Consider the following 228,647-nt stretch of genomic DNA (forward strand, 5'->3'; position numbering starts at 1 on the left):
ACGAGCGCCACATCGGGACGGACCTCGCCGATCGACTCCAGCGCCGCCACCCCGTCGGCGGCCTCGCCCACGACCTCGACGCCTTCTTCGATCTCCAGCAGCTTCCGCAGCCCCTGCCGCATCAGCTCCTGGTCGTCGACCAGCAGCACCCGGACCGCCCTCACGACGGCAACTCCGCGCGCAGCTCGAAGCCCACGGCCAGGTTGCCGCTGATGAGCGTGCCGCCAAGCGCCTTGACCCGGTCGCTCAGCGAGCTCAGGCCGAACCCATGGCCATGGCCAAATCCCTTGCCGTCGTCGGCGACCACGAGCACGATCCTCCCCTTCTCGAACGTCAGCGTGCCGCGCACGGTCTTGGCCTCCGCATGCCGTACGGCATTGGTGAGCCCCTCCTGCAGCACCCGGTAGAGCACGAGCTCGGTATCGGGTTCCAACGGGCGTTCCGTCCCCTCCACCTCGAAGGCCACCGTGACACCCGTGCCGGAGAAGGAGTCGGCCAGTTTCTGGAGCGCGGCACTGCCCAGATCGCCGTTGAGCGCCAGCGGGCGCAGCGCGCGCACCCACCGGCGGGCGTCGGCCAGCGCCGCCTGGGTGAGATCCTTGGCCTGCCGCACCTCTTCCCAGGCCGCCTCCGGACGGCGGTCGCGGAAACGCTCGGCGTTCTCCAACCCTACTTTGATCACGGTCAGGTGGTGGCCGACCGAGTCGTGCATCTCCGCCGCGATCCTGGCGCGCTCCTCGGCGACGGTCAGCTCCCGCACCCGCTCGGCGAGTTGCCGGGCCCGTAACACCGCCGACGCCATGCCCATGGAGAAGGCGGCCAGCACCGCGGTCATTGTCAAATCGGCCAGCGCCTGGACGATCGTCCTGCCGTAGAACAGAAGAGGTACGGCGACAAGGCTCACACCGAACGCGGCGAGGATGGCGGCAGCAGTCCGCATGCCGTACACCAGGGCGAGGTTGGCCACGCCCAGGAGCATCAGAGGCACCTGTGTGCCTATCGCCCCAACCAGCCCCAGCACGAAGGTGCCCGCCAGGAAGGCGGGAGTCACCAGGAGACGGCCTTGCCCGGACCGCCACGGCAACACCAGCCACAACCCGCACAGCAACGCGACGTCGGCGAAGAACAGAACCCGGTCCCGCACGGGGTAGGGCAACATCAGGTTGATCGCGACCGTGACCCCGAGCGTCAGCCAGAACACCACGCTCAGGAGAACGGGTCGATCGGAGTCACGTAGCCATGCCATACGACAAACCTACGATTCCGCCAGGCGCCTCGTGATCCACCGAAGGTCATCATGACGTTGGTCATGGTGAGTTCTATCTCTGGCTCGATGCGCGGCGCACCCGTGCCTTCTTACTGTTCCCAGCATGAAAACTCTCTGGACCGTCCTCCTCGCCATGGTCGTCATGTTCGCCCAGGCATTCGGCGGCGCCGCTCTCCCGTCGCTGTTCCTCGACCCGACGAATCCGCTACGAGAACCCCTCGGCATGCTCGGCATCACGCTCGCCGCGCTGCTGTTCGTTTATCTGATCCGGCGATTCCTCGACCGGCGGCCATGGTCGTCACTGGGCTGGCAGAAACCGTGGCACATCCTGCCCGGCGTGCTCGCGGGTGCGCTGCCGATACTCGCCGCCCAGGGGCTCTCCCTGGCCATGGGGGCCACCTGGATGCCGGTCGACGCCTCCATGGTGCTGACCGCATTGCCACTGGGTGTCGTCATGCTTCTGCTCAATCAGGCTTTCCCGGAAGAACTGCTCTGGCGCGGCCACGTCTTCGACAGCCTTTCGCAACGACTGTCGACACGAACCGTCCTGATCATCACGTCGGCCGGGTTCGGCTCCCTGCACATCTTCTCCCAAGGCTCGGGGAGCACCGTCGTGGAGAAGTTGGTCTATGCGCTCATGGCCACTGGGATCGGTTTCGCGGCCGGGGCGGCGCGGGTGCGCAGCGGCGGAGTGTGGATGGCGGTCGGCGTGCACTTGGGCTTCCACTTGGCCTCTCGCAGCGTGCCGGTGAAGCCGGTGAACGTCAGCGTCTTGTACGTGCTGATAACGATTGGGCTCGCAGTGGCAGGAGCCGTCCTGCTCAGGGGCCAGGGCGTGATCAAAGCGCGGGCAGGCGACCGGGTGACGGTCTGAGGCGGCACGCTACCCGGCCCGCGCGCACACCTTGGTGGATGAGGTGTCGCCGCGATAGACGATGACGACCGCCGCGAGGCAGACGGTCAGGCCGAGAGCGGTCTGCGCACCGAACGGCTCGCCGAACATGAGGGCTCCCCACACTGCCGTGACCGGGGCCATCAGGAACATGAGCGTGTTGACCTTGGTGACTCCGGAGCGCCTCAGGATCAGCCAGTACAGCCCGTACCCGCCGAAGGTGGACAAGGCTATGAGCCAGGTGATCGCGGCCCAGAAGGAGAGCTCTGGGGGCGGCTTCGCGGCTCCGGCGCTCACGGCGAGCGCGGTGAAGATGACGGCACTGGTGGCGCAGTGGACGGTCATCGACACCGCGGGCGCGACCCGCGTGCGGGAGCGGCTTTCCAGGAACGTGGCCGCTACCAGTGAGAACATGCCGAGGAACGGTATGAGATAGGCCCACCAGGCCACGCCGGCGCCGGCCGCGGCGTCGGCCATGGTGACGACGGCGACGCCGCTCACCCCCAGGCACAGGCCGAGCCACTGTTTGCGTGAGACGTGATGACGCAACAACGGCCCGGCCAGTGCCCCGGCGACGAGGGGCTGCACGCCGTCGATCAGAGCTGTGGTGCCGCTGGAGACCCCGAGTTGGATCGCGTAGTAGACGGTGAGCAGGTAGCCGCTCTGCGACAGCACGCCGATGATGGCGTGCCGGGCCACGTCCCGCGCCGTGAGGCCCCGCCACGACGTTCTCGCGGCGGCGGCAAAGGCGATCAGGATGACGGCCAGCGGCAGGAACCGCCACATCAGGATCGTGACCGCGGACGCGCTCCCGGCACCGAGCTTGGCCCCGATGAACCCGGAACTCCAGCAGAGGACGAAGGCGATCGAGAGGAGGAAGTTCACCTCTCACCTCCAATATACAGATCGGTATACTCATCGCGGCTCACTATACAGATCGGTATACTGTTGGGCTATGGGGACTGCGGAGAAGCCGCGACGGATCACGATGACGCCTGGCGCGCTGCGCGTCCTGGAAGCCGCCGCGAGGCTCTTCTACGAGCACGGCATCCATGCCGTCGGCGTGGACCTGATCGCCGCCGAGGCCGGGGTGACCAAGAAAACCCTCTACGACCGGTTCGGCGCCAAGGAACAGATCGTCGTGGAGTACCTCGCGGATCGCGACGAACGCTGGCGGGCCTTCCTCGCCCAGCACCTCGACGCCGCACCGCCGGTTGCATCAGCGCGCGTCCTTGCCGTCTTCGACGCCTCACGCGCATGGTCGGAGGAGAACAGCTCCAAGGGGTGCAGCATGGTCAACGCCCACGCCGAGATCAGCGATCCGTCCCACCCGGCCTACCCGATCATCATCGGGCAGAAGCAGTGGATGCTCGCCCTGTTCACCGGCCTCGCCGAAGAAATCACCCCGGACGGGGCCGCCCATCTGGGCCGGACGCTCATGCTGCTTCACGAAGGGGCGCTCGTCGCCCACGGCCTGAACATCTTCCCCGACCCCATCAGCCACGCCCGCGAACAGGCGCAAACCCTCCTCGCCACCACCGCAGCGAAGCGCTGAGGAGACACCAGGAGACCGCTTTGCTTCCCCATCCTGAATCAGCGCGCGGCGATCGGACGTTTGATCCGTAGGTTCCGGGTTCGAGCCCCGGACGTCATTGCCGCACGGCGCTCAGCCCGATCAAGAAGCGCAATCAAGAGGAGGCCGGGGATCGGGTACCAGCCCTCACGAACCGCCTGCTCGACGCTCACACTGTCAGGCGCATAGACGCCGAGGCTCCTGACGGACATGTCGGGTGTACGCACACGTCCCTAACTCATCAACGATCCGGACAACGGCCCTCGGGCAGAGAAAGGCGGCTTATCCGATACGCTTGGGTCCCGGAATATGCGTACTCCGGCCGGTCGAAGAAAGAACCGGGAAATAGACCGGCGTGCCGCCAGAGGCAAGGATAGGGTCGGCTCATCGAATAAGGCAAGATCATGGTCAGCGACATTCCGTGAGCACAGCCGAACGGAACGTGTTTAATTCTGGGAATGCGCCCTTCCGCTCCACGTCACGGTATTTCCGAATGCAATGCGGATGACGGAAGAACGGCGCCGGGCCTCGCCATTCGACTCAGGCCCGGCGCACGTCGGCTCAGGCTCTGGTGCAGACGGTGTTGTTGAGCTTGAACTCGGCAGGCATGGCGTTCGTCCCGGTGGCGGTCGCCGAGAAGCCGAAGTTCTGGCTGGAGCCGGGGCCGATGTAACGGTTGTGGGTGGCGTCGCGGGCGGTCACCTGGGTGCCGGTCTGGACCACCGTGGCGTTCCAGGCGGTCGTGATCTGCTGGTTGCCCGACCAGGCCCAGGTCACGGTCCAGCCGTCGATGGGGGTCGTGCCGGTGTTCCTGATGGTCACGCTGCCGTTGAAGGCGCCCTCCCAGACGCCGGGGGTATAGGCGACCTCGCAGGACGTGCCCATCTTGAGCCCGCCGCGCAGGAAGGTCGCGAAGTTGGCCCAGGTGGGGTTCAGCGTGCCTGTGCCGACGCTCTCGCCGCAGTCGGTGGTGGTGCTGACGGTCTGCAAGCCGTAGTGGGCGGGGTCCATGACCTGGACCATCATGTGGTCCGCGGCGGGCACCGAGACGAACGTGGCATCACCGCACTGAGCCTTGATCCTGTTGTAGAGCAGGACGCTCTGCCCGTGCGGCACCAGGAAGTCGGCCTGGCCGTGCAGGAACATCAGCGGCGGGTCGTTGGCGTCGACGTACGTCATCGGATTGGCCTGGGCCACCGTGGCCGGGCACGTCTGGATCGGGCAGCCGACCAGGAGGGATTCCGGGGAGGCGGGAGAGTTGTGGTCCAGCCCGCCGGTCGGCAGGTTCTGCGCGTTCATCTGCAGGAAGTCGGTCGGGCTGAAGAAGGCGATCCCCACCTGCACGGCGCTGGAGACGCCGGTCGTGCCGACGGTGCCCTCCAGCGCCGCCACGCCGCCGGACAGGGTCGCCATCTCCGTCAGCCAGCCGCCGGAGGAGTCGCCCATGATCGCGAAACGATTGGGGTCGAGGTTGTACGTGGCGGCGTTCGCGCGCAGCCAGCGGATGGCCGCCTTGATGTCGTGCACCTGGGCCGGGAAGACGGCTTGGGCGCTGGACCGGACGCTGACGCCGGCCACGGCGAAGCCCAGCGGGTTGAAGATGGCCGCGATCGCGTCCGCGCCGGCCTTGCCGTCGTCACTCGTCCACGCCGAGCCCTTGTGGTAGATCAGCAACGGCCGGGGCGCGATGCCGGTGGACGGCTGGTAGAGGTCTAAGAGATGCCCCCTGCTACCGGCCGGTTGTGCGGGCGCGTAAGCGATGTCGGTGATCGCCTGCACGGCGTGGGCCGGCGGCGCGAAGGATGTCGGCACACCGACGGCGGCCAGCACGGTCATCACCACGCCGACGAGCATGGCCGTGCGGGTTCGAGCTTGCATGGTGCGACTCCGGTCAGTCGGATGATCGCCGCTTCCCCGGTGGCCGTCCGTGTCTCCTGCGACGGCGGGGCAGCCGCGACCAGCACGCCAACCGTGGCGCCTGCGAGAACGAACGTCCCGCTCGAGTGCCGTGGCTCACATCGATATGGACGGGGAGACGATATGGCACGCAAGTAACAATGGTCAAAGGTGACGCCGCATCGCGCTAACCGACCCGGAAAAGAAGCATAAAACGTACTTTATGGGCAGATATAGCGACGACAGGCTCAGATCATCCATGGCATGCACAGGCCGCCAGGAAAAGCGACCCCAGGAAGTGACAGCAGACTTACCGACGGTAAACGTCGTTGAAACCTGCACAGCTCCGCGATAACGCCGATGGAAGTTTCAGCTCCTTCCACGACCGATTCGGCTCTGACAATTTTCGTGGCGAGTGTTGAGTGCTACTGTCCAGCATCATGATCTCCCCAGCCTCAGGAGGATGAATGCGAAAGGTACGCGCTGTTCTCGTCTCGGCCGTCATGGTCCTCGGAGTGTCGCTGACGATCGGCGCCGCCCCGGCGCATGCCGACAGCACCACCAGACTGGCCGGTATCTTCAGAGACCAATCGGAGTGCGAGCGGATCGGAACCTCCGGCATCACCCAGAACTGGTGGGACGACTATAGATGCGTATGGGAGCCCCGGTACGGCTACTACTTCCTCTACGCGTGACCCGGTAAAACGCACGCACCCCCGGCTGTCAGGATCGAACCGGGGGCGCGTGCGCTCGCCGCCGAGGCCTCGTACCGGCTCGGCGGCCGGCCGGGCGTCGTCAGCCGATCGGCTGCCGGCTCAGCCCCAGATCGATGCCCTTCGGTTCCCTTGCCCTTCGGCTCTGATCACGTAGCAGAACCCCAGCTCACAGCATGTAACCGTGTTTCGAGAGGGACACCGTCGCCCTCGAGCGGGAAGCCCGGTCCCGCCGTCGTGCGGTTGCGCGGGGACAGCGGACGCTGGTTCAGCGTCCGCGCCTCGGCGGGGTCGGCTGAGCCGGTGTTCAGCCCGCGGGGTGGAACGGAAGTCCGATGTTCTCCCCGTGTATCAGCCTGTCGATTGACTGCTGCATCGTCTGGCTGTCGTTCAGGTGCGGGAACGGCTCCCCGGCAGGGACGTCCACCCCCAGGAAACGGCAGAGCGGCTCCCACCCGTCCCGCACGTCGAACACCAGCAGCCGCTCAGGCGGCAGGCTCTCCTTCACCATGGCCGTGTGCTGCTCGAATGCCACGATGGACTCCTGCTCGTCGGGGACCTCGCCGTAGGGCCGATCGCTGCCCAGCCCCTCGCGTATCATGCGCTCGAGCAGCGGACGGGTGGTCTTCATGTTCTCCATCAGACCGGCTGCCTCCGGTGCCACTTTCTCGGCCTGTAACCGTGGCGGGCCGTTGGTGATGAGCGTCCTCATGCTCGCGAACCAGGCGTACGGGTCACGTACCGTAAGGACCACCTTGGCCTCCGGGTACCTGGCCGCCAGCTCGCGCCAGAAGAACGAAGCCGGCCAGTCCACAGCGGAACGGAATCCCTCGAACACGTGCTCCCACTCCGGGACCGTGTCATGGTTGGCCAGGGGCGCCCACCGCCGGGCGAGGTCGGAGTCGGACCCGACGTCGAAGTTGTGGTGGCAGGGCCCGAACCCCAGCCGTTCCAGTGCCGCCTTCATCGAAGTCGTACCGGTGCGCGGGAACCCCGCGCCGATCACGGTCAGCATGTCGCTCCTCCATGAGGTGTCGGCCGGCCCCCATCATCGTGGCGCGATCATGGGTCTAGCAATCCCTGTTGTTCCGAACGAGGCGGACCGAGAGTCTCCCCTTGCCGGCGTCGAAAGCTCGCTGTCGGCGTACGGGACATGGGAGCTTGACGAGGAGGAGGACGAACTGGAGCCCCCCGTCCCGTCGCGGCTGGGTTCGCTCGGCGCACCGCAGCGGGCCCTGGCCGACTGGATCGGCGCTCTGCCCGCCAAGCGCAAGGACGCGCTGCTGCTGCGGGTGGTGGAGAAGGCGCGGTGGTCATGGACAAGATCTTCAAGTCGCGAGCCGGGTAAAGCAGTGGCTCCCAAAGATCAAAAAGGGGCACCAGAGAACCTCTGGCACCCCTTCTGACCTGTCGGGACGACAGGATTTGAACCTGCGACCCCTTGACCCCCAGTCAAGTGCGCTACCAAGCTGCGCTACGTCCCGGTTGTGTCGGCCGCCCCCTGCGGGGCGGGACGTCATAACCTTAGCGCACATCGGGGGTGCACACGCACACGGAAAGCCGGAGCGGAGGTCGTGGGTGGGGCGGAAGCCGAGCATTGATCGCAAAGAGTTGGCCGGGCTCGTCGCGGAAGGGATGAGCGTGCAGGAGCTGGCGGCTCATTTCGGGGTCAGCGAGTCGGGGGTGCTGCAGGCCAAGCGGGCCGCGGGGCTGGCCAAGCCGATGCTCGACCACAGCGGGGCCGTGCCGTGGAAGCTGGCTCGGGTGCACGCCCAGTCCGGGCCGGCGACCAATCTGCGGAATTTGTCGGCGGCAGCGCAGGGGAAGCCGCCCGCGGCCGAGAGGTTGAACACGGCTCTGCGGTGGGCGCAGCGGTTGGTCGACGCGGGGCTGGATGTGCGGTACGACGCCGTGGAAGGGTTCAGTGAGGTCCCGGCAGCCTCTGCCGGCTCACACGTCGCAACCGTGCTGGCCGCGGCCAGGAAGGGCCTCGAGAGCGGATAGGCCTACGTTTTAACCGCCCTTTTCCAGGGCAGTCGCGGTCTCAGCACAGAGACCGGAGGCGAACATCATGACCACCTTCGTATGGGTGGCCGTCGTCGTGGTCGCGGTGGTGGCGCTCGCCGCAGTGGGCTATTTCGTGCTGCGGCAACAGAGACGTCGCACCCATCTCCGCGAACGTTTCGGCCCGGAGTACGAACGCATAGTCGCGCAGAGCGACAACCGCCGTGAGGCGGAGCAGGAACTGCTGAGCCGCGAGCAGCGGCACGCGGAGCTCGACATCCGGCCCCTTTCCGAGGAGTCCCGCGACACGTATGCCAATCGGTGGGCCGAGGTGCAGGAGCGCTTCGTGGACGCGCCCGGGTTCGCGGTGACGGAGGCCGACCAGTTGGTCACGGCCGTCATGGCGGAGCGGGGCTATCCCACCGAGGACTTCCGGCAACGGGTGTCCGACCTGTCGGTGGGGCACGGGGCGACCCTCGATCACTACAGGGCGGCGCATGAGATCAGCGGGCGGGCGGCCAGGAAGGATGCCTCCACGGAGGATCTCCGGCAGGCCATGGTGCACTACCGCGCGCTGTTCGAGGAGCTGCTGCACGAGACGACGCGAGGACGGTGAGACGATATGAGCAGCGATGAGCTGAGGACGACGCCGTCGCGTGACCCCGATGACGCCGCCTACCGCGACCCCTATGCCGGGACCGGCGGCGACATGCTGGCCGAACCAGAACCAGAGCCGGAACCAGAGCCAGGGCCAGGGCCAGAGGGCAAAGAGGCAGAGTCAGGGTCCGCGTCGGTGGCGCAGGCGCCCGCCGATGAGGTTCCCGCGCACGCCGCCCCGGCCGACGTCGTCCTGTTCGATCAGGACCCCGCCCAGGTGCAGGCCCGCTGGCGCGAACTGCAGACGTCGTTCGTCGACGACCCCACCGAGGCGGTGCAGCGGGCCGACGGCCTGGTGGGCGAGGTGGTGGAGTCGCTGACCAGCAGCCTGAACAGCCGCACGAACGCTCTGCGCGAACGCTGGAAGGACCCCGAGACGGCCGACACCGAGCAACTCCGCCTGGCCCTGCGCGACTACAGGGGCGTGCTGGAGCGGCTCCTGGCCCTTTCCAACGCCCACCCCCAGGGAATGAGGTGAAGGTGACATGCTCGCAGTAGTGGCGGCGATCGTCTTCGGGCTGGGATTCCTGCTCGACCTGGTCGGCGCGAGGATTCCGGGCGGGTTCTCCGGCATGACGTTCGTGCTGCTGGGGTTGACCCTGCTGGCTCTGCACCAGGCGGGCGTCGGCAAGGCCGGCATCCGCACCGGTTACGGCAACTGGCGCAGCCGGGCCCGCCGTTAGGCGGAAGAACAAGCGGGCGAAGGGCGGGGAGATCTCCCCGCCCTTCGCCGCAGCCCGCAGGGCCCTACTCTTTGCCGGGGAAACGCATGATCACGGTGCTGCCGCCGCTCCCGGCCCGCAACGTCAGGTCGGACGACAGCAGCCGGGCCACCCACAATCCCATCCCGCCCACGGCCCCGGGCCGGGGACCGGGCTTCCAGGTGCCATCGTCGTGCACCTCGATGACCAGGTCGCCGTTGACGGTCCAGGTGCGCAGGTAGGCGTGGTCGGCCCCGTGGGTGACGGCGTTGGTGGCCACCTCGTTGACGGCGATGACGAAGTCGCCGATGGATTCGTCCGGGATGCCGGAGGCGCGGGCTTCGTCCTCAGCGAACTGCCGGACCTGCGGCAGATCCGGCAGTCGGAAACGGAGCCGTTTCACGGGCGCGCCGGGTGGCGGGCTCGTGAAGCCCGTCTGAGGCTCGGCGTCCTCGTCCACCCGGCGCCCGCCCTACTCAGCCGACCAGCTCGGAGCGGAGCTGGTCGAGAACCTTGCGGAGAATGCGGGAGACGTGCATCTGGGAGATGCCGAACTCGGCCGCGATCTCGGCCTGTGTCATGTTGCCGAAGAAGCGCAGCAGCAGGATGTGCTTCTCTCTGGAGGGCAGCGCGTCGATGAGCGGCTTGACGGCTTCCCTGTCGACCATGGTGCTCAGCGTGTCGTCGTCCTCGGGGATGACGTCGCCGAGCGAGGCGGCGTCGTCGTCGGTGCCGAGCGGCGCGTCGAGTGAGAGGGTGCTGTAGGCGGCGGAGGCGTCGAGCGTGAGCAGGACGTCCTCCTCGGTGATGTTCATCTTGGCGGCCAGTTCGGCCACGGTCGGGGACCTGCCGAGGTCCTGGCTGAGATCGGCGACGAGCCGGTTGAGCTCGGAGCGGCGTTCCTGGTAGAGGCGGGGCACCCGGATGGCCCAGGTGCGGTCGCGGAAGTGCCGCTTGACCTCCCCGGTCATCGTCACCACGGCGTAGCCCCTGAACGCGTGGCCGAGAGTCGGGTCGAAGCCGTTGACGGCCTTCATCAGGCCAACATACGCGGCCTGGAGGAGATCCTCCAACGGTTCGCCGCGGTAGCGGTAGCGCCTGGCGATCTCCATGGCGAGCGGCCGGTGCATCTCGACGATGCGTTCCCGCAGCCGCTCCCTATGACTGTCGGGGGTGTCCTCCCTGACCATCTCGGCCAGGAGATCTTCAGCCGTCATCTCCTCGAGGACGTATTCCTGCACAGCCATCGCTGCTCCTCATATGGATCGCAGGCGGCCTCCCCCAAAGGAAAAAGCCCAGGCAGAGGCACGCCTCGCTCTAGTCTCGAGACGAAAGCCCTCTGCTGGACCTCGGATCCAGTGTCCCCCATGCCGCCGGAAGTATTCCACCCTCCCGTGGTGACAGTAGGGTTGCTGCGTGACAATGCCGGAGAACGGCGAGGGGCCTGTGCCGGCCCTGAGCCTCACGTCGTCGACCGTGGACGAGATCACGGTGATCAAAGTCGACGGCGTGCTCGACGCCACGACACGCGAGCAGTTCGCCGATTACCTGGCGATGGCGGGTTCGAATTTGATTCTGGACCTGTCCGGGGTGACGTTCATGGACTCGCGCGCGCTCGGGCTGATCGTCCACCACTGGCAGACGAGTCTGGCGTCGGATACCAGGTTCGCGCTGATCGGGGTTGAATACTCCAAGTCGAAGGTGATGTGGATCACGGGGCTGGCCCAGCGCCTGCCGCTCTACGACACCCTCGACGACGCGCTGGCCGCCATTGGGTGAGCGGCCGTTCAGCGCTTCGACTTGCGCTGGTGTTCGTCGACCAGCAGCCTGGCCAGATCGGCCACCTTGACCTGATGGTGCTGGGAGATCTTCCGCAGCTCCTCGAACGCCTGTTCGGGGCCGCATCCGCTGGTCTGCATGATGATGCCCTTGGCCTGGTCGATCACCGACCGTCCTGCCAGGGCCTCCTGGAGCTGGGCGGCGTCGGTGCGCACCTCCTCGAACTCCGACATGTTGTCCATGGCCACGGCCACCTGCTCGGTCAGCATGTCGGCCAGGGAGTGCACGCCCTGCGGGGAGAAGGAGCCCGGGCGCACCGAATAGAGGCCGACCAGGAGCTGGGCGGGGGCGACGTCGATGGGCAGGACCAGGACGGAGCGCACGCCCCAGCGGGTGGCCAGCGCGTCGTAGCGGGGCCAGCGACTCTCTTTGAGCACATCTGTCACGGTGGTCCGGCCACCGCTGCGCCTGGCCTCGATGGACGGACCCTCGCCGATCTCGCGTTCGCCTTCGACGAGCATGATGAGCTCGCTATGAGAGCCGGAGACCAGGACGCGGTTGTCACGCCAGTGTTCCGCCGAGGCTCCTGAGCAGCCTGGTACGCCCGCGGCCAGTGCGGTGGTCAGGCCGCGCAGCACCCGTTCCGTGGAAGTGTCCTCGCCCAGCCGCCCCAGCGCCGCCAGGTCTCGCGCCAGACCCGGAGTGATCATCGCGGTCGATTCCATAGCAACAAGCCTCTACCCGATATGGCTACCAATATCCGAGGTAGCGTAGCGTCAGAGGATGACCATGCCGGACCTCGAACACGCGCTGGACGCGCTGGCCGGGCGCGTCGCCTCGTTGCGTGATGCGAGGACGGCCTACCCTTCCGACCTCGCGCCCACGCTCGACGCCGCGCTCGCCGAGCTCGACACCGCGGCCGAGCTGCTGGCCGAGGCGCGCGAGGAGCTGCGCAAGGCGCCGAAGCGGGCGGCGGGCAAGAAGGACGGCGGGCAGCGGGAGCTGAAGCTGCTGCGCCAGGTGTTCAGGAGCTTCCCCGTGCCGGTCGTCGTGCTCGACGGGGGCGGTGTGGTCAGGCGCATCAACCCCGAGACCTCGCGGATGCTGGGCAGCCCGGACGGCTACCTGGTCGGCCGGTCGTTCCCGCTGCTGGTGGACGTCTCGCGGCGGGCGGCGTTCCGCTCGCATCTGACGGCGGTGCTGCAGACGGGGCAGCCGTCGGCGTTCGAGACGCGGCTGGCACATCAGGGACGGACGCACACGGTCCAGCTCGCGATGACCAGGCTGACGATGCCGGGCGAGCCCCAGCAGATGGTGGCGGTCGTGGCGCTGCCCACCGAGGTTCAGTTGCCCGAGCCGGGCGCGCGGCGGCCCGAGCAGTCCGACGGCGCCCTGCTGCTGGCCGCGGCCAGACGCCAGGACCTGCTGAGCAAGATGGCCACGCTGCTGCTGGATGAGGAGTCGCTGCTGCGGCCCGTGGTGCTGCCGCGGGCGACGCGGCTGCTGGCGGCCGAGTGGGCCGACTGGGTGATCGCGGACATGGTGCGGGCGGGGCTGCCCTACCGCTCCGTCGTGGTGGGGCCCAAGAACCAGCCGGTCGGCGAGCTCGTCCGGCAGGTCGAGACCACCCCGCCCGCGTCGGGGCAGGTGGTGACGCAGGTGCTGGAGCGCGGCTCCGGCGTGGTGCGGGAGATGGTCGACGACGAGACGCTGCTGGGTTTCTGCGCCGACGGGCCGCTGCTGACGGTGATCGGCGCGGGTTCGCTGCTGAGCGTGCCGATCGGCTCGTGCGACGGCGTGCTGACGCTGGTGCGCGCGCACGACAAGCCGCCCTTCACGCTGGCCGACCTCGCGGTCATGCAGGAGGTGGGGCTGCAGCTCGGGCTGGCGGTACGCGCCCAGTCGAGCTTCCAGAGCCGTTCGCGGGCGGCGGACGCGCTGTCGGCCAGCGTCGCCCCGCGCAACCTGCCCGACATACCCGGTTATGAGGCGGCGGCCGTCTACCATCCGGGGTCGTCGGTCGGGGCCGAGTTCTACGACGTGTTCCCCATCTCGGGCGGGTGGGGCTTCGCGCTCGGCGGAGCGGCCGGCAAGGGCGAGGAGGCGGCCTCGGTCAGCGCGCTGGTGCGCGGCGGGCTGCGCGTGCTGAGCGTGTGGGAGCACGATCCCGACCTGGTGATGCGCAAGGTCAACGAGGCGCTGGTGGCGCAGGGCACGGGCATGTTCGTGATGGCGCTGGCGGGGTTCGTACGGGGGCGCGAGATCACGCTCTCCTCGGCCGGCCACCATCCGGCGGTGCTGCTGCAGCCGGACGGCGGTGTGCGCTTCGCCGCGGGCGGCGGTGTGCCGCTCGGCATCGCGCCCGACGCGGAGACGGAGGTCGAGACGCTGACCGTCTTGTCCGGGGAGATGCTGGTGCTCTATTCGGAGGGGCTGATCTCCTCCAGGAACGAGCGGGGCGAGCCGTACGGGGAGGAGCGGCTGGCCGACGTGCTCGGCCGCTGCGCGGGCCAGTCGCCGTCCACCGTGGTCAAGGCCGTGGAGGCGGACCGGCACGCGTTCTCGGGCGGCCAGGTTTGGGATGAGATCGTGGTTTTCGCCCTGCGAGGTGTCTAATCTGCAGGGGTTTGCGAGCGGCTCAAATCTGGGTATCGTCGGGACTGTAGACAAACGTGCCTAAGACGCAGGCACACCTTGTAACGCGCTTATCACGCTGAGGTGTGCCATGAATATCGCGATTGTCGCTTCCGCCGGGGGAAACCGGCACCATCACATCCTTTCCGTCGCCCGCGAGCTGGGGCGCGAGCACCACGTCACCATCTACTCCCGCCGTGACAACGCCGAGGGCAAACCCAAGACGCGGGTGGCCCCGGGAGTCACGCTCGAGCAGATCGACGTGGGCCCGGCCCAGGAGTTGGCGGCGGACGACGTCGCGCCGTACCTGAACGAGGTCGGCGAGCACCTGTCGCGGCGCTGGACCCAGGAGCGGCCCGACGTGATCCACGCCCACTCGTGGACTTCCGGCCTCGCCTCCGTGGCGGGCGCCAAGGACCTGGGCGTGCCCGTCACGCAGACCTTCCACACCTTCGACGTCTCACACCAGGACCTGGAGCGGGCGCTCGGGCGCCGGGCCAACGCGGTCATCGCGGGCTCGGGCGACGAGGAGTCGGCGCTGATCCGGCTCGGCGTCCCGCGCGGCAACATCGCCATCGTGCCGTACGGCGTCGACACCGAGAAGTTCCAGCGCCGGGGCGCGATCGCCACGCGCGGCAGCCGCAAGCGCCTGCTGCACGTCGGCCCGCTGACCGCCGACCGCGGCGCGCACACCATCGTGCGGGCGCTGCAGGGGCTCGGCGACGTCGAACTGATCATCGCGGGCGGCCCCGAGCCCGACTACCTGGAGGACGACCGTGACGCGCGCCGCCTGCGCACCCTGGCCGAACAGCTCGGCGTGGCCGACCGCGTGACGCTGCTCGGCCAGGTCAAGCGGGCCGCGGTGCCGAAGCTGATGCGCAGCGCGGACGCCGTGGTGTCGGTGCCGCGCGAGGCCGTGACAGGGATCGTCGCGCTGGAGGCGATGGCCTGCGGCGTGCCGGTGATCGCCTCCGCCGTCGGCGCGCACCTCGACTCCGTCATCGACGGCGTCACCGGCCTGCTGGTGCCGCCCGACCGTCCCGCGGCCACCGCGCGGCTGGCGCGCGAGCTGCTGTGGGACCCGACCCTGCGGACCGCGCTCGGCTACGCGGGCGCCGACCGGGCGCGCTCGCGTTACTCCTGGGAGCGCGTCAGCCAGGAGCTCGTCCGCGTCTACGAGGCGGCCTGCGCCTGACCAACGGCCTCAGCACGACGACGGCCTTCGCCCGAGTACTGCGGCACCCTGCGCCCGACTGGCGGCCTCGGCGCGGCGGCGGACCCTGTGGCTCAAGCCTCAGCCGGAGGGCCCGGTGAGCCTGGCGGCTTTCAGGCCCAGGTGCAGGGCGAGCCGGTCGTCGCCGTCCGACAGGTCCCTGTGCGTCAGGCGTTCGGCCTTGCCCAGCCGGTAGTAGAGGGTCTGGCGGTGGATGCCGAGCTCGGCGGCGCTCTTTTGGACGTGGCCGCCCCGGTCGAGGTAGACCTCCACGGTCTGGGCCAGTTCGGCGTTCAGCGCGGCGGTCTCGGCGGCCAGCTCGCGCAGGTCCGACGGGCCCAGCCTGGCCAGCAGGCGGTGCACGCCCAGGTCCTCCCAGCGGGCGATGGGGGCGTACCGGGGGAAGTGCTCGGCGACGCGCAGCGCCTGGCGGGCCTCGCGCCAGCTCAGCCACGCGTCGGCCGGGTCGCTCCTGGGGGCGCCGACGCCGGCGGCGGTGCCGTACGCACCGCGCACGGTCTGCGCCACTTCGGCCGCCAGGTGGGCGGGGGCGAGCAGGGCGACGGGCGAGCCGGTGCGGGCCAGGACGCCGCGCGGGAGCGTCCAGAGGGCGGCGACGCGCTCCTGCGACTCGCGTACGGCGACGGCCGCGACGGGGCCTGGCACCTCGATGGAGGCGCCGGCGCGTTCCTCGGGGTCGGCGGAGAACAGAGCGAGCAGGCCCCGCCCGAGGTCCTGGCGGCTCCTGGCCTCCTGGGCGAGCTCGGAGGCGGCCCTGGCGACGAGCGGGGCGACGGCGCGGAGGGTCTCGTCGGTCAAATCGCCCGAGTCGAGCAGCCACAGGTAGCCGTAGACGACCTCGCCGTGGCGCAGCGGCCAGCACACCCTGGCCAGGACCTTGAGCGCGGCGTCCCCGGGGATCCTGACCGGCCCCTCGGCCCTGGCGATGCCGTAGCGCTCGAAGTAGTCGCGCACCTCGCCGGTGGCGCGGCGGCGCAGGATCGACTCCTGGCGGACCGTGTCGATGTCGCCGTGTTGCGCCCCGTAGGCCAGCAGGCGGAACGAGCGGTCCTCCAGCGTCGCGGACGCCCCCAGCCGGGCGGCGATCTCGTCGACGATCTCTTGGAGGTCTGCGGTGTTGTGCATTTGTATGACAGCCTCCCACACCCGGCGTTACGAGCGTCGATGGCCCCCTCTGAGCTGCATTTTTAGACTGGAAACATGCTCGGTCAACTGCTGCTCGCCGCGTCAGGGAGCCGTCTCGTACGCCGCTGCGTGTCAGGCTTTCCGCCCACCAGGAAGGTGGTCGGGCGGTTCGTCGCGGGTGAGAGCGCCCAGGAGGCCCGTGACGTCATCGAACGCCTGCGGGACGCCAAACTGGCGGTGACCGTCGATCACCTCGGTGAGGAGACGCGCGACGCGCGGGCCGCCGAGGCCACCGCCAACGCCTACCTGAGCCTGCTGGAGGCCCTCAGGCCGCTCGAACTGGCCTCCAGGGGCGAGGTGTCGGTGAAGCTGTCGGCGCTCGGCCAGCGGCTCGACGACCGGATGGCCCTCGAACACGCCCGCGACATCTGCGCCGCCGCCGCGGCCGGCGGCTCGACCGTGACGCTCGACATGGAAGACCACACCACCGTCGACTCGACGCTGGCTATCCTGCGCAAGCTGCGCGAGGACCATCCGGCGACGGGCGTGGCGATCCAGGCGTACCTGTTCCGCAGCGAGCAGGACTGCCGCGACCTGGCGGCCGAGGGCTCCAGGGTGCGGCTGGTCAAGGGCGCCTACCGCGAGCCGGCCTCGGTCGCCCACCAGGGCAGGTCGGCCGTGGACAGGGCGTACGTGCGATGCCTGCGGACCCTCATGGCGGGGAACGGATACCCCATGGTGGCGACGCACGACGACCGCATGATCGCGATCACCGAGCTGCTCGCCGACCGGTTCGGACGGACGATCGGCGACCACGAGTTCCAGATGCTCTACGGAATCAGGACCGACCTGCAGGAGGCCCTGGCCGGGGCCGGCCACACCGTACGCGTCTACGTCCCCTACGGCGACGACTGGTACGGCTACTTCATGCGCCGCCTGGCCGAGCGCCCCGCCAACGTCGCCTTCTTCCTTCGTGCCCTTGGGGGTAAGTAAATGGATGCCATCAGCAACGTTCCCGTGCCCGCCAACGAGCGGATCTACGGCTACGCGCCGGGCAGCGCCGAGCGGGCCGCGCTGGAGGACCGCGTCAAGGAGCTGACCGGGGCCTCACTCGAACTGACCATGACCATCGGCGGCGAGCAGCGTCTGGGCGGGGGCACGCCCATCGACGTGGTCCAGCCGCACAACCACGCCTCCGTCCTGGGCCGTGCCAACGACGCCACGGCCCAGGACGTGCGGGACGCCGTCGCGGCCGCGCTCGAGGCGGCCCCCGCGTGGCGGGCGCTGTCGTTCGACGAGCGGGCGGCGATCTTCCTGAAGGCGGCCGACCTGCTGGCCGGGCCGTGGCGGGCGACGCTCAACGCGGCGACCGTGCTCGGCCAGTCCAAGTCGGTGCAGCAGGCGGAGATCGACGCGGCCTGCGAGCTGATCGACTTCCTGCGCTTCAACGTGGCCTACGCCCGTCAGCTCTACGCCGAGCAGCCGATCTCGTCGCCGGGCGTGTGGAACAGGATGGAGTATCGGCCGCTTGAGGGGTTCGTGCTGGCGATCACGCCGTTCAACTTCACCGCAATCGCAGGAAATTTGCCGACTTCTGCCGCTTTGATGGGGAATGTCGTCGTCTGGAAGCCTTCGCCCACCCAGCAGTTCGCCGCGCACTTCACGATGCGAATGCTGGAGGAGGCCGGGCTGCCGCCGGGCGTGATCAACCTCGTCACCGGCAACGGCCAGGCCGTCTCCGAGGTCGCCCTCACACACCCCGCGCTGGCCGGGATCCACTTCACCGGCTCCACGGCGACGTTCCAGCACCTGTGGAGCACCGTCGGCGCGAACATCTCCTCCTACCACGCCTACCCGCGCCTGGTCGGCGAGACCGGCGGCAAGGACTTCGTGCTGGCGCACCCGTCCGCCGACCCGGGCGTACTCTCGACCGCGCTCATCAGGGGCGCCTTCGAGTACCAGGGGCAGAAGTGCTCGGCGGCGTCGCGGGCGTACGTGCCGCGCTCGGTGTGGAGCCGCATGCGTGACGAGTTCGTCTCGACCGCGCAGTCGCTGAGCGTGGGCGACGTGGCCGGGGACCTGTCGACGTTCATGGGGGCGGTGATCGACGCGCGGGCGTTCGCCAAGCACAAGGAGGCGATCGACCGGGCGCGGGCGGCCTCGAACATCGACCTCCTGACCGGCTCCTACGACGACAGCGTCGGATATTTCGTGAAGCCGACCATCCTGGAGTGCTCCGACCCGACCGACGAGATCTTCGTCAAGGAGTACTTCGGCCCGATCCTCGGCGTGCACGTCTACGAGGACCGCGACTTCGACACCGTCCTGGACCAGATGGAGGGCATCGCCCCGTACGCGCTGACCGGGTCGATCGTCGCCCAGGACCGGTACGCGATCGCGTCGGCCTCCGAGCGGCTGCGCTTCGCGGCGGGCAACTTCTACGTCAACGACAAGCCCACGGGGGCGGTCGTGGGTCAGCAGCCGTTCGGCGGGGGACGCGCCTCCGGGACGAACGACAAGGCCGGCTCGATCTTCAACCTGACGCGGTGGGTGAGCGCCCGGGCGATCAAGGAGACCTTCGTCCCGCCGACCGACCACCGCTACCCGCACATGGGCTGATTCTCACCGTCTGCCCCGGCTGCGACGATCAGCCGGGGCGCCGGACGGCCTGCACGAGCGGCGGCGGGTAGCGGTGGATCTCCGCGCGATGCCCTGCCGAACCGGCGAACTTGGCGTCGTCGGTGAGCAGCGGCACCCCCAGCATTTCGGCGAGGGCAACGTACACGCCGTCATAGGCGGTGAGGTTGTGCCGCAACTCCAGCACACGCGGCTGCAAAGGCAGCATCGGGTGGCGAACGATCCTGAGTTGGGCGTAGCGCTCCAGCATGAGCCGTGCCCGCGTCTCGGAGATGCGTACGTCCGGCTTGCCCGTGATCACGTGCCCGCGCACCACGGAGGCGATCTCGACATCGATCAATGCCGGGGCGTGAACCTTGCGGGCCAGCCTCTGCCGAAGAAGGTCATCGCCTTTCACGTTCGCCAGGAGGCGGAAAACGATCGAGGCGTCGACGACCAGGCTCACCGGCGGCCTTCCCGCATCGTCTCGCGAACGAAGTCCGGATCGTACGGCACCGGCTCATCAGCGGCGATTTTGGCCATCACCTCGTCCAGGGCTGGGGTAGCCGCCTCCTCGTTCAGGAGGTCGCGCACGTAGGCGGTCAGCGACTTGCCCTCTCGCTCGGCCCGGGCCTTCAAAGTTCGCTCTGTCGCCTCCGGGACGTCCCGGATTTGAATGATACTCATGCAAGCATTTTAGCATGCATATTGCATGCACTCTGAGATCGAAGGCTGGGCCGAGTGCCGTCCGTCCAAGACGGACCGCCGATCTCTGAGCCGATGCCGCCAGAGCCGGCCGTGCCACCGACCGGCCACCGCCAGGTGGGTGCCCGCCGTCCCGGGCGGGCACCCACCTGTCAGCCGAGCGCGCGGTTGACGGCCGCGACGTACCTGTAGAAGGCCTTCGTGCGGTTGGCGGGGTTCTCGATCCAGGCGCGGGTCAGCTTCCCTCCGTCGAAGAACCGCTCCCGCTGACCCCGGCTGATCTCCAGCTGCACCCCCATGCCCCTGCGGTTTCTGTTCGCGATGTTGTCCGGGCTGTCGCCGCCGATCTCCTCGGGCACCGACGCCGAGACGGGGAACCCGGCGGCGCGCAGCTCGGCCTTCACCTTTTTGATCAACGTCGTGTCGCGTCCGCCGACGTAGGTGGTGGCCGTGGCGCCCGCCGCGCCGTGCCAGGAGACGGTGCGCTCGACCGCCCCCACCACCGCGAGCGCCTTCGGCTCGTCGAAGCGCGTCGCGGTGATGTGCAGGGAGCTGTTGCCTTCGGACTTGATGCCCTCGAACGCGTAATAGGCGTGCCTGCTGCCCGCTGCCTCGGCGGCGAGCTGCGACGTCGGCGCCTCTATGGCGCCGCCGTGGATGGCGATGTGCGCCGTCTTCGCCCCGCTCGGGACGCGCTGGACGCGGCGATAGTCCTTGCCCTCGGTCTCGTGGGCGGCGAGCTCGGCATAGCCGGCGTAGACGTCGCTCGCGGACGCGGCGGGGGCGAGCCCCAGCACCAGCAGGCTCGCGGCGGCGATGGACACGGTCTTCTTCACATGACACCCTTCGACGATCTTCTCGACCGCCATCATCCCGCCTCGCCGGAGGGGCGGCAGCCTTGGCGTAATGTGCAACAACCGTGTCGTTGACGCCACGACGAGGACGCCACCAGCATGAAGCCATGCAGCGGCGGATCCTGATCGTCGTCTTCCCCGGTTTCCAGCTCCTCGACATGGCCGGGCCGGCCGACGTCTTCTCGACGGCGGCGATGCTCGGGGGCGGGTACAAGGTCGAGGTGGCGGCCGTGCGCGCGGGCGCCGTACCCGCGGGGAACGGCATCGCGGTCACGGCCTCGGCGCTCGGCGAGGTCCGCGGCCCCCTCGACACGCTGCTGGTGACAGGCGGCCTGACGGCGCCCGACCAGGCACGGGACCCGGAGCTGATCGGAGGCATCACCACGCTGGCCGCGGACGCCCGGCGCGTCGCGTCCGTGTGCAACGGCGCGTTCCTGCTGGCCCAGGCCGGGCTGCTGGACCGCCGGCGGGCCACCACGCACTGGCTGGCCGCCGGCGAGCTCCAGGACCGCTACGAGAGCGTCGAAGTGGACGCCGACCCCCTCTACATCGAGGACGGGAACGTCTGGACCTCGGCGGGCGTCCTGTCGGGCGTCGACCTGGCCCTCGCCCTGGTCGCCAGGGACCACGGTCACACCATGGCCAGGGACGTCGCCCGCGGGCTCGTGGTCTACCTGCACAGGCCGGGAGGCCAGAGCCAGTTCAGCACACCGATGAGCGCCATGACGCCGCGCAGCGAGCCGATGAGGGAGTTGCAGGCCTACATCGACGCGAATCCCGCCGCCGACCTCAGCGTGCCGGCGCTGGCCGCGCACGTCGGGATGAGCGAGCGCCACTTCTCCCGTGTCTTCACCGCGCAGACCGGCCTGTCCCCCGGCCGGTACGTCGAACGCAGCCGCGCCGACACCGCCAGGCGGCTCCTGGAGGTCACCGGACACCCCCTGGACACCGTGGCCAGAGAGTCGGGGCTCGGGACGGCCGAGACCCTCTACCGCGTCTTCCGCCGCAGGTGGCGGATCTCACCCGGCGACCATCGCCGCCGCTTCCACTCCAAGGAGAGATGACATGCACGTCGCCATTCCGCTCTATCCCCGCTTCACCGCGCTGGACGCGGTCGGGCCGTACACGGTGCTGGCCTTCACGCCCGACACCACGGTCACGTTCGTCGCCGCGGAAGCGGGGCCGGTGACCGACGATCGCGGCACGCTCACCCTGATCGCCACGGCCTCGTACGCCGACGTACCCCGTCCCGACGTGATCGTCGTGCCCGGCGGGCCCGGCACCATGGAGGCGCTCTCCGACGAGGCCCTGCTGGGGTGGATCCGCCAGGCCCACGAGCACACGCGGTGGACGACCTCGGTGTGCACCGGATCACTCCTGCTGGGAGCCGCCGGACTGCTGTCCGGCCTGAAGGCGACCAGCCACTGGGCCATCCTCGATCACCTCGAACGCTTCGGAGCCACACCCGTCAGCGAGCGGGTGGTCGGCTCGGGCAAAATCGTCACGGCCGCCGGGGTGTCGGCGGGGATCGACATGGCGCTGACGTTGCTGGCACAGGCGCGGGACGAAGTGACGGCGCAGGCCGTACAACTGGCCATCGAGTACGACCCGCAGCCGCCGTTCACCTGCGGCTCCCCGAAGACGGCTCCGGAGGGGCTGGCGGAGCGCGCCCTGTCCGTCATCACCTGACAGACGACCATCGTGGGCCGGCTCACGACAACGGCGCTGTCAGCGGACAGTCTACGGAGAGCCGCCCTCCCCGTCGGCGACATCCGGCGACAGCCCGCCCGCCCCTTCAGCGGCTCCCGGTGAGGGCTCGTCGGTTCCCCCGACGGCCCCCAGCGGAAGCACGTCGAAATGCACGACCACGTGGCCGGTCGAAGGCTTGTGCGGGACCGGAGCCTCGGCCGCCCTCTGGTCCGACATCCCCCGATATCTCTCCAGGACCTCGAACACCTCATCCCGCATCTCGACCGTCTCCTGCGCCGTGAGCCAGAGAGACCGTCGCCCGAAGGCCCCCGCGTCGACCCAGTCCACGGACGCCTCCGCCAGCCCCTGCCGCCATCGGGCCAGTTCCGAGCCGCGCTGGCGTACCAGATCGTCCAGCAGGAACTCCATCGCGCTGACGGCTTCGGGATCTGAAGGCGAGTCGCCGTAGGTGAAGCCGCCAGGCACGATGCGCCAGTACTTCTCCTTGCCCCGCCCCATCTCCGGAACGATCTCGATCATGCCGTGCCTGGCCAGCTCCCGCAGGTGGTAGCTGGTTGCGCCGGTGTTCTGCCCGAGAAGGCCGGCGAGGCGGGTGGCCGTGGAGGGCCCGTGTTCGTCCAGGAGCTCGTAGATGCGCAACCGCAACGGGTGAGCGAAGGACTTCAACGCGTTCGCGTCCAGCGTACGTCTGGAGTAGCTCTTGCCTGCCATTCTGTGCAATCCTATCTTTGCAAAGAAACCTATGCACACTTTCCCATGCACACCAGCGAGGTGTCACGTGCCGGCTCTTGGGCGTTCGTTCGGTTTTCTCTGGTCGTCCACCGCGCTGTCCAATGTGGCAGACGGCGTGCTGAAGGTGGGCGCGCCACTGCTCGCCGTGTCGATGACCCGCTCCCCCACGCTCGTGTCCCTGGTGGGAGCGGCCGCGACGGTGCCATGGCTGCTGTTCGCGCTGCACGCGGGCGCGATCGCCGACCGCACCGACCGCCGCCGCATCATGATCGTGGCCAACGTCGTCCGCACCGCCATCCTGGCCACCGCCACCCTCATGGCCGCCTTCGGCCTGCTCGACCTCTGGGGCCTGCTGGCGGCGGTGCTCGCGGCCGGCGTGACAGAGGTCTTCGCCGACACCTCGGCGCAGTCCATCCTGCCCATGACCGTGCCCGCAGACCATCTGACGAGGGCCAACGGCCGCCTGTCCACCGCCCAGATGATCGGCAACGACTTCCTCGGCGCCCCACTGGCGGGCCTCATGGTCGCGGTCCTCCCCGCCGTCATCTTCGGCGCCCCCGCGCTGCTGTACGGGGCGGCGGGCGCGCTGTTGCTCGGCATACGCGGCACATACCGCTCAACCCCCGCCACCCGCCGTGGGCCCGATCACGCCGACCCCGGCCAAACTCCGATCCACCAGGGCCGGCCCGACGACCGGCAGGGCCCCGATGGTTCTCTCACCGGGCAGCGCTCTTCCGGCGAGCGGGGCCGGCCCGGCCTTCACCCGGCCGGGTCCGAGGTACGGCGCCGCCCTTTGCGGAAGGACATCGGCGAGGCGTTGCGGTTCCTCTGGTCCCACACCTTCCTGCGCCGCCTGGCGATCTCGGCCGGGATGCTCAACCTGGCCAACTCCGCCTACTTCGCCGTCTTCGTGCTGTGGGCGGTCGGTGACGGGTCGCGGATGGGGATGGAGCCGAGCGAGTACGGCCTGATGACGACGTCGTTCGCCGTCGGCGCGGTGCTCGGATCCTTGGTGTCGGGCCGGGTCGCGGGCGTCTTCGGCGAGTTCAGGACGCTCAGGGCCGCCTGGCTGGCCAGCAGCGTCCTGCTTCTGGTGCCCGTGTTCGTGCCGTCCCCGTGGGCGCTCTATGCGACGGCCGTCGCCTGGGGGCTGTTCGGCGCCGGGGGCAACGTGCTGGTGATCTCGGCCAGGCAGCGGCTGATCCCGCCGGACTTACTCGGAAGGGTGAACTCGGCATACCGCCTCGTCGGCATGGGTGGGATGCCGCTCGGTGCGGCACTCGGCGGCGTGATAGCCGAGTTTGCGGGGATTCAACCCGTCCTCATAGGCGCCACAGGAGTATGTTTGGCAGCAGTCGGACAGGTGTGGCGCGCCCGGACAGATCAAATTTCTGAGCCTCTGACCAGGGAACCCACGCTTTCCGACATATCCGGATCACGTTAGGCACCCAAGAGTCTGTGCGAAGGTGACATGATTATCCCCGAGCATGAGGGGATGGTATGCGGGAGATCGGCGGACGGTACCTCCTGAACGAGGAGGCCGGTCGTGGGGGTATGGGAGTCGTCTGGCGCGCGTTCGATCAGCTCCTCCACCGTACGGTGGCGCTTAAGGAGCTGACCTTGGCCGGTGAGGTCGAGATGGTGCGTCGCCGGGTGCTGCGTGAGGCCAGGATGGCTGCTGGGCTGACGCACCCCAATATCGTCACGGTGCACGACCTGATCGAGGAGGGCGGCAAGCTCTGGATCGTGATGGAGTACCTTGACGGGCTCTCACTGCACCAGTTGCTCTCTCAGGTGGGCACACTGCCCGCGCAGTCGGTGGCCGCGATCGGGCAACACTTACTCGCGGCACTCCGTACCGCGCACCAGGCCGGAGTGCTGCACCGTGACGTGAAACCCGCCAATGTCATGCTGACCGGCGACCGGGTGGTGCTGACCGACTTCGGCATCGCCACCGCCGAAGGCGACATCCGCATGACGACCTCGCGACGCCTGCGCGGCACACCCGCGTTCATGGCGCCCGAACGGCTGCGCGGCGGCCCCGCCAGCAAGGAGGCCGACATGTGGTCCTTCGGCGCGACGCTCTACAGCGCCGTCGAGGGCCAGCCCCCTTACCCGGGCCAGGACGCCGCGACAGTGCTCGGCATGGCACGCAGCGGCCCCTACCCGCCACCCCGCCGCGCCGGAGTGATGCGGCCGCTCATCGAGGGCCTCCTCCACCACGACCCGGTACGCCGCTACACGCCGGAGCAGACGGCGGGATTGCTGGCAGGCATGCGAGCCAGCTCCTACCAGGCGGCCATCTGACCCACCCGCCACCGGCTCGGCTCACGCCCCAGACCGACTCGGTTTGGGGCCGCTCCCCCAAGCCTGCCAGATGACCGCGGGCCGACATCTGAAGCGGACGTAGTCGGCTGTTCCACAGGTACGGCCCGCGCCAACCGTGTTGCGATGCGTCCGGAGCCCCGCCGCGCCATGGGCACGGCCAACCGTTTCCCGGGTCCGAACTCCGCGCTTGCGAAACTTCGCCGGCCATTTCAAGGACGGGGCAAGACCGACCGTCTTGCCTGCATGGTCAGCGCACGCGGCGATTGGCGGCGCCATGGATGCGGCGTCGAACGGTCGCGCTCGGCCTCCGGGGCGGGACTCCGTACGCAAGGATGCGGGCGGCGGCTGAATGGCACCGCCCGGCACCGGCCCTCGCCTACTCCTGTTTGGCTCTGGCCTCGGCTTCGGCGGCGTCCATGGCGGCGGCTTCCTCCGGGGTGGGCGCGGTGCCGCCCAGATGCTCCGGCTGCCACCACACCCCGGGCGGGATCTCCGGGTACGTCCGCTGCGCCCGATCCACCAGCTCCGAAATCCGCGCATGCAGGTCGGCGGTGTGGTCGTTGACGTTCTCGCCGCGCTTGGGGTGCATCGGCTCCCCGACGAGGATCGTGAGCGGGACGTGCCGCTGCAGGAGCTTGCGGGGCCGCCCCTTGGTCCACAGGCGCTGGCTGCCCCACAGGGCCACCGGGATGATCGGGGTGTTGGTGGCCTGGGCCATCCGGATGGCGCCGTTCTTGATCTCCTTGACCGTGAACGAGCGGCTGATCGTCGCCTCGGCGAAGACGCCCACCACCTCCCCGGCCTTGAGCATGCGCAGCGCGGTCGCATACGAGCCGGCGCCCGCCCCTCGGTCGACGGGGATGTGGTGCATGCCGCGCATGAGCGGCCCTGAGATCCGGTGTTCGAACACGTCCTGCTTGGCCATGAACCGCACCAGCCGCTTGGACGGCAGCGCGCCGAACCCGGCGAAGATGAAGTCGAGGTAGCTGATGTGGTTGCTCACCAGCACCGCTCCCCCAGTCCTCGGCACGTGCTCCGTCCCCTCCATGTGGAAGCGGATGTCGAGCACGCGAAACAGGGTCCGCGCGGCGGCTACCACCGGCGGGTACACGATCTCAGCCATGTGCAGAAGGTAGCAGTAGTGACTGCTCAGGTGGGTTTGACCGTGGTCGGGAGGCTGACCCATCCCCCCGCACGTTGCCGAGCGCGGTGCGTTATATGGCGCTCTGGTCGAGACCGCCTTCGTGCGCTCCTCCAGCGGGGGCGCAGGCGACGTCCACGCTACGACGCTTGCGCGGTCGTGAAAGCGGGCAGATGTATGCACCATGAAGAAGCTCATCAACACGGCAGATTCCGTCGTTGACGACGCGCTCAACGGCATGGCCGCGGCCCATCCCTCGCTGCGGGTCCGTGATCAGGTGGTCTACCGGGCCGAGGGCCCGCGCCGCGGGAAGGTCGGCCTGGTTTCTGGTGGCGGTTCGGGACATGAGCCGCTGCATGCCGGTTTCGTGGGGTACGGCATGCTCGACGCGGCCTGTCCCGGCGCGATCTTCACCTCTCCGGTGCCCGACCAGATCATCGACGCCACCAGGGCCGTGGACGGCGGCGCGGGCGTGCTGCACATCGTCAAGAACTACACCGGCGACGTCCTGAATTTCGAGATGGCCGCGGAGCTGGTCGACGGCGTCCAGGTGGCGAGCGTGCTGGTCGACGACGACGTGGCCGTCCAGGACTCCCTCTACACGGCGGGCCGCCGCGGCACCGGGGCGACGGTGTTCGTGGAGAAGATGGCGGGCGCGCTGGCCGAGGCGGGCGCGCCGCTGGCCAGGGTGGCGGGCGTGGCCGGCGAGGTGGACGAGCGCAGCAGGTCGTTCGGCATCGCGCTGACCTCGTGCACGACGCCGCACGCGGGCAAGCCGACGTTCGATCTGCCGGAGTCGGAGGTGGAGCTGGGCATCGGCATCCACGGCGAACCCGGACGGGCGCGCGTGCCGATGGCCTCGGCGCGCGAGCTGGCCGGGATCGCCATGGAGGCGATCCACGGCGACCTGCCGCTGCGGGGCGACCTGCTCGTGATGGTGAACGGCATGGGCGGCACGCCGCTCATGGAGTTGTACGTGGTGTTCGCGGAGGTGGCGGCGTTCGTCAAGGGCAAGGGGGCACGGGTGTCGCGCTCGCTGGTCGGCAACTACGTGACGAGCCTGGACATGCAGGGCTTCTCCGTGTCGATCTGCCTGCTCGACGACAGGCTGACCCGGTTGTGGGACGCGCCGGTCGACACGCCGGGCCTGCGTTGGGGGCGGTGATGGAGACGGACGTGTTCACGGCCTGGTTCGAGGAGGCCGCCAGGCTGGTGCGCCGCGACCGCGACCGGCTGACGGAGTTGGATGCCGCGATCGGCGACGCCGACCACGGCACGAACCTCGACCGCGGCCTCACCGAAGTCTGCAAGGCGCTGGCCGACGCGCCGCCCGCGTCCCCCTCGCAGGTGCTCACCACGGCGGGCACGACGCTGATCCGCCGCGTCGGCGGCGCTTCCGGACCCCTGTACGGGTCGGTGTTCCGGCAGCTCGGCAAGGCGTTGGAGACGCCGGTGACGCTGGCGGGGTTCTCGGCGGCGTTCGAGGAGGGCGTCGTGGCGGTCGAGCGGCTCGGCAAGGCCGCGCTGGGCGACAAGACCATGGTGGACGCCCTCGCGCCCGCCTCCAGGGCGCTGGCGCTGGCCGTGCGGGATGGGGCCTCGGTACGCGAGGCGTTCGACCAGGCGGCGCGCGCGGCCGAGGAGGGGGCCAAGGCCACGATCCCGATGCAGGCGCGCAAGGGCCGGGCCAGTTACCTGGGCGAGCGCAGCATCGGCCATGAGGATCCCGGGGCGGCCTCGGCGGCGCTGTTCATGGCGGCGCTGGCCGCCGTGGTCGAGTGATGGTGGGCTTGGTGCTGGTCGCGCACAGTGCGGGCCTGGCGGCCGAGGCCGTGGCGCTGGTCAAGGGCATCGCCGGAGCCGGCACGGCCGTGGCGGCGGCCGGTGGGCGCGAGTCCGGCGAGCTGGGCACCAGCCTGGATCTCATCGAGGCGGCCATCCGGGTCGTCGACCAGGGGGACGGCGTGGTGATCATTCCTGATCTGGGCAGTTCGGTGCTGACCGCCCGGCTGGTGGAGGAGGAGGGGCGGGTGGTGATCGCGGACGTGCCGTTCGTCGAGGGGGCGATCGCGGCGGCGGTGGCGGCGGGCGCGGGCGTGCCGCTGGCCGACGTCCTGGAGGCGGCCGAGGAGGCCCGCACCTTCCGCAAGCTGTGAGGCTCTCAGTGCCCCTTGAACGCCTCCTCCAGCCACCACGACCCGTGCTCGGCCGTGACCTTGGCGTGGACGAGCAGCGGCCGGTCGCGCGGACCCTTCAGCCACTCGGCCACACCCGCCAGGTCGCCGGGCTCGGTGACGGTCACGGCGGCCAGGCCGTGGCCCCGGGCGATGGCGGCCAGGTCGGCAGGCGGGAACGTGACCGTGTCCAGCGGGTGGCCGTGGGGGCCGAAGTGGTGGACCTCGGCTCCGTAGGCTTCGTCGTCGTAGACCACGATCACCATGGGCAGCCCTAGCCGGACGACCGTCTCCAGTTCGGCGATGCTCATGAGGGCGCCGCCGTCGCCCAGGGCCGCCACCGGGAGGCGGTCGGGGCGGGCCACGGCCGCCCCGATCGCCGTCGCCAGGCCGAGGCCGATCGACTGGAACGCCTGGGTGAAGCAGAAGCCGTTCTCGTCTGGGACGTCCAAGAACATTGCCGGATATCCCATGAAATTACCGGAATCGGTGGAGACGAGCCGTTCGCGTGGCAGGAGCTCATCCAGGGCGATCGTGAGCGTCCTGGGATCGATCCTGCCGCCGCCGCTCTCGTCGTCGTACGGAACGTCCTGCCAACGGCCCTCGACCTCGATCCGCCGTGCGACCTCAGACGACCGATAACCACGACGGGCCGCGAAGTCAGGGGTGGCGGCGGTCAGTGCGCTCGCGACGGCGGCCACGTCCCCCGCCACGCCGAGGTCCACGGGCACGTGCGCCTGAAGGGCCGCCGACTGGTCCAGGTCCACCTTGGCGACCTTCGTGTCCGGACCGATGAGGGTGCCGTGGCGGGTGGTCCACATGTTCAGGGCGCACCCCCAGCCGATGACGAGGTCGGCGTCGCTGATCAGCTCGACCGCCAGGGGTGTGGCGAAGCCGCCGCTCACGTCCAGGTCCCACGGGCTGCCACGGAACAGCCCTTTGGCCACCGCCGACGTCGCCAGCAGCGCCCCGACGCGGTCGGCGAGCTCCTCCAGCTCCCGTCTCGCCCGCCGGGCGCCCCGCCCGGCCACGAACACGGGACGCCGGGATTGGCCGAGCAGCCGCGCCAACTCGGCCACCCCGCCCTCCGACGGGGGGCTGACGCCCGACGGCGCCGCGGGTTCGTCCGCAGGCGGCTCGCATGCAAGGGCCTGGACGTCGAGGGGCAGGTTGAGCAGAACCGTACGGCGTTCGTCGCGCGCCATCCGGAAAGCCTCCACCGCCCCCTCCGCCGACGATGCCCGCAGGGGCACGGCCCCCACGGCCGCCGCCAGCGCGGCCTGGTCGACGTAGAAGTTGGACCGCCTGTCGGTGGCCTCGGCGGCGAGGACGATCAGCGGCGTACGACTCTTGGCGGCCTCGGCGATGCCGGTCATCGCGTTCGTCAGCCCCGGCCCCTGATGCACGGAGACGACCCCGACCCGCCCGCTCATCCGGGCGTAGGCGTCGGCCATGGTGGCGGCCCCGCCCTCGTGGCGGGCCGCGACGAAGCGTACGCCGCAGGCCACGAGGGCGTTGGTGAGGTGGAAGTTGCCGCTGCCGACCACGCCGAAGGCCGTCTCGACGCCGCAGGCGGCCAGGGCCCGTCCGACGGCCTCGGCGACGATCAACGTTCCACCAGGGCGAGCACGCGGACGGGGCTGCCGGAGCCGCCCACGATGGGCAGCGGCGGCGCGAGGACGACGGCGCCCGTCACGGGCAGGCGGTCGAGGTTGCGGAGCTGGGTCAGGCCGTACTTGCCCGCCCCGAGGAGGAAGGAGTGGCAGGGGAAGGCCGGGTCGAAGGTGTGGGCGGCACCCGCGTCGGTGCCGACGGTCTCGACGCCGAAGCCGAGGATGGGCGTGTCGGAGGCGAGCCAGGAGGCGCACTCGGCGGAGACGCCGGGCGTGTGCGGCCCGGTGGAGTCGGCGTTCAGGAACGCGGCCTGATCGCCCGAGCGGGTGTCCCAGCCGGTGCGGTAGAGCAGCCAGCCGCCCTCGGGCAGCGGCCCGTTGGCCCGCTCCCACTCTTTGACGTGGTCGATCTGGAGGAGGAAGTCGGGGTCCTTGGACGCCTCGGCGGCGAAGTCGAGCACGACGGCGGGCGCGATGAGGCTGCGTGCGGGCACCTGGGAGACGTCCTGGCCGTCGCGGCCGGTGACCCAGTGGACGGGGGCGTCGAAGTGGGTGCCGGTGTGCTCACCCGTGTGGATGTCGTTCCAGTACCAGGCGGGGCCGCGGTCGTCGTAGCGGCTGATCTCTTCCAGGCGGAAGGGGATCGTGTTGCCGAACGGCTCGGGCAACTGGAGGATCGGCGTCTGGGACGACAGGGGCGCGGTGAGGTCGATCACCTCGATCGCGCCGCTGCGTACGCTGTCCACGAAGCTCTGCAACACCGACATGGCATTCCTCCTTGGTGGGCTGAGCGCATCCTCCTACGGCCGTCCCACCGGCGCAAACGATCTCAGCCCTTGAGCCCGCTGAAGCTGATTGCGCGTTTCTGCACTGTTGTCCAGAGTTTGACGCACAAAAGAATCAGGCTTTGGTCCATTCTGCGCATCCGCCGGTCTGGAACGCCTTGTCCGTGGCCTGGATGGTGACCTCGGAGGCCCCGGTCGGCAGGCCGGAGGCGATCATGCCGCCGGTGACCGTGTTCAGGCGGGCCCAGTAGCAGGCGGGAAAGCCCGGCGTCGGACCCGTCGTGCGATACCTTCCGGGCTGGATGTCCCTGCCGACGATGAGCGTGCGCAGCGAGGCCGGGTTGATACCGGGCGGGCTGCCGCTCGGGGCGCCCTGCCCCGGCTGGGTCGCGGTGCCCTGGCCCGGCGGGGTCGCCGCGGGGTCGCTCTGGCCGGGCGCCGGCTGGGAGTTCTGGGGCGGCGCCGTCTGGTCGGGGGCGGGCTGCGTCGGCCCGGACGGGGCGGGTTCCGTGCCCTCCGGCTGCGGCGGAGGGGTGTCCTCGACCGTCATCGTGACCGTCGGCGCGGGCTCGTCTCCCCCGGCCGGCGACCCCGCGCCGAACCCCACGAACACCCCCAGCAGGAACCCGAGCAGCGCGGCGAGCCCGGAAACGAGCAGGATGATCGGCGGACTGCTCGTCGCACGCGGATACGGCGGATATTCAGGGGGAGGGGGCCCGTACATCACGGACCAAGCGTCCCACCCCTGTCAACGACGGAGGTAGTCGACGAGCGACGCCTTCTCCGTCTCCAGTTCCTCGATGGCGCTCTTGACCACGTCGCCGATGCTGACGATGCCGACCAGCCTGCCGTTCTCGACCACGGGCATGTGACGGAACCGCTGCACGGTCATGATGCGGCGCAGGTCGTCGACGTTCTCACCCGGCCCGGCCGTGCGGACCTCGGTGGTCATGATCGAGGAAACCGGCTCGTCGAGGATCGCGGCGCCGCGATCGTCGAGGCGGCGCACGACGTCACGCTCGGACACGATGCCCTCGATCGTGACGCCGTCGGTGGAGACCACCACGGCTCCGATGTTGCGTTCCGCGAGCTTGGCCAGCAACTCCCGCACGCTCGCCCCAGGCGTCACGGTCGTCACGTCACTGCCTTTGTTCCGAAGGATCGTCCCGATGAGCATCTCCACCACCTCTGCCCTCAGTGTTCCAGGCCATGTGTCCAGGCAAACAAGCCCGTGGGGATGGCGTCAAGCGCTCACGTAAGCTGCTTGCCGTACGAATGCCAACACATCAGGGGATGTCGTCCATGACCGAGCCGCTCAACACAGGTAGCCATGATCTGCCCGTCACGGAAGAGCTGGCCGCGTTCATGCGGACCGGCTGGGCGGAGAGCCGGCGATCCGAGGTGAGCGCGCGGCCGATCGCGCCGTGGGCGGCCAAGCGCCGCGCCGCGCTGGCGGCCCGTTTCCCCGGTGAGCGCCTGGTGATCCCGTCGGGGCGGCTCAAGGTCCGCAGCAACGACTGCGACTACCGGTTCAGGCCGCACAGCGCGTACTCGTATCTGACCGGCGGGAACGAGTCGGACGACGTGCTGGTGGTCGAGCCGTCCGGCGAGGCGGTGCTGCACGTCAGGCCGCGCGCGCCGCGCGAGGAGGGCCAGGAGTTCTACCGCGACCGCCGCTACGGCGAGTTCTGGGCGGGCCCCCGGCCCGACCTGGCGGAGGCGCAGGAGCTGTACCAGGTCCGCTGCGCGCACATCCGCGACCTCGATCTGAAGGGGCCCGCCCGGGTGCTGCGCGGCGTGGACGAGTCGGTGGACGCGCGGGTGTCGCCGGGCGGCGGCGATGCCGAACTGGAATCGTTCCTGGCCGAGATGCGTCTGGTCAAGGACGAATGGGAGGTCGGCGAGCTGCACTCGGCCGTGGAGGCGACCGTGCGCGGCTTCGAGGACGTGGTGCGCGCGCTGCCCCAGGCGCTCGGGCACCCGCGCGGCGAGCGGTACCTGGAGGGCGTGTTCGGGCTGCGGTCGCGGCTGGAGGGCAACGCGCTCGGCTACGAGAGCATCGTGGCCTCCGGGTCGCACGCGTGCGTGCTGCACTGGATCCGCAACGACGGCGCGCTGCGCGCGGGCGACCTGCTGCTGCTGGACGCGGGCGTGGAGTCCGACACGCTCTACACGGCCGACGTGACCAGGACGTTCCCGCTGTCGGGGCGGTTCAGCCCGGTGCAGCGGCAGGCGTACGAGCTGGTCCATCAGGCGCAGGAGGCGGCCATCGCCACGCTCAGGCCGGGCGCCCGCTTCCGCGACTTCCACCTGGCGGCCATGCGGGTCATCTGCGACGGCCTGCGCGAGTGGGGCCTGCTGAAGGACTCCACCGACACGCTCATGGAGACGGGCCTGTACCGGCGCTACACGCTGTGCAGCAGCGGCCACATGCTCGGCCTGGACGTGCACGACTGCGCGAGGTCGCGGGCGGAGGTCTACCTGGACGGCGTCCTTGAGGAAGGGAACGTCCTGACCGTGGAGCCGGGGCTGTACTTCCAGCCCGACGACCTGACGCTGCCCGAGGAGCTGCGCGGCATCGGCATCCGCATCGAGGACGACCTGGTCGTCACCTCCGACGGCGCCCGCATGCTCTCCTCCGGGCTCCCCCGAGGGGCCGACGAGATCGAGTCGTGGATGGGCGCCTTTCTGTAACGGGCCGGTCACTTTTCGTACTACACTGACAACGTGTGATCTGGGTCTCATACCTTTCGCGCAAATTCCCAGCAAAGCATCGACTACTGGACAGACCGTCAGTAGGGTGACTGATCCGTAGGCGGCGGAGGTGGTCAGCGGATGGCCTGGGCCGGACACGTCGGACGCAGGGCCGGGTCGATGCTCGGCCAGGTCGGTGAGCTGTTCGTCATCGTCCTGGAGGGCTTACGCCGCACGTGGGACATCAAGCGCTGGTGGTGGGAGTTCGTCGACCAGTGCTGGTTTTTGGCCCGCGTCACCAGCGTCCCCGTCCTGCTCGTCTCCCTGCCGCTCGGCGCGACCGTGGCGCTGCAGGTCGGCGAGCTGGCCTGGCAGCTCGGCGCCGGCTCCGCCACCGGCAGCGCGGTCTTCGTCGGCCTCATCCGCGAGGTGGCGCCGTTGGCCAGCGCGCTGCTGATCGCGGGCGCCGGCGGCAGCGCGATGACCTCCGACATCGGCGCCCGCCACATCCGCGACGAGCTCAGCGCGATGGAGGTCATGTCGGTCAACCCGATCCATCGCCTGGTCACCCCGCGCATGTGGGCGGCCAGCACGATCGCGGTGTGCCTGTGCCCGCTGGTCATCCTGGCGGGCGCGAGCGGCGGCTACTTCTTCAACGTGGTCGTGCAGGGCGTCACGCCCGGCGCCTACTTCGACGGGGCGCTGTCGCTGGTCGTCGCCTCCGATCTGTACGTCACGCTGTTCAAGGCGTGGATCTTCGGGTTCGTCGCGGCGGCGGTGGCCTGCTACAAGGGCATGACCTGCGAGACCAGCCCGGTCGGCGTCGGGCGGGCGGTCAACCAGGCGACCGTGGTGACGTTCATGCTGGTGTTCACCTTCAACTACGTGATCTCGGCCGTCTACTTCCTGGCCTACCCGCCGAGGTCGTTGTGATGCTCACGCCGGCCCTGCGCGGGCGGCAGGTCGCCGAGCGGTTCGCGACGCTGGCCGACTGGCCGCTGTTCGTGTGGAAGGTGCTCTTCTACTCCGTGCGCGACGTCATCCTGCGACTGCGCTATTTCAAGGTGGTGCTGCGGCAGGTCAGCGACGTCGTGGTGGGGGTCGGGGCGACCGTCATCGGCGGCGGCATGATCTTCGTGGTGTTCACGATGGCGTTCGTCGTGGGCGCGACCGTGGGCCTGCAGGGCTACCAGGGGCTGCAGGCGATCGGCGCGGAGTCGTTCATGGGGTTGGTGGGCAGCTTCGCCAACGTCCGCGAGATCACCCCGATCATCGCGGCCACGGCGCTGGCGGCGCAGGTCGGCTCATCGTTCACGGCGGAGCTGGGCGCGATGCGGATCTCTGAGGAGATCGACGCGCTGGAGGTGATGGGCATCAACGCCTTCACCTACCTGATCTGCACCCGGGTCGTGGCGGCGCTGCTGGCGCTGATGCCGATCTACCTGATCGCGCTGTTCGCCAGCTTCTTCGCCACCCGGCTGATGTGCACGGTGCTGTTCGGCCTGGCGCCCGGGGTCTACGACTACTACTTCTACCTGTACCTGCCGGTCAGCGACATCCTGTTCAGCGTCGCCAAGGTGGGCGTGTTCGCCTTCGCGGTCATCGTGATCCACTGCTACCACGGCTTCCACGCCACCGGCGGTCCCGTGGGCGTGGGTGTGGCGGCGGGGCGTGCCATCCGGCAGTCGATCGTCACGATCGTGCTGCTCAACCTGCTGCTGTCGTACCTGTTCTGGGGTGGCGGCGGCAACATCCATCTGGCGGTGTGAGCCGGTGTCCCGATTCGAGCTCTCCCTCGCCGCCCGGGTGGGCATCGCCTTCGCCGTGCTCGTGGTGCTCGCGGCGGCGACGGTCTTCGTCGTACGCACCGCGAACGAGATCCGCGGCACCCGCATCGACGCCGTGTTCGGCCGGGCCGGGCAGGGCATGGACACCAACTCCCCGGTCAAGATCCGCGGCATCACGGTCGGCGAGGTGACCCGCGTGTCCCTCGACGCCAAGGGCAGGGCCGTGGTGACCATGCACATCGACCCCGGCGTCCGGGTGCCGCGCACCGCGACGGCGGCCGTCGAGCCGGCGTCGGTGTTCGGGCCCAAGTTCGTCAACCTGCGGCTGGGCTCGGGCGAGACCACCGGCCCCTACCTGAGCGGCGGCGCCGTCATCACCGACACCGAGGACCCGCTGGACCTGTCCGACACGCTGGGCGACGCCTACCGGGGGCTGGACGCCGTCGACCCCCGTGAGGTCACGGTCATCGTCCACACCCTGGCCAAGGGGCTCGACGGCAAGGGCGAGCGGCTGCGCGAGCTGATCGGCGACGCCGGCACGGTCGTCGGCGTCGCCCACCGGCAGCGGGAGCGGGCAAGGCAGTTCCTGCGTGATGCCGCCCTGCTGGGCACCGCGCTGTCGGACAAGGGCGACGAACTGATCTCGATCTCCTCCGACGTCAACGTCATCACCCCCGACCTGCTCAGGCGCGCCGACAAGGTCCGCGCGCTGCTGCAGGAGATCACCTCGATCTCCGGTCAGGTCGCGCACGGCCTGGCCAAGCACCGGGAGAACCTGCGGGCCGGGGTGCACTCGGGCGAGCGCGTGGCCGCCCTCATCTACGCCCAGCTCGGCCTGGCCGGCGACGGCGTACGCGGCCTGAACCGGCTGGTGGACCTGCTCAACGAGCTGATCGAGGCGCCGGGTCCCGGCGGCACCCGCCAACTCCAGGTCGAGGCGTTCGTGGCGACCGACATCTGCGAGCTGATCGTCGGCGCCTGCGGCCCGACCGACGGGAGGCGCTGACATGCGGCGCGGATGGACCTTCCTGCGGTTCGCGCTCTTCGTCGGCCTGACCGTGGCGTTGATCGTCGTGATCGGCGTGCAGATCGCCCGGGTGAGCACGGGCGCCGGCTACCGGATCGTGGCGACCTTCGACGACGTGTCGGGGCTGGTCGAGGGCGACCAGGTCAAGATCGCCGGGGCGCCCGTCGGCCAGGTGGAGACGATCAGGGTCGTGGACGGCCGGGCCGAGGTGACGCTGGAGGTGCGGGAGAGCGTCCGGGTGCCGGTCGACACCGAGGCCGCCGTACGCTGGCGCAACGCCATCGGCCAGCGCGTGATCTACCTGCTGCCCGGCACCGCCCCCGGCCGGCTGCCGCCCGGCGGGCGCATCGGGCGCACCTCGTCCGTCGTGGACATCGGCGAGCTGGTCAGCGATCTCGGGCCGCTGACCCGCAGCCTCGACCCCGACCAGATCAACCAGCTCCTGACCGCCGCCGCCAAATCGCTCAAGGGCAACGAGCGCGACATCCCCCGGCTGCTCGACAACGTCAACGCCATCACCACCACGGTCAACGAGCGCAAGAAGACCATCCAGGGGCTGCTCGAGGACTACGCCACCGTTACCGGCGTGGTCGCCCGCCGCGACAAGCAGCTCGAACAGCTCGTGGACAACCTGGTCACGCTCTCGGAGGCGTTCGCCGACAACCGCGAGCTCATCGACGAGTCGCTGGTGGAGCTGTCGACGACGGTCCGCACCTCCAACGAGGTGATCGGCAAGAACGCCGACGAGCTCGGCCGCCTGGTGGACAACCTGTCGGGGCTGACCGGCGGCATCAGACGGCACGTGAGCCAGATCGACAAGACCGTCAGCACGTTCCCGCCGCTGTTGCGGCGCTCCTACGCGACGGTCAACCGCGGCCACTACTTCATCACCGCCGTCCCCTGCCTGGCGCTGGGGCCGGCGCCCTGCCCGTACGGGATGCGGACCCCGCCGCCGCTGCGCAACACCAGGGTCCAGAGCACCAAGGACCTGCGCAAGCTCATGGTGGGCGGGTGATGGCGCTCAAATCCTTCCGCGACCGCAACAGGATCGCCGTCGGCCTGGTGTCGGTGGTCACGCTCGGCACGATCCTGGTGGCCACGTTCCTGGTCGGCAACCTGGGCCTGCTGGAGGGCGGCTACTCCATGTCGGGGATCTTCGTGGACTCCGGCGGGCTGCGTACCGGCAACGACGTCAGGGTCGCCGGGGTGCGCGTCGGCAAGGTCACCGAGGTGCGGGCCGACTACGCGCAGGGCCACGTGGTCGTCACCTGGAAGGTGGACGACGGCGTGCGGCTGGGCCGTGGCACCCGGGCCGACATCGCCCTGTCGAATCTGCTCGGCGGCCGCTACGTCAAGCTCTCCGGCGCCGGGGCGGCCCCGTACCTGGACCAGCTCCCCGAGGCGCAGCGGCGCATCCCCGTCGAGCGGACCGGCGTGCCGACCCTGATCAACGACGCGGTCAAGGACGCGACCCGCCTGGTCGAGCGCCTGGACACCGACGCGATCGACGACCTGCTCACCGAGGTCGCCAAGGTCGACCTGTCCAAGCGGGGCCGCGTGACCAGGCTGCTGCGCAACATCGGCGACCTGTCGGACACGATCAGCAAGAGCGAGCCGCAGCTCCAGAAGCTCCTCGACAACGGCGACAGGATCATGAAGGTCCTGGAGAGGAAGGACGAACAGCTCACCCGGCTCATCGACGCCATCGAGGTCATGCTGAGCGAGCTGCGCAGGCGCAGGAGCGAGTTGCGCACGCTGCTCGGCGACGGCAGCGACCTGGTGCGCAGCACCACCCGGCTGATCAACGAGCACGAGAGGTCGCTGGTGCGGGTCCTCGACGACAACGCGGCCATCACCACCCGGCTCAGCGGCAGCAACGAGCAGCTCAACTCACTGCTGGCCTGGGCGGGCCCGACGTTCTCCGGCCTGTCCACCATGGGCGGCCAAGGCCCGTGGCTGGAGGCCATCGCCTCTGGCCTGGGCCCCATCAACCCGGAGGTGCTGGCCGCCGTCACCAAGGACCGGAGGGACAAGCGATGAGGTGGCTGCCGGCGGTCCTGCTGGCCGGAGCCCTGCTGATGTCGGGGTGCTCGGCGGTGGGGGCGGAGCCGTACCGGCTGGTGGCGTTCTTCGGCAAGGCGCCGTCGCTGTACGAGGAGGCGCGGATCAAGGTGATGGGACTCGACGCGGGATACGTCTCAAAAATCGCCATTTATGGCGACAAAGTGCGCGTCGACCTGCTGGTGGATCGGGACGTCCCGCTGCCGGCCGACGTGAAGGCCGTGGTCGCGCCGCAGAACACGCTCGGCGAGCGGAACGTCGTCCTGTATCCCCCGTGGAAACCCGGCCAGCGGCGAATCGCGCCCGGGGCGACGATCCCGCTGGAGCGGACCGACCTGCCGGTGGAGATCGACGACGCGCTCGACGCCTTCACCAAGCTGACCGACGCGCTCGACGACGACACACTCGGCAAGGTAGCGGGCGACCTGGCCGACGGCGTCAGGGGACGCGGCAAGACGATCAACAACGCGATCGCCGACACCTCCGAACTCACCGGCATCCTGGCCGAGCAGGACCAGCGGCTCATCGAACTGGCCAGCGGCCTGAACAAGCTGGCCACCCGGCTCAACAGGCGCGAGGGCCAGGTCACGGACGCGATCGACTCCTTCGCCGAGGCCAGCGCGATCCTGGCCGAGGAGCGGCGGCGGCTGCGCGGCTTCATCTCCGGCATGGCCGGCTTCGTGCGCCGCGGCGACGTGCTCATCGAGCAGTACTCGCAGCGGCTGCCACAGGCCGCGGGCACGCTGGCCGAACTGGTGCTCACGCTCAGGGCCAACAGCGCGGCCACGGCGCAGGCGGTCAAGGGCGCGGCCGACTTCGCCGACGTGGTCATCGACTCCTGGGACAGGAAACAGCACGTGCTGAAGATCCGCATCGTGCTCAACGCGATGACGCGGGCGTGGCTGACGCCGCTGTTCGAGTCTCTGGGCCTGGGCAAGGTACCGTGCCTGCCCGCCGGGCTGAGCAACTGCCCCTTCGAGCGGCAGAGGAGGCGGTGATGAGGTCCCGTCTCCTGGCCGGGCTGCTGGCGCTGGGCCTGTCCGCGTCCTGCTCGCTGCAGACGCTCGGCTCGGCCACCGGCGACATGACCCTGTACGCGGTCTTCGACGACGTGCAGAGCCTGGTCGCCGGGCACAGCGTGCAGATCTCCGACGTACGGGTGGGCAGCGTCACCGACGTCCGGCTGCAGGGATACCGGGCCAGGGTGACGATGTCGCTCCCGTCGGAGCACCGCCTGCCCGAGGGCACGACGGCCACCGTGGCCAAGACGTCGGTGCTGGGCGAGAACTACGTCCTGCTCACCCCGCCCGAAGGCAAGGACCTGACGACGGGCCCGTACATGAAGACCGGCGCCACGATCGCCGAGACCTCGGTCGAGCCGGACATCGAGCAGGTCACCGCGAAGGCCGGGCCGCTCATCGAGGCGCTCGGCGCGCAGGACGTCAACGCCATCCTGGACGCGGCCTCGACCGCGTTCGCCGGGCAGGGCGACGACGTCAACAAGCTGATCAAGCAGACGGCCCAGGTCACCGACGCCTACACCGCTGCCAGACACGACCTGGGCACCAGTATCGACGCCCTGGCCCGGCTGGGCGACGACCTGGCCAGGGGCAGCTCCGAACTCGACGCGCTGCCGGGCACGCTGGCCTCGGCCACCTCGCGCATCGCGCACGGGCGCGGGCACGTGAAGAAGGCGATCGTGGCGCTGACGAAGCTGGCCAAGGAGGCCAACCTCACGGTCTATCCGCGGCACGCGGCCCGGCTGCGCACGCTGCTGCGGGAGCTGGAGGCGATCTCGTCGGCCATGCAGCGGGGCAAGGAGGATCTGAAGACGCTGGTGGCGCGGCTGCAGGCGTTCATCGACACGCCGCCGATGACCGCGAACGGGCAGATGCTGACGTATGTGTGGCTGAAGGGCGTGCTGACGCCGCGGCGTTCCGCCGATCCGCCGTCGCGCGATCGGGTGGAGGACTTCCGCCTGCTGTTGGAGCCGCCGCGATGAGGAACCGGATTTATCTGAACTTGGGGTTCTTCGCGGCCTTAGGCGTCGTCATGGTGATCTGGGCGTTCAGCACGATCATCAAGCTCGACGCGATCGAGCGGCCCTACCGCGTGGCGGCCGAGTTCCGCTCCTCCCCCGGGCTGATCCGCGGGTTCGACGTGGCCTACCTGGGGGTGCGGGTCGGCAAGATCGGCGACGTACGGCTGGCGCCCGGCAAGGTCGTCGTGGGCCTCGACATCGATCGCGGCATCCGGCTGCCTCAGGGCAGCACGGCCGAGGTGCGGCGCAAGTCGGCCGTCGGAGAACCCTACGTCGAGCTCTCCCCGCCCGCCAAGGGCGTCAACGGGCCCGTGCTCGCCGCCGGCGACACGATCCCGCTGACCAAGACGTCGGTGCCGCTCGACTACAAGAAGTTGTTCGAGGGCGTCGGCCGGCTGCTGAACGCGGTGCCGCCCAAGGACGCCAAGACGATCGTCCATGAACTGGCCGTCGCACTCGACGGGCGGGCCCCCGCGATCAGGAACATCATCGACGACGCCCACGCCCTGACCGGCACGCTCGCCGACAACGCCGACCTGCTCGACGACCTGTCCGTCCAGCTCACCCAGCTCACCCACACACTGGCCGGCAAGCGGGGCGAGCTGGCCTCGGGGATCACCGACCTGAACACGGTGACGGGGGCGCTGCGGGCCTCCCGCAGCGACCTGAACGCCTTCCTGGACCAGGGGCCCGGGGTGTTCGCGCAGCTCGACGAGGCCATCAAGGCGTCCAGACCGGGGTTCTCCTGCCTGCTGACGGCGGCGGGGCTGCCGCACCGGCCGGTGTTCTCCGCCGAGACCGAACGGAACGTGCACCACCTGCTGAGCCAGGTGCCGACCGCGCTCAGCCTGACCGACGACGTCAGCGATCGGCGGGGGGACACCGTGTACGCGAAGGCGGCGTTCATCTTCAGCGTGCCCGGAGGGCCGACGCCCGCAGAGGAGTACGCGGGGCCGTTGGGGCCGCCTTCCGTGCCCCGGCTGAGGAAGTGTCCTTCGCGTGCGCCCGACGAAAGCGGCCGCGATCGGGACGCGGCCGGTCCGTCCCGCCGCGCGGTCGCCAAGAACACCGGCACGGGACCCTCCGACACCAGACCCACGGTCAGCGGGCCCGCTGACGACACGGGATCTGCCGAGCCCGACAAAAGCCAGGAAGCCACCAAGTCACCCCGTGGCGTGGCAGCCACCGATGCCACGTCCCGCCGTACCCCGGTGAACACCGCTCCGCTGATTGTCGCGATCTTCCTCGCCGTAGTGGCCAGCGGTGGCATCGTGGGCTGGATCGCGGCGGGCCGGGCCGCTCGCCGCCGTGAGGAGTCGTCATGACCGAGCTTGCCGAGGTCATCAGTAAGCAGGGAAACATGGGCCCGACGAAGGAGGGTTCATGACCACCGAACAGGACCTCACCAAGCAGGACCTCGCCAAGGTGCCCACCGACCCCGATTCTCCGACCGACAGCCCACCTCCGGCCGACGCGGCCCCAACCGACGCAACAGCGGGCGGAGAGGGGAAGCCGGGGAGCCGTCGTCCGGCGCGGGTCCGGGTCATGGGTGCGGTGGCGGCCATGCTGGTGACCGCGCTGGCCGCCACCGCCGTACTCCAGTGGATCTCCGCCGCCCAGGCCCAGGACGCCGGCGCCAAGCTGGAGAGCGAACGCGCGCTGCGCCTGGAGGTGTCGGGCGCGGCGACCGCGTTCAGCAAGGCCCTGCTCAGCTACGACTACCAGGACCTGCAGACCACCCGCTCCACTCTGGCCGCCCAGGCCACGGGCGACTTCCTGGCAACGTACGACACGGCCTTCGGGGGTGCGATGGCGCAGGTCATCGTCAAGCTCAAGGCCACGTCGCAGGCCACGGTACGCGAGGTCTACCTGGCCGACGTGGACGAGGCCACCGCGCACGCCATCGTCGTCGTCGATCAACAGGTGAACACTTCTGAAGCGATCCGCTCGGTAAAGGATTCGCACCTTAAGATCAGTATCGTGAAGGAGAAGGGCACCTGGAAGGTCCACGACGTGACCGTGCTCGGCGCGGCCTCGGAGGACCAGTACAACCTCAACGGCGGCGACGACAAGAAGAGGGACTGACCATCGGCCCCCTGGCGATGGGCGGCCGCCCCGATGAGGTGCGCGCCCCCGAAAAGTGGCTCACCGACGTGGAGCGGGAACGGGCGGGACGGTTCAAGTTCGAGGTGGACCGCGAGTGTTTCGTCGCCGCCCACCTCCTGGTGCGGGTGTGCGCTGCCGCCGTCCTCGATGTCGAGCCGCACGAGCTGACGCTCCTGCAGTACTGCGACCTGCACGGCCTCGGGCACGGCAGACCGTACCTCGAACAGGCCCCCGAGCTGGGCGTCAGCTTCAGCCACACGCGCGGCTACGTGTGCGCGGCGGCCGGGCCGGGCAAGGTCGGCGTGGACGCCGAGCACGTGCGGCCGGGCCCGCTGGACGTGCTGCTGGCCGACCGGGTGCTCACCCCGCGCGAACGGGCGATGGTCACCGGCAACGACGAGCTGATGCGCCACTGGACGCGCAAGGAGGCGCTGATCAAGCGCGGCGAGCTGACGCTCGACAAGCTGGGCTCGGGCGGCGACGACCTCACAGGCCGCCACGTGCTCGAATGGAGCACCGGCCCGGACATCAGGGTCTGCGTGGTCACCGACTCCCCCGCCAGGAGGATCCCCATCCCCGAATAGCCCGGCGTCCCAGGGCCTTCCGCAGGTCACAGCGCGTCCGCTGCCACGTGCGCTAGATTGGGATCATGAGCGCGCCTCGCTGGCTTTCACCCGCAGAACAGCGTGCCTGGCGTACGCATCTGGCGCTGCACAAGCTGCTCATGCACCGGCTCGACCGCGAGCTGCAGGAGCACGAGTTGTCGTTGAACGACTACGAGATCCTGGTCAACCTCTCCGAGAGCCAGGGACGCCGCATGCGGATGAGCGACCTGGCCGACGCGACCATCCAGTCGCGCAGCCGTCTGTCGCACCAGATCTCCCGCATGGAGGCCAAAGGGCTGGTGACCAGGGAGGAGTGCCGCGACGATCGGCGGGGCACGTTCGCGGTGCTGACCGACGAGGGGTGGGAGACGATCCAGCGGGTGGCGCCGCTCCACGTGTCGGGCGTGCGCGAGCACTTCGTCGACCGGCTGAGCGACGAACAGCTGGACGCGATCGACGCGGCGTACACGCCGATCGTGGAACATCTGAAGAAGCTACGCTGACACCCAACCGATATCGCGACGCCCCACGGACGTTCCCGGCCGCTCGCTACCATCCGCTCATGCTCAGAAAGCTTCTGATCGTGGCCGTACTCACGCTGGCGTCGGCGTGCTCGTCAAACGGCGGGGACGCGCTTCCCACAGGGCCCGACCTGATGAAGAAGGCCGCGGAGGCCATGAAGAGCGTCAAATCGGCCTCCTTCTCGATCGCGACGGAGGGCAAGCCGAGCGTGCCGGTGAAGAAGGCCGACGGACGCCTCACCTCGGCCGGCGACGCCGACGGCACGATCTCGCTCGAGGTGCTGGGCACCCTTCAGGAGATCAGCTTCGCGCTGGTCGGAGACACCGTGCACTTCAAGGGGCCGACCGGCGGCTTCCAGAAGATGACACGTGACCAGCTCGCGCAGTTCTACGACCCGTCGGTGATCCTTTCGCCGACCAAGGGCATCGCGCAGTTGCTCTCCTCGGCCACCGATCCCAAGGTCGAGGGGGTCGAGAGCGGTTCCTACCGGGTCGCCGCCACGCTCCCCGGCCAGATCGTCGGACAGATCATCCCCAACGTCACCCAGGGCGTGAGCGGCAAGATCTGGCTCGACCAGGCCACCAGCAGGCTCACCAAGGCCAGCCTGCCGTTGCAGGGCGGCACCGTGACGGTGTCGATCAGCGACTACGACGCGCCGATCACGATCACGCCGCCTCCCGCCCGATGAGGGCCGCCCGCCGGGTCGCGCTCGGCGCAGGGGGCGCGGTCGTGCTGCTGGCCGCGCTGGACGCGTACGTGGTGATGACGGTCCTCATCGACATCGCCGAGGACGTGCAGATCCCGCTGAACCACCTGGAGCGGGCCACGCCGATCGTCACCGGGTTCCTGCTGGGGTACGTGGCCGCGATGCCCCTGCTCGGCCAGCTCTCCGACCGGTACGGGCGGCGGCCGCTGATCCACGCGTGCCTGGCGGCGTTCGCGCTCGGGTCCGTGCTGACGGCGCTGGCCTCCGGTGAGGTCATGGTGGTCGCCGGGCGTACCGTGCAGGGGGTGGCCGGTGGGGCGCTGCTGCCGATCACGATGGCGCTCATCGGCGACCTTTGGGACGAACGCGAGCGCCCGGTCGCGCTGGGGGCCGTCGGGGCGGCGCAGGAACTGGGCAGCGTGCTCGGGCCCCTGTACGGCGGGCTGCTGGCGCAGATCCCACGCACCACGGTGGCGGGGGTGGAGCTGGGCGAATGGCACGCCATCTTCTGGATCAACCTCCCCTTGGCCGCCGCTGCCGCCATAGCGGTCCAACTCACGATCCCCGGCCGAACACGAACCACACCAGGGTCCCTCAACACCCCACCGAACCCCAACACCTCCGCCGACGCGGGCACAGGCGCAGCGGTGCACTCGGCGCCGGAACTGCCCGTCCCGAACAGCGGCGCCACAGGACGGCCGGATGTGCCCACCGGAACAGTGGAGCGCGCCGATGCGGCGGAACCCCCAGACGCGGCCTCCCCCACGCTGGGACACACCGGCGCTGCCACCGACATGGAAGGACAACCGAAGCCGGCCACGGACCTCGGCACGGGCGTCCCCGTTGCCCGGCGGGTGGATCTGGTCGGTGGGGGGTTGCTGGCGTTGTCGATGGCGCTGCTCGTCGTCGGCCTCTACAACCCCGACCCGGCCAAGGCGGTCCTCCCCCCGTGGGGCCCTCCCGTGATAGGGGCGGGGGCATTGGTGGCGGCGGTTTTCGTGTGGTGGGAGATCCGCTCCCCCGTCCGCCTTCTCGATCTCTCCGGCACCCGCAAGACCCCGCTGCTCGCCACCCTGGCCGTGAGTTTCCTGACGGGGGCGGCGCTGCTGGTGACGATGGTGTTCGTGCAGTTCACCGCCCAGACCCTGATGGGCAAGGACGCCTTGGAGGGTTCGCTGGTCCTGGCCAGGTTCCTGGCGGCGCTGACGGTCAGCGCGCTGCTCGGCGGCCTCCTGGCGCGGAAGCTGGGCGACAGGACCGTGGCCGTGGCGGGCCTGGTGCTGGCGTCGGCCGGCTACTGGCTGATGAGCCGCTGGCCGCTCGCCCTGGCCGAGGCCGGGCTGGTGGTGGACGTGGACCTGGTCGTGGCCGGTCTGGGCCTCGGCCTGGTCATCGCCCCCGTGTCGGCGGCGGTGCTGCGCGTGGTCCCGGCCTCCGAGCACGGCGTCGCGTCGGCGGCCGTGGTGGTGGCCAGGATGATGGGCATGCTGATCGGCATCGCCGCCGTCTCGGCCTGGGGGTTCTACCGGTTCCAGTCACTGACGGCCGACCTGGACACGCCGCTGCCGTTCGGGGTGGACGCGCAGACCTACCAGCGGCGGCTGGCCGACTACACCGCGAAGGTGCAGGCGGCGCTGCACACCGAGTACACGGAGATGTTCCTGGTCACCGCGTTCATCTGCGTCGCGGGCGCGGCGGCCGCACTCCTCATGCCGCATCGCCGTACCCGCGGATGACTATTTGATCTTCGCGCTGATGGTCTGGACGAATTGGGGCAGCACCTTGTCCCGCCAGAAGAAGGGGGCCGGGCCCTGAAAACCGCGAAAGGTCGCGGTGGTGTGCCCGCCGACGGTGAACAGCACAGGCCCCTTGTGGCAGAACCAGTTGCCCGAGGCGCCCGTGAGCCTGCACCTGTCGGCCCCCCGGGCACCCTGGTTGGTGTCGAGTCCTCTTTCGACCTTCTGGCTGTAGGCGGCGATCAGTTCGGGAGCGGCCACAGCCTCGATGCGGACCCAGAACGTGGTGGCCTCGTACACCTCGCCGGGCAGGCGCATCGTGTACAGGCACTGGCCTGCCTCGGCCCTGTTGCTCTCTCTCCACTCGGGGTCGGCCGCGAACTTTTCGATCGAGACGCTGTAGGAACGTCCTTTTTCAGCCTGAATCTCTTCTGCGTCGGGAAGGATGGACTTGACGTCATCCCCGTTCACCAGTTCGCACGCGCTTGGCCAACGATTCGCGGCCAGGATGCTCCCGTTCCCGAGCCGGGGAAGATCGACCACGCCGCCCGATGCGGCCTTGCCGAGCGTCACCCCGCCTCGCCAAGCGCCTCCGGGCAGGAAATTAGGGGCCAATGTGGCGACGACCACCATTCCCGCCAGAGCGAGAACCGTTGAACCTGCCACAATCAATGCCCCTTTTGCACTCATTGCGGGCCAGTCTTCCATAGCATCCGTTTACCCGGCTTCTTTTCACCAGGTCGGCAAGGGACCAGCCGTCCTGGTCAAGATCCGCATTGCCCAGCATGGGCCGGGACGTCCCGCGCCCCGGCCCATCAACATCTCGCCGTCGTAAGACCCGCCCGGGTTACGGCGTCAGCCGGTGCAGGTCGCGCGGGAAGGCGGTGGTCTGGCGGATGTTGGCGGCGCCCGTCAGCCGAGCCGTCCACCGCTCCAGCCCCAGCGCGAACCCGCCGTGCGGCGGCATCCCGTACCGGAAGGCCTGCAGGTACCCCTCGTACGGCTCGGGGTCCTCGCCGCGCTCGGCCAGCGCCTTCGTGTAGTCCTCGTAGCGGTGCAGCCGCTGCCCGCCCGTCACCAGCTCCAGCCCCCGGAACAGCAGGTCGAACCCGTTGGTGTAGCCGGGCCGTCCGGGGTCGGGATGGGTGTAGAAGGGCCGCTTGGACATCGGATAGCCGGTGACGAACAGGAACTCGGACCCGTGCTCGCGCAGCGCCCACTCCGACAGCAGGCGTTCCTGCGCGGGCGACAGGTCGGGCTCGAATTCGCCGGTCAGCCGCTGGGCTTCGGTGAAGTGGATGGCCGGGATCTCGGCGGGCACCTCGGGCAGCGCGACGTCGAGGAGGTCGACGGCCGAGGCGGCGTGCCGGCGTACCGACTCCAGCATCCCCGCGACGGCCGCGCGCACGATCGTCATGACGTCCCGATGGTCGCGGACGAAGCCGAGTTCGGCGTCGAGACTGGTGTACTGGGCCAGGTGGCGGACGGTGTCGTGCGGCTCGGCGCGGAAGACGGGCCCGACCTCGTAGACCCGCTCGAACACCCCGACCATCGCCTGCTTGTAGAACTGCGGCGACTGCGCCAGGTAGGCGGGGCGGCCGAAGTAGTCGATGCCGAAGACGTTCGCGCCCGACTCGGTGGCCGAGGCGACGATCTTCGGGGTGTGGATCTCGGTGAAGCCCAGCCCGTCGAGGGTCTCGCGGAACCCGGCCACGCTCGCGGCCGAGATCTCCAGCGGCGCCTTTAGCCGCGGATGCCGCAGCGCGACCGGCGCGTGGTCGAGAATCGTGGGCAGCGCCGCCGGGACGACCGGACGGTAGAGGTCGAACGGCGGCGCCGCGACGGGCTCCGCGAGCACCTCGATCTCCGGCGCGACCAGCTCGAACCCGCCAGGGGCCTGCGAGCCGGCCGTCACGGTGCCGGTGACCTCGACGACGCTCTCCTCGACCGGCAGGTCGCCGGCGCCCACGATCTGGGCGAGGCCGGCACGGTCCCTGACGACGAGGAAGGACACGGACTTCAGTCGCCGGCGGCGATGGACCCAACCGGCGATCGTCACTCGTTGGCCGGCGTGCTCAGCGAGCTCCGCCGACATGACACGAGAGATCATTACAACTCCTCAGAAGGAAATGCATGATCCCTTGGGAGTGCGGGGGAGAAGGGAGCTCCCGGTGCCACCGCACTTTCGCCGCCCCGGTGGGACGGCCTCGACGACCCGATGACGGGGTCAGACCGGCGGGGCATTTCCTCCCCGCACTCAGGAGTGTCTTCACCAGCGGGGCGCGGGGCCGCCTTCGCAGCTACCGGCGGCTCTCTGGCCCGTGCGGGGCCGCTGGCTACTCGTCTCCTTCGACGTGTTGCGCCTGATCATACGGCCGGCCCCGCCGGAACGCCAAAGAGTTACTTGTCCTTCTTGGGGCGCTTCTCCCGGATCTTCATCGTCACCTCGATCGGCGACCCGGCGAACCCGAACTCCTCCCTGATCCGCCGCTCGATGAAGCGCCGATAGGTCTCCTCCAGCCAGCCGGAGGTGAACAGCACGAACTTCGGCGGTTCCACCGACGCCTGCGTGGCGAAGAGGATCTTCGGCTGCTTGCCGCCCCGCACGGGCGGCGGCGTGCGCTGCACCAGCTCGGTCAGGAACGCGTTGAGCCGGGCCGTGGGCACGCGTGTGGACCAGGAGTCGAGCGCCTTCTCCAGGGCCGGGACCAGCCGGTCGACGTGCCGCCCGGTCATGGCGGAGATGTTGACCCGCAGCGCCCACGGCGTGCGGACGAGCTGGCGGTCGATCTCCTTCTCCAGGTAGTAGCGGCGGTCCTCGTCGAGGAGGTCCCACTTGTTGAAGGCCACGACCATGGCCCGGCCCGACTCGATGACCAGGCCGATGATGCGCAGGTCCTGCTCGGTGAGCGGCTCGCTGGCGTCGATCAGCACGATCGCCACCTCTGTACGCTCCAGCGCGGCGCGGGTGCGCATGGCAGCGTAGAAGTCGGCCCCCTGCAGCTCGCGGTCGCGCCGCCGGATGCCGGCCGTGTCGATGAAGCGCCAGGTGCGCCCGCCCAGTTCGATCAGCTCGTCGACCGGGTCGCGGGTGGTGCCCGCCATGGGGTCGACCAGCACCCGGTCTTCACCCGCGAGCTTGTTGAGCAGGGAGGACTTGCCGACGTTGGGCTTGCCGAGCAGCGCCACGCGGGCGGGCCCGCGCTCGGCCTCGAACGTGAGCTCGGGCGTGTCGGGCAGCGCGTCGAGGATCACGTCGAGCAGGTCGCCGCTGGAGCGGCCGTGCAGCGCCGAGACGGGGTAGGGCTCGCCCAGCCCGATCGCCCACAGCGCGGCGGCCTCCAGTTCGAGCTGCTGGTTGTCGACCTTGTTGGCGGCCAGGATGACGGGCTTGCCCGACTGCCGCAGCACCGCGCCCACGATCTCGTCGGCGTCGGTGGCGCCCACGGTCGCGTCGACCACGAACACGATCACGTCGGCCAACTGGACGGCCACCTGGGCCTGCTCGGCGATGCGCAGGTTCATGCCCGTGGCGTCGGGGTCCCAGCCGCCGGTGTCGACGACGGTGAAGCGGCGGCCACGCCAGTTGGCGTCGTAGGTGACGCGGTCGCGGGTGACGCCTGGAACGTCCTCGACGACGGCCTCGCGGCGGCCGATGATGCGGTTGACCAGCGTGGACTTGCCGACGTTCGGCCGCCCCACGATGGCGACGACCGGCAGCGGCGTGGTGTCGCCGTGCTCGGTGATCTCAAGGTCGTCGAGCTCAGCCTCGACCCAATCCCCCGTTGACACGATTTTTCATCCTTTTTGAGTACCGCACCTGAGGGTCAGGTGCGCTCGCGTATGTGGCCGCTGCCGCTTCGGAGCTCGTCGGATTCACTGTCTCCCTCCGAGCTCCTCCGCTTCGCGACCAGTCTCAGCACCTCCGCGATGACCTCTTCCAAGGTCAGTTCGGTGGTGTCGAGCTCGATGGCGCCATCCGCCACCGAGAGTGGGTCTGCCTTACGTGTGGAGTCGAGCTTGTCACGCGTGGCCATGGCGGCCTGCTGGGCCTCCACGGTCGAGCCGGTCACCTCCGCGCTGCGCCGCCGGGCTCGGGCCTCGGCGCTGGCGGTGAGGTAGACCTTGAGCGTGGCGGACGGCCAGACGACCGTGCCGATGTCGCGGCCCTCGACCACGATGTCGCCACCGCCGATGATCTCCCGCTGCAGCGCGACCAGACGCGCCCGCACCTCGGGGACGGCAGACACGGCCGAGACCGCGCCGGTGACGTCGGCCTGCCTGATCGGCCCCGCGACGTCGACGCCGTCGACGTGGATGGCGGAGCCGTCGGGGTCGGTGCCCGACTCGATGCGGGGCTCGGCGCAGCGGGCCGCGATCGCGGCGGGATCGGCCAGGTCGACGCCCTGCTGGAGCATCCACCAGGTCATCGCGCGGTACATCGCCCCGGTGTCGAGGTAACGCACGCCAAGCGCGCGGGCGACTCCGCGCGAGACGCTCGACTTACCCGACCCCGAAGGGCCGTCCATGGCGACGACCAGACCGGTCACGGCCTCTCCCTCTGCACGTGTGTAACCCGACCCGAAGAGGCTACCGCCTCCGGATCGGTCGGCGATCCGAGTTTCGCCGCCGGCCCAACCGCCCCGGCCCGGAGCCCGCTCGCCGCTCAGGCCGCTCCGGCGCTCCGCGCTCCCGAAATGGCCTGACCCCGAGCCCGCTCGCCCGGCGATCACGCTCCCGTGAAAATCGGGCGCGATCCCGGGTCAGGACGCCGTCAGTCGGCGATCCAGCTTCCGTGGAAGCCGAGGGGGATCCGGGCGGGCAGGTGAACGGTGGCGACCGGCTCGCCGGTGAAATCCTGGGCCGAAAGGATCACCAGGTCGGCCGCGCCCCTGGCCGGATTGTTGACGTAGGAGATCACGTAGCCGTCGTCCTCGGCCGAATCCGGGTCCGCTCCGACGAACAGCGGTTCCCCCACGTACGCCTCCGATCCGAACCGCCGCGACTCCTGTGTCCCGCGCTCCAGGTCGTGCTTGATCAGCGTGTTGTCGAACGCCTCGTCGGGCAGGTCCTCCAGCTCGGAGCCGCCGGGATAGGCCATGTCGTGGACGTCGCGGGCGGCGGCGGTGTAGCCGTACCGGTAGGGCCGTCCGGTGCGGCGCTCGTCCATGCGGGGGAACTCCTGCGCCCGGTCGTCCAGCCGGGTCTGGGTCACCTTGCCCGTGATCAGACTGATCCGCCAGCGGTCGAGCGTGGGCGTGCCGCCGAGTTCGAGCCGCGCGTCCACGAACCGCTTCGGGTAGCGGACCACGTCCACGACGACCTCCTCGCCGTCCTCGTAGGCGTTGAGCGTGTGGAAGACCCAGCACGGCTCCACCTCCACCCAGCGCACCTCGCCGGTCGCGCGCGACAGCAGGCCCAGCCTGGCGCCGTGGGCGTCGTTCCACGCGTACGGCATCCGCACGCCCTGCTCGGCGTGGGCCATGCTGAACGTGACCGGCAGGTCGTAGATCACGACATAGTGCTCGGTGAGGGCGAAGTCATGCAGCATCGGGGCGTCGGCGATCGGGATGTTCCTGATCTGCGTCACCGAGCCCTTCTGGTCGATCACGATGTGCTGGTGGTGGTCCCAGCCGAAGAAGTAGGCCGTCGCGTGCAGTTCGCCGCTGACCGGGTCGAGGTGGGTGTGCGCGGCGTACCCGCCGGGCAGCCCGCCGTCGAAGTCGCACGGGCCGATCGTGTCGAGCTCGTAGCCCAGCTCGTACGGCAGCGCCCCCGCCTCCACGGTCGCGAACGTGCGTCCGGCGAGCCCGATGACGTGGGTGTTGGCCGCGAAGTCCATGTTCTCGTGCACGGGCCCGGGCCGGGGCCGTTCGCCGAGCCGCTCGGAGACGTGGGCGCTGCGCACCCAGCGGTTGCGGTACCACTCGGCGCGGCCGTCGCGCAGCCGCACCCCGTGGACCATGCCCTCGCCCATGAACAGGTGCGAGGCGTTCGGGTCGTCGAGGCTGAGCGGGTTGGGGCCGTTGCGCAGGTAGCGGCCGTTGAGCTCGGCCGGGATGCGGCCGGTGACCTCGAGGTCGAAGGCGGTGACCTCGTCGGTCACCGGGGCGAAGCCGCCTCTGTACGGGGTGGTCATGGCACGTTCCTTCCGCCGGAAGCCAGGAATGGCGTGAGCACCGAGGTGTGGAGCAGCCGGTAGCGGGCAGCGGCCTCGGCCTTATCGAAATAGCCAGAAATTTCAAGACTTACGGCGCCGTGGACGGCCATCCACAACACGTCGGCGATCTCCTTCGCGGTGCCCCCGCGCAGCACGCCTGCCTCCAGACACCGGCCCACACCACGTACCAGCAGGTCGAACGCGCGCCTGGCCGCCTCCACCGCCGCGCTCCCCGGCCTGAACCCGGGCACGGCCCCCTCGAACATGACCCGGTAGTAGTCGGGTTCGGCGAGGGCGTAGGCGCGGTAGGCGTCCAGCCCGGCGCGCAGGTAGGCCAGCGGATCGGCCACAGGCCGCACCGCCAGCAACCATCGCTCGAACCTGGCGAACCCCTCCAGCCACAGTGCCTGGATCAGCCCATCCTTCCCGCCGAAGAGCGTGTAGATGACCTTGGTGGAGCAGCCGACCTCGCCGGAGATCCGCCGCACGGTCAGCGCCGCGGGCCCCTCGGTGACGAGCAGGTGGGTGGCGGCGTCGAGGATCGCCGCCCGGACGACGTCCTGGCCTTCCTGCTGGGCTCGCTGGTACACAGTGGTCACGGTAACGCCGTTTCTGGTCGGTAACACTGTTACCGTACGTCGGCGCCACGCGGCCGTCAACGGGAGCGTCCACCTGATCGAGGGCGACTGCCGTGCAGCGCTGCGCCGCCCCTGACACGGCGGGCTTCGGCCCTCAGAGTGGCGTCCCCGACCGGAGCCCGGCACCCAGCTTCCTTGGCAACTCTTGGTGATCCTGTGGTAGCGTTCTGACATCAGCACGCCCCGTGCCCAGGCGACGCGGGGCACCCTCCTCGGTCCCAGCCGTGCACGCTGGACCGACAAGCGTCCGGAGGGACGTGCCACGCGGGCCCGAGGCTTTGTCCACCGGCACCAGGGCACGAAGACGATTGGTGCATGCCCGGCATTTCGCCGTGCACTGTTCCTGGGGATTCCTCAGGATCGCTAAGCCAATCAGAGACGCTGACCGGCTGGTGCAGATAGCCGAACCGGAACGGCTGCGGGCTCCTGCCGCGCAGTGTCCCGGCCGCTGTGGTTCCAGCGCCTTGCAGGCGCGCTTTTTCGCGCAGCGGTGGGCCCGCGACCGTCTGGTGCAGCCTGAGCCGTTCCGTGAACCTCGGCGAGGCGTTCACCAGCCGCACCTCGCCGCCCGTGCGGCGGGTCCTGGCGGCGACCCTGATCGCCGCCGCGATGCCGGTGTAGCCGCCGCCGAGTACCAGGATGTCGGTCATCGTCCTTACCTCCTTGATTCGCCCTGAAGACGGATCGAGGAGGCGGCGATGTGACATCGGCCCTCAAGGGGAAACTAGGGCACCTGCCAGCCGCGCTGGTGCAGGGCCTCGGTGAGCGTGGCGGCCGCGTCGGGCTGCACGAACAGCTCGGCGATGCCCAGGGGCAGCCCGGGGGCGTGCTCCAGGCGGACGTCCTCGACGTTGACCCCGACCTCGTCGCAGACCTGGAAGAGGCGGGCGAGCTGGCCGGGACGGTCGCCGATGACGACCTGGACGACCGCGTAGGAGGAGGCGGGACCGCCGTGCTTGCCCGGGATGCGATCGTGACCGACGACGCCCCGCTTGAGCAACTGGGTGATCTCGCTGGTGGCGGTGCCGTCGCCGTCGGCCAGGGCACGCAGCGCGCTCGCCGCGTCGGCCAGGTCGGTGGCGACCGCCTCCAGCACCTCGGCGACCGGCGAGGCGTTGCCCGACAGGATGCCGAGCCACAGGCTCGGGTCGCTGCCGGCGATCCTCGTGACGTCGCGAACGCCCTGACCGGCCAGGCCCAGCGCGACGTCGGTGGCGTCGGCCAGACGGGCGGCCACGGCGGAGGCCGCGACATGGGGCGCGTGGGAGACGACCGCGACCGCACGGTCGTGATCGGTCGCGCTCACCTCGACCGGGTTGGCCCCGCACAGCTCGATCAGCCGCAGCACGGCGGCCCTGGCCTCGGGCTCGGCCTCATCGGTCGGGCACAGCGCCCACGGCCGGCCCAGGAACAGGTCGTTGCGGGCCGCTCCCGGCCCGGATTTCTCGCGCCCGGCCAGCGGATGGGAGGCGACGTAGGTGGCCAGGTCGCAGCCGAGCTGCGCGGCACGGTGGAGCGGCTCGGCCTTCACGCTGGCCACGTCGGTGTAGAACCTGGCCGCGTCGTGGCGCTGCAGCGCCAGCAACTCGGTCGCCACGTGGGCCGGAGGGACCGCGATGATCGCCAGGTCCGCCCGCTCGTGGCCGCTGGCCTCCCACTCCTCACCCGCGCCGAGCTCCCGCGCCAGCCGCGCCGCGCCCTGGTCGCGGTCGGCGAGCAACACGCGTACACCGCGCTTGCGCAGCGCCAGCGCCGCTGAGGTGCCGATGAGACCGGTGCCCACGACGAGCACGGTGCGAAGATCCATCTCGGTTCCTGATGTGTCGGACTGTGGGTTGAGGAAGTGTGCTCCGGCGGGCCCGCCGGACGTTTACTGCGCGATGTCCTGCCGCAGCGCCACCGCGCCACGCAGATAGACGTGCTGGATCTCGGCCCGCGGGCGGTCGGTCTCGACATGGGCCATGAGGCGCACGACGCGGGGCAGCGCCCCCGGCACGTCGATCTCGGAGCAGCAGATCAACGGCACCTCATGGAAGCCCAGCTTGCGCGCCGCGAGCGCCGGGAACTCGGCCGTCAGGTCAGGCGTGGCCGTGAACAGCACGCTGATCACGTCGTCGGTGGTCAGATCATTGCGCTCCATGATAGCGCTGACCAGCTCCGTCGTGGCCTCGATGATCGCGCCACGGTCGTTGGCGTCCACCTGGATCGCCCCGCGGATCGCCCGCACCATGTGGTTAGTCCCCTTCGTCATAGCGGCAGAGCCCGTGCGGAGGTTCGCACGGGCTCCTGCGTCCGGCCAGATTACAGCTTCACGGCCGCGTAAAGGTCGCCGACCTCTTTCAGCGTGAGCGCCCTGACGGTCCCCGGCTTCGTCCGGCCCAGCTTCACCGGCCCGAACTCGATCCTGGCCAGGTCGATCACCCTGTGGCCCGACTCCTCCAGCATGCGCCGCACGATGTGCTTGCGTCCCTCGTGCAGCACGACCTCGACCAGCGCCTGCTGGCCGTGCTCCTGCACGATGGAGAAGCCGTCGGCCTTGGCGAGGCCGTCCTCCAGCTCGATGCCCTGCTTGAGCCTGCGCCCGAGGTCGCGCGGGATCGGCCCGGGCACCTTGGCCCAGTACTTCTTCTGCACGCCATAGCTCGGATGCGTCAGCCGGTTGGCCAGCTCGCCGTCGTTGGTGAGCAGCAGCAGGCCCTCGGTCTCGGTGTCGAGCCTGCCCACGTGGAACAGCCTCGGCGCCAGCTCCTCGACGAAGTCGGCCAGGCACGGGCGGCCCTGCGGGTCGTCCATCGTGGACACGACGCCGATGGGCTTGTTCAGGGCGTAGTAGACCAGGTCGGGGGCGGTCGGGATGCGCTTGCCGTCCACGTGGATCACCTGGGTCGCCGGGTCCACCTTCGCCCCGAACCTCCGTACGACCTGCCCGTTCACCGTGACCCGGCCGTCACCGATCATCTCCTCGCACGCCCTGCGGCTGGCCACGCCCGCCTGGGCGAGCACCTTCTGCAGGCGCACCCCGTTGGGGACCTCGGTGGTGTCGCGCTCGTCGGTGTAGTCGTCAGAGTAGAAATCGCGGTCGCGGAGGGGCTGGCGGGCCGCCTTGACACGATCGTGCTGCGGGCTGCCGTAACTCTCCCGCCGACCGCCGCCGACCGTCTGGACGTCGTCCCTTCTCGGAGCTCGGCTCCGTGCCTGCGCGCCGTCCCTTCTCGGGGCGTCGTCGCCGCGCCTGCCGTAACGGGAACGGGTCGTGGACTCCGCCCCGGACGTCGTGTCCTCCCTGCGGCCACTCCGGTCGGCGCGGAAGCCCGGACGGTCGTCGCGGAACCGCGGACGATCGTCGCGCCGCTCGTAGCCGGAGCCCCCGCGGGCGAAGTCGCCGCGGTCGGAACCGCTGCGGCCGGAACCGCCGCGGTCATAGCCACCGCGGTCTTCTCGCCGGTCGGAGCGGTAGCCGCCACGGTCGCCCCTGGGGCGCTCGTAGCGCTCCTCACGGCCGCCACGGGGCCTTTCCTGGCGTTCGGTACGGGGGGCGCGGTCGTCGCGCTGGTAACGGCCCTCGGACGCGTAGCGGTCACCACGAGGGCGGTCGTCGCGGTCACCACGGGGACGGTCGTCGCGGGTGTACCGGTCGTCTCGCGTGTCGCGCTGGTCGCGGGAGTAACGCTCGTCACGGGCACCCCCGGCACGCGGGTATCGGGCCTCACGGTCGCCGTCGCGGCCACCGCCGTACCGGGCCCTGGTCCCGCCACGATCGGCGCGAAGGGAGTCACGCGCGGGCCCCCGGCTCGCCGAGTCGCGCCCGAACCCACGGTCACGGTCGCGGTCACGACCACGGTCGTCGCGACCATCGCGCCCGGTGCCGCCGTCACGGCCGTAGCCGCCGTCACGGCGTGTGTCAGTACGCCGCGAGTCACCGCGGAACCCACCGCCACGAGACTCACCACGTGAGTCGCCACGGAAACCGCCACGAGACTCACCGCGAGACTCGCCACGGAAACCGCCACGAGACTCACCGCGAGACTCGCCACGGAAACCGCCACGAGACTCACCGCGCGAGTCACTGCGGGGTCCGCCACCGCGGGAATCGCTCCGGGAGGACCCGCCGGTGCGGGAATCGCCGCGGAAACCGCCGCTGCGGGAGCCGCCGTCACGGGACTCGCCGCGCTCGGACCTCCCCCGGGAGTCCTCGCGGTCGGACCGGCTGCGGAAACCGCCGTCACGGCGGTCGTCGGAACGGAAGGCGGGACGCCCGCCACGGCCGGAGCCGCCGGTACGTCCACGACCGCGTCCATCACCGGACGGGGTGCTTCGCCTGTTGATCACTTTGTCGTCTCCTCGAGATTTTCCACGTCGTCGGGGAGGAAGGGAGCGAGCTCAGGCAGCTCGCTGAGATCCCGCAGTCCCAGACGTTCAAGGAAGTATGAGCTTGTCCGGTAGAGCACTGCCTGGCTCTCCGGGTCGGTGCCGGCCTCCTCGACCAGCCCCCTGGCGACGAGCGTCCGCATGACGCCGTCACTGTTGACACCGCGCACGGCGGCGACGCGGGCACGGCTCACCGGTTGCCGGTAAGCCACGACCGCGAGTGTTTCGAGCGCGGCCTGGGTCAGCCGCGTTTGCTGGCCGTCGCGTACGAACCGCTCGACCAGCGGTGCGCAGTCGGCACGCGTATAAAAACGCCAGCCGCCCGCGACCTCTCGCAGATCAAAACCCCGCCCGGCAGCGGTATATTCCTCCGCCAGCGCCCGCAACGCCGCCGCGACTTCGTGCGTGGGCCGTTCCAGCACTTGCGCGAGAGTCACTTCGGCGACGGGCTCGTCAACCACCAGCAGGATAGCCTCCAGCGCCGCCTCAAGCGTCGGCCCCTGCCCTTCTTCTCCCCCACCAGCTCCCTCAGCGCCGCGATAGTCAGCACCCACCCCCTGACCGCCACCGCCCTTTACACCCCGCCCCTGATCCCCGCCACCTGCGCGGGCCTTAGCCTTCGCCTCGGTCTGGGCCTCCGGCTCGGGCTCGGCACCAGCACCGACGATGGCCTCAAAAGCCGCACCGGTTACCTGCGACACGCTGGTGTCCTGGGACACGCTGATCGTCGGGTTGGCGTGCGGTGGGCGTTCCTCGTCGTCCTTCGTGGGGCGTCCGAAGGCGAGCGCGGCGGTATTGGGTGACGCGTCCAGCGGCGGGCCGTCTGCCGGAGGCGCGTCCAGCGGTGCGGCGGCTCCTTCCGGTGTCTCATCGCTCACCTGCGTGTCATTCGCGTCCGGTGTCGCGTCCCCCACCGGTGTGTCGTCCGCGTCCGGGGTCGCATCGCCCGTCGGCGTGTCGGCCGCCTCCAGTGGGGCATTGCTCTCCGGTGCGTCGGTTGGCGGTGCGGCGTCCAGAGGCGGGGGGTCGCCGTCTCCTTCCACTGCGGGAGCCCCGGGTTGGGCGAGGGAGCCCGGGAGGGCCATCCAGGCGGGTAGCGGGGGGCCGGAGGAGTCGGGGGATTTGCGTGGGGTGGGCAACGGATTGGGGTTGTCAGTCATCAGCTGGTTTCTCCGCGGATTCCTCGTAATCGTCCCCCACCGCGACGTCTCCGTCGTCGGAGCCCGTCCAGGTGACGTGCAGGTCGCCTAGCGGTTCGAGCTGCTCGAACGTCACTGCCGACTCTCGGAACAACTCGAGCACCGCCAGGAAGCGGGCGATGACCTCGAAGGTGCCCTCGCAGTCGGCCACCAGCGCGCGGAAGGTGGCCCGGCGCAGCCGGCGCAGGTGCATGACGAGGAGGGCCGCCTGCTCCTTGACGCTGGCCAGCGGCTGGTAGATGTGCCCGACGTTCACGGTGGGCGGCAGTTTGGGGGTGAACGCCTTGGCGGCGATCTTGGCGAGCTGCTCGGGCCCGATGCCGAGGATGAGTTCGGGCAGCAGGTCGGCGAACTGCGGCTCCATCGGCACTGTACGCGGGAAGCGCAGCGCCTCCTCGGCCATCCGCCCCGCGAAGATCTTCGCGACCTCTTTGTAGGCCTTGTACTGGAGCAGCCGAGCGAACAGCAGGTCTCTGGCCTCCAGCAGCGCCAGGTCCTCCTCGTCCTCGACCTCGCCGGAGGGCAGCAGCCGGGCCGCCTTCAGGTCCAGCAGGGTCGCCGCGACCAGCAGGAAGTGGCTGGTCTGGTCGAGGTCCCACTCGGGACCGCGGGAGCGGATGTAGGCGATGAACTCGTCGGTGACCTTGGAGAGCGAGACTTCGGTGATGTCCAGCTTGTGCTTGGCGATGAGGCCCAGGAGCAGATCGAAGGGACCCTCGAAGACGTCCAGGTGAACCTGGAAGCCTTGGGGCTCGGTCTGCTCTGCGGTCACCTGGCCATTGTGGCAGGCGCGGGCCAGCGCGACAGCACTTCGCGGGCCAGCTCACGGTAGGCGTTGGCGCCGAGGGACGACGGGTCGAAGGTCGTGATCGGCTCGCCGGCGACCGTGGCGTCGGGGAAGCGCACGGTGCGGTTGATCACCGTGTGGAAGACCTTGTCGCCGAACGCCTCCACCACCCGGGCCAGCACCTCGCGGCCGTGCAGGGTGCGGGCGTCGTACATGGTGGCGAGCAGCCCTTCGATCTCGAGCTCCTCGTTGAGCCGCTCCTGGACCTTGGAGATGGTGTCCATGAGCAGCGCCACGCCGCGCAGGGCGAAGAACTCGCACTCCAGCGGCACCATCACCCCGTGGGCGCAGGTCAGCGCGTTGATGGTGAGCAGGCCCAGCGAGGGCTGGCAGTCGATGAGGCACACGTCGTAGTGCGGCAGCAGCGGCTTGATGACGCGGCCGAGCACCTGCTCGCGGGCGACCTCGGTGACGAGCTGGACTTCGGCGGCCGACAGGTCGATGTTGCTGGGCAGCAGGTCGAGCCCTTCGACGCCGGTCTCGAGGAGCACGTCCTCGGCTGTGACGCCGCGGTCCATCAGCAGGTTGTAGACGGTCAGGTCGAGCTGGAGCGGGTTGATGCCCAGCCCGACGGACAGCGCCCCCTGCGGGTCGAAGTCGACCAGCAGGACCTTGAGCCCGCACTCGACGAGCGCGGCCCCCAGGTTGATCGTGGTCGTGGTCTTCCCGACGCCGCCTTTTTGGTTGACCATCGCGACCACGCGGGCCGGACCGTGCACCTCCGGGGGCACCGGCTCGGGGAACACCGGCCGGGGCCGCTGCGTCGGGCCTAGATTGACGCCGTTGGAAGGCGCGTTGGTCTTCGTGTCGCCCCAGGGGTTGTCGGGGGTCCCCGGGGTCGAACCCTTGGTCGTCACAGTCACCAGCTCGAACCTCCCTGACGATCCCGAACCGGACCGTCCGGACGGACACTATGGCGTCACCACTAAACGCGGCAAGGCGGCACGCCGGGGGGCTGCCTCACGCCGGAAACGACTATAGATCACTGCCGGGCACGCGGATGCGCGGCGGCATAGACCTCGCGGAGCTTGTCGACCGTGACCAGGGTGTAGACCTGGGTGGTCGTCACCGAGGCGTGGCCGAGCAGCTCCTGGACCACCCTAACGTCCGCGCCGCCGTCTATCAGGTGGGTCGCGAAGGAATGGCGAAGTACGTGGGGGCTTATCCCGGCGAGTCCGGCTCGTTCGGCCGCCGCCTGGAGCACTTCCCAGGCCCCCTGCCTGGTCAGGCGGCCTCCCCTGGCGTTGAGGAAGACGGCGGGGGTGCCGCGCCCGTGGGCGAGCAGGCCGGGACGGGCCCGTACGAGGTAGGCGTCCAGGGCCGAGCGGGCGTAGCGGCCCAGCGGCACGACACGGGTGCGGCCGCCCTTGCCGCGCAGGCGTACCTGGTCGGTTTCGAGGTCGTCGACGGCCAGCCCGACGGCTTCTGAGATGCGGGCGCCGGTGCCGTACAGGACCTCGAGGAGGGCGCGGTTGCGCAGGGTGAGGGGGGCGCCGTCGGGGCCGGAGGCGGCGATGAGGCGTTCGACCTCGTCCACGGCGATCGCCTTGGGGAGCCTGCGGAGCTGGCGCGGCGGGCGTACCTCGTGGGCGGGGTCGTGGGCCGTGACGCCTTCGCGCAGGGCGAAACGGTGCAGCCCGCGTACGGCGGAGACGGCCCGCGCGGCCGAGCTGGCGACGAGCGCGGGATGGTCGCCGTCGCCCTCGCGCAACGCGGCGAGGAAGGCCTGGACGTCGGCCTCCCCCACCTCGTCGAGCCGCAGGCGCCCGCGCGCCCGCAGGTGGTCCATGTAGCGGCGCAGGTCGCGGCGGTAGGACGCGAGCGTGTTGGCAGCCAGGCCCCGCTCCACCGCCAGGTGGGCGAGGTAACTGGAGAGCACCGCCTCCACGAATTGGTCCTTCCGTCACACCTCAGGAGCGTCGGCGGGGCGCAACAGGGCGAACCCCTCAACCGAAGCCGCATATGCGGCGAGGATACCGGCCACGGCCGGGGAATTGTGGATCATTCCCATGAGTGCCTTCTCGACCGCGTCGGCCAGAGGGACCCATTCGACCGGCATGTCGACTTCCTCGTGCCGGTGGACGAAGCCGTTCTCCTCCTCGGGGATCTTGCTCAGTCCTCTGGCGAGGAACACCCGGATGCGCTCGTCGGTCATGCCTGGCGAGGAGCGCAGGTCGATGAGCGTGTACCAGGTGTCGGCGCGGTAGCCGGCCTCCTCGGCGAGCTCGCGGGCGGCGGTGGCGACCAGGGCTTCGCCTTCGACGTCGCGCAGCCCGGCAGGCAGCTCCCACAGCAGCATGCGGGTGGGGTGGCGGTACTGCCTGATCATCAGGACGCGGTCCTGGTCGTCGAGCGCGAGCACGGCCACGGCGCCGGGGTGGACGACGTAGTCGCGGTCGGCCACCTCCTCGTGGGGCATCCTCACGGTGTCGGTGACGATCCGGAAGAGGTGGCCGTGGAAGCGTTCCTTGGTGTCGACGACGTCCCACTCTTCGGGCGTGTCAGCGATCATGGTCATACCCCCCGCCCGGTGGTCTTCACTGACCCACCCTGGCGCCGACGCGGTTGTCGGCGTAGTCGAGGGCGGCGTTGATGAGGCCCTTGAACATGGGGTTGGCCCGGGTGGGCCGGGAGCGGAACTCGGGGTGGGCCTGGGTGCCGATGAAGAACGGGTGGATGTCGGCGGGCAGTTCGGTGTACTCGACCAGGCGGCCGTCGGGCGACAGGCCGGAGAAGACCAGGCCGACCTTTTCGAGCTGCTCGCGGTAGGAGTTGTTGACCTCGTAGCGGTGGCGGTGGCGCTCGTCGGCCTTGGCCTTGCCGTACAGCTGCCTGGCCAGGGTGCCTTCGCCGAGTTTGGCGGTGTAGCTGCCCAGGCGCATGGTGCCGCCCATGTCGCGTTCGCCGGCGACGACGTCCTCCTGGTCGGTCATGGTGGAGATGACCGGGTGCTTGGTGTCGGGGTCGAACTCGGCGGAGTTGGCGTCCTCGATGCCGGCCATGTTGCGGGCCGCCTCGATGACCATGCCCTGCATGCCGAGGCAGATGCCGAGCAGCGGGATCTTGCCCTCGCGGGCGTGGCGGATGGCGCCGATCTTGCCCTCGATGCCGCGCACGCCGAACCCGCCGGGGATCAGCACGCCGTCGACGCCGTCGAGTTCGCGCTCGGCGCCTTCGGGGGTCTCGCAGTCGTCGCTCTTGACCCAGCGGATGTTGACGCGGCTGTCGTTGGCGAACCCTCCGGCGCGCAGTGCCTCGGTGACCGACAAGTACGCGTCCGGCAAATCAACATATTTTCCTACAAGGGCGATCGTGACCTCCTTCGCCGGCCGGTGCACGCGGCGCAGGAGCTGCTCCCACTCCTTCCAGTCGACGTCGCGGAACGGCAGGCCGAGCCGGCGCACGACGTAGGCGTCGAGCCCTTCGGAGTGGAGCACCTTGGGGATGTCGTAGATCGAGGCCGCGTCCACGGCGGAGACGACGGCGTCCTCGTCCACGTCGCACATCAAGCTGATCTTGCGCTTGATCGCCGCCTGCACGGACCTGTCGGAGCGCAGCACGATCGCGTCCGGCTGGATGCCGATGCTGCGCAGCGCCGCCACGCTGTGCTGCGTCGGCTTGGTCTTCAGCTCGCCGGAGGGGCCGATGTAGGGCAGCAGCGACACGTGCAGGAAGAAGACGTTGTCGCGCCCGACCTCGTGCCTGATCTGCCGCACGGCCTCGAGGAAGGGCAGCGACTCGATGTCGCCGACCGTGCCGCCCACCTCGGTGATGACCACGTCCACCTCAGGACCGGCCATGCCCCGGATGCGGTCCTTGATCTCGTTCGTGATGTGCGGGATGACCTGGACGGTGTCGCCCAGGTATTCGCCCCTGCGCTCTTTGGCGATGACGTTGGAGTAGATCTGCCCGGTGGTGACGTTGGCCGAGCCGTGCAGATGGGTGTCGAGGAAACGTTCGTAGTGGCCGACGTCGAGGTCGGTCTCGGCGCCGTCGTCGGTGACGAACACCTCTCCGTGCTGGAACGGGTTCATGGTCCCGGGGTCGACATTGAGGTAGGGGTCGAGTTTCTGCATGGTGACCCTGAGACCGCGTGCCTTGAGGAGGCGACCGAGGCTGGATGCCGTGAGCCCCTTGCCGAGACTGGAGGCGACACCGCCGGTGACGAACAGATGCTTGGTTTGCGATGCGCTGCGCAAAGGGGCTCCCGTGGCTCGAGGTGTGGTCGAAGTGTCCACGGGCTCTCAGGATATCAAACAACGCCCCTCACATGCCCTAACGGCTTGACCTAGCGGTAACTTTGGTGCCTATGTCACTCGTACAGCGGGCGATAGGCACGCTGATTCACCGCACCTACACGGCCATCCGCCGCGCCGGTGCGATCTCCACCGCGTCACCGGCCGGTTACCGGTTCCGGCATTTAGGGGAGGGCGCCACCATCGCCTTCCCCCCGGGCGCGATCTTCGGGGAGGCGTGGATCGAGATCGGCGACCACACGCTGATCGGCGAACGCGTCTCCATCTCCTGCGGCATGAACCCGGACCTGGACCTCGGGCCCGACTCCATCCTGCGCATCGGCCGCGCCTGCTCGATCGGCAGGGGCTCGCACATCGTGGCCCACCAGTCGATCGACATCGGCGACGACGTCTTCACCGGGCCGTACGTCTACATCACCGACCAGAACCACGTCTACGACGACCCCGACGTCCCGATCGGCCGGCAGTGGCCGCGTAACAGCCCGGTCTCGATCGGCTCGGGCTCGTGGCTGGGGGCGGGCGCGATCATCCTGCCGGGGACCACGCTGGGCCGCCAGTGCGTGGTGGCGGGCGGCGCGGTGGTCCGCGGTGAGTTCCCCGACCACAGCGTGGTCGCCGGCGTCCCGGCCCGCCGGGTGCGCGGGTACTCGCCGAAGCTGGGCTGGCACACCCCGCTCCCGGTGGACGCCGCCCCCTGAGGGAGGCGGAACCGGGGGATGGACCGAAGAAGGTTCTGACGGATAGCGTCGTTTCATGCGGACCGCCATTTGTGAGCGTCTGGGCATCGAATTCCCGTTGTTCGCCTTCAGCCACTGCCGCGACGTGGTGGCCGCCGTCACCAACGCGGGCGGCTTCGGGGTCCTGGGCGCGATCGCGTACTCCCCCGACGAGCTGGACACCGAGCTGACCTGGATGGACGGGCAGGTCGGCGGCAAACCGTACGGCGTGGACGTGCTCGTCCCCGGCAAGATCGACGCCTCCGCGCTCGACCATCGGGCGCACCTGCTGGACTACATCCCCGACCGGCACCGCGACTTCGTCACGCACCTGATGGGCAAGTACGCCGTCACGGCCCCCTCCAAGCCGATGACCGCGGTGGCGGACGAGCTGGGCAGGCGGGTGACGGCGGCGGGCGCGACCGGGCTGATCGACGTGGCGCTCAAGCATCCCATCGGCCTGATCGCCAGCGCCCTGGGCCCGCCCCCGCCCGAAATGGTGGCCGCGGCCAGGGAGGCGGGCGTGCCGGTGGCGGCCCTGGTCGGCACGGTGGAGCACGCCCTCAGGCAGGTGCGGGCGGGCGCGGACCTCATCGTGGCCCAGGGCTCCGAGGCGGGCGGGCACACCGGCGAGATCTCCACGATGGTGCTGGTCCCGCAGGTCGTGGACGCGGTCGCGCCGGTCCCCGTGCTGGCGGCGGGCGGCATCGCGTCCGGGCGGCAGATGGCGGCGGCCATGGCGCTGGGCGCGCAGGGCGTGTGGTGCGGCTCGGTCTGGCTGACCACGGAGGAGGCCGAGACGGCCCCTGCGGTCAAGCGCAAGCTGCTGGCGGCCTCGTCGCTGGACACGGTCAGGTCCAGGTCCCGTACGGGCAAGCCCGCCAGGCAGCTCAGGTCGGCCTGGACGGAGGAGTGGGACTGCGGCCAGGAGAGCCCGGGGCCGCTGGGGATGCCGCTGCAGCTGCTGTTGTCGGAGGGCGCGATGGCCAGGATCGGGGCAGCGGCGGAGAAGGGCGAGCCGGGGGCGGTGGAGCTGGTCAACTACTTCGTCGGCCAGGTCGTGGGCCAGCTCGACCAGGTGAAACCGGCTCGCCAGGTGGTCTACGACATGATCAGCGAGTTCGGGGAGGCGGTTGAGCGCCTGGCCCGCCTGTCGGAGTGATCGCGGCCGGGGTCTCGGCGAAGACGTACAGGTAGGGGTGGCGGGGCGGGAGCGGGCCGTCGGCGGCGGCGGCCCTGGCCAGGGCGAGCGCGCCGTCGGCCGAGGTGCCGCGCGGCGCGGCGAAGCGGGCGCCCGGCAGCAGGGCGCTCACGGCGCTCTGGAACGGCTCCATGAGCAGGTCCTCGGCGTCGAAGAGGCGTCCGCCCCAGGAGAAGACGGGTTCGAGCCCCGAGGCGGCGGCCACGGCGGTCTGGGCGAGCTGCCGCCCGGCCTCGGTCCAGATCCGGCGGGACACCGGATCTCCCGCGCGGGCCGCCTCGGCGACGGACGGTGCGAACGAGGCCAGGCAGTGGGCGGGAGAGGCCGACTCGTAGACGAACGCCACCAGGTCGAGGGGCGGGCCGAAGCGCGCGGTCATGCGTTCGAGCAGCGCGGGCGAGCCGCCCGCGCGGCCGTCGTGGGCGCGCAGGGCGGCATGCAGGCCCTGCTGGCCGACCCAGGTGCCGCTGCCGTGGTCGCCGAGCAGGTGCCCCCATCCGTCGGCCTGGTTCCACACGCCGTCGAGGTCGGTGCCGAGCGTGATGACGCCCGTGCCCGCCGCCACGACGACGCCCGGTGCGAAGCCGAGCGCGCCGACGTGCGTGGTGACCATGTCGCCCGCGACGACCAGCGCGCCGAGCCCGAAGCGGGGGCGCAGCGCGTCCCAGAGCGTGCCGGGCTCCCTGACCAGGCCGGGCAGCCCGGTCACGCCGATCGCCATCGTGTCCAGCCGGTCCACGCCCATCTCCTCGACGGACGCCGCGATGCGATCGGCGAGCCTGTGGAGGTCCACCCGGCCCCGCTCGCGCGGCACGGGCGCGGCGTCCTCGCCGTACGCGCTCTCTTCCCCCGCCTCGATCCGCACCCGGACGCCGCCGCCGCCGACGTCGACGCCCGCGTAGGCTGACGGGCTCATCCCGCCTGCCCGTCGAGCGTCGCGCCCGGCCCGTCAAGCGTCGCGGCCTGCCCATTAAGCGTCGCGGCCTGCCCATTAAGCGCGGCCTGCCCATCAAGCGCGGCGACGGCGGCCCGCACGCCGGGGTGCTCGCGCAGCGCGGCCCGCGCCTGCTCGCCCGAGCAGCCGGTGAGCAGCCGCACCAGCGCCTCGGGGATGTTCCCCGACGCCTGCTCCAGGGCGGCCCCACAGGTCTGCGCGTCCGCCCCCGATGCCTCCACGAGCAGGCCGACCGCCCGCTCGGCCAGCTTGGCGTTGGTGGCCACCAGCCCGACCATGAGGTTCCCGTACGTCCGCCCCGCCTTGATCATCACGGCCGTCGAGAACGCGTTCAGGATGACCTTGGTCGCCGTCCCCGCCTTGAGCCGGGTGGAGCCGGTCAGCGCCTCCGGCCCCGTGTCGGCCACGACGACGATGTCGGCCAGGTCGCGGGCCGGCGCGTCCGGGTTGCACGTGACCAGCACCGTCAGCGCGCCCGCCGCCCGCGCCCCGCGCAGCGCCCCCACCACGTACGCGGTGGACCCGGACGCCGTGATCCCGACCGCCACGTCGGCCGCGCCGGCGCCGCCCGCGTCGGCGGCGCCGAGCGCTCCGGCGTCCTCGCGGTCGATGGAGGAGTCGGTGAGCGCCTTGGGCCCGCCCGCGAAGTGCGCCGTGAACAGCTCGGACGGCGCCCCGAACGTCGGCGTGATCTCCGTGGCGTCCAGCACCGCGAGCCGTCCCGATGCGCCCGCGCCGAAGTAGTGCACCCTGCCGCCGCGCGCGAGCCGCAGGTGCGTCTCGTCCACCGCCCTGGCCAGCTGCCCGGTCGCGGCGCGGGCGGCCTCGACGGCCCTGGCGTCCTCCTCCAGCAGCAGCCGCAGGACGTCGGCGGACTCCAGGGTGTCGATGTCGCCGGTGCGGGGGTTGCGTCGCTCGGTGGGTGGCAGGTGGGTCATCGTGCTCCTCGTCGGTCGGGGTGGAAGACGTCGGCGTACGCGGTGAGCAGGCGGCGGGATTCGGCGGCCAGGTCGCCGGGGACCGCCTGGGGCGCGCCTTCGCGCAGGAACTCCTCGGCCCGATCGCGGAGCCGTTCGCGCAGCTCCGCCTCGGCGCCGGGGTCTCCGGCGAGCGCCGCGCCGAGGCCGCGGGCCCACAGCTCCCAGCGGTCGCGGTAGTAGCCGCTCATGAGCCCCGCCCAGTGCCGGCCCGCGTAGTCGTCGAGCAGGGGGCTGTCCGCGGTGCCCCACACGGTGATGATCCGGCGGGCGTTGTCGCTCAGGACCGCGCGCTCGGCCGGCTCGGCGGCCCAGGAGCGGGCCTTGGCCTCCCAGTGCTCGAAGGTGTATTCGGGGCGGCAGGCCAGCATGCGGTCGAGGTCTTCGAAGACCTTGAGGAAAGCGGCGACGGAGGCCGGGTCGCCGCCCGACTTCGCGGCCTCGGCGCACAGCCGGTCGGCGACCCTGGCCATGTAGGCGATGCCGGTCTCCACGAGGTCGTGCCCGAGCGGCCCGGCCGCCGGCCCCGGGTCCCGCTCGGCCACTTCGATCATCCGCTCCCAGGCCCGTGCCAGGACGGCGGGGTCGAACCAGAGGGGGCCCGTGGGCGTCAACGCGTATGAGGGGGCGGCGGTCAGGACGCCCTTGAACTGGTCGGGGGCGATCCGCAGCCCTGCGGCGCCGTAGACGGTGTCCAGCAGATCGCGCCAGGCCGCGCGCAGCTCGTCCGCAGAGCGGCCCCCGTAGCGCTGGGCCACGAAGGCGTCGAGCCAGGCGTCGAGGTCGCTGACCCGGTTCCAGATCTGGTCGGTCACCAGCTCGAAGAAGACGGGGTTGTTGCGGGTGGCCTCCATGGCCAGGCCCAGCCCGGTGGGCGGGTTCGCCGCCGCCAGCGCCGCGTCGATGCCCGGGGCAAGGCCGCGCAGGTCGGCGACGGGGTCGGTGCGTCCGCCGAAGTTGAGCAGCGCGCACCACAACCACGGCTTGCCGGAGAACCGCTCGAAGCGGCCCCACAGCGGATCCTGCTCGGCCCACAGGTCCGCCACGAGCATGCGCTCGTCCGGGATCGCGTCGAGGAAGGCGGTGACGCGGTCCTCGGTCCAGAAGTCGCTCTGGTAGGAGAACGGCCAGGCCTGCATGAGCCAGACCGCGTCCGGGTCGGCGGCCCGCAGGCCGGCCAGTGTCGCCGCCGCCACCGCCCCGGGGAAGGCCGGGTCGGCGTCGATGGGGATCATCTCGATGAACGGGTCGGCGGCGTAGAGGTGGTCGGTGCCGAAGAGCTCGATCTGGGCGCGCGCGATCTCGGCGCCGATGCGGGCGTACAACGGGTCGGCCGGGTCGAGCGACCAGGTCTCGAACCCCTGCCAGTCGCGGCGGCCCGCGCGCGCCGTCGCGGCGATCTCGCGGGGGACGTGCCCGGTGAAGGCCGGGAGCACGGGCGTCATGCCGAAGGCGCGCTCGCGTTCGATGACGCGCGCGCCGAGTTCGCGGTGGCGCTCGATCCAGGACGGGGGCAGCGGCCCGGCGAAGTCGTCGAGGCAGCCCATGAACTGGAACGGCAGGTATCCGGGCCCGCCGAGGAAGCGCCTGATCCGGTCGTCGTCGAGGCCGAGCCGGGTGTAGGCGGCGTGCAGCGCGGCCTCGTGGCCGGTGACGGCCAGCGGCATGGTGATGCCGTGCAGGGCCATCCAGTCGATCTCGCGTTCCCAGTCGGACCAGTCCCAGTAGGGGGTGGTGTAGCTGAAGGTGCAGAAGTTGAGGTAGTAGCCCTCGCGCACGCGCGGCGTGCCCTGGCGGGGCGGCGCGTCGGGGAGCGGGGCCAGCGGCAGGGGCAGCACGGTGTCCCAGCCCACGGACATGCCGCAGTGTTCACGGAGGTAGTGGTGCAGCGCGACGGCGGCGCTCACCCCGTCCGTCGCGGCGATGGTGAGCACGCCGCCCTGCGCCTCGTAGGCGTGGCCGCGCCCCTCGGCGTGGCGCTCGGCGAAGCGGACCGACTCCGCCACGGGCCCCAGCACACGATGGGCCAGACCGCGTACGGCCTGCGCCCACGGCGCCTCAAGCTCACCGTCACCGGACGACATCGCAGGTCACACCCCTCGACGAATTAGTTGCGTACCGTACATAATTAATATGCTAGCGTACGCCGCATCGCTCGGAGGGAGAGGTCATGGAGCAACTCGTCGCCGCGGGCACCCAGTTCATGCGGGAGATCAACGCGGCCGCGATCCTGCGCCGCCTGCGGGCCGAGCCCAGCATGAGCGTCTCGGCGCTGGCCAAGGCCGTCGGCCTGTCCAGGCAGGCGGTCACCCGCTCCCTCAACGCGCTGGCCGAGGAGGGCCTGGTCGAGTTCGGCTCCCTGGATCGCGACTCCAGCCGGGCCGGCCGGCCCGCGCAGCTCGTGCGCTTCCGCGCGGAGGCGGGTCACGTGCTGGGCGTCTCGCTCAGCCCGCAGGACCTGCGGGTGGCCGTGGCCGACCTGTGCGGGGCCGTGATCGCGTCCGAGGCCGTGCAGTTCGCCGCCCGCCCGGACGCCGGCGAGGCGCTGGACACGCTCCTGGCCACGGTGAAGCGGACGCTGGCCGCGGCGGGCCGCGCGAACGGCGACCTCTGGTTCGCCTCGGTGGGCACCCCCGGCATCGTCGACCCGGCGGCCGGGATCATCAAACTCATCCCGAGCATGCCGGGGCTGACCGGCGACGTCCTGCTGCGGCGGCTGAAGGAGACGCTCGGCTGCCCGATCTACCTGGACAACGACGTCAAGCTGGCGACGCAGGGCGAGCGGTGGCGCGAGGCGGACCGTCGCGAGGACTCGCTGGTCATGCTCCACTGGGGCGAGCGCGTCGGCGCGGGAATCGTGCTGGACGGCGAACTCTACCGCGGCGCCTCCAACGACGCGGGCGACATCGGCTTCCTCGACCTGTTCGCCGCGGACGACGACAGCGCCGGCACCCGCCACCCCCACGGCCTGGGCCCGTTCGAGGACCGGGTCGGCGGCGAGGAGATCGTCCGCCAGGCCGTGGCGGCGGCGGAACGCGCCGGCGACGAGGCGTTCCGCGCCCGCCTCCAGGCCGCAGGGGAACGCTCGTTCGAGGCCGTGCTGGACGCGGTCGCGGGCGGCGTCCCCTCGGCCGTGGCCGCGATCGACGTGGTGGCCCGCCGCTTCGCCAAGGGCATCGCCGTGATCAGGGCGATACTCAACCCCCGGCTCGTGGTCATCGGCGGCCCCATGGCCCGCTGCGGCGAGCCGCTGCTCGCGGCGCTGCGCCGCCATCTGGCCGGCGAGCCGCTGGACCAGCCGCTCCTGGAGGTCTCGACGCTCCAGGAGGACGCCGTCGTCCACGGAGCGCTGCTCCATTCACTGGACGAGGTCGAGCGCACCAGGTTCGGCCTGGTGAGAACCGGTCGTCATGAAGGCCGTTGAAGAAGCGACGCGCCATCCGACACCATCACCTGAGGAGATATGTCATGCGAATGACGACACCATCCCGGCGCCACTCGCTCGTGGCACTGGGCGTCACGGCGACGCTGGCGCTGAGTGCCTGCGCCGGCACCGGTAGCTCGGCCGGCGCCCCGGCGCAGAAGATCGACGTGTCGACGACCATTCCCGGCGACCCGGTGACCCTCACCCTGGCCTACAGCAACGATCCGCCCACCAAGGCGCTCATCGACGGCTTCACCAAGAAACACCCGAACGTCACGATCAAGCCCCAGATGACGCCGTTCAACGACTACGTCAAGTCGATCAAACTGGCGATGTCGGGCGACGCGGCGCCGGACATCGCGCAGTACAACCCGGGCGCGATGAACTCCCTGGTGCCGGCCGGCCTCATCCTGGACGTGGGCCCGTGGGCCAAGGCCTACGGCTGGGAGGGCAAGTTCCCGCCCTCCACCCTCGAAATTCTCAGCTCCGACAAGGCGGCCAAGCAGTTCGGGACCGGCGGCCAGTACGCCGTGCCGGGCGGTCTGTCGGTGGTCGGCGTCTACTACAACAAGACGATGGTCAAGGAGCCGCCGAAGACGCTGGCCGACTTCGAGGCCGCGATGCAAAAGGTCAAGGACTCCGGCGGCACCCCGCTGAGCCTCGGCGGCCTGCAGGTCGGCGGCTTCCACCTGTGGAACGCGCTGCTCAACGTCACCGGTGACGTCGCCGGCTACCGGGGCTGGGTGTACGGCAAGCCGGGCGCCACGATCGAGAACGACGCCGCGCGCAGGACCAGCCAGACGATCGCCGACTGGTCGAAGAAGGGCTTCTTCCCCGAGGGCGCCAACGCCACGGCCGACACCGACGCCCTGGCGAACTTCGCCAAGGGCAAGAGCGCGTTCCTGGTGACCGGCAACTGGGGCGCCACCGCCCTGGAGAAGGACCTGGGCGAGAACGTCGGGTTCTTCCTGATGCCCACCGCGTCGGGCGAGCCCGTCCGGGTCGCCTCGGGGGCGAGCGTCGCCTACGCCATCTCGGCCAAGTCCAAGCACCCGAACGTCGCCGCGGCGTTCCTGGACTACCTGAGCTCGCCCGAGGCGGCGAAGATCGAGTTCGACGGCGGTTTCATGCCGGTCGACACCAAGACCGAGGTGGGCGCCGAGGGGCTGCGCGGCGAGATCGCGACCGTCTTCAGGCCGGTGGCGCAGGCCAACGGCATCGTCCCGTTCCCCGACTACGCCTCCCCCGGCATGATCGACAAGCTGACTCCCGGCATCCAGGGCCTCATCAACGGCAAGATGACCCCCGACGCCTTCCTGCGCTCCCTGCAGGAGTCGTGGGACGCCCACCATGGCTCGTGAGCTGACCTCGTCCGCGCGGGCCCGTCCGCGCGGGCGACCGCTGCGCGGCTGGCTCTACGTGCTGCCCGCGCTGGCGGTCTACCTGGGCTTCGCCATCTGGCCGGCGATCACCACGCTGCGCCTGTCCCTGCTGTCCTGGGACGGCATCCTGCCGGCGACGTGGGCGGGCCTCGACAACTACGTCAAGATCTTCCGGGATTCCGCGCTGTACGAGGCGATCCTGCACAGCCTCGTGCTGATCATCTTCTTCTCGGTCATCCCCATCGCCGCCGGCCTGCTCATGACGGCCCTGCTGATGGGCGGCGAAGGCAGCGGAGCTCCCGGGCCGATGAGACAGGCGCGCAAGGGGATGACGTTCTTCCGCATCGTCTTCTTCCTCCCCCAGGTGCTGCCGCTGGTCGCCGTCGGCATCACCTGGCGCTGGCTCTACAGCGACTCCGGCGTCGTCAACCAGATCCTCGACGCGGTGGGGCTGGGGGCGCTCGGCCGCGCCTGGCTGGGCGACTACCAGCTCGCGCTGGTCGCGCTCGGGCTCATCGGCACCTGGACGATGAGCGGGCTGTGCATGATGCTCTTCCTGGCCGGCGCGCAGAAGATCGACCCGTCCCTGTACGAGGCGGCCAAGCTCGACGGGGCGGGCACGTTCAGGCAGTTCCTGCACGTCACCCTGCCCGGGGTGCGCAGGGAGATCACCGTCGCCGGCGTCATCACCACGATCGCCGCGCTGGCCAGCTTCGACCTGGTCTTCGTCACCACCAACGGCGGCCCGTCCGGGCAGACCAACGTGCCGGGGCTGCTGGTCTACCGGCTGGCCTTCAACGAGGGCGACATCGGCGGCGCCAGCGCGCTGGCCGTCGTGCTGACCGTGATCGTGATCGCCGTGGTCAGCGCCGTCCGCTACTTCACCAGGGATGAGAGTTGAGCATGCGCGGCGTCGGTCTCAGGTACGCGGTGCTGGTGCTGCTGGCGGCCATGATCCTGGTGCCGTTCGCCGGCATCGTCCTGGCCGCCCTGCATCCCCCGGGCTCCCAGCTCGACGGGCTGAGCATCCCCGGCCGCTGGTCGTGGGAGAACTTCGCGCTGGCCTGGCAGCAGGGCAACTTCTCCGCGCTCATGCGTTCCAGCGTGCTCATCGCGGTCGTCGTGGTGCCGCTGTCGGTGGCGCTGGCCACGCTGGCCGGCTTCGGGCTGGCGATCTTGAAGGTGTGGGGCCACCGGACGCTGTCGTTCGGGTTCGTGATGGGCCTGACGCTGCCGATCGAGGTCATCGTGGTGGCGCTCTACTTCAACCTGCGCGAGGTCGGCCTCACCAACTCCTTCACCGGCATCATCCTGGCCGAGGCGGCCCTGTTCATGCCGTTCGGGGTGTACTGGATGCAGACGCACTTCTCCAACGTCCCGGACGAGCTCGTGGAGGCCGCCCGCATCGACGGCGCCAGGGACCTGGTCGTGCTGCTGCGGGTGCTGCTGCCGATCTCGTGGCCGGCGATCACGACGCTGTCGGTGCTGTACTTCATGTGGTCGTGGAACCAGTTCATGCTGGTGCTGGTGATGATGCAGGACCCGGACCGGCGTACGGCGCCGGGCGGGCTCGGGCTCTTCGTCGGCCAGTACACGACGGACATCCCGCTGCTGGCGGCGGCTTGTCTGATCGTCATCGCGCCGATCGTCGTGGTCTACCTCATCTTCCAGCGCAGCTTCGTCAGCGGGATCACCCAAGGTGCCATCAAGGGATAACCTGCGCGTGTGGTACGGAAACCGCCTGAGCTGGTGCGTGGCACGGGGGTCCCCGCGCACGTGCAGATCGAGCGGTGGCTGCACGAGTCGATCTCCAGCGGGGAGATGGCGCCGGGCGACCGGCTGCCCGGCGAGCGCGAGCTGGCCGGGCGGCTCGGCGTGAGCAGGATGACGCTCAGGCAGGCGCTGGCGACGCTGGAGCGCGACGGCGTCCTGGTGCGGATGCCGGGCAGGGCGGGCGGCGCGTTCGTGACCGAGCCGCGCGTCGAGTGCGACCTGACGGGGCTGGCCGGGTTCACCGAGCAGATGCGGCGGGCGCACCTGCGGGCCGAGGCGCGGATCCTGGCGGCCCGCACGGTGCCCGCGCCCGCTGCGGCGGCCGGGGCGCTGCGGGTGGCGGCGGGCTCGCCGGTGCACGAGGTGGCCAGGGTGCGCTCGGCGGGCAGGTCGCCGGTGGCGCTCGAACGCTCCTACTTCCCCGACCTGCCCGGGCTGCTCGACCAGGACCTCACCGGCTCCCTGTACGCGCTGCTGGCCGCCCGCTACGACCTGGAGCCGCGCACGGCGGTCGAGCACCTCGACCCGGTGATCGCGCGGCCCGGCGAGGCCGCCGAGCTGGGCATCGCGCCCGGCGCCCCGCTCATGCTGATCGAGCGCACCGCCTACGCCGCCGACGGGACGCCGGTGGAGTACGCCCGCGACCTGTTCCGCCCCGACCGGGTCCGCATCTCGGTACGCAGCGGCGTCACGGGACCAACGGGGTCTTGACCACGGTGCCCGGCACCCAGACGCCCTCGACTTCGATCTCGACCTCGGTACCCGGCTCGACCGGCAGGTAGGCGTAGGCGATGGACTCGCGGGCGGTGTAGCCGTAGCCACCGGAGGTGACACGCGTCACGACCTCGCCGTCCAGGCGTACCGGCTCGTTGCCCAGGGCGATCGCCCCGGGGTCGCTCAGCGTCACGCAGCGCAGCCGCCGCCGGGGCGCGGGGTCCAGCGCGTCCGCGCCGAGGAACTCCTTGTCGGTCTTGACGCAGAACCCCAGGCCGGCCTCGTACGGCGTCGTCTCGGGCCCGATGTCGGCGCCCCACACCCGGTACCCCTTCTCCAGCCGGAGGCTGTCGATGGCCCGGTAGCCGCCGGCCACCAGCCCGTACGGCTCCCCCGCCCGCCACAGCGTCTGCCACAGCCCGAGCCCGTACTCGCTGGAGCAGTACAGCTCCCAGCCCGGCTCCCCCACGAACGTCACCCGCAGCGCCAGCACCGGCACGTCGCCCACGGTGATCTCCCGCGCCGACATGAACGGGAAGTCCATCGGGTCGGGGGTCAGCCCGGCGATGATGCCGGGGGCGTTCGGCCCCCACAGGGCGAAGCAGGCGTACTGGCCGGTGACGTCGGCGATGCGCACCTGTGATTTCTTGTGAGCGGCCTGTTTGCGCAGCCAGCCGAGGTCGTGGGCGCCGAACGCGGTGCCGGTCACGATGAGGAACTCCTCCTCGCCGTGCCGGGTGACGGTGAAGTCGCACTCGATGCCGCCGCGACGGTTGAGCGCCTGGGTGTAGGTGACGGCGCCGACGTGGCGGGCGACCCGGTTGTCGCACACCCACTCCAGCAGTTCGGCCGCGTCTGGCCCGCTGACCTCGATCTTGGCGAAGGAGCTCTCGTCGAACAGCCCGGCGGCCGTCCGCGTGGCCCGGTGCTCGACGCCGATCGCGGGCGACCACAACCGGCCTGCCCATCCCCCGGGCCGCTCGTCGTCCTGGCCCTCGTTGGAGGCGTAGTAGTTGACCCGCTCCCAGCCCGACTTCTCGCCGAAGACGGCCCCGTGGGCGGCGTGCCAGCCGTAGGCGGGCGAGACCCGCAGCGGCCGGCCCGCCGAGCGCTCGTGGCCCGGGTAGCGGATGTCGTAGTACGTCTCGTAGTTCTCGACCGCCCGTTTGATCGTGTACGACGGTGAGCGGTAGTGGCGGCCGAAGCGGCGCACGTCCATGTGCCACAGGTCCATCGACGGCTCGCCCTCGACGATCCACTCGGCCATGACCTTGCCGATGCCGCCCGCGCCCGCGATGCCGTGCGCGCAGAACCCGGCGGCCACGAAGAACCCGGCGACCTCGGTCTCGCCCAGGCAGAACTCGTTGTCGGGGGTGAACGCCTCGGGGCCGTTGATGAGCTTGCGGATGCCGACGTCGGCCATCGCGGGCACCCGGACGCGGGAGTTGTCCGAGATCTCCTCGAACCTGGGCCAGTCTTCGGGCAGGAGGCGGCCGTTGAAGTCGGCGGGGACCGCGTCGAAGGATCCCGGGGCGGCCGTCCAGGGGGCGCACGTGCGCTCGTACCCGCCCATGACCAGGCCCTGCACCTCCTGCCGGTAGTAGACGAGCAGGTCGGGGTCGCGCAGCGTGGGCAGCGTCGCGTGCTCGTGGAAGGCGTCGGTGACCACGTACTGGTGGGACATGGGCACGATCGGGACCCGCACCCCGGCCATGCGGCCGATCTCGGCGGCGAACATGCCGCCGCAGTTGACCACGATCTCGCAGTCGATGTCGCCCTGGTCGGTGCGCACGCGGGTGACCCGGCCGCGCGCGAGGTCGATGCCGAGCACGCGGGTGCGGGTCCTGATCACCGCGCCGCCCTCGCGGGCCCCCGCCGCCAGGGCGTAGCAGAGCTGCGACGGGTCGATCTGCCCGTCGGTCGGCAGGTATGCCGCGCCGACGACGCCCGCCGGGTCCATGAGCGGGAACAGCTCCACGGCCTCGGCCACCGAGATCTCCTCCAGCGGCAGCCCGAACGTCCGCGCCCAGCCGATCTGCCTGCGGATCTCCGCCATCCGCTCGGGTGTGGAGGCCAGCTTGATGCCGCCGCACTCGCTCCAGCCGGCGTCGAGCGTGCGGTAGAGCTCGACGGAGTACTGGTTCATCCTGGTCAGGGTGGGGTCGGCGCGGAGCTGACCGACCAGCCCCGCCGAGTGGAACGTGGAGCCGCTGGTGAGTTCGTCGCGCTCCAGCAGGACGACGTCGCGTTCGCCGAGTTGGGTGAGGTGGTAGGCGACGGACGCGCCGCCCACTCCGCCGCCGATGATCACGATGCGGGCCGAGTCGCTCATGGTCGCGAGGCTAGCCGCCACACCCTAAAAGGTCTAGACCGTTTAGCGCCTGTCGTCCTAGCATCGACCATGGCCGTGCCCGAGGTCCTCGACCGAATCCCGCTGCTGTCCGGTGTGCCCCGCTCCGTGGAGGAGCTGCCCGGTGGGCTGACCAACCACAACTACAAGGTCACCACCCCCTCAGGCGAGTACGTCGTGCGCGTGTCGGCCAGCGACGGCGCGCTGCTGGCGATCGACAGGGACGCCGAGCACGCGAACTCGGCCGCGGCGGCGGCCGCGGGCGTGGGGGCGCCGGTGCTCGACTACCTGCCCGAACTGGGGGTGCTGGTGGTGGGGTTCCTGCCGGGGCGCACGTTCACGGAGGAAGACCTGCGGGACCCGGCGAACCTGCCGCGGGTGGCGGCGGCGTGCAGGCGGCTGCACGCCGGGCCGAGGTTCGTGTGCGACTTCGACATGTTCGACGTGCAGCGGCGGTATCTGGAGATCGTGCTGGAGCGGGGGTTCCGGCTGCCGGAGGGGTACCTGGAGTTCATGCCCCAGGTCGCCCAGATCCAGAAATGTCTGGAAATACGGGCAGAGGGGACCGTGCCCTGCAACAACGACCTCCTGCCCGGCAACATCATCGACGACGGCGAGCGCCTCTGGCTGATCGACTACGAGTACTCCGGCAACAACGACGCCTGCTTCGAACTCGGCAACATCTGGAGCGAGTCCGACCTGCCGACCGGCCACCTGGAGGAGCTCGTCACCGCCTACTTCGGCCACCGGCTCCGCAACAAGATCGCCCGCGCCCGCCTGCTGGGCCTGATGTCGAAGTACGGCTGGACGTTGTGGGCCTCCATCCAGGACGGCGCCAACGACAGCATCGACTTCGACTTCTGGTCGTGGGGGATGGAGAAGTACGAGCGGGCCGTGGCCGAGTTCACCTCATCCGGCCTGGCGGGCCTCATGGACGAGGCCGTACGGGCAGACTAGGGGCATGCTCGCCGCACTGACCGGTCTGGGCCTGTCGACGGCCGCCGGGCTCAACGCCTACATCCCGCTCCTGGTCGTGGGCGTGCTGGCCAACGTCACCGACGCCGTGAAACTGCCGGACGGCTACGCCTGGCTGTCCAACTGGGGTGTGCTCGCGATCATCGCCGCGCTGCTGGCCGCCGAGGTCGTCCTGGACAAGGTGCCGGCCGTCGACAGCCTCAACGACGCCATCCAGACCGTGGTCAGGCCCGCGTCCGGCGGCGTGGTCTTCTCCGCCACCAACGCCGCCGCCGAACTCGAGTCCTCCACCTGGATGACCGAGCACCCATGGGCCGGCTGGCTGCTCGGGATCGTGCTGGCGCTGACCGTGCACGCGCTCAAGTCGGCAGCCCGCCCGGTCGTCAACGCCGGCACGGCCGGGGTGGGCGCGCCGGTCGTGAGCGCGGCCGAGGACGCCGGGTCGCTGGGCATGAGCCTGATCGCGGTGTTCGCTCCGGTGCTGGTCATCGTCGCGCTGCTGGCCTTCGCCGCGCTGGCGTGGTGGCTGATCCGCCGGGTACGCCGATTCCGCGCACGCAAGAGGGCGGCCGGAGGGCACCCGCCGGGCTGACCCTTTCGCGCGTGTCATCCGATGCGGCGCAGCCAGCGTTCCAGGACGAGGACGAACTCCGCCGGGCGCTCCTCGTGCAGCCGATGGCTGGAGCCCTCCCAGCACATGACCGTGGACAGGCCGTCCTTCAGCAGCCCCGCCTCCCAACTCGCCCGCTCCCGGTCGGCCCAGATCGACAACACCGGGCAGGCGCGGCGGGCCAGGTAGTCGTCGCCGGCCGGTCGTACGCCGATGGCGCCCGGGTCGGTGAACATCGCCTCGAACGCCTGGACCAGCACGTGCGGCGGCATGCCGTACAGGCGTCGCTTGTGCCAGCGCCTGATGACGGCGGGGGTGGCGGCGTTGGTGCACCACTCGTCGATCTTCTCGGCCGCGGCGTGGGGGTGCGGGCCGCGCAGGCCCGCGATCATCCGGGGGAAGCCGTCGGGGACGGGGGCCGCCATTCCGTAGCCGGGGTCGAGGGCGACCAGGGCGCGGACGCGCTCGGGGTGCTCGACGGCGAGGATCGACACGACCTGGCCGCCCATGGAGTGGCCGACGGCGATCACCTGCGGGACGTCCAGGTGGTCAAGGAGGCCGCGTAGGTCCTCGGCCATCATGCGAGGGGTGTTGCCCGTCTCCGGGACCGTCGAGTAGCCGTGGCCGCGCAGGTCGGCGGCGATGACGCGGTGGCGGGCCGCGAGGGCGTCGATGTGCCAGGACCACTGGTGGGAGTCGGTGCCCCAGCCGTGGACGAGCAGCAGCGGGGGGCCGTCGGTTTGCGGGGCGTCGTCCGTATAGAAAAGCCTGATGTTCCCTGATAAATCCGCGTATGGCATTTATTGACCGCCGTTCTCCGTCTTGCGGGACAGCAGCACGCCCGTCCCCTCTGCCCGCGATCCCTCGACCAAGTGAACTGAAACACAGCCCACCATGCCCGATCAAGAGCTTGCTTGGTAAACCCGGCTCTGCATCCGGCGCCCCGGCGGACTATCCTGTGGGTCACCGACATCAACAGGGGGTGGCGAAGATCGGCGAATTCCTTGTCGTCGTCATGGTGATCCTGATGTTCCTCCTGTTGCTGGGAGGCGTGGGCATCTTCCTGCTGGTCAAACTGGGCAAGAAAGCGGCCGTCAAGGCCAGGCAGGCCTCGGTGCGGCTGTCCACGCACGTCAACGCGATGGGCACGGGCGACGCCGCCGAGGTCGAACGGCTCCGCCTCGACCTGCGCCGCGAGGTCACCCTCACCCGCCAGGCCGTCGAACACGCCCAGCGCGAAGGCTGGGGCCTCGGCGACCTGCCCAAACTCATGGCCGACCTGTCCGGCCAGGCCGACGTCCACGACAGGCAGCTCGGCATGTACGCCCAGCAGCGCCGCATCTCGCCCTACATCGACCACGCCACCCTCGACCGGCTCCGCGAACACCAGGCCAAGCTGACGGCCATGTGCGCCCGCATCCGCGCCGACCTCCTCGGCGACCAGGTCCATCACTCGGCCACGGGCATCGCCGACCTCAGCTCCCGCACCGACCTGGAGATCGAGGCCAGACGCCACGCCCCCGACCCCCTCGACGAGATCGACGACCTCTACCGCCGCACCATGCAGGAGCGCAAAGACCTCCCCTGACGATCACTCTTCGTGGCAAAATGCGTTCGCCACGTGCGATCGCTGAGGAGGCCGATCGATGCGCACGGCCCTTCCCGAATGGTTCCACCCGGGGCCGCCTGGCGGCTGGACCGCCGACATGCTCGACCATCTTCCCCCTGACGCGCCCCGGCACGTCGAACTGATCGACGGGGCCCTCGTCATCAGCCCGCCGCGAACCGCCTTCCACCACTTCGCGATCCGGCTGCTCGACGACCGCCTCGCTCCCCCGGCGCATCTCGCGGTCCTCCGGGAGATGACCGTCACGCTCGGCCCGCGCCAGCGGCCGGAGCCGGACCTTCTCGTGGTCGAGAACGCCGCGATCACCCCCAAGACCACGTCTTTCCCGCCGCAGGACGTCCATCTGGTGGCCGAGGTGGCCTCAGAGGCATCCCTGGAGCGGGACCGGACCACGAAACCGGCCAAGTACGCCGACGCCGGCATCAGGCACTTCTGGCGGGTCGAGGAGGAAGACGGCCTGCCGGTCGTCTACACCTTCGAACTGGAGCCCTCGGTCAGGGCCTACGTTCCGACCGGCATCCATCGCAAACGGCTGCGGGCCGACATCGGGTTCGACGTGGACATCGACCTCACCATGCCATGGTCGCGGGCGTAACGACCGGGGTGGTCGTAATTGGGTTGCGGCCGGTGGGTGGGCAGCGGGATACTCAGGGCCCAGTTGATCGCTGCGACGCGAAGGGAGGGTGAGACCGTGATGACGATTGTTCGCGTGCCGTTTCCGCGTCCCCATCACCTTCCCGCCGGGCGTCCGCCCCAGATCTGACGTGATCTGACCCGATCGACGCGCCGGTGGGCTTCACCTCTGGAGTTCTTCCACCGTGCCGAAGCACCCGCAACACCGCCGCCGTGGCAAGCAAGCCCTCGACGCCGACGACATCGAATGGCTTGAGAGCACGCCCGAGACGACGTCCGACGACGCCCCGCCGACAGGCGACCGCTGGTCCACCTGGGACCAGAGCACCCCGACCGAGAAGGGGCCGCAGCCCTACCCCGGCTGGCTGGTCACCGAACTGGCCGCCGTCGACACCGAGCACGGCGTGCTCAAGACCGGTAAGGAAGCCGACGTCCACCTGATCTCCCGGGGCGTTCCCGGCACGGACCGGGTGTGTCTGCTGGCCGCCAAGCGTTACCGGGGTTCCGACCACCGTCTTTTCCACCGCGATTCCGGCTACCTGGAGGGCCGCAGGACCCGCGAGAGCCGCATGAACCGGGCCATGGCCAACCGCACCGCCTTCGGCAAGCAGGTGATCGCCGCGCAGTGGGCGGTGGCCGAGTTCGGGGCGTTGTGCCGGTTGTGGGAGCTCGGGGTGCCGGTGCCGTACCCGGTGCAGATCGTCGGGACGGAGGTCCTGCAGGAGTTCATCGGCACCTGCGACGGGTACGCGGCGCCGCGCCTGGCCCAGGTGTCCGACGGCCTCGACGACCTGTGGAAGCAGTTGGTCGAGGCCATGGTGACGCTGGCCAGGGAGGGGCTGGCCCATGGGGACCTGTCGCCGTACAACCTGCTCGTCCACGACGGCAGGCTGGTGATCATCGATCTGCCGCAGATCGTGGACGTGATCGCGCACCCGGCGGGGCCGTCCTTCCTCGACCGTGACGCCCGCAACGTGGCCACCTGGTTCGCCGCCAAGGGCGTCACCGCCGCCGACCCGGAAACCCTCACGTCCCTGCTCAGAGGCGAGGCCGGGATGTGAGTCTTCGGACTGCCGTTGAGCGGGATGGCACTCAGCGATCGCCGTACTGCCCGTGCCCCCGCTCACCGCCCTTGTTTGTTTCGCCGTCGGAGGACAGCAAGGCGATGGCACCGGCGCCACCGCCGCCGAGCAGGATGAGAGCGAGGATCCAGGCGATCAGGATCCCCGGCCGGGTGCCACGCGTCGGCCCACTCGCCGGTCCCTGAGCACCGGCACGCCCAGCGTCTTCGGGTTCTTGGGGCGGATACGACATGTCTGCCGACATTACATGAACGTGACGTGCGCGACCGGGCGCGTCCATCTGGCCTGCTCAAGAACCCGAGGCCGCCACCAGCCGGGCCGACTCGGCCCTGGCTGGTGGCGTGGGCGATGGTCAGCAGGCCGCAGGGCCGGGCGTTTCAGGCCGTCCCCGGCGACCGTGGCGATACGCCGCAAAACCAGCTGAGTGGCACACGCCGGTCGATGGCGTCCCCTACCATCGCTGGCCATGAAGATCACCGACACGACGGCGCGTGCCGTCTTGGACGCGCTGGACGGGGCCACGTTCGAGCCCGCGCGCGACCTGCCCCTATTGCGGGACACGCTGCGGGAGCTGGAACGCGCCCACGGCGTCACCGAGGCGCACCGGCACGCGACCGAGCGGATCCGCGAGCGCGGGGCTCTGCTGCGCCATCCCGACGTGCACCGCGTCGAGATCACCTCGCAGGCGCTCAGCCCGTCCGGCCGCTACCTCGCGGTCGGCGACTTCGGCGGCGACGACTACCAGGCCGGGGCCACCCTGCAGATCTGGGAGGTCGCCACCGGCCGCTGCGTGAACGTCATCGACGGGATCGTGGGCGGGGTCGGCTGGCCCGGGTACGGCGGCACGATCGAGTGGTCGGCCGACGAGACCCGGCTGGCCGTGGAGTACCGGGCCAGCAATGTCGGTGTATGGGACCCTTTCGGCGCCGACGTCGAGCCGATCGCGACCGTCCGCCTCACCTACAACGGCCGTCCCGACCCGTTCGCGCTCTCGCCCGACGGGCTGCGCGCGTACGTCATGGACGAGGACTCCGAGACCTTCGCCTCGATCGTGGAGTTCGCCGGCCTGGAGACCACGACGGTACCGGCGGTGACCGATGAGGAAGAGGACGAGGAGGGCTTCGTCCTGGATTGGCCCGTATGGTCCCGGGACGGGAAACGGCTGTACGGGAACCTGCTGAACGAGGGGAGGCTCTGCTCGATCGACGTCGCCTCGGGGGAGATCGCCTGGATCGTCCAGGGCGACAAGAACAACTCGTGGCCGTCCGCCGCGTGGAACCGGGACGAGACAGTGCTGGCCTACCACCGCGACGGCGAGCTGGTGATCGCCGACGCGGCGACCGGCCGGGACATCGCCACCGGCCCCGGGTATTTCGATGTGTTGTTCCAGACCGTCTACCTGTCCTGGGGGACGCGGCTCGCCGTCGTCGTCCCCGCGGAACACGACGCTGAACGCCCGCGCGTCGGGATCGTGGACCGGACCGGCCGGCACCGCTACGACCTGGACGTGGCGGTCCGGGCTCCGGGCGGCGATCTGAAGGTCGGGGCCTGGGCATGGGCGCCCGACGGCGACCGCGCGGCCTGCCTCACCGCCGACGGCCGCATCGAGGTCTGGTCGCTGGACGACGACCACGCGGAGCGGCTGCGCACGTTCGACGCTCCGAAGAAGGCCACCGGGCTGCACTGGGGCGCCGAGGACGTGCTGGTGGCGCTGGGGCCGACCGTGCTGCGTTTCCTGCGCGCGGACACCGGCGAGGTCATCGGCGACTTCACGCTGCTGCACCAGCCCGTCGCGCCGCGCCCGCTGCTCCTTGACGGCGAAGACGTCGGGGAAAGGATCCGGCGGGGGCCCAATCCCACGTTCGCGCTCGATGAGGAGACCTGGGCGGTCGCCTTCCCCGAGGGCGTCGTGATCGCCCCTCCAGAACGGGAAGCGGACCTGGCCGCGGCGCTCGCGTGGGCGGTGGACCGCCGCCACGCGTGGCCGGTTCACTGGGGACGGCTGGACGTCTTCCCCGACGCGCCCACCGCGGCGGAACAGGTCCACGAGCCGCTGCGCGAGGACTTGGAGCAGTTCCGCGGCCGTGCCGCGCGGGTGCAGGAACCTGAGCAGTGGCCGCCGCCCGGCCCGGCCACGGTGGACGACCTGTTCCTGGCCTTCCTCGAAGCGGTCGTGGAGTACGGCGGTGACCAGCTCGCGTGGCCCGGCGAAGCTCTCCACGAGGCGGCCCTCATCCGGGCCAGGCGCGGCGAGCCGGACGGTGTGCGCGCGCTGGTCGAGGCGTCCCCAGCGGGCCGCCGCCCGTTCGTGGCGGCCGAGGCCGCCATGGTCCTGGCAGCCTCGGGGCTACCGGACGAACTCTTCGCCGATTATGAGGCCGCCTGCGAGGCTCTGTGGAGCGGGCCGGTGTGGTACGAGATGCTGCAGGGCAGCCGGGCCCGCGCCGCTGCCGCCGTGGGCGGGGCGTACGCGGCGCGGGGCGACCGGGAGCGCGCGGACCAGTGGTTCGACAGGGCGCTACGCGAGCAGCACGGGAACTGGGACCATCGCCTGCCGGTCGTGTGGGCGCTGCTGGAGTGCGGACGCGAGGACGAGGCGCAGGCCCTGCTGGACGAGGGCACCGGCGACCCCGGCTCCCGCGCCGGCGTTCCGTTCGTCGGGTACGCGTTGCGCAAGGGCAGGGCCGACCTCGCCGAACGAATCCTGCGTGACGCGCGGGGCTGGTTCGGCGAGTGGACGGTGATGGACCTTCTCCGGCGATACGGGCAGACAGAGTTGCTGCGCGAATGGGCCGAGCGCAACGGCCTCGCGGTCGTGGAAGCGAGGGAGCCGGTGAAGGAGGACCTCGCCCGCAGATACGCGGAGGTCGCCAGGTTCCCTCCGGCGCGGCGGCAGGAGCCGACCGTGGATCTGCTCCTCCGGGCGGCCGAGCAGGGGCGGCTCAGTGCGGTGCTCGATCTTCTCCCGAAGGTGCCGATGCCGGCGTCCGGCGGGATCAGCTCCTACGACCGGCCGTACGCGGCCTTCAGCGCGCTGCGGATCGTCACGACCGGGATCGACCACGAGATCTGGTGACGGACAAGCGCGCAGGCCAGGGGCCTGCTCGTACGAGTCTTGGGTGGATCGGCGCGGCTCGGCGCGTGACGGGCCGGGGCGATGCGATGCTGCGTCAGTCGCGGTCGACGCGTGCACTCGACTGGGCCGGCCTTCGACGGCGTGCTCTTCGGGGTGATTCGCAGCCCGGCAGAACGGTTCCGGGCGGTCATGCCGACGGCCCGCGACGATGAACAGGGAGGTGGGGCCGTGACGGGGGCGACCGGCAGGGTGGCATTGGTGACAGGGGCCAGCAGAGGAATCGGTGCGGCCACCGCGTCCCTTCTGGCCGCCCGGGGGATGCGTGTGGTGGTCAACTACCTCCACAGCGGCACGGCAGCCGACGAGGTCGTGGCCGGCATCGCGGCCGCGGGCGGACGGGCCATGGCCGTGCGGGCCGACGTGCGCGAGGCGGCGGCGGTCGAAGGCATGATCGAGCAGGTCCGGGCGGCATGGGGCGGCATCGACGTGCTCGTGCACAACGCGCTCATCCCGTACGTGATCAAGCCGTTCCAGGACATGACGTGGCAGGAACTGGGCGGCAAGCTCGACGCCGAGCTGCGGGCGGCGTTCGCGGTCACCAAAGCCGTCCTGCCCGCCATGACAGAGCAGGGCTGGGGACGCATCATCTATCTCGGTACCGGCCTCAGCCGCCAGCCCCGGGAGGGCATGATCGCGCTGGGCACGGCCAAGGCCGCACTGACGCAGTTCGCCCGATACCTCGCCCAGGAACTGGGCCCGCGGGGCATCACGGTCAACGTCGTCGAGCCCGGCCCGGTGGAGGACACCCGCATGGCGGACGTGCTCGACAAGGAGCACAAGCGGCGGCAGGTGGCCGCCACTCCCCTGGGCCGCCTGGCGCACCCGGCCGACGTCGCCCAAGCGGTCGCCTTCTACGCCGGCGAGGACAACGCCTTCATGACCGGCACCACGGCCGCGGTCAACGGCGGCATGGCCATGTACTGACGTCCCGCTGTCCCCCGCGCACGGGCGACACGCCGTGCGGGGACTTCCGGCTCATGGCGTTGATGATGCTGTCCCCGCGTCCGGGCGACACGCGGGGCGGTGACACGATCAAGGGAAGCGTTCATGTACACGATCGATCTCGCCTACGTCGGGCGGGGCCTGCACGAGGAGCTGGTCGCCTACGTCGCCGACCAGCAGGGCTACTACGCCGACGAGGGCGTCCACGTCGCACTGCGCGACGGCTGCGCGTGGGACGAGGAGCGGCTGCGCCACGGCGCCACCATCGGGCTCGGCCGGGCGCTGCTGTCGCGACTGGCCGATGGCGTCCCCTGGGTCGCGCTCAATGTCAACACCCACCGCCCGCTGTTCTGGTTCCTCGCCCGGCCCGGCCTGACCTCCCTGGCCGACCTGGCCGGCCGGCGGCTGGCCGTACACGCCCCCCACACCGCACCCGGATGCTTCGCCCGGATCGTGCTGCGCCAGGCGGGCCTCGACCCGGACCGCGACATCGACACCATTGTCCGCGCGCCCGGCGACTACGGCATGGACCTGCGCCGGCTGCGTGCCGGCACGATCGACGCCGCCCTGGTCGGCAGCACCATGGCGCCGGAGGCGATAGCCGCCGAGCTCGGCTGGAAGGTGCTGGCCTGGGTCGGCGACCACTTCCAGGTCCCCACCGTGGGCGTGGCCGTCGACCCCACCCACATCCACCCGGACGGCCCCGCGGTCCAGGCCGTCGTCCGAGCCCACCGGCGCGCCCTGCAGGTGATCCGCGACGAACCCGACACCGCGGTGCGGCACGTTCACACCTTCCTCGGCCGGCACACCCTGGAGGAAGCCCGAGCCCACTACGAGACGTTCATCGCACCGTATTTCACCACCGACGGCCAAGCCGACCTCGCCGTCGGCGACACGGCGATCACCGCGGTCGCCGCCGAACTCGGTGTCCCCGTCACCTTCAGCGCCGCAGAGTTCTACCGCACCGCGACCACCGCGCCCTGACCGAACCGGGCGCGGGTGCGAGCCGCATCTCACGCGGCCAGGCGCGGGTGCGGACCGCATTTCGCGCGGCCGGGCTCACGTGCGGACCACATCTCACGCGGCTGTGCGTGAGCGCGGCCCGCAGATGAGCGCGGCCGCAGGTGAGCGCGGCCGCAGGTGAGCGCGGCCCGCAGGTGAGCCCGCCGACCCGCACACGGTCAGGCGGGCTCCAGACGGATCAGGTGGGTGTGGGAGACTCCGGCGTCTCAGGAGACTCGGTCGAGCCCGGCGACTCGGTGGTCTCCGGTGATGCGGGCGGGCTCATCGTGGTGGCGCTGCTTCTCGTGACCTCTCCGGTGACCGCGTCCACGGCGGCCTCCTGCTTGGTCCCGTTTGCGGTGAGGACATCGGCTTCCCAGACGGTCTTCCCCTGCTCGGTGTCGAGGTTGAGCTCGGTGATCCGCCCGCCGGGAACGGCGGCGAGGATCTTGTCGACGGCCTGCGAGTAGTCCAGCTTGGCCGCGTTGACCAGCTCTTTGTGCTTGGCCTTCTCCGCCTCGTCGCTCTCCTCGGTCGAGGGTCCTCGGACGACCTTGCCGGATTCGACGTCCATCTGGTGCTCAGTGCCGTCCTCACCGACGACCCGCACTTCCCAGCGCCGCCCTTCGGCCTCGCTCTTGATCGAGATGAGCTTGGAGTTCGGGACGGCCGCGAGCGCCGCCTGGGCGGCCTGCCGTAGTTGGACGGCCCCGGCCTGCCCAGGGCTTCCTGGCGGGGTGCCGCTGGGGGTCTCGGTCTGGATGATGTTCGGTGAAGGGATCGCGGATGGCGCCTTGGCGGCCAGTTCCTCCGCCTGCCTCGTGGCGGGACCACAGCCCCCGGCGAGCACCGTCGCACCCACCAGGGCCCCGATGATCGTCCTGTTCATACCATGACGCTGCCCACCCAAAGCGGAACCATTCCCGCAGGTCAGACACCCCCTACGCGACCGGCCCGGCAGCCCTTCGGGGGAAACCGGGGCCGTGCGCGAGGTTACTCGACCCCCGCCTCCTTCATGTCGCGCAGCTCCCGCTTCAGCTCCTTGATCTCGTCGCGCAGCCGAGCCGCCACCTCGAACTGAAGGTCGGCCGCGGCCTGGTGCATCTGCTCGGTCAGCGACTCGACCAGGGACTCCATCTGGGCCCGGGGCATCTCCCCCGCGATCGTCTTGGCGTGCTGCCCCGCGGGGCGGCCGGCGAAGCCGGGGACCGGGGCCTTGCCGCGCGACTGCTGGCGCCCGCCGCCGAGCAGCCGGTCGGTGTCGGCGTCCTCGCGCTGCAGCGAGTCGAGGATGTCGGCGATCTTCTTGCGGAGGGGCTGCGGGTCGATGCCGTTGGCCTCGTTGTAGGCGATCTGCTTGGCCCGCCGCCGGTTGGTCTCGTCGATCGCCCGTTCCATGGACGGGGTGATCTTGTCGGCGTACATGTGGACCTGGCCGGAGACGTTACGGGCGGCGCGGCCGATCGTCTGGATCAGGGAGGTCTCGGAACGCAGGAAGCCCTCCTTGTCGGCGTCGAGAATGGCCACCAGCGAGACCTCGGGCAGGTCGAGACCCTCGCGCAGCAGGTTGATGCCGACCAGCACGTCGAACTCACCGACCCGCAGCTCGCGCAGCAGCTCGATGCGGCGCAGCGTGTCGACCTCGCTGTGCAGGTAGCGCACCCGGATGCCGAGCTCCAGGAGGTAGTCGGTGAGGTCTTCTGACATCTTCTTGGTCAGCGTCGTGACCAGGACGCGCTCGTCGCGGTCGGCGCGCTCGCGGATCTCGTGAACCAGGTCGTCGATCTGCCCCTTGGTGGGCTTGACGACGATCTCCGGGTCGACCAGGCCGGTCGGGCGGATGACCTGCTCGACGACCTCGCCCTTGACCCGCCCCAGCTCGTACGGCCCGGGCGTGGCCGACAGATAGACGCTCTGGTCGATGCGCTCCAGGAACTCCTCCCACTTCAGCGGCCGGTTGTCGAGCGCCGACGGCAGCCGGAACCCGTGCTCGACCAGCGTGCGCTTGCGGGAGGCGTCGCCTTCGTACATGGCGCCGATCTGCGGCACGGTCTGGTGGGACTCGTCGAGGACGAGCACGAAGTCTTCGGGGAAGTAGTCGATCAGCGTGTTGGGCGCGCTGCCGGCCTCGCGGCCGTCCATGTGGCGCGAGTAGTTCTCGATGCCGCTGCAGGTGCCGATCTGCCGCATCATCTCGATGTCGTACGTGGTGCGCATCCGCAGCCGCTGCGCCTCGAGCAACTTGCCCTGGCGCTCCAGCTCTGACAGCCGCTCGGACAGCTCGGCCTCGATGCCCGTCACGGCGGCGGCCATGCGCTGCTCGCCCGCGACGTAGTGGGAGGCGGGGAAGATGTAGAGCTCTTCGTCCTCGGTGATGACCTCGCCGGTCAGCGGGTGCATGGTCGAGAGCTTCTCGATCTCGTCGCCGAACATCTCGATGCGCACGGCGAGCTCTTCGTACTTGGGGATGATCTCGATCGTGTCGCCCCGCACCCGGAACGTGCCTCGCGTGAAGGCCACGTCGTTGCGGGTGTACTGCATGTCGACCAGGCGGCGCAGGAGCTGGTCGCGGTCGGTGTCCATGCCCACGCGGAGCCTGGTCATGCGGTCGACGTACTCCTGCGGGGTGCCCAGGCCGTAGATGCACGACACCGAGGCGACCACGATGGTGTCGCGGCGGGTGAGCAGGGAGTTGGTGGCCGAGTGGCGCAGCCGCTCGACCTCGTCGTTGATCGAGGAGTCTTTCTCGATGTAGGTGTCGCTCTGCGGGACGTACGCCTCGGGCTGGTAATAATCGTAATAAGAAACGAAATATTCGACCGCGTTGTTGGGCAGCATCTCCCGCAGCTCGTTGGCGAACTGGGCCGCCAGCGTCTTGTTGGGCTGCATGACCAGCGCGGGCCGCTGCAAGCGCTCGATCAGCCACGCGATCGTGGCCGTCTTGCCGGTGCCCGTCGCGCCCAGCAGGACGCTGTCCTTCTCCCCGGCCTTGACGCGGCGCTCCAGGTCGGCGATGGCCGTCGGCTGGTCGCCTGAGGGAGTCATCTCGGTGACGACCTCGAAAGGCGCCACCTTCCGCTGCAAATCTGTGACCGGACGCATGCTGCCACTGTAGGCGGCTCCACTGACAGAAAGGGTCACGCCGAGCGTTCCCCGATCCGGGGGAACGGGGTCGTGGAGAAGACGACCTCGACAGGCACCTCGAAATAGTCGGCGATCCGCAGCGCCAGGTAAAGGCTCGGGCTGTACTCGCCCCGCTCGAGATAGCCGACGGTCTGGTAATGGACCCCCAGGGCGTCGGAGAGCTGCCTGCGGGTCACGTTCCGCTCTGCGCGCAGCAGCGCGATGCGGTTGAAGACGGTCTCGCTCATCACCACGTATCTTCTCAGCCGCTCCGCCGCATCGCCGCGGCCTGCAGGGTGCCGTCCTCACGCTCGACGGCAACGGGATGTTCACTCACCGCTTCCATTGACCCAGATAGTAGCACTACTACATAAATAGCATAAGTACTACAGTATGCCACAGACGTGTGATGACCTATTGCAAGCGTTTAGTAAGTCACACCCGATACGGTCGTATTCGCCTGTAGCGGAAAAGGAAGGTTTCATGTCACGACCCAGAGAGGCACTGATCCAGGCAGGTCAGGGCATAGCCCAAGCAGTGGCCCAAGGGGGTGACGTACGCCAGGCGATGGGACAGGCCATGGGGCAGGCCGTCGGCCAAGCCGGCCAACTGGTCCAGGGCCAGGGCCAGGGCCCTGGCGGTTTCGCCCTGAACCCCCACGACTTCGCCGCCGCCCGCGACGGCGGCGCCTCCGTCGGCACCCTCATCGAGGCCAGGACGGCGTCGCTGAACGAGGCCGGCGAGATCGTCAACCGCAGCTTCGCCGAGAACGGCATGCACGTCATCTCGCCGGTGGTGATCCCCAAGGGCAGCACCGCGAAGGTGGTCATCCCGCTGGGCATCCTGGTGGTGCTCGGGCTGATCGGCGCGCTCGGCAACATCGTCCCGGGCTCCGACCTGTTCTTCGGCCCGCACTACTGGGTCGTGCTGGTCCTGGCCGCGGCGTTCCTGTGGTGGCGACGCAGCGTGGTGATGGTGCCGGAAGGCTGCAAGGCGCTGATCACCAAGTTCGGCAAACTGGTGCACATCGCGGACCCCGGCCGGGTGACGCTGTTCAACCCGTGGAAGCGGGTCAGCTACATCGTCAACACCACCCGCGAGTACCCGTTCAACGCCCCGATCCGTGAGGCGCCGACCCAGCAGGGCGTCAAGGCGAGCGTCGACCTGTTCCTGCAGTTCAGGATCGAGAACCCGGCCGAGTTCATCTTCGTGCTCGGCTCGGTCAGCGGCTTCCAGTCCAAGCTCCAGAACGCCATCAGCGAGGTCACCCGCTCCCTGATCTACGCCCAGCGGGCCGAGGACATCTACGACCTGGTGGGCGAGAGCACGCTGGGCATGCTGGAGAGCCTCAACCAGCAGTTCCTGCCCGCGGTGCGGCTCACCGACGTGAACATCACCCACGCCGAGCCCTCCAGCCAGGAGTACCGCATGGACCTGGCCGCCCCCGAGATGGTCAGGGTCGCCAAGGAGGCCTACACCTACGAGTACGAGCTCCAGCTCCGCAAGGAGCAGAACGAGGGCGACCTGGTCAAGGAGCTGGCCGGGCTGCAGGAGACGCTGAGCGCCATCCAGGCGGAGATCGCCGGCTACCAGGCCCGCATGGACACCGCGCTCGAACGCGCCAGCCACCAGGCCACCGCCCAGGCCAGGCAGCGCCTGGTCGAGGCCGAGTCCACGGCCAACGCCAACGCCGCGCTCCTGGAGGCGCAGGCGCTGGACATCAGGGCGCTGTCGGCCGCCGAGGCGCCCGAGATCCTCGACTACCGTTTCCAGCAGGACCTGCTGACCAAGCTGGAGTCCGTCGCGACCCGGCTGCCGCAGGTGGTGCAGGTGGGCGAGCAGACCGACATCGACTTCCTGGCGCTGGCCCAGCAGCTCGTGGGCGGCAAGGGCGCGGTGCTGTTCACCGCCGAGGACATGGCCGCCATCCGCGCCAGGCTCGACGAGATCGCGGCGCGGGTCAGCGGCCGGGAGAACGAGATCTCCGCGCTGCTGAAGAAGGCCGCCGCCGACGTGGCCGAGCCCCCGGCGACACCGGAGCCCGACCACGACCTGGAAGCCACCGTCGAACGCCTGCTGCCGGGCAAGGGGGAGATCTGATGAGCCGCGAGTTCTCGAAGATCAAGGAGTCGCTGGCCTCCTGGGGAGAGATCCGCCAGCTCCTGCGCGGCGGTGAGCAGGGCCAGCTCGTCCCCGTCGTGATCCCCAAGGACCGGCGCGGCTTCGCCTGGATGACGCTGGCCTTCCTGGCCCTGTACTTCGCGGGGATGGCCGCGCTCACCGACCTCACGGTGATCGCCGCGCTCGCCGCCCTGTTCTGCCTGCTCTTCGGGGCGATCACGATTTGGCGCAAGGCCATCATCGAGATCGAGGAGGGCACCACCGGCGTGCGCAGCCACTGGGGCGCCATCACCGGCACGCTGCCGCCGGGCCGCCACTACCTCTGGCTGCCGTGGGACCGCGTGGACGCGGTCGTCGACACCTCCACCGAGATCCCGTACTCGGCGCCGATCGTGGCCTGCCCCACGGCCGAGAACGTGCCGCTGAAGTCGATCGAGTTCTTCCTGAAGTTCAGGATCGTCGACCCCGTCGCGTTCGTCCGCACGATCGGCGCGGGCAACTTCGACCTCGTGCTCGCCAGCGCGGTGCAGGACGCGATCAGGCAGCGCAGCCGCAGGGTCAACACCGAGCGCGCCTACGACCTGCGCGGCTCCGACGTGGGCGACATGCAGGAGGCGCTCAACCGCCAGCTCGGACGCTACGGCGTGCGCATCACGGGCGCCAACATCCCCGACGTGCAGCTCCCCGACCAGTACCAGCAGCACCTGGCCACCCGCGAGAAGGTCGCCAAGGAGCTGTCGGCCTACGAGCGCGAGTGGGAGCTGACCCGCAAGCGCCGCATCGACACCCTGCTGATGGAGATCGAGCGCTCCAAGAAGACCCGCGACGCCCGCGTCGTCGAGGTCAAGGCCGCCCACAACACCGCGCGCAAGGACGTCGCCCGCATGCTGGAGGAGCAGGAGACCGAGGCGCAGCGGGTGACGTGGGAGATCGAGGCGCGCGGCAGGGCCGAGCTGACCGCCGCCGAGAACGAGGCCAAGGCGCTGCGCGCGCTGGCCGAGTCTTACCGGGACAACCGGGCCGTGCTGCAGTACGAGCTGGCCCGCAGGCGCCTCGACGTGGGCGCCAAGCTGGCGGAGAACGCCCCCCAGCCGCTGGTCGTACGCACCCAGCAGGGCCAGGCCGACTCCGCGCTGTCCACCCTCCTCCTGGCCCAGTTGCTCCCCCGCATCTCGGGCAGGGACCACGTGAACGGCCACACACCTTCCGCATAGGAGAACCCCCATGGTGTTCCGCAAGTTAATGGCCGCGTTCGGCGCGGGCGTCGAGGTAGACACGGTGCTGACCGACACGGGCGTACGCCCGGGCGAGGCGCTGCGCGGTGTCGTCCACTTCCGCGGCGGCAACTCCGGCTACAAGGTCGAGGGCATCCACATCGACCTGACCGCGGTGGTCGAGGTCGAGCAGGGCGACAGCGAGTACAAGACGACCTACAGCTTCCTGCGCCAGCAGGTGGCCGGGACGTTCCAGCTCGCCGCGGGCGCGCAACACCAGCAGCCGTTCGAGATCCAGATCCCGTGGGAGACGCCGATCAGCGCCATCGCCGGGCACCCGCTGCACGGCATGAGGCTGGGGGTGCAGACGGAGCTGGCGCTGGCGGGCGCGCTCGACAAGGGCGACCTCGACCCGCTGTTCGTCAGCCCGCTGCCGGCCCAGGAGCACGTGATCGCGGCCCTCGACCGGCTGGACTTCCGCTTCAAGAAGGCCGACCTGGAGCGCGGCACGCTGTACGGCTCGACCATGCCGTTCTTCCAGGAGATCGAGTACTACGCGGGCGGCCGGTGGCGGCGTCACTTCAACGAGCTGGAGCTGACGTTCATCGCCGGGCCGAGGCAGATGGACGTCATCCTGGAGGCCGACAAGCGCGGCGGCTTCCTCAGCTCCGGCCACGACGCCTACAACCGCTTCACCGTCCGCTACGACGACCCCGGCTCGGCCGACCAGGCCCTGCAGCGCGGCCTGGAGCAGATGGCCCGCCACCGCGGGTGGTTCTAGACGCCCGGCCCGCCCGCGACCGGCGCGGGCGGGTTCCGAGGCACCGCCTGTGTGGCGTCGGCGGTTAGGAGATCGCTCCTTTGCGTGTGCTGGCAGTCGCATGGCGCTGTCGTTACGATGACCTCGGGAACTGACTGATCGTCGGACGGCGGGGCGAGCGATGACACGGTTCACGGCGGCGCTGAAGCGGGTCACGCCATGGGCGGCCCAGAACGCCGACGGCGCCATCGCCCTGGTGCTGGCCGTCGTGATCGGCGTCCTCGGCATCATGCCCAACGAGGTCGTGCCGACCGAGGTCCAGACCCAGCTCGTCAACGCCGCCACGCTGGTCATCATGGCGCTGGTGGCCACCGCGCTGCTGCGCGACCGCGTCCGCCAGGCTCCACTCGAAAAGACGGTCACCTCGGGGGCGCTGGCCGAGCTGCCCGCGCGGCTGGCCCGCCTGGACGAGATCGAGACGCTGGCCAACAGCACCCGCAAGGCCCTCGACGCGCTGCAGCTCGTCAGGGTGCTGGCCAGCAAGCACGAGATCGCCCAGTCTCACGCCGAGGCCCGCAGGGACACCCCCCGATGGAGCTTCAAGGGCGGCACGGGCACCTACCTGCGGGCGGTCACGCTGCCCGAGTGCGTGGCGGCGGCCCGCAGGGACAAACGCCACCTCACGGTCAGGGTGGAGATCATCGACCCGACCGACGTGGAGGTCTGCGAGACCTACGCCCACTACCGCCGCTCGCTGTCCGACAGCCCCGACGCCACCGGCGAGACGTGGACGACCGACCGGGCCAGGAAAGAGTCGTACGCGACGATCCTGGCCGCCTTCTGGCACCGCCAGCGCTACGGCCTGCTCGACATCGGGGTGGGCCTGTCCTCGACGATGACGACGTTCCGCTGGGACCTGTCGGCCACCCGCCTGATCATGACGGTCGAAGACCCGAACATGGCGATGACCGCGCTGGCCGGCACCTTCTACTACGAGAACTGCGACACCGAGCTGCGGCTCAGCTTCGAGCAGGCGCGGCAGGTGCCGCTGGAGGCCTACAAGAAGGTGCCGCTCAGCGACGAGCCCACGATCGAGGAGGTCCAGGAGCTGTTCGAACGCATCGAGGTGCCCCTGCCCAAGGCCTACAACGGCCGCGACGTGGTCGACATCGCGCGCAAGGCGCTGCGGGCCGTCGACCCCTACGGGTCATGAGCTACCACGGCGTGCACCGGCGGGTGCTCGACGGCGAGGCCAGGTCGTGGGCGCTGGAGGCGCTGTCAGGCCCCGTGCGCGCGGTGCGCCATCCGCTCGGATTCGTCTGCCTTCCGCTGGAGCGCGAGGGCGGCGAAGGGGTATGCCTTCATCTGTGGTCCGACACACTCGTCCACGCCGAGAACACGACCTCGCAGATCCACTGCCACAGCTGGGACCTGGTCAGCCACGTGCTCTACGGCCAGGTGCGCAACGTGCACGCGGTGGTCACCGACGCCCGCGACGACGCCACGCACCGGGTGTTCGAGGTGGTCAGCGCGGCCGACGGCGACCGCATCTCGCCCACCCGCCGCACCGTACGCCACTCGACAGGACTGGTGGAGGCGTTCGGTCCCGGCGAGACCTACACGCTGCGGGCCGGCCGCTTCCACAGCAGCGTCGTCCCCGAGGGCGGCCAGGCCGCCACGATCGCGCTCGGCCGCGGCCGGCCCGGCAGCCGCGACCTGTCGCTCGGCCCGCTCGGCGCGGGCCCGCACCACGTCTCCAGGCAGGCGCTCGACGCCCGCGAGACCGAGCTGGCCGTACGTCTGATCACCGCGCATCTGACCTGAGGGGTACCCGATGGACCTGGATCACGCTCGCACGGTCGCCGTCGAAGCCGCCGAGGCCGCGGGGGCGCTGCTGCTGGAGGGCACGCGCGGCGCGGTCGGCGTGCGGGCTAAGGGCGAGGCCGGCGACGTGGTGACCGACCTGGACCTGGCCTCGGAGAAGCTGCTGCTGGAGCGCATCATGACCGCGTTCCCTTCGCACGCGGTGATCGCCGAGGAGTCGGGGCTGGGCGGGGCCGCGGGCGGCGAGTGGACGTGGCTGGTCGACCCGCTGGACGGCACCAACAACGTGGCGATCGGTCTGTCCGCCTACGTCGTCGGCGTGGCGCTGTGCAGGGGCGGGCTTCCGGTGCTCGGCGTGGTGCACGATCCCGTCTCGTCCCAGACCTGGTCGGCCATCCGGGGGCGCGGCGCCGTCGCCTCCTCCGGCGCGCGGCTCGCCCCGCCGTACGCGCCGAGCCCGCACGGCCCGCTGCTGGCCTGGACCCAGGGGTACGACGTGAGCAGGGGCGACGCGACCGTGCGCGGGCTGAAGTCGGCGCTGGAGCTGAAGGCACGCCGGGTGCTGCAGTTGTGGGCGCCGCTGTTGTCGTGGGCGATGCTGGCGCGCGGCGACATCGACGGCATCGTGGGCTACCGGGCCGAGGCGGTCGACCTGCCCGCGGGCGCGCTGCTGGCCAGGGAAGCCGGGATCGAGATCAGGGCGCTGGACGGCGGGCCGTTCGAGGAGTGCTTCGACGCGCCCGCCGAGGACCGCAGCTTCGTCGCCGCGCACCCGAAGGCCATGCCCGGACTGCTGTCACTCCTCAAGCAGGTCTGACGGCTACTTGAGCTTGTGCCGGCACAGCCCTTCGCCCGAGACGACCTCCTCGCCGTCCACGCTGATGCGGCACTTGCCTGCCTCCAACTGACCGTTCGCCCCCTGGGCGGAGCCGGCCACGATGGAGATCGCGCGGCCCACCTTCTGCTCGGCGCCGGTGAGCTCCACCTTGACGGTCTTGGACCAGGGGAGGTCGGCGTTGCTCTCCGTGCCCTGCCCGTCGGCCACGTAGACGATGGGCTGCATGGACTTGCCCTTGCCAAGCACCTCCAGCTTGACCGTGCGGGTCGCCGTGGTCGCCGGGAGCGTGGACGCCTCGATCGCGGGGCTCGACGCGGCCGGTTCCGGTGCGGCGGCGCTGGATGCGGCTGGGGGCTGAGCGGCGGGCTCGCCACCGCCACAACCTGCCAGCCCGGCCATTAGGGCAAACCCGAAAAATCCGATCAGGGTGGTTCTGGTCATGGGCACCCATTGTCCCGGACCTTGACGGGTGGTCAGAACCGTCAGCCGAAGGCGACCAGCGCCCACACCGTCGCGACCAGCCCGACGACCGCCAGCCCCGCGCCGGTGAGCAGGAAGCGGCGCATCGGCACCTTGACGTCGTGGCGGCGGCACGACTCGAACCACAGCAGCGTGGCCAGCGAGGCCCACGGGGTGATGACCGGGCCAACGTTGGTGCCCACCAGCAGGGCCAGCAGGCGGTCCTGCGCGGAGGCGGGGATGACCGTCTCGACGGCCTGGTAGGCGGGCAGATTGTTGATCACGTTGGACAGCCCCGCGCCGACGGCCGCCGTTCGGTAGGGGTCGCCCTCCGTGCCGATCATCCAGGTCATCAGGTCGGACAGGCCGTGCCTGCTGAGCGTGGGCACCACCAGGAACAGGCCCGTCACGAAGACGACGAGCTGCCACGGGATCAGGCTCCAGGTCAGGCGGTCGCGGGCGCGTACCAGGAAGGCCGTCACGACGATCACGGCGGCGACCGTGGCGGCGACCGCGACGTGCGTCTTGAGCAGGAGCAGGACGATGAACAGCACGCAGGCGAGCGACGCGGCGGCGAACAGCACGCGGTCGGCGACCGGTTCCAGGACCGGCGGCGTGTACCGCAGGTCGCGACGCTCGCCGGGCCGCCAGAAGAACGCCCACAGGAACGCCATCGTCACGGCGATGGCGACGATCTGGGGGGCCCACATGCGGGCGGCGAACTCCTGGGCGTCCAGGCCGATCTTCTCCATGCCGAGGAGGTTCGTCAGGTTGGAGACCGGCAGGAGCAGGCTCGCGGTGTTGGCCAGCCAGATCGTGGTCATGGCCAGGGGGAGGGCGGCGATGCGGGCCTTGGGGGCCAGAGCGAGCATGACGGGGGTGAGGAGGACGGCGGTGGTGTCCAGGTTCAGAAATATCGTGATAAATGACGCGAAGGCCGTACAGAGGAAGAAAAGTGCGGTGTAGTTGCCTCGGCCGAACACCGCCATCCTCGCCGCGATCGCGTCGAAGACCTGCGCCTCCTTGGTGAGCTCGGCCGTCACGATGATCGCCACCAGGAAGATCAGCAGCGGGCCGATGTCGTCGAGGCTCGCCGCCGCCTCCTCCCACGGCAGCAACCCGGTCGCCACGAAGACCAGGCCGAGAACCAGCAGCCCGATCCTGATCAGGTCAAGAAGGCCAAGACGCCGCCACACCCGTCGATCTTACTGCGTCTAATGGCCGCCACTCCGTGGCGGCGTGCTCGGTCGCCTCACGCCGCCGTCTTCCCCCCGCTCCGGTCGCAAGCTCCCTCCGCTCCTCCCAGACGACGGCACTACTGCGTTCAATGGCCTCCGCTCCGCAGAGGCGGGCTCGGTCGCCCAACGCCGCCGTCTTCCCCCCGCTCCGGTCGCAAGCTCCCTCCGCTCCTCCCAGACGACGGCACTCCCTCGCAAAATCAAAAGCAGCCGCTTCGCGGGATTGGTCGGCTAATACCGTCACCGTGATTACTGCCTTACTCCGTGCGGACAGGGGATACTGGGCAGCATGGCGCGTGACGGCAGGCCGACCGAGATTTTCGTCAGTTACTCCCCGGCCGACACGGCGTGGGCGACATGGATCGCCTGGGAGCTCGAAGCCGCCGGCTACAGGACGATGATCCAGGCGTGGGACTTCGTGCCGGGCACCAACTTCATCGACTTCATGGACCGCGGCGTCAGCGAGGCGCAGCTCGTCGTCGCGGTGCTCTCGCGCAACTACCTCACCTCCCGCTACGGCAGGATGGAGTGGCAGGCGGCGATGCGCGCGGACCCCGACAACCCCTCCAACAAGCTGGTCACGATCAGGCTGGAGGACGTCCAGCTCGAAGGTCTGCTGTCCACGATCACGTGGGTCGACCTGCTGGGCGTCAGCGACCCCGGGCAGGCCAGGGCGCTGCTGCTGGGCCGGGTGCGCGAGGCGATGTCGGGCCGGGCCAAGCCGGAGGCGGCGCCCGCGTTCCCCGACGGTTCCAGCGTGATGGTGCCGCCGCCGACGCTGCCACCGCCCGGCGAGCGGTCCAGGGCCAGGCGCACGCCGGTCACGGCCCCGAAGTTCCCCTCCGCGCCCGATGTGGAGCGCGGCCGCGAGTCGATCAGCGTGCTGCACATCGGCGGCCCGCGTTTCGGCCGGGCGCTGCCCGACCCTGGCGAGCCGTTCACGCCCGAGGACATGCAGGCGCGCATCTGGGCGGACCTGACCGCCATGTACGACCGCGGCATGCCCCGCCCCGACCTCATGGTCGTCAGCGGCGACCTGACCGAGTCGGGCAGTCTGGGCCAGTTCGGGCAGGCGACCCGGTTCGTGACCGACCTGAGGCTGCTGATCGGGCTGGAGCCGCACCGGCTGGTGCTGCTGCCCGGCCCGCGTGACGTCACCAAGGCCGCCGCCAGCGCCTACTTCATGACCTGCGAGGCCGACGACGTGAGCCCGCAGCCTCCTTACTGGCCCAAGTGGCGCCATTTCGCGGGGCTGTTCGGCGAGGTGTATCAGGGGCTGGACGACCGGGTGTTCGACGGCGGCCAGCCGTGGACCCTGTTCGAGGTGCCCGACCTGCGGGTGGTCGTGGCGGGCCTGAACTCGACGATGGCCATGAGCCATCTGGAACGCGACGCCTACGCGCAGTTGGGCGAGGCGCAGGCGGCCTGGTTCGCCGAGCGGCTGCGGCCCTACGAGGAGAGCGCGTGGCTGCGGCTGGGCGCGATCGGGCATCCGCCTGGCGAGCTGAAGGACGCGCCCGCGTTCGACCGGCTGCTGGCCCACCGGCTCACGCTGCTCTTCCACGGCGGGTCCGCGGGGCCGGCCGACGGCCGCATCGCCGCGCCGCGCTCGGGCCACCACCAGGTCGTCGAGATCACCCCCGACGGGCTGCGCACCTGGCTGCCCGACGAGGGCCGCCCCGAGCGGGTCCGGCACCGCTGGCGGGCCGTCGAGACCACGTTCACAGGCCAGAGCCCGGCCGCCCCTCCGCCCGCGCCCAAGCCGGAGGAGCGCGCGCCGAGCCCGGTGGAGTTGCTGCTCGACCGCATCGCCGAGGTGTGCGAGGCGCGGCACGAGCGGGCCAGGATCCGCAGGTTCGCCGCGCACCTGGTCGTCACCCACCCCGAGGACGGCTTCGTCCGCCAGACGATGATCGGCGCGTACGTGGGCGAGGTGAGCGAGGAGATCGCGGAGGGGTTCGTCCGTCAGGCGCACGCCGCCGACCTGGCCGCCGAGCTGGTCTACCAGGGGCCGCCCGCCGCCCGCGCGATCCGCGAGGACCTCATGCGCAAGGGTGTGCGGCTGCGCAGCTTCGCCGAGTTCCAGGGGCTGATCGACCTGTCGGGGTACGTCAGCGAGCAGTCGGCCAGGCTGACCGCCGACCGGCGTTACCCGCCCGCCCTGTACGTCCCGCAGCGCTACCGCGAGCTGGATCGCCCCGGCAACCAGGTCAGGCAGGGGCTGACGGAGGAGCTGATGCGGCTGCTGTCGGCCGACCACGGCCGGTTCCTGCTGCTGCTCGGCGACTTCGGCCACGGCAAGACGTTCGCGCTGCGCGAGCTGGCCCGGCGTATCCCGGTCGAGCTGCCGCACCTGACGCCGATCCTGATCGAGCTGCGCGCGCTGGACAAGGCACACTCGGTGGACGGGCTCGTCGCGGCCCACCTGGCCAACCACGGCGAGGAGGTCATCGACCTCAAGGCGTTCCGCTACCTGCTCAGGCAGGGCCGGATCGTGCTGCTGTTCGACGGGTTCGACGAGCTGGTGACCCGGCTGACGTTCGACCGGGCGGCCGACCACCTGGCGACGCTGCTGGCGGCGGCCGAGGACAAGGCGAAGATCGTGGTGGCCAGCCGCACCCAGCATTTCAAGTCGCACAGCCAGGTGCTGACCTCGCTCGGCGAGATGGTGGGCGTGCTGCCGCAGCGACGGGTGCTCGGCGTCGAGGATTTCACGCCGGAGCAGATCCGCTCGTACCTGGCCAACAGGTTCGACGACGGCGACGAGGCGCTGGCGCGGATGTCGCTGATGGGCGAGATCGAGGACCTGCTCGCGCTGGCGCAGAACCCGCGCATGCTGAGCTTCATCGCCGACCTCGACGCCGACCGGCTGCGCACGGTGGCGGGCGCCCGCCAGACGATCAGCCCGGCCATGCTGTACGAGGAGATCCTCACCTCCTGGCTGGCCTTCGAGGAGCGCCGGGCGAGGATCCCCGGGTCGGTGTCCGCGCTGACCGTGGAGGAGCTGTGGCGGGCGGTGACGGCGCTGGCGGCGCGGCTGTGGGAGTCGGGCGAGTCGCTGCTGGGCGTGGACGAGCTGACCGAGATCGGCGAGACGCTGACCGACCTGGCCGACGGGCAGCTCTCGGCCGTGCAGGCCGCGTACCGGATGGGCTCCGGCAGCCTGCTGGTGCGCACCGAGGAGGGCATGTTCGGGTTCATCCACGCCTCGGTGATGGAGTGGCTGATCGCCCGCCACATCGCCCTGGACAACCTGGCGCTGCTGTCGCGCAGGCCGTTGTCGGGGTTGACGGTGGAGTTCCTGTGCGACCTGGCCGACATAGGGGCGCTGCGCGCGTGGGTGGGCGATCCGCCCGCCGACGACGTTTCGCGGGCGAACGCGGTCAAGATCGCCGCCCGGCTGCGTACTCCGGCCCGCGCCGACCTGCGCGGGGCGAACCTGAAGGGCGAGGACCTGTCCGCCAGGGACCTGCGGGAGGTCGATCTGACCGGCGCCGACCTGTCAGAGGCCACCCTGGCGGGCACGAACCTGTCCAGGGCCACCCTGCGCGGGGCCAAGCTGGTCGGGGCCAGGCTCGACGGGGCCGAGCTGACCGGGGCCGACCTGAGCGGCGCCGACCTGTCGGGGGCGCGGCTGGCGGAGGTGGATCTGAGCGACGCGGCGGTCGAGGGCGCCCGCTGGCACCGGGCTTCGCTGATCAACGTGACCGGCACGCTGCCCCATCTGCCCGGCGCCGCGGTGGTGCCGGGACAGCCGGTGGAGGTGGAGTTCGCGCCCGCCGGCATCGGCGTCCCGTACGGTTACCACTTCCAGTACAGCCGCCTGCCCGAGCCCATCGCCTACAGCTGCGACGGCGCCACGCTGGCGGTCGGCAACGAGGACGGCAGCGTGCTGCTGTGCGTCGGCGGCGCGCCCGTGCGCACGCTGCACGGGCATCGGGGCCGCGTGTACGCGGTCGCGTTCGCCGGCGACGTGCTGATCACGGGTGGGAGCGACGGGGCCGTGCTGCTGTGGGACGCGCTGTCGGGCACGCTCCTGCGCAGGCTGGAGGGCCACGCCGACGGCGTCTGGCCGGTGTGCGCGAACGCCGGCGGCGACCTGGTGGCAGCCGGCGGCGCCGACGGCGTGGTCCGCCTGTGGGAGAGCGCCACCGGCCGCCTCGTCCACGAGCTGCGCGGGCACCTGGCGCCGATCTACTCGGCCGCGTTCGGCCACACGACGCTGGTGACGGGCGATTCCGCGGGCGCGGTACGCGTATGGAACCTGGAGTCCGGGCAGCTCACACGGACCCTCGACGGCCACCGGGGCAACGTCTACCGCGCGGTGCCCAGCCCCGACGGCCGCCTGCTGGCCACCGGCGACGAGGCCGGCACGATCCGGCTCTGGGACACCGCCACATGGACCGAGTTGCACACACTGACCGGGCACACCAGCAGCGTGTACTGCGTGGCGTTCTCGCCCGACAGCTCGCTGGTGGCCAGCGGCGACACGGCGGGCAACGTCCGCGTGTGGGGCGCCGACGGGCGGGCCCACGGCGTGCACACCACCCACGCTGCGGCCGTCTACCAGGTGGCCTTCAGCCCTGATGGACACAACCTGGCGAGCGGCGACTCGGCCGGCGTGGTGCGGCTCCAGCCGGTCGGCGGCGGGCAGCGGGTCGAGCTGACCGGGCACCGCAGCTCGGTCTGGCCGTTCGTGTTCCGCCCCGACGGGCAGCAGCTCGCCACCAGCAGTAACGACGGCACCGTACGCCTGTGGGACCCCGGCTCGGGCAAGTGCCAGCGCCTGCTGCGCGGCCATGGGCGGCGCATCTCCTCCGTCAGGTTCAGCGCCGACGGGACGATGCTGGCGACCAGCGGCAACGACGGCGTCGTCCGCGTGTGGGAGCCGCGCACGGCACGGCGGCTGCGCGAGTTCAGCGGCACCGCCGACCGGCTCATCTCGGCCTCGTTCTCCCCCGCAGGGCCGGTGCTGGCCACCGCCAGCAACGACGGCGGCGTGCACTTCTGGAACGCCGCCACCGGCGAGTACGAGCGCGAGCTGCACGCCGAGAGCGACCACGTGTGGGCCGAGGCGTTCAGCCCCAATGGCAAGGCGTTGGCCACGGCCAACGACGACGACAGCGTCCGGATCTGGTACCGGCCCACCGGGCGGCTGGTGGGCAACCTGATGGACCACCGCGGGCGCGTTCGCTCGATCGCCTACAGCCCCGACGGGGCCTACGTGGCGACCGGCTGCGACGACAAGCTCGTCCGGCTGTGGCACGTGGCCACGGGCGGCCGGGTGGCCACTCTCGAAGGGCACACCGACCGGGTCTACTCCGTGGCCTTCTCCCCCGACGGCCGCCACCTGGCCAGCGCCGGCAGCGACGGCCGGGCCATGGTGTGGGAGCTGCGCCCGGGGCAGCCCTGGCAGCCGCGGCTGGTGCACACACTCGACCGGCACGGGGGACGGCTGTGGAGCGCGGCCTTCGACCCCTCGGGCGAGCGCCTGGCCACCGGGGGCGACGACCAGCTGATCCATGTGTGGGAGACCGCCACCGGGCAGCTGCTGCACACGCTGGCCGGGCACTCGCGCCGGGTCTGGTCGGTGGCCTTCAGCCCCGTGGGCGACCTGCTGGCCAGCGCGGGCGACGACGGTGTGGTGATCCTCTGGGAGGGCGGCGAGCGGCGGGCGACGCTGCTCGGGCTGGCCGAGGGGTGGGCGGCGCTGGCGCCCGACGGCAGATACAAGGTGCAGGGGGAGGCCGGCGGGCAGTTCTGGCACGTGGTGGGGATGTCGCGGTTCGAGCTGGGCGAGCTCGACCGCTACCTGCCTGGGGTGCGCCAGGTGCCACTGGACTCACCCTTCTGACGGCTCCTGAGGACCGGAGGCCCCGGACGCCGGACTGCCGGTCGTCCCGGACGCCGGGCTACCCGTCGTCCCGGGCGCCGGGCTGTCGGTCGTCCCGGGCGCCGGGCTGTCGGTCGTCCCGGGCGCCGGGCTGTCGGTCGTCGCGGATGTCGGGAGGCTTGTTGTGCCGGACATCGGGCGGCCGAGCAGGCCGGTGGCGACGGTCGCCAGGTGGGGGGCCAGGTCGCCCGGCTCCGCTTCGGCCAGCGCCGGGGTGGCGATGACCGAGCGGAGGATGCCGATGCCGACCAGCCAGGCGCTGAGCAGTTCCGCGCGCAGTTCCGCGTCCTCGCCCTGGGCCAGCTCCTCCAGCGCGCGGACGTAGGTGTCGCAGACCTCCTTGCGGATGCGCTGCCTGGTGTCCTCGTGGGCCGAGGAACGCAACATCGCGACCAGGGGGTGCTCCCCGCCGTACTTGGTCCAGTCGGCGAAGACCACCGAGCCCAGCATGCGCGCGACCAGCTCCTCCTGCGGGCCGTCCAGCAGATTGTGCGGGATGTCCGGGGCGGCGGTCGCCTCGTCGAAGAGCCCCTTCTTGGAGCCGAAGTAGCGGAAGATCAGGGTGGCGTCGACGCCGGTGTCACCGGCGATGTCACGCACGCTGGTCGCGTCGTAGCCCTCGCGGGCGAAGCGCAGCCTGGCCGCCTCCAGCAGGCGCGCCCTGGTGGCCTCACGGTCCCTCTTCGGCACGCGGCCCCCTCTCGCTAGTCATCGATCGTTGACATTGTACGCCGGACGTGTGTTACGGTTCCTCAAGTCAGCGTTCGATGACTTAAAGGACGATATATGAGGACATATGTGGTGGCGGGTGGCACGACCGGAATGGGCAACGGGCTGGCCCGCCACTTCCTCCGCCGCGGCGACCAGGTGACGATCATAGGCAGCGACCCGGCCAAAGGCCGGCGATTCCTCGACGAGGCCGCCCAGCTCGGGGCCACCGACCGGGCCGCGTTCATCCGGGCCGACCTGACGTCCGTGGCGGAGAACCGGCGCGTCATCGACGAGATCAAGTCCCGCCACTCCGCACTCGACGGCCTGATCGTCACCGCCCTGCGCCACTTCTCCAAGCGCGTGGAGACCCCCGACGGCTTCGAGGCCACCTTCGCCCTCTACTACGTCAGCCGCTTCCTGCTCGGCTACGGCCTGACGGACCTGCTGGAGAAGGGGGACCGGCCCATGATCGTGAACATCTGCGGCGTCGGCATGACCAAGGGCGCGATCCACTGGGACGACCTGTCGCTGGCCTCCGGCTTCGGCAACGTCAAGGCCATGCTGCAGGGCGGGCGCGCCACGGACCTGCTCGGCGTCGCCTACGCCGCCAACCACCCGGACGGGCGCACGCAGTACCTGCTGCACCACCCCGGCTTCACCGACAGCGGCACCGAGAGCCTGAAGCAGCCCGTCAAGAGCATCATCAAACTGCTGGCCAAGGTCTCCGCCCAGTCGGTCGACACCGCCATCCAGCCGATCATCGAGCTCATGGACGACCCGCCCGAGGGACGGCTGCTCGCCTACGACCGCCGCAAGCCGGTCGACCCGTCGCTGCCCTCACTCGACCCGAACGCCGCCCGCCGCCTGTTCGAGCGCACCCGCCACCTGCTCGGCTGAGAACGGGGCCCTCAGCCGTACACCTCGATGCGGTCCATGCTGATCACCGTGCTCCCCGACGCCGGGTTGCGCTCGCCGGTCACGCGCACCCGCAGCGTGTGCTCCCCCGGCGGCAGGACCGGGCTGAGGTAGTTGAGCTGCTCGCCGACCCTGATGTCGCTGTAGTAGTCGACGCGCTGCTCGGGCCCGCCGTCGATGGAGATGGCCGCGATGCCGTTGCCCCGGTCGCGCACGCTCAGCAGGGCGACCCGCGTGCCCGTGAAGCGGATCGTGGCCGTCGCCCCCGCCTGTCCGCTCCAGTGGTCGTTGCCCCAGAAACACTGGTTGCCGCAACCGGAGCCGGACTGCCACGTGCCGGTGTAGGCGACCTCCGGGCTGAAGTCGTCGAACACCGACGTGGCCGCGCCCGGGTCGCCGGACGGGAGTTGCTGGGTGGCCCCGGCGGCCAGGGGCCGGCCGAAGTTCGGGGTGCCGTCGGCGTTCCAGGTGAACTTCTGGACGCGGGTGGTGCGGAAGCTGTAGGTGTTCACGCTGGTGTTCTTGCCGTGGTAGGCGATCCAGTCCTCGGTGCCGTCCGGCGAGCGGAAGAACGAGTGGTGCCCTGGGCCCCACACGCCGGTGGCGTCGTTGCGCGCGAACACCGGCCCCGCGTGCTGCGTCCAGTTGGCCGCCACCATGGGGTCGGCGCCGTTCGCGATGCTCTTCATCCAGAGCTGGTAGTCGGGCTTGCCCGTGTCGCAGCTGGAGTAGGTCAGGAACGTCCGGCCGTTGCGGTAGAGCGGGGTCGGCCCCTCGCGCACCTCGGTGCAGCCGCCGTTCGCCGGGATGGCGACCCGGCCGCCGGTGACCGTCCACGGGTCGCTCATGCGGGCGATGTAGAGCTGCGCGGGGCCGCCCATGCCGCGTCCAGGGCCGCTCCAGACGAAGTACGACTGGCCGTTGTGGGTGATCGGCTCACCGTCGATGGCGTACTCGCCGAAGTCTGCGATCTTGGCCTTGAACGCGTACGGGCCCATCGGGTCGTCGCCCGCCGATTCGAGCACGTACATGCGGTGGTTGGCGTCCACCCCGTCGGAGGCCGTGTAGTAGATGTACCAGCGCGATCCGACGTGGCGGAAGGCGGGCGCCCACATCTGGGTGTTGCGGCTGGAGTCGCTGTCACGCCAGACCACCTGCTCCTGCGCGGCCAGCAGGGTCGCCAGACTGGGCGACTTCCAGATGCCGATGCGGTCGCCGCGCGTGGTGGCCACGTAGTAGTTGCCGGCGTGGTACATGAGGCTGGGGTCGGCGCTCGGGTTCACCGGGTTGCGGAATGACGGCGTGGGCGCGGCCGAGGCCGGGACGGCCCCCACGACCACGCTCAGGGCGACGGCCACGGCGGCGCACCAGGTCGATAAACGCGGCATCGGCGGTCCTTTCAGCGGGTTTTCGTACGACCTTTTCAGATCGTCATCGACGAAGGTCATCTCGTCAACGACCCACCCACACAGATCACCCGACGCCGTCCTCGTACGAACCGCCCGACTCGCCCCTCGCGCGAACCCCCCCACCCCAGCCTCACGAGACGGCCCACCCCGCTCTGCGAGGGCCGCCTGATCTCAGCCTCGTGCGGACCGGCTGAGGAGGTCGTCCCAGACCTCGGCCACCCGTTCGTCCAATTCGTCGAGCGAGCCCTCGTTGGGCACCACGATGTCGGCCACCGCCAGGCGGTCCTCCCTGCTGGCCTGCGCGGCGATGCGGGCCTTGGCGTCGGACTCTGCCATGCCCCGGTGCTCGGCCAGCCGTCTGATGCGGACCTCGTCGGCCGCGTCCACGACGATGACGGCGTCGTACATCGAGGCCAGATTGTTCTCCGCCAGCAGCGGCACGTCGTAGACCACGATCGCGTCGTCGGCCGCCTGCGAACGCAGCTCCGCCACCCGCTCCCCCACCAGCGGATGGACGATCGCGTTCAGCGCCGCCAGCTTCTCGCTGTCGGCGAAGACGACCGAACCGAGTTTCTCCCTGTCGAGCGAGCCGTCGGCCCTGAGCACCCCGTCCCCGAACACGGCCGTCACCCGCGCCAGGCCAACCGTGCCCGGCTCGACCACCTCACGCGCGATCTTGTCGGCGTCGATCACCACGGCGCCCTTGGCCGCGAGCCGCCTGGACACCTCGCTCTTGCCGGATCCGATGCCCCCGGTGAGCCCAATCATCAGCACCCGCAAAAGCCTATCCACCATCAGGACATACGTGGTCATCATCGAGGCATGCCGTCGACGACATGGACGGCCCGCGCCATGATCACTGGGGAGGGGATCGATCGGGCAACCTGCGCAGATGCACCAGCGTCAGATGATCGTCCATCCGCTCGCGGCTCGTCTCCCGATAGCCCAGGCGGCGGTAGAGCGTGAGGTTGGGCCCTGACAGGTGGCCCGTGAACAGGTCGAACGCCGTCGCCTCCGGCACGGCCTCGTGCAGGGCGCGCAGCAGCGCCGTGCCGAGCCCTTGGCCCTGCTTGTCGGGCACGACGACGAGGCGGCCGACCAGGCAGGTCGTGCCGGACAACTGGCCGCGTACCGCCCCGACGATCCGGCCTCCGTCCAGGGTCTTGAGCACGACGGCGGTCTCGATGACCTTGCGGATCTGCTCCAGGGACTCGACGAGCGGCGGGATGTAGGGGTCGCCGTAGAGCTGAGCCTCGCTCAGGTACGCCGCCCGCTGCAGGGTGAGGATCTCACCCGCGTCCGCCGCCACCGCCCGTTCGATCACCACCCGCAGCACTCTAGTGCCCGCAAGCCCGGACAACAGCGCCCACAGTTCACTCCACGCTCGGCGTCACGCCCGCACCCCCTCTCGTCTCGTGCGCACCGCCTTGGTGTCACGGGGCCATGTCCGTCGTCAGTTCGCTCGGGCAGCTTGTGCCCTTCTCCGGCAGGGCGCCGTTGACGAGGTAGCCGTGCACGCGCGTACGCAGGCAGGTCGCCCGCAGCCGCTTCGCACCCTGGAGCAGGTACGCGCCGTGCCCGTCGCCGTGCCGCAACACCGCCGCCCTGGGGATCAGCGCGGCGACCTTGGCGGCTCCCGAAACCGGGGATTGGATGTCGAGGCGCCCGATCCCGATCAGGACCGGCCGCCGGACTGACGTGCGCAGCGGCCCCGGAGGCCAGCTCGGGCCGCCCTGCCCCCGTACCACCCCCAGGCAGCGGGCGATCTCGTAGCGGCCGGTCAGCCAGCCCACCCGGGGCGCCAGCGCGCGCAGCCTCGCCTCCATCGCCAGGAAGCGCCGGTAGCCCGGCAGTTCGGGCATGAAGTCGTGGCAGAGCATGGATCTGCTCGCCGTCGCGGGGGCGAGCGGCTCGGCTGCGGCGGCCAGCGCGGCCAGCGCGCTCGCGTCGCCCTCCCAGGCCGCCGACATGGCCCGGACCAGCTCCGGCCAGCGCTGCGGGGCCAGCCCGGCGATGACGGCGGCCACGAGCCGCCTGGCGTCCACGGTGCGGCCGGGAGCTGCGGGCAGGGGCGCCCGTTCGAGCAGGTCGTCGAGGACGGATACCGCGTCACCGCCGTCCAGCGCGCACCCCATGAGGCCCCTGCACCAGTCGCGGAAGGCGTAGAGCTGCCGTTCCACCGCCCTGGCCTGGGCGATCATGCGTCGGCCGAGGCTGGTCTGGGTGTGGTCGGGCACGCCTTCCAGGTACATCCGTTCGACCCGGCGTGGGAACAGCTCCAGGTACGCCTGTCCGTACACGGCCCCATAGGCGTTGCCGAAGTACCGCAGCCGCTTGTCCCCCAGGGCGATGCGCAGGGCGTCGAGGTCGTGGGCGACCTGCCAGGACGTGAGCCCGGCGTGGCGGGGTCCCGCGGCGATGCGGCAGCTCCTGGCGTAGGCGGCGTTGTCGCGGGCGTAGGCGCGCCAGGCGTCGCGTCCCGGGGTGAGCTGGAGGCGCAGCGCGTCGGGCGGCGGGACGGAGCAGCGCACCGCCGCTTCGCTCCCCCGGTCGCCGAGCCCGCGCGGCTCGATCAGCACCACGTCGAACCACCTGGTCAGCTCGCTCACGGTGTCGGGCCGGGCCCGGACGGCCTGGATGGTCGGCCCGTGCCCGGTGTTCACAACCAGGGGCCCCAGGTTTTGGCCGGGGTTCTGGGCGGGCATCAGCGCGAGGTCGATCTCGGTACGGCCTGCGCGCGGCCTGGCCCAGTCGACCGGCACGGACAGCTTCGCGCAGCGCAGCCCGTCGCCACAGTCGCGCCAGGCGAGCACCCGCTGCGGCCGATCCCCCGGCACCGCGGAGGCCCCTGCGACCTCGCCCGCCATCACCACCGGTGCGGTCACCACGACGGCCGCCAGGGCAGCCGTCGTCATTTGAAGCGTCCGCCGAACCGTGCCCACTGCGATCGCCCCCGGGGAGTAGGTGTCAACAGCGCAGGTCAGTCTGTCAGCGCGATACCCGCAGGGCCGGGCGGTTGCGAGGACCCAAGGTAAAATCTCCGGCCCCGTCAGCGAATCATCCGGAAAAGGTGGCCTATGCCCAGGGACGCTGAAAGGCCCCGCACGGCGAACCGTGCGGGGCCTTTCAGCAGGCTATGCCTTCAAGCGGAGCCTCAGCTCTGCCCGCCGGCGAGCTTCTCGCGCAGAGCCGCGAGCGCCTCGTCAGAGGCGAGCGCGCCGCTGGCCGGAGCCGACGACGAGGAGCCGCCCTGGGGGGCCTGCGTCTCGCCGCTGTAGGACGAGGGAGCCGCCTCGCCCGCCTCGGCCTCGGCCTTGCGGGCCTCCTCGATCTGCTTGCGGTGCGCCTCGAAGCGGGTCTGAGCCTCGGCGTACTGCCGCTCCCACTCCTCGCGCTGCTTGTCGAAGCCCTCGAGCCACTCCCCGGTCTCCGAGTCGAAGCCCTCGGGGTAGATGTAGTTGCCCTGGTCGTCGTAGGTGGCCGCCATGCCGTAGAGCGTCGGGTCGAACTCGACCTCGGTGCCCACGCCCTCGTTGGCCTGCTTCAGCGAGAGGCTGATGCGACGACGGTCGAGGTCGATGTCAATGATCTTGACAAAGATCTCGTCGCCGACCTGGACGACCTGCTCCGGGATCTCCACGTGGCGCTCGGCCAGCTCGGAGATGTGGACCAGGCCCTCGATGCCCTCCTCGACCCGGACGAACGCGCCGAACGGCACCAGCTTGGTGACGCGGCCCGGCACGACCTGGCCGATCTGGTGGGTGCGGGCGAACTGCTGCCACGGGTCTTCCTGGGTGGCCTTGAGCGACAGGGAGACGCGCTCGCGCTCCATGTCGACGTCGAGGACCTCGACCGTGACCTCCTGGCCGACCTCGACAACCTCGGAGGGGTGGTCGATGTGCTTCCAGGACAGCTCGGACACGTGGACCAGGCCGTCGACGCCGCCGAGGTCCACGAACGCGCCGAAGTTGACGATCGAGGAGACGACGCCCTTGCGGACCTGACCCTTCTGGAGGGTGTTGAGGAAGGTCTGGCGGACCTCCGACTGCGTCTGCTCGAGCCAGGCGCGGCGCGACAGGACCACGTTGTTGCGGTTCTTGTCGAGCTCTATGATCTTCGCCTCGAGCTCGCGGCCGACGTACGGCTGCAGGTCGCGGACACGGCGCATCTCGACCAGGGACGCCGGGAGGAAGCCGCGCAGGCCGATGTCGAGGATGAGACCACCCTTGACGACCTCGATGACGGTACCCGTGACGATGCCGTCTTCGTCCTTGATCTTCTCGATCGTGCCCCAGGCGCGCTCGTACTGGGCGCGCTTCTTGGACAGGATCAGGCGGCCCTCTTTGTCCTCCTTCTGGAGGACCAGGGCTTCGACGTGCTCTCCGACTTCCACGACGTCAGCCGGGTCGACATCGTGCTTGATCGAAAGCTCACGCGAGGGGATGACACCCTCGGTCTTGTAGCCGATATCGAGAAGAACCTCGTCTCGATCGACCTTGACGACGGTGCCCTCGACGATGTCGCCGTCGTTGAAGTACTTGATGGTCTCGTCGATCGCCGCGAGGAAGGCTTCCTCGGACCCGATGTCGTTGACCGCTACCTGCGGGGTGCTCGAGGTGGCCTCAGTGCTGGACGTCATGTGTGGAATTGCTCCGAACGCGGACAGGATGTCGATGTGGCGGACGCGCGGCAGGCCCTCTTCCGCATCAAGCCGAGGAATTACGACATCGACGTGACCGAGCGCGAGCCCGCTCCGTCTGAGGCGCGCGCGAGCCCACAGCGCAGCGATCAGCATATGAGACCAACGCCACGGGGTCAATCCGGGGGGATGTCAATACGCGACGACCTGGAGCCCGCGCTTGGCGACGATATTACCCCGTAGTTTCTCCGGTATGGAGATCCGGTCAGGGTCGCCGTCGCTGACGAAGCGCTCTCCAGGGTGCTTGTCCAGCCACTCCAGCCAATATTGCGAGCACCATTTGCGGCACTCGCCCTTCTTCCCGTTGCTCTGGATCCGCTGGATCGCCCCTCGGTCAAATTTTTTCGCGTAGGGCGAAAGCGACGGCTCGGCGCCCGCGAGGAACACGCCCGCGAAATCATAACGCTTCCCGTCCCACGAGCCGGTCCTCGCCGATTTCTTGACGCGCGGCATGGACCCGAACGGCAGCGCCATCGTCCTGGACTCGGGCACGCCGAGCTTCTTGAGCAGCCGCTCGATCCTGACGATCTGCTCGCTGACCTTCTTGCGTTTCATCCAGCGCAGGTTGGGATGGGTCCAGGTGTGGTTGGCCACCTCGTAGCCATGATCGACCAGCCAGCGCACGGCGGCCGCCTGCCCTTCGGGCTCTGTCAGCCCGAACGGCTCCCTGTTGACCCAGAAGGTGGCCACCGGCCGGAACGCCGGGTACTTCACGGCCACCTGCTGGATGACGGCCACGGCGGTGCCGGGCTTGGGGTTGCCGCTCTCGTCCAGCGCGAAGTGGCTCGGATGCCCGTCGTCGAACGTCAGCACGACGGGGTACTTGCCGGCGGGCACCCGGATGTCGCCGATGGCGAACTCTCTGGCGGTGATCGGCACGTAGCCCTGTTCGGCCAGCTTCTCCAGCTCTCGCCTGAGCTGGTCGGGAGTGCGGTCGATGGAGGCCAGCCGCTTGGGGATGATGCGGTGGTACATGATGATCGGCACCAGCCCCGCCTCGTTGGCCCGCACCTGCCGGGCGAACTCGGGCGTGGCCACCACCCCGGGCGGTTCGCCCACCGGGTCGGGGGACGGCGGCGGGGAGCCGCCCTGGACCGTGGCGACCGCCTCAGGAGCGGCCTGGCGGGTGTGCGGGCCCGCCTCGGACGGCATGAGGGCCAGCCCGATGATGGCAACGGTTACCACCACCACGTTCGCGATGGCGATGATCCGCGTGAGGGACGCTGATAACCGCACAGAACTCCCGGCCGATCGGTGAAGGTAGGCCCAGACTAGTGCAGAATCGCCGGGATTCGCTCAGTGGCCGGCGTCCTCCCACGTGCGTCCGACGCCCACGGAAACCTCCAGCGGGACCCTCAGGTGATAGGCGGCGTTCATCTGGTCGCGCACGAGTCTGGTGAGCCGTTCCAGCTCGCCTGTGGCCACCTCGAACACCAGCTCGTCGTGGACCTGCAGCAGCATCCGGGAGACCAGCCCCTCCTCGCGGATGGCCCGGTGGACGTTGAGCATGGCGACCTTGATGATGTCGGCGGCCGAGCCCTGGATGGGGGCGTTGAGCGCCATCCGCTCGGCCATCTCGCGGCGCTGGCGGTTGTCGCTGGTGAGGTCGGGCAGGTAGCGGCGGCGGCCCATGATCGTCTCGGTGTAGCCGTCGGCGCGGGCCTGGGCGACGATGGCGTGCAGGAAGTCGCGCACGCCGCCGAACTCCTGGAAGTACTCCTCCTTCAGCGCGCGGGCCTCGGCGACCGGGATGTTGAGCTGGCCGGACAGGCCGAAGTCGGACAGCCCGTAGGCCAGGCCGTAGTTCATCGCCTTGATGCGGGCGCGCAGCTCGCCGTCGATCTGCTCGGGCGGCAGGTCGAACACGCGCGCGGCGGTGGCCTGGTGGAAGTCGTGGCCGGACTCGAAGGCCTCGATCAGCGACTCGTCGCCCGACAGGTGGGCCATGATGCGCAGCTCGATCTGGCTGTAGTCGGCCGTCAGCAGCGTCTCGTAGCCCTCGCCGACCACGAAGCCCTGCCGGATGCGGCGGCCCTCCGCGGTGCGGATCGGGATGTTCTGCAGGTTGGGCTTCTCCGACGACAGGCGGCCGGTGGCGGCGATGATCTGGTTGAAGGTGGTGTGGATGCGCCGGTCGTCGCCGACCTCCTTGATCAGGCCCTCGACCGTGGTGCGCAGCTTCTGCTGGTCGCGGTGGCGCAGCATGATCGTCGGCAGTTCGTGCTCGGTCTGGGTGGCGAGCCAGGCGAGCTGGTCGGCGTCGGTGCTGTAGCCGGTCTTGATCTTCTTCGTCTTGGGGAGGTTGAGCCGGGTGAAGAGGATCTCCTGGAGCTGCTTGGGCGAGCCGAGGTTGAACTGCTCGCCCACCGAGCGGTGGGCCTCCTCCACGGCGTGCTTGACGGCGGCCCCGAACTCGGCCTCCAGGCCCGCGAAGTATTCGCTGTCGACGGCGATGCCCGCCCGTTCCATCTCGGCCAGCACCGACAGCAGCGGCAGCTCCACGTCGGCCAGAAGCTGGGTGCCGCCGCGCCCCGCCAGGAAGCGCTCAAGCGATTCGGCCAGCTCGCGCACGGCGTGGGCGCGCAGCGCGAGGTCCTTGGCCGGGGCGTCCTCGTCGTCGCCGAACAGCGCGGCCTGCCCGTTGGACTCCTCCTCGGCGCGCAGGTCGCGGTGGAGGTAGCGCCTGGCCAGGTCTTCCAGGGCGAACGTGCGCTGGCCCGGCATCGCCAGGTAGGCGGCCAGGGCGGTGTCGCAGCTCAGCCCGCGCAGCTCCATGCCCTGCGCCCACAGGGCCAGGATGGACCCCTTGGCGTCGTGGACGGCCTTGGGCTTGGTGTCGTCGCCGAGCCAGGCCCGCAGGGCCGCCTCGTCGCCCTCGGTGAGCTTGACGGGGTCGATGTGGGCGGCGGTGCCGTCGGGCGAGGCGATGGCGATGCTGTCGACGCGCCCGGTGCCGCTGCCGTAGGAGCCCTTGAAGGCGAGCCCGGCGCGGCCCTCGGGCAGCGCGGACAGCCAGCCGGCGACCCGGCCGGGGCCGAGGATCACGGTCTCGACCTCGAAGCCCTGCTCGGGCTCCTCCTCGCCGGTGCCGAGCACCTTGAACACGCGCTCGCGCAGCTCGCCGCGGATCTGCAGGCTGTCGAACAGCTTGTTGATCTCTTCGCGGTCCCACGTGCCCTGGTGCAGGTCGCCGAGCTCGACCTCGACGGAGACGTCGCGCAGCAGTTCGGTGAGCCGGCGGTTCATCAGCACCTGGGCGACGTGCTCGCGCAGCTTGTCGCCGACCTTGCCCTTGACCTCGTCGACCCGGTCGACGAGCGCGGTCAGCGAGCCGAACTCGCGCACCCACTTGGCGGCGGTCTTCTCGCCGACGCTGGGGATGCTCAGGAGGTTGTCGCTGGGGTCGCCGCGCAGGGCGGCGAAGTCGGGGTACTGCGCCGGGGTGAGGCCGTACTTCTCCTCGACGGCCTCGGGCGTGAAGCGGGTCATGTCGCTGATGCCGCGCCGTGTCATCAGGACGGTGACGTCGTCGTTGACGAGCTGCAGCGCGTCGCGGTCGCCGGTGACGATCAGGACGCTCATGCCCTCGGCCGAGGCCCGGGTGGCGAGGGTGGCGATGAGGTCGTCGGCCTCGAAGCCGGCCTTGGACAGGCGCGGGATGCGCAGCGTGTCGAGCAGCTCGAAGATGAGCTGCATCTGGCCGCGGAAGTCTTCCGGCGTCTCGCTCCTGTTGGCCTTGTAGTCGGAGTAGGCCTCGTGGCGGAAGGTCGGCTCGGACCTGTCGAAGGCCACCGCCACGTGGGTCGGCCGCTCATCGCGCAGGACGTTGGTCAACATGGAGGTGAACCCGTAGACCGCCTCGGTGTGCTGACCGTCGGTGGTCATCAGGTTGGCGTCCTTGAGCGCGTAGAACGCGCGATAGGCCAGGGAATGCCCGTCAAGCAGCAACAGGCACGGGCGGCTGGGGGTCACTTCACTCTTCGGCACGTACGCAGCCTAGTCTGCCTCTACGACAGAAAACCTGAGCTCGGAAGAGTGGAGGCGTCCCTTTGACGCAGACCGACCCCTTGGATCTCACGATACTCAGCGGCATGCACGAGGGCACGCTCGCCGATCGGATGGGCATCGAATTCCTCGAGGCCGGCCCCGAGCGGGTCGTGGGCAGGATGCCGGTGGAGGGCAACACGCAGCCGTACGGCCTGCTGCACGGCGGCGCGTCGGCGGTGCTGGCCGAGACGCTCGGCTCGGTGGGGGCGGCCATTCACGCGGGCCCCGAGCGCCTCGCCGTGGGCATCGAGCTCAACGCCACCCACCACCGTTCCGCGTCCTCCGGTTTCGTCACCGGCGTGGCGACCAGGGTGCACGGCGGCAGGACGCTGGCGACGTACGAGATCGAGATCGCCGACGAGCAGGGACGACGCGTGTGCACCTCGCGCCTCACCTGTATGTTGCGCGAGCGCTGACTCTCACGTCCCTCACGCCGCCCTTTGCGCGAGGGCCCCATGGGTCGCTACGGTTGTCCGACCGCGAGCCCGCGGGGAGGCCCAGTAGAAAACGTGTGAGGCCGGGGAAGCCTTTCATGGTCCCAAAGGCCGCCCCGCGGGCTCGTCCGCGTTTTTCCGACATTGTTACTGATTCGATTCGCGCACATGCCAGGCGTCTACCATCATTTAGCCCCTGACCTGGCTCGTTGATTCCTCACATGAGTGACACACACATGTCACTAATTGGTGACGAACGATAGTGAACCGGGCGTCTCCCGAATAAGCTCCCGCAACAGCATCCCAGTTGTGCCTGCGATGCGCGCGTGTCGAGATGGAGGGGCACAACCCCGCCTTGACCTACTTGAGGGAGCACCATTGCGCAGAGCCGTGATCGCGTTCACGGCCTTCCTGGGTGGACTCATCTTCCTGCTCGCCGGTCCGGCCCATGCGGGCCCGGCCGACTGCCAGGGACTGAGGGGAACACTCAAACTCCAAGGCCAGCCAGTGAACGGCGCCAAGATCGCCGTGACCACCGAGAGCGGACAACCCGTCAAGGAGGCCACAAGCGACGCACAAGGTGCGTGGGACGTCCAGGTTGACAAGACAGGGAAATACAAGGTCACCCTGGACGTCAGTTCGCTTCCGCAGAATGCCGAGGTGCGCGGTGGCAACAATGTCCGCACGCCGACCGTCTACGAGGGCAACTGCTCGACGGTCCTGTTCGCGCTGCAGGCCAAGGGCGCCCCTGGCCAGCCGCAGCAGGAGGAGGGCGGCGGCGAGAGCTCGTTCTGGACCCAGGCGGCGCAGCTCGCGTTCGAGGGCCTGAACCTGGGGCTGATCATCGCCCTGGCCGCGCTCGGCCTGTCGCTCATCTACGGCACCACCGGCCTGACCAACTTCGCCCACGGCGAGCTCGTCACACTGGGCGCGCTGCTCGCCTACGCGGTCAACGTGGGCTTCGGGTTGCACCTCATCCCCGCGGTGGTGATCGCCGTGATCGTGGCGGGCGGCCTCGGCTACGCCCAGGACCGCCTGTTCTGGGGCCAGTTGCGCAGACGCGGCACCGGCACCATCGCCATGATGATCATCTCGATCGGCGTGGCGCTCTTCATGCGCTACGTCTTCCTGATCCTCTTCGGCGGCGAGAGCGAGCCGTACGCGCAGTACACCGCGCAGCCCGGCATCCAGGTCGGCCCGATCACCGCCGCGCCGAAGAACTTCGCCGCCATGGGCATCGAACTGGCCGTCCTGATCGTCGTCGGCATCGCGCTGATGCGCACCCGCACCGGCAAGGCGGCCCGCGCCGTCGCCGACAACCCCGCGCTGGCTGCCTCCTCGGGCATCAACGTCGACCGCGTCATCCGGATCATCTGGACCTCGGGCGGCGCCATCGCCGCGCTCGCGGGCATCATGCTGGGCCTGTCGCAGAACATCAAATACACCATGGGCCAGGAGATCCTGCTGCTCATCTTCGCCGGCGTGACGCTCGGCGGGCTCGGCACCGCGTTCGGCGCGCTCGTCGGCTCGCTCATCGTGGGCATGTTCATCCAGCTCTCGACGCTGTGGGTGCCGCCGGAGCTGAAGAGCGTCGGCGCGCTGGCAGTGCTCATCATCGTGCTCCTCGTCCGGCCGCAGGGCATCCTGGGCCGCCGCGAGCGGATCGGCTGATCGGGGGAGGATCAGAATGGACTGGATCACGATCTTCAGCACCACGCTCAAGTCGGCGATCGGTGTCGAGACGGTGCTCTACGGCCTGGCGGCCATCGGCATCAACATCCACTTCGGCTACACGGGCCTGCTCAACTTCGGCCAGGCCGCGTTCATGGGCGTGGCCGGCTACGGCCTCGCCGTCACCGTCACCGTCCTGGGCCTGCCGTTCTGGCTGGGCATCATCATCGGCCTGGCGGCCGCGGTGGTCCTGGCGCTGCTCATGGGCATACCGACGCTGCACCTGCGCGCCGACTACCTGGCCATCGTCACCATCGCGGTGGCCGAGATCATCCGGCTCGTCTTCAGGTCGGTGGCCTTCAAGGACGTCTTCGGCGGCTCCGACGGGCGGCGCGGGTTCTCCGACGGCTTCTACGCCATGAACCCCTTCCCCGAGGGCGAATACGGCTTCAACCTCGGCCCGATCCCGCTGTTCTTCAACCACCGGGTGTTGTGGGTCATGGTCGTCGGCTGGGTGCTCATCGCCCTGTGCTGCGGCATCGTCTACCTGCTGATGAAGAGCCCGTGGGGCCGCGTGCTCAAGGCCATCCGCGAGGACGAGGACGCGGTGCGCAGCCTCGGCAAGAACGTCTTCTCCTACAAGATGCAGTCGCTCATCCTGGGCGGCGTCATCGGCTGTCTCGGCGGTTTCATCTACGGCCTGGCCTACGGCTCGGTGCAGCCGGACGTCTTCGGCACCGAGACGACCTTCTACCTCTACACGATGGTCATCCTGGGCGGCGCGGCCCGCGTGATGGGGCCGGTCGTCGGCGCGATGCTCTTCTGGGTGCTGCTCGTGCTCATCAGCGGCGTGTTGTCGGAGGCGGTCGCCGCCGGCTACATCACCTTCATCAGCACCAACCAGGTCGGCGCCTTCCGCTACATCATCGTCGGACTCGGCCTCATCCTGTTGCTCGTCTTCCGGCCACAGGGCATCTTCGGTGACAAGAGGGAGATAGCAATCGATGCACGCTGAATCCACGACCACCGAGCGCAAGGCCGCGGCCCTGTCCGCCTTCAAGGACCTGGCCCGCGACCCCGGCGTGCCCAAGCCCGACCCGATCCTGGTGGCCGACAACGTGGTGCGCCGCTTCGGCGGCCTCACCGCGGTCGACGTCAACCACGTCGAGGTCCAGCGCGGCTCCATCACCGCGCTCATCGGCCCCAACGGGGCGGGCAAGACCACGTTCTTCAACCAGCTCACGGGCTTCGACACGGCCGACTCCGGCTCGTGGACGTTCAACGGCCGCGGCATGAACGGCGTTCCCGCCCACAAGGTGGCCCGCGCCGGCATGGTGCGCACCTTCCAGCTCACCAAGGCGCTCTCGCGCCTGACGGTGCTGGAGAACATGCGCCTGGGCGCGCAGAAGCAGCGGGGCGAGAACTTCTTCAACGCCCTCGTGCCCTCCTTCTGGCGCGGCCAGGAGGACGAGATCACCGAGCGGGCCGAGGAACTGCTGGAGCGCTTCAAGCTCGCCGCCAAGCGCGACGACTTCGCCGGGTCGCTGTCCGGCGGCCAGCGCAAGCTGCTGGAGATGGCCCGCGCGCTCATGGTCCGGCCCGAGCTGGTCATGCTCGACGAGCCCATGGCCGGCGTCAACCCGGCCCTGACGCAGTCGCTGCTCAGCCACGTCAAGGACCTGCGCGAGCAGGGCATGACAGTGCTGTTCGTGGAGCACGACATGGACATGGTCCGCGACATCAGCGACTGGGTGATCGTCATGGCCCAGGGCGCGGTCATCGCCGAGGGCCCACCCGGGACGATCATGTCGGACGAGCGCGTGATCGACGCCTACCTCGGCGCCCACCACGACGCCCCGCTGTCGGACACCGAGCTGGAGACCCAGCTGCAGGAGGCCGAGGCCGCGCTCGAAGCCGAGATCGAGGAGGAGACGCAGAAGTGAACGCCGGCCCAGAGTCGAAGGCGGCCGTCACCGACCGCAGCGCGCACCTGGAAGGCGCCGAGGACGCGGTGCTGCGGTGCGACGAGCTGATAGCCGGTTACCTGCCGGGCGTCAACATCCTCAACGGCTCCGACCTCTACGTCAAAGACGGCGAGCTGATCGGCATCATCGGCCCCAACGGGGCGGGGAAGTCGACGCTGCTCAAGGCCATGTTCGGGCTGGTCAACATCCGCAGCGGCACGGTGCTGCTCAAGGGTGAGGACATCACGAACATGAAGGCCCACACGCTGGTCGCGCGTGGCGTCGGCTACGTGCCGCAGACCAACAACGTCTTCCCCAGCCTCACCATCGAGGAGAACCTCGAGATGGGCGCCTTCCAGGTGCCGGGGAAGTTCAAGGAGCGCTTCGAGTTCGTCACCGAGTTGTTCCCCGCGCTGAAGGAGCGGCGCAAGCAGCGCGCCGGCTCGCTGTCCGGCGGTGAGCGGCAGATGGTGGCCATGGCCAGGGCCCTGATGACCGAGCCGTCGGTGCTGCTGCTGGACGAGCCGTCTGCGGGCCTGTCGCCCAAGCTGCAGGACCTGGTCTTCATCCAGGCCCAGCAGATCAACAAGGCCGGCGTGACGGTGATCATGGTTGAGCAGAACGCGCGGCGCTGCCTGCAGATCTGCCACCGAGGCTACGTCCTGGACCAGGGCCGCAACGCCTACACCGGCACCGGACGGCAGCTCGCCGACGACCCCAAGGTCATCGAGCTCTACCTGGGCACGCTGGCCAAGGCGTAACGCGGACACGATACGGAGGAGGGGCTCCCTGAGGGCCCCTCCTCCGGTTTTTAATGAGCGATGTGAAACGTTTGGCGACAGTCGCGCTCATGCTGCCCGTCCTGCTCGTCGGCTGCCAGGGCAACGCGTCCTCGGCCGGGAAGTACAGCACCGGCGGCGATCCCACCGACAGCCCGTGCGCCCGCGTGGTCTCGGCCATCGGGTACGCGGGCCTGATGCTGGAGCCGAAGGGTCAGGAAGAGCGCCAGTACTTCGAGGACGCCGTGATCGGCCGTCTCGCGGAAGTACGCGGGATCACCCTGGAGTTCGGCCCCCGGCTGCCCGGCTCGCTCCACGGGGCCGTTGAGGCGGTCAAGACGGCCACCGCAGGGCTGTCCAGGAACGACGTGCCCCGTGAGCGGCAGGTGAAGCTGCTCAAGCAGTACCGGGTGGCCGCCGACGAGATCGTGGCCGGGTGCGCGTGACGAAAAGGGCCCGGCCGTGACGGCCGGGCCCTTTTCAGGCGTCGTCGTCAGCCGGCGATGTTGCCGGTGCGGTACTCCAGCGCCTTGGTGGCGTACTTGTTGTCGTCGCCGTACTGGTAGATGCCGATGGTGGCCACGGCCGGGTCACCGGCGTTGTCGAACTCGACCGGGCCGCTGACGCCCTCGTAGTCGATGTCCGTGCCGGCCTTCAGCAGGTCGACGCACTCCTTGAAGTTCTTGCACTTCGTGCCGCCCTTGCTGACCTCGGCCAGCTTGGTGGCGATGTCGGTGCCGGCGTCGCTCTTGGCGGCCTCGGCGGCCAGCGCGATCAGGTTCGCCGCGTCGTAGGACTCGGGGGCGTAGCTGAAGTCCTTGAGGTCGGGGTTCACCTCGAGCAGCTTCTTCTGGAAGTCCTCAGGAGCCGCGGCGCCGGGGATGGTGCCCTTGACGCCCTTGAGCGTGCCCTTGGGCATCTTCACATAGTTGGTGTTGGAGGTGTTGCCGTCGACCATGTACCACTTGTGCTTGTCGGCCGTCAGACCCTGCTTGACCAGCTCCTGCACGACCTTGGCGGTCTCGTCGAAGCCGATCAGCACGATGCCCTTGGGGCTCTTGGCCTTGACCTTGGCGACGTCGGCGGAGAAGTCGGCCGCCTTCGGGTCGTAGTCGACCCGCTCGACCACTTCGGCGCCGCCGTCGGAGACGGTCTTCTGGACCTGGTCGGCCAGGCCGGTGCCGTAGGAGTCCTGCATGGCCAGGATGCCGACCGTGTCGTTGCCGTCGGCCACGATCAGGTCGCCGAGCACGCGGCCCTGGAGCTTGTCGGGCGGGGAGGTGCGGAAGTACAGGCCCTTGTCCTCGATCGTGGTGAACTTGTCGGAGGTGTTGGCCGGCGAGAACTGGATCACACCCGCGCCGGTGATCTTGTCGATCACCGACTCCGACACCGACGACGACGCGGCGCCGATGATCGCGTCGGCGCTCTGGGCGAGAAGCTTGTCAACCGACTGCGAGGCGATGTTCGTGGTCGTGTCGCCGGAGTCCGTGTCGATCTTCTTGACGGGCTTGCCCAGCACACCCCCGGCCTCGTTGATCTCCTTCAGCGCCAGGTCGACGCCCGCGATCTCGGGCGGACCGAGGAAGGCCAGCGAACCGGTCTGGGGCAGCAGCGTTCCGAGGGTGAGCGTGCCGTCGCCCTTCGCGGCAGGCGCGGCCGCCGAGGATTGCGCGGCCGACGGCGAGGACTGGGTGGCGGTGTTGCTGCCGCCACCGCAGGCTGTCAGGGCCAGGCTGGTGGCAGCCACGACGGCCAGCGCCCGCCCCACGGGAGCAATGCGGATCATGAAGTGTCTCCTTCATTTCCAGGCCGGGATCCGTCAGCACCGCCGAGCGTTCCCGATCGAATGACGGAAACGTACAAAACTGCTGCATGCTCCAACCAGATGCCCTGGGGAACTGTCGGCACTTGGATGCGGAGTCGTAATCACTCCTCAACTTACGGGACCAGCGCAAGGAGACTTAATGTGCGACAGGTGAAGCGCATTACGCTCTGCCTTGTCACGACGGTCCTCCTGGCCGGTTGCGGCGCTTCCGAGCCGCCCGCGCCACCCTCGACCGAGCCGCCCGCCGGCGTGTCCGTCTCACTCGCCCAATGGCGCTCCGATGAGCCCGCGCACGCCCTGGAAGTGGCTGTCCGAAATATCACCGACACCCCGGTGTATTTCTCGGACGTCCAGCTCGTCACGCCCTCGTTCGAAACGCTGCCGCCGCAAGAGGCCGACGCCGTCATCAAGCGGACCGAGCGCACGGACCTGCGCATCACCTACGGCGCCGCCAACTGCTCCCCCACGGGCCTGCCCGAGGTCCGGCCGGCCACGGTCGTCGCCAATCTCGGCCCGGGCCCCGGGCAGTTGCGCAAGGTGGTCTTCACGGTGCCGCACCCCGACCCGCTGCTGGCCAGGCTGCTGCGTGACGAGTGCTCGGAGTTCCTGATCAAGCAGGCGGCGGGCATCGAGTTCGGCCCGCGCTGGGAGCAGGTGGGCAAGGCCATGAAGGGCGAACTCGTGGTCACGCGGCGCGGCGCGGGCGCGGTGTCGCTCAACGACATGGACGGCACGACCCACTACATCGTCACGCCCGAGCGCCGGCCCCTGGGCGTGCTGGAGGCCGGCCGGCAGCGGCTGGAGGTGCCGATCACGCTCACCCCCGGCCGCTGCGACCCGCACGCCTTCGCCGAGGCGAAGAAGGCGTTCCTGTTCCCCGTGCGGGCCGACATCGACGGGGGCCAGGAGCGGGTGGTCATCGTGGTGCCGCCCAAGCCCCTGCAGGACCGCCTCATCGCCTACGCGATGAAGGTGTGCGGTCTGGGCTAGGTCAGCCCTGGATGTTGCCGGTGCGGTACTCCAGCGCCTTGCCGGGGTACTTGTTGTCGTCGCCGTACTGGTAGATGCCGATGGTGGCCACGGACGGGTCACCGGCGGCGTCGAACTCGACCGGGCCGCTGACGCCCTCGTAGTCGATGTCCTTGCCGTCCTTCAACAGGTCGACGCACTGCTTGAAGCTCTTGCACTTCTCGCCGCCCTTGCTGACCTCGGCCAGCTTGGACGCGATGGCCTTGCCGGTGTCGTCCTTGGCCGCCTCGGCCGCAAGAGCGATGAGGTTGGCGGCGTCGTAGGACTCGGCGGCGTAGGTGTAGTCCTTGAGGTCGCCGTTCACCTCCAGGAGCTTCTTCTTGAACTCCTCCGGCGCCTCGGCTCCTGGGATGGTGCCCTTGACGCCCTTGAGCGTGCCCTTGGGCATCTTCAGGTAGTTGGTGTTCGACATGTTGCCGTCCACCATGTACCACTTGACCTTGTCGGCCGTCAGGCCCTGCTTGACCAGCTCCTGCACGACCTTGGCGCCCTCCTCGAAGCCGATCAGGACGATCGCCTTCGGGTTCTTGGCCTTGATCTTGGTGACGTCGGCGGAGAAGTCGGCCGCCTTCGGGTCGTAGTCCACCCGCTCCACGACCGACGCGCCGGCCGCCTCGGCCGTCGTGGTGATCTGGTCGGCCAGGCCGGTGCCGTAGGAGTCCTGCATGGCCAGGATGCCGACCGTGTCGTTGCCGTCGGCCACGACCAGGTCGCCGAGCACGCGGCCCTGCAGCTTGTCCGGCGGCGCCGTACGGAAGTACAGGCCGTTGTCCTCGATCGTGGTGAACTTGTCGGAGGTGTTGGCCGGCGAGAACTGGACGACGCCCGCGCCGGTGACCTTGTCGATGATCGACTCCGACACCGACGAGGAGGCGGCGCCGATGATGGCGTCGGTCTTCTGGGCGAGGAGCTTGTCGACCGACTGGCCGGCGATGTTCGTGGTCGTGTCGCCCGAGTCAGTGTGGATCTTGTTGACCGGTTTGCCGAGCACGCCGCCGGCCTCGTTGATCTCCTTGAGCGCCAGGTCGACGCCCGCGATCTCGGGCGGGCCGAGGAAGGCCAGCGAACCGGTCTGCGGCAGCACCGTTCCGATGGTCAGCGTGCCGTCGCCCTTGGCCGCGGGAGCCGAGGAGGCCGCCGCGGACGGGGCCGCCGACTCGGACTGCTGCGCGGCCGTGTCGCCACCGCCGCCGCAAGCGGTCAGGGCCAGGCTCGCCGCGGCCGCCACGGCCAGCACGCGTGCCGTTGGAGCAATGCGCTTCATATAAGAGACTCCCCCTATCTCAGCGAAGGAACGAACACCTTCGCCGGGTTTTCCAAGGTCAGCATGCCTGCCCAAAGAGGAAGTGTGGAGTTCTCACGCGGCTTTTATACACATTCGTAATGTCCCAAACACCCAGCGTAATGGCATGTTTCATAAGAGTTACGGACAGACCGGACAGGGCCCCGGTCCCCAAATGGGCGGAGCCGGGGCCGAATATCGGAGTCCGCCGCCTCAGCCGGCGATGTTGCCCCGGCGATATTCGATCGCCTTGGCCGCGTCGTACATGTTGTCCGCCCCGTACTGGTAGATGCCGATCGTCGCCACCGTCGGGTCGCCCACGTCGTTGAAGTCCACCGGGCCGCTGACACCGTCGTAGTCGATGTCCTCGCCCGCCTTCAGCAGGTCCGCGCACTGCTTGAAGCTCGTGCACCGCTCACCGGTCTTGCTCACCTCGACCAGGTGCGCCGCGATCGACGCGCCCGAGTCGTCCTTGCCCGCCTCGGCCGCCAGCGCGATCAGGATCAGCGCGTCGTACGACTCCGCCGCGTAGGTGTACTCGGTCAGCTCGCCGTTGACGGCCAGCAGCCGCTTCTGGAACGCCTCCGGCGCCGCCGCCCCCGGCAGCGTGCCCTTGACGTCCTTCATCGTCCCCTTCGGCGCCTTGGCGTAGTTGGTGTTCGACATGTTGCCGTCCACCATGTACCACCTGTGCTTGTCGGCCGTCAGGCCCTGCTTGACCAGCTCCTGCACGACCTTCGCCGTCTCCTGGAAGCCGATCAGCACGATGCCCTTGGGGTTCTTCGCCTTGATCTTGGCGACGTCGGCGGAGAAGTCGGCCGCCTTCGGGTCGTAGTCCACCCGCTCCACCACCGTGGCGCCCGCCTCCTGCGCGGTCCTGGTCACCTGATCGGCCAGGCCGGTGCCGTAGGAGTCCTGCATGGCCAGGATGCCGACGGTGTCGTTGCCGTCGGCGGCCACCACGTCACCCAGGACCCGCCCCTGTAACGTGTCCGGCGGCGCGGTGCGGAAGTAGAGCCCCTTGTCGTTGATCGTGGTGAACTCGTCGGAGGTGTTGGCCGGCGAGAACTGCACCACCCCGGCACGCGTGATCTTGTCGATGATCGACTCCGACACCGACGACGAGGCCGCGCCGATGATCGCGTCCACCTTCTGCGTCAGCAACCGGTCGACCGCCTGCCCGGCGATGTTCGTGGTCGTGTCGCCCGAGTCGGTGTCGGACTTCGTCACCGGCCTGCCGAGCACACCGCCGGCCTCGTTGATCTCCTTGAGCGCCAGATCGACGCCCGCGAACATGGGCGGCCCCAAGTACGCGAGCGAGCCCGTCTGCGGCAGCACCGTGCCGACGGCCAGCGTGCCGTCCCCCTTCCCCGCGGGGGCCGAACCGGGCTGCGCGGAAGCGGGGCCTGTCGCGTCGGGGCGGGCGGTCGTGTTCCCGCCGGAACACGCCGCCAGCGCCAGGCACGCCGCGGTGACGGCGAGCGGCGCGCGGAAAATACCGATCATCGAAGCGTCTCCGTTCGCGATGAGCGGACCTTCGTCCGTCCGCCCATCAGTTACGCGCCGGGACGCCCGCCACGAAAGCATCCGAAGCCGGTTGGATGCCCACTCGTGACCGCTCCACAACCCACCCGGCCGGAGAAGCTGATAAAGAGCCCCTCAGCTCCGCTCGGCCGCGTCGTCTATAACGATCTGAGCAACCTCCCGCATGCTCAGCCGCCGGTCCATCGACGCCTTCTGGATCCACCTGAACGCTTGCGGCTCACTCCAGCCGTGCTGCGTCATCAACTGCCCCTTGGCGCGCTCGACCAACTTCCTGGTCTCCAGCCGCTCCGACAGGCTCGACACCTCGGCCGCCAGCGCCACCATCTCCTCGTGCCTGCTGACCGCCATCTCGATCGCCGGCACCAGATCCGCCTTCGTGAACGGTTTGACCAGGTAGGCCATCGCCCCCGCGTCCCTGGCCCGCTCGACCAGGTCACGCTGGGAGAAAGCGGTCAGGATCAGGCACGGGGCGATCCGCTCCGCCACGATGCGCTCGGCCGCGGAGATGCCGTCGAGGACGGGCATCTTCACGTCGAGGATCACGAGGTCGGGTCTCAGATCGGCGGCCAGCCTGATCGCCTGCTCACCGTCACCGGCCTCGCCCACGACGACGTAGCCGTCCTCCTGGAGCATCTCCTTGAGGTCGAGGCGGATCAGGGCCTCGTCTTCCGCGATCACTACTCGCCGCTGCGTACTCACGAGCAGAAGAGTACAGATGTCCGGTAGATTAGATCCACGCCAGGTCGGAGCAGCTTCGGGTTGGGCTAGGATTCAACCAAGTGATACCCATGAGTCCGCTAATCCGGGCTCCTGCCCCGGTATTCCAACGGGAGAGAAAGCGGACTCAAAACCCGCACAGTGTGGGTTCGAATCCCACCCGGGGCACGATCAACCGCCCGGCCCGCTCGGCCGGGCGGTTTTGTCGTATCCAACTGCAACACTCTCCGCATGTATGATCTCGCTGTCCGTGACGAAACCCTTCGTCTGCTCGCCTCGGGACTCACCATTGGCGAGGCGAGTAGGCAGACCGGCGTCAGCACGAACACCATCCGCCGCTGGCGCAACGGACCAGTAGCCGACTCTCCGTTGACCCGAACCTGTGCCCGGTGCGCGCCGCGTGCCCGAACTCCCAGGCCTGCCGACAGCTATATCCACCTCCTGGGCCTCTACCTCGGCGACGGTCACATTGTGGCGTGCCCCAAGGGCGTCTACCTGCTCTCCATCTACTGCGACGACCGCTGGCCTGGCCTCATCGAGGAAGCCGCCACCGCAATGGCGCAAGTGATGCCGACCTCAGTGATCAGCCGCCGCCACCGCAACGGCTGCACCGAAGTCAAGAGCCTCTCCAAGCACTGGCCGCACCTGTTTCCCCAGCACGGGCCTGGCAAAAAGCACCAGCGGCCGATTGTGCTCGAGCCATGGCAGCGCGAGATCGTCTCGGCGCATCCCGGCCGTTTCGTCAGGGGCCTCATACACTCCGATGGCTGCCGGGGTATGAACCGTGTGCGCCGTGTCCTCCCCAGCGGCGTCCGCTGGTACGAATATCCTCGCTACCACTTCAAGAACGAGTCCCCCGACATCCTGGCCCTCTGCGGCGAGGCGCTGGATCTGCTGGGCGTCGCCTGGCGGTTCAACAACCGCAACGAGCTGTCTGTCGCCAGGCGGGAGGCCGTCGAGTTGCTGGACGTCTACGTCGGGCCCAAATACTGACGCGTCACGGTGTCCAGTCGGGCGAGCGGCCCAGGAGGGCGACGACCTGGTCCAGGGCCGGGGCGTCGGCGGGGGCGGGCAGGCCGCGGAGGAACGACTTGCCTTCGCCGCGCGACTCCGGCGTGTCCGGCACCTGGCGGGTCAAGGGGAGGGCGGCCGCGGCGAGGTCCTCGTCCACGTTGGGCGGGAAGCCCAGGGCCTTGGCGAAGTCCCAGCCGTGCGCCACGCAGTCGATGAAGTGGAAGCCGATCGCCCGCTCCGCGGGGAACGGCCCGCCGTCACGTACCTCTGGGAGGTAGAACGGGCGGTCGAGGACGCCGTCGGCGCCGAAGGCGGCCAGGACGGCGCGGGCGGAGGCGGCGTGCTCGGCGGCCGGGTCGGCACCCAGGGGGCGGGGCCGCCAGCCGGCAAGGTCCGATCGCTGTCCCGAGGCCGCGAAGGCGAAGCCGTGGTTCTGCGCGATCTGGTGTTCCAGCAGGTCGCGTACGGTCCATCCGGCGCACGGCGTCGGCCTGTCCAGGTCGTCCGGCTTGAGGGTGTCCAGGAGGTCGATGGTGGCCTGCACGGATCGCCGGTTCAGTTCAATGATGTCTACCAAGGCACAATCCCGTCATCGTCATAGAACCCGCCCGTCGGCCCGTCGGAGCCGAGGGTGGCCAACCTGACGATAATGGCGGCGCCGTCCGCGGCGGTGCGAGTGATTTTGAACGGCAGGTCCTTGGTGAAGTCGGTGGCGCAGGCGCCGGGCGCGGCGGCGTTGACCAGGATCCCGTCCTTGCGGAGCTCTTTGGCGTACTGAACGGTCAGGGCGTTGAGGGCGGTCTTGGACACCGGATAGGTGGCCGAGGCGGGCAGTCCGGACATGTAGTGGCCGGGGTCGGTGTGGTGGGCGAGGGAGCCGACGCCGCTGGAGACGTTGACGATGCGGGCCACGGGCGAGCGCCGCAGCAGGGGAAGCACGGCGTTGGTGACCATGAGGACGCCGACGAGGTTGGTCTCCAGCACCGCGCGCAGGCTCTGGACCGGCGTGGTGCTCGGCGTCTCGTCCAGGGGGCCGGAGCTGCCGGCGTTGTTGACGAGCACGTCGAGGCGGGTCAGCGCGGCTGCGGCGGCCTCGATGGTGGCCGGGTCGGTGACGTCCAGCACGATCGGGCGTACGTCGCCGCCCGCCGCGCGGAGGCGGGCCGCGGCCTGCTCGCCCCGCTCACGGTCGCGGGAGCCGAGCAGCACGGTCATGCCCGCACGCGCGAGCCCCGCGGCGGCCTCGTACCCGATGCCCTTGTTCGCTCCCGTCACCAGGGCTGTTCTCTTATCCGTCATGTCGGGAAGCACACCACCGCTCGCCGCGCCGGGGCCAACACCGGGTAAGTCACGACCAATACCCTGAGGGTATGGAGACTCGCGAGCTCGCCTATTTCGCGGCCGTCGCGGAGGAGCTGCACTTCGGGCGGGCGGCCGAGCGGCTCGGTATGGCGCAACCGCCGCTGTCCCGAGCGATCCAGAAGCTGGAGCGGCGGCTCGGGGTCACATTGATCGACCGGTCGGGGCGGCGGATCTCGTTGACCCCGGCGGGTGAGGTGCTGGCCAGGGAGGCGGCCAAGGTTCTGGACGCGGTGGCCGCGGCCAGGGTCCGCACGCAGCGGGCCGGGCGGGCCGAGCCCCGGCTGGTCGTGGCGATGAAGCCGGGCGGTGACGGCGGCCTGCTGCCCGCCATCCTCGCCGCCTACCGCGCCAGTCCGGACGCCGTCGAGGTGGAGCTGGTCCTGTGCGGGGTGGCGGAGCGGGCGCGGCTGCTGCGTGACGGCCGGGCCGACGTGGCGTTCCTGCACAGCCCGTACGAGGACCTGACCGGCTTCGACAGCGAGCCGCTGCGCGTGGAGGCGAGCATCGCGATCCTGTCGTCCGGGCACCGGCTGGCCGGACGGGCCTTCGTGCGCCTGGCAGACCTGGACGACGACCCGACGCCCTGCTGGCCGGGGCAGCAGCGGGAGATCAGCGACCCCGCGACCCTGATGCAGCTCGTCGCGCTGGGCCGGCTGATCGCGGTGGGGCCGGAGTCGGTCAGGGACCAACTGCGACGCGACCTGGTCTGCGTGCCGGTGCTGGACGGCCCGCCGACGACCGTGGTGCTGGCCTGGCCGGAGCGGACGCGGTCGAGGGCGCTGGCGGCCTTCGTCCGCACGGCCACAACGGTCGCGGAATGCCATAGCGCGACAAACGAGCTTTCGGGAACGCTCCCACAGGGAATAGCCGTCTCACGAACAGTGAAGACGGGGGTGGGGGCGGATGCCGTTGAGCGTGGCGGCGCGGAAGGCGTTCCTGGCGGAGCCGCACATCGCGAGCCTGGCCGTGGAGGCCGGTGATGGACGAGGGCCGTTGAACGTGCCCGTCTGGTACGACTACGACCCGGGCGGCGAGATCCGCTTCCTGACCGACGGCGACTCGCTCAAGGCGAACCTGATCACGAAGGCGGGCCGCTTCTCACTACTGGTGCAGCGCAGCAGCCCGACCTACCGGTACGTGTCGGTGGAGGGGCCGCTCGTGCGCTCCCACCCCTCCACGCTGGACGACCTGACCCGCATCGCGGCGCGCTACCTGCCGCCCGACGCGCTGTCGGGATACGTGCAGGGCTCGGACCTGAACGTCCTGGTCACCTTCCGGATGCGGCCTGAACGCTGGCTCTCCGCCGACCTGGGCGCCCTGGGCTGACCTCGAAACGGTATTTTTGGCCCCGTGACTGCTATCGATCCCACCTCGACCGGCGCGTTCGGCGTCGGCCTGGCCACCATCGCCGCCGACGGCACCGTACTCGACACCTGGTTCCCCGACCCCGAGCTGGGCGAGGCGCCCCAGACGGGCACCGAGCGGCTGTCCGCCGGCGAGGCCGGAGAGCTCGCCGAGCTGACGGGGCCCGACGCCGCACGGGGCGTGGAGGTGGTGGCGGTGCGCACCGGCATCGCCAAGCTCTCCGAGCCTCCCGTGGACGCCCACGACGTCTACCTGCGGCTGCACCTCATCTCCTCCCGCCTGATCAAGCCCCACGGCACGAACCTCGACGGCATCTTCGGCCTGCTCGCCAACGTCGCGTGGACCAACTTCGGCCCCTGCCCGGTGCCCGGCTTCGAACGCACCCGCCTGCGGCTGCGCGCCAGAGGCGCCGTGACGGTCTACGGGGTCGACAAGTTCCCCCGGATGGTCGACTACGTGCTGCCCTCCGGCGTGCGCATCGCCGACGCCGACCGGGTCCGCCTCGGCGCCCACCTGGCCAGCGGCACCACGGTCATGCACGAGGGCTTCGTGAACTTCAACGCCGGCACCCTGGGCGCCTCGATGGTCGAGGGCCGCATCTCGGCCGGCGTCGTCGTCGGCGACGGCTCCGACGTGGGCGGCGGCGCCTCGATCATGGGAACGCTGTCCGGCGGCGGCAAGCAGGTCATCTCCATCGGAGACCGCTGCCTCCTGGGCGCCAACTCGGGCCTGGGCATCTCCCTGGGCGACGACTCCGTGGTGGAAGCAGGCTTGTACGTCACGGCCGGCACCAAGGTCACCCTCCCCGACGGCACAACCGTCAAGGCCGCCGAACTGTCCGGCTCCACCGGCATCCTGCTCCGCAGAAACTCCCAGTCAGGCACCGTAGAAGCCGTCCCCCGCAAGGGCACCGGCATCGAACTCAACACCGCCCTCCACACCAACGACTGAAAAAGCGCCACTCGGGGTGTGGGCCCGGGGGTTCAAGGCGGGCATGCCACTCAGACATGACAGTGCCCGCCTGAACCACGGCCGAGGCCAACAAAACGCTCCGTAACGGCGCCTAGCCGCTGAAGGGTCAGGGGCCGTTTCCTGGAGGGCCATCAGCCGAAGTACGGCGGGTGGCCGACCACGGCAGCGCGTACAAAATGAACCCACAACCCGGGTCAGAGGCCGTTTCCTGGAGGGCCGCCAGCCGGAGTGCGGCGGGTGGTCGGCCACGGCAGCGTGTACGGGATGGGCTTTGTTGAACCCCCGCTCAATGGGCGTGGGATACGGCTGACCCAATCGTGTGGACGCGGAGGGCGTTTGTGGAGCCCGGGGTGCCGGGAGGGGAACCGGCCACGATGACGACTTTGTCGCCCTTCTCGAGGCGGCCCAGGGACAGAAGTGACGCCTCGACCTGCCGCACCATGTCATCGGTGTGGTGCACGAACGGCACGTGGAACGTCTCGGTCCCCCACGTCAACGACAGCTGCCCCCGCACATGGGGCGCCGAGGTGAAGGCCAGCAGCGGGATCGGCGAGCGGTAGCGGGCCAGCCGCCGCGCGGTCTCCCCCGACATCGTGAAGGCCACCAGCGCCTTGGCCCCCACGATGGCCCCCACTTCGGCCGCGGCCCGCGCGATCGCGCCGCCGGTCGTCTCCGGCATGCGGTCGAGCGTGTGGGTGGCGTGCAGGGACGTCTCTTCCGCGGCGCAGGCGATGCGGTCCATCGTGGAGACGGCCTCGATCGGGTAGTTGCCGACGGAGGTCTCGCCCGACAGCATGACCGCGTCGGCGCCGTCCATGACCGCGTAGGCCACGTCGGAGGCTTCCGCGCGGGTGGGGCGCGGGGCGTTCATCATCGAGTCGAGCATCTGGGTGGCGACGATGACCGGGCGGGCCTTCTCGCGGCACAGTTCGATGATGCGCCGCTGCACGATCGGGACCTGCTCCAGGGGCAGTTCGACGCCCAGGTCGCCGCGGGCCACCATGATGCCGTCGAACGCCTCGACGATCTCGGGGAGGCGCTCGACCGCCTGCGGCTTCTCGATCTTGGCGAGCAGCGGCAGGCGCACGGCCTCCTGCTCCATGATGTTGCGCACCACGTCGGCGTCGGACGGGCGGCGGACGAACGACAGGGCGATCATGTCGAAGCCGGTGCGCAGCGCCCAGCGCAGGTCGGCTTCGTCCTTGTCGGTCAGGGCGGGGGCGCTGACGTTGACGCCCGGCAGGTTGAGGCCCTTGTTGTCGGAGATCATGCCGCCGATGACGACGCGGGTGATGATGCGCTCGCCGTCGACGCGGGTGGCCTCGAGCACGAGGCGACCGTCGTCGACGAGGATCGTGTCACCGGGACGCACGTCCTTCGGCAGCCCCTTGTAGGTGGTGGAGACCTGCTCGCGGTCGCCGGGGACGTCTTCGGTGGTGATGGTGAAGACGTCGCCGAACCCCAGCCTGACGGGGCCTTCCTCGAACGTGCCGACGCGGATCTTGGGGCCTTGGAGGTCGGCGAGGACGCCTACGCCGCGGCCGAGGTCGGCCGCCACCTCCTTGACCCGGTCGTAGACCTCTCTGTGCATGTCATGATTGCCATGGCTGAGGTTGAACCGTGCCACGTCCATGCCCGCGGCGATCAGCTCGCGGAGGCGCTCTTTGGACGATGTGGCGGGGCCTAGGGTGCAGACGATTTTCGCGCGACGAGTCACGAGTCCTACCTTAATTGGTACAGACCACTTGGCAGTCACTGACGACGGAGAACGTACAGGAGATAGGAGAACAGAACGAGAACGGCGACCCCCAGTCGTACCAAGTTCGTGTACTGCTCCGGGTAGATCACTCCCTCGATGTAGTGATCGATGAACCCGCTGGCCGGCAGGCCCGCTTCCCCGCCCTTACGGCGTCCCCAGTCTTCGAGGACGGTCAGGGGGCACTCGATGGGGGTGATGATCGACAGCATGCCCCAGGTGACGACGGCCAGGTGCGCCCAGATCGTCCGCCGCCACCGCAACGCCACAAACCCGCCCAGCGCCAGGTAGGCGAGAAAGGCGAAGTGCACCACCATCGCGGCGTTCGCGATGAGGCGATACATCATGGTTCGGAGGTTGCCGCCTTCCAGGCGTCCACGATCCCGTGGCCGTAGAAGCCGTTGCGGGACTCGCCGCCCTCGCATTGATGTGTCTCACTTTGACCATACGACTTGTAGACGAACCCGCGCGGCGTCGGGCAGGACTTCTCGTCGGCGGTCTGGTAGAGCAGCTTCTCGACGGTGTCGGGAGCGAGGGTGAGTCCGCCGGGACCCGGCTTGCCGAAGCGGCTGACGAGGATCGCGGCGACGCCCGTGGCGTGCGGGGCGGCCATGGAGGTGCCGTCGAGGTACTGGTAGTAGGAGCAGGGGCGCTTGTGGCAGTCCCGTACGACGTCCACGCCCTTGGGTTTGCCCGAGGCGTCGATCCGGCCGGTGGCCCGCAGCACGTGCTCGGGGGCGGCCGCCAGGATGGAGCGGCCGACGTCGGTGCCCTTGCCGTCGAGCACGTCCCCGCCGGGCGCGGCCAGATCGGTCTGTTCGATTCCGTAGTCGCTGTAGACGGCCTTGCGCCCGGACGGGCCCACCGCGGAGACGGAGATGACGCCGTCGGACTCGGCCGGCACGTTGATGCAGGAGTTGTCGACCTTGCGCTCCTTCTCCTGGCCCTTGGGGTAGCCGGGGCTGACGGAGTCGATCTCGGGGCGGCCGAGGTCGGTCGAGCCGTTGCCGAGGGCGGAGATGATCGTGACGTTCTTCTTGCGGGCGTAGTCGATGGCCCGCTGCATGCCGGTGATGATGGCCTGCTGTTCGAGCTGTTCCTTCTTGGTGTCGGACTTGTTGGCCGGGCAGTTGAACAGCCAGGGGTCGACGTAGTAGCTCATGTTCACGACGTCCACGCCGATGTCGGCGGCGTAGGTGAGCGCGTCGAGGCTGGGCTTGAGGAAGAAGAACCCGGAGTCCTGTCCTGCCCGGATGTTCACGATCTGGACGTCGGGCGCCACCCCGGCGATGCCGACGCCGTTGATCGGGGAGGCGATCGTGCTGGCCACGTGGGTGCCGTGGCCGTCGTCGTCCACGTCCACGGGGTCCTTGCAGCCGGCGGCCTCGCAGGGGCCGTCGAGCGTCTTGCCCTTCTCGTCCTTGGGCCGGTCGGTGACGAAGTTGCGGCTGAGTTCGCGGTTGAAGTTGGGGGCGATGTCGGGGTGCTTGCCGTCCACGCCGGTGTCGAGGACGCCGACCAGCACCTTCTTGTTGCCGGGGGCCTTGGCGTGCGCGCGGTCCGCGCCGATCATCCGCATGTCCCACTGACGGCCCGCCAGCGGCTCTCCCGAGCTGCCGTTGGCCAGCGCCGACGCGTCGGGGAACGCCCCGGACCCGGTACGGCGGGCGGCGGCCGGTCCTGCGCGGTGGTCGGTGGTCGGCTCGGCGCGGTGGTCGGTGGCGAAGCCGATGGCGCGCCGGTCCGAGGACACGCCCACGATGGCCTGGTTCGTCCCGAGTTTCTCCGCGAACCCGTCGCGACCGCCCGTGGCCATGAGGTAGCCGAGCCTGCCGTCCTCCCCCACGGTGCTGCCCCCGGCCCGCGCGACGGCGTCCAGCGCTTCCTGATGCCGTCCTTGGGCGTAGAAGACCAGGTATTCGCCGGACTGGGCGTGACGGGCGGCGGCGGGCTTGGCGAGCGGCGTGGACGCACACGCGGCGATGGTGATCAGGGCGGTGACCGCCGACACAACAGAGGCGACCCGCCGCATTGCTCCCCCATCCGCCGACCTGTCGCAGAATCTGCATCTTCCCTGTACAAACCGGGTGATGCAACTGACTACTGAAATTTCAGCTTATGTGAGACGAAAAGGACTCGGGCCCCATCTGGGCCCTACACGAATACCCCGCTGATCGCTTTTGGTGGGGAACAGCCACCCTGGCGGAGCTGGTCGAGGAGATCACCTCGCACAGCGCGGAGTTCGCCCGGTTGTGGAACGAGCGCGACGTCAAGGTCTACGGGCGCGCTGCTGCACGCGACGGCGGGGCCGCTGAGCGTCGATTTCGAGGTGCTGACCCCGATCCAGGCGCCGGGCCAGCGGCTGGTCATCTCCCGCGCCACCGACGCGGCCTCCAGCAGGCCCGCGACTGCGTCCCCGCGAGAATCCGGGCCCCATGAGGCGACGGCCCGGCCGGGAGGGCCGGGCCGTCGTTTCGGCTGTCCGTCAGACCAGCGGCCTGGCGGTCGGCAGGATCGGGTACGGCAGCGCCGTGTCCCCGGTCAGGAACCGGTCCACGCCCGAGGCGGCAGCCCGCCCCTCGGCGATGGCCCACACGATGAGCGACTGCCCGCGCCCCATGTCTCCGGCCACGAAGACGCCGTCCACCTTGGACATGTAGGTCTTGTCCCGCGTGAGGTTCCCCCTGGCGTCGTAGAAGCCGTCGCCGCCGGCCTCGGCCAGGTCCTGCAGCAGCGAGCCCTTCTCCGGCCCGAGGAAGCCCATGGACAGGGTGATCAGCTCGGCCGGGATCTCCCGCTCGGTGCCGGGGATCGGCTTGAAGCCCTTCTGCGGCCCCTCGACCTCGACCAGGCGCAGCGCCCGCACGTTGCCGTCGGCGTCGCCGACGAACTCGGTGGTGGAGACCGCGTACACGCGCGCTCCCCCGCCGTCCTCCAGCTCCTCGTGGGCGCTTTCCATCTTGAACAGCATGGGGTAGGTCGGCCACGGCTGGCTGCCCGGCCTGGAGCTCGGCGGCTGCGGCATGATCTCGAGCTGGGTGACCGACCTGGCGCCCTGGCGGATCGCCGTGCCGATGCAGTCGGCGCCGGTGTCGCCGCCGCCGATCACGACCACGTGCTTGCCCTCGGCCGAGACGGGCGAAGCCGGAAGGTCGCCCTCCTGGACCTTGTTGGACAGCGGCAGGTACTCCATCGCCTGGTAGACGCCCTTGAGCTCGCGCCCGGCCACCGGCAGGTCACGCCACTGGGTCGCGCCACCGGCCAGCACCACGGCGTCGAACTGCTCGCGCAGCTCGGCGGCGGTGACGTCGACGCCGACGTTCACCCCGGTGCGGAACTCGGTGCCCTCGGCGCGCATCTGCTCCAGGCGGCGCTCGATGTGCCGCTTCTCCATCTTGAACTCGGGGATGCCGTAACGCAGCAGCCCGCCGATCCTGTCGGCGCGCTCGAACACGACCACGTCATGCCCGGCCCTGGTGAGCTGCTGGGCGGCGGCGAGCCCCGCGGGGCCCGAGCCGACGACCGCGACCTTCCTGCCGGTCTTGACCGCCGGGGGCTGCGGGATCACCCAGCCCTCGGCGAACGCCCGGTCGATGATCTCGACCTCGACCCGCTTGATCGCCACCGGGTCGGAGTTGATGCCGAGCACGCACGCCGCCTCACACGGAGCCGGGCAGAGCCTGCCGGTGAACTCGGGGAAGTTGTTCGTGGCGTGCAGCCGCTCGATCGCCTCGCGCCAGTCGGTGCGGAAGACGAGGTCGTTCCACTCGGGGATGAGGTTGCCCAGCGGGCAGCCGTTGTGGCAGAACGGGATGCCGCAGTCCATGCAGCGGGCCGCCTGCTTGGTCAGCTTCTCCTGCGAGAAGTCCTGGTAGACCTCTTGCCAGTCGCTGATGCGGACGTCCACGGGGCGGCGTGCGGGCAGCTCCCGGTCGTGCGTGAGAAAACCCTTGGGGTCAGCCATCGGTGCGCCTCCCTTAGCTCTGAACCGCGGCCGCCATGACCGCCTCGTCGATGTCCCTGCCTTCGATGCGGGCGGCCTCGGCGGCTGCCAGCACCCTCTTGTAGTCGGTCGGCATGATCTTGCCGAACCTGGCGAGCGCCTCGTCCCACTCGGCCAGCAGCTCCTTGGCGACCGGCGAGCCGGTCTCCGCGAAGTGCTTCTCGACCGTCTCCTTGAGGAAGTCGGCGTCCTGTTCGGTGAGCGGCTCGACGGCGACCATCTCGCGGTTGACCCGCTCGGGCTTCAGGTCCAGCAGGTAGGCGATGCCGCCCGACATTCCGGCCGCGAAGTTGCGCCCGGTCGGGCCGAGCACCACGGCCCTGCCGCCGGTCATGTACTCGCAGCCGTGGTCGCCCACGCCCTCGACGACCGCCGTGGCGCCGGAGTTGCGCACACAGAACCGTTCGCCCACGACGCCGCGGATGAACACCTCGCCGGAGGTGGCCCCGTAAAGGGCGACGTTGCCGGAGATGATGTGGCCGTCCAGTGGGGCCTCCTCGTGCGGCCGGACGGTGATCCGCCCGCCGGACAGGCCCTTGCCGAGGTAGTCGTTGGCGTCGCCGGTCAGGCGCAGCGTGATGCCGCGCGGCAGGAACGCGCCGAACGAGTTGCCCGCCGAACCGGTGAAGGAGATGTCGATGGTGTTGTCGGGCAGGCCCTTGCCGCCGTACCGCTTGGTCACCTGGTAGCCGAGCATGGTGCCGACCGTGCGGTTGACGTTGCGGATGGGCAGCTCCAGCGTGACCGGGGTGCCGTCCTTCAGCGCGCCCTCGGCGAGCTGGATGAGGGTGTTGTCCAGCGCCTGCGTCAGGCCGTGGTCCTGCTCGACGAGCCTGCGCAGCGCGGTGCCCGCGGGCAGCTCGGGCCGGTGCAGGATCGGCGCCAAGTCCAGGCCGCTAGCCTTCCAGTGGTCCTCGGCCGCCGACATGTCGAGCATCTCGACGTGCCCGATCGCCTCGTCGAGCGAGCGGAAGCCCAGTTCGGCCAGGTATTCGCGGATCTCCTCTGCGATGAACTCGAAGAAGTTGACCACGAACTCCGGCTTGCCGGTGAAGCGCTTGCGCAGCTCCGGGTTCTGCGTGGCGACGCCCACGGGGCAGGTGTCGAGGTGGCAGACCCGCATCATCACGCAGCCGCTGACGACGAGGGGCGCGGTGGCGAAGCCGTACTCCTCGGCGCCGAGCAGGGCGGCGATGACGACGTCGCGGCCGGTCTTGAGCTGACCGTCGACCTGGACGACGATGCGGTCGCGCAGGTCGTTCAGCAGCAGGGTCTGCTGGGTCTCGGCCAGGCCGAGCTCCCATGGCGCGCCCGCGTGCTTGAGCGAGGTCAGCGGCGAGGCGCCGGTGCCGCCGTCGTGCCCGGAGATGAGCACCACGTCGGCGTGCGCCTTGGACACGCCCGCCGCGACCGTGCCGACACCGACCTCGGCGACCAGCTTCACGTGGACCCTGGCCTGCGGGTTGGAGTTCTTCAGGTCGTGGATGAGCTGGGCCAGGTCCTCGATCGAGTAGATGTCGTGGTGCGGCGGCGGCGAGATGAGGCCGACGCCGGGCGTGGAGTGCCTGGTCTTGGCGATCCAGGGGTAGACCTTGTGGCCGGGGAGCTGGCCGCCCTCGCCCGGCTTGGCGCCCTGGGCCATCTTGATCTGCAGGTCGGCCGCGTTCACCAGGTATTCGCTGGTGACGCCGAACCGGCCCGAGGCCACCTGCTTGATGGCGCTGCGGCGGGTGGCGTCGTACAGGCGCTCGGGGTCCTCGCCGCCTTCGCCGGTGTTGGACTTGCCACCGAGCCGGTTCATCGCGATGGCGAGCGTCTCGTGGGCCTCCATGGAGATGGAGCCGTACGACATCGCGCCCGTCGAGAACCGCTTGACGATCTCCGAGGCCGGCTCGACCTCCTCGATCGGGATCGGCTCGCCCTTGCGCAGCTTGAACAGGCCGCGCAGGGTCATCAGCCGCTCCGCCTGGGAGTCGACGAGGTTCGTGTACTCCTTGAAGATCTCGTAGCGGCGGGTCCTGGTGGCGTGCTGCAGCTTGAAGACGGTCTCGGGGTTGAACAGATGGGGCTCGCCCTCGCGCCGCCACTGGTACTCGCCGCCGACCTGGAGCCTGCGGTGGGCGTTCTCCACCCTCGGGTAGGCGTGGCGGTGGCGCCCCTCGACCTCCTTGGCCAGCACGTCGAACCCGACGCCGCCCAGGCGCGAGGTGGTGCCGGCGAAGCAGGAGTCGATGACCTCCTGGCTCAGCCCGAGCGCCTCGAAGATCTGCGCGCCGGTGTAGGAGGCCACCGTGGAGACGCCCATCTTGGACATGACCTTGATGACGCCCTTGCCATAGGCCTTGATCAGGTTGCGCACGGCCTTGTGCTTGTCGAGCTGCAGCGCGCCGGTGTCGACCAGGTCCTCGACGGTCTCGATGGCGAGGTAGGGGTTGATCGCGGCGGCGCCGTAGCCGATGAGCAGCGCCATGTGGTGGCACTCGCGGGCCTCGCCGGTCTCGACCACCAGGCCGATCTTGGTGCGGGTCTTCTCTTGGATCAGGTGGTGGTGCACCGCGCCGGTCAGCAGCAGCGACGGGATCGGCGCCAGCGCGTCGGACGAGCCGCGGTCGCTCAGCACGATGACGCGGGCGCCGTCGGCGATCGCCTGGGACGCCTCGGCCCTGATCTCCTGCAGCCGGCGCAGCAGCGCCTGGCCGCCGCCGGCGACCTCGTACAGGCCGCTGATGACGTAGGGGTGGAAGCCGGGCAGGTCGTGCTCGTCGTTGATGTGGATGATCTTGGCGAGTTCGTCGTTGTCGATCACCGGATACGGCAGCACGAGCTGACGGCACGACGCGGGCCCCGGGTTGAGCAGGTTGCCCTCGGGGCCGAGGGTGCTGGCCAGCGAGGTGACCAGCTCTTCACGGATGGCGTCCAGCGGCGGGTTCGTGACCTGCGCGAACAACTGCGTGAAGTAGTCGAACAGCAGCCGAGGCTTCTCGCTCAGCACGGCGACGGGCGTGTCGGTGCCCATGGAGCCGATCGGCTCGGCACCGGCCTTGGCCATCGGCGACAGGATGACGCGCAGCTCTTCCTCGGTGTAGCCGAAGGTCTGCTGCCGCTTGACGAGCGCCTCGTGCGTGGGGATCTCGCACTGGCGCGCGGGCAGTTCCTCGAAGCGGACGAGCCCCGCGTGCAGCCAGTCCTCGTAGGGCAGCTCGGCGGCCAGTTCGGCCTTGATCTCGTCGTCTTCGATGATCTTGCCGCGGGCGGTGTCGATGAGGAACATGCGGCCGGGCTGCAGGCGGCCCTTCCTGACCACGTCCTCGGGCCTGAAGTCGAGCACGCCGGCCTCGGAGGCCAGCACGACCAGGCCGTCGGCGGTCACCCAGAAGCGGCCGGGGCGCAGCCCGTTGCGGTCGAGCACGGCGCCGGCGAGGGTGCCGTCGGTGAACGTGATCGAGGCGGGGCCGTCCCAGGCCTCCATCATCGTGGAGTGGAACTCGTAGAACGCCCGGCGGGCGGGGTCCATCTCGGTGTGGTTCTCCCACGCCTCCGGGATCATCATCAGAACGGCGTGGGGCAGGCTCCGGCCGCCGATGTGGAGGAGTTCGAGGGCCTCGTCGAAGCTGGCGGTGTCACTGCCATCCGGGTCACAGATGGGGAAAAGTCGTGAAATTTCGCCCGGGATGTGGGCAGAGGCCAGCATCGCCTCGCGGGCACGCATCCAGTTGCGGTTGCCCTTGACCGTGTTGATCTCGCCGTTGTGGGCGATGTAGCGGTAGGGGTGGGCCAGCGGCCAACTGGGGAAGGTGTTGGTGGAGAAGCGCGAGTGCACCAGCGCGATCGCGCTCTCGTAACGCTCGTCGCTCAGGTCGGGGAAGAACGGCTCGACCTGGTCGGGCGTGAGCATACCCTTGTAGACGATCGTCCTGGCCGACAGCGAGGGGAAGTAGACCTCGGCCTCGTGCTCGGCCCGCTTGCGCAGGCAGAACGCGAGCCGGTCCAGCTCCAGCCCCTCCCGGCCCTCGGGGTCGGCGACGAACAACTGGGCGAAGTGCGGCATGACGGCGCGGGCGCTCGGGCCGGGCAGGGCCCGGTCGACCGGCAACTCCCGCCAGCCGAGCACGGTCAGGCCCTCCTCGGCCGCGATCTCCTCGATCAGGCGCACGGCCACGGCCCTGGCCTGCTCGTCACTCGGCAGGAAGCCGATGCCGGTGGCGTACGCACCGGCGGGGGGCAGCGCGAACGACACGCTCGCGCGGTAGAACTCATCGGGGATCTGCGTCAGGATCCCGGCTCCGTCGCCGGTGTCCGGCTCGCTACCCTTGGCCCCCCGATGATCAAGATTGCACAGTGCCGTCAGCGCCTTGACCACGATCCCGTGCCCTCGGCGTCCGGCGACGTCGGCGACCATGGCGACACCGCAGGCATCATGCTCGTTGGCGGGGTGGTAGAGGCCCTGGGGCTCGGGGAACCCGAGGTGGGCAGCAGGCATTTAATCCCTCCCGTCGTCATCGTCTGTCTCGAACTGCTCTACAGGCGGGGACGACGTTGGCCCTGCTGCATATCGTGGGTAGAGGTTACAACACCCTGCCGGAATGGTGCCCGGCACGTCCGCATTGCGAACATTTGGCCCCAATCCCGACATCCGAACTCGCTATCCCAAACCACGGACATGGGCCCAGAAATTCCCGATTCTGAGCAGCGAAATACGTCACAGGGAGCGGATCCCGCCCCCTCCCAGGACCAGCCCCCGGATGTTCACCGTCCGGCCCACCCCCTCACCCCTCCAGTTCGCCCCTTTCGACGCACCAGACGCCCCCACCCCACCGGTGTGGCCCTCTCAGGCCCCATCACCACTGGTGGGCCGTCTGAGATCGTCCCGGGTTCCCTGATGATCGCTCCGGGCGCTCCAGCAGGCTGCTTTGGGGCCTGGCCTCGATAGGGTTGCCCCCATGGAGCGTGATGGGGTGGAACGCCTGCTCGCCGAGGCGGGCGCGGACAGCAGACGGCTGAGACATGCGCTGACCCTGCTCTGCGACGGCCAATGGTGGACCCTGCCCGAGCTCATCCGGCACACCGCCACCTCCCGCCGCACCATCGAGGCCCTGCTACGCGAGCTGCCTCTGGAGCACAGGAAGGACGACCGCGCTCCTCGGAGCCCCCTTCAGGAGGGGGAGACATTCCGCCTGCCGCGGGACGACACATTCCGGGTGCCGCTCGCTCACACCCCCGACTACCAGGACCTCATCGCCCTGGCGCCACCACCAGAGGACCCGGTGGCCCACCTCGTCCCTCATTACACCAACGTCCTCGAACGCCTCACCACGCTCATCGCCCGCGCCCCACGTGCCAGGCACGTGCTCGACCACGTGTCCGCCACTCCGGAAACCGTCCTGCGCCGCGCCCTGCTGCTGGGCGCCCGTTTCTGGCTCCCGGGCGCGAGCCTGCTGTGCGTGGGCGATCACGACCTGACCTCCCTGGCCGTCAAGCTGGTCCACCCGGAGACCGACGTCACGGTGGTCGACATCGACGAGCGCATCCTGGCCTACATCGACGAGCAGGGCCTCGGCGTCCGCACCCGCTGGGCCGACCTGCGACTCGGCCTGCCCGCCTCGGCCAGGGGCAACGACCTGGCGCTCACCGACCCGCCGTACACGCCCGAGGGCGCGAGCCTGTTCGTGGCACGCGCCGTGGAGGGGCTCAAGGACGACGGACGGATCCTGCTCGCCTACGGGGCCAGCGAACGCACCCCCATGCTGGCGTTGAAGGTCCAGCAGTCCCTCTCGGAGCTCAATCTCGCCTACGAGGCCGTCCACCCGGATTTCAATCGCTATTTCGGCGCAGAGGCCATCGGCTCCGCCGCCGATCTCTACATCCTCCGCCCCACCACCAAGACCCGCCCGGCCGCGGCGTCCCGTCTGAGCCGTCTGGCCACCGCCATCTACACGCAGGGCCCGCAGGCGATCGAATCCGCCCGGAACGCGGCCCCCGCCCTGTCACCGCAGCCCGACACGGATCTGCTGGTGGGCGAATGGCCCAAGAACCTCACCCAGCCCCGGGTCAAGCTCGCGACCTGGCTGGCCAAGCCGTACGCCGCCGCCTGCGACCGCGTCGACATCGCCCTCCCGCCCGGCCTGGAGGCCGCGCTCCCGCGCGTGCTCCTGGCGACCCGCGCCTCCCACGTACGCGTGCACGGCGACGACCTCCCTCCCCTGCCGGACGCCCTGTCCACCGTCTACACGCTGAGCGCCGCCGCCGGCGCCCTCGACGCCGTACGCCTTCCGCCGCCGGACGGCGAGGCCGCCTCGGTGGTGCGCAGGATCCTCGACAACGGGCACGCCAAGCTGGCCAACACCTGGCGTGAGGCCCTCATCGCGGTGGCCCGCGCCCAGGGCACGACCCTGACCAAACGCGAGGCACGGGCCCTCATCTCCGAGGCCGCCCCATGGTCTGAGGACCTGACCCCGATCGAGGCCCCGCTCCACCGCCTGAACGACCTCCAAAAGGCGGTCTCCACCACGGTCTCAGCCCTGAAGACGATCACACCCGCCTGACCGAACCTCCAGTCTCCAGCCGTACCACCACCGCCCAACGCGCCCCGGCAGCCGCGTGGCTCGGCCCCAACCCGCCGACCACCCGGATCAGCCAACCCACGGGGTCATCCACACCCGCAGCCGATCTCGGCCTACCACCCAGATCACGCCCCGCACCCGACCGACCAGCCCCGAATCGGATCACACCCACCCAGCGGGCCACGGCCGGGTGCACGTCACCATCCTCGACGCGCTGCGCCGCGTCCGTCGGTCGCAAGCTCTCACGGGCGCGGCAGCCCGTGCAGGCCCAGCCGGCCGCGCAGCCTTTGCCCGGTTCAGGTTGCGTTGACGATGCGGCTCTGGACGACGCGGCCGAGCCCGTCCAGCGCGACGAGGGCGGTGGTCAGACGCTCAACGGATTGGCGGCCGCCGGCCCAGCTCACGGTCACGTAGTGGCCCATGGCGCGGGCCTGCGCACGGCTGCCGGCGGCGTCGAACACGATGCCCTGGTGGACGAACCCGTCCTTGCCCAGCGCCGCCACCAGGGCGTCGGCCGCGCGTCCGTCGGTCATGTTGAAGATGACGAACTGGCCCGTCATCGACGTCCCCTGGTAGGTGGCCTGGAGCGCCTGGGTGCAGCCCGTGGCCGAGGCGCCCCAGAGGGCGTCGGCGCAGTCGGTGAACTGCTCCGTCGCCTGCCGCCGCATGGAGTCGACGTTCTCCGTCGCCGGAGTGAAGACCTCTTGCAGGGTCAGGGGCGCGGGGTCATTCTGGCGGGTGTCGATGGAGGTGTAGAAGGCGGAGGTGGACTCGGCGTGGAAACTGGCGGGACGGGGGTTGTCGCGGCGCAGCCACAACCAGCCGGCGACGGCGACGGCCAGCGCGGTGGCGATCACGACGGGGATGACGACTCGGCGCGACATCAGGAGGCCGGTCCCGTGATCGTGACGACGCGGCGGTAGACGGCCTTCTCCGCGCCCCGCAGTGCCAGCGTGAGCGAGACGAAGTCGTCCTTCGCGGTGGCCTCCGTACCGTCCAGCCTGCCGAGCCACACCAGCCCGACATAGTGTCCGAGGGCGTAGCCGCCCGCCTCCGAGTACCCTCCGGCGGGGAACGTGCCCTTGGAGGAGGACAGCGGGCGCGCCCATCCGCCTCGGTAGATGGTCTTCAAGGACTCGACCAGCGCTCCGGCCGACTCGCCGTCCTTGAGATTGAGCAGCGTGTACTGGGCGACGTACCGGTTGTCAGAGCTGATGTAGAGGCCGCGGGCCACCTGGGTGCATCCGGCGTCCGACACCTGTTCGACCAGGGACCCGCCCCACAGCGCGGCGGAGCAGTTGGCGTCGAGTTTCTTGGCGACGAGTTTGAGCTTGAGCTTCTTCTTGACGGCGAGCTCGTTCTGGCCGAAGACCTCCTTCTCGGTGAGCGCCTTGGCGTCCTTGGCCCTGTCGGCGACCGGGTCGAACAGCTTGGGTGAGCTCCAGCCCTGGAACACCTGCGGCAGGGTCGTGTCAGGACCGACCAGGGCGGCGCTGACCCGCTGTTCCGGCGCGTACTCGCCGATGGAGGTGATGGCGATCACCAGGCCGACCCCGCCGGCGAGCACGGCGACGACCGAGACGATGATGACGATCAGCCGCTGCTGCTCCGGGCGCAGGCCCCAGCCGGTGAGCACCGGGAACTGCCAGTCGGACGGCTGCCGCTGACCTCGTTTCCGCGACGACGACGCCGCTTTGGCCACCCAATCCGGGTCGCTCGTGTCGATCGTCGCCCGTTTCCTGTCGGGCTCGCCGCTCCTGTCGACGTCGCCTACCCCGTCGAGGCCGTCCAGCCCACCGGAGTCGCCGAGCCAGTCGGCGTCCGTGCCTCTCGCCTGACGCTCACCGACGTCCCAAGCCTTCCCCCGACGCCCACCACCCGCGGCCCGCCGCCCACCGGTATCGGAACCCACCGCCTGATGACCGCCGGTGCCCGAACCTCGATGTCCACCAGCGTCCGGGCTCGTCGCCCGATGTCCACCAGTGTCAGGGCTCGCCCGATACCCTCCAGCGTCAGGGCTCGCCTGATGTCCACCGGTGTCCGAGCCTGCCGCCCGATGTCCACCAGTGTCCGGGCTCGCTCGATGCCCTCCAGTGTCAGGGCCTGCCGCCCGATGGCCTCCGGTGTCCGAGCCTGCGGCCCAACGTCCGTCGGTGTTTGAATCCGCGGCCCGGTGTCCTCCGGTGTCAGGGCCCGGTACCCGATGAGCATCGGTGTCGGAGGCCGCCGCCCGGCGGCCGCCTCGGCCACGGGCCCGCCGACCGCCGTCCCCCGGCGCCTCTGGATGACCACCATCCCCATCAGACCTCGCCCGGCGACCGCCGGGGGCTGCTGCTTGGGGGCCGCCATCGCCAGCGGACATCGCCCACTGTCCGGGATCAGCGGGCATGGACTGGGGCCCGCCGTCGCCGGGAGGGATCGGCAGGGGGCCGGTCGATCGCTGCGTACCGTCTTCCTGGGCCGGTGCCCGGCGCCTGCCCGCACGACCGCGACGCCCGCCGCCGTCACCCGCGGCCCGATGGCCACCGCCGTCTGCGGGCCCGGGCTGAGGTCCCGCGTCGGCCGCGGACTGTCGCAGGCCGTCCTGCGGGGTTTGCGCCCGGCGCCTGCCCGCGCGGCCACGACGCCCACCGCCCTCGCCCACCGGGGCCTGACCCTCGTCACCCATGCCTGCCGCGGACCAGCCACCGCTGACGTTGCCGGCGTCGCCGCCGGCCGCAGACCAGCCGCCAACGCCACCGGCACCGTCGCCAGGTGCCGCAGACCAGCCGCCAACGCCACCGGTGCCGTCGCCGGGTGCCGCAGACCAGCCGCCAGTACCCGTGGCGGACCAACCGCCGCTGGCGGTACCGGGGCCACCCGAGCCACCGGCACGACCAGGGCCTAAGTCACTATCGGCACCACGTGTGCCTGAAGCACCACGCGCGTCCGAAGCACCGCGTGCGCTTGAAGCACCGCGTGCGTCTGAAGCACCCCATGCGCCTGAAGTTCCGTGAGAGCCGAGAGGATCATGAACGCCATGAGCCCCCCCCTGACCGGTAAAGGCACCGGGAGCACCAGAAGTCCCGTGAAGGCCGGGAGCGCCATAAGCACCAGAAGTCCCATGAGGGCCGGGAGCGCCGGAGGGGCCGCCGGCGTCATAGGCGCCGAAGGAGCCGCCGGCGTTCGGCCAGCCGCCGCTGGGGTGGCCCGTGCCGTCCGGCCCCGCGCCGCCCAAGTCTTCAGGCCGCCCGCCCCGGTTCCCGCCGGACCGCCCGCCCGGGGTCCCGCTGGAGCGGCCGCCGCCCGGGGCTCTTCTGCGGGCCATCACAGCCCCGACGCCCCGATCAGGTTGCCGAGGCCGAAGGTGACTCCGGCTGCCAGGGCGCCGACGAGGAGTTGCCGGAGCCCGGAGAACCACCACGTGCGCGCCGTAACGGCCGACACCGCCGCCCCCGCCGCGAACAGCGCCACGCAGGACACCACCGCCGACACCGCCAACCCCTTCACCCCGAACAGGTACGGCAGCAACGGCAGCAACGCCCCCGCGCTGAACGACAGGAACGACGACACCGCGGCCACGACCGGCGACGGCAGCTCGCCGGGCGCGACCCCCAACTCGTTGCGGGCGTGGACCTCCAGCGCCCGGTCGGGATTGCGGGAGATCTGCCTGGCCACCTCGGCGGCCAGGTCGGGAGTCACGCCCTTGTCGACGAAGGTCTGCGCCAGCTCGGCCTGCTCGGCCTCCGGATAGCTGGCGAGCTCGCGTCGTTCGACGGCGATCTCGGCCTGGGCCAGCTCGCGCTGGCTGGCCACGGAGACGTACTCGCCGCCCGCCATGGACAGGGCTCCGGCGGCGAGGCCCGCGACGCCGCCGAGGGCGATGACCTTGGTGTTGCCGGTGCCTCCGGCGATGCCCGCGATGAGCGCGAAGTTCGACACCAGGCCGTCCATCGCACCGAACACCGAGGGCCGCAACCAGCCTCCGGTGACGTCACGATGCTGGTGGTGGACCTCCGCGCTGCCGGTCATCGCGAGTTCTTCTCCTTGGTCACGGCCTCGTCGTCGGGTGTCTCCGGCCGGTCCTGGGAGACCGGATCGTCTTCCTTGGGCCTGTCAGCCGAGCCCTCGTCGGAGGACGGGGTCTCATCGGAAGACGAGGCGGCCTTGTCGTCGGAGGATGCCTCCGACGGGTCCGCCTGGCCGGTCGCGTGGGCCGGATCGACTCCCGCCGACTCCGGTACGACGATCTCGGCGCCCTCCTTATTCCTCGTGAGCCAGAAGTAGACCAGCGCTCCGAGGAACACCACGATCGAGGTCCACTGGTTGACCCGCAGCCCGAGGAACTCCACGGCGTGGTCGACGCCGCCGACCGGGTCGATCCGCAGCCCTTCGATCCAGAAGCGGCCGAGGGTGTATCCGGCGACGTAGAGGGCGAACAGCCGCCCGTGGTGCAGCGTGAAGCGCCGCCCCGCGAAGATGAGGACGAAGCCGAGCGCCACATCCCAGATCGACTCGTACAGGAAGGTCGGGTGGTAGAGGACGCCGGGTTCGCCGCCGTGGTCGACGTCGATCTCCAGCCCCCACGGCAGCGTGGTCGGCCCGCCGTACAGCTCCTGGTTGAACCAGTTGCCCCAGCGGCCGATCGCCTGGCCGAAGACGATGCCAGGGGCGACCACGTCGGCGATGGCGCTCGTGGAGATGCCGCGATTGCGCGCGGCCCACCAGACGCCGACTCCGCCGAGCGCGACCGCGCCCCAGATGCCGAGACCGCCTTCCCAGATGAACAGCGCCTGGTACGGCTCCTTGATCGCGCGGCTGCCGAAGTAGGTCTGCCAGTCGGTGATGACGTGGTAGAGGCGGCCGCCGATCAGGCCGAAGATGACCGCGGGGACCGCGATGTCGATCATCGTCCCCTTCTGGCCGCCGCGGGCGCGCCAGCGGCGCTCGCTCAGCCAGACCGCGACGATGACGCCGAGGACGATGCAGAGTGCGTAAGCCCGGATCGGGATGATTCCGAGATACCAGACCCCTTGGGAAGGGCTGGGAATCGAGGCAAGGGGCATGTCAGGTGAGGGTAGCGGAAGCACGCCTACTTAGCCGCCTTCGTCACCGCTTTACGCAACTCCTGTGGGCTAAAGATAACCGGATTGTCGAGTTCTACGCCGTTCAGTTTCACCGTTGGCGTATGCGTGAGCTTCTGCTCCTCGGAGATCTTCTTGCTGTATGAGAGCTGCGCCTGGGTGTGCTTGCCCGAGGTGACGCACTGCTCGAACGCGGGGTCCGTCACCCCGGCCTCCTTGCCCAGCTCGACGAGCTGGCTCGGTTGGAAGCCCTCTGCGGTCTCGGAGGGCTGGTTCTTGAAGAGCAGCTCGTGGAAGCTCATCCACTGCTTGCCGTCGGCGACGCAGCGGGCGGCGTTGCCCGCGCGCAGCGAGTTGGACCGGGTCGGCTCCTGCGAGAAGATCGTGATGGGGTGGTAGACGACCTTGGCCAGGCCTTCGGCGGCGAGGTTCTTGAAGGTCTGCCCGCTGACCCGTTCCGCCTCCTTGCAGGCGGGGCACTGGAAGTCCTCGTAGATGTCGAGCAGGGGCCGGATGACGCCCGCCTTGGCCATCACGACGCTGCCGTCGGGCTGCACCGTGATCGGGGCGAGGGCTCCGGTGGCCTCCTCCGAGCGGGAGGTGCTGGCCGCGTACCACATGCCGAGCCCGACGGCGGCCACGGCGACCACCCCGGCCGTGACGTAGGTCACCACCCGCCTGCGCCGCTCCTGGACCCGGGCCGCGGCCTGCTGTTCCCTGATCTTTTCACGAGCCGACTTCGGCTCCGGTTTCGTCGACTGACCCTTGCTCATCTTTCGTCTCCTCTTGGTCACGGTTGTCGCCTCGCCAGGCCGAGCGCCGCATCGAGTGCGAAGCGTCCCGGCGGGAAGCGCACGGTCCAGGCGCCGAGCAGCGCCAGGCCGAAGTCGCGCAGGATGTCGAGCAAATAGGTCGGTTCCTGCCCCACCCCGAGCTGGCCACCGCCGCCGAAGCAGCCGCAGTCGATCCGCAGTCCGTTCGCCCAGGCCCAGGCGATGCCGAACACGAACGCGAGCATGAGCAGCCCGGCGATGACTCCCGCCACCCTGGTCAGCAGACCGACGACCAGCAGCACGCCGACGACGATCTCCAGGATCGGCAGGGCGTAGCCCACCGGGACGGCGACCGACTCGGGCAGCAACTGGTATGCCTTGACCGCCACGACGGAGTCGGACGGGTTGCCGATCTTGAGCGCGCCCGCTGCGATCAGCACTCCGCCCAGGATCAGCCGGGCGACGGTTGTCACCAAGGGTATCGCTGGAATAACTCTAAGTGACGATTGTGACGCGTCCACGGGTCATCTCCTCCATCCCTGCACCGGAAGCGGCACAGTACCGGGAAGTCCATCCGACCATGCGGCGAATAAACAACGGTTAAGGCAGGTGGACAGCCAAATGATTGCCAAATTTTACTTAAATGAGTTAAAAATTACTCATGCAAGTAAGAAGGGATGATTCCATCACGAGCTCCGCCAGGCGGGCCCAGATCGTCACGGCCACGATCGAGACGATCGCCGACCTCGGCTACACCCATGCCTCCTTCGCCAGGATCGCCAAGCGGGCGGGGCTCAGCAGCACGCGCCTGATCTCATACCACTTCGACGGCAAGGACGAGCTGATCGGTCAGGTGATCACGGCGATCTACGGCGACCTGTCGGCGTTCATGACCGAGCGGGTGCGTGCGCAGGCGACGCCGGGGGGCGCGCTGGAGGCGTACATCCGCTCGCTGGTGGAGTACATCAGCGAGCACCGCGGCGCGATGCGCGCCGCCACGGAGATCTTCCTCAACTTCCGCCCCGAGGACGGCACGGCGGCGCACCAGGCCGCCATGGACCTGTCGGCGCTGTCGCACCTGGAGCGGCTGTTGGAGTGGGGGCAGGAAAGCGGCGAGTTCCGCGCGTTCAACCGGCGGGTGATGGCGATCGCCATCCAGCGGGCGCTGGACGGGCTGCCGTTTCTGCTGGAGGCCGACCCCGACGCCGACCTGGGCGACTACGCCGACGAGCTGGCCGGGATCTTCTCCAGGGCGGTCGCCCGATGAAGACCCGGTCAAGAGGGCTGCTCACGCTGACCGTGGACGTCGGCGTGTCGGTCGGCCTCTACTACGCGCTGCGCGCCGCCGGGGCGGAAGAGCACACGGCGCTGCTGGTCAGCTCGCTCGTCCCCGGCCTGAGCGTGCTGTCGGACCTGCTACGCCGGCGCAGGCCCGACCGCCTGGGCCTGTACATGACGGTCATGATGCTGGCGGGCGCGCTGGTGTCCCTTCTCGTCCACGACGTCAGGTTCCTGCTGGCCAAGGACGGCTGGTTCACGGCGGTGGCGGGCCTGTGGTTCCTGGTCAGCGCGCGCGGCGACAGGCCACTGGCGTTCGTGTTCAGCCGTTTCCTCCTGGAGGGCGTGATCGGGCCGAAGGTGTCGTGGGAGGTGTTGTGGGAGCGGCTGCCGGGCTTTCGCCGGGTGTGGCGGGTGGTGACCGTCATCTATGGCACCGGCCTGCTGGTGGACGCCGCCGTGCGGGTCGCCATCGCCTACACCCTGCCGGTGGACGCGGTGCCGGGGCTCATGGCCGCGCAGTACGCGATCTGGCTGGCGCTGATGCAGGTCGTGATCAACATCTACCTGGTGCCCAGCGGCGTCTACAGCCGCTGGTCCAAGCTCTACGCCGGTCTCACTCCCCCGGCGACCCGCGCACCCGCGCCTCCGCCGTGACGCCCAGACCGATGACGGAGAAGTCATCGAGGACGAAATCGGCCCCTGCCTGCCCGGGTCGCAGCGAACCCGCCCCCACCCAGACCTCGCCGCACCCGGCCACCACGCGCTCGGTGAACACGGTCATGGGGCGCCGCTCGGGAATCCGCGTGCGCCGGGTCTCGACGCCGGAGCCGTCCTTGTCGTACCCCGTCACCCACGCGTAGGTGCCGGCCAGCGCGTTCTGGTAGGCGAAGGACACCTCGTAGGCGTGCCCCATCCCGGCCCTCTGCGATGATCCGGAGCGTGACGGCCCCGCCGGGCGGCGCGGTGAGCCCGCTGGAAGAAGGTGTCGTGCTTCTCGTCGGAGGCGATGCGGTTCCTGGCCGTGGAGCGCCGCCCGCCGCCAGCGTGGTCGCGCGGGTGCGGTCCGGCTCGACCTCGAAGAACGCCGAGGCCGTGTACGTCCGGCCCGGCTCCAGGCCCGTCAGGCGCTGCTCAAGGCGTGCCTGCGTCCCTCCGGCCGGCAGGGCGGTCCCGATGGCCCAGGGCGTTCCTCTCGACGCTCACAGGGCCCGTGACGCGCCATCCGCCGAGGTCGTCGCCGTTGAAGCCGGGATCGCGCAGGCCGCGGCCCTGCCCCCAGCCGGGGTCCAGCTCGACGGGGAGCTGATCGTGATCGGGTCCGCCGGGGTCGGCGACACGTTCCGGAGTCCCTTCGGGGCCATGCGTCGTGAGCCCCGATCATCACCCGGCGCCGGATCACACGCCAGGCCCTCGCACGGAAAACGTCAGCGGCGCACGCCCTGCGCCATCTCCTTGGCCAGGGCGGAGATGGACGCCCGGCCCTCGGCCTCGTCGGGCGCGTCGAGGATGCGGCGGATGAACGCCGAGCCGACGATGACGCCGTCGGCGTAGGCGGCGACCTCGGCCGCCTGCGCTCCCGTGCCGACGCCCAGGCCCACGCACACGGGCAGGTCGGTGTGCGCCTTCGTGCGCTGGACCAGGCCCTCCGCCGCGACGTTGACGGTCTCCCTGGCGCCGGTGACGCCCATCAGCGAGGCCGCGTAGACGAAGCCCGTGCAGCAGTCGACGACGGCCTTGATGCGCTGCTCGGTCGAGCTCGGCGCCACCAGGAAAACCGTGTCGATGCCGGCGGCCGCCGAGGCGGCCCGCCACGGCTCGGACTCCTCCGGCGTCAGGTCGGGCGTGATCGTGCCGACGCCGCCCGCGGCGGCCAGGTCGCGCGCGAACCGCTCGGCGCCGTACTTGTCGATGGGGTTCCAGTAGGTCATGACGAGCGTGGCCGCGCCTGTGGCCGCCACGCCTTCGACGGTACGCAGCACGTCGGCGATGCGCGTGCCGTTGAGCAGCGACCTGTGCACCGCGTCCTGGATGGTCGGCCCGTCCATGAGCGGGTCGGAATAGGGCAGGCCGATCTCGATGACGTCGCAGCCGGCCTCCACCAGGGCCGCGGCGGCGGAGATGGCGCCGTCCTTGGAAGGAAAGCCCGCGGGCAGGTAGCCGACGAGCGCGGCCCGGTTGTCCGCCTTCGCCTTGGCGAAGACCGTCTGAAGAGTCGTCATGTCTGTCCGTTCCGAAGGTCGAGTCTCACCATGATGCCCCGCGGCGATCTCTTGCGCGGGCGCGCGCGACTCGTCAGAGGTTGAAGTATTTCATCGCCGTGCCCATGTCCTTGTCGCCGCGCCCGGAGAGGTTGACCAGGATGGTCGCCTCGGGGCCGAGCTCACGGCCGAGCTCCAGCGCGCCCGCCAGGGCGTGGGAGGACTCGATGGCCGGGATGATGCCCTCGGTCCTGGCCAGCAGCGCGAACGCGGCCATCGCCGCGTCGTCGGTGACGCCGTGGTAGGTGGCGCGGCCCGAGTCTTTCAGCCAGGCGTGCTCGGGGCCGACCCCCGGGTAGTCGAGCCCGGCCGAGATCGAGTGGGACTCGATGGTCTGGCCCTCGTCGTCCTGCAGGACGTAGGTGCGCGAGCCGTGGAGCACGCCGACCGAGCCCGCGGTGAGCGTGAGCGCGTGCTCGCCGCTGTCGAGGCCGTGGCCCGCGGCCTCGTAGCCGTGGAGCTGGACGCCGGCGTCGTCGAGGAAGGCGTGGAAGATGCCGATCGCGTTGCTGCCGCCGCCGACCGCCGCGCACACCGCGTCGGGCAGCTCGCCGGTCAGCTCGACGATCTGGCGGCGGGCCTCGACGCCGATGATGCGGGCGAAGTCGCGCACGATCTCGGGGAACGGGTGCGGCCCCGCGACCGTGCCGAACAGGTAGTGGGTGGTGTCGACGTTGGTCACCCAGTCGCGGAAGGCCTCGTTGATGGCGTCCTTGAGAGTCTGGGAGCCGTTGGTCACCGGCACCACGGTGGCGCCGAGCAGCTTCATCCTGGCGACGTTGAGCGCCTGGCGCTCGCAGTCGACCGCGCCCATGTAGATCACGCACTCCAGGCCGAGCAGGGCGGCGGCGGTGGCCGTGGCCACGCCGTGCTGGCCCGCGCCGGTCTCGGCGATCACCCGCTTCTTGCCCAGCCGCTTGGTGAGCAGGGCCTGGCCCAGCACGTTGTTGATCTTGTGAGCGCCGGTGTGGGTGAGGTCCTCGCGCTTGAGCACGATCCTGGCCCCGCCCGCCTGCTCGCTGAAGCGCGGCACGTCGGTCAGCGTGGTGGGCCGGCCCGCGTACGTGCGCAGCAGGTGATCGAACTCGCGCAGGAACTCCGCGTCGTTCTTGGCCTTCTCGTAGACCGCGGCCACCTCGTCGAGCGCGGGGATGAGCGCCTCGGGAACGAAGCGGCCGCCGAAGATGCCGAACTTGCCGTGCACGTCGGGGTCGTCGCCGCGCGCGCCGTTGCCGGCCAGGTCGGCGGCGGTCAGGATGGAGCCTTCTTTTGCCACTGCTATCCCTCTGCTGAGTGGTCGGGGCGCGTCGATGGATGGGCGCCGGCCGTCACCAGAGCCTCCACTGCCTTGCGCGGGTCCTTGCCGGTGACCAGGCTCTCGCCCACCAGGACGGCGTCGGCGCCTGCCCTGGCGTAGGCGAGCAGATCGTGCGGGCCGCGCACGCCCGACTCGGCAATCTTGATCACATTATCGGGGATCTTCGGCGCCAGCTTCGTGAACACCTCGCGGTCGACCTCGAGTGTCTTCAGATTGCGCGCGTTGATCCCGACGACCCGGGCGCCGGCCGCGACGGCCCGCTCAAGCTCCTCGTCGGTGTGCACCTCGACCAGCGGGGTGAGCCCGATCGACTCGGCCCGCTCGATCAGCGACACCAGCGCCTCCTGCTCCAGGCAGACGACCATGAGCAGCGCCAGGTCGGCGCCGTGGGCCCTGGCCTCCCAGAGCTGGTAAGAGGTGAGGATGAAGTCTTTACGCAGGATGGGGATGTCGACCCGGGCGCGGACCGCCGCCAGGTCGTCGAGGCTGCCGCCGAACTTGCGCCGTTCTGTCAGCACGCTGATGACGTGCGCCCCGCCCGCTTCGTAGTCGGCCGCCAGCGCCGCCGGGTCGGCGATCGCGGCGAGCGCGCCCTTCGACGGGCTCGAGCGCTTGACCTCGGCGATCACCGAGATCCTGTCACCCCCGAGCGCGGCCATCGCGTCTCTGGGGGCCTGCGCCCGCCCGGCTCGCTGCTTGAGCTCGTCCAAAGACACGGCCTGCTGACGTACGGCGAGGTCGGCGCGCACCCCGTCGAGGATGTCGTCGAGGACACTCGGCCCTTCCGTCCGCTCACTCACGCGCTTGGGGTCCCTCCGGTCGACTGTGGGGGTGGCTGAGAGTTCGCGTCGCGTCCGCTCTCGGCCTGTCCTGCGATGGTATCGGCCCCCACGGGCTCGCCTCACCACAGGCCCCTGACTATGGCGCGAGGAACGCTCCGAAAGGCAGATTACGGACGATCCAGTAGACCATGACGACCCCGATGAAGGCCCACAGCCACGCCGGATGGGCGAGCGTCATGCGCCTGGGCTTGCCCTGCCAGGCCCGCACGACCCATCTGCCCCACCAGAACAGCAGGAACGGGATCATCGCCACCGCCAGGGGGTTGAGCCCGAGCGCCGCGACGGGGTCGAGATGGGCCAGCGCGTGGATGGTGCGCAGCGTGCCGCAACCCGGGCAGTACAGGCCCGTCAGCCACAGGAATGGGCACGTCGGGTAGTGGCCGGGCTCGTTGGGGTCGACCGCCCCGACGACCGCGAACACGGCGCCCGCGGCAGCCGCAACACCGAGCGGCGCGAGCAGGCCTTTGAGGCGACCCGTGCCGCGCCGCTCGGTTGTTGCGAAGCTCATGTTCTCAGTATCCGCCCTCGTCTGCGCGCTCGGCCCTTAACCCTTAGTACGACCCGACGCTCGAGGTCACGGCCGCGGTGAGGACGAGGGTGAACACGACGTACCCGACGATGGCCAGGATGTTGACGATCAGGCCGATGATCAGGGCCCGCTTCCACCACGTCTTGGCCTCATCCGAGGCCTGCTGCGCGCCCTGGAAGTCGCCGACCTGCCACTTCGAGTTCACCTGCGACGACTTCACGATCGCCACGATGCCCAGGGGAAGGCAGCAGAAGATGGTGGTGAGGATGGCGGCCACAAGGTGGTTGTCCGGTGCCTGCCCGCCGGGGCCGGGGGCGCCGTAACCGCCGTCGCCATAGCCACCGCCGCTCGGGGGCTGCTGGCCGTAACCGCCACCGCTCGGGGGCTGCTGACCATAGCCACCGCCGTAACCGCCACCGCTCGGAGGCTGCTGACCGTAGCCACCTCCCCCGCTCGGGGGCTGCTGGCCGTAACCGCCACCGCTCGGGGGCTGCTGACCATAGCCACCGCCGTAACCGCCACCGCTCGGAGGCTGCTGACCGTAGCCGCCACCCCCGCTCGGGGGCTGCTGGCCGTAACCGCCACCGGGCGGCTGGGCGCCGTAGCCACCGTCGCCCTGGTTTCCGTAACTCATGCTAATGACCCCTTATGTCGTCATCTTGAGTCGCGTTGCGCGCGGCAGCCTAGCGAGATGGCGTCTTCTACGTGGTCTAACGTCCACTTTGCGGACAATTCGTAATCGGACCGCAAGCGGGTCGTCACGGCCCGGCTACGGCCACCGCAAGTTACCCGCTAGTAGTCATACGTGGACGTGGCCGCCGCGCTGAGCCCGATCATCGACAGCAGGAGGCCGCCGAAGATCAGCCAGCCGAGTATCCAGAGCACGACCGTGATGTAGGAGGTGACCAGGCCTCCCATGGCCATGCCGTGGCCCTCCTCGCCCGTACGCTTGATCTTGTTCAGGGCGATGTGGCCCAGGATCACGCCCGGGATGCTGGTGAGCCCGCAGAAGATCAGGCCGATGATGCCCAGGACCAGCGAGGCCACCGCCATGCCGTTGGTCGACCTGGGCTGGGGCGGGTTGTAGCCGTAACCCTGCTGGGGGCCGCCGCCGAAGCCGCCGCTCGGGGGCAGCTGGCCGTAACCGAGATCCTGATAGCTGGGCGGCTGCTGACCGTAGCCTCCACCGCCGCTCGGAGGCTGCTGACCGTAACCACCGCCCCCGCTCGGAGGCTGCTGACCGTAACCGCCACCGCTGGTGGGCTGCTGACCGTAACCGCCACCGCTGGTGGGCTGCTGGCCGTACCCTCCGCCGCCCTGACTGGGAGGTTGCTGGCCGTACCCTCCACCGGGAGGTTGCGCGCCGTAGCCGCCACCGCCCTGATCCCCGTAGCTCATTCGCTTGGCTCCTCAAAAGATTCTTGGCGAGTTGCAACGGCAGCTTATTGAGGAAACGGTTGCCGAGTAGACGCTGGTTCAGAACAGTGGAGAAAACGTCACCAGGAAGTTCCGACGCGGCTCAGGAGAGGCGTCGGGCGGCGCGAGGATCTTCTCAGCGGGGGTCGGTGGGATCGTCGCCGCGGTCGAGGGCGTCCCACATGGCCCGGTCGGCTTGGGCCGCCTGCGCCGCTCGCGCTTCGGGCGTGTCGGCGCCCGCTCCCCGCTCATAGCGGGCGGACATGCCCGTCCACCTGCCGCCCCGCATGATCGCGAGGACTCCGCCCGCGATCATCAGCAGCGCTCCGACGGCCGCGACACCGGGCCAGAGCGACACCGCTTCCCAGGGCATGGCGGTGGCGCCGCGCAGGACGTTGCGCTCGTGGAGCCAGCCGGCCACGGTGGCTTCGTCCAAGGCCGTCCACGTCCCGGCCGCCGCGCCGACGCCGCAGAGCGTGAGCAACCCGCCGACGACGCGCCGCCCCACCCCCTTGGTGGCCAGCACCGCCACCACGCCGGCCAGCCCGGCCAGCGCCACGGGCGTCAACGCGGGGGACAGCTCGCCCCCGGTGGGCACCACCGTGTCGGGGCCCGCCGCGTCCAGGGCCCGCACCCAGACGCGGCCCGCGGCGAGGAGCACGAGCAGGGCTCCGAGTGCGGTCATCCCGACCCACACCCACAGCTCCCGCCGCCCGGCCGACTCGACCGGCGCGCCCGAAGGCTCTGTAGCCTTATCCGCTTTCATGGGCCTTTCCGCCTCCATCGAACACGCCCGCCTAGTCTCGCCCAAGCGGGATCTCAAGCCGGTCGGCGTCGAAGCAGGTGCGCTCTCCCGTGTGGCAGGCCGCGCCCACCTGGTCGACCTTCACCAGGATGGTGTCGCCGTCGCAGTCGAGCGCCACCGACTTGACGTGCTGGACGTGTCCGGAGGTGCCGCCCTTGACCCAGAACTCGGCGCGGCTGCGGGACCAGTAGGTGGCCCTGCCGGTGGTGAGCGTCCGATGCAGGGCCTCGTCGTTCATCCAGGCCAGCATGAGCACCTCGCCGGTGTCGTACTGCTGGGCGATCGCGGGGACCAAGCCCTCGGGGTTGCGCTTCAACCGGGCGGCGATCTTGGGGTCAAGGGACATGCTGCCATTCAACCAGCCCGCCCCCGCGCTCCCTCCACCCCGACCCCCGCCGCACCGCCGGCGGGGGTGTTCACATGTGCGCGGCGGAGATCCACGAGGCGTGCAGGTCGGCGTAGACCCCGGGTTCCCGGACGAGTTCCGCGTGCGACCCCCGCTGCACCAGGCGGCCCCCGTCGAACACCAGCACCTCGTCGGCGTTCTCCGCCGTCGAGAGCCGGTGGGCGATGGAGATGGCGGTGCGGCCCCGGGTGACGCCTTCCAGGGCGCGCGCCAGCCGTACCTCCGTGGCCGGGTCCACGGCGGAGGTGGCCTCGTCCAGCAGGAGCAGGTCGGGGTCGGCGAGGTAGGCGCGGGCCAGGGCGACGAGCTGGCGCTCGCCGGCCGACAGCGACTCGCCGCGCTGGCCGACGGGCGTGTCCAGTCCTGCGGGCAGGCCCTCCAGCCAGTCCGCCAGGCCCAGTTCGGTCAGCGCGAGCTCGATCTCGGCGCGCTCGGCCGACGGTTTGCCGTAGCGGACGTTGTCCTCCAGCGTCCCGTCGAACAGGAACCCGTCCTGCGGCACCATGACGATCCGCTCGCGCAGCGAGGAGAAGCGCACGTCGCGCAGGTCGTGGCCGTCCACGGTGACGCGGCCCGAGGCGGGGTCCATGAGCCGTGTCAGGAGTTTGGCGAACGTCGTCTTGCCCGAGCCGGTCTCCCCCACGACCGCGACGCGCGAGCGGGGCGGGATCTCCAGCGTGATCTCGCGCAGGACGGGCTCGCCGCCGGGGTAGGCGAAGTGCACGTTCTCGAAGGCGACGGAGATGGGGCCGCGCGGCAGGGTCGCGCCCGCCTCGCCCGGGTCGGCCACGTCGGCCGGCGTGTCGATGACGCCGAGGATGCGGCGCCAGCCCGCGACGGCGTTCTGGGCCTCGTTCAGCACCTCGGTGGCGGTCTGCAGCGGCGAGACGAACAGCGTCACCAGGAACAGGAACGCCACCAGGCGTCCCTGCGTGATGTCGCCGGACAGGCCGAGCTGGACGCCGAGCAGGACGATCCCGGCGATGGCGACGGCGGCCACGATCTCGGTCAGCGGGAAGACGAAGCCGACGATGGTCTGCGCCCTGATCTGGGCGCTCCTGTTGGCGTTCACGGCCTTGTCGATGCGCTCGCCGGTGCGCCGTTCCGCGGCGTAGGCCCTGATGACGGCGGCGCCGACGACGGACTCGCTGACCGCCGCCAGCATGTCGCCGGTACGCTCGCGCACGGTCGTGTAGGCCCGCGACAGCAGCCGCTGGAAGCGCGGCAGGGCGATCATCAGCGGGACGAAGCAGGCCCAGACGAGCAGCGTGAGCTGCCAGGAGTAGACGAACATCAGCACCGTGGCCACGAAGAGCTGGCCGAACGCCACGATGATCATCAGCCCGCCCCACTGCATGAACGTGCTGATCTGGTCGATGTCGTTGGTGACGCGCGAGACCAGGGCGCCGCGCCGCTCGGTGTTCTGGGTGAGCACCGACAGGTCGTGCACGTGGCGGAACCCGCGCACGCGCAGCGTGGCCAGCGACGCCTCCGTGGCCTTGTAGAGGCGGACGTTCATGACATAACCGGCCAGCGCCGTGAGCACCACGGCGGCGACGCAGATCAGCACGGCGTTGGTGATGTACGGCAGGTCGGGGGTGCCGTCCTTGAGGCCGGTGTCGATCGTCTGCTGGACGGCGATCGGCACGATGATCTTGCCGACGGTCGCGATGACGGCCAGCGCCAGCGTGCCGGCCAGGCCCTTGCGGAACTCGGGCGTCAGCGACAGGCCCCTGCGGATCGTGGCCAGCGCGGAACGTTCGGAGTCACGCTGGATGGTCTGCGCGGTGTGCGCGGTCGTCATGCGCTGACCTCTTCTTCCTCGCCGAACTCTTCCTCGTCGAACGGCACCTCGTCGAACGGCACCTCGATGGCGGCGCGCTCGGCCTCTTCGCGCTCGTAGGCGGTCACCAGGTTGCGGTAGCCGGAGCAGCGGGCCAGCAGTTCCTCGTGCGGGCCTCGGTCGACGACGCGGCCGTGGTCGAGGAAGACGACCTCGTCGGCCAGGGCGATGGTGGCCATCCGGTAGGCCACGACGACAACCGTGGACGCCTCGGCGTTGTCGCGCAGGCCGTACAGGATCTTGGCCTCGACCTGCGGGTCCACGCTGGAGGTGGCGTCGTCGAGGATGAGCAGGCGCGGCCGGCGCACGACCGCGCGGGCCAGGGCCAGGCGCTGGCGCTGGCCGCCGGACAGCGTCGTGCCGCGCTCGCCGACCCGCGTGTCGAGCCCGGAGGACATCCGCGCGACGAACCCGTCGGCCTGCGCCAGCCGCAGGGCGGCCCACACGTCCTCGTCGTCGGCGTCGGCGCCGAGCGCGATGTTGCCGCGCACGGTGTCGTCGAACAGGAACGTCTGCTGCGGCACCAGGGCGACCGACTCGGCGATGCCGCCGTAGGCCAGATCACGCAGGTCCTGGCCGTCGAGCAGCACCCGGCCCGTGTCGGGGTCGACCAGCCGGGCCAGGAGTTGCACAAGCGTGGACTTGCCCGACCCGGTGGGCCCGACCAGCGCGACGGTACGGCCGGCGGGCACCTCGAAGGTGACCTCGTGCAGCACCTTGGCCTCGCCGTAGGCGTAGGAGACCTCGCGCGCCTCCAGGCCGGCGGGCCCGGACGAGGTCGCGGTGGCCTTGCCGTACTCCATGGAGCCCGTCGCGTCCAGCACGGCCTGGACCCGCTGCCAGCCGACGACGCTGCGCGGCAGCTCGGCCAGCACCCAGCCCAGCGCCCTGATCGGGAAGGCCAGCAGCGTGAACAGGTAGGCCACGCGCACCAGCGCGCCGGCGTCGATCGCGCCGGTGGAAAGGCGCGTCGCGCCGACGGCGAGCACCGCGAGCACGCCGATGGTGGGCAGCGCCTCCAGCATCGGGTCGAACAGGCCGCGCACGCGGCCGACCGCGATGTTGGCGTCGCGCAGTTCGTGGGCGCGGCGCTGGAACCGTTCGGTCTCCAGTTCCTCCCTGCCGAGGGTCTTGACGACGAGCGCCCCGTCAAAACTCTCGTGCGCGATCTCGCTGACCTCGGCGCGCAACTGCTGGGCGCGGGTGGCGAGCGGGCTGAGCTTGCGCTGGTAGATGAGGTTCAGCACGGCGATGGCCGGAAATATCAGGAAACCTACGAGGGCGAGCACGAGGTCCGTGAACAACATCGCGATCGCCGCGGTGACCAGCATGACGATCACGCCCACGGCCATCGGCAGCGGCGCCAGCGGCGCCCACGCCGCCTCGGCGTCGGCGCTGGCGTTCGACAGCAGCTGCCCGGTCGGGTGCCGGTGGTGCCACGACAGCGGCAGCCGCAGGTACTGCTTGGTGACGTCCCTGCGCGACCTGGCCTGCATGCGGTACTGCAGCAGGCCGGCCAGGATGCGCCGGCCCGCCACGCCGAGCGCCTTGAGCAGCGCCGCGCCCACGATGAGGAACACGCCGGTCCACATCGCGCCGGAGGCGACGCTGCCCTGCTGGAAGGCGGGCAGCACCAGGTTCTGCGTGGCCCAGCCGAGGGCCCAGGCGGAGCCCACGGTCATTCCCCCGTAGACCGCGCTGGCCACGACGGCCAGCGCGAACACCGCTTTCTCTGTGCGAATGGCCACCCCAAGGACGCGTAGCCCTTGGCTCATGACGGCCGAGGTGACCTTACTCGCCACTCGGTTGGGTTCCTTTCAAAGCTGACAAATGCACTTATGTCACTATCACGTCTGATCAGTCCGTTATTCCCCGCTGTAGGGTTGTCAACGTGACTCACGCTCGTGGCGAACGCTCCGCGCTCTGCGACCTGTTCGACCGGCTCGGCCCGGACGCACCGACGCTCTGCACGGGCTGGACCACCTACGACCTGGCCGCCCACCTCGTGCTACGCGAGCGCAGGCCCGACGCGATGGGCGGCATCGCCATCAAGCCCCTGGCCGGCTACACCGCCTCGGTCCAGAACAGGATCAAGGCCCGCCACCCCTACCCCGAACTGGTCGGCCTGGTGCGCAAGCCCGCCGGCGTCTACTCCCTGCTGCCCTTCCTCGACGAGGCCGTCAACGCGCTGGAGCTGTTCGTGCACCACGAGGACGTGCGCCGCGCCCAGCCGTCATGGGAGCCGCGCGAACTCGGCGACGATCTCGACCGGCTCATCTGGAAGCGTGTGTCGTCCGGCGCCCGGCTGATGCTGCGCAGGTCGCCGGTGGGCATCGTGCTGCACCGGCTCGGCGGCGGTGTGGCGCTCGGCGGGGCCCGCCAGGGCCCCAAGGTCGAGGTGACGGGGACCGCCTCGGAGCTGCTGATGTTCTGCTTCGGGCGGCAGGGGCACGCCCGCGTGGAACTGACCGGCGAACCCCACGCGGTCGACCAGGTCCGCAACGCGATCCTGGGGGTTTAGACGCCTGACCAGGAGGGCGAACGCTCCGCCACGGCTCCTGCGCAAAACCCGGCGCGGCGGGCACTCACGCGTCATCTCCAGCCTTTACCATGGCAGTGGAAAGAAGCCCCCCGGTTAGGATCTTGAACATCTTCACAGAAGATGCCCATGATCGCCCAGATCCGGGTATATACGGCTGGGACTGGACTGCAGGAGGCCCCCCATGCAGGTCAAGAAGGTGCTGACCTACGTCGCGATCGCGTTCGTGGTCTTCTACCTGTTCACCCGGCCGGCCCAAGCTGCCGCCGCGGTCAACGGTGTGTTCGACGGAATCATTCAAGGAGCCAATCAGTTGGCTGTGTTCTTCTCAAGTGTTCTGACCTGACGGATGGTCCTGTCTGCGTCAGGTGCTTCCCCGCACTGCCAGATCGTGTTACGCAGGCAGGATGAGAGATCGCCCCAACGGCACCACGATCAGTCAGCTCGATTCCACCTCGCGGCGCATCCTCGAGCGAGCTGAGCTCGAGGGCATCGAGCTGATCCGTTTTCTGTACGCCGACCACGGTGGCGTGATCCGTGGAAAGGCGGCAGCACGGTCACGGTTGGCCGAACGGCTCAGCACGGGCATCGGGCACACGGTGGCCATGATGGCGATGAACATGCTCGACCAGCTCCAGGACGTCGAGCACATGGGTCCGGTGGGCGAAGTACGCATCGTTCCTGACCCCACCACATTCATCCCGTTGCCCCACGCACCGGGCGCGGCGGCGATGTTGTCGGACCTGCGCCGGCCCGACGGCACTCCGTGGGGCGCCTGCGCTCGAACCTTCCTCAAAGACGCGGTCGCCGAGCTCGCCACCGAGGGCTACACGCTCGTGGCGGCCTTCGAACCGGAGTTCACCCTCGGCAGGCGCGTGCCCGACCCGGGCGGCGGCCCCGACAAACTCATCCCGATCGACGACTCCCTCTGCTACGCCGCCACCGGGTTCGACACGGCCCACGACTACACGATCAAACTCATCCACGCCCTGGAGACGCAGGGCCTGCGCGTGGAGCACTACCACCCCGAGCTCGGCCCCGGTCAGCAGGAGTTGTCGGTACGCCACGCGCCCGCGCTGCGCGCCGCCGACAACCACGTCATCTACCGCGAGACCGTACGCGGCATCGCCATGCGCATGCAGATGTGGGCCACGCTCGCGCCCAAGCCGCTGGCCGACCAGGCCGGCAACGGCGCCCACCTGCACCTGTCGCTGTGGGACGACTCCCGCAACCTCTTCGCCGACGACGGCGAGATCCGCGCCGGCTTCATCGGCGGCCTGCTCGCCCACCTGCCCGCCCTGACGGCGCTGACCTGCGGCAGCGTCAACAGCTTCCGTCGCCTCGCGCCCCGCACCTGGGCCGGCGCGTACACCGTCTACGGGCCCGACAACCGCGAGGCCGCCGTCCGCGTGTGCTCCCCGCTGGGCGACAGCGGTGAGCCCAACCTGGAGCTGAAGCCGTCGGACTCCTCGGCGAACCCGTACCTGTCGCTGGGCGCCGTCATCCACGCCGGCCTCGACGGCATCAGGCGCAAGCTCGACCCGGGCGCGGCCGTGGACGTGGACCCCGACACGCGGCCCGGCCAGTATCACCGGCTGCCGTCCTCGCTGGACGAGGCGCTGGACGCGCTGGAGTCCGACGAGGTGCTCATGGAGGCGCTCGGACCGCTGCGGCGCAGCGCGTACCTGGCGGTCAAACGATCCGAGGCAGCCGCGTTCGCCGCCCACGACCTCTCCTACGAGCTCTTCCACCACATGCGGGTGTTCTGAACCGCCGCGCGCCAGGGCACCGGTCATCGAGTGCCGTGTTCCGAACCGCGCGGCACCGTTCGTCGAGGGCACCCGACGACCGTGTTCGAACCGCGCGGCATCGCTCATCGAGAGCGGCCCGACGACCGTGTTCCGAAACCGGGGCGCCCCCACACCGGTGGGGACGCCCCAGCCGCGGGGATTACTGCCGCACCGGAAAACCGGCCGCGGCCAGCGCGCCCTTGATCTCGGGGATCTTCAGCGTGCCGAAGTGCAACACGCTGGCCGCCAGGACGGCGTCGGCGCCGGCCTCGACCGCCGGGGCGAAGTCCTCCAGCCGCCCCGCGCCGCCACTGGCGATCACCGGCACCCGCACGGCCGCCCTGACCGCGCGCAGCATCTCCAGGTCGTAGCCGTCGAGCGTGCCGTCGCCGTCCATCGAGTTGAGCAGGATCTCTCCCACGCCCAGCTCCTCGCCGCGCGCGGCCCACTCGACCGCGTCGATCCCGGTGCCGCGCCGCCCGCCGTGGGTGGTCACCTCGAACCCGCTCGCCGTGCCGGGGGCGCGGCGGGCGTCCACGGACAGCACGATGCACTGGGCGCCGAAGCGCCGCGACGCCTCGGTGAGCAGTTCGGGCCGCGCGATGGCGGCCGTGTTGAGCGAGACCTTGTCGGCGCCGGCGCGCAGCAGCCGGTTGACGTCCTCCACCGCCCGCACGCCGCCGCCGACGGTCAGCGGGATGAACACCTGCTCGGCGGTCCTGCGCACCACGTCGAGCATGGTCTCGCGCTCACCCGAGGACGCGGTGATGTCGAGGAAGGTGAGCTCGTCGGCCCCCTCCTCGTCGTAGCGCCTGGCCAGCTCGACGGGGTCGCCCGCGTCGCGCAGGTTCTCGAAGTTGACGCCCTTGACCACGCGCCCGGCGTCCACGTCGAGACAGGGGATGACTCTTACCGCTACGGTCATGCTCGCAGTGCCTCGATTTCGATCTCGACCAGCATCCTCGGGTCGACCAGGCCGGCCACCCGAACTCCTGTGCAGGCGGGCCGCACCTTGTTGAACACCTCGTGGATGGCCCGCCCGGCCAGGTCGAAGTGCCGCTGGTCCACCACGTAGTAGCGGACCATGACGACGTCGTCGGGGGTGAGGCCGCCCATCGCGACCGCCTCCAGCGCGATGTCGAGCGCGGTCAGGCTCTGCTTGAAGGCGTCGCCGACGTGGCGCACCTCTCCGTCGACCGTGGCGGTGCAGCCCGACACGATCACCCGGTCGCCCACGACGACCGCGCGGGCGTAACCGTACTTCTCCTCCCAGATGCCGCCCGAGAACACCCTTGGACCGGTGCTTTCCATGCTGATGCTGCTGACGCTCATCTCGCCCCCTCCCGGCGAAGCTACACGCGTACCGCGACCAGTGCATCTTCCAGCGTGAACGCGTGAGCGTACAGAGCCTTGCCCACGATGGCCCCCTCCACTCCGTCAGGGACGAGACAAGCCAGTGCCATCAGGTCGTCGAGGCTGGAGACGCCGCCGCTGGCCACCACGGGCCGGTCGGTACGGGCGCAGATCTGGCGGTACAGGTCGAGGTTGGGCCCCTGGAGCATGCCGTCCTTGGTCACGTCGGTGACGACGTAGCGGGGGCAGCCGTCGGCTTCGAGCCGGTCGAGCACCTCCCACAGGTCGCCGGCGTCCTCGGTCCAGCCGCGCGCGGCCAGGGTGGCGCCGCGCACGTCGAGGCCGACCGCGATCTTGTCGCCGTGCTCGGCGATGACCTTCCTGCACCATTCGGGCTCCACCAGGGCGGCGGTGCCGATGTTGACCCGGCGGCAGCCGGTGGCCAGCGCGGCGGCCAGGGAGTCGTCGTCGCGGATGCCGCCGGACAGCTCCACGTTCACGTCGAGTCTGCCGATCACCTCGGCGATCAGCTCCCTGTTGCCGCCCCGGCCGAAGGCGGCGTCGAGGTCGACCATGTGGATCCACTCGGCACCGGCCTCCTGCCAGGCCAGCGCGGCGGCCAGCGGCTCGCCGTAGCCGGTCTCGGTCCCGGCCTCGCCCTGGACCAGGCGTACGGCCTGGCCGTCGGCGACGTCCACGGCGGGCAGCAATACGAGCGACATTCAGGTCCTCCGGTCGAAAGCCAGGGTCATCACTACGGGTGCGAGCAGCAGGGAGAAGACCAGGACGGCAAGGCTGACGGGCAGCGAGCCCCAGATCAGCCAGACGATCGCCTGGACGATCACGAATCCGGCGCCGGCCACGACGTTCTGGGCGCGGCGACGGCGGGCGATCAGGCCGCCCTGACGGTAGAAGCGCACGGGGCGCGGTGTGAGCCGGACGAGCAGGGCGCGGCGGCGGGCCCTGCGGGCCTGCCGCTCCTCGTTGACCTGGGCGGCGCGGGCCCGTTCCGCCTCCCGCTCGGCCCTGCGGCGGGCGCGCTCCTTGCTCATGAGGCTGCCTTCGCCGGGAGCGCGCGCCGCTCGTTCACAGCGTGCCGAGCCAGTTGCGCAGCAGCGTGGCCCCGGCGTCGCCGGACTTCTCCGGGTGGAACTGGGTGGCCATCAGCGGGCCGTTCTCGACGGCGGCCACGAACGGCACGCCGTGCTCGGCCCAGGTGACGAGCGGCTCGGCGAAGCCCTCGCCGGCCCGCAGTTCCCATTCGCGCACGCCGTAGGAGTGGACGAAGTAGAAGCGGGTGGCGGCGTCGAGCCCGGCGAACAGGACACTGTCGGCGGGGGCCTTGACCGTGTTCCACCCCATGTGGGGCAGCACGGGCGCGTCGAGCCGCTCTACCGTGCCGGGCCACTCGCCGCAGCCCTCGGTCTCCACGCCGTGCTCGACGCCCTTGGCGAACAGGATCTGCATGCCGACGCAGATGCCCAGCACCGGCCGGCCGCCGGACAGGCGGCGGCCGATGACGCGCTCGCCGCGGACGCTCTTCAGCCCGCTCATGCACGCCTCGAACGCGCCGACGCCCGGCACGACCAGGCCGTCGGCTTCGAGCGCGGCGTCGAGGTCGGCCGTCACGGTCACCTCGGCGCCGACCCTGGCCAGGGCCCGCTCGGCCGAGCGCAGGTTGCCCGAACCGTAGTCGAGGACGACGACGTTCTTGGTCACCACCACAACACCCCCGCGGTGATCGCCATCGCCGCGCCGAGGGCGCAGATGGACGCGCCGACCTTGAGCCCCTGCCTGGCCAGCGAGAACACGCCGCCGATGAGGAACAGGCCGATGAAGACCATCACGCCGGCGATGAGGTTGTCGGTCATAGGACGCCCTTGGTGCTCGGCACGCCCGTGGCGCGCGGGTCGGGCTCTGACGCCTCGCGCAGCGCCCTGGCCAGCGCCTTGAACTGGGCCTCCACGATGTGGTGGGCGTTGCGGCCATAGGGGACGTGGACGTGCAGGCAGATCGCGGCCTGGGCGACGAACGACTCGAGGATGTGGCGCGTCATCGTGGAGTCGTAGTCGGGGCCGATCATCGGCGCCATGCCCTCGGGCTCGGAGTGCACGAGGTAGGGGCGGCCCGACAGGTCGACGGTGACCTGGGCGAGCGACTCGTCCAGCGGGCACGACGCGCTACCGAACCGCCTGATGCCCGACTTGTCGCCCAACGCCTGGCGGAAGGCCGCGCCCAGCGCGAGCGCGGTGTCCTCGATCGTGTGGTGGGAGTCGATGTGCAGGTCGCCCTCGGTCTTGACCGTCAGGTCGAACAGCCCGTGCTTGCCGAGCTGGGCCAGCATGTGGTCGTAGAAGCCGACCCCGGTCGACACGTCGACCAGGCCGGTGCCGTCGAGACCGACCTCCACCAGGACCGAGGTCTCCTTCGTCACGCGCTCGACGCGGCCTACGCGGCTCACAGAACTCCTTCCAGGGCGGCGCGGAAGGCCGCCATCTCCTCGCCGGTGCCGATCGACACCCGCAGCCATTCGGGCGGGCCCACCTCTCGGATGAGCACCCCCTGCTCCAGCAGGCCCTCCCACACCGCGCGCCGGTCGGGGAAACGCCCGAACAGCACGAAGTTGGCGTCGGAGTCGGCCACCGACAGGCCCTTGGCCCGCAACCACGCGACCGTGTCGTCACGCTCGCGGCGCAGCGCGTCGACCGTGCCCAGCAGCTCGGCACGGTGGCGCAGCGCCACCCGCGCCGCCGCCTGGGTGAGCGTGGACAGATGGTACGGCAGCCGCACCAGCAGCAGCGCCTCCACCACGGCCGGGTGGGCGGCCAGATAGCCCAGACGCGTGCCGGCCATCGCGAACGCCTTGGACATCGTCCGGGTGACGATCAGCCTCGGGTGGGCGGGCAGCAGCGTCAACGCCGACGGCGTGCCCGCACGGGCGAACTCGGCGTAGGCCTCGTCCACCACGACCACTCCCCTGGCGACCCCCAGGATCGCCTCGATCGTCTCCAGCGGCTGGGCGGTGCCCGTCGGGTTGTTGGGCGAGGCCAGGAAGACGATGTCGGGCTGGTGCTCCTCGATCGCCGCCGCGGCCTTGCCCGGGTCGAGCGAGAAGTCGCCCTCACGGCTGGCGCTGATCCACTCGGTGTTGGTGCCGGTGGTGATGATCGGGTGCATCGAGTAGGACGGCTCGAAGCCCATGGCCGTGCGGCCGTGGCCGCCGAAGGCCTGAAGGATCTGCTGGAGCACCTCGTTGGAGCCGTTGGCGGCCCACACCTGCTCGGCGCCCAGGCCGTGGCCGAGGTAGCCGGCCAGCTCGGCGCGCAGTTCGAGGGCGTCTCTGTCGGGGTAGCGGTTGAGCCCGCCCGCGCCGGCCCTGACCGCCTCGGCCAGGTCGGCGACCAGCTCGGGCGAGGGCGGGTAGGGGTTCTCGTTGGTGTTGAGCCTGACAGGCACGTCGATCTGGGGCGCGCCGTACGGCGACTTGCCCCGCAGGTCGTCGCGGATGGGCAGATCGTCGAGGTTCACGCGTTCTCCGTAGGGACTTGCCAGCCGAAGCGGGCACGGATGGCGGCGCCGTGGGCGGGCAGGTCTTCGGCGTCGGCCAGCACCGACACGTGGGCCGCCGCCTCCGCGAGCGCCTCGCGGGTGTAGTCGACCACGTGGACGCCGCGCAGGAACGACTGCACCGACAGGCCGCTGGAGTGGCAGGCGCAGCCGCCGGTGGGCAGCACGTGGTTGGAGCCGGCCAGGTAGTCGCCCAAAGAGACCGGCGCGTAGGCGCCCACGAAGACGCCGCCGGCGTTGCGGACCCGCGCGGCGACGGCCGCCGCGTCGGCGGTGTGGATCTCCAGGTGCTCGGCGGCGTAGGCGTCGACGACCTTGAGGCCGTCGTCGATCGAGCTCACCAGCACGATGCCGGACTGCCTGCCGCCCAGCGCCTCGGCGATGCGCTCGCAGTGCTTGGTCGCCGAGATCTGGCCCGGCAGCTCTTTGTCCACCGCGTCGGCCAGCTCGGCGCTGGTGGTGACCAGTACGGCGGCGGCGATCGTGTCGTGCTCGGCCTGGCTGATCAGGTCGGCGGCGACGTGGACCGGGTCGGCCGTCTCGTCGGCCAGGATGGCGATCTCGGTCGGGCCGGCCTCGGAGTCGATGCCGATGCGGCCCTTGAGCAGCCGTTTGGCCGCCGCGACGTAGATGTTGCCCGGCCCGGTCACCATGGTGACAGGGGGGCACTCCTCGGTGCCGTAGGCGAACATGGCCACGGCCTGCGCCCCGCCGACGTTGTAGACCTCCTCCACGCCGAGCAGCGCGCACGCGGCCAGGATCGTGGGGTGCGGCAGCCCGCCGAAGGCCTTCTGCGCGGGGCTGGTCACGGCCAGCGACTCGACGCCGGCCTCCTGGGCCGGGACGACGTTCATGACCACGCTGGACGGATAGACCGCGCGCCCGCCGGGGACGTAGAGCCCCACGCGCTCGACCGGCAGCCACCGCTCGGTCACGGTGCCGCCCGGCACGACCTGGGTGGTGACGTCGGCGCGGCGCTGGTCGCGGTGGACCAGCCTGGCCCGCCTGATCGACTCCTCCAGCGCGGCCCGCACCTTGGGGTCGAGCCCGGCCAGCGCCTCGGCGATGGCCTGCGCGGGCACGCGGGTGGTGGCGATCTCGACGCCGTCGAACCTGGCGGTCAGCTCCCGTACGGCCGCCGCCCCGCGATGGCGCACGTCGTCGCAGATGGGCCGCACCTTCTCCAGGGCGGCCTCGACGTCGAGCTCGGCGCGGGGCAGCACGTCGCGCAGGCTCTCGGGCAGAGAGCCGCGCATGTCAATACGGGAAATCACCCTGACAGTCTACGGAGTCCGGCTCCCGGCTCTCGCGTTGTCCACGATGCGAACATCCGCCGTGTCATGGGAAACGTATGGTGGCCGCGGGGCGGGAGTTGGCCGGCGCCGCCCCGCGGCCGCCGTCACCCCGGACCGGGCCTGCCGGGGGTGGTGCCGTGGCCGTCACGGGGGTACGGCCACGGCCGGAGATGTCTCAAGCTCTGACAAGTGCCCCTGGGACATCGCTCTCTAACGACGACACGCCGGGAAAAGCATGAAGTAATGAAAACCTAACGTTAAGCGAGTTTTACCCTGGATCCGCCTGATGGCGTGGCGCCCCACGGATCACCCCATCCCCCGCGACCACGGCCCCGAGCCGCCGCCTCTTGACCATCTGCAGACCCCGGCCCGCCGCTGCCGGCCGGCCTGACGGGGTACGGCATGCACCATGGTGCGGCTGCCGGCCTACGCGCCGATGCTCGCCCAGCTCGGCACCCTGACCTCCGTCCAGGGCCCCGACTGGGCCGTGGAGATGAAATGGGACGGCGTACGCGCCATGGCCTACCTGGAGGACGGTGCCGTCCGCCTGATGTCGCGCAACCGCATAAACGTCACCCCCGCCTACCCAGAACTCCAGCTCATGGCCGGAGCCACCGGCGGACGCCCTGCCGTGGTCGACGGCGAGATCGTGGCCTTCGACGAGACGGGCCGGCCCAGCTTCGAGGCCCTGCAACCCCGGATGCACCAGCGCAAGCCGGTCGCCATCGCCGAGCTGACCAGGACGACGCCGGTCACGTTCATGGCCTTCGACCTGCTGCATCTCGACGACGCCAGCACGGTTTCGCTGCCCTACACCGAGCGCAGGCGCCTCCTGGAGGACACCTTCACGCCCGGCTTCCGCTGGGAGGTGCCCGTGTGGTTCGCCGACCACGCCGCGCGCGCCTTCGACTCCTCCCGCGAGCTCGGGCTCGAAGGGGTCGTGTGCAAGAGGCTGAGCTCGCCGTACCGGCCCGGCAGGCGCACCGCCGAGTGGACGAAGGTCAAGAACGTCAAAACCGTCGAGGTCGTGATCGGCGGATGGAAGGCGGGAGGCGGCCGGCGTTCGGGGATGATCGGGTCGCTGCTGCTCGGCGCGTACGACCCGCGCGGCCGGCTCGTGTACGTCGGGCACGTCGGCACCGGGTTCACCGAGGCCATGCTGCGCGACCTGCGGGAGCGGCTGGCGCCGCTGGAGCGCCCCGAGCCGCCCTTCCACGAGCCGGTGCCGCGCGAGCACGCCCGCGACACGCACTGGGTGGAGCCGCTCGTCGTCGGCGAGGTGCAGTACGCCGAGGTCACCGGCGACGGCCGGCTGCGCCACCCGTCCTGGCGCGGGCTGCGCCCCGACAAGGAGCCCCGGGAGGCCGGCACGTCCGAGATCCTGCCCACGCGACGGGAAGGGAACGCGGCCGCCGGCTGACCGATGACGCACGACACGCCACCCCAATTACACTTCGTCGCTATATGGTGACTTACAGTGATCGAACGCTGTCGATTCGCTCACTCGGGGGGACACCGTGCCGAAGACCACCCTGGTCACCACGCTGACCGCGCTGGCCGGCCTCGCACTCACGGCCCCCGCGGCCGCCGAGCCCGCACCCGCCGAAGGCCCCCGCTGGGGCGCCACGTCATCGCCGCTCATGCGTCCAGGACGGGCCGTGCGGTACTGGACGGCCAAGAGACAGGCCAACGCCTTGACGGCCGACCAGCCGAGCGCCGGCACCGCGCTGAGCGCCAAGGCGGGCGCCCGCACCACCCAGCGCCATAGCGTGCCCTCGAACAAACGGCTGACCCCCGGCGGCGACCTCAACGGCTACGCCCCCATGAGCCGCCCGTACACGGGCGCGGCCCACAGCCGCATCACCGGCCGGCTGTTCTTCCTCAACGCCGCCGGCCTCGGCGACTCCTGCAGCGCCTCCGTCATCCGCTCGGCCGCCAGAACGCTCGTCCTCACCGCCGCCCACTGCGTCTACGGCGTCCCCCCGGGCACCGCGCACGGCCGCTGGCACAACAACTTCGCCTTCGTGCCCAGCTACGACGGGCAGGGCGACAACGTGCGCCAGCGCGAACCGTACGGGCGGTGGGGCGGACGGCGGGCCTGGAAACCCGACCGCTACACCGGCCTGAGCGGCGGCGACTGGAACTCCGTCTACGACATCGCCCTCATCGAGGTCGGCAGCAAACGGCGCACCCTCCAAGAGGCTGTCGGCGCCTTCACCCCGATACGCAACGAGGGCGGCAGGCACACCATCGCCACCCCCGGCTACCCGGGGGTGATCGGCAGGAAGCCCTACGACGGCAGGGACCAGCTCTGGTGCCTGGGCAGGACCCGGCCGATCCAGCCCTTCGCCACCGTCACCGCCACCGCCGCCCTGGCCGCCCACTTCGCCGCCCCCCAAAGCAGCGGGCGACTGGAGACCGACAACTGCCATCTGTTCAAGGGGCACAGCGGCGGGCCGTGGCTCCTCGACGGCACCCAGGACGTGGTCGGGGTGCTGTCGGCGGGCAAGGAGGACGGCGAGGCCGAGGGCAACTCCGTCGCCACCACGCTCAACGACGAGAACTACGGGGCGATCGTCAAGCGGGCCGACCCGGACGGCGTCTACGACGCGCTGTCCGTCAGCCTCTCGGGGCCGTCCGATCCGGTCCGGCAGGGCAGCGCCACGACCATCACCGCCACCGTCACCATGCGCGGTCTGCTGGCCGCCGCCCAGGTGCCCGTCAAGCTCACCGTGCCGCCCGGCGTGGACCTGACCGGCGTCAAGGGCGCGGCCTGCGAGCACGGGAACAAGCAGGCGACCTGCGTGATCGCCGCCATCCACCCGCGCAGGCCCGTGCGGATCTCGGCCAGGGTCGAGGTCCACGGGAACGCCGGGCGCTCGCTGCCCGTCGTCGCCCACGTCAGCTCCAGCCACCTCGACCCGACCCAGCGCGACAACACCAGCGTCCTGGACCTGCGAACCTCGCCCTGATCCGGCGTCAGGCCGCTTCCACGGCGGCGGGCTCCTTCAACGTCCTGGCCAGCAGCCAGGCCAGCACCGGGAAGACGACCAGGCACGCCAGCGCCGCCCTGAGCGTGGTGGCCTCCGCGACCGCGCCCACCAGCGGGCTGGTCAGGCCGCCCACGCTCACGGCCAGCCCCAGCGTCACGCCGCTGGCCGTGCCCACCCGGGTCGGCAGGAAGTCCTGTCCGAGCGTGACATGCAGGGAGAACGGGACGTACAGCGCCATCGAGGAGGCGGCGACGAACACGTACGCCGTGGCGCCAGGAGCGAGGACCACGCCCGCGACCGCGAGCACCGCCGCCGCGTACGCCAGGCGCATCGTGCGCACCCGCCCCCAGCGGGTCGCCAGCCTGCCGCCCAGCACCGTCCCGGCCGCCCCGCCCGCGAACAGCACGAACAGCGCCACCGCGCCCGCCGCCCCGCCCCCCATGTACAGCGCCACGAAGGTGCTCAGCCCCACGTACACGACCGATCGGAAGACGATCACCAGCGTCAGCCGGGCGAACGACGGCCAGTCGTCCCGCCCCGGGGGCGGCCCTGCGGCCTTGGCCGCAGGGCCGCCCCCGGCGAGGGCCAGGACTGCCGGCAGCGTCACCACCGCGCCCAGCACCGCCGGCAGCGCCAGCAACGGCGAGGCGGCCAGCCCCCAGACCGACAACAACGGCGTCACCAGCACCGGCGCCGTGGCGAACCCGAGGGTTCCGCCCATCGAGAACCAGCTCATCCGCACGTGGCTGCCCCGGCTGGCGATCCTGGCCAGCCGCGCCGACTCGGGATGGTAGGCCGCCACGCCCATCCCCGACACCGCCATGGCCAGCCAGACCAGCGCGTAGGAGTCCGTCACCCCGCCGAGGGCCACCCCCGCGCCCGCGACCACCATGCTCATCGGGATCAGCCACGGCATCCGCCACCTGTCGGTCAGCACCCCGAACAGCGGCTGCACGATCGACGACAGCAGCGTCGCGGCCAGCACGACGCCCGAGACGGCGACATAGCCGTAGCCGCGCTCGGCCACCAGGAACGGCACGAGGGCGGGGACCGCGCCCTGGTAGAAGTCCACGGTGGCGTGACCGGCGGCGAGCATGGGGATCCTGTTCACGCCTCGATCTTTTCCCGAGGACTGCTGGCCCGCTTCCGATAAAATGCCAACTTATGACGGGAATCCGCCACACGCCCGAGGCGCCCACCGGGCGGCGGCCCCTCGCACCGGGCGCGGGCATCGACGCGCACCGGCACGACACCCACCAGATCGTGTACGCCTGCCGCGGCGTGCTCTCCGTCACCACCGGCGCCGGCGCCTGGGTCGCGCCCGCCAACCGGGCCATCTGGGTCCCCGCCGGCACCGTGCACGAGCACCGCGCCCACGGCGACACGGACCTGCGCACGGTGGGGCTCACACGCAACCCGCTCGGGCTCGGCCGTCCCGCGGTGCTCGCCGTGGGGCCGCTGCTCCGCGAGCTGATCATCGCCTACACCGGCGACCCGCCCGCGGGCGCGGCCGACGGGGAGCGCGACAGGCTGCTGGCCGTGCTGCTCGACCAGCTCAGGCGCGCCTGCGAGCAGCCCTTCCACCTGCCCACCCCGGAAGATGCCCGGCTGGCCGCCGTGTGCGAGCTGCTGTGGCGCGACCCCGCCGACACCAGGACCCTGGCCCTGCTCGCCCTCCAGGCGGGCACCAGCGACCGCACGCTGGCCCGGCTGTTCAGGAGCGAGCTCGGCATGAGCTTCCCCCAGTGGCGCACCCAGCTCCGCCTGCACCACGCACTGCTGCTGCTCGCCGACGGCACCCCCGTGACCACCGTCGCGCACCGCTGCGGGTGGGCGTCGGCGAGCGCGTTCATCGACGTGTTCAGACGGGCGTTCGGCTACACACCGGGCAAGGCCTTTACAATGTAGATTTCGCTATAATCGGATCCCGTGGGTAAATCGAAAGGCAAGGGCGGCACCCCGGCGACGCTGGCGCTGACCAACGCCAAGGCCGAGTTCACGCTCCACCCCTACGAGCACGACGCCTCGGCCCAGGCCTACGGCGAGGAGGCCGCCGACGCGCTCGGCGTGCCCTACGAGCGCATCTTCAAGACCCTGGTGGCCGAGGTCGAAAGCGGGCTCGCGGTGGCGGTCGTGCCGGTGGCGGGCAAGCTCGACCTCAAGGCGCTGGCCGGCGCGCTCAACAGCAAGCGGGCCGCGATGGCCGAGGCCGCCAAGGTCGAGCGGGTCACCGGCTACGTCGTGGGCGGCATCAGCCCGCTCGGGCAGCGCAAGCAGCTCCCGACCGTGGTCGACTCCTCGGCGCTCGACTTCGAGACCATCTACTTCTCGGCCGGCAGGCGCGGGCTGCAGATCGAGACCGCGCCCGACAACCTCATCACCCTCACCCGCGCCGTCACCGCGCCGATCGGCAAGACGTCAAGCTGACACCCCGTTTTCCGCACTTCGCCACAACCACCTCACCGCACTTCGGCGGAGGTGTCTTCGGAGAGGGGCGGGAGTGGGGTCGGCCGCCGTCACCTCGGGCGCCCGGTCGTGTCAGCCTCTGCCCATATCGCGTAGTTCGGCCATCTCGCGGCGGCGCGGCCGGCTCGGCTCCCGCTCGAACGGCGAACGCCCGAGCAGCCACTCGAAGAGCCGCCTGTACCTTCTGACGAAGTGCCGGTCCTCCCGCTGCCGGTTGCGCAGTTCCTCCGCTTTGAGCGCCTCCTCAAGCCCGGGTGTCACCCCGCCGCCGAAGCGCGTCATGTCAGGACCGTGGAACCCCTGCGGCTCGACCTCTCGCAGCGCCTGGTTCATCGACTCCACCCAGATCGGCCCCGGCAGCGAGGCCCCCTGCACCGACCCGTAGTACTGGTTGCCGATCTCCACTCCCTGCAGCGGGAACTTGTAGGAGCCCCGGATGTCGCCGACGCTGACGGCCGCCGCCAGGGCGGGCGTGTAGCCGGCGAACCAGGCCGAGGTGTAGCCGTTGTTGGTGCCGGTCTTGCCCGCGGCGGGCCGGTCGAGGCCCTGGCCCTTCATGGTGCCCTGGGTGAAGACCCCTTCGAGCACGTGGGTGACGGCGTCCGCGACCTCCTGCTCGATGGCCTGCTCGCACACGGGCGGCACCCGCGTCCGCCGCCCGTCCCTGGCGGTGATCTCCATGATGACCTGGGGACGGCAGTACATGCCCCTGGCGGCGAAGGCCGCGAACGCGGCCGCCACCGTCACCGGGTCCATCTCGTTGACCCCCAGCGTGAACGTCGGCACCTCCCGCAGCGGCGCCCCGTCGGCCCTGACGACGCCGAGCGACTTGGCCGTCTTGATCACCTCGCAGAGCCCGACCTTGCGCTCCAGCATCATGTAGAAGATGTTCACCGACTTCCAGGTGCCGGTCTCGATGCTGTGCGGGCCGCCCTCGCCCTCGCCACTGGCGTTCAGGATGCGGGTGTTCGGGTCGTTGACGGGCCGGCCCGAGCAGTTGCGGTAGCCCTGCTCTGGCACGAGCGCCCCGGGTGTCTGGAAGCCCTCGCCGAACCGCCAGCCCTGCTTCAACGCCGTCGCCAGCGTGAAGATCTTGAACGTGGACCCGGCCTGGAAGCCCTGGCCGCCGCCGTGCGCGACGTCCGCGGGCAGGTTGAAGGTGGTCTTGGGGCCGTTCTTGTTGTTGCCGGGGTTGCGGCCGAACCGCTTGCTGGCCGCCATCGCCCTGATCCGCCCCGTGCCCGGCTCGATCATGGCCTCGGCGGCCACCTCGCTGTCGTCCGGCGAGACGCGCGCGCGGATGGCCTTCTCGGCGGCGCGCTGCGCGACCGGGTCGAGGCTGGTCCTGATCACCAGGCCGCCCCTCAACATCCTGGCCTGCCGTTCGGCCGCGCTGTTGCCGAAGACGGGGTTCGACAGCAGCTCACGCTGGACGTACAGGCAGTAGAACGGGAAGGCGCTCTGCTCGCAGCCGCCCGGCTCGGGCCTGAGCTTGATGCCCAGCGGCGAACTCTTGGCCTGCGCCGCCTGCTGCTGGGTGATCAACTTGAGCCCGGCCATGCGGTCGAGCACGAGGTCGCGCCGCATCTTCAGGCGATCGCGGTGCTCCCGGCCGAGCGAGGGGTCGGTCGCGTACGGCATGCGCACCGCACCCGCCAGCGTGGCCGCCTGGGTCAGGGTGAGCCGGGCCGCCGAGGTGGTGAAGAAGCGCCTGGCCGCCGCCTCCACGCCGTGCGCCCCCGCGCCGAAGTAGGCGATGTTCAGGTACCGCTCGAGGATCTCGTCCTTGCGGTACTTGCGTTCCAGCGCCAGCGCCAGCCGCAACTCGGTGATCTTGCGGGCCAGGTTGGGCGCGCGGGCCTTGTTGCGTTCGGCGTTCGTGCGGGCGCTTTCCACCAGGATGTTCTTGACGAGCTGCTGGGTCAGGGACGAGCCGCCCTGCCGGATGCCGCCCGCCTGGGTGTTGGTGAGCAGGGCCCGCAGGGTGCCGCGCACGTCGAGCCCGCCGTGCTCGTAGAAACGGGCGTCCTCGATGGCCACGATGGCCTTGCGCATCACCGGCGCGACGGCCCCGAGGGGGACGGCCGTCCTGTTGGCCTCGTAGAACTGCGCGAACGGCCTGCCGTCCTTGTCCAGCAGCCTGGTCACCTGCGCGAGCGGCTCCTCGCGCGGGGGCGGCGGCAGCTCGACGAAGATGTTCGCGACGTCCATCGCGGCGATGCCGCCCCCGCTCACCACGGGCGCGGCCAGTGCCGCCGTCAGCACCCCGCCGAGCGCGCCCGCCAGCGCGAGCCCGCCGACGGATCTGAGTACGGTCACGTCACAAGATCTGCGACCCCAGAGCCCGCGGCAAACTCTGTCCGCCTCCCTCTTTGCCGACGGCAGACAAGTTCCAGGACCCCGCTTTGCGGATCAGTGCTGCTGCCTGCGCAGGTTCAGGCCGAGCGAGGCGAACTGTTCGAACGGCCGGTGGTAGCCGCGTTCGATGTGGTGCACGCCGCGCAGCGTGGACGGCCCGTCGGCCACCGCCGCGGCCAGCACGGCCGAGAACCCGGCCCTGATGTCGGGCAGCGTCACGTCGGCGCCCCTGAGCTGGGACACGCCGCGCACGACGGCCGAGTGCCTGGCGTTGGTGTCGTGGTAGCGGCAGGCAGGTCCGCCCAGGCACTGGTCGAACACCTCGATCTCGCAGCCCATCTTCTGCAGCGCGGGGACGTACACCAAGCGGTTCTCGAAGACCGTCTCGTGCAGCACCGACATGCCCTGGCTCTGTGTGAACAGCACCATGAGCGGCGTCTGCCAGTCGGTCATGAACCCGGGGTGGGTGTCGGTCTGCACGGCCGCCGCGCGCAGCCCCTCGGGGGGCGCGGTCGCGCACAGGTACTCGTCGTTGATGTCGAACTGGGCGCCCATCCTGGCCAGCGTGGTGATGGCGGTGACCAGGCGGTCCTGCGGGCAGCCGTGCACGCGCACCTCTCCCCCGGTGATCAGGCCCGCCGCCAGGTACGAGAACGCCTCGATGCGGTCGCCGGTCAGCCACGTGGAGGCGCCGCGCAGCCGTTCGACGCCCTCGATGACGATCCTGCGGTCGGGCGACAGCTCGATCCTGGCGCCCATCCGCTGCAGGAACAGCGCCAGTTCCACCACCTCGGGCTCCATGGCGGCGTTCTTCAGCACGGTCTTGCCCTCGGCCAGCACGGCCGACATCAGCACCGTCTCGGTGGCGCCCACGCTGGGGTAGGGCAGCTCGAGCCTGGTGCCGTTGAGCCGTTTGGCCTTGGCGTAGATGCCGGTGTCGCCCACCTGCACCTCGGCCCCCATCGAACGCAGGGCCTCCACGTGGAAGTTCACCGGGCGCCGGCCGATCGGGTCGCCGCCGACCAGCGGGACGAACGCCTCTCCCGCCAGGTGCAGCAACGGGCCGAGCATGAGGATGGGGATGCGATTCAGACCGGTGAACGCGTCGGGGACCCTCGGCTCGATCTCCGGGCCGCGCCCGATCCTGATCTCGGTACGGGTGATCTCCACGTTGATGCCCAGCGCCTCGAGCATGGCGGCCGTGATGCCGACCTCGCCCACCTCCGGGGCGTTGTGGATGCTGCTCTCACCGCTGCCGAGCATGGCGGCCACCATGTGCTTGGACACGCCGTTCTTGGAACCGCGCACCTCGACGTCCCCCCGGAGCGGGCCGGAGGGCTCTATCAACCAGACCTCTTCTGCAATCACGAAGCGAGCCTAGCCGGGGGATACCATCGAGTGATTCAGCCGCACATGTGAGGGGGAATGGCGTGACGAGGGAAGTACGCGCTTTTGCGGTAACTGTCCTCACACTCGCCACCCTCGGAGTCGCCGCCGGGCTGCTCTGGTCAGGGCTCACGCCCCGGGCTCCCTACCAGGTCACGGAGAAGGGCACCACAGTACTGGCCGACCCGACGACGCAGGCGCTGATCGCGGCCGACGGCTGGTTCGCGGTGATCACGGGCGGGCTGGGGCTGCTGTGCGGCGGGCTCGCCTGGTTCGCCGGGCGGCGGTGGATGCTGGCGGTGCTGCTCGGCCTCTGCGCGGGCGGGGTGCTGGGCGCGATGCTCACGTTGTGGGTCGGGTCCACGTTCACGATCGGGGCCGTCACGGTCGAGGCCGCCGCGCCCGGGATCAAGGTCGTCCCCGGGGCGCTGACACTGACCGCCTCCGGCGTGCTGGTGTCCTGGCCGCTGCTGGCGGTGGGGCTGTTCGGGCTGCTGGAGGGCATGCACGGCTACCGCGAGTCGCCGCTGCGGCACCCGTACGGCGAGCCGTTCTAAAGCGCCGTTTCTAGAGTGAGGGGCGGCGCTCGCCGTAACGGGTGGCCTGCTCGAACGCGCGCGCGACACGCAGCACCCTGGCGTCCTCGAACGGCCTGCCGACGATCTGCACCCCCACCGGCAACCCGTCCTCGGTGAACCCGGCGGGCACGGACGCGGCCGGCGCGTGCAGGACGCTGATCCAGTACGCGGAGCGCATCCAGGCGAGATAGTCGGGCATCGGCTGGCCGTTGATCTCGGTGACGTGGGGCTGCTCGATCGGGAACGGCGGCACCTGACTGACCGGCGCGATCAGCACGTCGTAGGTGTCGAAGAAGGCGGCCATGCGCTGGTACAGGCGGCTGCGTGCCTGCTCGGCGCGGGCCAGGTCGGCTCCCGTGACCTCGCGCCCCCGCTCGACGTTCCAGGCGGTGTTGGGGCCGAGCCCGGCCAGGTCGCCGAACGTCAGCGCGTAGTTCCACGCCCGATAGGTCCTGAAGGCGTCCTCGGCCTCCGACAGGTCCAGCTCGACCTGCTCGACGCGGGCGCCGAGCCGCTCGAACACCCTCGGCGCCGTCGCGGTCACCGCCGCCGTCCGCGGATCGACCGGCAACCCGCCCAGATCAGGGCTCCACGCCACCCGCAACCCGGCGACCCCCTGCTCGGGCTCGGGCGTGAACACCTCTTTGATCGAGAACGGCGACCGCCGGTCGAACCCGGAGATGACCCCGAACATCAACGCCAGATCGTCCACGGTCCTGGCCATGGGCCCTTGCACCGACAGCGTGTACCAGGCGTTGACCTCGGACGGGCTGGGCACCCACCCGGGGGTGGGCCGCAGGCCCACGACATTGCAGAACGAGGCGGGATTACGCAACGACCCGCCCATGTCGGACCCGTCGGCGAGCGGCACCATGCCGCACGCCAGCGCCGCGGCGGCGCCCCCGCTGCTCCCCCCGGCGGACCTGGACAGGTCATAAGGATTCCTGGTGGCCCCGAACACCTCGTTGACGGTGTGGGACCCGGTCCCGAACTCGGGCGTGTTGGTCTTGCCCACGGTGATCGCCCCCGCCCCCCTGAGCCGCCGGACGATCACCTCGTCCTCGTCGGGGACGTTCCCGGCGAACAGCGGCGACCCATAGGTCGTCCGGATGCCGGCGGTATCGACAAGGTCCTTGTGCGCGACAGGCACACCATGCAACGCCCCGGCGGGCTCGACGGCGTCAGCCGCCTTGGCCGCCTCCAGCGCCCGCTCGGCGACCAGCGTGACGATGGCGTTGACCCGCGGGTTGACCTGCTCGATGCGATCAAGATGCGCCTGAAGCACCTCGACGGCACTCACCTGCCGGGTCCTGATCAGGCGGGCCAACTCGGTCGCGCTCAGGTAGTGCAACTCGCTCACCCTGCAATCCTGCCTCACGCGCGAAGCCCCGGCACCAACGCGGCCTGCGGTGTACCACTCAGCCGGCCCACAGCGCGCACGTAACGGCGCCCGGCCCCGCGAACCGCAGGAGCGTTCCCCTGGACAGAGGCCGGCCACGCGCGGCGGGTGGGGCCTGCCGTGCGAAGCCGTACAAGATCAAGATTTTAATCACGCGCCCGGACATCCTGGAGCCGCACCGATATCCTCGATGTCACTACGAGTGATCGGAGAGACACGCGGTGCGCACGCAGACCGACGAGGGCTACACCCACGCGCTCGGCAACCGTCAGGTCCAGATGATCGCCATCGGCGGGGCGATCGGCGTGGGCCTGTTCCTGGGCGCGGGGGGCCGGCTGGCCGCCGCCGGGCCCGCCCTCGTGCTCTCCTACGCCGCCGCAGGGGTGGCCGCGTTCTTCGTCATGCGGGCGCTGGGTGAGCTCGTGCTCTACCGCCCGGCCTCGGGGTCGTTCGTCGAGTACGCCGGCGAGTTCATCGGGCCGTGGGCGGCCTTCGCCAGCGGCTGGATGTACTGGATCAACTGGGCCTTCACCGGCATCGCCGAGCTGACCGCGATCGCCGCCTACATCCACTACTGGGCGCCCGGCTTCCCGCAGGCCGCGACGGCGCTGATCGCGCTGGGCTTCGTCATGGCGGTCAACCTGCTGTCGGTGCGGATGTTCGGCGAGCTGGAGTTCTGGTTCGCGATGCTGAAGGTGCTGGCGATCACCGTCTTCCTCGTCGTGGGCCTGGTGCTGGTGGTCTTCTCCATCGGCGCGGCCGGCCCGCACAACCTCGTCGCCCACGGCGGCTTCTTCCCTACCGGGTTCCCGATGGTGCTGATGAGCCTGCAGTCGGTCGTGTTCGCCTACGCCGCGATCGAGCTGGTCGGCATCACCGCGGGCGAGACGGCCAGGCCCCACGAGGTCATGCCGAGGGCGATCAACGGCGTGGTGTGGCGCATCGCGATCTTCTACGTCGGTTCGGTGGCCCTGCTCGGCATGGTCCTGCCGTGGACGGCCTACAGCGCCGGCACCTCCCCGTTCGTGACGGTCTTCTCCGGCCTGGGCGTCCCGTGGGCCGCCGACGCCATGAACCTCGTCGTGATCACCGCCGCCCTGTCCTCCTGCAACTCCGGCCTGTACGCCACGGGCCGCATCCTGCGTTCGATGGCCGCCAACCGGGAGGCCCCCCGCTTCGCCGCCGCCCTGAGCTCGCGTCACGTGCCGATCGGCGGCATCGTGTTCACCGCGGTCATGTTCCTGGGCGGGGTGGCTCTGTTCTACTTCCTGCCGGAGCGCGCCTTCAACATCGCCACCGCGGTCGCCTCTCTGGGCGTCGTCACGACCTGGGGCGTACTCGTCCACTGCCAGACACGGCTGCGCAGGTCGGGCCACCGCTCGACGTTCCCGATGCCCGGCTCCCCCTACACCAACTGGCTCACGCTGGGCTTCCTGGCGCTGGTGGTCCTGCTGATGCCGTTCGCCGACCGCGACCAGCGCGTCGCGTTCTTCCTGATCCCGGCCCTGGTGGCGGGCATCGCGCTCGGCTGGATGATCGTGCGCCGCCGCCGCGCCTCGACCGAACTCTGAAGCGCCCTGGCGATCTGGCGTGTCCTTGACCGATCATTTGCTGGGTAGGCTCGATGCCGCCGAAGAAAGCCGTCGCCCCGGGGGAGGCCGCGCTGGACGAGACGCCGCTCCGGGAGCAGGCGCCGCACAAGACGCCCGTGCCCGCAGGAACCCAGCCGCACGAGACCATACCGGCAGCAACCCTGCCGGACGAAACGCCCCTTCCCTACGACAGGCCGCCTGAGCGTCCCCCCAAGGGTGCTTCGAGGCCGGTGGCGCGCGGGCTGGTCCGATCCGCCGTCGCGGCGGCGATCGGCCTCGCCCTGGCCCTGGCGTGCCTGCCGCTCGGCGTCTTCCCGAAGCTCGCCTGCGCCGTCCTCGGCGTGGGCTGCGCCACCGACCGGGTCCCGCCCTCCGGGCGGTTGCCGCAGGCCACCCGCCTGACGCCCGTGCAGGTCGCGCTGAGCGGCGCGTACGTGGCGCTCGGCGACTCCTACTCCTCCGGCGAAGGCGTCTACGACCTGGACAAGCAGCCGCTCAACGACGGCGCCGCCCGCTGCCACCGGGCGAGCGGCTCCTACGTCCCGCTGGTGGCGCAGACGTACACGTTCGGCGGCGGCACCTCCTTCTACGCCTGCAGCGGCGCCACCACCCGCCAGCTCCTGTCCGGCCAGTACGGCCAGCGGCCCCAGATCACCCGCGTCGACCCGTCGGCCAGCCTGGTGACGCTCAGCATCGGCGGCAACGACGCCGGCTTCACCAAGGTGCTCACCGGCTGCATCGTCAAGCTGCCGTGGTCCTCCAACTGCGTCGACCAGGACGCCGCCGTGGCGGGCCGCATCGAGCAGCTCGGCCCCAGCCTGCTCAAGGTGCTGCGGGAGCTGCGCGCCCGTGCTCCGCAGGCCCGCATCATCGTCCTGGGCTATCCCCGGCCCTTCCCGCAGGAGCCGGTGGAGAGCGTCGACAACCTCAGCGCCGAGGACCAGCGGTGGATCAACGGCATGACGCGCCGGCTCAACGACCAGGTCGGTTCGGTGGTGGCCGCCTTCGACCGGACGATCGCCGCGTTCGAGGCGCCGGGCAGCGCCGAGTACGTGGACGCCTACGAGTCGTTCACGGGGCACGAGGTGGGGCAGGCGCAGCCGTTCCTCAACGGGTTGCACGTGGACGTCGAGGAGCTCAAGGTCAACGCCCGCAGCTACCATCCGACGGGCGACGGTTACCGCCGCTTCGCCGAACTCATCACCAAGCAGATCGCCGCCGGCCCCGGCCGTCCCATGAACAACTTCCAGCTCACGACCCGCTGACCGGCGCTCGCGCTCCTACGGGGTGGCCGGGTCGTCTCCGGCGCGTTCTTCTGCGAGCAGGAGGCCGGCCTCGATGACGGCGTTCATGATGGAGGCCAGCCGTTCCGTCCCCAGCGCCGGCGCCCGCAGCGCCATCCTGGCGACCAGGGCGCGTTCCCTGTCCATGTCGCGCCCCGCGAACCCGCCCACCGGCTTGATCCGCTGCACGACGCCCGCCACCGCCGCCCGTCGTTCGAGCAGCGTGGCCAGCGCCGCGTCGAGCCGGTCGATCGCCTCGCGGCACTCCGGCAGCGTGGCGGGCGCCTCGGGCCGGAGCAGGGCGCCGACAAGGATGACGGCCTCTTCCGCCGCGCGCAGCGCCGTCGACGGATCCGGCTGCGCCTCCTCGTCGCCCGCCCCGAACTGTCTGGCCACCACCCCCGCGTAGCCGCCCTTGCGCGCCCCGTGCGCCGCCGTACCGCCGCCCGCGAGGACGTCCAGGACGGCGCCGTCGGCCCCCGCGGCCACGGCGGCGGCCGACAGCCCGGCGTCGGCCGAGACGTCGACCAGCGCGGGCCGTCCCGCGGCGGCCCTGGCGGCCCGCATCAGCGCGAGGTCGACCTGCCCGCCCTCGCACAGGATCACCCGCCCGTCGCCTTCCGCGGCGCAGTAGTCGGCCAGCCCCAGCCACTCCTCCACCGACCCGGAGGCCCGCCGCTCGACCACCGTCGGCAACCCGAGCCCGGCGGCGGCCCGCACCAGCGGGATGTCGCGGGTCCACGAGGCCCCCACCACCACGGCGTCGGCCAGTTCGGCGATGGCCGGCAGGTCGGCGGCCGAGAAGGGCTCCACCAACAGGGCGGTCCCGCCCGTCGGCTCGGCGGCCCTGCTCTCGCGCAGCGCCTCGTGGGCGTCCGCCTGCCCGCGCCTCACCCGCAGGCTCAACCGGCCCACCACGACCGCGGGCCCTTCGCCGACAAGCGTCTCACCCAGAGTGACCGTGTGCCGTTCCAAGGTCGATGACATCTCGTCTCCCCACTCGGGCCGGCCCTCTGGAGCCGGCAGGAAAACCAAAAAGGCAGAGACGGGGTTGTCTCTGCCTTTGCCGACTCCAGGCGGTCGCTAGCTGACGACCGGCTCTCCCGGAGCCGGCTCGGTAAACGCATGGCGACAAGTCATATGTGAACCCTACACCCCCGCCTCCACCTGCTGGACAGCACTTCTCGCATGATGGACTGTCCCTCAGGCGAGTCGCCGTTGATCCCTCGCTATGGGAGTATTTCTTGGCCTAGAGGGAGGGTTTGAGGCCGTTGATGTCGGATCGCAAGCAGGACGGACGCCGCATCGCCGGCCGCTACCAACTGCAGGAACCCATCGGCAGGGGCGGAATGGGCATCGTCTGGCGAGCCCACGACGAGCTCCTCGATCGCACGGTCGCGGTCAAGGAGGTCAGGTACGCCGCCGCCCTGGGCGAGGAAGTGCAGTTGCTGAACCGGCGGACGATGCGCGAGGCGAGGGCGGCGGCGAGGTTCGAGCATCCGAACGTGATCGTCGTACACGACGTGATCGAGGAGGACGATCGGCCCTGGATCGTCATGCAGCTCGTCCAGTCGCGCTCCTTGGGTACCGTGATCAAGCAGGACGGGCCCCTGCCGCACCAGCGGGTGGCCGAGATCGGCCTGGCCGTGCTGGACGCGCTGCACCGCGCCCACGAGTCGGGCGTGCTGCACCGTGACGTCAAGCCCGAGAACGTGCTGCTCGCCGACGACGGCCGGGTCGTGCTCACCGACTTCGGCATCGCCACGCTGGAGACCGAGACGCAGTTAACCGTCACGGGCCTGGCGGGCACGCCGGCGTTCATCGCGCCGGAGCGGCTCAAGGGCCTGCCCGCCCGCCGCGAGTCCGACCTGTGGGCGCTGGGCGCCACGCTGTACACGGCCGTGGAGGGCCGCTCGCCGCACGAGCGCGGGATGGCCCTGGCGACCATGCACGCCGTGCTGACCGACGAGCCCGACCCGGCGCACAACGCCGGCCCGCTCGCCGAGGTGATCAACGGGCTGCTGGTGAAGGAGCCGGTCCAGCGGCTCACCTACGAGGAGGCGCAGCGCCAGCTACGCAGGGTGATCGCGCAGGAGAGCGCGCCGCCGACCGCGCAGTTCCCCGCGGCGCAGCCGCTGCATGTGCCGCCCGCGACCCAGCCGCGCAAGGTCTCTCCCCCGCCTCGGCCGCGTCCGGCCCCCACCCCGCCCCGCCAGGCGCCACCCCGTCAGGCGCCGCCGCGGCAGGTCCCGGTGGAGGACGACCTCACGACCGACCCGAACCTGAACCTGCACCTGAACCGGGCCCCGTCGCCGCTGCCCCGCGCGCCCGAGACCGGCGCGCGGGCCACCCCGGCGCCGCAGGAGCCGGACAAGCCGCAGGGCGAGTCCACGGTGAACGCCGCCTCGCCCGAGCAGTGGCGGCCAGGGCCGGTGATCGCGGCGGCCTCGGCGGTCGTGCTGGTCGCCGGCGTGGGCGCCATCCTCGGCCTGAACTCGGCCCCCGATACCGACTCGCCGAACACGGACACCTCGCAGGCCTCCGTTGTCACCCAGCCGTCGTCGGGCGCGGCCCAGCCGTCCTCCACGCCCTCGGTGTCGCCGAGCCAGGGCCAGAGCGCCGCCCCCAGCCCGACGGCCGCCTCCCCCAGCGTGCCCCCCGCGGAGACGGAGGACCCGCTGCCCAAGGGCTGGCACTGGTACGAGGACAAGAAGCTCGGCTTCGCCGTCGGGCTGCCGGAGAAGTGGAAGGTGTTCACCCGTCCCGGCAGCAAGACGGTCCAGTTCAGGGGCCCGGGTGCCGCCCCGAAGGCGTACCTCGAGATCGCGAAGGCGGACGTCGGCAGCGACGCGGTGAAGTACCTGGGGAAGAGAACGTCCTCCTACAAGTACAAATACGGCGGTTACGAGAAGCTGGACACGAAGAAGGTCGACGGCTACCACAAGACCGCCGCGGACCTCGACTTCACCTGGAGGGCCAACAGCGGGCACAGCCACGTGCGTGTCCGGGCGGTCACCACCGAGAACGGGCGGGGCTACACGCTCCTGTGGCACACGCTGCAGAGCCGATGGAAGAACGACTTCGATTTCTTCGAGGGGTTCGCCGAGACGTTCGAGCGACGGAAGTAAGCTTTCGCCGTGCGTGTCAGCAATCGGTACCGTCTCGTCGAGCCACTCGGCGAGGGCGGGATGGGCGTGGTCTGGCGCGCCTACGACGAACTGCTCGACCGCACGGTGGCGATCAAGGAGGTGCGCTACACGGGCATCGGCGACGCCCAGCGCGCCCAGCTCAACCGCAGGACCATCAGGGAGGCCAGGGCGGCGGGCCGCCTCGACCACCCCTCGGTGGTCGTGATCCACGACGTCGTCGAGGAGGACGGCCGTCCGTGGATCGTGATGCAGCTCGTCCGCTCGCGCTCCCTGGCCGAGGTGATCCGCGAGCGCGGGCCGCTGCCGGCGGGCCAGGTGGCGGTGATCGGCGGCCGGGTGCTGGACGCCCTGCGGGTCGCGCACGCCACCGGGGTGCTGCACCGTGACGTCAAGCCCGAGAACGTGCTGCTGGCCGATGACGGCCGGGTCGTGCTCACCGACTTCGGCATCGCCGCCATGGAGGCCGAGGCGGGGCTGACGGCGACGGGCGGGCTGGTGGGCACGCCCGCGTACATGCCGCCCGAGCGCCTCAACGGCGAGCAGGCCAGGCCGGAGTCGGATCTGTGGTCGCTGGGGGCGACGCTGTACGCGGCCGTCGAGGGCGCGCCGCCGTTCAAGCGCGACTCGTGGGCGGCGACGGTGGCCGCCGTGCTGCGCGACGACCTCGAGCCGCCGGCACGGGCCGGGGTCCTGGGCCCGGTGATCATGGGCCTGCTGCGCAAGGACCCGGGGGCACGCGTTCCCGCCGCGGAGGTCGCCAGGCTGCTTCAGGAGGCCGAGAGCGCCCGCCGGCCCGCCCTGTGGCACGAGACGGCCGACGGCCTCCCCGAAGCCCCCCAGCCGCCCCTCAGCACGCCCCAGCCGCACGCGCAGTCGCGAGCGCACGCGGGGCCTCAGCCGGTCGCGGAGGCCCAGCCGTACGCGGGGCCGCAGGCGCCGTATGAGGGACCGCCGACGTCCGCCACCGGTCTGCGGGGGCCGGGCGGTTCGCACCAGACGCTGCCGCCCCGCCCCCGCCGTAACAGGGCGCTGTGGTTCGGCGTCCCCGCCGCGGCGGGCGCGCTGGCGGTACTGGCCACGGGCGGCGTCCTGCTGTTGAGCCCGTCCAGGCCCGCGACCCCCACGCCCGGCCCCACGCCCCCGCGAACGGCGCCGCAGACCGCCTCGCCGGCGCCCGCGAAAACGCCGGCGCCCACGAGCACGCCGGTCCGCACCGACCGCCCGGTCCCCACCGGCTGGCGCTCCTACGACTTCGAGGAGGGCCGCTTCACCATCGCCGCGCCCCCGACCTGGAAGCCCACGCGTACCAAGGGCAGGAACAGCATCTCCATCAAGGGCCCGGAGACCCCGGCGGCGCTGATCGTCGAGTGGACGGTTCCCGAGGTCTCCTACGACGACCCCGCGCGGCACTGGTCGGCCCTGGAGAAGGAGATCCTGGCCAAGGGCGAGTTCCGCCAGTACAAGCGCCTCAGCATCAAGACCGTGCGCTACCTCGGCGTCGAGGTCGCCGACTGGGAGTTCACCCGGGTACGCGACGGTAAGCTGATTCACGTGGTCAACCGCGGTTTCCGCACCTCCGACGGCCGCCCGTACGCCATCTACTGGGAGACCCTGCACTCCCGGTGGGAAGAGGACAAGCGCTACCTCGACACGTTCCTGATGACGTTCAGGCCGAGGTGAAGGAGCAGGCGCGCTTCTGGCGGCACCCGGCGGTGCCGGAGACCGACCTGCTGAAGGCCCGCTACGTCACCCACCGCTTCTCGCGCCACGTCCACGACGGCTACGCCATCGGCCTGATCGTCTCCGGCGTGGAGGAGTTCGACTACCGCGGCACCCTCCATCGGGCGGGCGCGGGCGAGGTGGTCCTGGTCAACCCCGACTCGGTGCACACCGGCCAGGCCGGCACGCCGGGCGGGTGGGCGTACCGGATGCTGTATCCGTCGATCGACGCGGTGGCCGGGATCGCCGCCGACTTGGGCGTCCCCTACGCGACCCCGCACTTCCCCGAGCAGGTTGTGCGCGACGAGGAGGTGGCGGCGCTGCTCGGCAGGGCGCACCTGGCGGCCGAGCGCGGCGACGCGCTGGCGGCTTCGACGCTGAGCCGCACGCTGTTCGCCCGGCTCATCACCCGCTACGCCACCCCGAGACCGGCCACGGGCGTGCCCGCCGAGGGCGGGCGGGCCGTGCGCGCGGCGCTCGACCTGCTGCACCACAGCCTCGTCGACCCGCCGACGCTCGACGATCTCGCCGAGGCGGTGGGGGCGCGGCCGTTCGCGCTGCTGCGGGCGTTCAAGGCCGAGACCGGGCTGCCGCCGCACGCCTATCTCACCTCCCTGCGGGTACGCCGGGCACGCCACCTGCTCCTGTCCGGCCTGCGCCCGGCCCAGGTGGCCGCCGAAGTGGGCTTCACCGACCAGGCTCACCTGAGCCGCCATTTCAAGCGCGTCGTGGGGGTGCCGCCGGCCGCGTACCAGCGTGCTGCAGGAACGTACAAGACTGGTGATTTGCCGCGCTCTTAGCCTTTGGCCCCATGAACGAGAAAACACACCGTTCCGCCGCCGTGCGGGACGGTCTGGGCGTGGGCCTGGCCGTCGGGCTGTCCGGCCTCGCCTTCGGCGCCGCGGCGGTCACCGCGGGTCTCAGCGTGCCGCAGGCGTGCGTGCTGAGCCTACTGGCGTTCACGGGGGCCTCGCAGTTCGCGCTGACCGGCGCGGTGGGCGCGGGCGGCGACCTGGTGGCCGCCACGGCGGGCGCGCTGCTGCTCGGCGGCCGCAACACCCTGTACGGCCTGCGCCTGGCCGACCTGCTGCGGGTGCGCGGCGCGCGCAGGTGGCTGGCGGCCCAGGGTGTGATCGACGAGACCGCGGCCGTCTCGCTCGCCCAGCCCGACCGGGACGGCGCCCGTACGGCGTTCGTGGCCACGTTCGCCAGCCTCTACCTCACCTGGAACCTGACGACGCTGGCCGGCGCGTACGGCACGTCGTTCCTGGGCGACCCCGGCGTGCTGGGGCTGGACGTGGTGGGCCCGGCCGCGTTCCTGGCCATCCTGTGGCCGCGCCTTGCGGCCAGTGCCGAACTGCGCCGGCTGGCGACGGTCGCGGCGGTGATCGCGCTGTGCGCCACCCCGTTCCTGCCGCCCGGCGTGCCCGTGCTGCTGTCGGCCGCGGCGGTGCTGGTGGTGATGGCGCGATGACGCTGTGGTGGGCGATCGCCGCGGTCTGCGCGGGCTGTTACGCGCTGAAGCTGGCCGGGCTGGCCGCGCCGCGGCGGGTGCTGGACCGTCCCGTGGTGCGCAGGTTCGCGGAGTTGGTGCCGGTGGCGCTGCTGGCGGCGCTGATCGCGGTGCAGACGTTCACCGAGCAGGGCGCTTTGGGCTTCGACCCGGCCAGGACCGCGGGGCTCGGTGCGGCGGTCGTCGCGCTGCTGCTGCGGGCGCCCTTTCTGGTGGTCCTCGTCGCGGCGGCCGCCGTCACCGCGCTTGTGCGAATGTTTATGGGGTAGTCGCGGTGGATGTCCGATTCAGCGGGGATGGTCGGTGGCCGCTATCGGCTGCTCAGGACGATCGGCCGGGGCGGCATGGGCACGGTCTGGCAGGCCCACGACGAGGTGCTCGGCCGTGACGTGGCCATCAAGGAGATCCTGCCGCCGCCCGATCTGAGCGAACCCGAGCGCGAGGTGTTCGCCGCTCGCACGTTACGCGAGGCCAGGGCGGCCGGCCGGGTGACGCATCCGGGCGTGGCGGCCGTGTACGACGTGCTCCAGGAACGGGGGCACCCGTGGATCGTCATGCAGTTCGTCCGCTCGCGCACCCTCGGCGGGTTCATCCGCGAGGACGGCCCGATGCCGCCTCTGGAGGCCGCGCGGACCGGGCTGCAGATCCTGGAGGCGCTGCGCGCGGCCCATGCGGTGGGCGTGCTGCACCGGGACGTCAAACCGGACAACGTGCTGCTGGCGGAGGACGGCAGGGCGGTGCTGACCGACTTCGGCATCGCCACCACGCAGGACGAGAGCTCCGTCACCGCCACGGGCGTGCTGATCGGCACTCCCGCCTTCATCTCCCCGGAACGCGCGGCGGGCGGCCGGGCCACCCCGGCCTGCGACCTGTGGTCGCTGGGCGTGACGCTCTACATGGCCGTCGAGGGCCACTCCCCCTTCCAGCGGGACAACGCCCTGACCACACTGGGCGCGGTCCTGCACGCCGAGCCGCGGCCGCCGGCCAGGGCCGGCGTGCTGGCGCCCGTCCTGCTGGGGCTGCTGCGCAAGGACCCGGCCGAGCGCATGTCCCTGGAGGAGGCCGAACGGCGGCTGGCCGCGATCGCGGCGGGCGGCGTCCCCGACCAGACGGACCCGTTCCCCAGCCCCCGCCAACCCGACCAGCCAGGCCCGCTCGCCGGCCCCCAGCAGCCCGACCAGACGAACCCGTTCCCTGTGCCGCGGCAGGCGCCGGTCCCGCGCAGGCGCCGGCGGGAGCTTCTGATGGCGGCGCTGGCCGGTGGCGTGCTGCTCGTGGGGATCGTCGCGGGCGGCGTCGTCTGGTGGTCGCAGCGGCCGCGTGAGCTGCCGCGCGCCCCCGCCCCTGTGCCCACGTCGGCCGTGACCACCTCCGCCGCGCCGACCTCGCAGGCCCCGCGGACCTCGCCTCACTCCCCGCAGTCCTCGTACTCCCCGTCCGCACCGCCCTCGCTGTCCTATCCGCCTTCGCGGCCCGCGCCGTCCTGGACGGTTTCCGAGAGCCCGGTCCCGCGGGACACCCAGCCGAAGTCGAAGACGCCGGACGGCGACAGGAGCCCGTCCGGCGAGCCGACCCCGACGACGTCCGAGCGGGAGGAGGAAGAGGAGCAGGAGAGCCCTCGCGAGTCACCCGGCAGCCAGGTCGAGCCGTCGGAGGAGGAGCAGGAGTGATCAGGACTCGTCGCGGACGATGTCGAGCGCCTTCTGCAGGTCCTGCGGATAGTCGGTGCCGAACGACATCCACTCGCCCGTCGAGGGGTGCTCGAAACCGAGCGCGACCGCGTGCAGCCACTGCCGGGTGACGCCCAGCCGGGCCGCGAGCGTGGGGTCGGCGCCGTAGAGCAGGTCGCCGACGCAGGGGTGGCGCAGCGCCGCCATGTGCACCCTGATCTGGTGCGTACGCCCGGTTTCCAGCTTGATGTCCAGCAGCGACGCCGCCCTGAACGCCTCGACGGTGTCGTAGTGGGTGATCGACGGCTTGCCGCCCGCGACCACCGCGAACCTGCCGTCGCCCGACGGGTGGCGGTCGATGGGCGCGTCGACCGTGCCCCTGAAGGGGTCGGGGTGCCCCTGCACCAGCGCGTGGTAGCGCTTGTCGACCGTGCGCTCCTTGAAGGCCCGTTTGAGGTGGGAGTAGGCGTGCTCGCTCTTGGCCACGACCATCGCGCCCGTGGTGTTGGCGTCGAGCCGGTGGACGATGCCCTGGCGTTCGGCGGCGCCGCTGGTGGCGATCGTGTGGCCGGCTCCGAGCAGGCCGCCGATCACGGTGGGGCCCGTCCAGCCGACGGTCGGGTGGGCGGCCACCCCGATGGGCTTGTTGACCACGACGATGTCGTCGTCCTCGTACACGATGGTCATGCCCGCCACCGGCTCGGCCACCGGCATGGGCGTGGTGACCGGCGGGGGCATCGTCACATCGAGCCACGCGCCCGCCCGTACCCGGTCCGACTTGGCCGGCTGCCTGCCGTCGACCAGCACCTCGCCCGCGACGATCAGCTCGGCCGCGCGGGTGCGGGAGAAGCCGAACAGCCGCGAGAGCGCGGCGTCGAGCCGCTCGCCCTCCAGCCCGTCGGGCACGGGCAGGCTACGCTGGTCACTCACCCTTCTCCTCCTCCTTGGAGCCGTCGATCTGGACGTTGCGCCAGGCGAGGATGACCGCCAGGATGCCGCCGCAGACGATGGCGGAGTCGGCGATGTTGAAGACGGGGAAGTAGTCGATGATCGGGAAGTGGCCGGGGAACACCTCGATGAAGTCGACCACGTGGCCCTGCAACTGCGTCGAGCGGCCGATGCCCGACGGGTAGCGAAGGAGCCTGTCGGTGAGGTTGCCGAGCGCCCCGCCGAGGAGCAGGCCGAGCGTGACCGCCCAGGCCCGGCTCCCGAGTTTGCGGGCGAAGCGGACGATGGCGACGACCACGCCCGCGGCGATGCAGGTGAAGACGAAGGTCATTCCGGTGCCGATGCTGAACGCGGCACCGGAATTGAAGATCACCCGGAACTGCAGCACGTCCTGGATGACGACCAGCGGAGGCTCGCCCTCGAGCGTCCGCAGCACCACCGTCTTGGTGATGAGGTCGGCCGTGTAGATCACGGCCGCCAGCACGACGAGGACGGCGAAGAGGCGACCGCGTGGTCTGCCTACCGGCGTTCCTCCTTCTGCTTGCAGGCCACGCACAGCGTCGCCCTCGGGAACGCCTGCAGGCGTTCCTTGCCGATCGGCTTGTGGCACGATTCGCACACTCCATAGGTCCCTGCGTCGATCCTGGCGATCGCACGTTCGTTCTGCGCGACCAGGTCGCGCGCATTCAGGGTAAGGGCGATCTCGCGTTCTCGCTCGTACGTCTTGGCTCCCGCATCCGCCTGGTCGTCGCCGGCCCCCTGCGTGACGTCCCCAGAGGCTATCTCCGATTCGTGGCGGGAAATGTCCGCCTCGAGCTCGTCGATCTCCTTCTGGAGCCTGCCGCGTACCTCGGCCAGCTCCTCGTCCGACCACGTCAAAGGTGTCGTGGTCTGCGTGACTGCCGCCATGGCTGCCTCCATCGCTGATCAAGGTCGTGAATGGTGCGGGCAGCTTAGGATCCTGATAACGGAACGGCAAACGACCCGCCGGACGGTTTACCTCCCCCGTACTATCCCGCCTCGCGCATTCAACTCCTCCTCAGAGGCGTCCATTCCCACAACTTTGTCGGCTTTACGACTTGCGTACCGAGAGCCGCCAAGATGAGGGCCTGTCACCAGGGAAACCCGGAAGCCTTCGCTCCCACTCTGCGTTATGGTTTGAGACTGCAAGGCGTTGATGGGGCCCGACTGTGAGGGATATCACCCCGGAGCCGCCGGAAGAACGGCTCGGCTGAGCTCATTAGACCCGGCAGCAGATCAAACGAAGAGGGCCTCGCCCACGCGGCGGGGTCAAGAAGGGTGGTACCGCGGAGCCTCGTGCTTCGTCCCTTCACGCTAGCCATGTCGGCCGTACGAAGCGTGGAGGTCACGCCCGAAATGTCATCGTTCCGCCCTCTTCCCGCGCAGGTTGACCTGCCCGCGCTCGAGCGCGAGGTTCTCGACCGCTGGCGGGACGGGAAGATTTTCGAGCGTTCCGTGGAACAGAACGCCGGCGGCCCCTCATGGGTCTTCTACGAGGGCCCGCCCACCGCCAACGGTTTGCCCGGCGTCCACCACGTCGAAGCGCGCGTGTTCAAGGACCTGTTCCCGCGTTACAAGTCCATGCGCGGATTCAGCGTCCCGCGCAAGGCCGGCTGGGACTGCCACGGGCTGCCGGTCGAGGTCGGCGTCGAGCGCGAGCTCGGCCTGTCCGGCAAGAAGGACATCGAGGACTACGGCATCGCCGAGTTCAACGCCAAGTGCCGCGAGTCGGTGCTGCGGCACGTGGACGCCTTCGAGCAGCTGACCGAGCGGATGGGCAACTGGATCGACCTGTCCCAGGCCTACCGCACCATGGACCCGTCCTACGTCGAGTCGGTGTGGTGGTCGCTGAAGGTCATCTTCGACAAGGGGCTGCTCTTCCGCGACTTCCGCATCACGCCTTACTGCCCCCGGTGCGGCACCGGCCTGTCCGACCACGAGCTGGGCCAGCCCGGCGGCTACGAGACCGTCTCCAGCCCGTCGGTCCACGTCCGCATGCCCGTGACGTCCGGGCCGCTGGCCGACCTGGGCGCCTCGCTGCTGGTCTGGACGACCACGCCGTGGACTCTGGTGTCCAACACCGCCGTCGCGGTGCACCCCGACGTCACCTACGTCGCGGCCCGCACGGCCGGCGGCGAGGTCCTGGTCGTGGCCGAGCCGCTGCTGGCGGTCCTCGGCGAAGGGGCCACCGAGGTGGCCCGCTACACCGGCCGCGAGCTGGAGCGCACGCCGTACTCCCGCCCGTTCGAACTGGTCGACATCCCCGACTCCCACTACGTCGTGCTCGGCGAGTACGTCACCGTCGAGGACGGCACCGGCCTGGTCCACCAGGCCCCGGCCTTCGGCGCCGACGACCTGAGCGTGACCAAGCAGTACGACATGCCGGTCGTCAACCCGATCGGCCCCGACGGCCGCTTCCTCGACGACGTCCCCATGGTCGGCGGCCGCTTCTTCAAGGACGCCGACGAGGAGCTGACCGACGACCTGCGCACCCGCGGCCTGCTGTTCCGCGGCGGCCACTTCGAGCACAGCTACCCCCACTGCTGGCGCTGCCACACGCCGCTGCTCTACTACGCGCTCCCGTCGTGGTACATCCGCACCACCTCGATCAAAGACCAGATGCTGGCCGAGAACGCCGACACCAACTGGTACCCCGAGACGATCAAGTGGGGCCGTTTCGGCGAGTGGCTGCGCAACAACGTCGACTGGTCGCTGTCGCGCTCGCGCTACTGGGGCACGCCGCTGCCGCTGTGGGTGTGCTCGCAGGACGAGTCCCACGTCACGTGCGTGGGCTCGATGGAGGAGCTGGGCTCTCTGGCGGGCCAGGACGTCTCGGCGCTCGACCCGCACCGCCCCTACGTCGACGACGTGACCTTCGCCTGCCCGTCCTGCGGCGCCGAGGCCCGCCGCGTGCCCGACGTCATCGACGCCTGGTACGACTCCGGCTCCATGCCCTTCGCCCAGTGGGGCGAGCGCGGCAAGCCCGAAGGCCTGTACCCGGCGCAGTTCATCTGCGAGGCCACCGACCAGACGCGCGGCTGGTTCTACTCGCTGATGGCCATCGGCACGCTCGTCTTCGGCCAGTCCTCCTACGAGAACGTGCTCTGCCTCGGCCTCATCCTGGCCGAGGACGGCCGCAAGATGAGCAAGCACCTGGGCAACATCCTCGAGCCGATCCCGCTGATGGACGAGCACGGCGCCGACGCGCTGCGCTGGTTCATGGCCTGCTCAGGATCGCCGTGGGCGGCCCGCAGGGTGGGGCACAACGCCCTGGAGGAGATCGTCCGCAAGGTCCTGCTGACGCTCTGGAACACCTCCTCGTTCTTCACCCTCTACGCCAACGCCGAGGCGTGGTCGCCGTCCATGATGGCCCAGGCCACGCCGGCGGCCGAGCGTCCGCTGCTCGACCGCTGGGCGCTGGCCGAGCTGCACAAGACGGTGGCCGAGGTCACGGCGGCCCTCGACGTCTACGACACCCAGCGCGCCGGGCGCAGGCTCGCCGATTTCCTCGACGACCTGTCCAACTGGTACGTACGCCGCTCGCGCCGCCGCTTCTGGCAGGGCTCGCCGGAGGCGTTCGCGACCCTGTACGAGTGCCTGGAGACGGTGCTGCGGCTGATGGCGCCCATCGTGCCGTTCGTCACCGACTACCTCTGGGACGTGCTGCGTCCCGCCGACGCGCCCTCCTCCGTGCACCTGGCCACCTGGCCGCAGGTGCGCGAAGACCTGCTGGACCCGGCGCTGTCGGACCGGATGGCGCTGGTGCGGCGGCTGGTGGAGCTGGGCCGCTCGGCGCGGGCGTCCTCGGGCGTCAAGACCCGGCAGCCGCTGCGCCGCGCCCTGATCGGGGCCCACGGGTGGCCGTCGCTGCCCGAGGAGCTGCGTGGGCTGGTGGCGGACGAGCTGAACGTCGGAGCCCTTGAGGACATGTCCGGATTCAGCGCCGATCTCATCTCCTACTCGGTCAAGCCCAACTTCCGGGCGCTGGGCAAGCGTTTCGGCTCCCAGACCAAGCTCGCCGCCGCCGCGGTCACCGCCGCCGACCCCACCCGCGTCGCCCGAGCCCTCCGCGCCGGCTCCACGGTCATGGTCGAGGCCGACGAACTGGGCGAGATCATGCTCGGCCCCGACGAGGTCATCGTCACCGAACAGCCCCGTTCCGGCTGGGCCGTCGAAACGGGCGCCATCGGCACGGGCACGGGCGAGACGGTGGCCCTGGACCTGGAGCTCACTGACGAGCTGCGCCGGGCCGGCCTCCTGCGCGAGGTCATCCGCCTGGTCCAGGAGGCCCGCAAGTCGACCGGACTGTCCATCACGGACCGGATCGAACTGTGGTGGACGTCCTCCTCCCCCGACCTCGCCACGGCACTGCGATCCGAGGGCGGGGTGGTGGCCGAAGAGGTCCTGGCGATCACGGTCACGGAGGGCACAACCCAGGACCTGCCGTCCCACACGGACGAGGACCTGGGCCTGACCTTCCAACTCCGCCGCGCCTAACCTCCCCGAAGCGGCACCGCCAACCACATTGGCGGTGCCGCCCAACCCCCACCAGAAACAGTGCACGGCGAAATGCCGGGCATGCACCAGTCGTCCTCGTGTCCTGGCACCGGTGGACAAAGCCTCCGGCCCGGGTGACACGTCCCCCAGGACACTGCCGATCCGGCGCGCACGGCGAGGGTGGCCCGCGTCGCCTGGGCACGGGGCGTGCTGATGTCAGAACGCTAAAACTTGATCACCAAGAGTTGCCGAGGGGCGGCGTCAGCCGCCCAGACGGCTCTCAGGGGACGGCGCTCAGCTCACCGTCTCGCGGTCGTGCTGGCAGACCGAGCAGCTCGTCAGCCCGGCCGCTTCGGCCGCGGCGAGGCTCATCGTCTCCACACCGTTGTCACCGGCGCCCCGAATCAGTGGGCATGCGGTGCTGTGGTAGCGACGGGTGCCCACGATGACCTTCACGGTCGCCGAACGTTCGGTCTTGGCCTCCGCGGGCTGCTCGCCCTTGGCACCCGCCTCGGGCGTCTTACCCGACGATGACGGCCCGCTGTCCTTCGAGCTCGAAGCAGCCGCGCCGGTCTTGGACGGTGCGGGCGATCCACCGGTCTTCGACGTCGAGGACGATGCGCCCGTCTTCGACGATGCCGCCGACTCGCCGCTCTTCGGCGATGGCCCGGCTCCCTCGCCCTTGGACGCGCTCGTACCCGAAGCCGGCGCGCCCGTCTTGGGAGTTCCTGGCTTCCCGGCACCCGCCGCCGGAGCACCCCCAGCCGAGGCACCAGCCGTCGACGCGCCCTTCCCCGGGGCTCCCCCTCCGGAAGCACCCCCAGCAGAGGCACCAGCCGTCGATGCGCCCTTCGTCGAACTCCCCGCCGTCGGCGCACCCGCCCGAGATGGGCCCGCAGGTGAGGTGCCCGGCCGCTGAGGGCCGGTCCTGATGGCTGCTGTCGTGGAGGCGTCACCCTTCGGCGGCGTGGCCTGGGCGAACGTCTCGGTCCTGGCGGCCGGGCTGGACGAGGGGCGCTCGGGGCCGGACTTGCCCGCCGGCCTCGCCGGGGCACCCGTGGGGAGCGGCCCCTTCGGCTTGGCCTCGGACTCGGCGGAGGAGGCGGGCCGCTCGGGCAGCCTCACGGTTTCCGAGGCCGACGCGGGGGCGGCTCCAGAAGGCCGCTTGGACGGCCCCGCGGCCCCTCCCGATGCCCCAGGGCGCACCGAAGAGGGCACGCGCGGCTGCGGCGCCGTAGCGGGCCCTGAGGAGTCGTCGTCATCGTCCACGGCCGAGGGCGCGGCCTGTCCGGGCTTGCCCGGCTTTCCGGCGGCGGCCTGGCCCAGCTTGGCTGGCCCCGGCTGCTCGGGGGACGAAGAGAGCTTGCCCGCGGACGGCGAAGACGCCCCGGCACCCGACGCGGCCTTGCCAGTGGCGGAAGAAGGCCCAGTGCTGCCCGACGAAGGCTTGCCGGAGGCGGGAGAAGGCCCACCGCTGCCTGATGCGGGCTTGCCGGTAGCCGAAGAAGGCCCACCGTCACCCGACGAAGGCTTGCCAGCGGCCGAAGAGGGCCGGCCGGGGGTCGGTGAGGGCTTGGCGCCCGGCGAAGGCTTGCCGGTCGGCGGCTCGCCCTTGGCGGGCGACTCGGCCCTGGCGGCGAACGGCGGCGGCCGGAAGTAGGAAGTCTGCTTGTCCGCCTGCTCATCATCCGGATCCGGTGCATCGGACTCGGGGGCGGCGGACGTCGAAGATGCGGCCGCGTCTGGGGGGCCGAACCACCCGGTGGCGCCGTCCTCGTGGGCGGCGGGCTCCGGGCTGGGGGTGGAAGCCTTCGTGTCGGGCTTCGGCGGGTTGACCGGCGGACGAAGGTCGCGGGTCTCCGCGGAGTTTCGCGCCCGGCTGTCCACCGTGGCCGCGGAGCCGGGGGCGACGACGGGCTCGGGGTCGGCGGCAGGCGGCAACTGCCGTCCGCCGAGCGCTGCGTCTGGCAGGCACGACGTGCAGGGCGTGAAGCCCTCTTCGCGCGCCTCCTCGTAGGTGAGCTCCTCGTGATCCCGACCGCTCAACTGGCGGCAGCCGGGCACGTGGTAGCGCTTGCGTCCCGGGATCACCAGCACGATCGCGTCCGGCGCGATGCCACTCGCCGCCGGGCGGCGTGCTGCGGGGGCGGGTACGGCCGCCGTCCGCTGCGGCGTCTGCGGATGCGTACGGGGCTGGGGATGCGGCTGGTGAGCCGGCGAACCGGTCTGGCTGTACGGCAGGCCGGGCGGCATGAGCCCCTTCGGGGGGGTGGCCGGCGCAGCGGCCTGCCCACCACCAGGAAACAGCTCATTACGCCGCAAAAACGCCCCGATCACCAGGAACAGCGCGGACAGCACGCTGACCACGATGGACCACATGATCAGGAACGGCTTAGCCAGTACGAAGCCCGCGATCAGCAACACGACCGCCGCGAGCACCAAACCAGCACTGATAAGGATCACAGGGGGCTCTTTCGAGTGACAGGTCCTAGTGACCCGCTACTTTACCGGCGGTCGTTGTGCGGACCGTCACCGCTGGGGAAGACACCCTGGGGAGCCTCGCCGCCGAACGGGCCGGGACCACCGGGAAGAGGCTGCTGGCCACCCTGCTGCACGGCGTGCGACATGGCGGGGGCCGGAGCCTGACCCTGCGGACCACCGGACATGACCGGGAACCCACCGCTGCCCTCGGCGGAGACGTTGAGCTCGGCGAGCTGGTTCTCCAGGTAGAGCTTGAGCCGGCTGCGGTATTCACGTTCGAAGCTACGCAGTTCCTCGACCTTGCGCTCGAGCTCGTCGCGGGTCTGCACCAGCGAGCCCATCGCCTGGCGGTGGCGCTCCTGCGCGTCGCGCTCGAGCGTCTCGGCGCGGGCGCGGGCGTCGCCGATGACCTGCTCGGCCTGGCGGCGGGCCTTGGTGAGGATCTCGTCGGCCTCGCGCCTGGCGCGGGTCACCGTCTCGTCCGCCTCCCGGCGGGCGTCGGAGATCGCCTGGTCGGCGGTCTGCTGAGCGAGGGCGAGCACGCGGGCCGCGGTGTCCATGTTGTCCTCGGCGGGAGGCATGTTCATGGCAACGGGGACCGGCGGCTGCTGCTGCACCGGGGGCGGCTCGGGGGCCCGCATGGGCTCGGGCTGCGGGGGCGGCCCCATCATCTCTGGCTTGGGCTGCTCCTGAACCGGGGCGGAGGCCATGGGCATGTTCATGCCGCCAGGCACCTTCCCGCGCAGGCACTCGGCCAGCTTCGCGCGGAGCTCCTCGTTCTCTTGGATCAGGCGGTCAAGCTCAGCCTCCACCTCGTCGAGGAAGGCGTCGACCTCTTCCTCGTCGTAGCCCGGCCGCAGCCGGGTGGTACTGAACTGCTTGTTCCGCACATCAGCGGGCGTCAGCGGCATTTTTTGGTCTCCTTGGCGCGCTTGGAGTCTGTCCGGAGGACGGTAACCCGAATCACTTCAGCGCGGACACGAGTTGGATCACGACCGGCGCCACCCCGGCCGGCTCACCGCAGCAACCCCGCGATCTGGATCAAGAGCAGGACCACGATGAACAGGACAGTGAAGCTTAGGTCAAAGGCCACCGTACCCAACCGGAGCGGGGGAATGAAACGGCGGAGGAACTTGAGTGGTGGGTCTGTAGCGGTGTATGTGGCTTCGGCCAGCACCAGGACGACCCCCTGGGGTCGCCACTGACGGGCGAAGGCCTGCACCGTCTCGAAGATCATCCTGCCGATGAGCAGCACCAAATAGAGAGACAGAGCAACGACCAAGATCTGACCTATGATCCCCACGGCCCGGCCGCGCCTCCAATCTGATGTGCCCTCCCCGGTCTCGGCGAGACCCGGTTGAGTGCGATAGACATACAGAGACTCTAACTCTGGTTGAAGAACCCGCGTTCCGCGATTCGGGCCTTGTCCTCGGCGGTCACCTCGACATTGGCAGGGGACAACAGGAACACCTTGTTGGTAACACGTTCAATGCTGCCATGTAGGCCAAAGACCAGACCTGCCGCGAAATCGACGAGCCGCTTGGCGTCGCTGTCAACCATCTCGGTCAGGTTCATGATGACCGGGGTGCCGTCCCTGAAGTGCTCTCCGATCGTACGCGCCTCGTTGTACGTGCGAGGATGCAGGGTCGTGATGCGGGCCAGATCGGTCGTGCGGCGCTCCAGGATCGTCGTGGCGGGCCTGGGAGCGGGCACCCCTGTGTCGGGGTCGTCGTCGCGGTCCTGGACCGCGACGGGCCGATCCTCGCCGGTCCGCTGCACCTCGTCGTCGTAGGTGTAATCGTCCGCGTAGGGCTCGTACCTCTCGTAGCGGTCGTCCTCCACGAGACCGAGGTAGACCGCCATCTTGCGCATCGCGCCGGCCATCGCTACGTCGTCCTCCCGCTCATGGTCGCACTCGCTCGGGCCCGTCGCCGGGCGCCGGAACGGCAGCCGTACCCCCTTCGGAGCTCACCGCTGATCGACCCTCTCCTCGGTCGCGGGCCTGGAGACCCACTTGGGGGGACATTACCTGACGAAGGACTTGCGACGACCGAGCAACGCCGTACCGACCCGCACGTGTGTCGCGCCGTAGGCGATCGCCTGGGCGAGATCGCCGCTCATGCCCGCCGAGACCATGGTGGCGCGGGGGTGTTGCTCCTGCACGCGCGTGGCCAGCTCCCGCAGTCTGGCGAACGCCGCGGCGGGGTCCTCCCCCAGCGGCGCCACCGCCATGACGCCGCCCAGCCAGAGCCCGTCGGCCAGCGCCACCTCGTCGGCCAGCGCGAGCAGGTCGGCGGCTCTGGCGCCGCCTCTGCCGGGGTCGTCGTCGAGGGCGACCTGCAGCAGGCACCCCACCCTGCGGCCCTGGCGCACCGCCTCCCTGCTGATCGCCTCCACCAGCCGCAGGCGGTCGACGGACTGGATCACGTCGGCGTACCCGACGACGGAACGCACCTTGTTGGTCTGGAGTTGACCGACGAAGTGCCAGGTCAGCGGGATCCCGGCGAGCTCGCGGGCCTTGGGGGCGGCCTCCTGGTCGCGGTTCTCCCCCACGTCGCACACGCCGAGTTCGGCCAGGATGCGCACGTCCTCGGCGGGCCTGGTCTTGGTGACGGCGATCAGGGTGACCTCGCCGCGGTCGCGTCCCACGGCGTGGCAGGCCTCGGTGATGCGCGCGTCGACCTCGGCGAGCCCGGCGGCGATCTCGTCCCTTCTCACGTGGCTGTCCCCCTCGTTGCCTGCGTCCTCGCCCGTGCGACCGGCGAACGTCTGCTGCACAGCGGGCTCCTTTGCCAGACGGAGTGCGTCGCATACGACGGCGCCGCTCCCGTGTCACTGCGGGGAGCGGCGTCAGGCGGCGGGTTACTTGAGGAAGTCGGGAACGTCGAGCTCCTCCTCCTGCTCCTCGAAGATCACCCGAGGACGTTTGGCGGGCTCCGACATGCGGGAGGTGATGGGCGTGGGCGGGTTGGCGGGCTCGGGAGCGGGCCGGGGAATCGAGACGGGGCCTGACGGCTCGTCGGCGACGGGCTCGCCGGCGTCCTGCTCGGGGCTCTGCACCGACTCCACCGGGCGCACGGGCTCGGGACGCGGTTCAGGGCGGGGTTCGGGACGCGGCTCGGGCCGGAAGTCGGCACGCGGTTCCTGGCGGAAGTCGGGGCGCGAGTCGGGCCGGAAGTCCGGGCGCGGCTCAGGACGCGGCTCGGGGCGGAAGTCGGCGCGCGGCTCCGGCCTGAACGGCTCAGGACGCACCTCAGGGCGCGCCGCGGGCGGCTCGGACTTCACGCTCGGGGACGACATGCTCGGCCGCACAGGGGACGACACAGGCGGCGCGGGCGGCGGCGCGGCGGCAGGACGGCCCGCCGGGCGCGGCATCTGCTTGTCGACGGGCGGCGCCACGTCGTCGAACCCGGCCGCGATCACCGTGACGCGCACCTCGTCGCCGAGCGCGTCGTCGATGACCGTACCGAAGATGATGTTGGCGTCGGGCGCGGCCGCCATGGACACGAGCTGGGCCGCCTCGTTGATCTCGAACAGGCCCAGATCGGAGCCGCCCGCGATCGACAGCAGCACGCCGTGGGCGCCGTCGATGCTGGCCTCCAGCAGGGGGCTGGAGACCGCCATCTCGGCCGCCGCCACCGAACGGTCGTCGCCGCGGGCGTGGCCGATGCCCATGAGGGCCGAGCCGGCGCCCGACATGACCGACTTGACGTCGGCGAAGTCGAGGTTGATCAGACCGGGGGTGGTGATCAGGTCGGTGATGCCCTGGACACCGGACAGCAGCACCTGGTCGGCCGCCTTGAAGGCGTCGAGCACGCTGACCTGCCGGTCGGAGATCGACAGCAGCCTGTCGTTGGGGATCACGATCAGCGTGTCGACCTCGTCGCGCAGCGTCTCGATGCCCGCCTCGGCCTGCATGGCCCTGCGGCGCCCCTCGAAGCTGAACGGCCTGGTCACCACACCGATGGTGAGCGCGCCGAGCGACCTGGCGATGTTGGCCACGACGGGCGCGCCGCCGGTGCCGGTGCCGCCGCCTTCTCCGGCCGTGACGAAGACCATGTCGGCCCCCTTGAGGACCTCCTCGATCTCCTCACGGTGATCCTCGGCCGCCTTGCGGCCGACGTCCGGGTTGGCGCCCGCGCCCAGCCCGCGCGTGAGCTCGCGGCCCACGTCGAGTTTCACATCGGCGTCACTCATCAGCAGCGCCTGGGCGTCGGTGTTGATGGCGATGAACTCGACGCCCTTGAGTCCCTCCTCGATCATCCGGTTGACGGCGTTCACTCCGCCGCCGCCGATGCCGACGACCTTGATGACCGCGAGGTAGTTCTGCGGTGCTGCCACGACGAGGGGCCTTTCCGCTCGTTGACTTGCCAGTTCGGATGCGGATTGTCTCCGCTTTTTGTCAGTTCGGGTAACTCTCAACCTCAGGTTGAGATTTAGATTTATGTCAACCTGAGGATTGATACGGACAGTAGGAGTTACGCTCCTGGCGGGTCAACTAACCGCGCCGCAAGCACGTCCGGCGTGTCGCGGGCTGTCCGTTTCGCTCCGAAGTCGCGCCTGGTCAGGGCTCTCCTCTGCCGAACGTCCGGCTTACAGACTCTCACGCCCGGAGCCCCGCCTCGCACAGGCGCGGTCATGCTCTTGCCCGGGAGTTGCCAGACTCTGGCATTGATCACTCTCACTTGAGGGTCACGACGTCCGGCGAGCTGACGTCGTAGACCTTTGCTTTCTCTCGCTTGAGCAACGAGGCCAGAATCCGGCCCTTCTCTTGCGGGCGATCGGTGCCGCCCCAAATGACGGTGCGCCCGTCGGACAGCACCAGGCTCACGCCCTCGGCCGTCCCGGCGCGCACCTGCCTGACCCTGGGCGCCACCACGTCGGGCACCGCCTGGACGACCTGCAGGGCCGCCATCATGACCGGATCACCCTCGGCGGGCCTGTCGACCTTGAGCAACGGCAGCATGGGCGGCGCCGAGGACTTCACCTCGATCACCACGCCCTGTTTGTCGACGATCGCCACCTTGTCGCCCACCTGGACGCCCGCGACCGGCTCCCGCTCGACCACCTCGATCTTGAGCGTGCCCGGCCAGAGCCGGTCGACCTTGGCGCTGGCGAGCTGTCTGATGCCCAGGACGCGGCCCTCGACTCCGGCCAGGTCGACGGTGGCCAGAGGATGGAGGTCGGCCACGCCCGCCTGCTGTTTGATGCGCTCGCTGGGCACTGTGAGATTTCCCACGATCTCCACCGAGCGCACCCCCAGCACCGGCGAGAAGAACACCAGCCACGCGGCCGATCCCACCACCCCCGCCGTCAGCAGCACCAGGAACGCCGTCCGCGCCTTCATCGCCCTCCCCAACGTCAAGGCACCGAACCTACGCCGACAGGGGCCGCGACGCTGCGCGCCACGCCCAAACGACTCTCAGACCGCCACGGCGCCCTCCGAGAGGGCCTCAGGAAAGGCGGGCCACGATCTGCGGCCCGAGCTCCGTGACGTCGCCTGCCCCCATGGTGAGCACGATGTCGCCGGGCCGCGCCCGCTCGGCCACCAGCGCGGGCACGGAAGCCCGCTCGGGGGCGTAGGCGACCCGCTCGGGGGTCAGCGGCACCCGCTCGGCCACCATGGCCCCCGACACCCCCGGCTCGGGGTCCTCGCGGGCGCCGTAGACGTCGAGCACGACGACCTCGTCGGCCAGCCCGAGCGCCGCGCCGAACTCGTCGGCGAAGAAACGGGTGCGGGAGTACAGGTGCGGCTGGAAGACCGCGATGACCCGCCCGGTGCCGGAGTAGGAGGCGACCACGTCGCGCGCGGCCCGCAGGTCGGCGGCCAGCTCGGTCGGGTGGTGGGCGTAGCTGTCGAACACCGCGACGCCGCCGGCCTCGCCCTTGGCCTCGAAGCGCCGCTTGGCCCCCGTGAAGGCGCCCAGGCCCTGCCTGATCTCCTCGAACGGCAGCCCCAGCTCGTCGGCCGCGGCGATCGCCGCGGTGGCGTTGAGCGCGTTGTGCGCCCCGGGGACGGCCAAGCGCACCTCGCCCATGCCCTCGATGCGGAACACCGTGCCGAACCCGTCGGGCCTGACCTCGCTCATGCGGTAGTCGTCACCCGCGAGGCCGTAGGTCCTGACCCGCAGCCCCCTGGCGCGTGCCTTGGCCGCCAGCTCGACCGAGCCCGGGTCGTCGGCGCAGGCGATGAGCAGGGAGCCGATCCGCTCGGCGAACCTGGCGAAGCTGTCGTGCACGGCCCGGGGGTCGCCGTAGTTGTCGAGGTGGTCGGCCTCGACGTTGGTGACCACAGCGATGTCGGGCGCGAGCATCAGGAAGGAGCCGTCGCTCTCGTCGGCCTCGGCCACGAACACCTGGCCCTGCCCGTCGTCGGCGCCGAGCCCGGTGGTGACGAGCTGGCCGCCCACGCAGTAGGAGGGGTCGGCGCCGGCTTTCTGCAGCGCCACGGTCAGCATCGAGGCGCCGGTGGTCTTGCCGTGGGTGCCGGCGATGGCCACGCCCGTGCGCCCCGCCATGACCGAGGCCAGCGCGGCGGCCCGCGGGATGACCCGCAGCCCCTGCTTGAGCGCCTCGCCCAGCTCGGGGTTGGAGTCGCGGATGGCGGTCGAGACGACCACGGTGTCGATGTCCTTGATGTGGGAGGCGGCGTGGCCGATGTGCACGGTCGCGCCCAGCTCGCGCAGCTCGGTGATCAGCTCGGAGCTGCGCGCGTCGCTGCCCGAGACCCGCACACCCCGCTTGAGCAGGATGCGGGCGATGCCCGACATGCCCGCGCCGCCGATGCCGATGAAGTGCACCCGCCCCAGTTCTGCCACGGCGACGGGATCGACCAGCTTGACGAGACTCATCGGGCTATCTCCAACACTTTCCTTGCGAGCATGATATCGGCGTCTTTGCGGCCCAGCCTGGAGGCTGCCTCCGACATGGCGGCGACCCGCTCGGGGTCGTGCAGGATGGGCAGCACGTTGTGGATGATCCAATCGGGCGACAGGTGCGCGTCGTCCACCATCAGGCCGCCGCCGCCCTGGGCGATGCGCCCGGCGTTGACGGTCTGCTCGCCGTTGCCGCTGGGCAGCGGGACGAACGCGGCGGGCAGCCCGACCGCGGTCAGCTCCGCGCACGTCAGCGCGCCGCCGCGGCACAGGGCCACGTCGGCGGCCGCGTAGGCGAGGTCCATACGCTCCAGGTAGGGCAGCAGCACGTACTGCGGGTCGCCGGGCGGGGGCTCGCGGTCGACGGCGTTCTTGGGGCCGAGGACGTGCAGCACCTGCACGCCGGCCCGGCGCAGCGCGGGGGCGGCGGCGAGCGCGGCCTCGTTGAGCGACCTGGACCCCTGCGAGCCGCCGAACACCAGCAGCGTCGGCCGGTCGTTCTCCAGCCCGAACCAGGAGCGGGCCTTGTCGCCCATGGACAGCCGGTCGAGCGAGACGATCTCGCGGCGCAACGGGGTGCCGATGTACTCGGCCTTGGGCATCGCGGACTCGGGGAAGCCGGAGAAGACGTGGTCGGTCAGCCTGGCGCCCAGCCGGTTGGCCAGTCCGGGGCGCGGATTGGCCTCGTGCACGACGATCGGCAGCCCGCGCCGCTTGGCCGCCAGGTAGGCGGGGGTCGCCACGTAGCCGCCGAAGCCCACCAGGACGTCGGCCTCGACCCGGTCGAGGATGCCGACCATGGCGTTGATGGCTCCGGCCAGCCGGCCCGGCACGGTCAGCAGGCTCGGAGTGATCGCCCTTGGCAGGGGCACGGCCGGCACCAGCTCCAGCTCGTAGCCCCTGGTGGGCACGAGCCGCGACTCCAAGCCGCGCTCCGTGCCCACGCAGGTGATGCCGACGCTCCGGTCAAGATGACGCAGCGCGTCCGCAAGGGCCAGCGCGGGCTCGATGTGCCCGGCCGTCCCCCCTCCGGCGAGGACCACCCTCATCTCGGTCACTCCCTAACGTGTAGCTCGGCCTTTGGTCTTACCCCCTAGGCCAAGCCAGCTTAGGGCCCGGGCGGCAGGTCCGGGGCCACGAGCGGCCAAGGCCTCACGCGCTCCCGGCTCGCGTTTGGCGAACGACAACAGCATGCCGAGCGCGGCGAGTGTGGGCAGCAGCGAAGATCCGCCGTAGGAGACCAGCGGCAGGGGGATGCCGGTGATCGGCAGGACGCCCAGCACGGCGCCCATGTTGACGGTAGCCTGACCGACGATCCAGGCCACCATCGCGGCGGCGCAGAGCCTGATGAAGGCGTCGTTGACCCGGACGGCGACCCGCAGCCCGGCGTAGCCGAGCAGCCCGAACAGCGCCACCACCATCAGCGTGCCCATCAGCCCGAGCTCCTCGCCGAGGATGGCGAAGATGAAGTCGCTCTCGCCGTGGGGCAGCCAGCTCCACTTCTGGCGGCTGCTGCCCAGGCCGAGCCCGAACCAGCCGCCGGAGCCCATCGCGATCTGGCCCTGCACGGCCTGGTAGCCGGCTCCTTGGGCGTCGGCCCACGGGTCGAGGAAGGCCCCGATGCGCGCCATCCGGTACGGCTCCACCCTGATCATGATCAGCGCGGCCAGCACCGCCAGCGACAGGATGCCGCCGAACAGCTTGACCGGCGCCCCCACCACCCACAGCAGGGCCAGGAAGATCATGAACAATACCAGGGTGGTGCCGAGGTCGCGGCCGAACATGACCATGACGGCCAGGATCGCCGTGCCGGGCATGAGCGGGATCAGCATCTGCCGCCACTCGATCCGGCCCTGCCGCGCCCGCTTGGACAGCAGGTCGGCGCCCCACAGCATGAGCCCGAGCTTGGCCGGCTCCGACGGCTGCACGGTCAGCGGGCCGAGGTAGATCCACCGCTGCGCGCCCAGCTCGGACGAGCCGATGAACAGCACCATGACCAGCGCGATGATCGACAGAGCCATTAACGGGTAACCGGCCCAGCGGAAGAACTTCACCGGCAGGCGCGAGCACAGGTACATCACCGGCAGGCCGATCGCGGCCGACAGCGACTGCTTGATGAACCACGTGAAGGGGCTGCCGGTCTCCTGCAGCGCCTCGATGCTGGAGGCCGACAACACCATCATCAGCCCGAGCGCCAGCAGCAACGCGCTGCACATGATGATCAGGTAGTAGGTGGTCAGCGGTTTTTCGAGCAGCTCCTTCAGCGCGCCGAGCTGCTCACGCATCCAGCTCTGGGGCTCGGGTGCCGCGGCCCGCCGTTCCTCAACGCCCGTGCTCACGTCGCAGCCTCAGCTCGCGTACGGCGCGGGCGAAGGCCTCCCCCCGCGCCGGATAGTTGGCGAACATGTCCAGGGAGGCCCCCGACGGGGAGAGCAGCACGGTGTCCCCTGCCGAGGCCAGCCTGGCGGCTTCGGTGACGGCTCTTTCCATCGCACCAGTGTCCCGATCCGCGATGTCCACCACGGGGACATTTGGCGCGTGTCGCGCGATGGCTTCGGCGATCCTGGCGCGATCGACGCCGAGCAGCACCGCGGCGCGCAGTCTGGGGGCCGCCTGGCGTACCAGGTCGTCGACGTCGGCGCCCTTGAGCTGGCCGCCCGCCACCCACACGATCGAGGCGTAGGAGGCCAGCGCCGCGGCGGCGGCGTGCGGGTTGGTGGCCTTGGAGTCGTCGATGTAGTCGACCTCGTCGATCCTGTCCACGTGGGCCAGGCGGTGCGGGTCAGGCACGAAGTCACGCAAACCCCGGCTCACCGCCTCGGAGGGCACGCCGAGCGAGCGGGCCAGGGCGGCGGCGGCCAGCGCGTTGGCGACGTTGTGGGGCGCGAACGGCCGCACGTCCGCAAGCGTCGCCAGTTCCTCGGCCGCCTCGACCGGATCGTCCACGAACGCCCGGTCGACGAGCAGGTCCTCGACCACGCCGATCTGACCGCTTCTGGGCACCCGCAGGGTGAACCCGACCGCCCCCGGGTAGGGCGCGGCCAGCCTGGTGGCCTCGGGGTCGTCGGCGTTGTAGATCACGGTGCCGGCCCGCTCGTAGATGCGGCCCTTGGCTTCCGCGTAGGCCCGCATGGAGCCGTGCCAGTCGAGGTGGTCGGGCGCGATGTTGAGTATGGCCGCGGCGTGCGGGGCCAGCGTGCTGGACCAGTGGAGCTGGAAGCTGGACAGCTCCACGGCCAACACCTCGTACGGCTCGGCGACGGCGCGCACGACGGGGACGCCCACGTTCCCCACCGCCAGGGCCTTGCGGCCGGCGGCGAGCAGGATAGCGGTGAGCATGCGCACGGCGGTGGTCTTGCCGTTGGTGCCGGTCAGCGCCAGCCACGGGGCCGCCTGCGCGGGGCGCAGCCGCCAGGCCAGCTCGACCTCCCCCACGACCTCGACCCCGGACTCCAGCGCGGCGGCGATGAGCGGGTGGTGCGGCGCCCAGCCGGTCGTGACGAGCCTGGTGGCGCCCTCGGGCACCGCCATCTCCCCGAACCTGGTCTCGACGCCGACCCTGGCCAACTCGGCCGCGGCGGCGAGCTGACGCTCGCCCTCCACGGCCTCCACGACCACGACCCGCTCGCCGCGCTCCGCCAGCACCCTGGCGACGGCGGTGCCCGAGACGCCGAGCCCGGCGACGCACGTCAGGCTCATCTGGGCATCCACTCGACGTAGAACAGCCCGATCCCGAGCGCCGCGCAGAGCATCGCGATCAGCCAGAAGCGGACCACGATCGTGGTCTCGGCCCAGCCCTTCAGCTCGAAGTGGTGCTGCAGCGGCGCCATCCTGAACACGCGTTTGCCGGTCATCTTGAAGAACCCGACCTGGATGATCACCGACAGCGTGATCATCACGCACAGGCCGGCGAGGATGATCAGCAGGAGCTGGGTACGGGTGGTGATGGCCAGCCCGGCCAGCACGCCGCCCAGGGCCAGCGAGCCGGTGTCGCCCATGAAGATCCGGGCGGGCGGGGCGTTCCACCACAGGAACCCGATGAGCGACCCGAGCACGGCGGCGGCCACCACGGCCAGGTCGAGCGGATCCCGCACCCAGTAGCAGTTGGGGCCGAGCTGGTCGATGCAGTTGTTGCGCAACTGCCAGTTGCCGATCAGCACGTAGGCGGCCAGCACCACCCCGGACGCGCCGCTGGCCAGGCCGTCGAGGCCGTCGGTGAGGTTCACCGCGTTGGAGAACCCGACGATCATGATGAGGACCCAGATGGTGAACCCGACGATGCCGATCGACGGGCCGAAGTCGCGCAGGAACGACAGGCGGGTCTCGGCGGGGGTGATGCCGTAGACGTTCGGCTGGCTGGTGACCAGGACGGCGAAGACGGCGCCGACGACGAGCTGGCCGAGCGCCTTGGCGCCGCTGCGCAGGCCGAGGCTGCGCTGCTTGTAGATCTTGATGAAGTCGTCGAGGAAGCCGACCGCGCCCAGGCCCGTCATGAGGAACAGCACCAGCATGCCCGACACGGTCGGCGGCGCCAGCGTGGCCAGGTGGGAGGCGGCGTAGGCGAGCAGCGAGGCCAGGACGAACACCGTGCCGCCCATGGTGGGGGTGCCCCGCTTGCTGTGGTGTCCTGACGGGCCCTCCTCGCGGACCTCCTGGCCGTAGCCACGCCGCGAGAACAGCCTGATCGCCAGCGGGGTGCCCAGCATCGAAAGGATCAGGCCCACCGCGCCGGCGATGATGATGTCGGTCACTGGGGGGCACCTCCGAGCACGAGCTCGGCCGTCCGCTCCAGCTCCATGGCCCTGGGGCCCTTCACCAGCACGACGTCACCGGGGCGCAGCCAGCCGGCCAGTTCGGCCGCGGCGGCCACGGCGTCGGGGACGTGCACGATCCGCGTCATCTGGGGGTACGGCGCGCCGCCGGGCGGTCCGCCGACCGGCGGCGGCCCTGCGACCGGCCCGGTCACGGGCGCACCGGGGCCCACGGGGCCCGGCCCGTGCCACCCCGGTCCCGCGTTGCCCTGCGGCCCTTGCGGCGCTCCCGGCGGCATGGGGGCGCCGTCGGGGGCCTGCCAGCCCTGGGGAGCCACGTCGCCCTGCGGCCCGTGCCAGCCGGGCGGCGGGGCCTGGTGGGGGCCGGGAACCTGCGCACCGGGCGGCGGCACCGGCACGGACGCCCCTTGAGGCCCGTGACCGGGTTGCTGCGGGCCCGAAGACAGGCCTGCGGCCGCCTGGGCGGCCTCGTGGGCGCCTTCGAGCACCGGCCCCGCGTCAGGCCCTGCGACGATCAGCCCCGCCAGCCCCGCGCCGCCGGCCAGCCGGCCGAGCTCGGTGTTGAGCGCGGGCCCTTCCTCGCCCAGTTCCCGCAGCGCCGCGATGACGGCGAAGCGCCGCCGTCCCCGCCCCAGCACCGCGAACGCCTCGAAGGCGGCCCGCATGGAGTCGGGGTTGGCGTTGTAGGCGTCGTTGACGACCGTCACGCCGTCGGGCCTGTCGGTGACCTCCATCCGCCAGCGGCTGGCAGGCGTGGCCTCCGACAGCTCCGCGGCGATCGTGGCCACCGGCAGCCCGAGCTCGTACCCGGCCGCTGCGGCGGCCAGCGCGTTCTCGACGGCGTGCGCGCCGTACAGCTTGAGCGAGACGTGGGCGGTCCCTGACGGCGTGCGCAGCGTGAACGACGCCCGCCCGCGCACGTCCATCGTGACGCCCTCGGCCCGGATGGAGGCGGACTCGTGGTGCCCGAAGTAGGTGACCCTGGCGTCGGTGCGCGAGGCCATGTCGCGCACCAGCGGGTCGTCGCCGTTGAGCACGGCCACCCCGGAGCGCGGCAGCGACTCGACCAGCTCGCCCTTGGCCTTGGCGATGGCCTCCTTGCCGCCGAAGACGCCGAGGTGCGCGGTGCCGACGTTGAGCACGACGCCGATCTGCGGCGGCGCGATGCGGGTCAGGTCCTTGATGTGGCCGATGTTGCGGGCGGCCAGCTCCAGCACCATGTAGCGGGTGTCGGCGTCGGCCCGCAGCACGGTCAGCGGGTGGCCGAGCTCGTTGTTGAAGCTGCCGACGGGGGCGATGGTGGGCCCGATGCGCGCGGTGAGCCGGGCGAGCAGGTCCTTGGTGGTGGTCTTGCCGGCCGAGCCGGTCACGCCGATCACGGTGACCTTGGGCAGCCCGCGGATCTGGGCGGAGGCCAGCTCGGCGAGCGCGGCGGCGGCGTCGGGGACGATCACCGACGGCCCTTCGACCGGCCTGGTGGCCAGCACCGCGACGGCTCCGGCCCTGATCGCCTGAGCGGCGTAGTCGTGACCGTCGACCCGCGCGCCCTTCAAGGCGACGAACAGCGATCCCGGTTCTACGGCCCGCGAGTCGATCACGACGGGCCCGCGCACCACGGCGCGGGGATCGGCCATGCCCGACAGGGCGCCCGAGGTTATCTCGGCGATCCTGGCCAGAGGCAACGGGATCATTAGTGCTTCCTGCTTTCCTTGCGTGCGTCGATCGCTTCGGCGACCACTTCGCGGTCGTCGAAGGGGATCACCTCGCCTGAAACGTACTGGCCCTGCTCGTGACCCTTGCCCGCCACGACGACGACGTCGCCGCGCCCGGCCCGGGCGATCGCCAGGCCGATGGCGGCCGCGCGGTCCGGCTCAATGATCACATGAGCGCGGTCGTGCTGCGGAACGCGGAGCGATCCCTCCATCATCGTCGTGAGGATGGCGAGCGGGTCCTCCGAGCGCGGATTGTCATTTGTGAAGATAGCGACATCCGCCAGCCGTGTGGCGATTTCTCCCATTATGGGCCTTTTGCCCTTGTCACGGTCGCCGCCGCAGCCGAGCACGATCGTCAGCGTGCCGGCGGTGACGGACCGCAGCGAGCGCAGCACCGACTCCACCGCGCCCGGCTTGTGTGAGTAGTCGACGATCGCCTGGAACTCGTCGTCCGCGGCGGTGACGCGCTGCATGCGCCCGGGAACACCGGTGAGTGAGCCCACGCCGTGCACGGCGGCCTGCAGCGGCACCCCGGCCTCGACCAGCGTGACGATGGCGCCGAGCGCGTTGGCGACGTTGAACGGGCCAGGAAGCGCCACCTGCGCGTCGGCCTCGACCCCGCCCGGCCCGACCACCCGGAACGTGCTGCCGTCGGCGCCCAGCCTGGCGTCCAGGGCCCGCCACTCGGCCTCCTGGCGGCCCTGCGCCGAGAACGTGGTCATCGGCACCTTGGCGTGGTGCAGCAGCTCCCGGCCGTACTCCTCGTCGATGTTGGTCACGCCGACGCGGCTCAGCTCCGGCTGGAACAGCTTGATCTTGGCCGCGAAGTAGTCCTCGAAGTCCTTGTGGAAGTCGAGGTGGTCCTGGGAGAGGTTGGTGAACAGGGCGACGTCGTAGAAGATCCCGTCGATCCTGCCGAGCGCGAGCGCGTGACTGGAGACCTCCATGACGGCCGCGCTGACGGCCTGTTCGCGCATCAGCGCGAACAGGCCGTGCAGCTCCGAGGCCTCCGGCGTGGTGAGCGTGGCCTGGAAGCGCAGATCGGCCGCGCGGATCTCGACGCCGCCCACCAGCCCGGAGCGATGCCCCGCGGCCCGCAGGCCCGCCTCGATCATGAACGTGGTGGTGGACTTGCCGCTGGTGCCGGTGACGCCGAGAACCTGGATGTCGTGGGCCGGCTGCCCGTACACCCAGGAGGAGATCTGCCCGAGCAGGGCACGCGGATCGGGCACGATCAGCACGGGCAGCCCGGTGGCCACGGCCTCCTCACGACCCGCGCGGTCGGTGAGCACGGCCACGGCTCCGCCCGCCATCGCGTCGGCGGCGAAGCTGGCGCCGTGGACCCGATGGCCGGGCAGGGCCACGTAGAGATCTCCGCGCCGGACGTTGCGGGAGTCGATGGTGACGCCGGTCAGGGCGGCGTGGGGCGACCTCGACGTGCCGGAGTCGGCGTCGAGCATGGTCGCGAGCCCGGTCAGCGGACGGGGCGGGCTGGTCGTGGGACGCATAGACGACGGGGGACGCACGGCGAGAGCGTACCTTCCCTGGTCACTGTCCCGCGCGCATCCGCACCGGCGGCGCGGCGGAGCCTGTGGGAGGAATCTTCTTGCTCTTGATGGCGAACGTCATCACATCCTTGAACACCGGGGCCGCCAACTGCCCGCCGAAGTGGCCGTTCTTGGGGTTCTGCAGCACCGACAGCACCACCAGACGGGGCTTGTCGGCGGGCGCGAACCCGACGAACGAGGCCGTGTAACCCTCGTAACGGCCGAGTTCGGCATCGTAGCGGTTGGCCGTGCCGGTCTTGCCCGCCACCCGGTAGCCGGGGATGGCGGCCAGTTCCCCGGTGCCCTCCGCGCTCACCGCGCTCTCCAGCATCGTCGCGATCTCCTTGGCGGTCGTCTCACTCACCACCTTGGTCTGCTTACCTGCGGGAGCGGGAACGAACCTGTCCGAGGCATCCGTGGTGCCCGCGACGATCTGCGGCTCGATCTTGACACCGCCGTTGGCGATCGTCTGGTAGACGCTGGCCATCTGCAGCGCGGTCACGGAAACGCCCTGCCCGTAGGCGACGGTGCAGCTCTGGCTGCCCGACCACTTCCTGTAGTCGGGCAGCAGGCCGCCCTCCGCGCTGGGCACTCCGCCGCCCGGCACGGCGCCGAACCCGAACGCCTTCAGCATCCGGTACAGGCGCTCGCTGCCGATCTTGCGGGCGGCCATGATCGTGGCCACGTTGCTGGACTGGGCCATCGCCTGGCGGAACGTCATCGACTCCGGCTTGTGCGGGTGGGCGTCACGCAGCACCCGGTCGGCGCACTTGATGTTGTCGGGCACCTGGAAGACCGTGTCGGGGTCGACCGCCCCCGCCTCCAGCGCGGCGGCCGCCGTGATCACCTTGTTCGTGCTGCCGGGCTCGAACACGTCGGAGGCCGCCTTGTTGACGTAGGCGGCGGCGGGGGCCTTGCGCCAGTTGTTCAGGTCGAGCTCGGGGGCGTTGGCCATGGCGAGAATGTGGGCGTTGCGCACGTCCATGACGATCACCGTGCCGCTGGCCGCCCCGGCCTTCCTGACCTGGTCGGTGATCGATTTCTGGGCCGCCCACTGGATGTCGCGGTCGATGGTGAGCCGCACGTCCTGGCCGTCCTCCGGCGCGGTGCGGGTGCGGGCGGTCATGGGGATGAGCTGGCCGTCGCGGCCCGTCTCGACGCGCTGCTTGCCGTCGCGGCCCGCCAGGAGCTTGTTCCTGGCCTGTTCCATGCCGCCCAGGCCGCCGCCCTCGTCGCCGACGAAGCCGATGAGGCTGCCCGCCAGGTCGCCCGCCGGGTAGAGCCTGCGGTAGGTCTCCTTCGCCGACAGCGCGGGCACGCGGTCCTGGAGCAGGCGACTGGCCACGACGGGATCGACGTCCCTGGCCAGGAGCTGGTAGCGGGTGCTGGTCCTGGCCAGCTTGGCGGCGATCTCCTGCTCGTTCTTGCCCAGATGCCTGGCCAGGATCGCGGCCACGTTCGCGCGGGCGGCGGCCGGGACCTTGGAGGGGTCGATCGAGATCTCCCGCGCCTCGACGGTCACGGCCAGCGCGTGGCCGTTGACGTCGGTGATCGAGCCCCGCTTGGCGGGGATGTCCTGGGTGTGCTGGCGCTGGCCCGCCGCGGCCTCCTGGTAGACCTTGGAGTCGAGGCCCTGCATCTGGATCAGCCGCCCCGCGAAGATCGACAACACGAACGTCATGCCGATCAGGCCGATGTTGATGCGCCTGCGCGGGCTGCCCAGGCGCAGCACCAGCGGCGGCCTGGGCGGGCGCGGCGGCGTGGGGGGCCTGCGGGGGCCTCTGGGCGGCGGCCCGTCTGCGCCGCGGCGCGCCGTCGCGCTCTCACGGCCGCCCCGCACCGTCTCGGGCCGGACGCCCGCGGCCCGGCGCGTTGGCCCGTCCTCCTGCCTGCCTCGGCGCAACGGCCCGTCGTCGGCGCCCGCCCGCTCGTCGCGTCCCTGAGGAGCGCGTCCCTTGGGGCGGTCGGCGTCGTCACGTCCCTGAGAGGCGCGCCCCCTCGGGCGGTCGGCGTCCTCACGTCCCTGGGGTACGCGCCCGCGCGGGCGCTGGCCCTCGTCGCGGCTCTGCGCGCTGCGGCTCGGCCGGTCGCCGGGGCCCTGAGACGTCCGCTCACCGTCGCCTCGGGGGCGCCTGCGAGGGCCGTCGGGCGCGTCCTCGCGCGAGCGCGCCCTGGGGCCGTCGTCGCCGCGTCCGCGGGCCCTGGGTTCGTCGTCGCCCCGCGCTCTGGATCGTGGGCCGTCGTCGCCGCGTCCGCGGGCCCTGGGTTCGTCGTCGCCCCCGCGGGAACGGCCGCGCGAATCGTCGGCGCCGCCCTGCCGGGAACGGCCGCGCGACTCGCCGCCGGAGTCCTGCGGCGGGCGGTTCTGTGCGCCGTCGTCACGCCCGAACGGCAGGTCGAACGGGTCGAGGTCGGGGTCGGGGCGCTTGCGCGGCGCACGCGGCGGATTCTCCGACGACGCGGAGCGGTCGCCGCCGTCCGAGCGGGAAGCACCCCCTTGACGCCCCGCCCGTCCCGGCCCCGCGGGCGTACGACGAGCGGCGCCTGGCCCTCCTTGAGAGCCGGCGCCGCCCGCGCCGCGGCCGGGACCTTGTCCTCTGCCGCCTGATTCCCTCACCGTCCTGTGTCCACCTGGCCGTTTCCGCTGCTGAGGTGGTTGACGTTGTCCCAGTCGTCGCCCATCCCCTGGTTGGCCGCGGCCGTGGCGATGGCCTCGGGCTGCGTCTTGCGCTGGTATTCCAGGTTGATCCGGTCGTTCTCCTGACGCGCGACCTCGATCTGCTCGCGCAGGCTCGCATCGGTGATGGCGTCCTGGGCGAGCATGGTGTTGAGCAGCAGCAGGCTGACCAGGCCGCCGGACATCAGCCCGACGACGAGCAGCACGAAGGGCGCGCGCTGGCGGCGCGTCGAGCGGCTGGGCGGCCCGGAACGGCGGCGCGCCCGCCCGGACGGCCCGGCTTCCGGCCGGGAGCGCGGCTTGGCCGGGGCCGTCGCCTTGCGCTCGGTCTCGGGACGCACCCGCGTCGCGCCGCTCGCCCTGCCCTCGGCAGAACGCACGCGCGTGGTGCCCATCCGCTTGCCGTCCGTCTCAGGACGCGCCCGCGTGGTGCCCGCGCGTCTGCCGTCCGCCTCGGGACGCACGCGCTCGGCGCCGGCCCGCTTGCCGTCGGCCTCGGGACGCACCCGCTTTCCGTCAGCTTCGGGACGCGCGCGCTCGGCGCCCGTGCGCTTGGCGTCGGCCTCGGCACCAACAGTCCGTTGCCCGGAGCGTTCACGCTCGCCCACCGGTCGCTTGCCGTTGACGTCGGGACGTGCGTCAGGACGGGGCCGCGGCTTGGACTGGTACGACGCCCCACTTCGCCGCGTGCCCGTCTTGGGCACGGCGCGGCGAACGGGCGTACCCCGGCCGGTCTCCTGCTCAGTCGTCAACACGGATCCTCTCTGCCGCCCGTAGCCGGGCCGAGGCCGCCCGCGGGTTGCGGGCGAGCTCTTCTTCGCTTGGGAGCTCTGCTCCCCTCGTCAGCAGGCGGAACCTCGGCTGGTGAGCCGGCAGCGGGACGGGCAGCCCGGGGGGGCTGGTGTCCCTGGTTCGCGCCGTGAGGGCCTGCTTGGTGAGCCGGTCCTCGAGTGAGTGGTAGGAGAGCACGACGACTCGCCCACCCAGCGTCAGCGCGTCGAGGGCCGCGGGAAGCGCCGCCTCCAGGGCGGACAGCTCCGCGTTCACCTCAATGCGCAGCGCCTGGAAAGTCCTCTTGGCGGGGTTGCCCCCGGTGCGCCGCGTCGCGGCGGGAATCGCATCCCGAACGATCTCCGCAAGCCGCTTAGTCGAGGTTATTGCCTCTTTGGCCCGTTCCTTAATGATCAGGCCCGCGACACGCGGAGCGAATCGTTCCTCGCCGTAATCGCGCAGGATGCGGGTCAGCTCCGCGGCGGAGTAAGTGTTGACCACCCGCTCGGCCGTCAGCTCCTGCTGGGTGTCCATCCGCATGTCGAGCGGCGCGTCATAGGAGTAGGCGAACCCGCGTTCCGCCTCGTCGAGTTGCGGCGAGGAGACCCCCAGGTCGAACAGCACTCCGTCGACCGTGGTGTGACCCGTGCGGGCCAGCACCTCGGCGAGGTCTCCCGAGGAGGCGTGCACCAGGGTGATCCTCTCGGCGTACGGGCTCAGCCTGCGCGTCGAGAAGTCGATCGCGAAAGGGTCGCGGTCGATCCCGATCAGGTGCGACGCCGGGTAGGCGGCGAGCAGGGCCTCCGAGTGGCCGCCGAGGCCGAGGTTGGCGTCGACGACGACCGGCCGGGGGCCGGAAAGCGCGGGGCCGAGCAGTTCCAGAACGCGCTCGAGCATCACCGGAACGTGACCGCCGGTGCCTGCGTTGTCGTCCATCTCCATCCCCCTTCGCGTCCTGCTCGCGGATGACGCGTTTCGATCCATCGTCGGCCATCACTGGGTCCCCACCCCGGCGCCGCCCGGCCAGGTCCCCATCCGCACCCTCTTCGTGGACGCCCGCCATCTGACACCGGGGAAGGTGCATCAGTTGGCGGACAGTGGTTGCGGGTGGAGACCTCGCCGAACGACTTCACCGACGGATCGACCGTGGTCACTACAAGATCCCTGGCAGCACCTCCTCAGACAGATCAGCGAACGCCTGTTCCTGCGTGCTGAGGTAGGTGTCCCATGCCTGCGCGTCCCAGATCTCCAGCCGGGTGTTGGCCCCGATGACGACGCAGTCACGTTCCAGACCCGCGTACTGACGCAGGCCCTGCGGGATCGTGACCCGCCCCTGCTTGTCTGGTTTCTCGTCGGACGCACTCGCGAAGAAGACGCGGCTGTAGTCGCGCACCGCCTTGGCGGTGACCGGGGCGGTGCTGAGAGCCTCGGTAATGCGCTGGAACTCCTCCACGGGAAAGACGTAGAGGCATCGCTCCTGGCCTTTGGTGATCACAAGACCCTCCGCCAGCTCCTCACGGTACTTAGCCGGCAGGAACAGCCGTCCCTTGTCGTCGAGACGCGGTTGATGGGTGCCGAGAAACACCGGCCCCACCTCCCGTGCCTCGTGAAGCGCTCAGCGCTGGTACACCGGGCCCTCCACTGCGCACCACCATACTCCACTTCTCCCCACCGTCAACTGATTCGAACCGTCTTCATCATCGGTTTCCGTTGCGTTACCGCAGGTCAGAGCCATGGGCTGGGGTGGAGGGGGGTGGCGGCCGCGTCAACCCTCATGGGCGTGTCGAGGGTTCGGATGGCCGTGGAAATAGGGGATGCGGGGCTTGTCGAGGATCCGGGTGGAGGAAAGTGGAGCGGATCTCGGGGCCGGCGTGTCACGGGATTCACGCCTCTATGTGAGGAGAACGGGAAGGTCGCGGGGTTCTCCTGGAATATCCACAAATGTCGCTTGCGAACCCGCAGCGTCGTAGGGTCGTACACACAATGGAAAAGGAATGGCATGGCTCCCGCAAAGGCATCCGCGGGACAGCCGTCGCACTTCTCATGGAGGCCTGGTGGCAGTAACCCATGACGTCCCTCCCCAGCTCGACGAGCTGGTCTCCACAGCCCACCGGATTCGGGAGGCCATTGAGTCGGTGATCGAGGGCAAGGGCGACGCCGTCCGGCTCACGCTGACCGTCCTGCTCGCAGAGGGGCACCTCCTCATCGAGGACGTGCCCGGCGTCGGCAAGACGATGCTGGCCAAGGCGCTCGCCCGATCGATCGACTGTCCCGTGCGCCGGGTGCAGTTCACCCCTGACCTGCTGCCCAGCGACATCACCGGAGTGAGCGCCTACAACCAGCAGACGCGGGAGTTCGAGTTCAAGCCGGGCCCGGTGTTCGCCAACATCGTGGTGGGCGACGAGATCAACCGTGCCTCCCCCAAGACCCAGTCCGCCTTGCTGGAGTGCATGGAAGAGCACCAGGTGACGGTGGACGGGAAGACATACGGGCTGGACATGCCGTTCATGGTCATCGCCACCCAGAACCCCATCGAGATGGAGGGCACCTATCCCCTCCCCGAGGCGCAGCGCGACCGCTTCACCGCCCGGATCGCGATGGGTTACCCGGAGCCGACCGCCGAGCTGGAAATGCTCGACGTGCACGGCGGCAACTCACCGCTCGACAAACTGCAGCCGGTGGCCACGACGGCCGAGGTGCGCGCGCTCATCGAGGCCGTACGCGGCGTCTACGTCTCCCAGCCGGTCAAGAAGTACGCCATCGACCTGGTCGTGGCCACCCGCCACTCCCCCGACCTGCGCCTGGGCGCCTCGCCCCGGTCCACGCTGCAGCTCGTCCGCGCCGCCAGGGCGCACGCCGCGCTGTCAGGGCGCGACTACGTCATCCCCGACGACCTGCAGGACCTGGCCATCCCCGTGCTCGCGCACCGGCTGCTGCCCAGCATCGAGGCCCAGGGCCAGCGCCGTCTGCCGGAGCAGGTGGTGACCGATCTGATCAGGCGCGTGCCGGTGCCGGAGACGCGGGGCCGTTAATGGATGAGCGGCGTAGCGAGGACCCCCATCGACGGCATGGATTGAGTGAGGTGTTGTGAGAGCCGGAATGCGGGCGCTGACCGCCCGGGGCCGGTCGTTCCTCGCCTCCGGGATCGCGGCGCTGGTGATGGCCGTGCTGCTGGGCGAGAACGACCTGTTCAGGATCGGGGTGCTGGTGACGGCGCTGCCGCTGCTGGCCGCGATGGTGGTGGCACGGACCCGCTACCGGCTGAGCTGCGCCAGACGACTCGACCCTGCCAGGGCCGAGGTGGGCGGCGAGGCCACCGTGACCCTGCGGCTGGAGAACGTGACCAGGCTGCCGACCGGCCTGCTGCTCATCGAGGACACCGTCCCCTACGCGCTGGGCGTGCGGCCCAGGTTCGTGCTCGACCGCGTCGAGGCGAGGGGCGTGCGCGAGATCGACTACCGGGTGCGCTCCGACCTGCGCGGCCGGTACACGATCGGCCCGCTGTCGATCCGCATCGCCGACCCGTTCGGGCTGGTCGAGCTGGCCCGCTCCTTCACCATCAGCGACACGCTCGTGGTGACGCCCCACGTGGCGGCGCTGCCGCACGTGCGGCTGTCGGGCGAGTGGACGGGCGGCGGCGAGAGCCGTACCAGAAGTGTGGCGGCGGCCGGCGACGACGACGTGGCGCCGCGCGAGTACCGGCAGGGCGACGACCTGCGGCGGGTGCACTGGCGTTCGACGGCCCGCCACGGCGAGCTGATGGTGCGCCGCGAGGAGCAGACGTGGCAGAGCCGCGGCGCGCTCCTGCTCGACACCCGCAGGTACGCCCACCGCGGCGAGGGCCCGCGTTCCTCGTTCGAGGTGGCGGTCTCGGCCGCGGCGTCGATCGGCGTGCACCTGGCCCACGAAGGGCTCGGCCTGCGGCTGGTGACCGATCAGGGGGCGGAGCACCTGACCGACACGGGTCTGAGCTACTCGCTGCTCGACACCCTGGCCGTGGTGCGGCACAGCCCGGCCCGCTCCCTGGAGATGGGCGTCGCCGCCCTGCGTCAGGGCGGCGGCGACGGGCTGATCGTGGCCGTGCTCGGCTCGCTCGACCCGGAGGAGGCGAGGGATCTGGCCAGGCTCAGGCACAGCAGCATCACCGGTGTGGCGGTGCTGCTCGACGTGAGCACATGGGACGGCGGCGACCGGGTCGCCGCCGAGAACTTCCAGGCCGTGCAGACGGTCCTGGCCGGGTACGGCTGGCGCGTCGTGCGGCTGCCCGCTGGCACCTCGATCGCCTCCGTCTGGCAGGACGCCGCCGGCCGGAGCAGGTACGCGCTCAGTCCCTCCGGAGGTGCGGCATGAGGCTGACCATCGCCTCGGCGGCGGCCACGTTCACCGCTGCCTTTCTGCTCTATCCGCTCTTCGAGGGCGGCGCGTGGTTCTGGTCGTCGCTCGGGGCCGTGCTCGCGGTGATGGCCGCCGGCCTGCTGAGCAGCCGCCTGTCCCTGCCCGCCTGGGCGGCGCCGCTGGTCGCCGCCGCCGCGACGTGGATCTACCTGACCGTGGCGTTCGCCTCCGACGAGGCGTGGGCGCTGATGGTGCCGACGAAGGAGTCGGTGATCGAGCTGGTCAGGTTGCTGGCCGTCGGCTGGGCCGACATCCAGCGCTTCGCCGCCCCCGTGCCCACGACCGAGGGCATCAGCTTGCTGACCGCCGGCGGCGTGGCGCTGATCGCGATCGCCGTGGACCTGTTCTCCGCCCGGCTGCGGCGGGCCGCGCTGGCCGGGCTGCCGCTGCTGGCGCTGGCCACCGTACCGGCGACGATCCTGCCCGACCCGATCAGCTGGCCCGCGTTCATCATCGCCGCGCTCGGCTTCGTGAGCCTGCTGATCGCCGACGGCCGCGAGCGGGTCGGCCACTGGGGCAGGGCGGTGCTGGTACGCAGGACGCGCGCCGCCACCTCCCAGACCCCCGGACGCGCCTCGGCCGACACCAGCGGCCTGCGGCTGTCGGGCAAGCGCATCGGGTTCGCCGCGATCGTGCTGGCCGTGCTGGTCCCTGCCATGCTCCCGGTGATGGAGCCGGTCTCGCTGTTCAGCTTCGGCGTGGGCGGCAGGGGCCCAGGGCCGGGCAACTCGATCAGCATCCCGAACCCCATCGCCAACCTGAAGGGCCAGCTCGAACTGCCCGAGCGGCGGACCGTCCTGACCTACACCAACAACGACGACACCGCCCGCTACCTGCGCATCTACGCGCTCGACACGTTCGACGGCCAGCAGTTCGGCATGACCCAGCCGAAGGGGTCGCCGGACAACAGGACCGACAACGGGCCGCTTCCCGAGCCGCCGGGGCTCGCCGAGCGGACCAAGACCGAGAACGTGGTCACCAACATCCAGATCAGCGGCGAGATCGCGCGGCTGTCGTTCCTGCCGCTGCCGTACCCGCCTCGGGAGATCCGGGCGGACGGCGACTGGCGGGCGGACGTCGACACGCTCATGGTCTTCTCCACCGGCGACCAGGCCGCCGGCCTGGAGTACCAGGTCGCCACGAGCGAGCCGGAGGCGACCCCCGACCTGCTCGAGTCGCTCGACGGGAACCCGCCGCAGGCGAGCGAGCGCTACCTGCAAGTTCCGGAGAACCTGCCGCCGGACATCCGCACCCTGGCCCAGGATCTGACGGCGAACGCCACATCGTCCTACGACGCGGCGGTGAAGCTGCAGGAGTTCTTCACCAAGACCGGCAACTTCACCTACAACCTGCGCACGCAGGGGCACAGCAACTCGGCGCTGCGGGACTTCCTGCTGCGTGACCGGGCGGGCTACTGCGAGCAGTTCGCCGCCTCGATGGCGGTGCTGGCCAGGCTGAACGGCATCCCCGCCAGGGTGGCGATCGGCTACACCGGCGGCACCAAGGTGGGCGATCGCTGGGAGGTCGGCACCAACGACTCCCACTCCTGGCCCGAGCTGTACTTCGAGGGCGTGGGCTGGCTGCCGTTCGAACCCACTCCCTCGGGGGCGCTCGGGCAGGGCAGCGCGCGTGTGCCCGAGTACACGCAGCCCGCGCCGCGGCCCACCGGCGAGACCTCGACTCCGACGCCCGGAGCGAGCAGTTCCTCCGCCGACGAGCCCGTCGACCCCCGGACCCAGTCCAACCCGCGCCAGGCCGACCGTGAGGGCCTGATCGCCACGGGCGGGCTGCCCCCGGACGACTCGATGCCGCTGATCGCCCAGATCGGCATCGGCGCCGGGGCGCTGCTCCTGCTGCTGCTGGTCCCGGCCGGGGTGCGGCTGGTCACCAGGAACCGGCGCGTGCGCACTCTCGGCTGGAAGGTGTCAGAACCCGCCGACGAACTGACCGCCGCGGTGGTGTCGAAGGCGCACCCGTCGGTGGCCGCGGCCTGGGCGGAGCTGGACGACGTGCTGTACGACTATGGGATGGCGCGCGAGCCGAGCGAGACCCCGCGGGCGCTGGCGCGGCGGCTGACCCAGCAGTACGAGTTCGACGCCGGCTCGGCGGCGGCCATCTCCGCCATCGCCTCGGCGGTCGAGCGGGTGCTGTTCGCCCGGGATCCAGGACAGATCGGGCCCATGCGCGGGGACCTGCGCACGGTGCGCCAGGCCCTGGCGGCCACGGTGTCGCGCGGGCGGCGGGTGCGGGCGGTGCTGCTGCCGCCGTCCACGCTGCGGCGGATGCGGGGCGTGGGTGAGCGGCTGCTGGACGGGTTCGACCTGCTGGAGAACATCCGGTTGCGGCGAACCGCCGCACAGAAGGGGTCATGAAAGGGGGCGGGCGGCGACTCGCACGGCCGCCGCCCGCTCCCTCGCCACCGGGCTCGAAAATCCGAGATCGCGACGGCCGGGGCAACCCGATCGGGGTCGCCATCGAGGTGTGGCGCGACGCATCGTCGCGGCCGGGAACCCGGCAGGGGTGGGAGAGCCGGAGGACGGCGCGAGGGTGGGGGACAGTGTGATCCCGCCGACGCCAGGTCGGGAGTCGACCGGCTGCCGGCGGGTCAGGGGTCTCGGTCCGGTGGGCTCAGCCCGCGCCCGACCGAGCCGGCCGCCCAGAAAACACCGGGCGGCTACCGCGGTTCAGCGCTCGTCGTTGCGACGGCGCCAGCGTTCTTCCATACGTTCCATGAACGTGCCCCGGTTGCCTCCCCGGCGGGCCTGCTTGCCCGGGGGCACGGCGGCACCGGGGGTGCGGCCGGAGTCACCGAACCCGTTCATGCGTTTCCAACTGGACAGGCCCCACAGACACGCGGCGAGCATGACCACGAAACCGCCGACGCCGAGCCAGATCAGGCTCATGACCACGCCGACCATCATGATGACGACGCCGAGACCAAAGCCGATGGAGGCCTTGACCAGGCGACGCTTGTAATGGCTGCGTGGGTCGCTGATCCTTACGGTGTTGGCCCACTTCGGGTCCTCGGCGTAGAGGGCCTGCTCGATCTGTTCGAGCAAGCGCTGCTCGTGCTCAGAGAGCGGCACGGCGCCTCCCAAGGACGGCCCCAGGACGGGGAAGACGGCAACGGACGACACGGGGTGTCCGAACCTCGCGGTCGGTTATCCCCAGAATACGAGGCTGTAGACGTAGGCGAAAGCAAACGTCCAACGCAGACCAAACCGGAGGTGACGTCATGGCTCTATTGTGGCCCATCTCGCCCCCCTTCCCCCAAAATCGTGACATTGACGCACCACAAAATCCGGACATCGACGTCATGTCTCTACCTCATCAAGCTTGCCACGAACAAGCGACGCAGGGAGCACCGCATCGGGACCGAATCTCCGGATCGCCTTGTCCATCGCCTGCTCGGCCTCCCGCCAACCGGTCTCCCGCTCCCCCAGACCGAGTTGCCGGGTGGCTTCGCCGGCGGGACGGAGGTTCTCCATCCGCACGCCGACCAGCCGCAACCGCACCCGTTCGAGACCGGCCGCCTGGAACAGCTCACAGGCCGTGGCGTAGATCACCTGGGCCACGTCGGTCGGCTCGCGCAGGGTACGTGAGCGGTTGATCGTGGTGAAATCGGCGCGGCGAAGCTTCACACTTACAGTTCTTCCCACGTGACCGCCCTTACGCATCCTGGCGGCCACCCGCTCCGACAGACGCAGCAGCTCACGCCTGATCACTTCGGGGTCGTCGACGTCCGTCGCGAACGTCTCCTCGTTGCCGATGCTCTTGTCGGGCACGTGGGCGCTCACCGACCGCTCGTCGCGCCCCCAGGCCAGCTCCGCCAGGTGGCCGCCCACAGCCT

At 70.4% G+C, this 228,647-nt stretch carries 206 protein-coding genes, 2 tRNA genes and 1 pseudogene (2 of these 209 running past the window's edge); 92 read left to right on the forward strand and 117 right to left on the reverse strand.

The window, feature by feature from the left end; translation table 11 throughout:
* Positions 1-164 carry the 5' portion of a response regulator gene (locus ACFOY2_RS09130; protein ID WP_379527514.1) on the reverse strand. The gene continues 478 nt to the left of window position 1, outside the view, so only the first 164 of its 642 coding nucleotides appear in the window; the start codon lies at positions 162-164; its stop codon lies off the left edge, out of view.
* On the reverse strand, positions 161-1,246 hold the full coding sequence (locus tag ACFOY2_RS09135; protein ID WP_379527515.1) for a sensor histidine kinase: 1,086 nt from the start codon (positions 1,244-1,246) through the stop codon (positions 161-163). The genes ACFOY2_RS09130 and ACFOY2_RS09135 overlap by 4 nt, the downstream gene beginning before the upstream one ends.
* A 154-nt stretch (positions 1,247-1,400) precedes the next feature.
* Between ACFOY2_RS09135 and ACFOY2_RS09140 the strand changes: the two genes are divergently transcribed.
* On the forward strand, positions 1,401-2,141 hold the full coding sequence (locus ACFOY2_RS09140; RefSeq protein ID WP_379527516.1) for a CPBP family intramembrane glutamic endopeptidase: 741 nt from the start codon (positions 1,401-1,403) through the stop codon (positions 2,139-2,141).
* A gap of 9 nt (positions 2,142-2,150) precedes the next feature.
* Here ACFOY2_RS09140 and ACFOY2_RS09145 read toward each other — a convergent pair whose 3' ends face one another.
* Positions 2,151-3,044 (reverse strand): DMT family transporter, encoded by an 894-nt coding sequence (locus ACFOY2_RS09145; RefSeq protein ID WP_379527517.1) that lies wholly within the window; start codon positions 3,042-3,044, stop codon positions 2,151-2,153.
* Between the two features lie 70 nt (positions 3,045-3,114).
* On the opposite strand from ACFOY2_RS09145, the gene ACFOY2_RS09150 reads away from it, so the two are divergent.
* Positions 3,115-3,714 (forward strand): TetR/AcrR family transcriptional regulator, encoded by a 600-nt coding sequence (locus ACFOY2_RS09150; RefSeq protein WP_379527518.1) that lies wholly within the window; start codon positions 3,115-3,117, stop codon positions 3,712-3,714.
* Positions 3,715-4,293: 579 nt separating this feature from the next.
* On the opposite strand, the gene ACFOY2_RS09155 is transcribed toward ACFOY2_RS09150, so the two are convergent.
* Positions 4,294-5,610 (reverse strand): cellulose binding domain-containing protein, encoded by a 1,317-nt coding sequence (locus tag ACFOY2_RS09155; protein WP_379527519.1) that lies wholly within the window; start codon positions 5,608-5,610, stop codon positions 4,294-4,296.
* A gap of 485 nt (positions 5,611-6,095) precedes the next feature.
* Between ACFOY2_RS09155 and ACFOY2_RS09160 the strand changes: the two genes are divergently transcribed.
* Positions 6,096-6,323 carry a hypothetical protein gene (locus tag ACFOY2_RS09160; protein WP_379527520.1) on the forward strand — a complete coding sequence of 76 codons (228 nt, stop codon included), beginning with the start codon at positions 6,096-6,098 and terminating at the stop codon, positions 6,321-6,323.
* A 325-nt stretch (positions 6,324-6,648) separates the two neighbouring features.
* On the opposite strand, the gene ACFOY2_RS09165 is transcribed toward ACFOY2_RS09160, so the two are convergent.
* Positions 6,649-7,356 carry a sulfotransferase family protein gene (locus ACFOY2_RS09165; RefSeq protein WP_379527521.1) on the reverse strand — a complete coding sequence of 236 codons (708 nt, stop codon included), beginning with the start codon at positions 7,354-7,356 and terminating at the stop codon, positions 6,649-6,651.
* Between ACFOY2_RS09165 and ACFOY2_RS09170 the strand changes: the two genes are divergently transcribed.
* On the forward strand, positions 7,355-7,747 hold the full coding sequence (locus tag ACFOY2_RS09170) for a hypothetical protein (RefSeq protein WP_379527522.1): 393 nt from the start codon (positions 7,355-7,357) through the stop codon (positions 7,745-7,747). The two genes, ACFOY2_RS09165 and ACFOY2_RS09170, sit on opposite strands and share 2 nt — an antisense overlap.
* Positions 7,748-7,751: 4 nt before the next feature.
* Here the strand turns inward: ACFOY2_RS09170 and ACFOY2_RS09175 are convergent.
* Positions 7,752-7,825, reverse strand: a tRNA-Pro gene (locus ACFOY2_RS09175).
* Between the two features lie 94 nt (positions 7,826-7,919).
* Here ACFOY2_RS09175 and ACFOY2_RS09180 point away from each other — a divergent pair.
* The 4 genes from ACFOY2_RS09180 (at position 7,920) to ACFOY2_RS09195 (ending at position 9,685) form a co-directional block, all read left to right on the forward strand.
* A complete protein-coding gene (locus tag ACFOY2_RS09180) occupies positions 7,920-8,345 on the forward strand; it encodes a hypothetical protein (RefSeq protein WP_379527523.1) in 426 nt (141 codons plus the stop codon).
* A 67-nt stretch (positions 8,346-8,412) separates the two neighbouring features.
* The gene (locus ACFOY2_RS09185) at positions 8,413-8,961 is read left to right on the forward strand and encodes a hypothetical protein (protein WP_379527524.1); all 549 of its coding nucleotides are present in this window, start codon (positions 8,413-8,415) and stop codon (positions 8,959-8,961) included.
* A 6-nt stretch (positions 8,962-8,967) separates the two neighbouring features.
* Complete coding sequence (locus ACFOY2_RS09190; RefSeq protein ID WP_379527525.1) at positions 8,968-9,480, forward strand: hypothetical protein; 513 nt, start codon at positions 8,968-8,970, stop codon at positions 9,478-9,480.
* A 7-nt stretch (positions 9,481-9,487) separates the two neighbouring features.
* Positions 9,488-9,685 (forward strand): hypothetical protein, encoded by a 198-nt coding sequence (locus ACFOY2_RS09195; RefSeq protein WP_379527526.1) that lies wholly within the window; start codon positions 9,488-9,490, stop codon positions 9,683-9,685.
* A 64-nt stretch (positions 9,686-9,749) separates the two neighbouring features.
* On the opposite strand, the gene ACFOY2_RS09200 is transcribed toward ACFOY2_RS09195, so the two are convergent.
* Both ACFOY2_RS09200 and ACFOY2_RS09205 read right to left on the reverse strand, forming a co-directional pair.
* Positions 9,750-10,106, reverse strand: coding sequence for an ATP-binding protein (locus tag ACFOY2_RS09200; RefSeq protein ID WP_379527527.1), 357 nt, complete (start codon positions 10,104-10,106; stop codon positions 9,750-9,752).
* A gap of 73 nt (positions 10,107-10,179) precedes the next feature.
* Complete coding sequence (locus ACFOY2_RS09205) at positions 10,180-10,950, reverse strand: SigB/SigF/SigG family RNA polymerase sigma factor (RefSeq protein ID WP_379527528.1); 771 nt, start codon at positions 10,948-10,950, stop codon at positions 10,180-10,182.
* Positions 10,951-11,125: 175 nt separating this feature from the next.
* Between ACFOY2_RS09205 and ACFOY2_RS09210 the strand changes: the two genes are divergently transcribed.
* Positions 11,126-11,482 (forward strand): STAS domain-containing protein, encoded by a 357-nt coding sequence (locus ACFOY2_RS09210; RefSeq protein ID WP_379527878.1) that lies wholly within the window; start codon positions 11,126-11,128, stop codon positions 11,480-11,482.
* Between the two features lie 8 nt (positions 11,483-11,490).
* Here the strand turns inward: ACFOY2_RS09210 and ACFOY2_RS09215 are convergent, their stop codons facing one another.
* Positions 11,491-12,207: an ANTAR domain-containing protein gene (locus ACFOY2_RS09215; protein ID WP_379527529.1), complete on the reverse strand. Its 717-nt coding sequence runs from the start codon at positions 12,205-12,207 to the stop codon at positions 11,491-11,493.
* Between the two features lie 58 nt (positions 12,208-12,265).
* Between ACFOY2_RS09215 and ACFOY2_RS09220 the strand changes: the two genes are divergently transcribed.
* Together ACFOY2_RS09220 and ACFOY2_RS09225 are read left to right on the forward strand one after the other, a co-directional pair.
* Positions 12,266-14,098: a SpoIIE family protein phosphatase gene (locus ACFOY2_RS09220; RefSeq protein WP_379527530.1), complete on the forward strand. Its 1,833-nt coding sequence runs from the start codon at positions 12,266-12,268 to the stop codon at positions 14,096-14,098.
* Between the two features lie 109 nt (positions 14,099-14,207).
* Positions 14,208-15,311 carry a glycosyltransferase gene (locus ACFOY2_RS09225; protein ID WP_379527531.1) on the forward strand — a complete coding sequence of 368 codons (1,104 nt, stop codon included), beginning with the start codon at positions 14,208-14,210 and terminating at the stop codon, positions 15,309-15,311.
* A 99-nt stretch (positions 15,312-15,410) separates the two neighbouring features.
* Here ACFOY2_RS09225 and ACFOY2_RS09230 read toward each other — a convergent pair whose 3' ends face one another.
* On the reverse strand, positions 15,411-16,475 hold the full coding sequence (locus ACFOY2_RS09230; protein ID WP_379527532.1) for a PucR family transcriptional regulator: 1,065 nt from the start codon (positions 16,473-16,475) through the stop codon (positions 15,411-15,413).
* 75 nt (positions 16,476-16,550) lie between these two features.
* On the opposite strand from ACFOY2_RS09230, the gene ACFOY2_RS09235 reads away from it, so the two are divergent.
* Both ACFOY2_RS09235 and pruA read left to right on the forward strand, forming a co-directional pair.
* A complete protein-coding gene (locus ACFOY2_RS09235) occupies positions 16,551-17,468 on the forward strand; it encodes a proline dehydrogenase family protein (RefSeq protein WP_379527533.1) in 918 nt (305 codons plus the stop codon).
* Positions 17,469-19,094 carry an L-glutamate gamma-semialdehyde dehydrogenase gene (gene pruA / locus ACFOY2_RS09240; RefSeq protein WP_379527534.1) on the forward strand — a complete coding sequence of 542 codons (1,626 nt, stop codon included), beginning with the start codon at positions 17,469-17,471 and terminating at the stop codon, positions 19,092-19,094.
* Positions 19,095-19,122: 28 nt separating this feature from the next.
* On the opposite strand, the gene ACFOY2_RS09245 is transcribed toward pruA, so the two are convergent.
* The 3 genes from ACFOY2_RS09245 to ACFOY2_RS09255 form a co-directional block, all read right to left on the reverse strand.
* Complete coding sequence (locus ACFOY2_RS09245; RefSeq protein WP_379527535.1) at positions 19,123-19,557, reverse strand: type II toxin-antitoxin system VapC family toxin; 435 nt, start codon at positions 19,555-19,557, stop codon at positions 19,123-19,125.
* The gene (locus tag ACFOY2_RS09250; protein WP_357806552.1) at positions 19,554-19,778 is read right to left on the reverse strand and encodes a FitA-like ribbon-helix-helix domain-containing protein; all 225 of its coding nucleotides are present in this window, start codon (positions 19,776-19,778) and stop codon (positions 19,554-19,556) included. The genes ACFOY2_RS09245 and ACFOY2_RS09250 overlap by 4 nt, the downstream gene beginning before the upstream one ends.
* 170 nt (positions 19,779-19,948) lie before the next feature.
* Positions 19,949-20,632, reverse strand: a complete 684-nt coding sequence (locus tag ACFOY2_RS09255) for a poly-gamma-glutamate hydrolase family protein (protein WP_379527536.1) — start codon at positions 20,630-20,632, stop codon at positions 19,949-19,951.
* Between the two features lie 125 nt (positions 20,633-20,757).
* Here ACFOY2_RS09255 and ACFOY2_RS09260 point away from each other — a divergent pair, with 125 nt between their 5' ends.
* Both ACFOY2_RS09260 and ACFOY2_RS09265 read left to right on the forward strand, forming a co-directional pair.
* Positions 20,758-21,714 carry a GlxA family transcriptional regulator gene (locus ACFOY2_RS09260; RefSeq protein ID WP_379527537.1) on the forward strand — a complete coding sequence of 319 codons (957 nt, stop codon included), beginning with the start codon at positions 20,758-20,760 and terminating at the stop codon, positions 21,712-21,714.
* Position 21,715: 1 nt separating this feature from the next.
* Positions 21,716-22,339: a DJ-1/PfpI family protein gene (locus ACFOY2_RS09265; protein ID WP_379527538.1), complete on the forward strand. Its 624-nt coding sequence runs from the start codon at positions 21,716-21,718 to the stop codon at positions 22,337-22,339.
* 51 nt (positions 22,340-22,390) lie between these two features.
* Here ACFOY2_RS09265 and ACFOY2_RS09270 read toward each other — a convergent pair whose 3' ends face one another.
* Entirely contained in the window at positions 22,391-23,071 is a 681-nt protein-coding gene (locus tag ACFOY2_RS09270; protein WP_379527539.1) for an ArsR/SmtB family transcription factor, read from the reverse strand.
* A 67-nt stretch (positions 23,072-23,138) separates the two neighbouring features.
* On the opposite strand from ACFOY2_RS09270, the gene ACFOY2_RS09275 reads away from it, so the two are divergent.
* A complete protein-coding gene (locus tag ACFOY2_RS09275; RefSeq protein ID WP_379527540.1) occupies positions 23,139-24,536 on the forward strand; it encodes an MFS transporter in 1,398 nt (465 codons plus the stop codon).
* Between the two features lie 56 nt (positions 24,537-24,592).
* Positions 24,593-25,399 carry a serine/threonine-protein kinase gene (locus tag ACFOY2_RS09280; RefSeq protein ID WP_357806536.1) on the forward strand — a complete coding sequence of 269 codons (807 nt, stop codon included), beginning with the start codon at positions 24,593-24,595 and terminating at the stop codon, positions 25,397-25,399.
* Positions 25,400-25,796: 397 nt separating this feature from the next.
* Here the strand turns inward: ACFOY2_RS09280 and ACFOY2_RS09285 are convergent, their stop codons facing one another.
* On the reverse strand, positions 25,797-26,543 hold the full coding sequence (locus ACFOY2_RS09285) for a lysophospholipid acyltransferase family protein (protein WP_379527541.1): 747 nt from the start codon (positions 26,541-26,543) through the stop codon (positions 25,797-25,799).
* A 202-nt stretch (positions 26,544-26,745) separates the two neighbouring features.
* Here ACFOY2_RS09285 and dhaK point away from each other — a divergent pair, with 202 nt between their 5' ends.
* Genes dhaK through ACFOY2_RS09300 form a run of 3 tightly spaced genes read left to right on the forward strand, consistent with a single transcriptional unit; the run spans position 26,746 to position 28,717 of the window.
* Entirely contained in the window at positions 26,746-27,726 is a 981-nt protein-coding gene (gene dhaK, locus ACFOY2_RS09290) for a dihydroxyacetone kinase subunit DhaK (protein ID WP_379527542.1), read from the forward strand.
* Positions 27,726-28,343, forward strand: a complete 618-nt coding sequence (gene dhaL, locus ACFOY2_RS09295) for a dihydroxyacetone kinase subunit DhaL (RefSeq protein WP_379527543.1) — start codon at positions 27,726-27,728, stop codon at positions 28,341-28,343. The genes dhaK and dhaL overlap by 1 nt, the downstream gene beginning before the upstream one ends.
* On the forward strand, positions 28,343-28,717 hold the full coding sequence (locus tag ACFOY2_RS09300; RefSeq protein WP_379527544.1) for a PTS-dependent dihydroxyacetone kinase phosphotransferase subunit DhaM: 375 nt from the start codon (positions 28,343-28,345) through the stop codon (positions 28,715-28,717). The genes dhaL and ACFOY2_RS09300 overlap by 1 nt, the downstream gene beginning before the upstream one ends.
* Positions 28,718-28,722: 5 nt before the next feature.
* Here ACFOY2_RS09300 and ACFOY2_RS09305 read toward each other — a convergent pair whose 3' ends face one another.
* From ACFOY2_RS09305 to ACFOY2_RS09320, 4 genes are all read right to left on the reverse strand, one after another.
* The gene (locus ACFOY2_RS09305; protein ID WP_379527545.1) at positions 28,723-30,345 is read right to left on the reverse strand and encodes a thiamine pyrophosphate-binding protein; all 1,623 of its coding nucleotides are present in this window, start codon (positions 30,343-30,345) and stop codon (positions 28,723-28,725) included.
* Positions 30,342-31,115 (reverse strand): cyclase family protein, encoded by a 774-nt coding sequence (locus ACFOY2_RS09310; RefSeq protein ID WP_379527546.1) that lies wholly within the window; start codon positions 31,113-31,115, stop codon positions 30,342-30,344. Before ACFOY2_RS09310 ends, ACFOY2_RS09305 begins: the two co-directional genes overlap by 4 nt.
* 133 nt (positions 31,116-31,248) lie before the next feature.
* Positions 31,249-31,860, reverse strand: coding sequence for a hypothetical protein (locus tag ACFOY2_RS09315; protein WP_379527547.1), 612 nt, complete (start codon positions 31,858-31,860; stop codon positions 31,249-31,251).
* A gap of 21 nt (positions 31,861-31,881) precedes the next feature.
* Positions 31,882-32,310 carry a CBS domain-containing protein gene (locus ACFOY2_RS09320; protein ID WP_379527548.1) on the reverse strand — a complete coding sequence of 143 codons (429 nt, stop codon included), beginning with the start codon at positions 32,308-32,310 and terminating at the stop codon, positions 31,882-31,884.
* 125 nt (positions 32,311-32,435) lie between these two features.
* On the opposite strand from ACFOY2_RS09320, the gene ACFOY2_RS09325 reads away from it, so the two are divergent.
* The 14 genes from ACFOY2_RS09325 (at position 32,436) to ACFOY2_RS09390 (ending at position 46,418) form a co-directional block, all read left to right on the forward strand.
* Positions 32,436-33,827 carry an aminopeptidase P family protein gene (locus ACFOY2_RS09325; RefSeq protein ID WP_379527549.1) on the forward strand — a complete coding sequence of 464 codons (1,392 nt, stop codon included), beginning with the start codon at positions 32,436-32,438 and terminating at the stop codon, positions 33,825-33,827.
* A 141-nt stretch (positions 33,828-33,968) separates the two neighbouring features.
* Positions 33,969-34,760 carry an MlaE family ABC transporter permease gene (locus ACFOY2_RS09330; protein WP_379527550.1) on the forward strand — a complete coding sequence of 264 codons (792 nt, stop codon included), beginning with the start codon at positions 33,969-33,971 and terminating at the stop codon, positions 34,758-34,760.
* Positions 34,760-35,596 carry an MlaE family ABC transporter permease gene (locus ACFOY2_RS09335; protein WP_379527551.1) on the forward strand — a complete coding sequence of 279 codons (837 nt, stop codon included), beginning with the start codon at positions 34,760-34,762 and terminating at the stop codon, positions 35,594-35,596. The genes ACFOY2_RS09330 and ACFOY2_RS09335 overlap by 1 nt, the downstream gene beginning before the upstream one ends.
* Before the next feature lie 4 nt (positions 35,597-35,600).
* A complete protein-coding gene (locus tag ACFOY2_RS09340; protein ID WP_379527552.1) occupies positions 35,601-36,620 on the forward strand; it encodes an MlaD family protein in 1,020 nt (339 codons plus the stop codon).
* Between the two features lies 1 nt (position 36,621).
* On the forward strand, positions 36,622-37,656 hold the full coding sequence (locus ACFOY2_RS09345) for an MCE family protein (RefSeq protein ID WP_379527553.1): 1,035 nt from the start codon (positions 36,622-36,624) through the stop codon (positions 37,654-37,656).
* Positions 37,656-38,681, forward strand: a complete 1,026-nt coding sequence (locus ACFOY2_RS09350; RefSeq protein ID WP_379527554.1) for an MlaD family protein — start codon at positions 37,656-37,658, stop codon at positions 38,679-38,681. The genes ACFOY2_RS09345 and ACFOY2_RS09350 overlap by 1 nt, the downstream gene beginning before the upstream one ends.
* On the forward strand, positions 38,678-39,700 hold the full coding sequence (locus tag ACFOY2_RS09355) for an MCE family protein (protein ID WP_379527555.1): 1,023 nt from the start codon (positions 38,678-38,680) through the stop codon (positions 39,698-39,700). The genes ACFOY2_RS09350 and ACFOY2_RS09355 overlap by 4 nt, the downstream gene beginning before the upstream one ends.
* Positions 39,700-40,704 carry an MCE family protein gene (locus ACFOY2_RS09360; RefSeq protein ID WP_379527556.1) on the forward strand — a complete coding sequence of 335 codons (1,005 nt, stop codon included), beginning with the start codon at positions 39,700-39,702 and terminating at the stop codon, positions 40,702-40,704. The genes ACFOY2_RS09355 and ACFOY2_RS09360 overlap by 1 nt, the downstream gene beginning before the upstream one ends.
* Positions 40,701-42,068: an MCE family protein gene (locus ACFOY2_RS09365; protein WP_379527557.1), complete on the forward strand. Its 1,368-nt coding sequence runs from the start codon at positions 40,701-40,703 to the stop codon at positions 42,066-42,068. The genes ACFOY2_RS09360 and ACFOY2_RS09365 overlap by 4 nt, the downstream gene beginning before the upstream one ends.
* Before the next feature lie 58 nt (positions 42,069-42,126).
* Positions 42,127-42,828 carry a hypothetical protein gene (locus ACFOY2_RS09370; RefSeq protein ID WP_379527558.1) on the forward strand — a complete coding sequence of 234 codons (702 nt, stop codon included), beginning with the start codon at positions 42,127-42,129 and terminating at the stop codon, positions 42,826-42,828.
* A gap of 38 nt (positions 42,829-42,866) precedes the next feature.
* On the forward strand, positions 42,867-43,433 hold the full coding sequence (locus tag ACFOY2_RS09375) for a 4'-phosphopantetheinyl transferase family protein (RefSeq protein WP_379527559.1): 567 nt from the start codon (positions 42,867-42,869) through the stop codon (positions 43,431-43,433).
* A 65-nt stretch (positions 43,434-43,498) separates the two neighbouring features.
* Entirely contained in the window at positions 43,499-43,957 is a 459-nt protein-coding gene (locus ACFOY2_RS09380; protein WP_379527560.1) for a MarR family winged helix-turn-helix transcriptional regulator, read from the forward strand.
* A gap of 59 nt (positions 43,958-44,016) precedes the next feature.
* Positions 44,017-44,664 carry an LppX_LprAFG lipoprotein gene (locus ACFOY2_RS09385; RefSeq protein ID WP_379527561.1) on the forward strand — a complete coding sequence of 216 codons (648 nt, stop codon included), beginning with the start codon at positions 44,017-44,019 and terminating at the stop codon, positions 44,662-44,664.
* Positions 44,661-46,418 (forward strand): MFS transporter, encoded by a 1,758-nt coding sequence (locus ACFOY2_RS09390; protein WP_379527562.1) that lies wholly within the window; start codon positions 44,661-44,663, stop codon positions 46,416-46,418. Before ACFOY2_RS09385 ends, ACFOY2_RS09390 begins: the two co-directional genes overlap by 4 nt.
* Here ACFOY2_RS09390 and ACFOY2_RS09395 read toward each other — a convergent pair whose 3' ends face one another.
* The 15 genes from ACFOY2_RS09395 to ACFOY2_RS09465 form a co-directional block, all read right to left on the reverse strand.
* A complete protein-coding gene (locus ACFOY2_RS09395) occupies positions 46,419-47,126 on the reverse strand; it encodes a hypothetical protein (protein WP_379527563.1) in 708 nt (235 codons plus the stop codon).
* A 139-nt stretch (positions 47,127-47,265) separates the two neighbouring features.
* Positions 47,266-48,528 (reverse strand): aspartate--tRNA(Asn) ligase, encoded by a 1,263-nt coding sequence (gene aspS / locus ACFOY2_RS09400; protein ID WP_379527564.1) that lies wholly within the window; start codon positions 48,526-48,528, stop codon positions 47,266-47,268.
* Between the two features lie 290 nt (positions 48,529-48,818).
* Positions 48,819-50,210, reverse strand: a complete 1,392-nt coding sequence (der, locus tag ACFOY2_RS09405; protein WP_379527565.1) for a ribosome biogenesis GTPase Der — start codon at positions 50,208-50,210, stop codon at positions 48,819-48,821.
* A gap of 35 nt (positions 50,211-50,245) precedes the next feature.
* Positions 50,246-50,968, reverse strand: a complete 723-nt coding sequence (cmk, locus tag ACFOY2_RS09410; RefSeq protein WP_379527566.1) for a (d)CMP kinase — start codon at positions 50,966-50,968, stop codon at positions 50,246-50,248.
* Positions 50,969-51,192: 224 nt separating this feature from the next.
* Positions 51,193-52,557: a carotenoid oxygenase family protein gene (locus ACFOY2_RS09415; protein WP_379527567.1), complete on the reverse strand. Its 1,365-nt coding sequence runs from the start codon at positions 52,555-52,557 to the stop codon at positions 51,193-51,195.
* Positions 52,554-53,168 (reverse strand): TetR/AcrR family transcriptional regulator, encoded by a 615-nt coding sequence (locus ACFOY2_RS09420; protein WP_379527568.1) that lies wholly within the window; start codon positions 53,166-53,168, stop codon positions 52,554-52,556. The genes ACFOY2_RS09415 and ACFOY2_RS09420 overlap by 4 nt, the downstream gene beginning before the upstream one ends.
* A 772-nt stretch (positions 53,169-53,940) precedes the next feature.
* Positions 53,941-55,023, reverse strand: coding sequence for a prephenate dehydrogenase (locus ACFOY2_RS09425; protein ID WP_379527569.1), 1,083 nt, complete (start codon positions 55,021-55,023; stop codon positions 53,941-53,943).
* A gap of 63 nt (positions 55,024-55,086) precedes the next feature.
* Entirely contained in the window at positions 55,087-55,446 is a 360-nt protein-coding gene (aroH, locus tag ACFOY2_RS09430; RefSeq protein ID WP_357806440.1) for a chorismate mutase, read from the reverse strand.
* 71 nt (positions 55,447-55,517) lie between these two features.
* Positions 55,518-57,545, reverse strand: coding sequence for a pseudouridine synthase (locus ACFOY2_RS09435; RefSeq protein WP_379527570.1), 2,028 nt, complete (start codon positions 57,543-57,545; stop codon positions 55,518-55,520).
* Complete coding sequence (scpB, locus tag ACFOY2_RS09440) at positions 57,542-58,138, reverse strand: SMC-Scp complex subunit ScpB (protein ID WP_379527879.1); 597 nt, start codon at positions 58,136-58,138, stop codon at positions 57,542-57,544. The genes ACFOY2_RS09435 and scpB overlap by 4 nt, the downstream gene beginning before the upstream one ends.
* Before the next feature lie 598 nt (positions 58,139-58,736).
* On the reverse strand, positions 58,737-59,555 hold the full coding sequence (locus ACFOY2_RS09445) for a segregation and condensation protein A (protein WP_379527571.1): 819 nt from the start codon (positions 59,553-59,555) through the stop codon (positions 58,737-58,739).
* On the reverse strand, positions 59,552-60,487 hold the full coding sequence (locus ACFOY2_RS09450) for a ParA family protein (RefSeq protein ID WP_379527880.1): 936 nt from the start codon (positions 60,485-60,487) through the stop codon (positions 59,552-59,554). The genes ACFOY2_RS09445 and ACFOY2_RS09450 overlap by 4 nt, the downstream gene beginning before the upstream one ends.
* 125 nt (positions 60,488-60,612) lie before the next feature.
* Positions 60,613-61,518, reverse strand: a complete 906-nt coding sequence (locus ACFOY2_RS09455) for a site-specific tyrosine recombinase XerD (protein WP_379527572.1) — start codon at positions 61,516-61,518, stop codon at positions 60,613-60,615.
* Positions 61,519-61,533: 15 nt separating this feature from the next.
* A complete protein-coding gene (locus ACFOY2_RS09460; RefSeq protein ID WP_379527573.1) occupies positions 61,534-62,142 on the reverse strand; it encodes an NUDIX domain-containing protein in 609 nt (202 codons plus the stop codon).
* A gap of 25 nt (positions 62,143-62,167) precedes the next feature.
* A complete protein-coding gene (locus ACFOY2_RS09465; RefSeq protein WP_379527574.1) occupies positions 62,168-63,829 on the reverse strand; it encodes a CTP synthase in 1,662 nt (553 codons plus the stop codon).
* A gap of 110 nt (positions 63,830-63,939) precedes the next feature.
* Between ACFOY2_RS09465 and ACFOY2_RS09470 the strand changes: the two genes are divergently transcribed.
* Complete coding sequence (locus ACFOY2_RS09470; protein ID WP_379527575.1) at positions 63,940-64,584, forward strand: acyltransferase; 645 nt, start codon at positions 63,940-63,942, stop codon at positions 64,582-64,584.
* A gap of 55 nt (positions 64,585-64,639) precedes the next feature.
* Positions 64,640-65,764 carry an NAD(P)H-dependent flavin oxidoreductase gene (locus tag ACFOY2_RS09475; protein WP_379527576.1) on the forward strand — a complete coding sequence of 375 codons (1,125 nt, stop codon included), beginning with the start codon at positions 64,640-64,642 and terminating at the stop codon, positions 65,762-65,764.
* On the opposite strand, the gene ACFOY2_RS09480 is transcribed toward ACFOY2_RS09475, so the two are convergent.
* The 3 genes from ACFOY2_RS09480 to ACFOY2_RS09490 are packed head-to-tail and all read right to left on the reverse strand — an operon-like array spanning position 65,715 to position 69,819.
* The gene (locus tag ACFOY2_RS09480) at positions 65,715-66,719 is read right to left on the reverse strand and encodes an N-acetylglucosamine kinase (RefSeq protein ID WP_379527577.1); all 1,005 of its coding nucleotides are present in this window, start codon (positions 66,717-66,719) and stop codon (positions 65,715-65,717) included. The genes ACFOY2_RS09475 and ACFOY2_RS09480 overlap by 50 nt on opposite strands.
* Positions 66,716-67,696: an N-acetylmuramic acid 6-phosphate etherase gene (locus ACFOY2_RS09485; protein WP_379527578.1), complete on the reverse strand. Its 981-nt coding sequence runs from the start codon at positions 67,694-67,696 to the stop codon at positions 66,716-66,718. The genes ACFOY2_RS09480 and ACFOY2_RS09485 overlap by 4 nt, the downstream gene beginning before the upstream one ends.
* Complete coding sequence (locus ACFOY2_RS09490) at positions 67,693-69,819, reverse strand: alpha-N-acetylglucosaminidase (protein ID WP_379527579.1); 2,127 nt, start codon at positions 69,817-69,819, stop codon at positions 67,693-67,695. The genes ACFOY2_RS09485 and ACFOY2_RS09490 overlap by 4 nt, the downstream gene beginning before the upstream one ends.
* An 86-nt stretch (positions 69,820-69,905) precedes the next feature.
* Between ACFOY2_RS09490 and ACFOY2_RS09495 the strand changes: the two genes are divergently transcribed.
* Genes ACFOY2_RS09495 through ACFOY2_RS09515 form a run of 5 tightly spaced genes read left to right on the forward strand, consistent with a single transcriptional unit; the run spans position 69,906 to position 75,025 of the window.
* Positions 69,906-71,159 (forward strand): ROK family transcriptional regulator, encoded by a 1,254-nt coding sequence (locus ACFOY2_RS09495; protein WP_379527580.1) that lies wholly within the window; start codon positions 69,906-69,908, stop codon positions 71,157-71,159.
* 50 nt (positions 71,160-71,209) lie between these two features.
* Positions 71,210-72,520 carry an ABC transporter substrate-binding protein gene (locus ACFOY2_RS09500; protein WP_379527581.1) on the forward strand — a complete coding sequence of 437 codons (1,311 nt, stop codon included), beginning with the start codon at positions 71,210-71,212 and terminating at the stop codon, positions 72,518-72,520.
* Entirely contained in the window at positions 72,510-73,442 is a 933-nt protein-coding gene (locus ACFOY2_RS09505) for a carbohydrate ABC transporter permease (protein ID WP_379527582.1), read from the forward strand. Before ACFOY2_RS09500 ends, ACFOY2_RS09505 begins: the two co-directional genes overlap by 11 nt.
* Before the next feature lie 2 nt (positions 73,443-73,444).
* Entirely contained in the window at positions 73,445-74,257 is an 813-nt protein-coding gene (locus ACFOY2_RS09510; protein WP_379527583.1) for a carbohydrate ABC transporter permease, read from the forward strand.
* Between the two features lie 9 nt (positions 74,258-74,266).
* A complete protein-coding gene (locus ACFOY2_RS09515) occupies positions 74,267-75,025 on the forward strand; it encodes a GntR family transcriptional regulator (RefSeq protein ID WP_379527584.1) in 759 nt (252 codons plus the stop codon).
* Here the strand turns inward: ACFOY2_RS09515 and ACFOY2_RS09520 are convergent.
* The gene (locus ACFOY2_RS09520; RefSeq protein ID WP_379527585.1) at positions 75,003-77,360 is read right to left on the reverse strand and encodes a GcvT family protein; all 2,358 of its coding nucleotides are present in this window, start codon (positions 77,358-77,360) and stop codon (positions 75,003-75,005) included. The two genes, ACFOY2_RS09515 and ACFOY2_RS09520, sit on opposite strands and share 23 nt — an antisense overlap.
* 69 nt (positions 77,361-77,429) lie before the next feature.
* Here ACFOY2_RS09520 and ACFOY2_RS09525 point away from each other — a divergent pair, with 69 nt between their 5' ends.
* Positions 77,430-78,335 (forward strand): phosphotransferase, encoded by a 906-nt coding sequence (locus ACFOY2_RS09525; protein ID WP_379527586.1) that lies wholly within the window; start codon positions 77,430-77,432, stop codon positions 78,333-78,335.
* A gap of 4 nt (positions 78,336-78,339) precedes the next feature.
* Complete coding sequence (locus ACFOY2_RS09530) at positions 78,340-78,945, forward strand: DUF4126 domain-containing protein (RefSeq protein ID WP_379527587.1); 606 nt, start codon at positions 78,340-78,342, stop codon at positions 78,943-78,945.
* Between the two features lie 14 nt (positions 78,946-78,959).
* On the opposite strand, the gene ACFOY2_RS09535 is transcribed toward ACFOY2_RS09530, so the two are convergent.
* Positions 78,960-79,763, reverse strand: a complete 804-nt coding sequence (locus ACFOY2_RS09535; RefSeq protein ID WP_379527588.1) for an alpha/beta fold hydrolase — start codon at positions 79,761-79,763, stop codon at positions 78,960-78,962.
* Positions 79,764-79,945: 182 nt separating this feature from the next.
* Here ACFOY2_RS09535 and ACFOY2_RS09540 point away from each other — a divergent pair, with 182 nt between their 5' ends.
* The 6 genes from ACFOY2_RS09540 to ACFOY2_RS09565 all read left to right on the forward strand — a co-directional run bounded on the left by ACFOY2_RS09540 (position 79,946) and on the right by ACFOY2_RS09565 (position 87,367).
* Entirely contained in the window at positions 79,946-80,551 is a 606-nt protein-coding gene (locus tag ACFOY2_RS09540; protein ID WP_379527589.1) for a hypothetical protein, read from the forward strand.
* Between the two features lie 58 nt (positions 80,552-80,609).
* Positions 80,610-81,185: a Uma2 family endonuclease gene (locus tag ACFOY2_RS09545; protein WP_379527590.1), complete on the forward strand. Its 576-nt coding sequence runs from the start codon at positions 80,610-80,612 to the stop codon at positions 81,183-81,185.
* 223 nt (positions 81,186-81,408) lie between these two features.
* A complete protein-coding gene (locus tag ACFOY2_RS09550) occupies positions 81,409-82,284 on the forward strand; it encodes a serine protein kinase RIO (protein WP_379527591.1) in 876 nt (291 codons plus the stop codon).
* A 487-nt stretch (positions 82,285-82,771) separates the two neighbouring features.
* Positions 82,772-85,381 (forward strand): WD40 repeat domain-containing protein, encoded by a 2,610-nt coding sequence (locus ACFOY2_RS09555; protein WP_379527592.1) that lies wholly within the window; start codon positions 82,772-82,774, stop codon positions 85,379-85,381.
* Between the two features lie 111 nt (positions 85,382-85,492).
* Positions 85,493-86,365 carry an SDR family NAD(P)-dependent oxidoreductase gene (locus ACFOY2_RS09560; RefSeq protein ID WP_379527593.1) on the forward strand — a complete coding sequence of 291 codons (873 nt, stop codon included), beginning with the start codon at positions 85,493-85,495 and terminating at the stop codon, positions 86,363-86,365.
* Between the two features lie 123 nt (positions 86,366-86,488).
* Complete coding sequence (locus ACFOY2_RS09565; RefSeq protein WP_379527594.1) at positions 86,489-87,367, forward strand: ABC transporter substrate-binding protein; 879 nt, start codon at positions 86,489-86,491, stop codon at positions 87,365-87,367.
* Between the two features lie 217 nt (positions 87,368-87,584).
* Here the strand turns inward: ACFOY2_RS09565 and ACFOY2_RS09570 are convergent, their stop codons facing one another.
* From ACFOY2_RS09570 to ACFOY2_RS09580, 3 genes are all read right to left on the reverse strand, one after another.
* Positions 87,585-88,274, reverse strand: a complete 690-nt coding sequence (locus tag ACFOY2_RS09570) for a PepSY domain-containing protein (protein ID WP_379527595.1) — start codon at positions 88,272-88,274, stop codon at positions 87,585-87,587.
* A 104-nt stretch (positions 88,275-88,378) separates the two neighbouring features.
* Positions 88,379-90,487 (reverse strand): excinuclease ABC subunit UvrB, encoded by a 2,109-nt coding sequence (gene uvrB / locus ACFOY2_RS09575; RefSeq protein ID WP_379527596.1) that lies wholly within the window; start codon positions 90,485-90,487, stop codon positions 88,379-88,381.
* Between the two features lie 35 nt (positions 90,488-90,522).
* On the reverse strand, positions 90,523-90,756 hold the full coding sequence (locus ACFOY2_RS09580) for a helix-turn-helix transcriptional regulator (RefSeq protein ID WP_379527597.1): 234 nt from the start codon (positions 90,754-90,756) through the stop codon (positions 90,523-90,525).
* A gap of 235 nt (positions 90,757-90,991) precedes the next feature.
* Here ACFOY2_RS09580 and ACFOY2_RS09585 point away from each other — a divergent pair, with 235 nt between their 5' ends.
* The 6 genes from ACFOY2_RS09585 (at position 90,992) to ACFOY2_RS09610 (ending at position 97,244) form a co-directional block, all read left to right on the forward strand.
* Positions 90,992-92,608, forward strand: a complete 1,617-nt coding sequence (locus tag ACFOY2_RS09585) for an SPFH domain-containing protein (protein ID WP_379527598.1) — start codon at positions 90,992-90,994, stop codon at positions 92,606-92,608.
* On the forward strand, positions 92,608-93,843 hold the full coding sequence (locus ACFOY2_RS09590) for an SPFH domain-containing protein (protein WP_379527599.1): 1,236 nt from the start codon (positions 92,608-92,610) through the stop codon (positions 93,841-93,843). Before ACFOY2_RS09585 ends, ACFOY2_RS09590 begins: the two co-directional genes overlap by 1 nt.
* A 10-nt stretch (positions 93,844-93,853) precedes the next feature.
* Positions 93,854-94,624: a sporulation protein gene (locus ACFOY2_RS09595; RefSeq protein WP_379527600.1), complete on the forward strand. Its 771-nt coding sequence runs from the start codon at positions 93,854-93,856 to the stop codon at positions 94,622-94,624.
* 160 nt (positions 94,625-94,784) lie between these two features.
* On the forward strand, positions 94,785-95,816 hold the full coding sequence (locus ACFOY2_RS09600; protein ID WP_379527601.1) for a hypothetical protein: 1,032 nt from the start codon (positions 94,785-94,787) through the stop codon (positions 95,814-95,816).
* Positions 95,813-96,427 carry a hypothetical protein gene (locus tag ACFOY2_RS09605; protein ID WP_379527602.1) on the forward strand — a complete coding sequence of 205 codons (615 nt, stop codon included), beginning with the start codon at positions 95,813-95,815 and terminating at the stop codon, positions 96,425-96,427. The genes ACFOY2_RS09600 and ACFOY2_RS09605 overlap by 4 nt, the downstream gene beginning before the upstream one ends.
* Before the next feature lie 10 nt (positions 96,428-96,437).
* Complete coding sequence (locus ACFOY2_RS09610; RefSeq protein WP_379527603.1) at positions 96,438-97,244, forward strand: inositol monophosphatase family protein; 807 nt, start codon at positions 96,438-96,440, stop codon at positions 97,242-97,244.
* Positions 97,245-97,247: 3 nt separating this feature from the next.
* On the opposite strand, the gene ACFOY2_RS09615 is transcribed toward ACFOY2_RS09610, so the two are convergent.
* A complete protein-coding gene (locus ACFOY2_RS09615) occupies positions 97,248-97,706 on the reverse strand; it encodes a hypothetical protein (RefSeq protein ID WP_379527604.1) in 459 nt (152 codons plus the stop codon).
* Positions 97,707-97,747: 41 nt separating this feature from the next.
* A complete protein-coding gene (locus tag ACFOY2_RS09620) occupies positions 97,748-98,920 on the reverse strand; it encodes an ArsB/NhaD family transporter (RefSeq protein ID WP_379527605.1) in 1,173 nt (390 codons plus the stop codon).
* 331 nt (positions 98,921-99,251) lie between these two features.
* Here ACFOY2_RS09620 and ACFOY2_RS09625 point away from each other — a divergent pair, with 331 nt between their 5' ends.
* Positions 99,252-104,816, forward strand: a complete 5,565-nt coding sequence (locus tag ACFOY2_RS09625) for a TIR domain-containing protein (RefSeq protein ID WP_379527606.1) — start codon at positions 99,252-99,254, stop codon at positions 104,814-104,816.
* Here ACFOY2_RS09625 and ACFOY2_RS09630 read toward each other — a convergent pair.
* Complete coding sequence (locus ACFOY2_RS09630) at positions 104,805-105,545, reverse strand: TetR/AcrR family transcriptional regulator (RefSeq protein WP_379527607.1); 741 nt, start codon at positions 105,543-105,545, stop codon at positions 104,805-104,807. The two genes, ACFOY2_RS09625 and ACFOY2_RS09630, sit on opposite strands and share 12 nt — an antisense overlap.
* A 96-nt stretch (positions 105,546-105,641) precedes the next feature.
* On the opposite strand from ACFOY2_RS09630, the gene ACFOY2_RS09635 reads away from it, so the two are divergent.
* On the forward strand, positions 105,642-106,463 hold the full coding sequence (locus tag ACFOY2_RS09635; protein WP_379527608.1) for an SDR family NAD(P)-dependent oxidoreductase: 822 nt from the start codon (positions 105,642-105,644) through the stop codon (positions 106,461-106,463).
* Between the two features lie 11 nt (positions 106,464-106,474).
* Here the strand turns inward: ACFOY2_RS09635 and ACFOY2_RS09640 are convergent, their stop codons facing one another.
* The 7 genes from ACFOY2_RS09640 to polA all read right to left on the reverse strand — a co-directional run bounded on the left by ACFOY2_RS09640 (position 106,475) and on the right by polA (position 116,576).
* Complete coding sequence (locus ACFOY2_RS09640; protein ID WP_379527609.1) at positions 106,475-107,869, reverse strand: family 43 glycosylhydrolase; 1,395 nt, start codon at positions 107,867-107,869, stop codon at positions 106,475-106,477.
* 192 nt (positions 107,870-108,061) lie between these two features.
* On the reverse strand, positions 108,062-108,664 hold the full coding sequence (gene coaE, locus ACFOY2_RS09645; protein WP_379527610.1) for a dephospho-CoA kinase: 603 nt from the start codon (positions 108,662-108,664) through the stop codon (positions 108,062-108,064).
* A gap of 82 nt (positions 108,665-108,746) precedes the next feature.
* A complete protein-coding gene (locus ACFOY2_RS09650) occupies positions 108,747-109,214 on the reverse strand; it encodes a GNAT family N-acetyltransferase (protein WP_379527881.1) in 468 nt (155 codons plus the stop codon).
* A 109-nt stretch (positions 109,215-109,323) separates the two neighbouring features.
* Entirely contained in the window at positions 109,324-110,805 is a 1,482-nt protein-coding gene (locus ACFOY2_RS09655) for an alpha/beta hydrolase (protein ID WP_379527611.1), read from the reverse strand.
* A gap of 239 nt (positions 110,806-111,044) precedes the next feature.
* The gene (rpsA, locus tag ACFOY2_RS09660; RefSeq protein WP_357806327.1) at positions 111,045-112,529 is read right to left on the reverse strand and encodes a 30S ribosomal protein S1; all 1,485 of its coding nucleotides are present in this window, start codon (positions 112,527-112,529) and stop codon (positions 111,045-111,047) included.
* 192 nt (positions 112,530-112,721) lie between these two features.
* On the reverse strand, positions 112,722-113,825 hold the full coding sequence (locus tag ACFOY2_RS09665) for a polysaccharide deacetylase family protein (RefSeq protein WP_379527612.1): 1,104 nt from the start codon (positions 113,823-113,825) through the stop codon (positions 112,722-112,724).
* 60 nt (positions 113,826-113,885) lie between these two features.
* Positions 113,886-116,576, reverse strand: a complete 2,691-nt coding sequence (polA, locus tag ACFOY2_RS09670; RefSeq protein WP_379527613.1) for a DNA polymerase I — start codon at positions 116,574-116,576, stop codon at positions 113,886-113,888.
* 104 nt (positions 116,577-116,680) lie between these two features.
* On the opposite strand from polA, the gene ACFOY2_RS09675 reads away from it, so the two are divergent.
* The 6 genes from ACFOY2_RS09675 (at position 116,681) to ACFOY2_RS09700 (ending at position 121,930) form a co-directional block, all read left to right on the forward strand.
* Positions 116,681-117,052, forward strand: a complete 372-nt coding sequence (locus ACFOY2_RS09675; RefSeq protein ID WP_379527882.1) for a PaaI family thioesterase — start codon at positions 116,681-116,683, stop codon at positions 117,050-117,052.
* A gap of 396 nt (positions 117,053-117,448) precedes the next feature.
* Positions 117,449-118,741: a branched-chain amino acid ABC transporter permease gene (locus ACFOY2_RS09680; RefSeq protein WP_379527614.1), complete on the forward strand. Its 1,293-nt coding sequence runs from the start codon at positions 117,449-117,451 to the stop codon at positions 118,739-118,741.
* Between the two features lie 16 nt (positions 118,742-118,757).
* A complete protein-coding gene (locus tag ACFOY2_RS09685) occupies positions 118,758-119,756 on the forward strand; it encodes a branched-chain amino acid ABC transporter permease (RefSeq protein WP_379527615.1) in 999 nt (332 codons plus the stop codon).
* Complete coding sequence (locus ACFOY2_RS09690) at positions 119,746-120,684, forward strand: ABC transporter ATP-binding protein (protein ID WP_379527616.1); 939 nt, start codon at positions 119,746-119,748, stop codon at positions 120,682-120,684. Before ACFOY2_RS09685 ends, ACFOY2_RS09690 begins: the two co-directional genes overlap by 11 nt.
* The gene (locus ACFOY2_RS09695) at positions 120,681-121,466 is read left to right on the forward strand and encodes an ABC transporter ATP-binding protein (RefSeq protein WP_379527617.1); all 786 of its coding nucleotides are present in this window, start codon (positions 120,681-120,683) and stop codon (positions 121,464-121,466) included. Before ACFOY2_RS09690 ends, ACFOY2_RS09695 begins: the two co-directional genes overlap by 4 nt.
* A 62-nt stretch (positions 121,467-121,528) precedes the next feature.
* Positions 121,529-121,930 (forward strand): hypothetical protein, encoded by a 402-nt coding sequence (locus ACFOY2_RS09700; RefSeq protein WP_379527618.1) that lies wholly within the window; start codon positions 121,529-121,531, stop codon positions 121,928-121,930.
* A gap of 47 nt (positions 121,931-121,977) precedes the next feature.
* On the opposite strand, the gene ACFOY2_RS09705 is transcribed toward ACFOY2_RS09700, so the two are convergent.
* Positions 121,978-123,273, reverse strand: coding sequence for an ABC transporter substrate-binding protein (locus ACFOY2_RS09705; protein ID WP_379527619.1), 1,296 nt, complete (start codon positions 123,271-123,273; stop codon positions 121,978-121,980).
* Positions 123,274-123,462: 189 nt separating this feature from the next.
* On the opposite strand from ACFOY2_RS09705, the gene ACFOY2_RS09710 reads away from it, so the two are divergent.
* The gene (locus ACFOY2_RS09710) at positions 123,463-124,302 is read left to right on the forward strand and encodes a hypothetical protein (RefSeq protein WP_379527620.1); all 840 of its coding nucleotides are present in this window, start codon (positions 123,463-123,465) and stop codon (positions 124,300-124,302) included.
* A 1-nt stretch (position 124,303) separates the two neighbouring features.
* Here ACFOY2_RS09710 and ACFOY2_RS09715 read toward each other — a convergent pair whose 3' ends face one another.
* The 3 genes from ACFOY2_RS09715 to ACFOY2_RS09725 all read right to left on the reverse strand — a co-directional run bounded on the left by ACFOY2_RS09715 (position 124,304) and on the right by ACFOY2_RS09725 (position 127,867).
* Positions 124,304-125,605, reverse strand: a complete 1,302-nt coding sequence (locus ACFOY2_RS09715; RefSeq protein ID WP_379527621.1) for an ABC transporter substrate-binding protein — start codon at positions 125,603-125,605, stop codon at positions 124,304-124,306.
* Between the two features lie 231 nt (positions 125,606-125,836).
* A complete protein-coding gene (locus ACFOY2_RS09720; RefSeq protein ID WP_379527622.1) occupies positions 125,837-127,129 on the reverse strand; it encodes an ABC transporter substrate-binding protein in 1,293 nt (430 codons plus the stop codon).
* Positions 127,130-127,282: 153 nt separating this feature from the next.
* Positions 127,283-127,867, reverse strand: coding sequence for an ANTAR domain-containing response regulator (locus ACFOY2_RS09725; protein WP_379527623.1), 585 nt, complete (start codon positions 127,865-127,867; stop codon positions 127,283-127,285).
* Between the two features lie 113 nt (positions 127,868-127,980).
* Here ACFOY2_RS09725 and ACFOY2_RS09730 point away from each other — a divergent pair.
* A tRNA-Leu gene (locus ACFOY2_RS09730) sits at positions 127,981-128,053 on the forward strand.
* 63 nt (positions 128,054-128,116) lie between these two features.
* Positions 128,117-128,878: a helix-turn-helix domain-containing protein gene (locus ACFOY2_RS09735; protein WP_379527624.1), complete on the forward strand. Its 762-nt coding sequence runs from the start codon at positions 128,117-128,119 to the stop codon at positions 128,876-128,878.
* Positions 128,879-128,882: 4 nt separating this feature from the next.
* Here ACFOY2_RS09735 and ACFOY2_RS09740 read toward each other — a convergent pair whose 3' ends face one another.
* Together ACFOY2_RS09740 and ACFOY2_RS09745 are read right to left on the reverse strand one after the other, a co-directional pair.
* Positions 128,883-129,476, reverse strand: a complete 594-nt coding sequence (locus tag ACFOY2_RS09740; RefSeq protein WP_379527625.1) for a TIGR03086 family metal-binding protein — start codon at positions 129,474-129,476, stop codon at positions 128,883-128,885.
* The gene (locus ACFOY2_RS09745) at positions 129,470-130,198 is read right to left on the reverse strand and encodes an SDR family NAD(P)-dependent oxidoreductase (protein ID WP_379527626.1); all 729 of its coding nucleotides are present in this window, start codon (positions 130,196-130,198) and stop codon (positions 129,470-129,472) included. Before ACFOY2_RS09745 ends, ACFOY2_RS09740 begins: the two co-directional genes overlap by 7 nt.
* Positions 130,199-130,269: 71 nt before the next feature.
* Here ACFOY2_RS09745 and ACFOY2_RS09750 point away from each other — a divergent pair, with 71 nt between their 5' ends.
* From ACFOY2_RS09750 to dapD, 3 genes are read left to right on the forward strand one after another with little or no spacing between them, the layout of a single operon-like run.
* Positions 130,270-131,241, forward strand: coding sequence for a LysR family transcriptional regulator (locus tag ACFOY2_RS09750; protein ID WP_379527627.1), 972 nt, complete (start codon positions 130,270-130,272; stop codon positions 131,239-131,241).
* A gap of 13 nt (positions 131,242-131,254) precedes the next feature.
* Complete coding sequence (locus tag ACFOY2_RS09755) at positions 131,255-131,587, forward strand: pyridoxamine 5'-phosphate oxidase family protein (protein WP_449290131.1); 333 nt, start codon at positions 131,255-131,257, stop codon at positions 131,585-131,587.
* A 24-nt stretch (positions 131,588-131,611) separates the two neighbouring features.
* Positions 131,612-132,577 carry a 2,3,4,5-tetrahydropyridine-2,6-dicarboxylate N-succinyltransferase gene (gene dapD, locus ACFOY2_RS09760; protein WP_379527629.1) on the forward strand — a complete coding sequence of 322 codons (966 nt, stop codon included), beginning with the start codon at positions 131,612-131,614 and terminating at the stop codon, positions 132,575-132,577.
* 307 nt (positions 132,578-132,884) lie between these two features.
* Here the strand turns inward: dapD and pyk are convergent, their stop codons facing one another.
* The 5 genes from pyk to gltB all read right to left on the reverse strand — a co-directional run bounded on the left by pyk (position 132,885) and on the right by gltB (position 142,837).
* Complete coding sequence (gene pyk / locus ACFOY2_RS09765) at positions 132,885-134,315, reverse strand: pyruvate kinase (protein WP_379527630.1); 1,431 nt, start codon at positions 134,313-134,315, stop codon at positions 132,885-132,887.
* Between the two features lie 35 nt (positions 134,316-134,350).
* On the reverse strand, positions 134,351-134,701 hold the full coding sequence (locus tag ACFOY2_RS09770; protein ID WP_379527631.1) for a DUF2784 domain-containing protein: 351 nt from the start codon (positions 134,699-134,701) through the stop codon (positions 134,351-134,353).
* Positions 134,698-136,386, reverse strand: coding sequence for a S8 family peptidase (locus tag ACFOY2_RS09775; protein ID WP_379527632.1), 1,689 nt, complete (start codon positions 136,384-136,386; stop codon positions 134,698-134,700). Before ACFOY2_RS09775 ends, ACFOY2_RS09770 begins: the two co-directional genes overlap by 4 nt.
* A 453-nt stretch (positions 136,387-136,839) precedes the next feature.
* Positions 136,840-138,318: a glutamate synthase subunit beta gene (locus ACFOY2_RS09780; RefSeq protein WP_379527633.1), complete on the reverse strand. Its 1,479-nt coding sequence runs from the start codon at positions 138,316-138,318 to the stop codon at positions 136,840-136,842.
* A gap of 13 nt (positions 138,319-138,331) precedes the next feature.
* Entirely contained in the window at positions 138,332-142,837 is a 4,506-nt protein-coding gene (gene gltB / locus ACFOY2_RS09785; protein ID WP_379527634.1) for a glutamate synthase large subunit, read from the reverse strand.
* A 460-nt stretch (positions 142,838-143,297) separates the two neighbouring features.
* Between gltB and ACFOY2_RS09790 the strand changes: the two genes are divergently transcribed.
* Positions 143,298-144,899 (forward strand): bis-aminopropyl spermidine synthase family protein, encoded by a 1,602-nt coding sequence (locus ACFOY2_RS09790; protein WP_379527635.1) that lies wholly within the window; start codon positions 143,298-143,300, stop codon positions 144,897-144,899.
* Positions 144,900-145,213: 314 nt separating this feature from the next.
* Here the strand turns inward: ACFOY2_RS09790 and ACFOY2_RS09795 are convergent, their stop codons facing one another.
* The 6 genes from ACFOY2_RS09795 to ACFOY2_RS09820 all read right to left on the reverse strand — a co-directional run bounded on the left by ACFOY2_RS09795 (position 145,214) and on the right by ACFOY2_RS09820 (position 151,226).
* Entirely contained in the window at positions 145,214-145,801 is a 588-nt protein-coding gene (locus ACFOY2_RS09795) for a hypothetical protein (RefSeq protein ID WP_379527636.1), read from the reverse strand.
* The gene (locus ACFOY2_RS09800; RefSeq protein WP_379527637.1) at positions 145,801-146,829 is read right to left on the reverse strand and encodes a hypothetical protein; all 1,029 of its coding nucleotides are present in this window, start codon (positions 146,827-146,829) and stop codon (positions 145,801-145,803) included. Before ACFOY2_RS09800 ends, ACFOY2_RS09795 begins: the two co-directional genes overlap by 1 nt.
* Before the next feature lie 1,394 nt (positions 146,830-148,223).
* Positions 148,224-148,928 carry a VIT1/CCC1 transporter family protein gene (locus tag ACFOY2_RS09805; RefSeq protein ID WP_379527638.1) on the reverse strand — a complete coding sequence of 235 codons (705 nt, stop codon included), beginning with the start codon at positions 148,926-148,928 and terminating at the stop codon, positions 148,224-148,226.
* The gene (lgt, locus tag ACFOY2_RS09810) at positions 148,925-149,962 is read right to left on the reverse strand and encodes a prolipoprotein diacylglyceryl transferase (protein ID WP_379527639.1); all 1,038 of its coding nucleotides are present in this window, start codon (positions 149,960-149,962) and stop codon (positions 148,925-148,927) included. The genes ACFOY2_RS09805 and lgt overlap by 4 nt, the downstream gene beginning before the upstream one ends.
* 26 nt (positions 149,963-149,988) lie before the next feature.
* Positions 149,989-150,753 (reverse strand): DsbA family protein, encoded by a 765-nt coding sequence (locus ACFOY2_RS09815; protein WP_379527640.1) that lies wholly within the window; start codon positions 150,751-150,753, stop codon positions 149,989-149,991.
* 17 nt (positions 150,754-150,770) lie between these two features.
* Complete coding sequence (locus ACFOY2_RS09820) at positions 150,771-151,226, reverse strand: MauE/DoxX family redox-associated membrane protein (protein ID WP_379527641.1); 456 nt, start codon at positions 151,224-151,226, stop codon at positions 150,771-150,773.
* Positions 151,227-151,414: 188 nt separating this feature from the next.
* Here ACFOY2_RS09820 and ACFOY2_RS09825 point away from each other — a divergent pair, with 188 nt between their 5' ends.
* Together ACFOY2_RS09825 and ACFOY2_RS09830 are read left to right on the forward strand one after the other, a co-directional pair.
* Positions 151,415-152,020, forward strand: coding sequence for a TetR/AcrR family transcriptional regulator (locus ACFOY2_RS09825; protein ID WP_379527642.1), 606 nt, complete (start codon positions 151,415-151,417; stop codon positions 152,018-152,020).
* Entirely contained in the window at positions 152,017-152,688 is a 672-nt protein-coding gene (locus ACFOY2_RS09830) for a VC0807 family protein (protein WP_379527643.1), read from the forward strand. Before ACFOY2_RS09825 ends, ACFOY2_RS09830 begins: the two co-directional genes overlap by 4 nt.
* Here the strand turns inward: ACFOY2_RS09830 and ACFOY2_RS09835 are convergent.
* From ACFOY2_RS09835 to ACFOY2_RS09885, 11 genes are all read right to left on the reverse strand, one after another.
* Positions 152,648-152,947, reverse strand: coding sequence for a hypothetical protein (locus tag ACFOY2_RS09835; protein WP_379527644.1), 300 nt, complete (start codon positions 152,945-152,947; stop codon positions 152,648-152,650). The two genes, ACFOY2_RS09830 and ACFOY2_RS09835, sit on opposite strands and share 41 nt — an antisense overlap.
* A gap of 511 nt (positions 152,948-153,458) precedes the next feature.
* The gene (gene trpA / locus ACFOY2_RS09840) at positions 153,459-154,253 is read right to left on the reverse strand and encodes a tryptophan synthase subunit alpha (protein ID WP_379527645.1); all 795 of its coding nucleotides are present in this window, start codon (positions 154,251-154,253) and stop codon (positions 153,459-153,461) included.
* 73 nt (positions 154,254-154,326) lie between these two features.
* Positions 154,327-155,550 (reverse strand): tryptophan synthase subunit beta, encoded by a 1,224-nt coding sequence (gene trpB, locus ACFOY2_RS09845; RefSeq protein WP_379527883.1) that lies wholly within the window; start codon positions 155,548-155,550, stop codon positions 154,327-154,329.
* A 20-nt stretch (positions 155,551-155,570) separates the two neighbouring features.
* On the reverse strand, positions 155,571-156,410 hold the full coding sequence (trpC, locus tag ACFOY2_RS09850; RefSeq protein WP_379527646.1) for an indole-3-glycerol phosphate synthase TrpC: 840 nt from the start codon (positions 156,408-156,410) through the stop codon (positions 155,571-155,573).
* A 118-nt stretch (positions 156,411-156,528) separates the two neighbouring features.
* Entirely contained in the window at positions 156,529-156,960 is a 432-nt protein-coding gene (locus ACFOY2_RS09855) for a DUF2752 domain-containing protein (RefSeq protein WP_379527647.1), read from the reverse strand.
* 43 nt (positions 156,961-157,003) lie between these two features.
* Positions 157,004-157,615, reverse strand: coding sequence for a CD225/dispanin family protein (locus ACFOY2_RS09860; RefSeq protein WP_379527648.1), 612 nt, complete (start codon positions 157,613-157,615; stop codon positions 157,004-157,006).
* Between the two features lie 158 nt (positions 157,616-157,773).
* Positions 157,774-158,379, reverse strand: coding sequence for a DUF4190 domain-containing protein (locus ACFOY2_RS09865; RefSeq protein ID WP_379527649.1), 606 nt, complete (start codon positions 158,377-158,379; stop codon positions 157,774-157,776).
* A gap of 154 nt (positions 158,380-158,533) precedes the next feature.
* The gene (locus ACFOY2_RS09870; RefSeq protein ID WP_379527650.1) at positions 158,534-159,163 is read right to left on the reverse strand and encodes a TIGR02234 family membrane protein; all 630 of its coding nucleotides are present in this window, start codon (positions 159,161-159,163) and stop codon (positions 158,534-158,536) included.
* A 31-nt stretch (positions 159,164-159,194) separates the two neighbouring features.
* Positions 159,195-159,548 (reverse strand): phosphoribosyl-AMP cyclohydrolase, encoded by a 354-nt coding sequence (gene hisI / locus ACFOY2_RS09875; RefSeq protein ID WP_379527651.1) that lies wholly within the window; start codon positions 159,546-159,548, stop codon positions 159,195-159,197.
* Positions 159,549-159,618: 70 nt separating this feature from the next.
* Complete coding sequence (locus ACFOY2_RS09880) at positions 159,619-161,412, reverse strand: ABC transporter ATP-binding protein (RefSeq protein ID WP_379527652.1); 1,794 nt, start codon at positions 161,410-161,412, stop codon at positions 159,619-159,621.
* Complete coding sequence (locus ACFOY2_RS09885) at positions 161,409-163,253, reverse strand: ABC transporter ATP-binding protein (RefSeq protein WP_379527653.1); 1,845 nt, start codon at positions 163,251-163,253, stop codon at positions 161,409-161,411. Before ACFOY2_RS09885 ends, ACFOY2_RS09880 begins: the two co-directional genes overlap by 4 nt.
* A gap of 89 nt (positions 163,254-163,342) precedes the next feature.
* Between ACFOY2_RS09885 and ACFOY2_RS09890 the strand changes: the two genes are divergently transcribed.
* The 3 genes from ACFOY2_RS09890 to ACFOY2_RS09900 all read left to right on the forward strand — a co-directional run bounded on the left by ACFOY2_RS09890 (position 163,343) and on the right by ACFOY2_RS09900 (position 165,759).
* Positions 163,343-163,972 carry a TIGR03085 family metal-binding protein gene (locus ACFOY2_RS09890; protein ID WP_379527654.1) on the forward strand — a complete coding sequence of 210 codons (630 nt, stop codon included), beginning with the start codon at positions 163,343-163,345 and terminating at the stop codon, positions 163,970-163,972.
* A 202-nt stretch (positions 163,973-164,174) separates the two neighbouring features.
* Positions 164,175-164,336, forward strand: a complete 162-nt coding sequence (locus tag ACFOY2_RS09895; RefSeq protein ID WP_379527655.1) for a hypothetical protein — start codon at positions 164,175-164,177, stop codon at positions 164,334-164,336.
* 61 nt (positions 164,337-164,397) lie between these two features.
* On the forward strand, positions 164,398-165,759 hold the full coding sequence (locus ACFOY2_RS09900; protein WP_379527656.1) for a glutamine synthetase family protein: 1,362 nt from the start codon (positions 164,398-164,400) through the stop codon (positions 165,757-165,759).
* Between the two features lie 181 nt (positions 165,760-165,940).
* Here the strand turns inward: ACFOY2_RS09900 and hisF are convergent, their stop codons facing one another.
* The 9 genes from hisF to hisD are packed head-to-tail and all read right to left on the reverse strand — an operon-like array spanning position 165,941 to position 171,974.
* Complete coding sequence (hisF, locus tag ACFOY2_RS09905; RefSeq protein WP_379527657.1) at positions 165,941-166,705, reverse strand: imidazole glycerol phosphate synthase subunit HisF; 765 nt, start codon at positions 166,703-166,705, stop codon at positions 165,941-165,943.
* Positions 166,702-167,112 carry a Rid family hydrolase gene (locus ACFOY2_RS09910; protein WP_379527658.1) on the reverse strand — a complete coding sequence of 137 codons (411 nt, stop codon included), beginning with the start codon at positions 167,110-167,112 and terminating at the stop codon, positions 166,702-166,704. The genes hisF and ACFOY2_RS09910 overlap by 4 nt, the downstream gene beginning before the upstream one ends.
* A gap of 20 nt (positions 167,113-167,132) precedes the next feature.
* Positions 167,133-167,855 (reverse strand): bifunctional 1-(5-phosphoribosyl)-5-((5-phosphoribosylamino)methylideneamino)imidazole-4-carboxamide isomerase/phosphoribosylanthranilate isomerase PriA, encoded by a 723-nt coding sequence (gene priA, locus ACFOY2_RS09915; RefSeq protein WP_379527659.1) that lies wholly within the window; start codon positions 167,853-167,855, stop codon positions 167,133-167,135.
* Positions 167,856-168,185, reverse strand: a complete 330-nt coding sequence (locus ACFOY2_RS09920) for a hypothetical protein (protein WP_379527660.1) — start codon at positions 168,183-168,185, stop codon at positions 167,856-167,858.
* Between the two features lie 34 nt (positions 168,186-168,219).
* Positions 168,220-168,852 (reverse strand): imidazole glycerol phosphate synthase subunit HisH, encoded by a 633-nt coding sequence (gene hisH / locus ACFOY2_RS09925; protein WP_379527661.1) that lies wholly within the window; start codon positions 168,850-168,852, stop codon positions 168,220-168,222.
* Positions 168,849-169,004: a hypothetical protein gene (locus tag ACFOY2_RS09930; protein ID WP_357806205.1), complete on the reverse strand. Its 156-nt coding sequence runs from the start codon at positions 169,002-169,004 to the stop codon at positions 168,849-168,851. Before ACFOY2_RS09930 ends, hisH begins: the two co-directional genes overlap by 4 nt.
* Positions 169,001-169,594, reverse strand: coding sequence for an imidazoleglycerol-phosphate dehydratase HisB (gene hisB / locus ACFOY2_RS09935; RefSeq protein WP_357806202.1), 594 nt, complete (start codon positions 169,592-169,594; stop codon positions 169,001-169,003). The genes ACFOY2_RS09930 and hisB overlap by 4 nt, the downstream gene beginning before the upstream one ends.
* Complete coding sequence (locus ACFOY2_RS09940) at positions 169,591-170,661, reverse strand: histidinol-phosphate transaminase (protein WP_379527662.1); 1,071 nt, start codon at positions 170,659-170,661, stop codon at positions 169,591-169,593. The genes hisB and ACFOY2_RS09940 overlap by 4 nt, the downstream gene beginning before the upstream one ends.
* Positions 170,658-171,974, reverse strand: a complete 1,317-nt coding sequence (gene hisD, locus ACFOY2_RS09945) for a histidinol dehydrogenase (RefSeq protein WP_379527663.1) — start codon at positions 171,972-171,974, stop codon at positions 170,658-170,660. Before hisD ends, ACFOY2_RS09940 begins: the two co-directional genes overlap by 4 nt.
* Positions 171,975-172,404: 430 nt before the next feature.
* On the opposite strand from hisD, the gene ligD reads away from it, so the two are divergent.
* Together ligD and ACFOY2_RS09955 are read left to right on the forward strand one after the other, a co-directional pair.
* On the forward strand, positions 172,405-173,415 hold the full coding sequence (gene ligD, locus ACFOY2_RS09950; RefSeq protein WP_379527664.1) for a non-homologous end-joining DNA ligase: 1,011 nt from the start codon (positions 172,405-172,407) through the stop codon (positions 173,413-173,415).
* Positions 173,416-173,512: 97 nt separating this feature from the next.
* Positions 173,513-174,967 carry a trypsin-like serine peptidase gene (locus ACFOY2_RS09955; RefSeq protein ID WP_379527665.1) on the forward strand — a complete coding sequence of 485 codons (1,455 nt, stop codon included), beginning with the start codon at positions 173,513-173,515 and terminating at the stop codon, positions 174,965-174,967.
* Positions 174,968-174,974: 7 nt separating this feature from the next.
* Here ACFOY2_RS09955 and ACFOY2_RS09960 read toward each other — a convergent pair whose 3' ends face one another.
* Complete coding sequence (locus tag ACFOY2_RS09960) at positions 174,975-176,099, reverse strand: MFS transporter (RefSeq protein ID WP_379527666.1); 1,125 nt, start codon at positions 176,097-176,099, stop codon at positions 174,975-174,977.
* 53 nt (positions 176,100-176,152) lie between these two features.
* Between ACFOY2_RS09960 and ACFOY2_RS09965 the strand changes: the two genes are divergently transcribed.
* Together ACFOY2_RS09965 and ybaK are read left to right on the forward strand one after the other, a co-directional pair.
* Positions 176,153-176,896 (forward strand): AraC family transcriptional regulator, encoded by a 744-nt coding sequence (locus tag ACFOY2_RS09965; protein ID WP_379527667.1) that lies wholly within the window; start codon positions 176,153-176,155, stop codon positions 176,894-176,896.
* A 21-nt stretch (positions 176,897-176,917) separates the two neighbouring features.
* Positions 176,918-177,415, forward strand: a complete 498-nt coding sequence (gene ybaK, locus ACFOY2_RS09970) for a Cys-tRNA(Pro) deacylase (RefSeq protein WP_379527668.1) — start codon at positions 176,918-176,920, stop codon at positions 177,413-177,415.
* Between the two features lie 111 nt (positions 177,416-177,526).
* Here ybaK and ACFOY2_RS09975 read toward each other — a convergent pair whose 3' ends face one another.
* Together ACFOY2_RS09975 and murA are read right to left on the reverse strand one after the other, a co-directional pair.
* Complete coding sequence (locus ACFOY2_RS09975) at positions 177,527-179,773, reverse strand: transglycosylase domain-containing protein (RefSeq protein ID WP_379527669.1); 2,247 nt, start codon at positions 179,771-179,773, stop codon at positions 177,527-177,529.
* 93 nt (positions 179,774-179,866) lie between these two features.
* Entirely contained in the window at positions 179,867-181,180 is a 1,314-nt protein-coding gene (gene murA, locus ACFOY2_RS09980; RefSeq protein WP_379527670.1) for a UDP-N-acetylglucosamine 1-carboxyvinyltransferase, read from the reverse strand.
* 62 nt (positions 181,181-181,242) lie between these two features.
* Here murA and ACFOY2_RS09985 point away from each other — a divergent pair, with 62 nt between their 5' ends.
* Positions 181,243-181,755 (forward strand): hypothetical protein, encoded by a 513-nt coding sequence (locus ACFOY2_RS09985; RefSeq protein ID WP_379527671.1) that lies wholly within the window; start codon positions 181,243-181,245, stop codon positions 181,753-181,755.
* Between the two features lie 10 nt (positions 181,756-181,765).
* Here the strand turns inward: ACFOY2_RS09985 and ACFOY2_RS09990 are convergent, their stop codons facing one another.
* Positions 181,766-183,136, reverse strand: coding sequence for an amidase (locus tag ACFOY2_RS09990; protein WP_379527672.1), 1,371 nt, complete (start codon positions 183,134-183,136; stop codon positions 181,766-181,768).
* 260 nt (positions 183,137-183,396) lie between these two features.
* On the opposite strand from ACFOY2_RS09990, the gene ACFOY2_RS09995 reads away from it, so the two are divergent.
* Both ACFOY2_RS09995 and ACFOY2_RS10000 read left to right on the forward strand, forming a co-directional pair.
* Complete coding sequence (locus tag ACFOY2_RS09995) at positions 183,397-184,746, forward strand: amino acid permease (protein WP_379527673.1); 1,350 nt, start codon at positions 183,397-183,399, stop codon at positions 184,744-184,746.
* A gap of 53 nt (positions 184,747-184,799) precedes the next feature.
* Positions 184,800-186,032: an SGNH/GDSL hydrolase family protein gene (locus ACFOY2_RS10000; protein ID WP_379527674.1), complete on the forward strand. Its 1,233-nt coding sequence runs from the start codon at positions 184,800-184,802 to the stop codon at positions 186,030-186,032.
* Positions 186,033-186,047: 15 nt separating this feature from the next.
* Here the strand turns inward: ACFOY2_RS10000 and ACFOY2_RS10005 are convergent, their stop codons facing one another.
* Positions 186,048-187,037 carry a chorismate mutase gene (locus ACFOY2_RS10005; protein ID WP_379527675.1) on the reverse strand — a complete coding sequence of 330 codons (990 nt, stop codon included), beginning with the start codon at positions 187,035-187,037 and terminating at the stop codon, positions 186,048-186,050.
* Positions 187,038-187,324: 287 nt separating this feature from the next.
* Between ACFOY2_RS10005 and ACFOY2_RS10010 the strand changes: the two genes are divergently transcribed.
* From ACFOY2_RS10010 to ACFOY2_RS10035, 6 genes are read left to right on the forward strand one after another with little or no spacing between them, the layout of a single operon-like run.
* Complete coding sequence (locus ACFOY2_RS10010) at positions 187,325-189,178, forward strand: serine/threonine-protein kinase (RefSeq protein ID WP_379527676.1); 1,854 nt, start codon at positions 187,325-187,327, stop codon at positions 189,176-189,178.
* Positions 189,179-189,187: 9 nt separating this feature from the next.
* Positions 189,188-190,879, forward strand: coding sequence for a serine/threonine-protein kinase (locus tag ACFOY2_RS10015; protein ID WP_379527677.1), 1,692 nt, complete (start codon positions 189,188-189,190; stop codon positions 190,877-190,879).
* The gene (locus ACFOY2_RS10020) at positions 190,876-191,718 is read left to right on the forward strand and encodes an AraC family transcriptional regulator (RefSeq protein WP_379527678.1); all 843 of its coding nucleotides are present in this window, start codon (positions 190,876-190,878) and stop codon (positions 191,716-191,718) included. Before ACFOY2_RS10015 ends, ACFOY2_RS10020 begins: the two co-directional genes overlap by 4 nt.
* Before the next feature lie 11 nt (positions 191,719-191,729).
* Positions 191,730-192,392 carry an AzlC family ABC transporter permease gene (locus tag ACFOY2_RS10025; RefSeq protein ID WP_379527679.1) on the forward strand — a complete coding sequence of 221 codons (663 nt, stop codon included), beginning with the start codon at positions 191,730-191,732 and terminating at the stop codon, positions 192,390-192,392.
* Positions 192,389-192,700, forward strand: coding sequence for an AzlD domain-containing protein (locus tag ACFOY2_RS10030; protein WP_379527680.1), 312 nt, complete (start codon positions 192,389-192,391; stop codon positions 192,698-192,700). Before ACFOY2_RS10025 ends, ACFOY2_RS10030 begins: the two co-directional genes overlap by 4 nt.
* 9 nt (positions 192,701-192,709) lie before the next feature.
* Entirely contained in the window at positions 192,710-194,101 is a 1,392-nt protein-coding gene (locus tag ACFOY2_RS10035) for a serine/threonine-protein kinase (protein ID WP_379527681.1), read from the forward strand.
* Here ACFOY2_RS10035 and ACFOY2_RS10040 read toward each other — a convergent pair whose 3' ends face one another.
* From ACFOY2_RS10040 to ACFOY2_RS10050, 3 genes are read right to left on the reverse strand one after another with little or no spacing between them, the layout of a single operon-like run.
* Positions 194,102-195,031: an RluA family pseudouridine synthase gene (locus ACFOY2_RS10040; protein WP_379527682.1), complete on the reverse strand. Its 930-nt coding sequence runs from the start codon at positions 195,029-195,031 to the stop codon at positions 194,102-194,104. It abuts the gene before it with no gap.
* Positions 195,024-195,533, reverse strand: coding sequence for a signal peptidase II (gene lspA, locus ACFOY2_RS10045; RefSeq protein ID WP_379527683.1), 510 nt, complete (start codon positions 195,531-195,533; stop codon positions 195,024-195,026). The genes ACFOY2_RS10040 and lspA overlap by 8 nt, the downstream gene beginning before the upstream one ends.
* Positions 195,534-195,568: 35 nt before the next feature.
* On the reverse strand, positions 195,569-195,958 hold the full coding sequence (locus ACFOY2_RS10050; RefSeq protein ID WP_379527684.1) for a TraR/DksA family transcriptional regulator: 390 nt from the start codon (positions 195,956-195,958) through the stop codon (positions 195,569-195,571).
* A gap of 468 nt (positions 195,959-196,426) precedes the next feature.
* Here ACFOY2_RS10050 and ileS point away from each other — a divergent pair, with 468 nt between their 5' ends.
* Positions 196,427-199,567 carry an isoleucine--tRNA ligase gene (ileS, locus tag ACFOY2_RS10055; RefSeq protein ID WP_379527685.1) on the forward strand — a complete coding sequence of 1,047 codons (3,141 nt, stop codon included), beginning with the start codon at positions 196,427-196,429 and terminating at the stop codon, positions 199,565-199,567.
* Between the two features lie 294 nt (positions 199,568-199,861).
* Here the strand turns inward: ileS and ACFOY2_RS10060 are convergent, their stop codons facing one another.
* The 18 genes and pseudogenes from ACFOY2_RS10060 to mraZ all read right to left on the reverse strand — a co-directional run bounded on the left by ACFOY2_RS10060 (position 199,862) and on the right by mraZ (position 221,987).
* Positions 199,862-202,030 (reverse strand): hypothetical protein, encoded by a 2,169-nt coding sequence (locus ACFOY2_RS10060; protein ID WP_379527686.1) that lies wholly within the window; start codon positions 202,028-202,030, stop codon positions 199,862-199,864.
* A 41-nt stretch (positions 202,031-202,071) separates the two neighbouring features.
* The gene (locus ACFOY2_RS10065) at positions 202,072-202,959 is read right to left on the reverse strand and encodes a DivIVA domain-containing protein (protein WP_379527687.1); all 888 of its coding nucleotides are present in this window, start codon (positions 202,957-202,959) and stop codon (positions 202,072-202,074) included.
* A gap of 104 nt (positions 202,960-203,063) precedes the next feature.
* Entirely contained in the window at positions 203,064-203,351 is a 288-nt protein-coding gene (locus ACFOY2_RS10070) for a YggT family protein (RefSeq protein WP_357806133.1), read from the reverse strand.
* 80 nt (positions 203,352-203,431) lie between these two features.
* Positions 203,432-203,932 carry a cell division protein SepF gene (locus ACFOY2_RS10075; protein WP_379527688.1) on the reverse strand — a complete coding sequence of 167 codons (501 nt, stop codon included), beginning with the start codon at positions 203,930-203,932 and terminating at the stop codon, positions 203,432-203,434.
* A gap of 141 nt (positions 203,933-204,073) precedes the next feature.
* A complete protein-coding gene (locus ACFOY2_RS10080; RefSeq protein WP_379527884.1) occupies positions 204,074-204,766 on the reverse strand; it encodes a YggS family pyridoxal phosphate-dependent enzyme in 693 nt (230 codons plus the stop codon).
* 144 nt (positions 204,767-204,910) lie between these two features.
* Positions 204,911-206,389 carry a cell division protein FtsZ gene (gene ftsZ, locus ACFOY2_RS10085; protein WP_379527689.1) on the reverse strand — a complete coding sequence of 493 codons (1,479 nt, stop codon included), beginning with the start codon at positions 206,387-206,389 and terminating at the stop codon, positions 204,911-204,913.
* 340 nt (positions 206,390-206,729) lie between these two features.
* Entirely contained in the window at positions 206,730-207,395 is a 666-nt protein-coding gene (locus tag ACFOY2_RS10090) for a cell division protein FtsQ/DivIB (protein ID WP_379527690.1), read from the reverse strand.
* A gap of 106 nt (positions 207,396-207,501) precedes the next feature.
* Entirely contained in the window at positions 207,502-208,899 is a 1,398-nt protein-coding gene (murC, locus tag ACFOY2_RS10095) for a UDP-N-acetylmuramate--L-alanine ligase (RefSeq protein ID WP_379527691.1), read from the reverse strand.
* Positions 208,896-209,972, reverse strand: a complete 1,077-nt coding sequence (gene murG, locus ACFOY2_RS10100) for an undecaprenyldiphospho-muramoylpentapeptide beta-N-acetylglucosaminyltransferase (protein WP_379527692.1) — start codon at positions 209,970-209,972, stop codon at positions 208,896-208,898. The genes murC and murG overlap by 4 nt, the downstream gene beginning before the upstream one ends.
* Positions 209,973-209,984: 12 nt before the next feature.
* The gene (ftsW, locus tag ACFOY2_RS10105) at positions 209,985-211,208 is read right to left on the reverse strand and encodes a putative lipid II flippase FtsW (RefSeq protein ID WP_379527885.1); all 1,224 of its coding nucleotides are present in this window, start codon (positions 211,206-211,208) and stop codon (positions 209,985-209,987) included.
* A gap of 37 nt (positions 211,209-211,245) precedes the next feature.
* Positions 211,246-212,622, reverse strand: a complete 1,377-nt coding sequence (gene murD, locus ACFOY2_RS10110) for a UDP-N-acetylmuramoyl-L-alanine--D-glutamate ligase (RefSeq protein WP_379527693.1) — start codon at positions 212,620-212,622, stop codon at positions 211,246-211,248.
* Positions 212,619-213,674, reverse strand: coding sequence for a phospho-N-acetylmuramoyl-pentapeptide-transferase (mraY, locus tag ACFOY2_RS10115; protein WP_357806114.1), 1,056 nt, complete (start codon positions 213,672-213,674; stop codon positions 212,619-212,621). The genes murD and mraY overlap by 4 nt, the downstream gene beginning before the upstream one ends.
* A 482-nt stretch (positions 213,675-214,156) precedes the next feature.
* Positions 214,157-215,386: pseudogene (locus tag ACFOY2_RS10120) on the reverse strand (UDP-N-acetylmuramoyl-tripeptide--D-alanyl-D-alanine ligase); the annotation flags it as partial.
* On the reverse strand, positions 215,386-216,915 hold the full coding sequence (locus tag ACFOY2_RS10125) for a UDP-N-acetylmuramoyl-L-alanyl-D-glutamate--2,6-diaminopimelate ligase (protein WP_379527886.1): 1,530 nt from the start codon (positions 216,913-216,915) through the stop codon (positions 215,386-215,388). The gene ACFOY2_RS10125 and the pseudogene ACFOY2_RS10120, both read right to left, overlap by 1 nt.
* Positions 216,916-216,955: 40 nt before the next feature.
* Positions 216,956-218,686: a peptidoglycan D,D-transpeptidase FtsI family protein gene (locus ACFOY2_RS10130; RefSeq protein WP_449290133.1), complete on the reverse strand. Its 1,731-nt coding sequence runs from the start codon at positions 218,684-218,686 to the stop codon at positions 216,956-216,958.
* A gap of 881 nt (positions 218,687-219,567) precedes the next feature.
* Positions 219,568-220,383: a hypothetical protein gene (locus ACFOY2_RS10135; protein WP_379527696.1), complete on the reverse strand. Its 816-nt coding sequence runs from the start codon at positions 220,381-220,383 to the stop codon at positions 219,568-219,570.
* Complete coding sequence (gene rsmH, locus ACFOY2_RS10140) at positions 220,373-221,344, reverse strand: 16S rRNA (cytosine(1402)-N(4))-methyltransferase RsmH (RefSeq protein WP_379527697.1); 972 nt, start codon at positions 221,342-221,344, stop codon at positions 220,373-220,375. The genes ACFOY2_RS10135 and rsmH overlap by 11 nt, the downstream gene beginning before the upstream one ends.
* 211 nt (positions 221,345-221,555) lie before the next feature.
* Positions 221,556-221,987, reverse strand: a complete 432-nt coding sequence (mraZ, locus tag ACFOY2_RS10145; RefSeq protein ID WP_379527698.1) for a division/cell wall cluster transcriptional repressor MraZ — start codon at positions 221,985-221,987, stop codon at positions 221,556-221,558.
* A gap of 409 nt (positions 221,988-222,396) precedes the next feature.
* Here mraZ and ACFOY2_RS10150 point away from each other — a divergent pair, with 409 nt between their 5' ends.
* The 3 genes from ACFOY2_RS10150 to ACFOY2_RS10160 are packed head-to-tail and all read left to right on the forward strand — an operon-like array spanning position 222,397 to position 227,169.
* Entirely contained in the window at positions 222,397-223,434 is a 1,038-nt protein-coding gene (locus ACFOY2_RS10150) for an AAA family ATPase (protein WP_379527699.1), read from the forward strand.
* A 55-nt stretch (positions 223,435-223,489) separates the two neighbouring features.
* A complete protein-coding gene (locus ACFOY2_RS10155; protein WP_379527700.1) occupies positions 223,490-224,752 on the forward strand; it encodes a DUF58 domain-containing protein in 1,263 nt (420 codons plus the stop codon).
* A complete protein-coding gene (locus tag ACFOY2_RS10160) occupies positions 224,749-227,169 on the forward strand; it encodes a transglutaminase family protein (protein ID WP_379527701.1) in 2,421 nt (806 codons plus the stop codon). Before ACFOY2_RS10155 ends, ACFOY2_RS10160 begins: the two co-directional genes overlap by 4 nt.
* A 312-nt stretch (positions 227,170-227,481) precedes the next feature.
* Here ACFOY2_RS10160 and ACFOY2_RS10165 read toward each other — a convergent pair whose 3' ends face one another.
* Together ACFOY2_RS10165 and dinB are read right to left on the reverse strand one after the other, a co-directional pair.
* A complete protein-coding gene (locus ACFOY2_RS10165) occupies positions 227,482-227,883 on the reverse strand; it encodes a DUF3040 domain-containing protein (protein WP_379527702.1) in 402 nt (133 codons plus the stop codon).
* A gap of 228 nt (positions 227,884-228,111) precedes the next feature.
* Positions 228,112-228,647, reverse strand: partial view of a DNA polymerase IV gene (gene dinB / locus ACFOY2_RS10170; RefSeq protein WP_379527703.1) — the 3' end only. Its footprint extends 706 nt past the window's final position; only the last 536 of its 1,242 coding nucleotides appear in the window; its start codon lies beyond the right edge, outside the window — the gene reads right to left on this strand; its stop codon occupies positions 228,112-228,114.

Source organism: Nonomuraea purpurea (assembly GCF_042650645.1).
Classification (GTDB): domain Bacteria; phylum Actinomycetota; class Actinomycetes; order Streptosporangiales; family Streptosporangiaceae; genus Nonomuraea; species Nonomuraea purpurea.

Coding starts and splice junctions, on each gene's coding strand:
- ACFOY2_RS09415 (WP_379527567.1), bottom strand. CDS start 52,557: ATGACCACCCCGTACAGAGGCGGCTTCGCCCCGGTGACCGACGAGGTC.
- ACFOY2_RS09425 (WP_379527569.1), bottom strand. CDS start 55,023: ATGGATCTTCGCACCGTGCTCGTCGTGGGCACCGGTCTCATCGGCACC.
- trpA (WP_379527645.1), bottom strand. CDS start 154,253: ATGACGACTCTTCAGACGGTCTTCGCCAAGGCGAAGGCGGACAACCGG.
- ACFOY2_RS09870 (WP_379527650.1), bottom strand. CDS start 159,163: ATGAAAGCGGATAAGGCTACAGAGCCTTCGGGCGCGCCGGTCGAGTCG.
- ACFOY2_RS09325 (WP_379527549.1), top strand. CDS start 32,436: ATGACCGAGCCGCTCAACACAGGTAGCCATGATCTGCCCGTCACGGAA.
- hisI (WP_379527651.1), bottom strand. CDS start 159,548: ATGTCCCTTGACCCCAAGATCGCCGCCCGGTTGAAGCGCAACCCCGAG.
- ACFOY2_RS09855 (WP_379527647.1), bottom strand. CDS start 156,960: ATGAGCTTCGCAACAACCGAGCGGCGCGGCACGGGTCGCCTCAAAGGC.
- ACFOY2_RS09490 (WP_379527579.1), bottom strand. CDS start 69,819: ATGTCGTCCGGTGACGGTGAGCTTGAGGCGCCGTGGGCGCAGGCCGTA.
- hisF (WP_379527657.1), bottom strand. CDS start 166,705: ATGACCGTAGCGGTAAGAGTCATCCCCTGTCTCGACGTGGACGCCGGG.
- ACFOY2_RS09460 (WP_379527573.1), bottom strand. CDS start 62,142: ATGATCGCTGACACGCCCGAAGAGTGGGACGTCGTCGACACCAAGGAA.
- ACFOY2_RS09190 (WP_379527525.1), top strand. CDS start 8,968: ATGAGCAGCGATGAGCTGAGGACGACGCCGTCGCGTGACCCCGATGAC.
- ACFOY2_RS09565 (WP_379527594.1), top strand. CDS start 86,489: ATGTACACGATCGATCTCGCCTACGTCGGGCGGGGCCTGCACGAGGAG.
- ACFOY2_RS09260 (WP_379527537.1), top strand. CDS start 20,758: ATGCAGCGGCGGATCCTGATCGTCGTCTTCCCCGGTTTCCAGCTCCTC.
- ACFOY2_RS09140 (WP_379527516.1), top strand. CDS start 1,401: ATGGTCGTCATGTTCGCCCAGGCATTCGGCGGCGCCGCTCTCCCGTCG.
- ACFOY2_RS09675 (WP_379527882.1), top strand. CDS start 116,681: ATGCACGAGGGCACGCTCGCCGATCGGATGGGCATCGAATTCCTCGAG.
- ACFOY2_RS09195 (WP_379527526.1), top strand. CDS start 9,488: ATGCTCGCAGTAGTGGCGGCGATCGTCTTCGGGCTGGGATTCCTGCTC.
- ACFOY2_RS09385 (WP_379527561.1), top strand. CDS start 44,017: ATGCTCAGAAAGCTTCTGATCGTGGCCGTACTCACGCTGGCGTCGGCG.
- ACFOY2_RS09475 (WP_379527576.1), top strand. CDS start 64,640: ATGCGGACCGCCATTTGTGAGCGTCTGGGCATCGAATTCCCGTTGTTC.
- ligD (WP_379527664.1), top strand. CDS start 172,405: ATGGTGCGGCTGCCGGCCTACGCGCCGATGCTCGCCCAGCTCGGCACC.
- ACFOY2_RS09335 (WP_379527551.1), top strand. CDS start 34,760: ATGCTCACGCCGGCCCTGCGCGGGCGGCAGGTCGCCGAGCGGTTCGCG.
- ACFOY2_RS09805 (WP_379527638.1), bottom strand. CDS start 148,928: ATGACCGGCAGCGCGGAGGTCCACCACCAGCATCGTGACGTCACCGGA.
- ACFOY2_RS10150 (WP_379527699.1), top strand. CDS start 222,397: ATGGCATGGCTCCCGCAAAGGCATCCGCGGGACAGCCGTCGCACTTCT.
- ACFOY2_RS09775 (WP_379527632.1), bottom strand. CDS start 136,386: ATGCGGCGGGTCGCCTCTGTTGTGTCGGCGGTCACCGCCCTGATCACC.
- ACFOY2_RS09525 (WP_379527586.1), top strand. CDS start 77,430: ATGGCCGTGCCCGAGGTCCTCGACCGAATCCCGCTGCTGTCCGGTGTG.
- ACFOY2_RS09165 (WP_379527521.1), bottom strand. CDS start 7,356: ATGCTGACCGTGATCGGCGCGGGGTTCCCGCGCACCGGTACGACTTCG.
- ACFOY2_RS09155 (WP_379527519.1), bottom strand. CDS start 5,610: ATGCAAGCTCGAACCCGCACGGCCATGCTCGTCGGCGTGGTGATGACC.
- ACFOY2_RS10030 (WP_379527680.1), top strand. CDS start 192,389: ATGACGCTGTGGTGGGCGATCGCCGCGGTCTGCGCGGGCTGTTACGCG.
- ACFOY2_RS09330 (WP_379527550.1), top strand. CDS start 33,969: ATGGCCTGGGCCGGACACGTCGGACGCAGGGCCGGGTCGATGCTCGGC.
- ACFOY2_RS09690 (WP_379527616.1), top strand. CDS start 119,746: ATGCACGCTGAATCCACGACCACCGAGCGCAAGGCCGCGGCCCTGTCC.
- ACFOY2_RS09510 (WP_379527583.1), top strand. CDS start 73,445: ATGCGCGGCGTCGGTCTCAGGTACGCGGTGCTGGTGCTGCTGGCGGCC.
- ACFOY2_RS09790 (WP_379527635.1), top strand. CDS start 143,298: ATGGAGCGTGATGGGGTGGAACGCCTGCTCGCCGAGGCGGGCGCGGAC.
- ACFOY2_RS09495 (WP_379527580.1), top strand. CDS start 69,906: ATGGAGCAACTCGTCGCCGCGGGCACCCAGTTCATGCGGGAGATCAAC.
- lgt (WP_379527639.1), bottom strand. CDS start 149,962: ATGCCCCTTGCCTCGATTCCCAGCCCTTCCCAAGGGGTCTGGTATCTC.
- ACFOY2_RS09580 (WP_379527597.1), bottom strand. CDS start 90,756: ATGAGCGAGACCGTCTTCAACCGCATCGCGCTGCTGCGCGCAGAGCGG.
- ACFOY2_RS09735 (WP_379527624.1), top strand. CDS start 128,117: ATGTATGATCTCGCTGTCCGTGACGAAACCCTTCGTCTGCTCGCCTCG.
- ACFOY2_RS09600 (WP_379527601.1), top strand. CDS start 94,785: ATGACACGGTTCACGGCGGCGCTGAAGCGGGTCACGCCATGGGCGGCC.
- ACFOY2_RS09310 (WP_379527546.1), bottom strand. CDS start 31,115: ATGTCGGTGTTGCAGAGCTTCGTGGACAGCGTACGCAGCGGCGCGATC.
- ACFOY2_RS09545 (WP_379527590.1), top strand. CDS start 80,610: ATGCGCACGGCCCTTCCCGAATGGTTCCACCCGGGGCCGCCTGGCGGC.
- aspS (WP_379527564.1), bottom strand. CDS start 48,528: ATGATCTCTCGTGTCATGTCGGCGGAGCTCGCTGAGCACGCCGGCCAA.
- ACFOY2_RS10005 (WP_379527675.1), bottom strand. CDS start 187,037: ATGTCATCGACCTTGGAACGGCACACGGTCACTCTGGGTGAGACGCTT.
- ACFOY2_RS09865 (WP_379527649.1), bottom strand. CDS start 158,379: ATGAGCTACGGGGATCAGGGCGGTGGCGGCTACGGCGCGCAACCTCCC.
- ACFOY2_RS09555 (WP_379527592.1), top strand. CDS start 82,772: ATGAAGATCACCGACACGACGGCGCGTGCCGTCTTGGACGCGCTGGAC.
- ACFOY2_RS09205 (WP_379527528.1), bottom strand. CDS start 10,950: ATGGCTGTGCAGGAATACGTCCTCGAGGAGATGACGGCTGAAGATCTC.
- ACFOY2_RS09270 (WP_379527539.1), bottom strand. CDS start 23,071: ATGGCAGGCAAGAGCTACTCCAGACGTACGCTGGACGCGAACGCGTTG.
- ACFOY2_RS09520 (WP_379527585.1), bottom strand. CDS start 77,360: ATGAGCGACTCGGCCCGCATCGTGATCATCGGCGGCGGAGTGGGCGGC.
- ACFOY2_RS10050 (WP_379527684.1), bottom strand. CDS start 195,958: ATGGCGGCAGTCACGCAGACCACGACACCTTTGACGTGGTCGGACGAG.
- ACFOY2_RS10090 (WP_379527690.1), bottom strand. CDS start 207,395: ATGAAGGCGCGGACGGCGTTCCTGGTGCTGCTGACGGCGGGGGTGGTG.
- ACFOY2_RS09345 (WP_379527553.1), top strand. CDS start 36,622: ATGCGGCGCGGATGGACCTTCCTGCGGTTCGCGCTCTTCGTCGGCCTG.
- ACFOY2_RS09505 (WP_379527582.1), top strand. CDS start 72,510: ATGGCTCGTGAGCTGACCTCGTCCGCGCGGGCCCGTCCGCGCGGGCGA.
- ACFOY2_RS09300 (WP_379527544.1), top strand. CDS start 28,343: ATGGTGGGCTTGGTGCTGGTCGCGCACAGTGCGGGCCTGGCGGCCGAG.
- ACFOY2_RS09860 (WP_379527648.1), bottom strand. CDS start 157,615: ATGAGTTACGGAAACCAGGGCGACGGTGGCTACGGCGCCCAGCCGCCC.
- ACFOY2_RS09895 (WP_379527655.1), top strand. CDS start 164,175: ATGCAGGTCAAGAAGGTGCTGACCTACGTCGCGATCGCGTTCGTGGTC.
- ACFOY2_RS09900 (WP_379527656.1), top strand. CDS start 164,398: ATGAGAGATCGCCCCAACGGCACCACGATCAGTCAGCTCGATTCCACC.
- ACFOY2_RS09395 (WP_379527563.1), bottom strand. CDS start 47,126: ATGGAAGACTGGCCCGCAATGAGTGCAAAAGGGGCATTGATTGTGGCA.
- ACFOY2_RS09285 (WP_379527541.1), bottom strand. CDS start 26,543: ATGGCTGAGATCGTGTACCCGCCGGTGGTAGCCGCCGCGCGGACCCTG.
- ACFOY2_RS09235 (WP_379527533.1), top strand. CDS start 16,551: ATGCTCGGTCAACTGCTGCTCGCCGCGTCAGGGAGCCGTCTCGTACGC.
- ACFOY2_RS09835 (WP_379527644.1), bottom strand. CDS start 152,947: ATGGGGCACGCCTACGAGGTGTCCTTCGCCTACCAGAACGCGCTGGCC.
- gltB (WP_379527634.1), bottom strand. CDS start 142,837: ATGCCTGCTGCCCACCTCGGGTTCCCCGAGCCCCAGGGCCTCTACCAC.
- ACFOY2_RS09635 (WP_379527608.1), top strand. CDS start 105,642: ATGAGGACATATGTGGTGGCGGGTGGCACGACCGGAATGGGCAACGGG.
- ACFOY2_RS09715 (WP_379527621.1), bottom strand. CDS start 125,605: ATGAAGCGCATTGCTCCAACGGCACGCGTGCTGGCCGTGGCGGCCGCG.
- ACFOY2_RS09380 (WP_379527560.1), top strand. CDS start 43,499: ATGAGCGCGCCTCGCTGGCTTTCACCCGCAGAACAGCGTGCCTGGCGT.
- ACFOY2_RS10065 (WP_379527687.1), bottom strand. CDS start 202,959: ATGCCGCTGACGCCCGCTGATGTGCGGAACAAGCAGTTCAGTACCACC.
- murC (WP_379527691.1), bottom strand. CDS start 208,899: ATGAGTCTCGTCAAGCTGGTCGATCCCGTCGCCGTGGCAGAACTGGGG.
- ACFOY2_RS09350 (WP_379527554.1), top strand. CDS start 37,656: ATGGCGCTCAAATCCTTCCGCGACCGCAACAGGATCGCCGTCGGCCTG.
- ACFOY2_RS09640 (WP_379527609.1), bottom strand. CDS start 107,869: ATGCCGCGTTTATCGACCTGGTGCGCCGCCGTGGCCGTCGCCCTGAGC.
- ACFOY2_RS09280 (WP_357806536.1), top strand. CDS start 24,593: ATGCGGGAGATCGGCGGACGGTACCTCCTGAACGAGGAGGCCGGTCGT.
- ACFOY2_RS10035 (WP_379527681.1), top strand. CDS start 192,710: ATGTCCGATTCAGCGGGGATGGTCGGTGGCCGCTATCGGCTGCTCAGG.
- ACFOY2_RS09720 (WP_379527622.1), bottom strand. CDS start 127,129: ATGATCGGTATTTTCCGCGCGCCGCTCGCCGTCACCGCGGCGTGCCTG.
- ACFOY2_RS09390 (WP_379527562.1), top strand. CDS start 44,661: ATGAGGGCCGCCCGCCGGGTCGCGCTCGGCGCAGGGGGCGCGGTCGTG.
- ACFOY2_RS09185 (WP_379527524.1), top strand. CDS start 8,413: ATGACCACCTTCGTATGGGTGGCCGTCGTCGTGGTCGCGGTGGTGGCG.
- ACFOY2_RS09705 (WP_379527619.1), bottom strand. CDS start 123,273: ATGATCCGCATTGCTCCCGTGGGGCGGGCGCTGGCCGTCGTGGCTGCC.
- ACFOY2_RS09220 (WP_379527530.1), top strand. CDS start 12,266: ATGACCATGCCGGACCTCGAACACGCGCTGGACGCGCTGGCCGGGCGC.
- uvrB (WP_379527596.1), bottom strand. CDS start 90,487: ATGCGTCCGGTCACAGATTTGCAGCGGAAGGTGGCGCCTTTCGAGGTC.
- rsmH (WP_379527697.1), bottom strand. CDS start 221,344: ATGGAGATGGACGACAACGCAGGCACCGGCGGTCACGTTCCGGTGATG.
- ACFOY2_RS10010 (WP_379527676.1), top strand. CDS start 187,325: ATGTCGGATCGCAAGCAGGACGGACGCCGCATCGCCGGCCGCTACCAA.
- ACFOY2_RS10125 (WP_379527886.1), bottom strand. CDS start 216,915: ATGCGTCCCACGACCAGCCCGCCCCGTCCGCTGACCGGGCTCGCGACC.
- ACFOY2_RS09485 (WP_379527578.1), bottom strand. CDS start 67,696: ATGACCCACCTGCCACCCACCGAGCGACGCAACCCCCGCACCGGCGAC.
- murD (WP_379527693.1), bottom strand. CDS start 212,622: ATGAGCCTGACGTGCGTCGCCGGGCTCGGCGTCTCGGGCACCGCCGTC.
- ftsW (WP_379527885.1), bottom strand. CDS start 211,208: ATGCGTGAGCAGCTCGGCGCGCTGAAGGAGCTGCTCGAAAAACCGCTG.
- ACFOY2_RS09880 (WP_379527652.1), bottom strand. CDS start 161,412: ATGACGACCGCGCACACCGCGCAGACCATCCAGCGTGACTCCGAACGT.
- dhaL (WP_379527543.1), top strand. CDS start 27,726: ATGGAGACGGACGTGTTCACGGCCTGGTTCGAGGAGGCCGCCAGGCTG.
- ACFOY2_RS09360 (WP_379527556.1), top strand. CDS start 39,700: ATGAGGTCCCGTCTCCTGGCCGGGCTGCTGGCGCTGGGCCTGTCCGCG.
- ACFOY2_RS09780 (WP_379527633.1), bottom strand. CDS start 138,318: ATGGCTGACCCCAAGGGTTTTCTCACGCACGACCGGGAGCTGCCCGCA.
- ACFOY2_RS09965 (WP_379527667.1), top strand. CDS start 176,153: ATGACGGGAATCCGCCACACGCCCGAGGCGCCCACCGGGCGGCGGCCC.
- ACFOY2_RS09160 (WP_379527520.1), top strand. CDS start 6,096: ATGCGAAAGGTACGCGCTGTTCTCGTCTCGGCCGTCATGGTCCTCGGA.
- ACFOY2_RS09365 (WP_379527557.1), top strand. CDS start 40,701: ATGAGGAACCGGATTTATCTGAACTTGGGGTTCTTCGCGGCCTTAGGC.
- ACFOY2_RS09595 (WP_379527600.1), top strand. CDS start 93,854: ATGGTGTTCCGCAAGTTAATGGCCGCGTTCGGCGCGGGCGTCGAGGTA.
- dhaK (WP_379527542.1), top strand. CDS start 26,746: ATGAAGAAGCTCATCAACACGGCAGATTCCGTCGTTGACGACGCGCTC.
- ACFOY2_RS09920 (WP_379527660.1), bottom strand. CDS start 168,185: ATGAGCAAGGAGCGCGCCCGCCGCAGGGCCGAGCGGGAGGCGGAACGG.
- ACFOY2_RS09150 (WP_379527518.1), top strand. CDS start 3,115: ATGGGGACTGCGGAGAAGCCGCGACGGATCACGATGACGCCTGGCGCG.
- ACFOY2_RS09530 (WP_379527587.1), top strand. CDS start 78,340: ATGCTCGCCGCACTGACCGGTCTGGGCCTGTCGACGGCCGCCGGGCTC.
- ACFOY2_RS09610 (WP_379527603.1), top strand. CDS start 96,438: ATGGACCTGGATCACGCTCGCACGGTCGCCGTCGAAGCCGCCGAGGCC.
- ACFOY2_RS09250 (WP_357806552.1), bottom strand. CDS start 19,778: ATGAGTATCATTCAAATCCGGGACGTCCCGGAGGCGACAGAGCGAACT.
- rpsA (WP_357806327.1), bottom strand. CDS start 112,529: ATGACGTCCAGCACTGAGGCCACCTCGAGCACCCCGCAGGTAGCGGTC.
- ACFOY2_RS09320 (WP_379527548.1), bottom strand. CDS start 32,310: ATGCTCATCGGGACGATCCTTCGGAACAAAGGCAGTGACGTGACGACC.
- ACFOY2_RS09655 (WP_379527611.1), bottom strand. CDS start 110,805: ATGACGACGGCTGCCCTGGCGGCCGTCGTGGTGACCGCACCGGTGGTG.
- ACFOY2_RS09170 (WP_379527522.1), top strand. CDS start 7,355: ATGTCGCTCCTCCATGAGGTGTCGGCCGGCCCCCATCATCGTGGCGCG.
- murG (WP_379527692.1), bottom strand. CDS start 209,972: ATGAGGGTGGTCCTCGCCGGAGGGGGGACGGCCGGGCACATCGAGCCC.
- ACFOY2_RS09370 (WP_379527558.1), top strand. CDS start 42,127: ATGACCACCGAACAGGACCTCACCAAGCAGGACCTCGCCAAGGTGCCC.
- ACFOY2_RS09590 (WP_379527599.1), top strand. CDS start 92,608: ATGAGCCGCGAGTTCTCGAAGATCAAGGAGTCGCTGGCCTCCTGGGGA.
- ACFOY2_RS09585 (WP_379527598.1), top strand. CDS start 90,992: ATGTCACGACCCAGAGAGGCACTGATCCAGGCAGGTCAGGGCATAGCC.
- ACFOY2_RS09535 (WP_379527588.1), bottom strand. CDS start 79,763: ATGCCATACGCGGATTTATCAGGGAACATCAGGCTTTTCTATACGGAC.
- ACFOY2_RS10000 (WP_379527674.1), top strand. CDS start 184,800: ATGCCGCCGAAGAAAGCCGTCGCCCCGGGGGAGGCCGCGCTGGACGAG.
- ACFOY2_RS09770 (WP_379527631.1), bottom strand. CDS start 134,701: ATGATGTATCGCCTCATCGCGAACGCCGCGATGGTGGTGCACTTCGCC.
- ACFOY2_RS09480 (WP_379527577.1), bottom strand. CDS start 66,719: ATGAGCCCGTCAGCCTACGCGGGCGTCGACGTCGGCGGCGGCGGCGTC.
- ileS (WP_379527685.1), top strand. CDS start 196,427: ATGTCATCGTTCCGCCCTCTTCCCGCGCAGGTTGACCTGCCCGCGCTC.
- ACFOY2_RS09685 (WP_379527615.1), top strand. CDS start 118,758: ATGGACTGGATCACGATCTTCAGCACCACGCTCAAGTCGGCGATCGGT.
- ACFOY2_RS09910 (WP_379527658.1), bottom strand. CDS start 167,112: ATGAGCGTCAGCAGCATCAGCATGGAAAGCACCGGTCCAAGGGTGTTC.
- ACFOY2_RS09830 (WP_379527643.1), top strand. CDS start 152,017: ATGAAGACCCGGTCAAGAGGGCTGCTCACGCTGACCGTGGACGTCGGC.
- aroH (WP_357806440.1), bottom strand. CDS start 55,446: ATGGTGCGGGCGATCCGCGGGGCGATCCAGGTGGACGCCAACGACCGT.
- ACFOY2_RS09225 (WP_379527531.1), top strand. CDS start 14,208: ATGAATATCGCGATTGTCGCTTCCGCCGGGGGAAACCGGCACCATCAC.
- ACFOY2_RS09500 (WP_379527581.1), top strand. CDS start 71,210: ATGACGACACCATCCCGGCGCCACTCGCTCGTGGCACTGGGCGTCACG.
- ACFOY2_RS09745 (WP_379527626.1), bottom strand. CDS start 130,198: ATGACGGATAAGAGAACAGCCCTGGTGACGGGAGCGAACAAGGGCATC.
- ACFOY2_RS09825 (WP_379527642.1), top strand. CDS start 151,415: ATGCAAGTAAGAAGGGATGATTCCATCACGAGCTCCGCCAGGCGGGCC.
- ACFOY2_RS09615 (WP_379527604.1), bottom strand. CDS start 97,706: ATGACCAGAACCACCCTGATCGGATTTTTCGGGTTTGCCCTAATGGCC.
- ACFOY2_RS09815 (WP_379527640.1), bottom strand. CDS start 150,753: ATGAGCAAGGGTCAGTCGACGAAACCGGAGCCGAAGTCGGCTCGTGAA.
- ACFOY2_RS09210 (WP_379527878.1), top strand. CDS start 11,126: ATGCCGGAGAACGGCGAGGGGCCTGTGCCGGCCCTGAGCCTCACGTCG.
- ACFOY2_RS09795 (WP_379527636.1), bottom strand. CDS start 145,801: ATGTCGCGCCGAGTCGTCATCCCCGTCGTGATCGCCACCGCGCTGGCC.
- ACFOY2_RS09355 (WP_379527555.1), top strand. CDS start 38,678: ATGAGGTGGCTGCCGGCGGTCCTGCTGGCCGGAGCCCTGCTGATGTCG.
- ACFOY2_RS10025 (WP_379527679.1), top strand. CDS start 191,730: ATGAACGAGAAAACACACCGTTCCGCCGCCGTGCGGGACGGTCTGGGC.
- ACFOY2_RS09570 (WP_379527595.1), bottom strand. CDS start 88,274: ATGAACAGGACGATCATCGGGGCCCTGGTGGGTGCGACGGTGCTCGCC.
- ACFOY2_RS10160 (WP_379527701.1), top strand. CDS start 224,749: ATGAGGCTGACCATCGCCTCGGCGGCGGCCACGTTCACCGCTGCCTTT.
- ACFOY2_RS09215 (WP_379527529.1), bottom strand. CDS start 12,207: ATGGAATCGACCGCGATGATCACTCCGGGTCTGGCGCGAGACCTGGCG.
- ACFOY2_RS09605 (WP_379527602.1), top strand. CDS start 95,813: ATGAGCTACCACGGCGTGCACCGGCGGGTGCTCGACGGCGAGGCCAGG.
- ACFOY2_RS09265 (WP_379527538.1), top strand. CDS start 21,716: ATGCACGTCGCCATTCCGCTCTATCCCCGCTTCACCGCGCTGGACGCG.
- ACFOY2_RS09230 (WP_379527532.1), bottom strand. CDS start 16,475: ATGCACAACACCGCAGACCTCCAAGAGATCGTCGACGAGATCGCCGCC.
- pruA (WP_379527534.1), top strand. CDS start 17,469: ATGGATGCCATCAGCAACGTTCCCGTGCCCGCCAACGAGCGGATCTAC.
- ACFOY2_RS09930 (WP_357806205.1), bottom strand. CDS start 169,004: ATGACCGACAACCTCATCGCCGGCGTGATGGTCTTCATCGGCCTGTTC.
- ACFOY2_RS09135 (WP_379527515.1), bottom strand. CDS start 1,246: ATGGCATGGCTACGTGACTCCGATCGACCCGTTCTCCTGAGCGTGGTG.
- ACFOY2_RS09625 (WP_379527606.1), top strand. CDS start 99,252: ATGGCGCGTGACGGCAGGCCGACCGAGATTTTCGTCAGTTACTCCCCG.
- ACFOY2_RS09470 (WP_379527575.1), top strand. CDS start 63,940: ATGTCACTCGTACAGCGGGCGATAGGCACGCTGATTCACCGCACCTAC.
- priA (WP_379527659.1), bottom strand. CDS start 167,855: ATGTCGCTCGTATTGCTGCCCGCCGTGGACGTCGCCGACGGCCAGGCC.
- ACFOY2_RS09750 (WP_379527627.1), top strand. CDS start 130,270: ATGGAGACTCGCGAGCTCGCCTATTTCGCGGCCGTCGCGGAGGAGCTG.
- ACFOY2_RS10075 (WP_379527688.1), bottom strand. CDS start 203,932: ATGGCCGGCGCGATGCGCAAGATGGCGGTCTACCTCGGTCTCGTGGAG.